This is a genomic window from Streptomyces aureus (assembly GCF_000725495.1).
Taxonomy (GTDB): domain Bacteria; phylum Actinomycetota; class Actinomycetes; order Streptomycetales; family Streptomycetaceae; genus Streptomyces; species Streptomyces aureus_B.
Map to the genome: position 1 here is coordinate 1 of NZ_JNZD01000012.1, position 197892 is coordinate 197892.

Below are 197892 nucleotides of genomic sequence, written 5' to 3' on the forward strand. Positions count from 1 at the left end.
TCACCCTCTCGGGCTTTCCTCCGGGCGCTTCCCTTCGGTCTTGCGTTTCCGACTCTATCAGACCGTTTCCGTATCCGATTTCCTCGGTGCTTTCCAGGTAATCCGCTTTCGCGTTTCCCCTTCCGGCGACTCCGACTCTATCAGTCCTTTTCCGTCTCGATGACCACCGTCCTGCGGACATGCAGAACGAGACCCGAGATAGGATCTGACAAGTTGGGTGCTGCCGGGCAACGACGCCTTGGTCACGCCGCTCATCCTCAAGCAGGAGTACGACTCTACATGGGGTGCGGGAGCGGGCGCAAATCGTTTGCCCTGTCCTCTTCGGCGCCAACCGGGATCTCTCGCGCGGAACCGGCACTTCATATGACATACCCTGCTCAACAGTGCCCTGTCCGGGACACGCAGTGACGACCCGTACAGATCTCCACCCCCCTCGGAGGCTTTCCATGACCACCGTGACGTCCCCTCTCGCAGGACGCGCCATCGGACTCGCCGCGGTACCGGACCCCGTGTTCTCCGGAGCGATGGTCGGCCCCGGCACGGCCATCGACCCTGAGCGTGAGCCCTCGGAGGCCGTCGCTCCCGTGGACGGAGTGATCGTCTCCCTTCACCCGCACGCGTTCGTCGTCGTCGACGGCGAGGGCCACGGCGTCCTCACGCACCTGGGCATCGACACGGTGCAGCTGAACGGCGAGGGCTTCGAGCTGCTCGTCAACAAGGGGGACACCGTGACGCGCGGGCAGAGCATCGTGCGCTGGAACCCCGCCGCCGTCGAAGCGGCCGGCAAGTCCCCCGTGTGCCCCGTCGTGGCTCTCGAGGCCACGGCCGACTCCCTCTCCGAGGTCATCGAGTCCGGCGAGGTCAAGGCCGGCGACGCGCTCTTCGGCTGGCAGTGACACCACCGCTGTCCTGGACGGCACGTTCGAAAACCATCGCGGCGGCCTTGCCCGCCGCACTAATCGGAGACGGGTGAGATGGAGACAACGCTGCGAGGCGTCGGCGTGAGCCACGGTGTGGCGATCGGCGAGGTTCGGCACATGGGAACGGCGGTTCTCGAACCGCCTGCCAAGCAGATCCCCCCGGAGGACGCGGACCGCGAGCAGGCACGCGCCCGCAAGGCCGTGGAGGACGTGGCCGCCGACCTGATTGCGCGCGGCAATCTGGCGGGCGGCGAGGCCCAGCACGTGCTCGAGGCCCAGGCCATGATGGCCCAGGACCCCGAGCTGACGGCCGACGTGAACCGGCGGATCGCCGTCGGCAGTACGGCCGAGCGCGCGGTGTACGACGCGCTCGCCGCGTACCGGGCGCTGCTGGCCGGCGCGGGCGAGTACCTCGCCGGACGCGTGGCCGACCTCGACGACGTGCGGAACCGGATCATCGCCCGGCTGCTCGGCGTGCCCATGCCCGGCGTCCCGGACAGCGACGAGCCCTACGTGCTCATCGCCCGTGACCTCGCGCCCGCCGACACGGCGCTGCTCGACCCGACCCTGGTCCTCGGCTTCGTCACCGAGGAGGGCGGGCCGACCAGCCACAGCGCCATCCTGGCGCGTGCGCTGGGCGTACCGGCCGTCGTGGCGCTCCCCGGCGCGGGAGAGCTGGCCGAGGGCACGGTGATCGCGGTCGACGGCAGCACGGGCGACATCTTCGTCGAGCCGAGCGCGGAGAAGAAGGCACAGCTGGAGGCCGCGGCGGCCGAGCGCAAGGCCGCGCTGTCCGCGTCGACCGGCCCGGGTGCCACCTCCGACGGGCACAAGGTGCCGCTGCTCGCCAACGTCGGCGGCCCGGCGGACGTGCCGGCGGCCGTGGAGGCCGGTGCCGAGGGCGTCGGCCTGTTCCGCACCGAGTTCCTCTTCCTCGACGACAGCAAGAAGGCGCCGTCCGAGGAGAAGCAGATCGAGGCCTACCGTCAGGTGCTCGAGGCGTTCCCCGAGGGCCGTGTCGTGGTGCGGGTGCTGGACGCGGGCGCGGACAAGCCGCTGGACTTCCTGACGCCGGCCGACGAGCCGAACCCCGCGCTCGGCGTGCGCGGGCTGCGGACTCTGCTCGACCACCCCGACGTCCTGAGCACGCAGCTCACGGCGCTGGCGAAGGCCTCGGACGGACTGCCGGTCTATCTCGAGGTGATGGCCCCGATGGTCGCGGACCGTACGGACGCCAAGGCGTTCGCGGACGCGTGCCGGGAGGCCGGGCTGCGGGCGAAGTTCGGCGCGATGGTGGAGATCCCGTCGGCGGCGCTGCGTGCGCGGTCGATCCTGCAGGAGGTCGAGTTCCTCTCCCTGGGGACCAACGACCTCGCGCAGTACACGTTCGCGGCCGACCGGCAGGTGGGCGCCGTGTCCCGTCTGCAGGACCCGTGGCAGCCGGCGCTGCTCGACCTGGTCGCGATGTCCGCCGAGGCGGCGAAGGCCGAGGGCAAGAGCTGTGGTGTCTGCGGCGAGGCCGCGTCGGACCCGCTGCTGGCCTGTGTGCTGACCGGTCTGGGTGTCACCTCCCTGTCGATGGGCGCCGCGTCGATCCCGTATGTGCGGGCGACGCTGGCGAAGTACACGCTGGCGCAGTGCGAGCGGGCGGCCTCGGCCGCGCGGGCCGCGGACACGGCGGAAGAGGCGCGCACCGCCGCTCAGGCGGTGCTGTCGGGCGAGTAGCCGGGCGACGCCGTCGGTGACGGCGGCGGTCGACGGTGGTCAGGGGCGCTCCATCCGAGGATGGGGCGCCCCTTTCGCGTTCAGTGCCGGTGGTGGCCCGTCCTCGCTCCCCCGTCTCCGAGGTCGGGAGGTACGCAGTAGTCGACGCCTGATTCCGGGGAGACCAGGTCCCCGGATTCCATGTCGGTGCAGTAGGCGTCGAACACCTCCCCCGCGGTGAGGGGCTCCAGATCCTCTCCTCGCAGGCGCCATCCGTAGACACGGTCGGTGCCGTCGGGGGCGGTGGTGCGCATGACGAGTCCGCAGGCGCTGCGGGTGGCGATGCCGAGCGCCAGGACAGTGGTGAGTTCCAGTGCTTCCGACTCGTCGAGGTCCGGGATGCCCTCGGTGCGGCCTTCGGTCCGCAGCGCGGCGACGAGGGTGTCGGGGACGGTGGCGACGCTGCACACGAGGTGGAGGTCTCCCGGGCTCGCGGTGTCGACGGCCCGGGCGATGAGGTGCGCGGCGCGGACGAAGGAGGCCCGGCCGATGTCCTCGCCGCAGGTGGCGCAGCTTCCGATGCGGGACAGCAGGGTGGTGGCGTACTCCCAGGTGGCCCGGCGGACCGCTTCGTCGACGAGGTCGGGGACGAGTTGGTCGAGGGGCTGTCCGTCGTACGGGATGGTGGGCCCGGTCGCCGCCAGTCGGGCGGTGAAGCGGGTCCGGCTGAGGGGGGTGTCGGGTTCCAGGCCGCTCTCGGCACAGAACTCGGCGTACTCCTCGGGGTCGAAGAGGGCGACCGTGGTGTGGCTGCCCTGGGCGGCGAGGGTTTTGAGCAGGGCCTCGACCTGGGCCAGATAGGCCCCGTGGTCGTCGAAGGCGAAGGTGCGGTAACGCCGCATCGCCCGGAAGTCCTCTTCGTCGGTCAGCAGGCCGATGGTGCCGGCGATCTCGCGGCGCAGGACGCGTCGCAGGGTGTGGTTCTGGGTGTGCGCCATGTTTCCCCCTGTGCACAGTCGATCAATGCTCACTCACAGTAACCGGCAGCACTGACAACGCGGGTCGGGAGAGCCGGTCGCGCACGAGACGGTGCTGGAACATGCAGGTCGCGGCGATGGTCGCGCCGAAGACGGACCAGCCGAGCGGGCCGGTGGCGATGGCCGCGGTGACAGCGAGTGGTCCGACGCTGCGCTGTGCGGCCTGCGCCAGTCCGTGGACGCCCAGATAGGCGCCCTGCGCGGTGTCCGGGGCGAGGGCGACGGAGAGTTCCCAGGAGACGGTGGCGTGGAGCATCTCCGCGACCGTGAAGCCGGCGGCGGCCGCGGTCAGGGCGAGGGATGCGGCCACCGCTCCGCCCCTCGCCGAGAGGGCCATGGCCACGCCGCCGAGGGCGAAGAAGCCGGAGAGCGGGAGAAGCAGCGCCCGCGCGGCGGCCGTCGTGGCGCCGAACCGGGCCAGGGGTACCTGGAGGGCCACGACCATCACGTTGTTCAGGACCATCAGCAGGGGTGCGAGGCCGTGGGGCACACGGTCGGAGTGGGCGATGCACAGGGGCAGTCCGACCTTGAAGACGGCGTCGTCGAGGAAGAGGACGGTCTCGGTGGCGACGTAGGCGAGGTAGGTGCGGTCGCGCCAGGGACCGGCTGTGCGGGGCGCCGGGAGCGGGTTCTTGGACGTGGCGATCGTGCGGGTCGCCGAGGGCGGCTCGCCGCAGCGGGCGGTCGCGAGGGCGACGGCGACGAACGAGAGGGCGTCGCCCACGAGCAGCCCCTGGTAGGCGGCCGTGGACCCGATGGTCAGGGCCCCGGCCGCGACGAGTCCTCCCAGGGCCCAGCCGGCGTTGGCGACGGTGCGGTTGAGGGCCTGGTAGCGGACGCGGTCGGGTCCCGAGACGCGGGTGGCGTAGAGCTTGGTGAGGACGTTGGCGGCCCGGTCGCCGAAGCTTCCCGCGGCGGAGAACGCCAGGAGGAGGGCGAAGTGGTCGGTGGTCAGCAGGGCGAAGGAGGCGCAGGCGCGCAGGAGCTGGAGCGCGACGAGAACGCGGGTGAGCGGCAGGCGGTCGGCGAGGCGCCCGCCCAGGGGCGCGCCCGCGATGCCTACCACGGCGGCCGCGGCCACGAGGGTGCCGATCCGGGCGACCGAGAGGCCGGTGACGTAGGTGAAGTACAGGACGGAGACGGATGCCCACAGGCCGCTGCCGATGCGGTCGACCAGGGCGATCCAGAGCATTCTCCGGCCGTCGGGACCTCCTGGTACACGGGTCGTCCAGGCGGCCGCTCGGCGCATCGGATTCACTGCTCCCCCTTGCTCCGGATAATGTATTGATACATAATTCTCTACGTGGCAGCACAATATTCGATCAGTGGTACGACAGCCAAGGCGATTGCCGCGTCCGTGGAACGGGGCGTGGCCGAGGGCGCGCTGGAGCCGGGTTCGGCCCTGCCTCCGGTGCGGGCCCTGGCCGACCGGCTCGGAGTGAGCCCCGGGACGGTGGCGACGGCGTACAAGGAGCTGCGGCAACGCGCGATCGTGGTGACCCGCGGACGCGGCGGGACCGTGGTCGCGGCCGCGCCCGCGGTGGCGTCACGACGGCCGCCGCGCGTGCCGGACGGGCTGCGCGACCTGGCCGGCGGACATCCGGACCCGGCGCTGCTCCCCCGTCTGGTGCCGCCGTCGCAGCTGTCCCCCGGTGCGCGCTCCCATCGCGGCAGCCCGCGGCTGGCACGGCTGGAGGAGGCCGTGCGCGACTGGCTGGAACCGGACGGGGTGCCGACGGAGCACGTGACCTTCGCCCACGGCGCCCTGGACGTGGTCGGGCGGCTGCTGTCGGTGGAACTACGGCCCGGGGACGCGGTGGCGATGGAGGACCCCGGCTATCACCATCTGCTGGACCTGGTCACGGCGCTGGGGCTGCGCACGGTTCCGGTCGCGGTGGACGACGAGGGCATCCGGCCGGACGCCCTGCGGTCGGCGCTGAGGTCGGGAGTGCGCGCGGTGGTGTACAGCCCCCGGGCGCAGAACCCCTGCGGCGGCGGCTTCGGCGAGGAACGGCGGGACGCCCTCGTGGACGTTCTCCGGGAGGCGCCCGAGGTGCTGGTCGTGGAGAACGATCACGCGTCGTCCGTCGCCGGCGCGCCGCTGCACACGCTGACGTCGGGCGACCTGAACCGCTGGGTCCATGTCCGCACGGTGAGCAAGTTCCTGGGGACGGACCTCAGGTGGGCGGCCGCCGCGTGCGATCCGACGACGCTGGCCCGGCACGACGGCCGGCTGCTGCTGACGTCGGGCTGGGTCAGCCATCTGCTCCAGGAGACGGTCCTCGGGCTGCTGACGGACGAGGACACGCGCGCGTTGGTGACGCGCGCCCGAGAGACGTACGCGCTGCGCCGGGACGCGCTGCTGAGCGAGCTGGGCGGCCGGGGCATCGAGGCGCACGGCGCGAGCGGGATGAACGTGTGGGTGCCCGTGCGGGACGAGTCGGCGGTCGTGAACGGGCTGCGTTCGTACGGATGGTGGGTCGCGGCGGGCGCGCGTTTCAGGACCGCGGCGGCGCCCGGGGTGCGGATCTCGACGGCGGAGCTCCCGCCGGCGGACGCCGTGCGCCTGGCCTCCGACTTCGCGGCCGTGCTCGGCGAGTCGGAGGCCACCTACGGAGGCTGATCAGCCGCGCTCGCGGGCCAGCTTCTCGTAGAAGCGCAGGAGTTCGACGTTGTCCACGGAACCGACGTTGACGGCCTTCTCCATGGAGGCGCCCTGGAGGAGGCGCTTGACGGGCACCTCGATGCGCTTGCCGGTCAGGGTGTGGGGCACACCGGGCACTTCGATGACCTCGTCGGGCACGTGGCGCGGGGAGAGCTGTTCCCGGATGGTGCCCTTGATGCGGTTCAGGAGGTCCTCGTCCAGCGCGGCGCCGGGCGCGAGGTGGACGAACAGCGGCATCCAGTAGCCGCCGTCGGGCTGTTCGACACCGATGACGAGCGACTCCTTGATCTCGGGGAGTCTCTCGACCGCTTCGTAGATGTCGGCCGAGCCCATCCGCACGCCCCCTCGGTTGAGCGTGGAGTCGGAACGGCCGTGGATCACGACGGAGCCCCGTGAGGTGATGGTGATCCAGTCGCCGTGGCGCCACACTCCGGGATACGTGTCGAAGTAGCTGTCGTGGTAGCGGCTGCCGTCGGGGTCGTTCCAGAAGCGGATGGGCATGGACGGCATGGGGTTGGTGACGACGAGTTCGCCGACCTCGTCCGTGAGGGGCTTTCCGCCGGCGTCCCACGACTGGAGGTCGGTGCCGAGGCCGGCCGCCTGGAGTTCGCCGATGTACACCGGGAGCGTCGGTACCGCTCCGGCGAAGCAGGAGCACACGTCGGTGCCGCCGCTGACGGAGGCGATCCACAGGTCGTCACGGACCTCGTCGTGCAGCCAGCGGAACCCGTCGGGCGGCAGCGGCGAGCCGGTCGTGGCGACGCACCGCACGCGGCCGAGGTCGAAGTCCCGCGAGGGGTGGACGTCCGCCTTGCGGCAGGCCATCACGTACGCGGCGGACGTGCCGAAGAGGGTTGCTCCCGTGCGTTCGGCGATGCGCCACTGGGCGCCGGTGTCCGGGTACCCGGGGCTGCCGTCGTAGAGCACGATGGTGGTGCCCGTGAGCAGGCCGGAGACGAGGAAGTTCCACATCATCCAGCCGGTGGACGTGTACCAGAAGAAGCGGTCCCCGGAGCCGAGGTCGCAGTGCAGGCCGAGCTGCTTGAGGTGCTCGACGAGGATGCCGCCCTGCGACTGGACGATCGCCTTGGGCAGACCGGTCGTGCCGGAGGAGTAGAGCACCCACAGCGGGTGGTCGAAGGGGACCTGCTCGAAGACGGGTTCCACGTCCGCCGAGGTCAGAGCCGACCATTCCAGGGCGCCCTCGGGAGCCTCGGTGCCCAGCAGCGGGATGTGGACGACGGCCCTGAGGGTGGGCAGTTCACGGCGCAGCTCGGCGACGGTGTCACGGCGGTCGTGCTGCTTGCCGCCGTAGCGGTAGCCGTCGACGGCGAACAGGACCACGGGTTCGACCTGCTGGAAGCGGTCGAGGACGCTGCGGGCGCCGAAGTCGGGGGCGCAGGACGTCCAGACGCCGCCCACGGCGGCCGTGGCGAGCAGGGCGACCACGGCCTGCGGGATGTTCGGGAGGTAGCCGCTGACCCGGTCCCCGGGGCGGACGCCGAGGGCGCGCAGCTCGGCGGCCAGGGAGCCGACCTGGCGGCGCAGGTCGGACCACGTCACGGGGACGGGCTCGTGGGTCTCGTCGACGTACAGGAGGGCCGGTTCGTCCGCGCGGGTCTCCGCGGCGCGCAGGGCGTGCTCCGCGTAGTTGAGGGTGCCTCCGGGGAACCAGGCGGCACCGGGCATGGCGCGGTCGCCGAGCACGCGCGTGTAGGGGGTCGAGAACCGTACGTCGAACCACTCCGTGACGGCTTTCCAGAAGGTGTCCAGCTCGTCGACCGACCAGCGGTGCAGGGCCGGGTAGCCGCCGTCGGCCGGGGCTCCGTGCCGTTCGGCCGCCCAGGTCTGGAACTTCGTGACCTGCGCCTGGGCGATGCCCTCGGCGGTGGGCTGCCAGAGCGGTGAGGGGTTCGTGGTGGACATGGGGCGGCTCCCGGACTGTGCGCGTCGTGTGCGTCGGTCGCGCACGAGCGGGGGTGTGCGCGTCACGCGGCTGACACGGACGATGCCATGTGATCGACTTCTTTACCAGGGCACACCGCACATAGTCGGCGACATGAAGATGTGGCGGCGCAACAGGTGAACGGCAGTTGAACGGCGCACTCGACAGGCGTCCGGAGTGGCAGGGTGAGCAGCATGGACGGTCGTGACCTGGTGCGTTCGGTGAAAGCGGTCGGCTCGGGGGGTACCACTCAGGGGTTGCTCACCGTACGGGCCGCATGGCGGAGGAGGCGTGCGGACGCCAGTGGACTGCCCCGGCGGGGCGCCGAGCGGGCCCGGGTTCCCGGGCCCGTGCTCGGTGTGGAGCCGGGCCCCGGCGGCGGGGTCGTCCGCTTCACGCGCTCGGAACTGCGGATCACGGTCACGGTGGGCGGGGCGGTCTTCTGGGGCTGGGACGCGGTCGCGCCGGAGCCGTCGTACGCGCTCGCGGGGCGCTGTCCCGAGCCCGACCCGCGGGCCGTCCTGGAGCCGGACAAGGACGGCGGCTGGCGGGTCGTGTCCGAGCGGGCCACGGTCACGGTCTCCCGGCACGGCGCGGTCCAGGTCCTCACGCCCGGCGGGGTGGTCCTGCGCCGTGATCTGCCGCCCCGCTGGTGGGAGCCCGTCGACGGCGGCACGGCCCGCTGGATGCAGCGTTCCGAAGTGGCGGCCGACGCCCGGTTCTTCGGTCTGGGCGGCCGGGCCTCGGGGCTCCGGCTGCGCGAGGGCGCGTACCGGCTGTGGAACACGGATCCGGGGCGGGCGTTCGGGCCGGGCGACGATCCGCTCTACCTCACGATGCCGGTCCAACTGGTGGTCGCCGACGCGGGCACGCATCTGGTGTTCCACGACACGACGTGGGACGGCACCGTGACCCTGCGGGAGGGCGAGGAGGGCGCCGGCTCGGGGCACGACCGGGCCGGATCGTGCGAGCTGCGCATGGACGGCGGTCCGCTGCGGTGCTGGCTCATGGTGGGCACTCCCGCGCGGGTGCTGAGCTCCTGGGCGGCGCTGACCGGCGCCGCGGCGGTGCCGCCGGCGTGGGCGCTGGGCTACCAGCACGCCCGGTGGGGCTTCGGCAGCGAGCAGGAGGTGCGCAGGATCGTCGCGGGCTACCAGGAGCGGGACCTGCCGCTGGATGCCGTGCACCTGGACATCGACCACTACGACGCCCATCAGGTGTTCACGGTCGACCGCGACCGGTTCCCGAAGCTTCCGCTGCTGGCCGAGGAGCTGCGGCGCGACGGGATCCGGCTGGTGTCCATCGTCGATCCGGCGGTCAAGGCGGAGCCGGGCAACGCCGTGTACGACAGCGGTCTCGCGGAGGACGCCTTCGTGCGGGACTCCTCGGAGCGGCTCGTGCGCGGTGTCGTATGGCCCGGGGAGGCGGTCTTCCCCGACTTCACGGACCCGCGGGCGCGCGCGTGGTGGGGCGGGCTCTACGAGGAGCGGCTCGCGCAGGGCTTCGCGGGCTTCTGGCACGACATGAACGAACCGACGTCGTTCACGGCATTCGGCGAGTCGACGCTGCCACGCTCTGCCCGGCACGACATGGAGGGCCGCGGCGGCGACCACCGCGAGGCGCACAACGTGTACGCGCTGGGCATGGCCCGGGCCGCCTACGAGGGGCTGCGGGAACTCGCTCCCCAGGAGCGGCCGTTCCTCTTCTCGCGCTCCGGGTGGGCGGGGCTGCAGCGGTACGCGGGGACGTGGTCCGGGGACGTGTCCACGGGCTGGCCGGGACTGCGGGCGTCGCTGTCCCTGGTGCTGGGGCTCGGACTGTCCGGGGTGCCCTATTCGGGGCCCGACGTGGGCGGTTTCGACGGCAGCCCGTCGCCCGAGCTGTACCTGCGGTGGTTCCAGCTCGGGGCGTACCTGCCGCTGTTCCGCACCCACGCGAGTCTGAGGGCCGGGCGCAGGGAGCCCTGGGAGTTCGGTGCCGAGGTGCTGGAGCACGCGCGCGTGGCGCTCCTCGAACGGCGCCGCCTGCTTCCGTACTTCGTGACGCTGGCGCACCTGGCGCGCCGCACGGGCGCCCCGTACGTGCGGCCGCTGTGGTGGGGCGGTCCCGAGGACCGGGCGCTGCGTGACTGCGAGGACGCCTTCCTGCTCGGCGACAGCCTGCTGGTGGCGCCGGTGCTGGACCGGGGCGCCGTGCGGCGGACGGTTCAGCTGCCGCGGGGGCGCTGGTACGACACGGTCACCGAGGAGGCGTACGAGGGGCCCGCCCAGATAGTCGTCGACGCCCCCTTGTCGCGGATTCCGGTGCTGGCGCGGGCCGGCACCGTCCTGCCGGTGCGCGGTGCCGACGGCGGTGTCGAGCTGGAGGCGTGGGCGCCGGTGCGGGGAAGCGGCGGAGGCGGGCTGGTCATACCCGACGCCGGCGATGGCTGGGAGGAACCGGAGGCCGAGCGTTACGTGACCCGCTGGGAGGGGGACGAGGTGGTGGTGCGCCGGGGCGACGGCCCGGGCGAGCCGTCCTGCCCCGTGCGGGTGCGGGGCCTGGGGAGCCCCGCTTCCTGACCGTCAGATGTACCGGCCCTCGAACCAGGCGCGGGCCGCCAGTGTGTGGAGGGGGAAGGCGAGTTCGACCGGCCTGCGCAGCAGGTGCCAGCCCTCCGTCTCGTCGGTGGCGGCAGGCGGGGGCAGTTCGGAGGCGGGGCGTTCCGGGAGAAGCCCGAAGAGCAGCAGGTGCCCCGCGGGAGAGCTCATCGCGTCGGCGAGCCGCACGTCCCGGCCAGCCGCGTCGATACCCGTCTCCTCCTTGAGTTCGCGCACGACGGCCTGCCGCCAGTCCTCCCGGTGGTCGATGAACCCCCCGGGCAGGGCAACTCCCCCGCGCGCCGGTGCGATGGTCCGGGTGATGACGACCAGGGCGGCTCCCTGGTCGTCGTAGACGGGCTGGAGGGCCACGGCGACCGGCAGCGGGTTGCGGTAGGCGACCGTGCCGCAGGCGGCGCAGGTGCGGGGCCAGCCGGAGACGCCCTCTCCGTAGGGGGCGCCGCAGCTCGAGCAGTGCGAATCCGGCGCGAAGTCGGCGGGTGGGTGCGGGGTTTCGGACACGCGGCGGACTGTAGTCCATCACCGGACGGACGTCTTCGGATTGGAGGGGCGGGGTCCGGGGTGGAGGGCGCCGGCCGACCGTGGGGGCGCGGCTGAACGTCCCGGCCCGCGGGGGGTGCGGCGTGGAGCGTCCCGGCCTTCGAGGGGTGCGGCGTGGAGCGTCCCGGCCTTCGAGGGGTGCGGCGTGGAGCGTCCCGGCCTTCGAGGGGTGCGGCGTGGAGCGTTCCGGCCGGCGCGGAGTCCGAGGCGGAGCCCCGGCCTGCGGGGCGGGCGGCCCGACCCTCGGCGCCCTGCCCAATTCCCGTAGCCCGTGGCACACTTCTGACGTTCCGTCAGATCGAGTGCGGGGAGGGACCGTGTCGCGCACACGCACGCCTGTGGTCGCCGGGTGGTTCACCGGAGAGGGGGAGGGGTTCCGGCTGCTCGGCACCCGCTGCTCGGCCTGCGCCTCGGTGTTCTTCCCCCGCGAGGACGCCTTCTGCCGCAATCCCGGCTGCGCGGGCGGCGAGCTGGCCGAGGTGCCCCTGTCCCCGAGGGGGCGCGTCTGGTCGTACACGGACAGCCGCTACCGGCCTCCGTCACCCTATGTGAGCGACCCGGAACTCTCGTGGGAACCCTACGCGTTGATCGCTGTGGAACTGGAATCCGAGCGCCTCGTGGTGCTCGGCCAGGCGGTTCCCGGGATCACCGTCGCCGACCTCGCGATCGGCATGGAGGTGGAGGCGGTCCCCGGAGTGCTGCACGAGGACGAGGAGACCACCTGGACGACGTGGCAGTGGCGGCCGACCGGGGCGACGGCGTGAACGACGTGGAGGACACGGGACATACGGGGGTGGCACGGTGACCGGTGATGTGGCGGTGCTCGGCGTGGGGATGCACCCGTGGGGCAAGTGGGGACGCCGTTTCGTCGAGTACGGGGTCGCGGCGGCGCGCGCGGCCCTGGCCGACGCGGGGATCGGCTGGCAGGAGGTCGACTCGGTGGTGGGCGCGTCCACCGTCCGCGGCGGCTATCCGGGATATGTGGCGGGGGCGACGTTCGCGCAGGCCCTGGGATGGCAGGGAGCGCGGGTGGCGAGCGTGTACGCGGCCTGCGCCTCCGGGGCACAGGCCCTCGACACGGCGCGCGCGCGGATCCTCTCGGGCCTCGCCGAGGTGGTCCTCGTGGTGGGCGCGGACGCGGCGCCCAAGGGGTTCTTCCGGCCGGCCGGAGGGGACCGGCCGGACGATCCCGACTGGCTGCGCTTCCGCGTCCTCGGGGCGACGAATCCGACGTACTTCGGGCTGTACGCGCGCCGCCGGATGGCCCTGTACGGCGACACTCCCGAGGACTTCGCCCAGGTCAAGGTGAAGAACGCGGCCCTCGGCGCGCTCAACCCCAACGCCCGCTACCGCAAGCGGGTCACGGCCGAACAGGTCGCCGCCTCGGCCGTGGTCGCCGATCCGCTGCGGCTGCTCGACATCTGCGCGACCTCGGACGGCGGCGCGGCGGTGGTGCTGGCCGGCATGGAGTTCGCCCGCCGGCACGGGATCGCCGAACCGGTGCGGATCCGCGCGGTGTCGACCGTGTCGCCGCGCTATCCCAACACCGTCCTGGATCTTCCGGACATCGCCACGGACTCCGCGGCCGGAGCGGAGCCCGCCCCGATGCCTTTCCGGGCGTCCATCGCCCACGCGGCCTACGAGGAGGCGGGCATCGGCCCGGAAGACCTCTCGCTGGCCGAGGTCTACGACCTGTCGACGGCGCTGGAACTGCAGTGGTACGAGGACCTCGGGCTCTGCGCCGAGGCGGAGGCCGGCAAACTCCTGCGGGAGGGCGCCACCACGCTCGGCGGACGCATACCGGTCAACGCCAGCGGCGGGCTGGCCTCCTTCGGGGAGGCCGTCCCGGCACAGGCCATCGCCCAGGTGTGCGAGCTGACTTGGCAGTTGCGCGGCGAGGCCGGTGACCGCCAGGTCGCCGGGGCACGGGTGGGGATCACCGCCAACCAGGGCCTCTTCGGCCACGGTTCCTCGGTCGTCGCGGTGCGCTAGCCGGTCGGCACCGCCGTCCCACGGGACCCGTGCGTCCCAGGGCGCCCGGCTCCTCCTCCGCACTCACTGTGACGAGCCCGGAATGCTGCGTGAACACCTCGTGAATCGCCCACCGGCGTCCGCGGACGGCGGGACCATTCTGACGTGCCCTCCTGGACGGATATGATCCGTTTCGCCTTCCAGCCGGTCGTCAATCTGACGACCGGGGGGATAGCGGCGCTGGAGACACTCGCCCGCCCCGAGTCCGGGGACATCCTGGCCGAGGCCCGCCGTGATCCCGAACTGGACGGAAGACTGGCCGCGTTGGCCCTGCGGGCCGCCGCCCGCAGGGAGACGCTGCTGCCGCTGCACGTCAACGTGTTCGCCGGGACCCTGGCCGACCTCGGCCGGCTCTCCGCGCTGCGCAACGAGGTGCGGGAATCCGGACGGCTGCCCTGGGAGGTGACCGTCGACGTCGTCCCGCCCTACACCCACGTGCCGCAGCACGCCCTGCTGGAGGCGGTGGCCGCGGTGCGCGGCGAGGGCTTCCGGATCTGCGCGGACGGGATCGGCGACGGCGACGTACCGCTGCGCCTGCTCACGGATCTCGCCCCGGACCTGATGAAGCTCGACGTGTCCCTGCTGTCGCGGCCCGCCGCCGTGCGCGCGATGCGGACGCTGTGCGACGAACTCGGCGCGCTGCTGTCCGTCGAGGGCGTCGAGACGGAAGGGCAGTGCGCCGCCGCGCTGACGGCGGGGGCGCAGCTCGCTCAGGGCGATCTGTTCGCACCGCCCGCCCGTCGCCCTTCGGCGGACGTATACGTTCCGGCGCTGACGCCCGGTGACCGCGCCGCGCCCCGGTCCGGGCCGTCCGTGGGGCAGTTCGTCCGCCCGGCCGCCCTGTTGCCGGCCACCGCGTCGGCCGGACAGGTCCGGGCCCTGCTCACCGGGTCGCCCGACGTGTCCGGTGTGCTGCTCGTGGACCCGTTCGGGGTGCCGGTCCGCTCGGTGCACCGGTCCCGCTTCCTGCTGTCGATGTCCGGGCGCTACGGGCACGCGCTGTACGCGGACCGGCCGGCCGTCAGACTCGGCGACGCGCCGCGCACGGTCGGTGTGGACGCCACGGCCTGGGAGGTGCTGGACGTCGTCGCGGACGGGGACCGGGACCGTACGTCCGACGACGTGGCGGTCGTGGACCGGCACGGGCGGTGCGTGGGAGTGGTGCGCCTCGCGGACCTCGTACGGGCGCTGTCGGAGAGCCGGGTCGAGGAGGCGGCCGGGCTCAATCCGCTGACCCGGCTGCCCGGTTCGGACGCGATCACCGGGGAGGTGGACCGGCGGATCGCCGCCGGCCGGGTCTTCGCGCTGAGCTGGCTGGACATCGACCACTTCAAACAGGTCAACGACGGAGCGGGCTTCGCGGCCGGGGACGAGCTGATCCGGTCGGTGGGGCGGACGCTGCAGCTCTCGGCGTCCGGGGCGACGCTGGTCGGGCACATCGGCGGTGACGACTTCCTGGTCCTCGCCGATCCGGACACCCTCGACCCCCTGGCGTCCTCGGTGCTCGACACGTCCTGGGCGGCGGGCGGGCACGCCGTCACGCTCTCGCTGGCCACGGTGCTGTGCGCGCCGGGCAGCGTGCTGGACCACCGGCAGGCGGCCACCTCGCTCGCTCCCCTCAAGCAGGCCGCCAAGGCGCTGGACGGGGCGAGCTGGGTGCTGGGGCGCGCGGGGCTGCCCGGGCACGAGATCCGCCGCGGCACGGGGACCGGATCCGGTCATGGTCCGAGGGAGCCGTACGGGCGGACGCTGACCGGGTGACCGGTCCGTAACCGGTGCCGTCACCGGCCTTGACGCCCCCTGGGCGCCGGTGAACACTTCCGGGTGTCGGTCGGCATCGCCGCCAATCGGGCGCCATCAGGCACCGCACCAGCAGGGCATCCGGCCTGCTCAAGGGCCTTTTCCCCCGGGCGATTCCGCTGCGACGGCACGCTCGTCACGGACGCCGGGCAGGGCGCGGGATCTCCCTGTCTCCGGCCGCAGCAGCCATGGGAACGCACTCTGCACGGTGGCCCGGAGCGGATCGTTCCGGGCGAGAGCCTAGGAGCCGCCATGAGCAACGGGGACATCTTTGTCGGCGAGTTGATCGGTACGGCGATCCTGATCCTCTTCGGCGCCGGCGTGTGCGCCGCCGTCACTCTGAACAGATCCAAGGCCCAGGGAGCGGGCTGGATCGTCATCACCTTCGGATGGGGCTTCGGCGTCCTCGCCGGTGCCTACACCGCGGCACCGCTGTCGGGCGGGCAGATCAACCCGGCGGTCACCGTCGGGTTCGCGATCGAGGGTTCCACCAAGTGGTCGGACGTGCCCTTCTACCTCCTCGGGCAGTTCGCCGGAGCCGTCGTCGGGGCGGTCCTGTGCTGGCTGCTCTACCTCGGCCAGTTCAACCTCAACGCCGAGGACGACAAGGCCATCGAGACGCTCGGCATCTTCTCGACGCGTCCCGAGATCGCCCATCCGGTGCAGAACCTGATCACCGAGATCATCGCCACCGCCGCCCTGATGCTGCCCATCCTCGGGATGGTCGGCGGCGGCAAGCACGTGGCCGGCATCGGCGACGCGGGACTCCCGGTCCTGCTCATCTCCTTCCTCGTCGTCGGCATCGGCCTCTCGCTGGGCGGTCCCACCGGCTACGCCATCAACCCGGCCCGCGACCTGGGACCGCGCCTCGCCCACGCGCTGCTGCCGATTCCCAACAAGGGCACTTCGGAGTGGAGCTACTCCTGGATCCCCGTCGTCGGTCCGCTCGCGGGTGCCGCTCTGGGCGCCGGGATCTACAACCTCGCCTTCTGACCTGTCGCCGCCGCCCCCGGCGGCGCGGCCATCCGACGCGAACGCAGCCTCCTGACGATGAACACGCAAGGGGACGCCATGACGGACAACTCCGAGAAATACGTCGCCGCGATCGACCAGGGAACCACCTCGAGCCGCTGCATCATCTTCGACCGGTCCGGCGCGATCGTCGCCGTCGACCAGCGCGAACACCGCCAGATCTTCCCCAAGCCGGGCTGGGTGGAGCACGACGCCACCGAGATCTGGTCCAAGGTGCAGGCCGTCGTCGCCGGAGCGGTCGCCAAGGCCGGACTGCGCGCCGACCAGCTGAGCGCGCTCGGCATCACCAACCAGCGCGAGACGACGGTGCTGTGGGACCGGGCCACCGGCAAGCCGGTCCACAACGCGATCGTCTGGCAGGACACCCGTACGTCGGCGCTCTGCAACGAACTCGGCGGCACGGACGGCCAGGACCGCTTCCGGGAACAGACCGGACTCCCGCTGGCCAGCTACTTCTCCGGGCCCAAGGCCGCCTGGCTGCTGGACAACGTCCCGGGACTGCGCGCCCGCGCGGAACGCGGTGAGATCGCCTTCGGCACGATCGACTCGTGGCTCATCTGGAACCTGACGGGCGGCACCGAGGGCGGGCGGCACGTCACCGACGTGACCAACGCCGGGCGCACCATGCTGATGAACCTGGACACCCTCCAGTGGGACCCGGCCATCCTCTCCGCCATGGACATCCCCGAGGCGGTGCTCCCCGAGATCAGGTCCTCGGCCGAGGTGTACGGCACCGCGGTCGGCCGGCTCGGCGGTGTGCCCGTCGCGTCGGCGCTCGGCGACCAGCAGGCGGCGGTCTTCGGGCAGGCCTGCTACGACGTCGGTACGGCCAAGAACACGTACGGCACCGGCAGTTTCCTGCTGCTGAACACCGGCAACAGGCCCGTCCCCTCGAAGAACGGGCTGCTGACCACGATGGGCTACAAGATCGGCTCCGAGGCGCCCGTGTACTGCCTCGAGGGGTCGATCGCGATCACGGGCGCGCTGGTGCAGTGGTTCCGGGACCAGCTCGGCATCATCCGTTCCGCCGACGAGATCGAGACCCTGGCGGCGAGCGTCGAGGACAACGGCGGCGCGTACATCGTGCCCGCCTTCTCGGGCCTGTTCGCCCCCTACTGGCGCTCGGACGCCCGCGGGGTCGTCACGGGTCTCACGCGGTACGTCACGAAGGCGCATCTCGCGCGGGCGGTGCTCGAGGCCACGAGCTGGCAGACGCGTGAGGTCGTGGACGCCATGTACCAGGATTCCGGGGTGCCGATCACCACCCTGAAGGTGGACGGCGGCATGACCGGGAACAATCTGCTGATGCAGCATCAGGCGGACGTCCTGGGCGTGCCGGTCATCCGTCCGAAGGTCTCCGAGACGACCTGTCTGGGCGCCGCCTACGCGGCCGGGCTGGCGACCGGGGTGTGGAACGGCCTCGACGAGCTGAAGTCGCACTGGCAGGAGGACGTCTCCTGGACGCCGTCCATGGAGGCTTCGGTGCGCGACCGCGAGTACGACAACTGGCGCAAGGCGGTGGAGAAGAGCTTCGGCTGGCACGACGACACCGTCGGATAGCCCCGGGGCGCGCCGGCGCGGAACACGGTTTCACGCGCGTGCGGGGCCCGGACGGATCACGCGCGCGTGCACGACCGCGGCCCGTACCCCGGTCGGCGGGGGTACGGGCCGCACCTGCGCTTCGTGACGGCCGCGCGGGCGCGGGGGCCGGGCGGTGACGGCCGCGGACATCGAGTCAGGCGCAACGGCCGGTCGGGGCCCGGGTCAGGTGGCGACTGCGGCCTCACGGGCGGCCGCCGCGTGGGCCATCGCGTGCTGGACGACGCTGATCAGGACTTCCTTGACGGACTCGCGGTCCCGGGCGTCGCACAGGACGACGGGGACGCCCGGATCGAGGTCGAGGGCCTGGCGCACGGCGTCGGCGGGGTAACGGGCCGCCTCGTCGAAGCAGTTGACTCCGACCACGAAGGGTATGGAGCGCCGCTCGAAGTAGTCGACCGCCGCGAAGCAGTCCTCCAGGCGCCGGGTGTCGGCCAGCACGACGGCGCCCAGGGCGCCGGTGGCGAGCTCGTCCCACAGGAACCAGAAGCGGTCCTGGCCGGGGGTCCCGAACAGATAGAGGACCAGGTCCTCGCGCAGGGTGATGCGGCCGAAGTCCATGGCGACGGTCGTGGTGTGCTTGCCCTCCACACCGCTGATGTCGTCGACCGGGCGGCCCGCCTCGGTGAGGACTTCCTCGGTGCGCAGCGGCCTGATCTCGCTGACCGCGCCGACGAGGGTCGTCTTGCCCACGCCGAAGCCGCCCGCGACAAGGATCTTGAGCGTGACGGGCTCGACCGGAGGCTTCCCGCGCTCAGAACGCCCGAAGATCATCGATCTCTTCTCCTGCTGTGTGGGGGTCGTGCGGCGGTGGGCCGTAGCCACCGCCGCCGGGGGTTTCGACGACGAGTACGTCGCCGGGTCCGACGTCCGCCGCATCGCTGCCGCCGAGTTCCGTGACGGTGCCGTCGGCGCGTTCGACCCGGTTGACGCCGAGGGCACCGGGCTCGCCGCCCGCCATGCCGTACGGCGGCACCCTACGGTGCTGCGAGAGCGTGGATACGGTCATCGGCTCGAGGAACCTGATACGCCGTACGGCGCCGTCGCCGCCCCGCCAGTGTCCGGGGCCGCCGCTGCCGTGTCGAATCGCGAACTCGTCGAGTCTGACGGGCAGTCGCCACTCCAGGACCTCGGGATCGGTGAGCCGCGAGTTGGTCATGTGGGTCTGTACGACGGGTGCTCCGGGGAAGCCGTCCCCGGCGCCCGATCCGGAGGCCACGGTCTCGTAGTACTGGTGGCGCTCGTTTCCGAAGGTGACGTTGTTCATGGTGCCGGAGCCCTCGGCCTGCACGCCCAGGGCGGCGTAGAGGGCGCCGGTGATCGCCTGGGACGTCTCCACGTTCCCGGCGACGACGGCGGCGGGCGGCTCGGGGGCGAGCATCGATCCCGGTGGCACGACGATGCGCAGGGGCCGCAGGCAGCCGTCGTTGAGCGGGATGTCGTCGTTCACCAGGGTGCGGAAGACGTACAGGACGGCGGCGTTGACCACGGCGAAGGGCGCGTTGAAGTTGGTGGCGAGCTGCGCCGAGGTGCCGGTGAAGTCGACGGTGGCGGAGCGTGCCTCGCGGTCGACGGAGACCCGGACGCGGATGACCGCGCCGGAGTCCGTCTCGTAGGCGAACTCGCCGTCCTGGAGCGTGTCGACGACGCGCCGCACCGCTTCCTCGGCGTTGTCCTGGACGTGCCGCATGTACGCCTGGACGACGTCGAGCCCGAAGTCCTCGATCATGCGGCCGACTTCGTCGACGCCCTTGCGGTTGGCGGCGATCTGGGCGCGCAGGTCGGCGAGGTTGGTCCCCGGATTGCGCGAGGGATGGGGTCCGGCCGTGAGCAGGTCCCGTGTCTCCGTCTCGCGGAAGCGTCCGTCCTCGGCGAGCAGCCAGTTGTCGAAGAGGACGCCCTCCTCGTCGATGGCGCGACTGTTCGCCGGCATGGAGCCCGGCGCGATGCCGCCGATCTCGGCGTGGTGGCCCCGTGAGGCGACGTAGAACAGGATCCGCTCACCCTCCGTGTCGAAGACCGGGGTGATCACGGTGACGTCGGGGAGGTGGGTGCCACCGTGGTACGGGTCGTTGACGGCGTAGGTGTCGCCGGGCCGCATGGTGTCGCCGCGGCGGCGGACGACCTCCTGCACGCTCGTGCCCATCGAACCCAGGTGGACCGGGATGTGCGGGGCGTTGGCCACCAGGTTTCCGTCCGGGTCGAACAGGGCGCAGGAGAAGTCCAGCCGCTCCTTGATGTTGACGGACTGGGCGGTCGACTCCAGCCGGGCGCCCATCTGTTCGGCGATCGACATGAACAGGTTGTTGAAGACCTCGAGCAGGACGGGATCGGCTTGCGTGCCCAGTTCGGAACTCTCCGTGATCGCCGCGCGTTCCATGACCAGATGCCCGTCGTCGGTCGTGGCGGCCCGCCAGCCGTCGTCGACGACGGTCGTCGAGCCGGCCTCCGCGATGATCGCCGGCCCGTTCACCGTCTCGCCCGGCGCGAGTTCCTCACGTCGGTGCAGGGGTGCGTCGTGCCAGGCGCCGCCGGTGTGGAGGCGGACGGTCGGGGCGGTGGCGGTGGGTGCGGCGGAAGCGGTTTCACGGGGTGCGAGGGCGGAGAGGTCGGGGGGTTCGGTGAGACCGGTGGCTTCCACGGAGAGGGATTCGACGACGACCGGACGGTCGAGGGTGAAGGAGTAGGTGGCGCGATGGCGTTCTTCGAAGGCGTGGGTCATGGTGTCGGGCTCGGTGAGCCCGACGGTCAGTGCCGTGTCCGTGCCGTCGTAGCGGAGCTGTGCCCTGCGGGTGATCCGGATGCGCTCCTCGGGGACGTCCTCGGCAAGGAGTTCGGCGCGGGTGGCGCTCTCCAGATCGTCGGCCGTCTTGAAAATGCTGGCCATCGCGGCGGGTTCGAGGGGGGTTTCGACGGACTGCTCGCGCATGGCCGTGGTGTCGGCGAGTCCGATGCCGAGGGCGGACAGGACGCCCGCCATGGGCGGGACCAGGACGGTGCGGATGCCGAGCGAGTCGGCGACCATGCACGCGTGCTGGCCGCCTGCGCCACCGAACGTGGTGAGCGCGTAGCGGGTGACGTCGTGGCCCTTCTGGACGGAGATCCGTTTGACGGCGTTCGCGATGTTGGCGACGGCGATCTGCAGGAAGCCCTCGGCGACCTGCTCCGGGGTGCGGGTGTCGCCGGTGCTCTCGTGGATCTCCTCGGCGAGCGCGGTGAACCGGTCGTGGACGAGCGCGGTGTCGAGGGGCTGGTCGCCGTCGGGGCCGAACACCTTCGGGAAGTGGTCGGGCTGGACGCGGCCGAGGGCGACGTTGGCGTCGGTGACCGTCAGCGGACCGCCGTTGCGGTAGCAGGCGGGGCCCGGTGCGGCGCCGGCCGAGTCGGGGCCGACGCGGTAGCGGGAGCCGTCGAAGTGGAGCACCGATCCGCCGCCCGCGGCGACGGTGTGGATGTCCAGCATCGGGGCGCGCAGCCGGATCCCGGCGATGTGGGTGGTGAAGGTCCGCTCGTAGTCTCCGGCGAAGTGGGAGACGTCCGTGGAGGTGCCGCCCATGTCGAAGCCGATGACGCGGTCGTGGCCGGCGAGGTGCGACATCCGGGCCATGCCGACGATGCCGCCCGCCGGTCCCGAGAGGATGGCGTCCTTGCCCCGGAACTGTCCGGCCTCGGTGAGCCCTCCGTTGGACTGCATGAACATCAGCCGCACGCCCTGGAGTTCGTCGGCGACCCGCTGGACGTAGCGGCGCAGCACGGGCGACAGGTAGGCGTCGACGACGGCCGTGTCACCGCGCGGAACCAGCTTCATCAGCGGGCTGACCTCGCTGGACAGGGAGACCTGCGGGAAGCCGACACGTGTCGCCAGCTCGCCGACGGCCTGTTCGTGGGCGGGGTGGAGATGGCTGTGCAGGCAGACCACGGCGACCGCGCGGATCCCGTCGTCGTAGGCCTCCTGGAGCGACGTGGCGAGCGCTTCCAGGTCGGGGGCCCGCAGGACGGTGCCGTCGGCGGCGATCCGTTCGTCGACCTCGACGACCCGTTCGTGGAGCAGTTCGGGGAGTTCGATCGCGCGGGCGAAGATGGCCGGGCGGTTCTGGTAGGCGATGCGCAGGGCGTCGCGGAAGCCCCGGGTGGTGACGAGGAGCGTGCGCTCGCCCTTGCGTTCGAGGAGCGCGTTGGTCGCGACGGTGGTGCCCATGCGGACGGCGTCGACCCGGGCGCCCGTGGTGTCTCCCGCGTGGCGGAGGAGTTCACGGACGCCCGCGACCGCGGCGTCGGCGTAGCGGGCGGGGTTCTCGGACAGCAGTTTGTGCGTGAGCAGCCGGCCGTCCGGGCGCCGCGCGACGATGTCCGTGAAGGTACCGCCCCGGTCGACCCAGAACTGCCAGCCTGTCACGTCTGTTCCCCGTTTCCGCCCAGCTCAGAGCGCCCTGAGGCCGCTGATCACGTCGCGCAGAATACTCTCGTCCGGCAGCTCGGCGGGGGGTACGGGACGTGTCACATGCACCATTTCGTCATCCACCAGGTCCCCGATCAGGACCCGCACCACTCCGATGGGCAGATCGAGTCCGGCCGCCAGTTCGGCGACCGACTGGGGGACGTCACGGCAGAGTTCGACGATGTCCACGTGTTCCGGGGACAGCGTGTGGTCCGCCTCGGGGTCCTCGGCGTGCTGTTCCGTGACCACCAGCGCGATCAGGTCGAGGCGGTGCTGGGCCGCGCTGGTGGTGCGGCCCCGGGTCATCGCGTACGGGCGGACCACCGGTCCCGCCTCGTCGTCGAACCAGTGGCGTCTTCCCTGACCGTCTCCGCTCATGTCATCCCACTACCCGCCCGAAGGCAGATCGGTGCGCGGAACGGATGCCAGATGCGCGCCGACCCGCTTGACGAGAAGCGTCATCTCGTAGGCGACCTGGCCCACGTCGGAGTCGGCGTCCGAGAGGACGGCCAGGCAGCTGCCGTCCCCGGCGGCGGTGACGAACAGGAAGGCCTCGTCGAGTTCGACGACGGTCTGGCGGACACCGCCCGCGTCGAAGTGCCGGCCGACGCCCTTGGCGAGGCTGTGGAAGCCGGAGGCGACGGCGGCCAGGTGTTCGCTGTCCTCGCGGGTCAGGTCCTTCGAGGCGCCGGTGGGCAGACCGTCTCCGGAGAGCACGATCGCCTTGTTGATGCTGGCGACGCGGTCCACCAGCTCGTCGAGAAGCCAGTTCAGCTCGCCGGTGACGTTGCTGGTCGTGGCGGGCCCTGCGGCCTTCGGTGCGGTCATCGACCGTCCCCCTTTGTCGTTCCTCGTGCTGAGCCGTCCTGGGCCTGGTCGCCCTCGGCGTTCTCTTCGCGGCCGCGCTGCCAGCCACGCTGGAGCGAGGCCATGCGGCTGCGTACTTCGTCGGCGTCCCGTTCGACGGGGTCGGGCCCCGCGGCGCCGAGGCCGTCGCCGCGTTCGGCGAGCCGGGCCGGGCCGTCCTTCAACTGCGGGGCCAGATTGGCCTGCCGGACGCGGCGGGGCAGCGGGGCCGTGCCCGCTTCCGCCTGCTCTGCCGTGGTGTAGCGCTGCGCGGTGGTGTCGTCCGGGCTCGCGGGGGACGCCGTGGTGCGGGTGCGCCGGGGCAGCGCCGGAGCCTCGTGGCGGCCCGGGGTTTCGGGGCTCGCGGTGCTCCCGCGGCGGACCGGCGTCGCGGCGGACTCGGACGCCTCGTGGAGAGCGGGTCTCCCGGCGGGGCCGAGGGACGCGCGGGGCGAGGGAACGCCGGAGCGCTCGACGCCGTGCCCGGCCGGGGCGGAGGACCGCTCGCCACGCCTCCTGGGCAGCGGCTTCGTTCCTTCGGGTCCGGGCGCACGGCGTTCCCGGTGGTCCGGCCCCTCCGCCTCGGGGTCCCACCCGGCCGCCGGTTCCCCGGTCCGGTTCTCGTCCTGGTCGCGCCACGATCCGGTGGAGCTGACAGGACGGCCGTGGGAGCTGACCAGCTTGGGCGTCCTGCGGCGCGGCAGTGGTACGGGGGCGCCGTCGGCACGGTCGTCGTCCCCTGGGACGGCGGGGTCGTCGCCGGCCTCGGTGTCGTGCCCAGTGGGAACACCTGCGATGGATCGCCGCGGGCGGAAGAGTCCTCCGCGCTCGCTGTCGTCGTCGCCGAGGGCGCCGGGGAATCCGGTGAGGGTGTCCAGGTCGACTGGTGCGTCCAGCTCGACGGGGCCGTCCAGGACGGAGGAGGGCAGCCCCGGGAGCCGCGTCGACGACTCGGCGAGCGTGGCCTTCCCGGACGCCCGGTCCTTGGGTAGGGCTCGATCGAGGCGGAAGCCGATGCCGTTGGTGTCCGGCACGTCGTCGGTGAGCAGGGCGTCCGGCATGAAGACGACCGCGGTGGTGCCGCCGTAGGGGGAAGGCTGGAGCGAGACGCGGACGTTCTGGCGCTGGGCGAGCCGGCTGACCACGAAGAGGCCGAGCCGGTCGGTGTCGGAGAGCTCGAACTCGGGGGTCTCGGCGAGCCGCAGGTTGGCGTCGAGCAGAGCTTCGGCGGTCATGCCGAGGCCGCGGTCGTGGATCTCCAGCGTGAAGCCGTTGGCGACGCGCTCGCCGACGACGTGGACGGCCGTGTGCGGGGGCGAGAACACCGTCGCGTTCTCGAGGAGTTCGGCCACCAGATGGGTGACGTCGGCGACGGCGGGACCCGTGACGGCCACGCGCGGCAGGCGGCGTACCTCGACGCGTTCGTAGTCCTCGACCTCGGCGACGGCGGCGCGGACGATGTCCATGAGCTGGACGGGCTTGCGCCACTGCCGTGAGGGCGCGGCGCCGGACAGGATGACCAGTCCCTCGGCGTGGCGCCGCATACGGGTGGTCAGGTGGTCGAGGCGGAACAGGTCGGCCAGCTCGTCGGTGTCCTCGGTCCTGCGTTCCATGGTGTCGAGGAGCGTGAGCTGCTTGTGCAGCAGCACCTGGCTGCGACGGGCGAGGTTGACGAAGACCTCGGAGACGCCCTCGCGCAGTTCGGACTGCTTGACGGCGGCCTCGACGGCGGCGCGCTGAAGGGTGTTGAGGGCCTGTCCGACCTCGCCGATCTCGTTCCGGTCGTACTCCAGGCGTGGCACCTCGGTCTCGACGTCGACCTGTTCGCCGGCGGAGAGCCTGCGCATGACGCTGGGCAGCCGGACGCCGGACGCTTCGTGGGCCTCCATGCGCAGCCGCCTGAGGTCGCGGATGAGGCTGCGGCCGATGCGCACGGACATGAAGAGCGAGACCAGCAGGGCGATCAGACCGACCACGCCTGCGCCGACGGCCTGGAGGATGACGCTCATGGCCACGGGCCTGACGCGGTCCCGGTAGTGGTCACCGGCCCGGTCCTCGAGTTCGCCGAGTTCGGTGAGCACGTGTCCGGCCGCGCTGTCCCAGCTCTTCGCGGTGACTCCGCGCGGCGTGCCGGCCCCGGAGCCGGCGACGGTCTGCTCGGCCGCGCGCAGCGGTCCGGTGGCGGCGTTCCCCCAGTAGCGCTCGAAGCGGGCGCGGTCCTGGGAGGGGAGCAGCGGGAGGCTGACGTCGTACAGCAGCGTGCGCTGGGCCACGAGGTCGGAGATCTGGCGGAGTTCGTCCCGGGTGAGGTGTCCGGAGACGAGCGCGGAGCCGAGGAGGGCGTCCTCGCGGGAGAGGAGTTCGCGGGCGCGGGACACGTTGACGAGGGCGCGGTTCTCCTTGTCCAGCTCCACGTCGTCGACCCCGTGCAGGTTCGCCAGCAGGACGTAGCAGGGGTCGATGAGCCGGTCGTACAGGCCGAGGGCCTGGACGCGGTCGATGGTGCCGTCCTCGACGCCGTTGCGCAGCGAGGAGATCCCGTCGACGGCGTCGAGGAGGGAGGTGAGGCGCTCCGACGTGCCCGAGCCGAGGTCCTCACGGACACCCTTGTCCTTGGCGTTGCCGCGGAGCCTCGCCAGGACACGGTCCGTGGCGGCGCGGCTGCGCCTCAGCGCGTCGAGTCCGTCGGAGGCGCGAGGATCGGCCAGGTAGACGAGTGTCCGGCGGCGTTCGCGCTGGAGAACCCTGACGGTGTCCTCGGCGGGGTGGCCGACCTTCTTCACGACCTCGGAGACGGCGAAGAGTTCGCCGGCCTCACGTCCCGTCAGCACGGTGGCGAAAGCCCAGATCGCGGTCAACGACACCAGGGGCACGAGGAGCAGCGCCACAATCTTCCGGCGGATGGACTTCCCGCGAAAGCGCATGGCCTCCCCCAGCTCGACCCCCGGGGACCGGGGGCACACATGTGCGTCAACAAACGGCGTGAGCCTACTACTGACCCGTAGGCATCTCTAAGACCCTTCAGGGGATGATCCCGGCCCGACGGGGCACGAGACATGGGGAGTTGTCCGTTCATTGGGGGAGATTGCGCCCCTGGATGCGGCACTTGGGGCCGGATCCCATCGGAGTGGGGAACTTCGTCAGTTGGCCGAAATTCTTCGCTCGGCGGGAATCTTCGGGGCAGGTCGTTCGTCTGTCTGTACGGGAATTGAGGGCGGAATCGGCCACAGGCGTCGCATGCCGCGCTCAGTCGGCGTAAAAGAGCGCAAGCCGGGCACTGACTGGGGGGCGGGGGTCGCGAGACACCCGTGCGAGAGGACTGCCGGGCGGTGGGGAGTGACAAGTTGATGGGCACGGCGGAGCGGAGCGGGGCACCCGCTGCTGAGGTCGCGACACGAAAGGCGGCACAACTGGCCACCCGGGAACCGGAGGAGGGCGTCCCGGCACCGGGGCGCGTCCGTCCGGACACGGGATCGGCGACGGAACGGCCCGGCACGGCGGACCTCCAGGACACCGCCCCGGAGCGGGGTGGCCGGGCCGAGGAGAAGGGCGCTGCCACGAACGGATACGAGAGCCACGAAGAGCGGGCCTACTACCGCCCGTTGTGGATCGAGGAGCCCGCGCGCAGGCGCCGGCTGCCCGACCCGGTGCGGACGTCCGCCGTGCGCGCGGTGCTCGTCATCGCGGTCACGCTGATCCAGGCCGTGGTGGCCTTCCTGTGCACGATGGCGGAATCCTGGCTGGCGTTCCCGATGGTCGTCAGCAGCGTGGCCGGCACGGTCGTCGCCACCTGGGCCGTGCTGGACATCTGGGTGACGCGGCAGGTGTGGAACCAGCGGAACGGCGTGGTGTCGGTGCCGAGCAGCACCGCGCGGGCGCTGCGGCGCGAGCGTCGCAAGGCCCGGCGTCAGGCACGGATCGCGGCGCGGGCCCAGGAGCGGATACGCAGGCGCGGCGGGGCCGGCCAGTTGTCGCACTCGTAGGCGGAGCGGGAGCTCTCCACGGCCCGGCGCTTCGGCGGACCGGCCGTCCTCGAGGGCTCCCTCGCCACTACGGACGGGGGCCGAAGCCGTTTATCACAACCCGGCCCGCGGGGAGCGGCCGTCGGACAGTTTCGTTCCGACGGCCGGACCCGAAGGCGCCGCTACGGGGTGACCGGTGCCGGGCGCTTGAACATCCGGGTCGCGGTGATCTCGGTGTGCACGGCTTCCCCGGCGGCCGCCTCGCGCGGCAGCCCCGGCCGCAGATGCTCCTCCACACTGATGTACTTCAGCCCCGCGCGGAGGTCGGCGTCGTTGCGCAGCCTGATGACCAGCGGGAACTCGGCGAGCGCGGTCGTGTCGAACAGGCCGGTGGTGTACAGGAGCTGGACGCCCAGCGCGTCCGAGACGGCCCGCTGGAGCTCCAGCAGATATGTCGCGTTGGCGCGTCCGATGGGGTTGTCGAGGAACAGGGTGCCGGCGTGCCGGTGCTTGTCGCGGCCCCGGTCGTTGCTGCGCAGCGCGGCCATCGTGCAGTACAGGGCGATGGCGGCGGTGAGCAGCTGGCCGCCGGAGAACACGTCGCCCATCTGTCCGACGGGCACGCGCTCGGCGCGCAGCACGGCGTCCGGCTTGAGGATCTCGACGGCGACGCCCTTGGGCTGGAGGGCGGCACTGACCCCGCGCAGCAGCAGGGACATGCCGTCGCGCCGCATGTCGGAGTTCTTCTTGACCGCCGCGCGGGTGGCTTCGTCCACCACCTCGCCGAGCCGTTCGGTGAGGGTCGCCTGGTCGGGTTCCTCGAAGCGGATGCGCAGGAACTCCTGCCCCGACCACTCCCCCAGTCCCTCCGGCAGCCGGGACAGCCGCTGGGCCGAACGGAGGGTGGCGAGGGAGGACTCGACGAGCCCGCGCAGCCGGTCCACGATCGAGTCCCGGTTGCGTTCCAGCTGCGCCAGTTCGTCGGTCAGCACCCGCAGCCGGGGGGCGAACGCGTCCGCCCACTTCTGCGCGTGCTCGGGCAGCGAGGAAGCGGGCAGCTCGCGGATCTGCTGCCGGGCAGGGGTGCGCACCTGCTCGTAGCGCGTGGAGTTGGCGTGCCGCACGAGGATGTCGCTCGCCTCGCGGACGGCGGCCTCGGCGGTGGTCAGGTCGGCGGCGCAGCCGCGCAGGGAGCGACGGCTCTCGGCGGCCGAGTGACGGGCCTCCTCCAGCGTGCCGGGGTAGGGCTCGGGTTCGTCGTGCTCCTCGTCGACGTGGTCGCGGAGCAGGTCGCGCAGGAGCGCGGCCGTCTCGTCGAAGCCGCCGGCCGCGTCCTCGGCGGACCGGTGGGCGTCGAGGAACTCGGCGTGCGCCTCGCGCGCCTGGTTCAACGCCTCGGTGCGGGAGGCGAGTTGGGCCGTGGCGGTGCGCAGGAGGGTCTGGGCCTGCTCGGCGTCCTCGGGAACCAGGTCCTCGGCCAGTTCGGTGTGGGCCTCGCCCTCCTCGGGCGCGTGCCGCTCGGCCTCGCCGCGGAGCCGGCCGAGCTGTTCGCTCGCGGTCGACATCCGGGTCTCCAGGAGCTGCACGAGCTCCTCGGCGCGGGCGGCGGCGGCCTGCCGGGAGGGGCCGTCCGAGCCGTCCGGTGATTCGAGGAGCTGGCCGGCGCGGGTGCGGACCTTGTTGCTGAGCCGGTCCAGCTCCGCGAGGGCGGCGGTCTCGTCGCTCTCGGCGCGTGCCTGCTCGGCCCGCAGGTCGGCGCCGACGCCGACCTTCTCGTAGAGCTGCGACGCGGCCCGGTAGGCCTCGCGCAGGGCGGGCAGCGAGGCCTTGGCCGGGGCGGCACCGTCGTGGGTCACCTCGTCGGGGGCACCGGCGATCTCCGCGCGTTCGGCACGCAGCGCGCGGGCCGTGCGGCGGGCGTCGTCGGCCGCGCGCTGGGCGGCACGGCGGTCCTCGTCGGCGGCGCGGGCGCGCTCCAGGCACACCTGGGCGCGGGCCTCCGACTCCGTCGCCTCGTCGGCGAGTTCGCGGAGCCTGACCTGCCAGCCGGCGCGCTCGCGCAGCCGGAAGGCGAGTCCGGCGAGCGCGTCGGCGGCGCGCCGGGCCTTCTGTGCGGCCTCCTGGCGCTCGTCGCGGACATGGGCGGCCTCGGCCGCCGTCTCGTCGGCCTCCGCCCGGACGGTGCGGGCCTCGGCGAGCTCGGCCTCGGCCTCCTCGGCGAACGCGCGCGCCTCCACGGCGGCCGCGGCCAGTTCGGCGAGCCGCCCGGCGGGGCAGCCGGTGCGCCAGGACGCGAGGCGCGCGGCCAGCTCGCGGTCCTTGCCGAGACGGGCGGCGAGGCCGCGGATCTCCTCGTCGCGCAGGACCGTCCGGGCCCGCAGTGCCTGGCGCTCCTCGTCGGCGGCGTGCTCGTCGTGCATGGCCGGGTTCGGCGGGACGAGGAAGACCCCGCCGTCGTCCGTGTCGGCGGCCGGAGTGGGGGCGAGCAGGGCGGCGGCCGTTCCGACGGCCACCGTCGAGCGGGGCAGCAGGGCGGCGTCGCCGAGGACCTCGCGGGCCCGGGCGTGGGTGTCCGGGTCGGTGATGATCACACCGTCGACGAGTTCGGGCCGGGCGGCCAGGACGCGCGCGTGGTCGACGGGGTCGACGGCCTGGGCGAGATAGCGCCAGCCGGGCAGCGCGGGAATGCCGTGCTCGCCGAGGTACTCGACGGCGGCGAGGACGTCCGGGCCGGGCGGGAGGAGTCCGCCGTCGCCGAGCGCCCCGAGGATGCGGGCGTCGTCGGCCGCGTCGGTGCGCAGGTCGAAGAGCTGCCGCTCGGCGGAGGCGACGGTCTCGTCGAGAAGGCCGCGGACGTCGTCGGCGTAGCGGTCGAGTTCCTCGGCGGTCAGTGGTGCCCCGCCCGCCGAGGGGACCGGGCCGTCGGACTCCTCGTCGCGGCGCGGCTGCGGAACCATGCGCGGGGTGCCGGCACCGGGCAGGCTGAGCAGCTCCGCGAGCCGTTCCTCCTGCGCCAGGGTCTCGGCCGTGCGCCGCTCCGCTTCGTGCGAGCGCTCGGCGGCCGTGGCCGCGTCGGCCGCGCGGGCGGCCGTCAGCTCGGCGCGGGACTCGGCGGAGGCCGCCTCCCGTGCCTGGTCGGCGGTGTGACGGGCGGCCTCGCGCGCGGTGTCCCAGGCGGCGACGGCGCTCTTCTCGGCGTCGCTCGCGGCCAGGGCGGCGCGGGCCGGGTCGGCGTCGGGGGCGCTGTCGTCGAGCCAGCCGGCCCGGACCGCCTCGGCGGTCTCCTGCTCGACCTCGGCCAGCCGCTGGCGCAGGTGCCCGATCTCGCTGCGGGCGCGCTGCGCGGCGGTCGCGGCCGCGGTCGAGTCGGCGTACGCGGTCTCGCCCGCTTCCTGGAGGCCCGAGGAGCGCTCCTCCTCCTCGTTGGCGAGTGCCTCGGCGCCCTCGGCGGCCCGGTGCAGCGCACGGACGAGGTCGACGGCGGCGGTGGCGCGGGCCGCGAGCGCGGGAGCGGCGTCCCGCTCGGCCTCGCGGATCGCGTCGGCGACGCGGGTGGAGCGGTCGGCGGCGGCACGGTGGCGCAGCACGGCCTCGGCGGCCTGCCAGGCCGCGTGCAAGGTGCGGGCGTCGGCGAGCTCGCGCTTCTGCGCGGCGGCGGACTTCTCGGCGCCGGCGAGGGCCAGCGAGGCGTGGCGGTAGGCGAGTTCGGCGGCGATCAGCGCGCTGCGCTCGCGGGCGCCCTCGGCGTGGGTGACGGCGTAGGCGGCGGCGGTCACGCGCTGGGCGAGCTCCCCGGCGCGCACGCGTTCCTGGACGGCCCGGGCGGACAGTCGGCGTGCCAGCGTCCTGGTGCGCCGCTCGGCGCCGGCGTGGATGTCACGCGCGCGTGCCCGCGCCCCGGCGGCGTCGACGATGCGGCCGAGCAGGTCCACGGAACCGGCGGTGAAGTCGCGCTCCGCCATGAGTTCGGCGCGGCGCCCCAGCTTGTTGCCGAAGCCGCCGACGAGGTCGGCGAGGCCGTCGGTGTCGCGGGTGTCGGTGACCGCGCGCAGCAGCAGATCGGTGAAGTCGGAGTCCTTCTTGACCGCGAAGAGGCCGGCGGCCTCGCCCTCGTCGGCGTTCATCTCCCGCTGGTAGCGGAAGAGTTCGGGGTCCAGGCCCAGGTCGCCGAGGTGTTCGTTCCAGCGGTCGTGGATCTCCTCCCAGTGCACCTCCAGGTGCGGGTAGGCCTTGCCCGCCTCGGTGATCGCGTCGCGGAAGCCCTTCATGGTGCGCCGGCGTCCCTGCGCGCCGGAGGCACCCTCGACCGGCGGGCGCACCGAAGTGGCCTCGGCGACGGGCAGGTTGTCCAGGCTGAGCCCGGGACCGGGCCGGAACGAGTACCAGGCCTCGGCGAACTTCCGCGGGTCGTTGGAGACCTGCCGTCCGCGCCACTCGCTCGCCTTGCCGACCACCACGCACTCGCCGGTGAGCGTGTGCTGCCACTCCAGGGCGACGTGTCCGCAGTCGTCGGCGAGCAGGAACTTGCGCAGCACGCCGGAGCTGGCGCCGCCGAGGGTGTTGCGGTGGCCGGGGAGCATGACCGAGAAGATCAGCTTGAGCAGGACGGACTTGCCGCCGCCGTTCTCCAGGAAGAGCACACCGGCGGGCGCGGGCCGGCGCGGCGGGCCGACCGGCTCCTCCGCGAAGAACTCCGCCTGGGTGGGCGCCGGGTCGGGTACGGGCTCACCGACTCCGCGCAGGTCCAGCACGGTGTCGGCGTAACGCGCACCGGCGGGCCCGATGGAGTGGAGGCGGACCCGGGACAGCTCGTACATGGCGGCGGACTCTCGTAGTCGAAAGGGGGGAGGTCGTGGAGGGGGCCGGGAGGGCGGCGGACGTCAGGAGTGGAACGGCAGTCCGGCGCCGGCCACGAGCTCCAGGTCGTCGGTGTCCTCAGCGGGCAGCAGGCTCGCCGTACCGTCCGTCACCGGAACGATCCCGAGCTCCAGGAGTTCCGCCATGGCCGCGCTGCCCGCCATGTCGCGGACCTGCAGCTGGTAGCGGGCCGTCGTGCGGTAGGTCCCGCCGGCGTCGTCCCCGGTGCGCTGGAGGAACCCGGAGTCGGTGAGGAAGGCGACGGCCTTGGCGATGATGCCGGTCGTCGAGCCCGCCAGTCTTCGCGCGTCCTTGGTGGCGCCGGTGGAGCTGCGCCGTGCCCAGATCCGCCAGGCCGCCTCCAGCCCGGGGGCGTCGGTCGCCGGGTCGGTGTTCTCGCCGGTCTCCTCGGCCCGCTCCTCCAGGCGCCGGCAGGCCTGTCGTACGAAGGCGTCGACGCCGTTGACCGAGACGCGCCCGATGTAGCCGTCGTCGGCGAGGTCCTCGGGGCGCGGGAAGGCCAGGGCGGCCACGGCGAGGTGGGCGAGACCGTGCAGGAACCGGTCCCCGGAGTCGGTCGAGGCGCGGCGCGCGTAGTCGCCCATGCGGACGGCGAAGACCGAGTCCTCGGCGGCGGTCACGGCCATCCCCGCGCGCGGGGACACCTCCAGGACGACGAGCCCGAGGCCCGCGGCGACCGCGTCGGCGAGCCGCGCGAAGGGCGGGTCCTCACGGTAGCGGCGCAGCAGCTCGGTGTACTCCTGGTCGCGCGCGGGCTGCAGCTTGGGCTGCAGCCCGAAGGCGACGAGCCGCGCCGCGTCGGCGGCGTCGGCAGGGGTGACGGGGGCGTTCGCCGGTGTGGCGGTGGCCTCCGGTTCACTCCACTCGACGTGCTCGTTCACGGCTGAAGCTCCTTGGTCGGAAGTACGAGGGTACGTGCAGGGACGCGGGCGGCCGCCCGGTGCGAGGCCCGTGCGCCCGAGGGACGCGACTGCGCCGGACCCTGCGCCCGAAGTCCCGCCGGGTCCCGGGGACAGTGCGTCGCCGGGCGGGTGCGGCCCGCGGCGCCGGACGCGAAGGACCGGGGTGACCTGGGGCGCGCGGCTTCGGGGGACGGATGCCTCATGCCCGGTCCGCCTTCATCCCGGCCGCGTCGAGCAGCGCCATGCCGACGATCAGGTCGGCCCCGCCGAATTCCGGGTCGTCCAGCTCGGTGCCGTCGTCCACGGCGAACAGCAGGCGCTCCTCGCCCTGGCGGTAGGCGGTGCCGACCGGCGGGCTCGCGGCGTGCACGGCGAGCAGGGCGACCAGATACGGCAGGTCGGGGTCGCGGTCGCGGGCCTCCGCGAGCAGTCCCGACAGCCGGCGCGGCGCGTCGGGCGGGAGGTTCAGCAGCTCCTGGGCCGAGGCGAGCTGCTCCTCGCTGAAGCGGCTGTCGTCGGGAGTGGCGATCAGGTCGGGCTCGGGCATCTCGGCGCCGAGGTGCTCGCGCTCCATCGGCGGGGTCAGCAGGATGTCGACGAGGTCCGCGACCCGTACGGCGACGGGGGTGCGCAGGCCCGTCCCGCGCCGGAAGAAGGCGTCCGTGACCCGCAGCGCCCCCTCCACCGGCAGGGGAAGCACCGGCGCGACCAGATGGCCGTACAGGTCGATGCCCGCGGTGGTCATGGGGGTGCCGAAGGCCTGCCGGTCCTGTTCGGCGCGGAACAGCGGGCCGGCTTCGAGGAGGCGGGACTGGAGCTGGGTGTGACGGCGGATGCAGTCCTTGACTATGTCGACGAGCTCGGCGGCGCGCCGCTTCTGCTCGGGGTCCTCGGACTCGTCACGGGCCTTGCGGATGTTGGTGAGGATCGCGTTCTCGTGGCGGTACCGGTCGGCCACGTGGTCCAGGGCCTCGGCGATCATGTCGGGCACGGCCTGGAGCCAGTCGACGGCCCGGACGTTGCGCCGGGTGGCGTCGAGTGCCTTGCGCAGCGTCTCCGCGTACTGCACGGTGCGGTAGCGGGCCTGCTCGGCGGCGAGCTGGGCGTCGGCCAGCCGGCCGCGGCTGATCAGGACCTCCAGCTTGACCTCGGCGGCGATCTGCGCGCTGGTGACATCGGTGTCGAGGGCGCCGACGAGGACGTTGACCGCCTCGTCGGTCGTACGGAGGTAGACACCGCCTCCGTATCCCGGCACTTCCTCGATCAGCTTGAAGTCGTAGTCGCGCCGGACGTAGGTGCCGTCGGGGGCGAAGGTGCCGTACACGGCCCGGAAGCCGCGGTCGACGCTGCCGACGTTGATCAGGTTCTCCAGGACCCAGCGGGCCACGCGCTCGTGCTCGGCGACCGGGCGGGCGGGGGCCTGGGCGGCGATGCGCGGGATGAGCCGGGCCACTATCTGGTCGTGGTCGGCACCCGTGTCGAAGTCCATGTTCAGTGTGACGAGATCGATGGCGGCGAGGGCCACCTCGGCCATGCCGTACACCGAGTACTCGCCCGCGAGGTTCGCCTTGCGCATGTCCAGGTCGTGCAGCGGCGCGGTGCAGGCGAGCGCCCGCAGCCGCCGCGCCAGGCCCTCGTCGGCGGCCGGGCCCGGCGCAGGGCGCGGTCCCGCGCTGAGCTGGGGCGGAACGCGGTCCGTCGATACAGGCGAAGTCACGCTGCACAGAGTAGGTCCTCGGTCCGACAACGGTCGAAACGGCGCAGAAGCGACCGCCGTCACGCCGGCACCACAACCCGCGGGGCCCGCCTCGTCGCACCCAGCCACCCCGATGGCCGAGGCACCCCCGCCCGCAGCGGGACCGGAGGCCGGCAGGCGCCGGCCGCGTGGCCGATGCCACACCCGCCGCGCGCCATGCGTACCCGTCAGGCCGTGCCCGTCAGCCCGTGCCCTGTCCCCCGTCGGCGACCCGGCGCGCGTACACCTCGACCAGACCCCTGAGCGAGTCGTCGAGGTAGGCGGCGAGGAGACGCTCCGCGCCGTCCCGGTCGCCCGCCGTGAGGGTCTTCAGGATCTCGTGGTTGCGCGCGAGATAGGGCTCGTGGAGCCGCTGGGGGTCGTCCACGACGTGGAACGCCAGCCGCAGCTCCGCGAAGACGCTGCGCATCACCTCGTCGGTACGGGCGCTGCCGGCGAGCGCGACCAGTTCCCGGTGGAAGTGGATGTTGGCGGTCGACACACCTTTCCAGTCACCTTCGCGGGCCGCCCGCTGCCCGTCGGAGACGGCCCTGCCGATCCCCTCGAGGGCGTACGGCGGACTGCCGAGCCCGCGGACCACGGCGCACTCGACGAGGGACCGGGTGCGGTAGATGTCCTCGACGTCCTCGACGGTGAGGACCCGCACGAAGACCCCCCGGTTGAGCTCGTGCACCAGCAGCCGCTCGTGCGTGAGCAGCCGGAACGCCTCCCGCAGCGTGTTGCGCGAGACGCCGAGGGCGCCGCCGATGCTGTCCTCCGACAGCCGCGTCCCGGGCGGGAAGAAGCCCTCGGCGATGCGGCTCCTGAGGATGTCCGAGACCCGCTCGGCGGTGCTGGTGCGGCCCAACAGGGCTCGGTCGTCGGCCAGTTCCGTCAGCTCTGCCATGCCCGGAATTCAACCGCAGAGAGAAGAACGAAACAACACGGGTATTGAGGGATCGTTCAACGATCCTCTACGTTGTCGGGCAGGCGCTCTCCGTGTCACCGCGAACGGCCCCGCGCCCGAAGGCTTCCGCACGGCTCGGCTCGGTCCTCACGCACTCTCCGTCTCCCACTGCGAGGTGCCCATGAGCACGACCCCTCCACCCCAGGCCCTGACCCCCGGCACCCCACCCGCCACGGGTGAACCCGGCGCGCGGGACGGCGCGTTCGGCTGGCTGCGCGCCCTCGGCCCCCGCGGCCGGCGCGCCTTCGGCGGCGCGTTCGGCGGCTACGGCCTCGACTCGTACGACTACTTCACCCTGCCGCTGAGCATGGTCGCCCTCGCGGCGTACTTCGGCCTCGACAGCGGTCAGACCGGTCTGTTCACCACGGTCACGCTGGTCGTGTCCGCGGTCGGCGGCGCCGTCGCCGGTGTGGTCGCGGACCGGATCGGACGCGTCAAGGCGCTGATGATCACGGTCGTCACCTACGCGGTGTTCACCGTGGCCTGCGGTTTCGCGCCGAACTACGAGACCCTGCTGGTGTTCCGCGCCCTCCAGGGGCTCGGCTTCGGCGGAGAGTGGGCGGTCGGTGCCGTCCTGGTCGCCGAGTACGCGAGCCCGCGCCACCGCGGGCGCACGCTCGGCGCCGTCCAGAGCGCCTGGGCCGTCGGCTGGGGTCTGGCGGTCGTCGTCTACACGCTGGTCTTCCAGTACGTCGACGAGGGCCTCGCCTGGCGCGTGATGTTCTGGACCGGCGCCCTGCCCGCGCTGCTGGTGGTGTGGGTCAGGCGCCAGGTGCACGACGCCCCCGAGGCGGCCGCGGCCCGCGAGCGGAGCGCGGACAGGGGATCCTTCACCGCGCTCTTCAGGCCCGGTACGGCGACGAGCCCGGGCCTGCTGCGCACCACGGTCTTCGCGGTGCTGCTCTCCACCGGTGTCCAGGGCGGCTACTACACGCTGGCCACCTGGGTGCCCACGTATCTGAAGACGGAACGCGGACTGTCCGTCGTCGGCACCGGCGGCTACCTGACGCTCCTGATCTCCGGCGCCTTCCTCGGCTACCTCACGGGCGGTCTGCTCACCGACAGACTGGGCCGCAAACGCAACATCCTGCTCTTCGCGGTCCTCTCCGCGGCCTGCATCCTGGCGTACGCGAACATCCCGAGCGGGGCCGACACCCTTCTCCTGGTGCTCGGTTTCCCCCTCGGCTTCTGCATGTCGGCGATCTTCAGCGGCTTCGGCTCGTTCCTCAGCGAGCTGTACCCGGTCGCGGTGCGCGGCACGGGACAGGGCTTCGCGTACAACACCGGGCGGGCCGTCGGCGCCGCCTTCCCCACCACGGTCGGCTTCCTGGCCGACAGCTGGGGCGTGGGCGGGGCGCTGGTCTTCGGCGCGATCGGCTACGCGCTGGCCGCGCTCGCCCTGACCGGACTCCCCGAGACCCGTGGCAAGGAGCTCCTGTGAACGACACCGTCCAGGTCCGCCCGTCCGCGCTCGACGGGGACGACCCGCAGGACCTGCCCGAGGCCCCCGCCCGCACGCACGCGTGGACCCCCGCGGCGGCACGCCGGCGCTTCCGTACCGGGCTGTCGGTGTCCACCGCAGGGATCGCCGCGGGCCACGCCCAGGCCAACCTCGTCTCGGTGCCGGCCGACTGGGCGTACGAGATGCTGCTGTTCTGCCAGCGCAACCCCAAGCCGTGTCCCGTCCTCGACGTCACCGACGCCGGTTCCTGGACCACCGTGCTCGCCGAGGGCGCCGACCTGCGCACCGACCTGCCGGGCTACCGGGTGTGGGAGCACGGCGAGCTGGTGGCCGAGCCCACGGACGTCGTGGGCCACTGGCGCCCCGACCTGGTGTCGTTCCTGATCGGCTGCAGTTTCACCTTCGAGTGGGCGCTGAGGTCCGCGGGCGTGCCGATGCGCCACATCGAGCAGGGCCGCAACGTCTCGATGTACGTGACGGCGCGTCAGTGCCGGCCGGCGGGGCGGCTGCGCGGGCCGATGGTCGTCTCGATGCGCCCGGTTCCGCCTGAGCACCTGAGCACGGCGATCCGGGAGAGCAGTCTGCTGCCGGCCGTGCACGGCTCCCCGGTGCACTGCGGCGATCCGTCGGGGCTGGGCATCGAGGACCTCGCGCGCCCCGACTTCGGCGATCCGGTGGTCGCCGCCCCGGACGACATCCCGGTGTTCTGGGCCTGCGGAGTGACACCCCAGGCCGCGGTGATGGCATCCCGTCCGCCGTTCGCGATCACCCACGCGCCCGGCCGGATGTTCATCACCGACACCCGCGACGAGCAGTACCGAGTGGCCTGAACGGGCCGGAACAGGAGGAACGGCAGCCCATGACCCCCACGACCCCCATCGATCTCAACGCCGATCTCGGCGAGGGCTTCGGCCGCTGGCGGCTGACCGACGACGAACAGCTGCTGTCCGTCGTGACCAGCGCCAACGTGGCCTGCGGCTTCCACGCCGGGGACGCGGCCACCATGCGCCGGGTGTGCGAGCTGGCGGCCGAGCGGGGCGTACGGATCGGCGCCCAGGTCTCCTACCGTGACCTGGCGGGGTTCGGGCGGCGGGCGATGGACGTGCCGCCCGCCGAGCTGACGGCCGAAGTGGCCTACCAGATCGGCGCGCTGGAGGTCTTCGCGCGGGCGGCGGGCTCGCGGGTGGCGTACGTGAAGCCGCACGGCGCGCTCTACAACCGCGTGGTGCACGACGAGGAACAGGCGGCGGCGGTCGTCGACGGCGTGCTGCTCGCGGGCGCGGGGCTGCCCGTCCTCGGGCTGCCGTCGTCGCGCTTCCTGAAGACCGCCGAGCGGGCCGGACTGCCCGTCGTGGCCGAGGCGTTCGCGGACCGTGCCTACACCGGGGAGGGCACGCTCGTGCCGCGTACCCAGGAGGGCGCGGTGATCACCGAGGCCGACGCCGTGGTCGAGCGCTCCCTGGGCCTGGCCCGTTCCGGGACGGTCCTGGCGCTCTCCGGGGAGCGCGTCCCGGTACGGGCGCGCTCGCTGTGCCTGCACGGGGACACGCCGGGGGCGGTCGGACTGGCCCGTCGGGTGCGGGCCCGGCTGGAGTCGGCGGGCGTGCCCGTCGAGGCGTTCGCGTGAGGCCCGCCGACGGCGGCGCGCGGACGGCGGCGGCCACGGCCCCGGTGTCCAGGGGCGCCGTCGAGGAGGAGGGGGAACGCGTGCGGGCGCTGCCCGTCGGCGACCGGGCGCTGCTGGTGGAGGTCTCCTCCGGAGAGGCCGCGCAGGCCCTGCACGCCGAGCTGGTACGACGCCGGGCGGCGGGGTCGCTGACCGTGGGGGAGATCGTCCCGGCGGCCCGTACGGTGCTCCTGGACGGTCTGGAGGACCCGGCCCGGCTCGCGGAGGCGCTGCCCGGCTGGGAGATCCCCCCGCTGGACGCGCGCGCTGACGTCACCGTCGAGATCCCGGTGCGGTACGACGGTCCCGATCTGGCGGACGTGGCCGCGCTCTGGGGGGTGGCGGTGCGCGAGGTGCCCGAGATCCACGCGGCGGCCGAGTTCCGGGTCGCCTTCTGTGGGTTCGCGCCCGGCTTCGGCTATCTCACGGGACTGCCCCCGCGGTACGGCGTACCGCGCAGGGCGACCCCGAGGACGGCCGTGCCCGCGGGCTCCGTGGCGCTCGCGGGCCCGTACACCGGTGTGTACCCGCGCAGTTCGCCGGGCGGCTGGCAGCTCATCGGCACGACGGAGGCGGTGCTGTGGGACCACGCGCGCGTGCCGGCGGCTCTGCTGGCCCCGGGCGCGCGGGTGCGCTTCGTACCGGAGGGACGTTCATGAGCGACCGGGCCCTCGCGGTGGTACGGGCCGGGGCCCTGACCACCGTCCAGGACCGGGGACGGCCGGGACACGCGCACCTCGGCGTCCCGCGCTCCGGGGCGCTCGACGCGCCCGCGGCGGCGCTGGCCAACCGGCTCGTCGGCAACCCCGCCGGGGCCGCCGTGCTGGAGACGACACTCGACGGCTGTGCCCTGCGCCCCCGTTCGGTGGTCGTGGCGGCGGTGACGGGAGCACCCTGTCCGGTACGGGTGGACGGCCGTCCGGTCGCCTGGGGGGCTCCGGTCCGGGTGCCCGCCGGGGCTCTCCTGGACGTCGGTTCCGCGCGCGCGGGGCTGCGGAGCTACCTGGCCGTGTCCGGCGGTGTGGCGGTCGAGCCGGTGCTCGGCAGCCGGTCCACGGACCTGCTCTCCGGGCTCGGACCCCCTCCCCTGACCGACGGCACGATCCTTCCCCTGGGAGATCCCGGCACCCTCCACGCGCGCGTGGACGTCGCCGCGCACCGCGCCCCGCCCGCCGAACTGGTGCTGCGCGTGGTTCTCGGACCGCGGGACGGCTGGTTCACGGGGGCCGCCCTGCGGACGTTCACGACGCGCGCCTACCGGGTCGCGTCGGCGAGCAACCGCATCGGACTGCGCACGGAAGGGCCCTCGCTGGAGAGGGCCGTCTCCGGCGAACTCCCCAGCGAGGGCCTGGTGCTGGGGGCCGTGCAGGTGCCGCCCGACGGCCGTCCCGTCGTCTTCCTCGCCGACCATCCGACCACCGGGGGCTATCCGGTGATCGCGGTCGTCCGCCCCGCCGACCTCGCGGCGGCCGCCCAGGCGGTCCCGGGAACCCCGGTGCGTTTCCTGGCCGTACGCCGCCGCTGAGGCCGCCGTGGGATCCGGCGCCGAGGCCGCCGTGGCCGCCGCGGGACCCACCCGTCAGGCCACGTCGGGCCGTTCCGTCACGGAGAGGGCCGCCAGGGCGGAGGCGACGGCGTGCGAGGCGCTCAGATCGAGGCGGGCGCTGGTGCCCCGGGCCCGGTGGCGCACCTCGGAGGCGGCGAGGGTGAGCAGCTGGGGCAGCAGGTCCGTGCAGCGCCTGGCGACCCAGCCCGTCCCGGCCGTGGCCAGCCACAGCAGGCTCGCGGAGCGGGTCGGCGCGGGGAACTCGGCCTCGGCGGAGGGAGCGGATCCGTCGGCGACGCCTTTCTCCGCGAGCAAAGTGTGGAAGCGCACGGCCAGTTGACGGTGCCCCAGCTCCCCGGGGTGCAGCCGGTCGGCGCTCCACACGGCCCGGTCCTCGAGCCAGTCCTCCTCGGCCGCGTGCAGATGTGTCGCCCCGTGCCGCTCGGAGAGGGCGTGCACGACGGCGTTGACCGCCTGCTGACGACGGGCCAGCGGGCGGGCCAGGGCTCCCGGCAGCCCGAGCATCGAGCCGGGGTCCGGGAGGCAGGCCGTCAGCACGACCGCCTTCCGCGCGCGGAAGGCCGCGTACACCGTGTCGAGCCGTTCGGCCACCGCGTGGATGTCGAAGGTGTACCGCAGGGTGTCGTTGACTCCGATCACGACGGAGACGATGTCGGGGTCCAGGGCCAGCGCGGCCGGGGTCTGGCGTTCGAGGACGTCCCGCGTCTGCGCCCCGCTGACCGCGAGGTTGGTGAAGTCCACGGGCGTGTCCGCCGGGACGAGACCCGGGGCGAGGAGCTCGGCCCAGCCCCGCCACCGGTCCCCGACGGGGTCGCCCACGCCCTCGGTGAGGGAGTCCCCGAGGGCGACGAACCGAACCGGTCTCATGCCACGCCCTCCTGGAGCCGCGGCCGGGGCACGGCCACCGCGTCGTGCGCGGCGAGGAATCCGGTCACGGCGGCGTCCCAGCCGAAGCACTCGGCACGCGCGCGTGCGGCCTGACGGCGTTCGTCCTCGGCGCGGCCGAGCAGCAGCCGCACCGCGTCCGCGAAGGAGTCCCCGCTGTCGGCCGCGGTGGCCCCGGCGGAGCCCACGATCTCCGGCAGCGCGGAGAGCGCGCTGGCGACGACCGGGGTGCCGCAGGCCATCGCCTCCAGGGCGGCGAGCCCGAAGGTCTCCGCGGGCCCGGGTGCCAGGCAGACGTCCGCCGAGGCCTGGAGCGAGCCGAGCAGGCCGCGGTCGGCGACGTGCCCGAGGAAGGTGACGGGCAGCCTCCGCTCCCGGGCCCGCTGCTCCAGCCGGGCCCTGAGCGGGCCGTCCCCGGCGACGACGAGCACGGCCCGCTCCCCGCGCCGCAGCAGCGCCTCCAGGGCGTCGAGCGCCGTTCCCGGGCGCTTCTCGACCGACAGGCGGGAGCACAGGACGAGCAGGACCTGGTCGGCGCGCGCGTGACGGGCGCGCAGCGCCGGGTCGTACAGGGAGGGGTGCCGGTCCACGAGATCGACGCCCAGGGGGGCGCGTACGACGTTGCGGGCGCCGATGCGGACGAACTCGCGCTCGGCGAACTCCGTCGTGCACACCACGCGCGCGTAGGAGTGCGCGGTACGGACGTTGAGGGCGTCGGCGGTCCGGCGGGCCATGGCCTCGGACAGTCCCCAGGTGCGCAGGACGCCGTCGGCGGTCTCGTGGGAGACCATCACCGCCGGCACCCGGGCCCGTCGCGCCCAGACCCCGGTCCAGCGCAGGGTGGTGCGGTCGGAGACCTCCAGGCGATCGGGGGCGAGCGACTCCAGGAGCCGGGCGACCCTGCGGCGGTCGGTCAGGACGCGGTAGCCGCCGGTGCCGGGCAGCAGCGGGCCGGGCAGCGTGATGACCCGTCCCTGCGGGGTGTCGCGGTCGCTCGGGCGCTCGCCGGGTATGACGAGGACCGGTTCGTGGCCGGCCGCCAGATAACCGGTGCCCAGTTCCCGCAGGGCGGTGCGCAGGCCCCCCGAGGACGGGGCGACGAAGTTGGCGAGCCGTACGATGCGCAGGCTCATGCCGCCACCAGCTTCCGGGCGGACAGCACGTCCTCGTAGTGCCCGATGAGCTGGTCGCCCACGGCGGCCCAGGTGCGGCCCTCGACCGTGGCGTGACCGGCGGCGCCGTAGGCCGCCCGCAGCGCGGGGTCGGCGGCCAGGGTGCGCACGGCGTCGCGCAGGGCGTCGGCGTCGTCCGGCGGGACCAGCAGGCCGGTGCGCCCGTGGTCGACCAGGTCGAGCGGGCCGCCGGCGGCGGGAGCGATCACGGGCACTCCGCTGGCCATGGCCTCCTGCACGGTCTGGCAGAAGGTCTCGAAGGGGCCCGTGTGCGCGAAGAGGTCCAGCGAGGCGAAGATCCGGGCGAGGTCGTGGCCGGTGCGCCGGCCGAGGAAGACCGCGCCGGGGAGCGCGCCGCGCAGGGCCGTCTCGCTGGGTCCGTCCCCGACGACGACCACGCGGACGCCGTCGAGTCCGCAGACCCCGGAGAGCAGTTCGACGTGCTTCTCGGGGGCGAGCCGGCCGACGTAGCCGACGATCAGCTCGCCGTTCGGCGCCAGTTCACGGCGCAGCGCCTCGTCACGGTGGGCGGGGCGGAAGCGGGCCGTGTCGACTCCGCGGGCCCACAGCCGCACCCGGGGCACTCCGTGCGCCTCCAGGTCGCCGAGGGCGGCGCTGGAGGGAGCGAGCGTCCGGTCGGCGGCGGCGTGCACCGAGCGGATGCGCCGCCACGCGGTGGCCTCACCCGCGCTGATGTAGGTGCGGGCGTAGCCGGCGAGGTCGGTCTGGTAGACGGCGACGGCGGGGATGCCGAGCCGGGAGGCGGCCGCCATGCCGCGGACGCCGAGGATGAAGGGGCTGGCCAGGTGGACGATGTCGGCGCGGTGCTCGGTGATCGCCGCGGCGACGCGGCGGCTGGGGAGGGCGACGCGGACCTGGGGGTAGCCCGGGAGCGGGATCGAGGGGACACGGACGACCGGGCACGGCGCGAGGGCGTCGGGCCCGTTCCCGGCGGGGGTGCCTCCCTGGTCGGGGGAGGCCGAGAACCTGGGAGAGGTGGCGGGGGCGACGACGAGGGGAGCGTGACCGCGATCGACGAGGTGCCGGGCGGTCTGGAGCGCGCAGTGGGCCACGCCGTTCACATCGGGGGGAAAGGATTCGGTCACGATGACGACACGCATACGGGTGTTCTCGCCCCGTTGGACGTGGCCGCGTCAACGTGGATCTATGCGAACGATGAACGTCCCGTGAGCGTTGCGATCCGCCCCCGAGCAGGTCAGCCCCCGTCCACGCGCTCCTGACTCCCGGGTCACCGAACGTTCATACGGCCGGCATGTCGGGCCCGATCCTGCTCCGCACCGCCGTCTGCACCTCGGCCTCCTCGGCCGGATCCGATGCCAGCCTTCGCAGCTGGTCAACCACGCGCGCGTCACCGGTCTCGGCGTGCCGGGCTGCGGTCTCCCGGGTGGTCTCCTCGCAGTCCCAGAGGCATTCGACGGCGAAGCCCGCGGGGAAGGAGGGATCGGTGCCGGCCAGGGCGCGGGCGGCGCGCTGGCGCAGGTGGGACGACGCGGTCTCCCGGTAGATGTGCCGCAGCACGGGGGCGGCGCAGGCGATCCCGAGCCGTCCGGTGCCGTCGACGAGGGTCCACAGGGTCGGCGCGTCGGGGCCCTCGCCCCGTACGGCCTCGCGGAGTGCCGCGAGGACCAGATCGCGGTCCTGGGCCCCGCCCCGGCAGGCGAGCACGCGGCCGGCGGCCGCGCCGAGCGCGTCGGGCCGGTGGACCCAGCCGCGTGCGCGGTCGACCGCGGCGACGCTCTGCATCCGTTCGAAGGCGTCGACGGCGGCCTCGACGACGGCCGCCGAGCCGTCCGCGACGGCCGATTCGACGAGGTCGAGGGCGTCCGGATCGTTGCCGTCGGCGAGATAGCGCAGGGCCGTGCAGCGCGCGCCGTCCGAGCCGTGGCGGGCGGCCTCGACGATCTCGGGGCGGTCCTCCGGTCCGGCGACGGCGGTCAGGCAGCGGGCGGCGGGGACGTGCAGCGCGGCTCCGCGCTCGACGCCCTGCTGGGCCCATTCGAAGACGGCACCCACGCTCCACCCGGGACGGGGTCCCGAGGGTCGCATCTGGCGCTGCCAGCGGTCGAAGGACCCGGCCTCCTGAGCGGCCCGCACGCGGGTGGCGACGGACGTACGGGAGTCCTCGGCCCACAGCCGCCAGGGCCGTGGCTCGAAGGCGTCGCGCACGGCGGCGGCCAGGGCGGCCTCGCCCTCGGGGTCGGCCGGGAAGCGGGCCAGCACGGGGGCGGCGAGGGCGCGCAGGCCCGCGTCGTCGTCGCGCAGCGCCAGCTCGTCCAGGGCCCAGGCCCAGTTGGAGCCGACCGCGGCGTACCTGCGCAGCAGGGCGAGCGCGTCGCGCCTGCCGTACGAGGCGAGGTGGCCGAGGACGGCGAGGGCGAGGCCCGTGCGTGACTCGCAGTCGTCGAGGAAGTCCTCGGCGTCGAAGAGGTGCCGCTCGATCTCGTCGAGCTCGCCGTTCAGGTCGAGGTACAGACGGGCGTAGTACAGGGAGCGGTTCTCCACCTGCCAGTCGTGGCGGGGATCCCTGAGGACACAGTGGTTCAGTGCCGCGAGCGCTTCGGCCCGCGGGGCGGTGAGCGCGTGCAGCGTGCCGTCGCCGCGACCCCTCTGGAGGAGGCCGAGCAGCGTACCGCTGGGCGCTATGACCGGATCGAACATGGGAAACAGCCTCACATCAAGCGTCGACGCAACCGGGATCCTGCATTACCTGGCCGCGTGACAACACGTCGGGGCGCCCGCCGTCTCTTGCTTGCTGTAGACCATCTTCCTCTGCCTCTCGTCGGTGGCCCATGCGGGCCGAGTCACGGCCCGCGCGGTGCGGCAACTCCTGCCCAGCCATCGCGTCCGTGAATCACGTCGTCATGATGACCCGGCCGTTCTTCCTGCCGCGACCGTATTTCCGGCGGCCCCGTTCCGCCTCCCTTTTTTCCCGCGTATCGCCTGGTCAGAGCGTTCGATTCATGACGTGCCGAACAATTCGAGCAGGTCCGTCTTGGCGAACATGCGGGCGGTGTCGACGGCCGAGGGAGTGCCCGCGGCCGGATCGGCGCCGGCGGTCAGGAGGACGCGGATGACGGCCTCCTCCCCCTTGAAGACGGCCCCGGCGAGCGGGGTCTGGCCGCGGTCGTTCACCCGGTCGGCCTCGGCGCCGCGCTCCAGGAGGGCGCGCACCGCCTCGGCGTGGCCGTGATAGGCCGCGAGCATCACGAGCGAGTCGCCGCGGTCGTTGGTGAGGTCGGCCGGAACACCCGCGTCGACATAGGCGACGAGCGTCTCCGTCTCGCCGCGTCGCGCCAGATCGAAGATCTTGGTCGCGAGCTCCACGACCTCGGGGTCGGGGGCTTCGCTCATCTGCCGGACCGCCTCTCACTGCAACCGTTCGGGTGAATCGACAGGGTACTGGCTCCGGCGGCACATGACAGGCATCCCCGGCGGCAAAGATCACAAAGTGCGCATCGGGCGCAACGGAGCAGCTCAGGCGGCGCAAGACGACTCAACCCCAGGAGTGAAATCGGCCGGTTTTCACTCAGTTGCACCTTTTATCGTATGGATACATGCTGTGATCCTGGAACAACTCATGGTGACCGTCCCCACGAACCAGGAGAGCTCAAATGATTCTGTCCATGTCAGGCGTCGTCCTTCTCGGCATCATCGTCTTCCTCTTCTTCAAGAAGGACGGGCTGAAGGCGTCGCACGCCCTGGTGGCCGCGCTCTTCGGCTTCTACCTCGCGAGCACGGCCATCGCGCCGAGCATCAAGGCCGGCGGGGAGAGCCTGGCGGGCCTCCTCGGCGGGATCAAGTTCTGACGCAGTCCCCCACCCCGGTACGCACCTCCAGGAGACAGCAGTGGCACGGCGCCCTCTCCCCCGCATCCTCAGCAACGGCACCGCACACATCGCCAAGAGCCGGGAGCTGGCCCGGACGGCAGCCGACAGCGCCACCGACGTCCTCCATCCACTGATCACGGTCACCCGTGGACTGCGCCGGCTGGCAGCCGCCGGTCGGCGCAAGTGGGCCGCCACTCCCAAGGACCGGCGCGGACCGCTGCTGTTCCTGGTGGCCTCGGTCGTCCTGATCGTGGCCCTGGTGCCGTACGGACCGCTGCTCGCCGTCATCAGCCTGATGGCGGCGGCGGCCTGGACCGGTCGCGAGCGCACCCCACCGCCCGCGACCGGCCCGGACGAGGCGCAGACCACAAGACTCCAGTCCCTGTACGAGGCGCTCGTCCCGTACTTCTCGGCGGCCGACGACCCCGCCCCCCTGTACGCCCACGGCGGCGACTGGGAGAAGGTCTTCGCCTCGTACGAGTTCGACGACGACGGACGGATCTCCCGTCTGCTCGTCCACTACCCGGCGTACTTCACCGACGGCGAGGCCGACTCCCGCGCGCGCATCGAGCAGCTGCTGCACGCCAAGTCGGGCCGCGGCCGCGAGTACCACTTCGAGTGGGACGAGGAGGGCAACGAACTCACCGTCACCGTCCTGCCGCCCCTGCCGACCGACATCGCCGCCCAGCGCTTCGTGACCGCGCCCGGCGAGACGGTCCTCGGATTCACCGATCCGGCCGACGTCCCACGCACGCTCCCGCTCACCCACGGCGAGGAGCGGCGCGACGTCCCGCCGGTCGTCTGGCGCACGGGCGCCCGCTCCACCGAGCCGCACCTGCTGATCACGGGCGACCCGGGCACCGGCACGACCACGCTGCTGCGCTCCATCGCCCTGCAGTCCCTCCAGTACGGCGATGTCGTCGTCGTGGACGGCGGGGGCACCGGCGAGTACGCGTGCCTGACCGGGCGGGAGGGCGTCCTCGCGGTCGAGTGCTCGACCGGCGGGGCGCTCGCCAGTCTGGAGTGGGCGGCGCACGAGACCGAGCGGCGGCTCATCGCCGCGAACCGCGCCCAGCAGGCGGGACACCCCGCCCCCGACGACATCAGGAACCCGCTCTGGATCCTGCTGGACCGGCCCGGCGCGCTCGGCCATCTGGCCGCCGCCGACGGGCGCACGGACCCCCAGTCGCTCCTCCAGATCCCGCTGCGGCACGGCCGCGCGGCGGGCGTCACCGTCGTGATCGCCGAGCACCTGGAGAACCTCGACTTCCTCAGCGACGCGGTGCGGCAGCACACCCGCGCGCGCGTGGTGCTCGGCACCGCCTCGGCCGCCCAGCTCGAAACGGTGCTCGGCGCGCCCCCGCACACCACCCCGACCCGGGACGTGCCGCCCGGCCGCGGCTACGCCCGTCTGGGCACCGGGCCCGTGCTGCGCCTCCAGGTCCCGGCGACGCCCGACCCGTTCGACAGCGCCACCAGCGAGGCCGAGCGCCGGGCGGTGCTCGACCTGCTCCCGGAGCGGACGGCCCCGGCCGAGACGCCCCAGCAGGCCTCCCCCGAGGTCGCGGGGATCGCCGGGGTCGCGGTGGCGGAGGGCTGACCGACCGAAGCCGGGGCACGCCCCGAACAGCGCACGGACACGACCGGGCCGGAACCGACACGGTTCCGGCCCGTCCGACGTTCGGAGGAGGTCCGGCCCGTCCGGGGTTCGGAAGAGGTCCGGCCCGTCCGAGGTTCGGACGGTCACGCGTCCGGCATCACGCGTCGGGCATCGGGCATCGGGCATCGGGCATCGGGCATCCGGACGATCGGCGTGCGGCGTGCGGCGTGCGGCGTGCGGCGTGCGGCGTCCAGACCGTCGCCCGTCCGGCATCCCGCGTCAGGCATCACGCATCACGCGTCGGGCATCCGGCATGCGGCATGCGGCATGCGGCATCCAGAAGGTCGCCGGGCGGCGTCCGGGCCGTCGCCCGGCCGCCGCCCCGGTGACGGACGGGCGCCGCTCCCCCGCTGCTCCGGGGCTCTGCGCGGCTAGGCCACGAACGTCCTGGGCCCCTCGTCCCCTCCGGTCGCGCCCCTCTCCACCAGGCGGGCCGCCGCGGCCAGGCGGGTCGCCGCCTCTTCCGCGACCGCGCCGCCCACGGTGAACGGCAGCCGGACGTACCCCTCGAAGGCGCCGTCCACCCCGAAGCGGGGTCCCGACGGCACCCGTACGCCCACGCGCTCGCCGACCTCGGCCAGCCGCGAACCGGACAGGCCGCCGGTGCGCACCCACAGGGTGAGACCCCCGCGCGGCACCGAGAACTCCCACCGGGGCAGCTCCCTGCGGACGGCCGCGACGAGCGCGTCGCGGTTCTCCCGGGCCTGGGCGCGCCGGATGCCGACGGCCTCCTCCCAGCCCCCCGTGCTCAGCAACCAGTTCACGGCGAGCTGCTCCAGCACGGGCGTGCCCAGGTCGGCGTAGGCGCGCGCGGCGACGAGGCTGCGGATGACGTCGGGCGCGGCCCGCACCCAGCCGATCCGCATGCCCGCCCAGAAGGCCTTGCTCGCCGAGCCCACGGTGATCACGGTCGAGCCTGCCGGGTCGAAGCCGCACACCGGGCGCGGCATCTCCAGCCCCTCGTCCAGATGCAGCTCGCTCATCGTCTCGTCGACGACGAGGACCGTGCCGGCCGAGCGTGCCGCGTCCACGAGACCGCGCCGCTGGTCCTCGCCCGCGAGCGCCCCGGTGGGGTTGTGGAAGTCGGCGACGACGTACGCGAGCCGGGGCGCCGCGTCCCGCAGCACCTGGCGCCAGCGGTCCATGTCCCAGCCCGCCAGCCCTTCGGCCATCGCGACGGGCACCAGCCGGGCACCGGCCTCCCGCATCAGCTGGAGGATGTTGGCGTAGGAGGGGGACTCGACGGCGATGCGCTCGCCGCGGCCCGCGAAGAGATGGCAGATGGCGTCGATCGCGCCCATCGCCCCGGTGGTGACCATGATCTGCTCGGGCATCGTCGGGATGCCCCGTGCCGTGTACCGCTCGGCGAGCATGGCGCGCAGCGCGGGCAGTCCGGCCGGGTAGTCGCCGTGCGTGTGGGCGTACGGCGGCAGTTCCTCCAGGGCGCCCTGGACGGCGCGGGTCAGCCAGGGCTCCGGCGCCGGGAGCGCCGCGCAGCCGAGGTCGATCATCGAGCCGAGGGCCTCGGGCGGCAGCGGCTCCAGACCGCGCGCCGGCAGCGGATTGCCCGCGGGGACCGCGGTCCAGCTGCCGGCCCCGCGGCGCGACTCCAGGAAGCCCTCCGCGCGCAGCGCCTCGTAGGCCGCGGCGACGGTCGTCCGGCTCACGGACAGGGCGAGGGCCAGTTCACGCTCCGCGGGCAGCCGCGCGGCGACCGGAACCCGTCCTTCGAGCACGAGCAGCCGCACGCCGTCGGCGAGGGCCCGGTACGCGGGCGGACGCCTGGTCCCGGGGCCGGCGGGCCGCTCCTGCTGGGAGTTGAGGAGCCGGGCCAGCTGTGCGGCCCCCACCGCCGAAGTCCACTGCGCCATGATTCCAGTCCACCTTCCCCGAATTGGCCATGGTTGAAGCCACTTCTCCCGCCACAGAGTGTCATGCGCCAGGCCACTACCACCACTGGGGGCATCCCGTGTCCACACACTCCGCATCAGCGCCGACCGGGCCGTCGGGCCCCGGGCGGCTCCCCCGCCGCCTCGTGCAGCTCTACGCCGGCCTGGCGCTGTACGGCGCGAGCTCGGCCCTCCTCGTGGAGGCGGGCCTCGGTCTCGAGCCGTGGAACGTGCTGCACCAGGGCCTCGCCGAGCTGACCGGTCTGACGATCGGGGTGGTGTCGATCGTCGTGGGGGCCGCGGTGCTGCTCCTGTGGATCCCGCTGCGCCAGCGGCCGGGCCTCGGCACCGTCTCGAACGTCTTCGTGGTCGGCATCGCCATGGACGGCACGCTCGCCCTCGTCCCGGACGTCCACTCCCTCACCCTGCGGATCCCCCTGCTGCTGGCCGGCGTCCTCCTGAACGGGGTGGCCACGGGCCTGTACATCTGCGCCCGCTTCGGCCCCGGCCCCCGCGACGGGCTGATGACGGGACTGCACCGGCGCACGGGCCGCTCGGTGCGGCTGGTGCGTACGGTCCTCGAGGTGGCCGTCGTCGCCACCGGCTTCGCGCTCGGCGGCACGGTCGGGGTGGGCACGGTGCTCTACGCGGTGGCCATCGGCCCCCTGGCCCAGCTCTTCCTGCGGGTGTTCGCCGTCCGTCCGGCACCGGTAGTCAGCGCCGTTGTCGCCCCTGGTCAACCCGAGCGCGCCATACTGCCCGGGTGAGCACCCGCACTCTGCACCCCTACCTCGACCACCCCGGCCCGATCCCCTTCGCGCACCGCGGCGGGTCTGCGGACGGCCTGGAGAACACGCTGACGCAGTTCCGGCGGGCGGTGGACGCCGGATACCGCTACATCGAGACCGACGTGCACGCCACGGCGGACGGCAGGCTGGTCGCCTTCCACGACACGACCCTCGACCGGGTGACCGACGGCGCGGGCAGGATCGCGGACCTCCCCTGGGACGACGTGCGCCAGGCCCGCGTGGCCGGCAAGGAGCCGGTCCCGCTCTTCGAGGAGTTGCTCGAGGAGTTCCCCGAGGTCCGGTGGAACATCGACGTCAAGGCGGAACCCGCCCTCATGCCGCTGCTCGACCTGATCGGCCGCACGGACGCCTGGGACCGGATCTGCCTCGGTTCGTTCTCCGAGGCCCGGGTGACCCGGGCCCAGCATCACGCCGGGCCGCGCCTCGCGACCTCGTTCGGCACCCGGGGCGTGCTCAACCTCAGGCTGCGCTCCTGGGGCGTGCCCGCCGCGGTGCGCCGCTCCGCGGTCGCGGCCCAGGTTCCCGAGACCCAGTCGGGGGTGCCGGTGGTCGACCGCCGCTTCGTGCGGGCCGCCCACGCGCGCGGGCTCCAGGTGCACGTGTGGACCGTAAACGAATCGGAACGCATGCACCGGCTCCTGGACCTGGGGGTCGATGGCATCATGACCGATCACATCGACACACTGCGCAAGGTCCTGGAAGACCGGGGCACCTGGTTCTGAGCCTCCTCGCGCGGTCCGTCCACGGGGAAGCGAGGGGCACGGGTGAGCACCGACACCGTGCGGGACACAGCGGCCGACGAGGCCGCGGAGCGCCGACGCGAGCAGCGCGGCTGGTACTTCTACGACTGGGCCTGCTCCGTCTACTCGACGAGCGTGCTCACCGTGTTCCTCGGCCCCTATCTGACGGCGGTGGCCAAGCACGCGGCGGACGCGGACGGGTTCGTCCATCCGCTCGGGATCCCGGTCCGCGCCGGTTCCTACTTCGCGTACGCGGTGTCCGCCTCGGTCATCCTGTCGATCGTCGTGATGCCGATGGCGGGCGCCGCCGCCGACCGCACGGGCCGCAAGAAGCCGCTGCTCGCGGCGGCCGCCTATCTGGGCGCCGCGGCCACCACGGGCATGTTCTTCCTGGACGGCGACCGCTATCTGCTGGGCGGGCTGCTGCTGATCGTCGCGAACGCCTCGCTGGCGGTGTCGATGGTCCTGTACAACTCCTACCTCCCGCAGATCGCCCCGCCCGAGGAGCGCGACGCCGTCTCCTCCCGCGGCTGGGCCTTCGGCTACGCGGCGGGCTCGCTGGTCCTGGTGGCGAACCTGGTCCTGTTCACGGCCCACGACAGCTTCGGCGTCTCCGAGTCGACGGCGGTGCGCATCTGCCTGGCCTCGGCGGGCGTCTGGTGGGGCGCCTTCACCCTCGTACCGCTGAAGCGGCTGCGTGACCGCCACGCGCCGTCCGACTCCCCCGGACGGATGTCCGCGCACGGATGGCGGCAGCTGGCGGCCACGGTCCGCGACATGCGCCGCCAGCCCCTCACGCTGTCCTTCCTGCTCGCCTACCTCATCTACAACGACGGCATCCAGACGGTCATCTCGCAGGCCTCCGTCTACGGCTCCGAGGAGCTCGGCCTCAGCCAGTCGACCCTGATCACGGCCGTACTCCTGGTGCAGGTGCTCGCGGTCGGGGGCGCACTCGGCATGGGCCGGCTGGCCCGTACGTACGGCGCCAAACGCACGATCCTCGGCTCACTCGTCGCCTGGACGCTCACCCTCGCCGCCGGGTTCTTCCTGCCGGCCCACGCGCCGGTGTGGTTCTTCGTCCTCGCGTCGGGCATCGGGCTGGTCCTGGGCGGCAGCCAGGCGCTGTCCCGCTCCCTGTTCTCGCACCTCGTGCCGAGCGGCAAGGAGGCCGAGTACTTCTCCGCGTACGAGATGAGCGACCGCGGGATGAGCTGGCTCGGACCGCTGCTGTTCGGGCTGACCTACCAGCTGACGGGAAGCTACCGGGACGCGATCGTCTCGCTCGTGGCCTTCTTCGTCATCGGCTTCGTCCTGCTCGCCCGGGTCCCGGTGCGCCAGGCGGTGCGGGACGCGGGCAATCCCGTACCCGAGATGATTTAGCGTCTGGGGCCAAAGAGCGGTAGTGTACGCGTTTGGCCTGCCTGGCGTACCGTTACTGCGCGTCAATGATACTGAAGCGTTGGGTGACATCTGATGCCAGATGTGACAAACCGGGCGACGGTGGGTACAACAAGGGGCGGCTACGACGGCGACGCATGACCCACAACGGGAATCTTTACCGCCGACCGGACGTTGACCGGATGACGACGACAGCGACACCTGTCCTGTGGGCGACAAGCCCGGGAGGCACGATTCATGAGTGAGCGAGCTCTTCGCGGCACGCGCCTCGTGGTGACCAGCTACGAGACGGACCGCGGCATCGACCTGGCCCCGCGCCAGGCCGTGGAGTACGCATGCGAGAAGGGGCACCGCTTTGAGATGCCCTTCTCGGTCGAGGCGGAGATTCCGCCGGAGTGGGAGTGCAAGGTCTGCGGGGCGCAGGCACTCCTGGTGGACGGCGACGGCCCTGAGGAAAAGAAGGCCAAGCCCGCGCGTACACATTGGGACATGCTGATGGAGCGGCGCACCCGAGAGGAACTCGAAGAGGTCCTCGAGGAGCGCCTGGCCGTCCTGCGCTCCGGCGCGATGAACATCGCGGTTCATCCGCGGGACAGCCGCAAGTCCGCCTGACCCCTTCGCGGGTCGAGCGGCAGACACCGCACGCCGAGACCGCGGGCACCGTACTTCAGGTACGGGGCCCGCGGTCTCGTGCGTTTCCGGTCCGGGCATCAGGGATTCACGCGTCGGGGCTTCGCACGTTGGGGTGACGACGGTCCGGTTCCGGCGGACACAGGGACCAGGTCCGGCGCAGGCGGCTTCGGCGGACGCGGCTCCCGCACCGCGCGGCCCGGCAGCGCGGCTCCGCCCGCACACTTCGACGGCACGACTCCGGCGGACGCCGGGCCGCGTCACGGCCCGGCGTCCGCCGGAGGAGCTGGTGGCGCCGGAGGGGGCTAGCGGTTCAGGGGCGGGTAGTGGCCGCCGGGCTCGCTGGGGGCCTCGTCCCTGATGACCTCGCCCTGGACGACCTTGCCGTCGGGGCGGTGGATGCGGGCCTGCTGGAAGGCGTCGCCGACCGAACCGGGGGCGGCCAGCCGCATCTTCCGCTCGAAGGTGCCCTGCGCCAGGCGGCTGACGCCCTTCTGGACCGGCGGGACCAGCAGCAGCAGACCGAGCGCGTCGGAGATCAGACCCGGGATCATCAGCAGCAGACCGGCGAGCATCGTCAGACCGTTGCCCCGGCCGCCGCTCTCGCCGGGAGTGGTCGCACCGCCCTGCGCCCGCTGGAGCGTCTGGCTCAGATTCCGGAACGCGCGGCGGCCGGCCCGCTTGATCACCACGGAGCCGAGAACGAACCCGGCGACCAGCAGCAGGAACACCGTGAAGCCGCTGGTGGCATGGGCGACGAGCGTCAGGAGCCAGATCTCCAGCACCAGCCACACCGCGACGCCGAGCGGCAGGAAGGTGCGCAGCCGCGAGCGCCGCGGGCGGGAGGGAGTGGGGGTCGGAACGCCTGTCGTCATGCTTCCAGTGTGCCTGGGCCCGCCTCAGTTCGAGATAAGCGCACGCTCAATCCCCGCCGCCGGGGCGCGATACCGCCGACCCGCCGTCACGGCACCTCCGGCGGCCCCCGAAAGCCGGTGCGGCCCACCGGCCCGTCCTGTCCTCAGGAGGGGCGGCGGGCCGACGGGGCGACCGGGCGGACCGGTGCCGGGAGGAGCGGGGTCAGGACTGCTTGCGCCGGGCCGTGAGACGCCCGACGCGCTCGCCGACGCCCCAGGTGGTGACGCGCCACAGCGCCTCCACGAGGATGTCGCGGCTCATCTTGGAGTCGCCCAGCTCGCGCTCGACGAAGGTGATCGGGACCTCGACCACGTGGTAGCCGGCCTTCACCGCGCGCCGGGCCAGGTCGACCTGGAAGCAGTAGCCCTGGGAGGCGACCTCACCGAGGCCGAGGCCTTCGAGGGTCTCGCGGCGGAAGGCGCGGTAGCCGCCGGTGACGTCCCGGATCGGCACGTCGAGCAGGACGCGGGAGTAGAGGCTGCCGCCGCGCGAGATGAACTCGCGGGACTTGGGCCAGTTCACCACGCGGCCGCCGGGCACCCAGCGCGAGCCGAGCACGAGGTCGGCGCCCTTGAGCGCGGTCAGCAGGCGGGGAAGTTCCTCCGGCTGGTGCGAGCCGTCGGCGTCCATCTCGACCAGGACGCCGTAACCGTGCTCCAGGCCCCAGCGGAAACCCGCGAGGTAGGCGGCGCCGAGTCCTTCCTTGCCCTTGCGGTGCAGTACCTGGACGTTCTCGTCGTCCGCGGCCAGCTCGTCGGCCAGCTTGCCCGTGCCGTCGGGGCTGTTGTCGTCCGCCACCAGCACGTGCGCCTCGGGCACGGCGGATCGCACCCGGCCGACGATCTTCTTGATGTTCTCCGCCTCGTTGTAGGTCGGAATGATCACCAAGGCCGTGCCGAGCGGGCCGAACCGCCTCCCCTGGGCTTCCGCCGCGAGGGTCCCGTCGCCGTCGTTCACTGCTGCCCCTTCGTGTCCGTACGCAGAGCACCACCATAGTGCGCCCAGCCTGCGCTCCTGCGTCGCAGCGGCCTCACGGGGGTGTCGATTCGCCAAGAGACGGGTAAGAGCGGACACGCCGAGGCGGAGATCACGTCCCGGGGAGCCCTTCGGAGTCCTGCGGATCGGGGCCCGGCGCCCTTCGGGCCGACCTGGGACCCGCTGGCTGCGGGTCGACCGAAAGCCGTTGTCTACTGAACGTCCGGGCCCCACCCGGGTCGCACCTGCCGACGTGTCGGAACGTTCCCTCGCCTCGCGGCGCCGACGCTGGGCCTGGCTCCCAGTGGCGATGCGCCGGTGCGGCGCACCACCCCTGACCCAGCGGCGCTGCGAGGCCGTGCGGAGTTCCCCGGTCGGCCGTCCGGTGGTGGACGGGCCGAACCTACCCGCCCCCTGCGGCCGGCTGTCAACACTGGCTTGATCTGCGCCTTTACCGACAAAGCCCAGGTCAGAGCGGTGGGCGCGGGGGCCGAACCACGGGGTGCCGGGCCCCGCAGGCGCCGCCGACCTGCCGTGACATCACTCGCTTGGCCGTACGAATACCGTCCGTCCGCCGACCACCGTGCGCAGACAGACGGGCAGGTCGGCTCCCGGCGTCAGATCGGGCAGTCCCGGAGTGCCGGAGCGCGGGTCGGTGGACCAGCGCGCGACCCGGTCGTCGGGGGCCTGCACGACGAGGTCGCCGGTGCGCCACACGGCGTAGTCCGCGGGCGCCCCCGGCACCAGGATGCCCGCGTCGTCCCGTCCGACGGCACGCCAGCCGCCCCGGGTATGGGCGGTGAACGCGGCGCGCACGGACACCCGGTGTTCGGGCGTGCGGTGGAAGGCGGCCGCCCGCACGGTGCCCCACGGGTCGAGCGGGGTCACCGGGCTGTCGGAGCCGAAGGCCAGCGGCACCCCGGCACGCAGCAGGGCCGCGAAGGGGTTGAGGGTCCTGGCCCGTTCGGCTCCGAGCCGCTGGGCGTACATGCCCTCCTCGCCGCCCCACAGCGCGTCGAAGGCGGGCTGCACGGAGGCCGTGAGGCCGAGTTCGGCGAAGCCCGCGACGGTCTCCGGGGTGAGCATCTCGGCGTGCTCGACGCGGTGCCGGGCGGCGCGCACGCGGGCCAGGCCGACCTTCTCGGCGGCGGCGCGGACGCCGGCGACCACGGAGGCCACGGCGGCGTCCCCGATGGCGTGGAAGCCCGCCTGGAGGCCCGCCTCGGTGCAGGCCACGACGTGCGCGGCGACGGCGTCCGTGTCGAGGTGGGCGAGGCCGGTGTGGTCCGCGTCCCCGTACGGCTCGTGCAGACAGGCGGTGTGGGAGCCGAGGGAGCCGTCGACGAACAGGTCGCCGGCCGCGCCGACGGCGCCCAGGGCCCGCGCCCGGTCGATGTCGCGGTCGGCCCAGTAGCCGACGACCCTCGGTCCGGACTCCTCGGCGGCGAGCCGCAGCAGTCCGGTGAAGTCGTCCTCGGAGGAGATCTCGGGGCCCGCGCACTCGTGCACGGTGCCGATGCCGAGCGAGGCGGCGTGGGCGAGCGCGGCGCGCTGGGCCTCGGCGCGCTGGACGGCGCCGACCGCGCCGAGGGCCGCGGCGCGCACCGCGTGGTGGGCGTCGCGGGTGAGGGGGCCGTCGGGCACGTACCCGGCGAGCGCGGTGACGCCGGGGACCAGGTCGAGGAGCGCGGTGGTGGCCACGGCGGAGTGCACGTCGATCCGGGAGAGGTAGAGGGGGCGTCCACCGGTCGCGGCGTCGAGTTCGGCGCGGGCCGGGGGACGGCCGCCGGGCCAGCGGGCCGCGTCCCAGCCGTGGCCGAGCAGCACCCGGTCGTCCGGACGGGCGGCGGCGAAGTCGCGCACGAGGGCGAGGGCCGCCTCCAGGGACGGGGCGTCGGACAGATCGAGGCCGGTGAGCGCGAGTCCGGTGGCGGTGGTGTGCACGTGCGCGTCGGTGAAGGCCGGGGTGACCAGGGCGCCTTCGAGGTCCACGACCTCGTCGACGCCGGTCGCGAAGGCGTCGGCGGCGCCTTCGGAGCCGACCCAGGCGACATGGCCCCGTTCCACGACCATGGCGGTGGCGAAGGGGTCGGCGGGGCTGTGGACTTCTCCACCGCGCAGCAGCACGGTGTCCGACGGGGCGGTGCTCTCACTCATGGGAACAGTCTCGCGCCTGCCGGCGTCCGGCCCGCGCCGGGGTGGGGTCGACACGGCGCGGCGTCCGGGTCCGGCCGCGCGTGCGGTGCCGCGGACGGCACGCGCCGGCGCCCCGGAAGGTCACCGGGGGCGGGTGCCCCGGCCCGTCCGGGGGTCGTTCAGATGCGGGGCGGGCGGGATTCGTACGGGGTGGACAGGACGACCGTGGTGCGCGTCGAGACGCCCGCGAGCGCCCGCAGCCGCCCGAGGAGCTCCTCCAGTTCGTGCGGGGTCGAGACCCGCACCTTGAGGATGTAGTTCTCGTCGCCGGCGACGCTGTGGCAGGCCTCGATCTCGGGGACGCCCGCGAGGCGTTCGGCGATGTCGTCGGGGGCGCTGGGGTCGAACGGCTTCACCGAGATGAAGGCGGTCAGGGGCAGCCCGACGGCCTCCGGGTCCACGACCGCGGCGTAGCCCCGGATCACTCCGCGCTGCTCGAGACGGCGCACCCGCTGGTGCACGGCGGACGTGGACAGGCCCGTGGCCTTGCCCAGGTCGGTGTAACTCATCCGCCCGTCTGCGACGAGCAGCTGCACGATCTGTCGGTCCAGCTCCTCCATGACGCAAGAACCTACAGGGCCGTTGATCCCCGGGATACCTCAGCGGTGCAGGTCATGCCCGCTTTGTGATGTGGGCCGGCCTCGGCCGCGGGCCGGCCGGCCGTCACGGTCCGCCGGACCGGGCACCTGCGGGCGGCATGTGACGAAGGACACATGAATGCAACCGGGTCCGCCATGTTCGCGTGATTACCGCGGAGACGGGACGGGAAGTGCTTGCTGTGGTCGAGGTCGCAGCGCCTTGTCGGCCCACCCGAGGGGGAGAATCCCATGCAGAGTCTGAAGCGCCCAGGTCGTACCGCACCCAAGCGGCAGCAGGCCGCGCTCGAGCCCGAGCCGGAGGGTGTCGAATCCGACGCCCTGGACGGCGACGAGTTCGACGCGTACGACACCTTTGAGATGTACCGGGTCGTCTGCCCGGCCTGCGCGCAGCCCATCGCGCTGCTCGCGGACGAGGAGGTCCTGCCGGAGCACGCCCTGTGTGCCTCCCCGTGGAACCCGTTCGGGCTCACCGTCTGCTCGGGCACGGGTGCCCCGGCCGCCGAGGCGCGGTCCGCGGACGACTCCGGGGAACTCCAGCAGCAGGACACCGCCCTCCTGTTGACGCTCCCTCAGGGGCTGAACTGGCGGACGCAGCCGTTCTCCCACGTGGGCGGACCGGGCTCGGTCCCCATGCGGGTCTCCGACATGCGGCGCGCGGCCTGACCGCTCGGCGCGTTCAGCGGGTGCGGCCCGCTTCGCCCCAGTAACTGCCCTGCACCATGGCCCGCAGGCTGCCGTGGTGCAGGATCAGTGTGTCCGGGTCCTGGGGGACGCTCACCTCGCCGAAGTACGCCTGGCGGTAGGCGATGCGCAGCATGACGATCGCGTGCCGCAGGGCGGCGTAGAGGGTGTAGAAGTCCATGTCGCGGGGCGTGTGGCCGGTCAGGCTCGCATAGCGGGCCTCGACGCGGTCGCGGCGCAGGAAGCCGGGCAGCCCGCACTGGCCGAACCCGACGGTGAGGTCCTGGAAGAAGCGGTGCAGGTAGACGGTCCAGCCGAGGTCGACCTCGCGCGGGGCCGGTGCCGCCATCTCCCAGTCGAGCACCGCGACGGGGTCGAAGCCGTCGTAGACGACGTTCCCGATGCGCGCGTCACCCCAGGTGAGCACCGTCCCGCCTTCGCGCCGCGGCCACAGTTCCTCCAGCCGGTCGAAGGCGCTCTCGATGAGCGGTGAGCGCGACAGCCCCTCGACCACCCAGGCGTAGTAGGCGCGTTGGGCCGTGACGTGGCGGCGCAGCGGGCTGCCCTCTCCGGGCGGGGCGAGGAAGTCGGCCTCCGCCGGCGGGACCTGGTCGTGCAGCCGCGCGAGGAGCGCGACCGAGGCCGCCTCCAGGTGCTCGCGCTCGCCGTCGCTGGCCGCGTGCAGCCAGTTGCCCTCGTACGTGTAGGGCATGACGTCGGGCGGTACGCGCCCGGCGACGCGTTCCATGACGAAGAACGGCGCCCCGAGCGGGCCGGGGTCCTCCTCCAGCCAGATCACCCGCGGCACCGGCAGATCGCTGCGCTCGCGGACCAGCCGCATGGTCCGGTACTGCGCGGCCATGTCGTAGACGGGGAACACGGTGTACGCGCCCGGGTCCGCCGCGAGTCTCAACGCGCAGGCCCGCAGCGGCGGTTCGGGGTGCTCGATGTCGAAGAGCAGGGTCTCGCTGGACAGTCCGTTGGAGGCGGGGACGCTCACGTCCACCGCCCGGGCGCCCGGAAGGCGGGTACCGAGCCAGTCGGTCAGCCTCGCCGCGAGGTCCTCGGGGTCGCGGGTGGTCGTCCGCGGCCGGGGTGCCGTCGCCATGACGTCTCTCCTCTCAGGGCGCGACCGAGTCGAACCCGGTGAAGCCGCTGGGGTCGTGGCGGCCGAACGAGCCGTGCTCGAAGATCCCGTAGCCGACCTGCCCGTCGAGGGTGAAGCGGGCGGAGTGGTCGGTCACGCCGTAGCGGGCGAGCGGATGCGCGGCCGGGTCGGAGAGGTCGTAGACGCGCCGGTCGCTCCAGCTCCGGCCGCGCCAGGTGCCGTGCTGCCAGTCGTCGGCCGGGGGATAGCCCGCGCCGACCGCGAGCGGGGACGACGCCAGCACCTCCACCCCGAGCTCCAGGGGTGTGCGGTCCGCGGGCCGGGTCAGGTGGATGACGGCCGAGACGGGCTGCCGGGTGCCGGAGCGGTAGGTGATGTCGGCCTGGGGCCAGCCCAGTTGCAGGTCCCGCCCGCCCTCGCGCACGAGGGTCGCGTCGCCCAGGGTGCGGTAGCCGTCGGCGTCCTCCTGGACGACGACCATCAGGAAGCGGTCCTCGAAGCGGACCGGGCACCAGATCCAGTGGAACCCCTCGGCCGGGTTCTCCGCGGCGAGCCGGCCGCCCTCCTCCCCCGGAAGGGGGCGAACGCCCCAGCTGCGATCCCGGGTGCCGGTCCACTCCCCCGGGGCGACGGGTATCTCGTCGCCGCCGACACGGATGACGCCCTCGACGGCGCCCGCCTGCACGAAGCGGCGGCCCTCCAGCGTGAGCCTGCCCCCGCGCCGCTGGACGTGGTGGGGCTCCCAGAGGGCGGGGAAGTCAGCGGTCCAGGTGATGTCGCAGGCCAGGGAGGCGTCGTCGCAGCGCAGCCGCAGCCGGCGCAGCGGCTCCTCGACGGTGATCCGCAGCGGGCCCACGGCCAGGTTCATCCGGTCGTCGCCGAGGGCGTCGGACGCCCGGACGGCGTGCAGCGCGTCGCCCAGCCGCACCGTCGCGTACGCGTCGATCACCCCGACGTTCGGATAGACGCCGAGGCCGAGGATCAGCAGGGCGCGGCCCCGGTGGTCGAGGACGTGGAAGATGCAGCGGTCGTAGGCGTTCCGGTCGCCGCTCGCGACATGCCGCATGGACAGCGGGACCTGGTGCACGGGGTACTCGTCGAGAGGGACGGGGCGATCGTCGATCACGTCGATCCTCCGCTTCCGTACGGCAGTTGACGCCGCCCGAGGGGGTGCGGCCTCCGGGCGGCGAAATTGACGGTACGTCAGATACAGCCTGGCGGCCAGACGGTCCGCACCTCCCGCGGAGCCCGGGCGGGCTCGCAGCCTAGGTGTGGATGCCTCGCTCGGGCGGGCGCGGGGCGCGTCAGGACGCAGGACACGCCCGGTCGCCGGAGGCGGCCCCTCGCCGGAGGCGGCCCCTCGCCGGAGGCGGCCCCTCGCCGGACGTGGCCCGCACCCGAGGTGCCGATGCCGTCCGCGGGCTCGCGCCGTGCACGCCCGGGCGCCGGGCACGGCCTGATGCCCGGCAGGCGGTCCCGCACACCGCGCCCGCAGCCCTCGTGCAACGACCACGGGCCCCCACCGGCCCGCCTCCTCGCCGCTCCCGACGCGCGTTAGTCGCCCCACGCCGCAGCGGTCCCGACACGGACTCCCCAGGCCACCCCCCAGCGGCCCCCGCACGAACTCCCTGGCCCCCACCCCGCAGGGGTCCGGTCACGAGCCCCGGCCCACGACGCAGCGGTCCCGACACAGGCCCCCGGCCCCACCCCCGCAGAGGTCCAGTCGCGAGCCCGGCCCACCCCACAGCGGTCCCGGCACAGACGCCCCGGCCCACCCCACAGCGGTCCCGGCACAGACGCCCCGGCCCACCCCGCAGCAGTCCCGACACCGACCGCCGGCCCCGCCGCCCCGCAGGGGTCCAGTCGCGGGCCCGGCCCGCCCCGGAGCGGGACCCGCACAGGCCCCCGGCCCGACCCCGCACGGGTCCCGTCGCGAACACACGCCCGACGGTGCGGGCCGGTGACCTGTCCGCCCGCCCGCACGTTGCCCCGTTATGAGTCCCACACCTTCCGCGACCGGGCGCCGGCGCCGGATCCTCGTCCCGGCCCCGGTGCCATCGGTTCACTGGGTACCGCCGCCCCCGCCGGTTCAGGATCCGCCGATCTACCGCGCCCTGATGCGCGCCTGGGCCGATCGCGGCCGGGCGCTGCCGGGGCGTCACGACCCCGAGTGGGCACGCCTGGTGGCACCCTCGGCGCTCTACGGGTACGGCCAGTTCGGCGCGGGCCCCGACCCCCGCGGCGACCTCAGTGCGCCTCGGGACCCACGAGGTGCCGCGCGATGACCATGCGCTGGATCTGATTGGTGCCCTCGACGATCTGCAGCGCCTTCGCCTCGCGCAGGTAGCGCTCGACCGGGAAGTCGGCGGTGTACCCGTACCCGCCCAGGATCTGGACCGCGTCCGTGGTGACCTTCATCGCGCCGTCCGTGCACAGCAGTTTCGCCATGGCCGCCTGCCGGGAGAAGGGCAGGCCCGCGTCCCTCAGCCGGGCGGCGGCCAGGCAGAGCGCGCGGCCCGCCTCGACGTGGGTGGCCATGTCCGCGAGCAGGAACCGAAGGCCCTGGAAGTCCGCGATCCGCCTCCCGAACTGGCGCCGGCCGGTGGCGTACGCGACGGCCTCGTCCAGCGCGGCCTGGGCCACCCCGGTCGCGCAGGCGGCGATGCCGAGCCGTCCGGAGTCGAGCGCGGACAGGGCGACGGCGAACCCCTGGCCCTCGCCACCGAGGCGGCGGTCGTCGGAGACCCGCACCCCGTCGAGGTGGATCTGCGCGGTCGGCGAGCCCTTCATGCCCATCTTGCGTTCGGGCGGCGCGGCCCGCAGGCCGTCGGCGTCGCCGGGCACCAGGAAGGCGGTGATGCCGTGCCTGCCCTCGCCGCCGGTGCGCGCGAACACCGCGTAGAAGTCGGCCACTCCGCCGTGGGTGATCCAGGCCTTGGTGCCGGTGAGCAGCCAGTCGTCGCCCTGTCGCACCGCCTTGGTCCGCAGGGCCGCGGCGTCGGACCCCGAGGACGGTTCGGAGAGGCAGTACGCGCCGAGCAGACCGCCGCCGAGCATCGCGGGCAGGTGCTCGGCCCGCTGCGGCCCGGTCCCGTGGTGCGCGAGCGCGTGGCAGGCCAGGGTGTGGACGCTGACCCCGAGCCCCACCGTGAGGCGGGCGTGGGCGAGCTCCTCGAGGACCTGGAGGTAGACCTCGTAGGGCTGGTCGCCGCCCCCGTACGCGGAGTCGTACGGCAGTCCGAGGAGGCCGGACTCCGAGAGCAGCCGGAAGAGCGCGCGCGGGAAGCGCCCGGCGTCCTCCTCCTCGGCCGCGTCGGGGGCGATCTCGCGGCGGGCGATGTCGCGGACGAGGGCGATCAGCTCCCGGGCCTCGTCCGTGGGCAGCCGGCGGTCCACCGGCTGCGGGGCGTGATCGGGCACGGCGGCGCTCCTGACGGGTCGGCACACCGGCGGACGGGCGCCCGGAGGCGGGGCCGCCGGCTCTCGGCTGGCCCCGCCGATGCTCCCGCCCCGGATCAGGGAACTCGGCGAACGGGGGCCGTGGCGCCGGGAGTACGCCCGAACGGAGGCACGCCCGCGGCGGCGGTCCGCCGGCGGAATGCCTGACCGGACCACCCGCCGCGTCGATCCGGAATTGGTCCGAACCATTGACAGGGTGGTCTAGTCCTCATAGGGTTCCGTCAGTCCCGCCGGGCGTCGGGCGGGGCCGCGTAGGAGGGGTCGAGTTCCTCGACGGCACGCATCGCGCCCCCCAGCATCTTCACCAGCAGTTCGCGCATGGTCTCGCGCGGCAGCACCGGATGGCCGATCCAGTCGAGGGTGGCGCCCTCCACACTGTGCAGCCAGCCCAGCAGGGCGATGCGCGGCAGCGGGCCGACCCGGTCCCGGCCGTACGCCCCTTCGGCGATCGTCGAGACGATGGCGTCGCGCACGCCCTCGCGTATCGCCTGCACCTCACTGTCGAAGCCCACGCCGCCCGCGATGATCGTGCGATAGGCGGCCTGGTTCTGCTCGGCGTACCGGAGATAGCCGTCGATCGTGCGCTGGACCCGCTCCACCGGCGGGAGTTCCGCGCCGTCGGCGGCCCGGGAGACCAGATCCGCGACCGAGTCCTCGACGATGGCGAGGTAGTAGCCGCGCTTGGACTTGAAGTAGTAGTAGATCAGCCCCTTGGCGACGTGCGCCTGCCGTGCGATGTCGTCCATCGACAGCGCGTCGTACGACGTGTCGGCGAACAACTTCCGCCCGATGGCGATGAGTTCGGCGCGGCGCGCCAGCGAACGATCGGTTCCCCGCGCCCGGGGGCGGTCGATCTCGTACTGTTGACTCTTATTCAATTTCGGCCCTGGTCTCCAACTGCCGACGGAACATGCGCAGTATGGCAGAACCGTGCCGACCGTCATCCGGGGGCGATCGGCGGCCGCCCGATACGGTACGGCCGTGCGCCCCGCCGTCGGCGGGGGCCCCTCAGATCAGTCCGAGCCGCGTCACCAGGACCGCCACGGCCACCACGAGGACCCAGCCCAGGACGTGTTCGAGGATCTTCGGGCCATGCTCCTCGGGGCCTCCGGTGCGGGCACGGAGACGAGGGGCGGTGACGGGGCTCGCGGTCATGGCATCTCGCTGACGTAGTGGTGCGCTGGCGTCCCCCGCCTCGCGTCGGCTCCCCTCCGACCCGACCCACCATGCCACCGGATCCGCCACCACCGGTAGAGACCCTGGTCACGTCCGCAGGCCGACGGGCCGCGCGGCCCGTCCGTTCCGCCCGGCGGGCAGGGCGTGTGGGTCGCGTCACACACCCCTGCCCCTGTCCCCCGCGGGGCCCGGGCGGCCGGGGCCCCGCGTGGACGGCAGCTCCCCGCCGGACGCGGGAGCCGCCCTCAGGTCATCGGACACCGACCGCCGCGAGCGCCTTGCGCTGCCGGGCGGAGGGATGCGCCGGGAAGTACAGGTAGCAGACGCCGCCGGTGCCGGAGACGACCTTCCCGGACGCGTTGTAGCGCTTGGTCCGCAGCCAGATGTTCTCCCACTCGGAGCGCTTGTAGACCCGGCGCACCGCGTCGTCGCCGGGCGACGCCGGGTCGTTGGCGATGACGTCGCCGTCCGCGGTGAACCCTATGACCGTCATGAGGTGGCCCGAGGTGCCGTACCCCGCACCCGTCAGCTCGGTCTTGAGGAACGACTGGGACGTTATGGCCGGGATGCCCGCGGCGATCAGCGTCTCCAGGTCGGTCAGCGAGCCGAGCCGGGTGACCACGCCCTGGAGGTCCTTGTACGTGGCCGCGTAGGCGGCGTTGAAGGGCCAGTTGCCGCAGCCCGCGTACTGGTAGTCGTACGTGGAGCGGGCCGCGAGGCACACCTGCGGGTCGGCGTAGGAGGGGTCGACCCAGGCGAGCTGCTCGGCGGTGGGCCTGCGCCCCCAGTACTCGATGATCATCTGCGAGGAGGTGGGGCTGCACCAGGCCTCGCCGCCGTTGTCGTACTCGGGGTACTGACCGGCGTGGATCTCCTGCGAGTAGCGCGGCACGTTCAGCTCCTGGGCGAGGCCCGGGGCCGAGGCGGGGACCGTGAAGCGGTCCGGGATGTCGGAGCCCATCGCGCCGAGGCGCCACACGGTGGGCGTGCTCTTCGTCCCCGGGGCGCGGTAGAGCGTCAGGCGCAGCCGGTAGGAGACGAGGCGCAGGCCCGAGGCGGCGTCGTCGATGGAGAAGGTGTCCGTCCAGATGGTGCTGCGGCCGTCGGTCTGGTCGTCCACGGAGGTGCGCCGGATGTCCTGGTCGCCGGAGGCCCAGCGGCCCATCACGTACCAGGGCGTGTCCGTGCCGTCGGAGTAGGTTCCGGTCAGCTCGACCTGGAGCCAGGTGCCGGCCGGGGTGTGGGCGTTCCAGGAGGCGATGACCTCCGTGGCGGGGACCGAGAGCCGGTGGACCGGAGAGGTCCAGGTCGCGTACTCCCAGGCGGCCGTCCTGCCGGTGTGCGGGTCGGTGTAGTCCGTCGTGCCGGCCGGGGCGGCGACGACCAGGCCGGGGCGCACGCCCGGCACGGCCCGCGTGCCCGCCGCGCCGCCCGAGCGCCAGTCGCTGTACGAGGTCCAGGCCCGGTTGTCGACGAGACCTCCGGCGGCTCTGGTCCGGCGGGCCGGAGCGGCGGCGGCCGCGGGGCCCGCGGCCCCCACCGCCGCCGCGGCGACCGCGGCGGCCAGGACGATTCTGCGGGACGGCTGTTCGGCTCTGCTCATGGGTGGAGAACCCCCAGGGGTGTCCGGAACGGGCGGGCCCAGTGCTCTGTCGTGCGCCAACTATGGACGCCGGAGGGCGACTTCTGCCAGCACTTCGGCCCGCGCCGCGCCCACCAATATTGGCCTGGACCACTGGCATGACCTGGGACGCCCCGGTCCCGGCGGGTGCCGGGACCGGGGCGGAGGCCGGTCAGACGAGGTCCATGGCCGCGACCTCGTCGGGGCGGCCGTAGCTGACGGGGCCCTGGAAGCGGCGGCGGGCGGTGGCGAACCACCACACCGTCGCGACGATCAGCACCACGGCCAGGGCGATCGAGGCGTAGTTGAAGTTGTCCCCGGTGATCGGCGAGGTCTGGGGCAGCATGAAGAGCACGCTGCTGGCGAGGATCCAGGTCACGGCCACCCAGCCGACGGGCTTGCTCCAGCGACCCAGGTTCCAGGGACCGGGCTGGAAGTCGTCCCCGAGCCGCAGCCGCAGGAACACCGGCACGGCGTAGGCGAGGAAGAGTCCGACGACGTTGACGCTGACGATGGCCGTGAAGGCGGTGTGCGACCACCATCCGGGCAGCACGAGGGCCAGGGAGCAGGCGACCGCCAGCCAGACGGCCTTGACGGGGGTCCGGGTGCGCGGCGAGACGGAGTGCCACCAGCGCGAGCCCGGCATGGCGCCGTCCCGGGAGAAGGCGAAGATCTGCCGGGTGTTGCTGGTCAGGTTGGCGAGCCCGCAGAAGAGCATGGACCCGATCACGATGAGCAGGATGAACTTAGCCATGCCCATGCCAAGCCCATCGATGAGGATCTGCACGGGCGGCGCCGAGGAGGCGGCGACCCGGTCATAATCGTGAATGCTGTACACAAGGGCAAGCATGAGGATGAGTCCCGTGATCGCCGAATAGGCTATCGAACGGGTGATCCCCTTCGGCGCGTTGACCGTGGCCCGCACCGTTTCCTCGGACATGTGGAAGCTGCCGTCGAAGCCGGTGAACGTCCAGCTGGTGACCAGCAGGCCGAGCATCCCTCCGTAAATCCCGTTCGTGAAACCGGTGTTGTTCGCGAAATGGGTGACGAACGAGGCCGACTGGTGGTCGTCGGGCATCACGACGAGTGTGCTCACGATCACGACGAGCCCGATCAGCAGCCACCACACGGAGATCCGGTTCAGCACGGCGACGAGCTGGACCGTGTAGGTATTGGCCAAACCCTGGAGCACGATGATCAGCGCCGTGATCAGAACCGTCTGCTCGGCCGTCGGCTCGTACGAGTGCCACTGCAGAGCGACGAACGCCTGGATGAAGGTGGCGGCCGCGTATCCGGTGGCCGCGGTGCCGCCGACCTGACCCACGAAATTCAGCCAGCCGGTGTACCAGGACCAGGCACCCTTGTGCCGCTTGGCCAGCTTGCCCGCCGAGAAATAGAGGGCCCCGCTGGTCGGATAGGCGGACGCCACCTCCGCCATCGCGGCGCCGATGAAGAGCACCATCACGGAGACGCCGATCCAGCCGAACACGAGAATGCGCGGGCCGCCGGCGTTCATTCCGAAACCGAAGGACGAGAAAATACCGGAGATGATATTGATGATGGTGAAGGAGATGGCGAAATTGTCGAACGCCTGGAATCGACGGGTGAGCTTTCTCGGATATCCCATCGCATGCAGTGTCGCATCGTCGTCGAAGGCGGCGATCTCCTTTCCGGCTCCCGTTCTCCGGTCCGGGGTCGATATTCGTTCCGACACGGCTGACCTCTCTCTCGGGGGGGGTGGTTCGGGGCAGCGGGGAGGGCCGGCGGTCAGCCGGCCCCCGGTACGGGCAGGCCGCAGGCGCGGCGGGCACGGGAGAGCTGGTCCTCGGGTTCGCCGAACACGCTCCACGGCATGCGGCAGGCGTAGGGCCCCATGGCCATGAACACGGCACGGGCCTCGAACTCGCGCTGCGCCATGAAGAGCGCGTGCGCCAGATACGCCAGGTCGAGCACCGGCGTGAAGCGATATCCGGCCACCTCCGGCAGCCAGTTCTGGTAGATCGCGAGCGCCGTGGAACGCCATTGCGGCTGTTCCCAGGTGCGGTCGACCAGCAGCTGCGTGGGGTTGTAGCTCTCCACCAGGGCCACCAGCGGCAGCAGCCGCAGCGGCGAGGAGGCGGGGGCGCGCTGGCTCAGGAAGGCGGCGACGTCCCAGGCCGCGTTGACGGAACCGCCGTGGCGCGTGAAGAAGAAGGCCAGGAACCGGTGATGGCCCTCACGGTTCCAGGGGTCGAGGCGCAGCACGTGCGAGAACAGGCGCCAGGGGCCGGGAGGCTGGGTCAGCAGCCCCTGCGGCGCGGGATCGCGCAGGTCGTGCAGCCGGGCCATGGACAGCCGGGCGACCCAGGGCGTGGGATCGGCCCGGTCCATCAGCGCGGCCCGGTCGCAGGCCGTCAGCGCGATGCGCTCCAGGGCCTCGGCCCGGTCGTCCTTGGCGTCGGCCGCGCGCAAGGCCCGCAGGACGGCCACGCGGGCCCACAGCAGGGCGGACTCGGGGGTCTGCTCCTCGGCCAGCCAGCGTTCGGCGAGGTCGGAGTCGGCGGCCTCGGAGGCGAGGACCAGGGAGCGGTGGGCCCGTAATCCGTAGTCGGAACGGGTCGCCTCCAGGGCTTCGTGGGCGCTCAGATAGCGGCCGGCTCTGACATCCGTGCAGACGCTCGCGAGTCTGCGGTCGTCGGCCGCAGGATGCCACACGTACTGCCCCTCGAATAAACCCGCGGCCATCTTCCCCTGTCCATCCCCGTACGACACTTCGCCGTTCCGCAACAGGAACCCTACTCAGCATCTCCGAGGACCGGAACGCTCTATCCGAAATAGCTGGTTCCGGCGGCCGGAAATCTCTCCGAAGGGCCCCTCGAGTTGTGGCCCCACGAGTTCTTGAGGATTGTTCAGTGAATGGTTCAATACGACACCATCCTGAACCCGTGGATCCGCTGTGGACGGCGCCTCGATAGAATGTTCCCCAGGACTATGCCACCCCCGCTCCTCACCCCGGGAAACCCCATTCACGACCTCGCCTCGCGGCTGCGCCGGCTGCCGCCCTCCTGCGGACCCGTCCGGCTGATCGGCGTGGACGGCCACGCCGGCTCGGGGAAGACCACGTTCGCCGGCTCCCTGGCGGCGGCCCTGGGCGGCGCACCCGTCCTGCACCTGGACGACATCGCCACCCACGAGGAGCTGTTCGGCTGGACCGGGCGCCTGCTGAGCGGGGTGATGGAGCCGCTGGGACGTGGCGAGACGGCGCGGTACGCCCCGTACGACTGGACCGCCCGGGCGTTCGGACCTCTCACCGAGCTCCCGGCCGCGCCGGTGGTGCTCCTGGAGGGCGTCGGCGCCGGACGCCGGGCGCTGCGCCCCTGGCTCGCCCGGCTCCTGTGGATGGAACTGCCGCACGAGCAGGCCTGGGAGCGGGGGCGGCGACGGGACGGCGGGGAACAGAGCGACTTCTGGGACGGCTGGGTCCAGGCCGAGCTCCGGCACTTCGCCGAGGACCCCACGCGCCCCTTCGCGGACCATGTGGTGCGGCAGTGTCCCGAGGGGTACGAGGTGCTGCCGGGGCCTTCCGGGACGCCTGGACCGGACCAGTTCGTCACGCACCGTGAGGGACCATCCGCAGTGTGCTGACGTCGCCTGAGCCCGCTCGGGGCAAGTTGCCTGAGTACCCCAACTCTGCTTGACCAGGGGGCCGTACAGGTCTTGCGTTCTGAAGCAGCGGCCCTTCGGGAGCCGCCCGCAGTCGCGAAGCCCCCGGTTGTTCCCCCGTGATCGGGGGCTTCGTTCTGCCCACACCCCCTCTTTCCGGACGCCCCGTGACGCCATCCGCTCACCCTGGGTCACCGTCCGCGATGCGCCCCGTCCGCTCCCACCTCGTGGAACGTCCTGTGCTGCACCCTTCGGCAGGCCCGGTGACCGCGGGTACCATGCCTCTCGGTGCGACCTTCGGACGGCAGCTCTGCCGCACCGCTTCAACTCCCGTCCGTGGCACAGTCGTTCGACCAGAGCTGCCGACGGGCACCGGCCCGGCGGCGAGGGGATGTCCTGAACCTCGAGGTACTCCCCGACCATCGGGGGCACGGTTTGTGGGGGACGTGATGGACTTCGGCACGCAGGGCCCCGAGGCCCCGGCCGACCTCGCCTGGCTGCGGGGTGTGGACGCCTACACGATGGGCGCCTACCCGCAGGCGGAGGAGGAGTTCCGCGCCGCGGTCCGGATGGACCCCGGTATGGCGGACGGCTGGCTCGGGCTGCACGCGCTACGGGTGGACACGACGACCGCGCTGCTGCGGATGTTCCGGCACCGCGACCGGTTCGGCGAACAGCGTTCGCGCCACCGACGCACCCTCAACTCCTGGTACTGGCTGGGCTGGTGGGTCCAGCCGGTGCTGGAGAGTCCGCGCGACCTGCTGCTCGCGCACGCCTCCCACTGGCTCGACGGCCGTCACGTCCCCGAACTGGACCGGGCGCTGGCCGGGCTCCCGCCGGTCGACGCGGACCACCAGGTGCGGTTCCTGCACGCGTGCCGCGCCTATCTGGTCAAGGACTGGGAGCAGTTGGTGCGGCACACCGACCCGCTGATCAACGACCCGATGCTCGGCATCGAGGCCGGACTGTTCGGCGGCATGGCGCGGGTCCGGCTCGAGATGTTCGGACAGGCCGAACCGCTGCTGTCCTCCGCCCTGATGCGCTGCCGCAGCGAGCAGCCGCAGCGCAAGGAGCTGCGGTACTGGCTGGCCCGCGCCCACGAGGGCACCGGGCGCTCCGCCGCGGCGCTGCCGCTGTACCGGGCGGTGCACCGGGTCGACCCCTCCTTCATGGACACCTCCGCGCGGCTCGCGGCCATCGCCGAGGGGGACGGCTACGACGACGCGGCCGCCGACCTGGCGGCGATCACGCTCGCCGGCGTCGGACAGGACGTGCTGGAGGGCCCGGACGGCATCGACGCGCTGTTCGGCACCGAGGGACGCGATCTGCGGCTCCCGGAACCCGATCCCGCACCGCCCGGCGCCCTGCCGGACCGGGCCGACGGCTTCCGGGAGAAGGCCGTGCTGCCGGTGCAGCCTCTGCCCCCGGGACCGACCGACCCGGCCCTGCTCGACGAGGCGCTCGCGGAACTGGAGCGCATGGTGGGTCTGGAGCCGGTGAAACGTCAGGTCAAGGCGTTGTCGGCACAGTTGAACATGGCCAGGCTGCGTACCGGGCAGGGGCTTCCGGTGCAGCCGCCGAAGCGGCACTTCGTCTTCTCCGGCCCCTCGGGCACCGGCAAGACCACGGTGGCGCGCATTCTCGGGCGGGTCTTCTACGCGCTCGGGCTGCTCGGCGGGGACCACCTGGTCGAGGCCCAGCGGGCCGATCTGGTCGGCGAGTACCTGGGCCAGACCGCCGTGAAGGCCAACGAGCTGATCGACTCGGCGATCGGCGGCGTCCTGTTCGTGGACGAGGCGTACTCCCTGTCCAACTCCGGCTACGGCAAGGGCGACGCCTACGGCGACGAGGCGCTTCAGGTACTGCTCAAGCGGGCCGAGGACAACCGGGACCACCTGGTCGTCATCCTCGCCGGCTACCCGGAGGGCATGGACCGGCTCCTCGCCGCCAACCCGGGACTCTCCTCGCGCTTCACCACCCGCGTGGACTTCCCCTCGTACCGCCCGCTCGAACTGACCTCCATCGGCGAGGTGCTGGCCGCCGAGAACGGCGACGTCTGGGACGAGGAGGCGCTGGACGAGCTCCGCTCGATCGCCGGGCACGTCGTCGACCAGGGCTGGATCGACGAACTCGGCAACGGCCGCTTCCTGCGCACCCTGTACGAGAAGAGCTGCGCGTACCGCGATCTGCGGCTGTCGGGCTACCCCGGCACCCCCTCGCGCGACGATCTGTCCACGCTGCGGCTGCCCGACCTCATGCAGGCCTACGGGGAGGTCCTCTCGGGCCGGGGCCCGCAGGACCCGTCCGCCATGTGACCGATGCGACAGGGCCCCGGTCCCGCCGGGCCGTACGACCGTCACGGGTCGCACGGCCCCGGGGAACCGGGGCCCTAGGGCACGGTCAGCTCGCCAGCGCCTCCTCGGCCTGGCCGGGGCGCGGCTCCGCGACGCGTACGGGCGTCACCACGCGGTGCGCCGGGTCGCGGACCTCGCCGACCAGCAGCTCCAGGACGTCCTCCAGGGCCACGAGGCCGAGGACCTTCCCGGCGGCGTCGGCGACCTGGGCCAGATGGGTGGCGGCGCGGCGCATCACGGTCAGGGCGTCGTCCAGCGGGAGTTCGGACCGCAGCGTGGTCATCGGGCGCCACATGTGCTGCGGCACCGCCCGCTCGGACTCCTCCAGGTCGAGGACGTCCTTCACATGGAGGTAGCAGCCCATGAAGGCACCGTTCTCCGCGACCACCGGGAACCGGGAGTACCCGGTGCGCGCGGTGAGCGCGACCACCTGGCCCGGGGTGACCGAGGGGTCCACCGTGACCAGCGAGGCGCTGTCGAGGAGGACGTCGGTGACCGGGCGGGAGCCGAGTTCCAGGGCGTCCTCGAGACGCTCCTGCTCCTCGGGCTCCAGGAGTCCCGCCTGTCCGGAGTCCTCGACCAGCCGGTTGAGCTGCTCGCTGGTGAAGACCGCCTCGACCTCGTCCTTGGGCTCGACCCGGAACAGCTTGAGGATCAGCTGCGCGCAGGCTCCGAGGGCGACCGTGACGGGACGGCACACGCGGGCGAAGGCGACCAGGCCGGGGCTGAACCACAGCGCCGTCTTCTCGGGCGCGGCCATCGCCAGGTTCTTCGGGACCATCTCGCCGATGACGAGGTGGAAGAAGACGACGAGGGCGAGCGCGATCACATAGCCGAGGGGGTGGATCACCCCGTGCGGCAGGTGGACCGCCTCGAAGAGCGGCTCCAGCAGCCGGGCGACCGTGGGCTCGGCGACCGCGCCCAGGGTCAGCGAGCACATCGTGATGCCGAACTGGGCCGCGGCCATCATCTGCGGAAGGCGCTCCAGGCCGTACAGGACCTGCCGGGAGCGGGCGGTGCCGAGCGGTTCGATCTGGCTGCGCCGCACGGACACGAGCGCGAACTCGGCGCCGACGAAGAAGCCGTTGGCGAGCACGAGCAGGCCCGCGAACAGCAGTTGGAGCATGCTCATCGGACGGCCTCCGGGGCGAGCGCGGTGCGCACGAGGCGGACGCGTTCGGCACGGTAGTGGCCTACCTGCCGCACCACGAGCCGCCAGCCGGGGAGCTCGGCCTTGTCGCCGGGGGCCGGGATCCGGCCGAGCAGGTCGGCGACGAGGCCGGCCACGGTCTCGTACGGTCCCTCGGGCACGTCGAGGCCTATGCGCTGCAGGATGTCGACCCGGCAGCTGCCGTCGGCGTCCCAGGCGGGCCTGCCGTCCTCGGGGGGTGCGGCCGCGAGCTCGGGCTGCTCCCCGTGCACGTCGTCGTGCTCGTCGCGGACCTCGCCGACGAGCTCCTCGACGATGTCCTCCAGGGTCACCACGCCGGCCGTGCCGCCGTACTCGTCGACGACGACGGCGATCGGCTGTTCGCTGCGCAGCCGCTCCAGGAGGGGCTGCACGGGCAGGGTCTCCGGGACGAGCAGCGGCGCCTGGGCGATCCGGCCGACGGGGGTGCGCAGCCGGTCGTGCGAGGGCACCGCGAGGGCGTCCTTGAGGTGCACCATGCCGACGACCTCGTCGATCCGCTCCCGGTAGACGGGGAAGCGGGACAGGCCGGTGGCACGGGTGAGGTTGACCACGTCCTCGGCGGTGGCCGTGGACTGGAGGGCGCTGACCTTCACCCGAGGTGTCATCACGTGCTGCGCCGTGAGGTCGGCCAGGGACATCGTGCGGACGAAGAGGTCCGCCGTGTCCTGCTCGAGGGCACCGGCGCGGGCCGAGTGGCGGGCGAGGGAGACGAGTTCGCCGGGGGTGCGGGCCGAGGCCAGCTCCTCGGCGGGCTCCACGCCGAGCGCGCGGACCAGCCGGTTGGCGACGGTGTTCAGCACGGCGATGACCGGCCGGAACAGCCGGGAGAAGACGTGCTGCGGACCGGCGACGAAGCGGGCCACCTGGAGCGGCTTGGACACCGCCCAGTTCTTGGGCACGAGTTCACCGACCACCATCTGCACGGCCGAGGCCAGCAGCATGCCGGTGACCACGGCGAAGCCGGGCACCGCGCCCTCGGGCAGTCCGACCGCCGAGAACGGGCCGTCCAGCAGCTGGGCCAGGGCCGGTTCGGCGAGCATGCCGACGACGAGGGAGGTGATGGTGATGCCGAGCTGGGTGCCGGAGAGCTGGAAGGACAGCTCCTTGAGCGACTCGACGACCGTGGCGGCGCGTCGGTCGCCCTCGGCCGCGGCCTTCTCGGCCTCGGGGCGCTCGACGGTGACGAGGCCGAACTCGGCGGCCACGAAGAAGCCGTTGGCGAGAATCAGCAGGAACGCCGCGCCAAGGAGCAACAGGGGGATGGTCATGCCGCCGCCTCGCTATGTCGGAAGGGGGCGGCGCAGGTACTACAGGACGATCCGTCCATCGCTGGAGGGAGTCACTCCTCGGGTAGCAGGGAGCCTCTGAGAGCCGGAGCACATCGGAGGCGGAGGCGTCATGGTAAACGCCTCCGCCGACAGATTAATCAAGACATGGGCTCTGAGGGCAGGGTGGAGGGCCGAGAGTCAGCCCGTGTGTTCGCCGCGGTGCCCGTCGGGCTCCTGGATTCCTCGGGCGAGGGCCAGGGCGCGCAGGGCGCGGGCGTCGTCGATGGCGCGCTGCCGGGCGATGCCCGGCTGGATGCCGAGCACCGGGAGGCTGGTGCCGTCGCTGAGGTCGAGGAAGACCCAGGGGTCGCCCGGACGCAGGTTGACCTGGAGGATCTCCGCCCAGTCCAGGTGCCGGCGGCTCGCGATGTTGACCACGGTGACACCGCTCTCGTCGGCGACGACCTTGGGCCGCGAGAGCAGCAGGAGGACACCGAACAGCAGGACGGCGGTGAAGACGAAGCTGAGCCGCTCCCCCGGTCCGAGTTGCTCCAGAAGCATGGCGACCGTGGTGATGACCACAAGGATCGACGCGCCCGCGGTGAGCAGCACGGCCCGGGTCCGGGAGGGCCGGAAGGTTATGGGAAGGGAGGGAAGGTCCGACATGTCCGTGGTTCCTGTCAGAGCCGGCAGGCGTGGATGGCCGTGGTCAGGATGGCCCGCGCGCCGAGCGCGTACAGGTCGTCCATGATCCGCTGGGCCTCCTTGGACGGGACCATGGCGCGGACGGCGACCCAGCCCTCGTTGTGCAGCGGCGAGATGGTCGGCGACTCCAGGCCGGGAGTGAGCGCGACGGCCTTCTCCAGGTGCTCGGCACGGCAGTCGTAGTCCATCATCACGTAGGTCCGCGCCACCAGCACGCCCTGGAGGCGGCGCAGGAACTGCTGCACCTTGGGCTCGGCGTCCTCGGTGGGGCCGGCGCCGACGCGGCGGACGACGACGGCCTCGGACTTCATGATCGGCTCGCCGAAGATCTCCAGGCCGGCGTTGCGCAGCGAGGTGCCCGTCTCGACGACGTCCGCGATGACCTCGGCCACGCCGAGTTCGATGGCGGTCTCGACGGCGCCGTCCAGGTGCACGACGGAGGCGTCGATGCCGTGGTCGGCGAGGTGCCCGGCGACGATGCCCTCGTACGAGGTGGCGATCGTCCTGCCCTTCAGGTCCGCGACCCCGTTCGCCGTGCCCGGCTTGGCGGCGAAGCGGAAGGTGGAACGGGCGAAGCCGAGCGGGAGGATCTCCTCGGCGTGGGCGCCGGAGTCGACCAGCAGATCGCGACCGGTGATGCCGATGTCGAGCTTGCCGGAGGAGACGTAGATCGCGATGTCCCGGGGGCGGAGATAGAAGAACTCGACCTCGTTGTTCGGGTCGACGATCCGCAGTTCCTTGGACTCCCGGCGCTGCTGGTAGCCGGCCTCATGCAGCATGTCCGCCGCAGGTCCTGACAGGGAACCCTTGTTGGGGACGGCGATGCGCAGCATGAGGTCGGCTTCCTTTGCTCGATGGTGTTCGGGGTGGGTGGGACGGGCGGACGGACGCGCAGGAGGGGTACCGCGGGAGCGGCCCCTACAGATGCGCGTACACGTCGTCGAGGGAGATCCCGCGCGCGACCATCATCACCTGGACGTGGTAGAGCAGCTGCGAGATCTCCTCGGCGGCGGCGTCCTTGCCCTCGTACTCGGCGGCCATCCAGACCTCCGCGGCCTCTTCGACGACCTTCTTGCCGATGGCATGAACGCCCTTGCCGACGAGTTCGGCGGTGCGCGAGGTGGCGGGATCGCCCGTGGCGGCCTTGTGCTGGAGCTCGGTGAAGAGCTCCTCGAACGTCTTATTGGACATGGTGCTCCTCACCCTACGCGCTCGGGGCCGTACCTCAGTGCCAGGGTTCAGATACTGAGCGGAGCGTGGCCGCGGTCGCCACGGCGGCCGTCACCGCCTCGTGCCCCTTGTCCTCGTTGGAGCCCTCGATGCCCGCGCGGTCCAGGGCCTGCTCCTCGGTGTCGCAGGTGAGCACTCCGAAGCCGATGGGGACGCCGGTCTCGATGGAGACCTGGGTGAGGCCCTGGGTGACGCCTTGGCACACGTACTCGAAGTGGGGGGTGCCGCCGCGGATGACGACGCCGAGCGCGACGATCGCGTCGTAGCCGCGGCCCGCGAGGACCTTGGCGGCGACCGGCAGTTCGAAGCTGCCGGGGACCCGCAACAGGGTCGGCTCGTCGATTCCCAGCTCGCGCAGCGCGCGCAGCGCGCCGTCGACGAGACCGTCCATCACCTTGTCGTGCCACTGTGCCGCGATGACCGCGACCCGCAGGTCGCCGCAGTTGCGTACGGACAGTTCAGGTGCACCCTTGCCGCTCACGTCTCTCCTTCAGTCCCGCTGTGCCGTGTTGCCGATAGTGCCGTGCTGTCGTGCTGTCGTGCTGTCGTGCCGTGATGGTGCTTGTGCCGCCGGTGGTGCCGGGCGTGCGGGTCACTGGCTCCCGCAGGCCGACACGGTGACCTGGTCGAGCCAGGGCAGGTCGTGGCCCATCCGGTCCCGCTTGGTGCGCAGGTAGGTCAGATTGTGCTCGCCCGCCTGGACGGGCATCGGCTCGCGTCCGGTGACCCGCAGGCCGTACCCGACGAGCGCGTCGGTCTTGTCCGGGTTGTTGGTCATCAGCCGCAGGCTGCGCACGCCGAGGTCCTCCAGGATCCGGGCGCTCGCGCCGTAGTCCCGGGCGTCCGCGGGCAGGCCGAGTTCCAGGTTGGCGTCGAGGGTGTCCCGGCCGCGCTCCTGGAGCTCGTACGCACGGAGCTTGGAGAGCAGGCCGATACCGCGCCCCTCGTGGCCGCGGAGGTAGACCACGACACCGCGGCCCTCGGTCTGGATGCGCTCCATGGACGTCTGGAGCTGGGGCCCGCAGTCGCAGCGGTGCGAGTGGAAGACGTCGCCGGTCAGGCACTCGGAGTGGACCCGGACGAGCACGTCCTCGCCGTCGCCGATCTCGCCGTGGACGAGGGCGACGTGCTCGACGCCGTCGGCGGTGGAGCGGTAGCCATAGGCGGTGAACTCGCCGAAGGCGGTGGGCAGATGGACCTCGGCCTCACGCCGGACGGTGGGGGCGGCGGCCGCCCCGGACGCGGTGGACGTGCCGAGTTCGGTGGTGCGGCGGTAGGCGATCAGGTCCTCGATGGAGATGATCGTCAGGCCGTGCTTGCGGGCGAAGGGGATCAGCTCGGGCAGCCGGAGCATCCGGCCGTCCTCGCCCGCGATCTCGACGATCGCCCCGGCCGGGCGCAGTCCCGCGAGACGGGCCAGGTCGACGGCGGCCTCGGTGTGGCCGTTGCGGGCCAGCACGCCTCCGGGCCGGGCGCGCAGCGGGAAGATGTGGCCGGGGCGGACGAAGTCGTCGGCCTCGGAGACGCCGTCGGCGAGGAGCCGCAGGGTGGCGGCGCGGTCGGCGGCCGAGATGCCGGTGGTCACGCCGTGGGCGGCGGACGCGTCGACCGACACCGTGAACGCGGTCTTCATCGACTCGGTGTTGTCGTCTACCATCTGCGGCAGGCGCAGCCGGTCGAGTTCGTCGCCCTCCATCGGCGCGCAGATCAGTCCGCGGCACTCGCTCATCATGAAGGCGACGATCTCGGGGGTCGCCTTCTCGGCGGCGACGACGAGGTCGCCCTCGTTCTCGCGGTCCTCGTCGTCGACGACCACGATCGGGCGGCCGGCCGCGATGTCGGCGATGGCCTGCTCGACGGGGTCGAGCGCGAGGTCCGAGGCATCCTGATCGTGCCCGGTGCTGTACCAAACCGGCGCCGTTGTCATGCCGGGGCTCCTTCCATGACGGGCTGCCCGGCCTCACGGGAGCGCAGCCACCAGTCGCGCATGCCCCACAGGACGAGCGCGCCGTACAGGACGTAGACGAAACCGGAGAAGGCGTAGCCGTTGGCGAAGTTGAGCGGGACGCCCACCACGTCGACGAGCAGCCAGGCGAACCAGAACTCGACCATGCCGCGGGCCTGCGCGTACATGGCGACGATCGTGCCGACGAAGATGTAGGCGTCGGGCCAGGGGTCCCAGGAGAGCGTCGGATACGCGTGGAACAGGCCGCTGACGGCGACGGTGCCGACGGCCGCGGCACCCGCCATGGCCGCGCGCTCGCGCCAGGTGGCGAACCGGACGGAGACGCGCCCGTCCTTGCCCTCGCCGCGGTTCCACTGCCACCAGCCCCACAGGGCGACGGCGATGACCACGACCTGCTTGCCGGCGCTGCCGGTGAGGTGGCCGAAGAAGGCGGCGAAGAGGACGACCCCGGAGAGGAGCTGGACGGGCCAGCTCCACACGGAGCGCCGCCAGCCGAGCGCGAGGGCGATCAGACCGATCACGTTGCCGATCATGTCCGACCACATGATGTGCTGGTCGAGGAGGACGAAGGCCTCGGAGTTGAGCCAGTTCACCGGCCGGCCTCCTGAGCGCCGGGCAGTGCGCCCGGCTGCCCACCGCGCGCGCCGAGCAGCCGCTCGACGTACTTTGCGATGACGTCGACCTCGAGGTTGACCGGGTCGCCGGGCTGCTTGTGGCCCAGCGTGGTCAGGTCGAGGGTGGTGGGGATGAGGCTGACCGTGAAGAAGTCGGGGCCGGCGTCGACCACCGTGAGGCTGATGCCGTCGACGGTGATGGAGCCCTTCTCGACCACGTAGCGCGAAAGGTCGGCGGGCAGCGAGATCTTGACGATCTCCCAGTTCTCGGACGGCTTGCGCTCGATGACCGCGCCCGTGCCGTCGACGTGCCCCTGCACGATGTGGCCGCCGAGGCGCTCGCCCACGGCCATCGGCCGTTCGAGGTTGACGCGGGAGCCGACGGTGAGCGCGCCGAGGCTGGAGCGGTCGAGGGTCTCGGCCATGACGTCGGCGGTGAACTCGTCGCCCTCGTGCTCGACCACGGTGAGACAGACTCCGTTGACGGCGATGGAGTCGCCGTGCTGCGCGCCCTGCGTGACGACGGGGCCACGCAGCCGGAAACGCGAGGCGTCGTCGAGAATCTCGACGGCGGTGACCTCACCCAGCTCTTCGACGATTCCGGTGAACACTTCCCGGGTCCTCCTGCCTCATGGGGCACGGACTCCGGGGCTGTCGATGACGACAAATGAGCGGACCGCGGCACACCGGGAGCGACGCCGAAAGGACACCCGTCCCGCAGGACGAGCAGCAACAAACGGCAGCGCGCACGAATGCCCGCCCGCCGCGCACTGCCTCCCATCCGGACTTTAACCGTCGGTCCAGGAATTCCACCTGGTCAACCGGCCGCTGGAAGCGACCGGGTCGCGGACTGTAACCGCCGGTTCGGAATTACACCGACCCCGGAGTGCGCTGCTTCTGGTACATGGCCAGTGTGCCACGCCCGATCGTCGGCCATACGGCCGCAGCTCTGTGGGGTGGCTCACAGCTCTCGGGCATGGACTTCCACGGACCGGTTCGTCCGGCCAACTCCCCCGGACCCGGGAGGCCTTGAGGTGCGGGACGGACTTCGCGCAACTGGTCCATACCTATTGACGCTCTGGTCTAGTCCTCTTAATGTCCTCGATCAAGACTGCGTGATCATTCATTGCCGGTCCCCCCACGAACGACCCGGCGGCGGTGACGAAGGCCCTTGCCCCGCCGCCGGGTCTCCAACGGCCCGGCGCGCACCGGTACCCGTGCGAGCGCCCGGCGAACGGCCTCTGCGACGCTGAACAGGTGACCACGAGCCTCGCCGACGAGTTCGAGACGTACCGCCCGCGCCTGTTCGGGCTCGCCTACCGCATGCTGGGTTCCGCCGCCGACGCGGAGGACGTCGTCCAGGACGCCTATCTGCGCTTCAGCGGTGCCGGCCGTGCGGACGTCGAGCGGCCCGGCGCCTGGCTCGCCAAGGTCGTCACCAATCTCTGCCTCACCCGGCTGACCTCGGCCCGCGCACGGCGCGAGCGGTACCCGGGGCCCTGGCTGCCCGAGCCGGTCGTCACCGCGGACGGCGCCCTCGGTCCCCTGGAGTCCGCGGAGCAGCGGGACGCGGTGTCCCTGGCCCTGCTGGTCCTGCTGGAGCGGCTCACCCCGACCGAACGGGCGGTCTACGTCCTGCGGGAGGCCTTCGCGTACACCCACCGGGACATCGCCGGCGTCCTGGACCTGAGCGAGGCCAACTCCCGTCAGCTGTACCGGCGGGCGGTCGGCCGGCTCGCGGTCCCCGAGGCCCGTTTCGAGGTCCCGGCCGAGCGGCGGACCCTGCTCGTCGACTCGTTCCTCTCGGCCGCACGCGAGGGCGATCTGGCGGGCCTGGAGCGGCTGTTCGCCGAGGACGTCGTCTGGTGGTCCGACGGCGGCGGCCAGGTCTCGGCCGCGCGCAGGCCGGTCGAGGGCCGCGAGAAGGTGCTGCGCTTCCTCGCCGGTGTCGCGGGCCGGGCCGGGGCGGAGGCCTTCGCCCTCTCGGTGGCCGAGGTCAACGGTCACGACGCGCTGATCGTCCACGGGCCCGCGGGCGCCGACGGGGTCGCGGGCCCGACCGGCGTCATCACCTTCGAGGTCGGCGACGGCGTGATCACGGAGGTGCGGGTGGTCATGAATCCCGGGAAGCTGGAGTTCCTGGGGCGTCAGCTGGAGCGCGCCCGGGACCGGGGATGAGCGGCGCCTCTCCCTGAGCGTGGCCCCGCGCGGGGGCGGCGCTCCGGGCGCGGGAAGGCAGCGGCGGTCGGCCCCGCGCGCTCCCCGGGGTTGTCACATCCGCGCGGGCCACGTGGTCTCAGCTTGCGAAGGACGCTCCGTCCGGGAGCGTCCGGCGTCGAAAGGGCCGAACAGCATGACCACGATCCTGGTGACCGGCGGCACCGGAACCCTCGGCAGGCTCGTCACCGAGCGGCTGCGGGCGGACGGCCACGAGGTGCGGGTGCTCAGCCGGCACGCCCAGCCGTACGCCGTGGACCTGCGCGAGGGAGGCAGCGGACTGGACTCCGCCGTCACCGGGGCGGACGCGATCGTGCACTGCGCGTCCTCGCCCCGCGGCGGCGACGAACGGGCGGCCGAGCGGCTGATCGCGGCCGCACGGCGGGCGGAGGTCCCGCACCTGGTCTACATCTCCATCGTCGGCGTCGACGCGGTGCCGTTCGGCTACTACCGGACCAAGTGGGCGGTGGAGAAGCTGGTGGAGGAGTCCGGGCTGGGCTGGACGATCCTGCGCACCACCCAGTTCCACGACCTGGTGGCCCAGGTCCTCGGCGGTCTGGCCAGGCTGCCCGTGCTGTTCCTGCCCGCCGGGGTCTCGGACCAGCCGATCGAGGCCGCCGAGGTCGCCGACCGGCTGGCCGGACTGGCGGCCGGGGCGCCCGCGGGGCGGGTCGAGGACATGGGCGGGCCCGAGGTGCGCACGTTCCGCTCCCTGGCCGAGGCCCATCTGCGCGCGGCCGGGAAGCGCCGCCCTGTGCTGGAGGTCCCCCTGGCGGGCAAGGCCTACCGGGCGTTCCGCACCGGCCACCACCTCACCCCGGACCACTCCGTGGGCAGGGGCACCTTCGAGGACTTCCTGAAATCCCGCTCCGAGAACCACGCCTGACCTGACGGCCGGCGCGAGGGTCCGACCTGCTCCTGTCCGGCCGCCGTGGCCGCCCCGACCGCCCCGACCGCCCCGACCGCTCCGACCGCTCCGACCGCTCCGACCGCTTCGGTGACGATCGACGCCCGCTCAAGGGGCGGAACCGCCGCAAGACCCGTCCGGGCAGCCCGGCGTCGGGGCAGGGAAGGGGGCCGGCGTCACGCCGAGCCCGATCCAGCCCAACACCTGGACGGGCCCGGTCCGGGAGAGGAGGCAGTGGCGGCGACGGAGGCAGAGGCGGTGGCCGACCGGAGCCGATACCGGGGGCGCTGCTGCGGCAGGCCGGATCGGACCCCGGAAACAGGCGGGCCCGTGCCGGCGGCGGGCCGACGCCGGAAACAGGCACGCTGTCGGCGGTGGGCTTCGGATCCGGCCCCGGAGGCAGACGGGCCTGTGCCGGCGGCAGGCCGTGGCGAGACCCGGAAGCAGGCGGGCCCGCACCGGCGGCGGGCCGGGCCGGAGCCCAGCCCCGCCCGGTGGCACCCGGCGGGCTCCGGCCCGGAACCACCTAGGGCGTCGCCGGTGAGCCGAACAGTTCGTCCTGGGCCCCGTCGCGGGCCGTGAGCAGCGCGCCGCGCAGTACCGCGCCGCCGCCCAGCGTGCTCGCGCGCACCTCGGTCGGCAGCGGCGACATCCCGGCGAGGCGCAGCGCGACGCGCTCGGCGAGTGCCGTCCCGCCCGCCTGGCCGACCTCGCCGCCGAGGACCACGCAGCCGGGGTCCAGCACGGCGCTGACGGAGGCCGCGCCGATGGCGAGGCGCTGGGCCAGGGCGTCGAGGAAGCCCTCGGCCGCCGGGGAGCCGGGGCTCGCCAGCGCCTGCCGCACCAGCGCGGCGGCGGGCGGCTCATGGCCCTCGGGCCGGGCCGCGACCCCGTGCTCCGCCGCCAGCTCCGCGATCGCCGCGGACCCGACGAGCGAATGGAAGCCACCCCCGCAGTCGGTCGCCGAGGGCAGGCTGGTGGTGCCCGGCACCGGCAGGAAGCCGATCTCCCCGGTCCCGCCGGAGGCGCCCCGGCGCAGGGCGCCGTCGAGGACGACGGCGGCGCCGGTGCCGTGGCCGAGCCACAGCAGGACGAACGTGTCCCGGTCGCGGGCGACGCCGTCGCGCTGTTCGGCGAGGGCGGCCAGGTTGGTCTCGTTCTCGACCAGGACCCGGGCCCCGGGAAGCCGTTCCTGGAGGGCCGCGACCAGCCGCCGGTGCCACTCGGGCAGTCCGGTGGAGTCGCGTAGCTCGCCGCTGGCGGGGTCGATCAGACCGGGCGCCCCGATGCCGACGGTGTGCAGCCTGCCCCACCCCCGGACGAGGTCGAGCGGGGGCGCGGTGCCGAGGTCGGCGGCCTCCTTCGCCGTCCGCTCGACCAGCGCGACCGCCTGCTCGACGGCCGGCCCGGTGCCGGTGCCCTCGTCGATGGGCACGGACGCCTCGGCGAGGACGTGACCGACCAGATCGGAGACGACGACGGACACGCCCTCCGTACGGACGTCCAGCGCGGCCAGATGGGCACGGTCGGCGACGATCCCGTAGACCCGGGCGTTGGGTCCGCGCCGCTGCTCCCCCGATTCCCCGACGACGGTGACGAGACCGGAGGCCGTGAGCCGTTCGACGAGGTCGGCGACGGTAGGCCGGGACAGTCCGGTGAGCTGCTTCAGCCGCCCTGCCGTCAAGGGGCCTTCCTGCTGCAACAGCCGCAGGGCGAGCCGGTCGTTGATGGCCCGTGCGGTGCTCGGGGATGCGGGCATGCCGGGAATCCTCCCAGATCGGCTCGTGCGTCCGGCGGCCGGGCGGCCGACGGGGATCTATTTATCAGGCAGGGTTCCTGATAGTTTACGGCGGCACCGTTGAACCATCACCCGGGGAGGGGCCGAGAATGAGTGAAGTGGTCTACGACCAGCGCGAGGTCAGGCGCGCCCGGTACGCCGTGGCGGCCGTGTTCGCCGTGCACGGAGCCGTCACCGGGTCCTTCGCGACCCGCGTGCCGTGGATCCAGGACCACGCTTCGGTCGGCGCGGGCCAGCTCGGCTTCGCCCTCGCCTTCACCGCGTTCGGCGCGTCCTGCTCGATGCCGCTGGCCGGCCGGATCACCCACCGCTTCGGCAGCCGTACGGCGCTGCGCGGACTCATCGCCCTGTGGACGCTGGCCCTGATCCTGCCGTCCCTGGCCCCGAACCTGGTGACCCTGTGCCTGGCGATGTTCCTGTACGGCGCCACGGCCGGGATGGCGGACGTCGCCATGAACGCGCTGGGGGTCGAGGTCGAGAACCGGCTCGACAAGTCGATCATGTCCGGGCTGCACGGCATGTGGAGCGCCGGCGCGCTGATCGGCGCGGCGGCCGGGACGCTCGCCGCGCACCTGGGCGCGGACGCGCGGCTGCACCACGGTCTGGCCGCGGCGGTCCTCACCCTGCTCGGTGTCGCCGCGTGCCGGTGGGTGCTCGACCTCCAGCCCACCGAGGACGAGGAGCCGCCCCCGCGGTTCGCGCTGCCGCCCCGCTCGGCCCTGCTGATCGGCGCGGTCGGCTTCTGTGCGGTCTTCGCCGAGGGCGCGAGCCTGGACTGGTCGGCGGTCTATCTGCGCGACCGGCTGGACAGCTCGGCCGCCATAGCCGCGGCCTGCACCACCGGCTTCATGCTCACGATGGCGGTCGCCCGGCTGGTCGGCGACACGGTGGTGAACCGCTTCGGAGCGGTCCGCACCGTGCGGGCGGGCGGTGTCCTGGCCGCGCTCGGCGGACTGATGATCGTCCTCGCGGAGCACCCGGCGGTGGCGATGAGCGGCTTCGCGCTGCTCGGGCTCGGCATCGCGGTCGTCGTCCCGCTGTGCTTCGCGGCGGCCGGGCGCAGCGGTCCCAACCCGAGCCAGGCCATCGCGGGCGTCGCGACCATCACGTACACCTCGGGGCTGATCGCGCCGAGCCTGATCGGGTCGGTGGCCCAGGCGACGAACCTGATGGTGTCGTTCGTCCTGGTCACGGTTCTGGCGTTCGGGCTCACCGTGCTGGCGGGGGTGCTCCGCGCCGGGGACCGCGTGAGCCCGAAGGTCAGTCCGCCGAGCGCAGCAGTTCCCGGCCCACGGTCCTGAATCGCTCGGTCCACGGCGCCGGGCGCAGTGTCCCGGCGTCGAGCCGGACGAGGACCCGGGTCCCGTGGGCGTAGGTGACCGCCCCGTCGGGGGAACAGAAGCGGAAGCCGTACGTCAGTCCGGTGGTCCCGAGCCGTTCCAGCCAGAGGTGGACGGCGTAGGTGCCGGGGCGGTTCACCGGGGCCTCGTAGGTGATCCGCAGTTCCTTGACGGCGTTGCACGAGTCGCCTGCCGCCTCCCAGTCCCCGTCGAAGCCGAAGCCGCGCTCGTTCCACAGCGCGGTCCAGGCGCGCTCGACGAGGACCGGGTAGCGGGCGTTGTGCAGCAGGCCGAGGGCGTCGAGGTCGTCGAAGTGGACGGTGACGGGCAGGAGCCGTCCGTACGGCAGGGCGGGGACGGGGGCGACGGCGGCTTCAGTGGTCACGGGCGGGGCTCCTGGGACGTGCTGCGGCGCGCGGACGGGCGGGCCCGGCGTGAAACGACACCCCCATCCTAAGCAAACGCTCAGGAACCCCTCCCGGGCGGGATCAGCCGGTGATCGAGTCGAGCTGCTCGGCGGCGGGCCGCAGCTCCCACAGATCACCGCCGGGCGGCGCTTCGAGCCCCGGTACGGCGGCCCGCGCGGCGCGGTCCCCCGCGTCGGCGGCGGCCCGCACCACGTCGCTCGCCGCGAAGCGGTGGAACTCCAGCTCGGGGTGGCCCCACGGCTCGGCGCCGGTCGCCGCCGGCAGCAGGTAGTCGACCGCCCCGAACAGGCTCTGACCGTCGGGCCCCCGGTACGCCCACAGGTCGACGCCGACCTTCTCGCCGATGGCCGCGAGCCGGGTGTACGCCACCAGGTCGAAGGTCGAGTAGTGCCAGCTGCGGGTGCGCGCGAGTTCCTGGGGCTGGCTTCCGTCGGCGGCGATCTGCGGATCGATCCGCAGGGCCCGCGCGGCGAGCACGGTCCGCCGGGCGAGGTCCTTCTCGCCGGTCGCGTAGGCGAGGGCGGCGAGCTGCAGGTCGTAGAAGGTGCCGTGGTTGTTGCGCGCGGCGCCCTCCTCCTTGCCGAAGGCGCTGTCGGTCAGCCAGTCGCGGTAGCCGGTGTTCCAGGCGAGCATCGCGGCCCGGTCGCTCCGGGACCAGCCGGGGGCGCCGGTGTCCAGGAGGGCGATCGCGTCGAGGACGCTCGTGTAGGACTGCGAGAAGTCGATGATGCCGATGGCCCGGCCGTCGTACGTGCAGGGGATGAACTGGCCGTGGTCCAGGTTCGGGTTCATCCGGGTGGCCGGGTCCAGGAACCAGGTGCGCAGGACCTGGCCGGCCTTCGCCGCGTACCGCTTCTCACCGGTGTAGTACCAGGCCAGCGCGAGGTCGTACGTCGAGTCGAAGACCTTCTCCAGGTCCTGGCGGTCGGTGCCGGTGTCGACCTCGGGATTCCGCCGGCCGTCGCGCTGGACGTAGGGGCATCCCCAGGGGTTGTCGGCGGTGGCGGGCTTCGAGGGCCACCAGTAGGGGGCCTGGCTGAGGTAGTCGTGAACGTCCCCGCCGGGGGCGGGTTTCGGCTTGTCGACCACCGTCCAGGGGCCCTGGTCCAGCCAGTTGTCGGCGCGGGTGGTCAACTCCCGCAGCGTGCGGGCGAGTCGGCGGTCGCCGTGCTCCAGGCGGCTGCGGGTGTTCCGGAGCCGCCCGCCGTCGAGGACGACGGTGCGCGGTGTCCCGGGCTCGGCCCGGCCGGACGCGGCGGAACCGGCCGCGGAATCGGCGGGGTTCAGGACCGCGGGAACGGCCGCCGCCGTACGGGACAAGGGCGCGAGGGCGTCGCCGGCCGACGTACGAGCGGACGCCGACGGGGCGAGGAGGGTGGCCAGCAGGACGGTGACCGCCGCGACCGCGGGGCCCAGTCCGGATCGTGCACTCACAGAACACTCCGATCAGACATATGAACGATGTTCATGAGAACGACCGCATGAGCGTAGAGCCACAGGTGGGACGTGACAATGGTCCGGACACATTCACGTACGGAGAAAGCGAACCCCCACCATGAACCTCGGTGTGCGCTGGACACTGCACGGCGACGGGCGGACCCCCGCCCCGGGAGCGGTCGTCCGCCCCGACGAGCGCCTCTCCTGGCCCCGGACCCTCGGGCTCGGTGCCCAGCACGTCGTGGCGATGTTCGGGGCGTCCTTCGTCGCGCCGGTCCTGATGGGGCTCGACCCGAACCTCGCGATCATGATGTCCGGGGTCGCGACCGTCGTCTTCCTGCTGGCCACCCGCGGCCGGGTGCCCAGCTATCTGGGCTGTTCGCTCTCGTTCGTGGGCGTCGCCGCCGTGATCCGGGCGCAGGGCGGCACCAGTGCCACGGTGACCGGCGCGTGCTTCGTGGTCGGCGTCGCGCTGTTCCTGGTGGGGCTTGCCGTGCGGCGGTTCGGTGCGCGGGTCATCCACGCCGCGATGCCGCCGATCGTGACCGGCGCGGTCGTCATGCTGATCGGCTTCAACCTCGCGCCGGTGACCGCCTCGACCTACTGGCCCCAGGACCAGTGGACGGCCCTGCTCACCATGCTGGTCACCGGGGCGGCCGTGGTGTGCCTGCGGGGCTTCTTCTCGCGCATCGCGATCTTCCTGGGGCTGGTCTTCGGCTATGCCGTCTCCTGGGCCTTCGACCGGATCTTCGGCCGGATCCACGCGGCGGACGCGAGCGGAAAGGTCACCGACCACTGGCGGCTGAACCTCTCCGGGGTCGAGCACGCCGACTGGATCGGACTGCCGTCGTTCCACGGACCGTCGTTCCAGTGGTCCGCGATCCTCGTGGCGCTCCCGGTGGTCATCGCCCTGGTCGCCGAGAACGCGGGACACGTCAAGGCCGTGGGCGAGATGACCGGCGACCCGCTGGACGACGAACTGGGCACCGCGATCTCCGCGGACGGCGCCGCCTCCATGCTCTCCACCGCGGTCGGCGGCCCTCCCAACACCACCTACTCCGAGAACATCGGCGTGATGGCCGCGACCCGGGTCTACTCGACGGCCGCGTACTGGGCCGCCGCCGGCTTCGCCCTGCTCTTCGGGGTGTGCCCCAAGTTCGGCGCGGTGGTCGCGGCGATCCCGGGCGGCGTCCTCGGCGGCATCACGGTCATCCTCTACGGCATGATCGGGCTGCTCGGCGCCCAGATCTGGCTGAACGCCCGGGTGGACCTGCGCAATCCGCTGAACCTGGTGCCAGCCGCGGCGGGCATCATCATCGGCATCGGCGGCGTCACCCTGAAGTTCACCGACAACTTCTCGCTGAACGGCATCGCGCTGGGCACCATCGTCGTGATCACCGGCTATCACGCGCTGCGGGCGATGGCCCCGCCCCATCTGCGCCAGGAACCGCTGCTCGACGCCGGCACCTCGGCGTACGACGGGCCCGGGGACGGACCCACCAAAGCATGACCGTGCGCCGCGCACCGGCCCGGCACACACCCCGGTTCCCCGCCCGCGCTCCGGCCGCGTTCCCCCGTTCCGGCGAAGACTTCGGCCCGGCGGCACACCGGCGGCCCCGGGACTGGGACGCTGCCCTCATGGCGCAGCCGGTTCAGTCCCTCCCCTCCGTCGGCACGGTCGTCGCCCGTATGCGCGCCGTGGACGCGGCGCTCCCCGGGCACGACGGGCTCGCGGTCTTCAACCGCGTCTACCTCACGGTCACCGAGGAGTTCGACCGCGGGCTCGACGCCGGGCTCTTCCCCGACCACAGAGCCGCCGCGACGCTGGACGTGCGGTTCGCGGAGCGCTATCTGGCCGTGGCCGAGGAGGGCCGGGCGCCCGCCTGCTGGCGGCCGCTGCTGCGCTTCCGCCGGCATCCCGGGGTACGCCCGCTGCAGTTCGCCCTCGCGGGTATCAACGCCCACATCGGACACGACCTCGCCCTCGCCGTCGTCGACAGCTGCCGGGCCCTCGGCTGTGAACCGGCCGATCTGGAGGACGAGTTCGACCGCGTGGGCGATCTCCTCGTCTCGTTGGAGGAGCGCGTCCGCGAGGAGCTGATGCCGGGCCCCGATCTGCTCCAGATCGCCGATCCGCTCACCCATCTGGTCGGCTCCTGGAGTCTGGAGCGGGCCCGCGAGGCGACCTGGGCGGCGGCGCGGACCCTGTGGGCCCTGCGCGGACTCCCGGGCCTGGCCGAGGAGTTCGGGGACCGCCTCGACGCGGCGGTGGGGCTGGCCGGCCGGATGCTGCTCACTCCCCTGCCCGCCTGACCCGGCGGGACGGTGCGGGCGCGGCCGGAACATCCGGACCGTCACCGCACGTTGACCCGTCGCCACACCCCGATGCGAAGGAGTACACCGGTATGACGACGCGACTCGGCCTCGCCCTCCCGCAGATGAAGCAGTTCGACCTCGGACGGGACGTGCCCGACGTGGCGCGGGCCGCGGAGGCGATCGGGTTCGACAGCCTGTGGGTCTTCGAACGGGCCCTGTTCCCGGACCCCCCGACCCAGGGCCTGTACGGCGTCGAGGGACTGCCCTGGCCCGACTACTACCGTGCGGTCGCCGACCCGCTGGTGACCCTGACCCTCGCCGCCGCGGCCACCGAGCGCGCCGAGCTCGGGACCAGCGTGCTGGTCGCTCCGCTGCACACGCCCTTCCAGCTCGCCAAGGCGCTGGCCTCGCTGGACGCGGCCGCGGGCGGCCGGGTCGTGGCCGGTCTCGGCACGGGCTGGTCGCTCGACGAGTACGCGGCGGCCTCGGCCCGGCCCTTCGAGGAGCGCGGCGCGGCCCTGGACGAGGTCATCGAGGTGTGCCGCGCGGTGTGGGGCCCGGACCCGGTCGTCGTCGACGCCGAGCTCACCCGGATCGCCTCGGCGGTGGTCGGCCCCAAGCCGGCCCGGCCGATCCCGATCCTGCTCGCCGCCAACTCGGGGAAGGCGCGGCGCCGGCTCGTCGACCACGCGGACGGCTGGATGCCGATCGGCATGGGGGTCGCGCAGCTCGCGGCGCAGTGGAGCGGGTTGCGGGAGCTGGCCGCCGAGCGAGGGCGCACCAAGCCGATCCGGACGGTGCTGCGCACGAACCAGCGCTACACGCCCAAGCCGTACGCGGGCGAGGACCGCCAGCCCTTCCAGGGATCCGTGGACCAGCTCGTGGAGGACTTGGTCGCGCACGCCGAAGTCGGCTTCGACGACATCTTCCTCGACCTGCAGAGCTCGGTGCGTGACGCCGGGGAACTGAAGGACGTGGCCGCCGAGGTGTACGAGGCGGCGCGGGCCGCCGGGGTGTGACCCGGCCGCCCGCGCCGCGGCAAGGGGATCAGTCCTCGGGCAGTTCCACCGGCGCGATCTCGTCGTAGACGTCGCCGGGCCCGGGGTTGGTCGGGTCGGTGGTCCCGCCGAGCTGGTGCATGACGCCCCAGACCGCGTTCAGCGCGGTCTGGACGGCGCCCTCGGCCCAGCCGGCCGTCCAGGAGATGTCGTCGCCCGCGAGGAAGATGCCCCGCTTGTCCTCGGGCAGCGCGTCCTGCATGAAGTGCGTGAACAGCCGGCGCTGGTAGCGGTAGTGGCCCGGCAGGTTGGCCTTGAACGCGCCCATGAAGTAGGGCTCGTTCTCCCAGGAGACGGTCACCGGGTTGCCGATGATGTGCTTCCTGATGTCGACCTTCGGGTAGATCTCGCCGAGCGACTTCAGCATGACCTCCATCCGCTCGCTCGCGGACAGCGGCAGCCACTTCAGGCTGTCGTCGCACCAGGTGTACGAGAGGCAGATGACGGCGGGCTTGTCCGGGCCGTCGTCCAGCAGGTAGGTGCCGCGGGTCATGCGGTCCGTGAGCGTCATCGACATGACGTCACGGCCGGTCTCCTCGTCCTTGTCCAGCCAGAACGGCCGGTCGACCGGGACGAACAGCTTCGAGGACTCCATGTAGTGGGTGCGCTCGATCGCCGTCCAGTGGTCGATCGGGAAGAGGGAGTCGTCGCAGGCCACCTTGGAGAGCAGCATCCAGGACTGGGCGGTGAAGATCGCCGCCTTGTAGGTGCGGATGTCGCCGTTCGCGTCCGTCACCGTGATGCCGTTGCCCGCGGTGCGGTTCAGGCGGGTGACGGCCGGGCGCGGGGCGCCGTCGTGCAGCGAGGACAGCGAGGTGCCGTAGGCCCAGTGCACGATCTTCTCCGGCTCGCGCTCCCACAGGCGCAGCGGGAGCTGCTGGGAGCCGCCGACGATGCCGCGGTGGTGGTCGTCCGCCTCGGTGTAGACGACCCGCAGGATCTCCAGGATGGAGTTCGGGAAGTCGGTGTCCCAGCCGCCGGTGCCGAAGCCGACCTGGCCGAAGATCTCGCGGTGGCGGAAGGACTTGAAGGACTCCGAGTCGCACAGGAAGCCGTAGAAGGTCTGGTTGTCGAGCTTCTCGACGAGCTTCGACCAGATCTCCCGGATGCGCGGGACGTCGCGCTCCCGCATGGCCTGGTTCATGGCGGAGAAGTCGGCGCCGTCCTCGAGGCAGGCGTTCCAGGCGTTCATCACGTCGCGGTAGACCTGCGGGAGGTCGTCGACGGAGGTCGCGTAGTGCGACTCGCCCTTGAGGTCGACGACCGTCGAGGGCGTCGACTCGGCCAGCGGGTTGGGGAACGGCCGGGTCTCCAGGTCCACCAGGTCGATGTAGTGCTGGAGCGCGGTGGAGGAGGGCGGGAAGCGCATCGCGCCCATCTCGGCGGTCAGCGAGGGGTCGCAGCCCTCGAAGCCGACCGTGCGCAGCCGGCCGCCGATCTCGTCGGCCTCGTACACGACGGGCTTGAGGCCCATCTTCATCAGCTCGTACGCGGCCACGATGCCGGACAGTCCGCCGCCGATCACCGCGACCTCGGTGCCGTGCTCGGTGGCGGGTATCTGGCCGAGGCCCGCGGGGTGCGCGAGGAAGTCGTCGTAGGCGTAGGGGAAGTCCGGGCCGAACATGGTGATCGGCGGCTGCTGCACGTCGGCGTGCTGGACGGCGTTGGGCACGGTGGACGTCATGGGGTACGGACTCCTTGCGCGAAAACTGGTGAGGGGGAGGCTGTGCGGACCGGTCCGGGGGGTGCGGGCCGGGCGGAGGATCAGACGAGGGACCCGTAGAGGCCGGGGCGGCGGTCCTTCAGGTACGGGTTCGTCTCGCGCGAGGCGGCCAGCAGGACCGGGTCGGCGTCGGCCAGGAGCAGTTCCTCGCCGCGGCCGCCACGGGCCCGGGCGACACCGTCGGGGCCGGCCAGCGTGGACAGTCCGACGAACTCGAACTCCCCTTCCGGGCCGGTGCGGTTGACGTAGGCGACGTACATCTGGTTCTCGAAGGCGCGCACCGGGACGACGGACTCGGCGACGAACTGGAACGGGTGCATCTGCGCGGTCGGCACGAGCAGCAGGTCGGTGCCGGCGAGGGCGTGGGCGCGGACGTTCTCCGGGAACTCGACGTCGTAGCAGATCATGAGGCCGACCCGGAGGCCGTTCAGCTCCGCCTGCACCACGGGCTGCTCGCCCGGCGTGAAGTGGTCGTGCTCGAAGCAGCCGAAGAGGTGGGTCTTGCGGTAGTTCGCGAGCCGGCTGCCGTCGGCGGAGATCAGCTGCACGGAGTTGAAGACCGCCGCTCCGCCGTCCGCCGCGCGCTCGGGGTAGCCGTAGGCGACGGCGACACCGTGCCGGGCGGCGATCTCGGCCACCGCGTCGGCGGAGTCCCCGTCGGCGGGCTCGGCGAGGCGTCCGATGTCGTCGCCGATGGCGTAGCCGGTCAGGAACATCTCCGAGGTGACGACCAGCCCGGCTCCCGCTGCGGCGGCACGGCCCGCGGCCTCGTCGAGCACCTTGAGGTTCTCGACGACCGAGCCGGGGCGGCCGGAGCTCTGGAGCAGGGCTGTGCGCATACGGGTTCTCCACCGGTACGAGGGGGATTCGGGGGCCAGATAGACGGTACGGTCGGCCGGCTCGGGGGGACAAGAAGGACCCGTTGCGCGCCGGTGGACGATTCGTTGCGCCCGCCCGGCCCCGGGCGGCGATTCGTTGCGCACCCCCGTGCGGGCCCCGGAAACCGCCCCGACCCGGTGGAGACGCAGGTCACAAGGGGGGTCGGGGTGCCCGCGGGCGCTCACAGCTCGCGCAGTCGCTCCACGATCTCGCGCAGGAGCTCCGGGTCGGCGGCGGGAGTGCCGTCGGGCGGGCGGTAGGGCTCCTCGATGATCAGCAGACCGGCCTCGGCCAGGTCGCCGAGCAGCACCCGGACGACGGTCAGCGGAAGGTCCGCGTCGGCGGCGAGCTCGACGACCGGACGGGGCCGGCGGCGGGCCAGGTCGAGCAGCGCGGCCGACGCGTGGTCGACGCCCGGCGGCCCGGTGTCCGGTTCCACGACCGTGACCCGTGACATCAGATCGATGACGTGCCGGTCCGACGGCCGGGTCCGGCCCCCGGTGACGGTGTAGGGCCGCACCATCGGCCCGGTCTCGTCCTCGTACCAGTGCTCGTCGGTCACGGCCGGATCAGTGGCCCCCTGGGTCGGCCGCCGAGCGGACGGCGGCGGCCATGTGGCGGCCGACACGGCGGACGAGCAGGGCCATCTCGTGGGCGAGCTGACCGACGTCCGTCTGCGCCTCGCTCAGCACGGCGAGCCGGCTTCCGTCGCCCGCCGGGGTGATGAAGAGGTAGGCGTCGTCGAGCATCACCATGGTCTGGCGCACCCCGCCCGCGGCGAAGCGCTCGCCCACCGAGCGGGCGAGGCCGTGGAAGCCCGAGCAGACGGCGGCGAGGTGTTCGATGTCCCGTCGGCTCATGCCCTCCGAGAAGCTCAGCGGAAGGCCGTCGGCGGTCAGGAGCACGGCCTGGCGGACGTGGTCGGTCCTGGCCACGAGGTCGTCGAGCAGCCAGCCGAGATCGGTTCCGGGCCGGTCGGCCTCGTCCCCGGGGGCGCCGCCCGCCGGGGACGGGTCCCGGTCCTCGACGGTCCGGGTGGGCTGCTCCGGGAGCTGGTCAGAGCGCATCGTCGGCGTCCGTCCCTTCCTCGATGTCGGTTCGCTGCGCGGGGTCCGTCGGTGCGTCGGCCCGCCCGGAGCCGGTCCCGCCGGTCTCCGGCCCGGACGGCAGGCCCCTGCGGCCCCGGTCGAGGCCGCGCTGGTAGGAGCCGAAGACGGCGCGCATCTCCTCCGGCGTGATCTCGCGCTCCGGCGTCCCGCCGGCCGCCGGGGCCGGGTCGCGCAGCTCCGGGGCGAGGGCCCGCTGACGGACCCGGGTGGGCAGGACGGGCGGCTCGGGAGCCGGGTCGGACTCCGGCACCGCGGTGGAGGCCTCGGCGGGGGCGTCGGCCGGCGCGGACAGGGCCTTGCGCTCCCCGGACGCCGTCCGCTGCGCCGGGAGGACCGCGGTGGCGGTCCGGGAGGGCAGCGGCGCCGGGGCGGGGTCCGCCACCGGGTGCACCGTCTCGACCGGGGCGAGGACGGACTCCGGCAGCAGCACGACGGCCGTCGTTCCGCCGTACGGCGAGCGGCACAGGGTGACCTTGATGCCGTGGCGCGCGGCGAGCCGCCCCACGACGTACAGCCCGAGCCGGTCGTGCCGGGTGGGGTCGAAGTCCTCGGGCGTGGTGAGGGTGCGGTGGGCCTCGTCGAGCTGGTCCGGCTCGAGGCCGAGTCCGCGGTCGTCGATCTCCAGGACGAACCCGCTCACGGCCCGGCCGGTGCGCAGGGTGACCTGGGTGCGGGGCGGGGAGAACACGGTGGCGTTCTCGACGAGTTCGGCGATCAGATGGACGACGTCGGCGACGGCGTCCGCCGCGACGCCCACCTCGGGCATCGGGGGGACGACGACACGCGTGTACTGCTCGATCTCGCTCACCGCGGAGGACACCACCTCGGCGACGGGCACCGGCCGGCGCCAGCGGCGGCCCGGGGCGGAGCCGGAGAGGATGATCAGGCTCTCCGCGTGGCGGCGCATCCGGGTGGTGAGGTGATCGATCCGGAACAGGTCGTCCAGGACGTCGGGGTCGTCTGTGCGGCGCTCCAGCGTGTCGACGAGTTTGAGCTGACGGTGGACGAGCGCCTGGTTGCGGCGGGCGATGTTCAGGAGGACCGCGAACAGCCCCCGGCGAAGGCCGGCCTGTTTGACGGCGGCCTCGACGGCGGCGAGCCGGGCGGTGTTGAAGGACCGGCCGACCTGGCCGATCTCGTCGGCCACCGCCTCGACGTCCGCGAGCGGCGGCGCCTCGGCGGCCGCGTCGACCTCCTCGCCCGCGCTCAGCCGCTCCATGACCTGGGGCAGCTGCCGGTCGGTCAGCAGGTCGGCGGCGTCGCGCAGCGACTCCAGACGGCGGGAGATGCGCCGGGCGCCGCGCACCGCGAACCAGAGGGACAGCCCGACGGCCGCCAGTCCCAGCACACCGACGACCGCGGCCTTGGTGAGCTCCCGGTACGCGAACGTCCGCCCGCGCGCGGCGGAGTTGACGGCGGACTGGGTGCACAGCCGCATGTACCGCTTGACCGCGCGGTCGCTGGTGGTGCGCCAGGAGCCGGCGGCGACGGCCTCGCCGGCGCGGCGGGCGCCCGCCCGCAGCAGGGCGTCCTCGTCCCGGGTCAGTTCCCGGTGCAGGGGGTCGCGCTGGAAGGTCTCGAAGAGGGCGCGCGAGTCGGCGGGCAGGTCGGGCACATAGGTCCGCTCGAAGACCCGGCGGTCCTCGATGGTGGCGGTGAGGGTGTCGTACTGGGGGTCGGTGAGCGACCCGGCGGCCCGTGCCCCGGCGACCAGCGCGTCCTCGCGCGAGACGAACTCCCGTACCCGCACCAGTTCCACGACGACCTGTGCCTCACGGGCCAGCTGTCCGGCCTGGAGCGCGGTGAGCGCGGACTCGACGTCGAACGCCGGTTCCACCAGGGCGCTGTATTCGGCCACGGCGCGGTCCCAGCTGAGGTCGTGGGACAGCACCCGGGCGCGCAGGCCCTCCAGCTTGTCGACGGAGTGGAGCATGGTGTCCAGCGCCTGGCGCTGATGGCCGGACAGGCGGCTGCGGTCCCCGTCCCGGACCGCCGCGCGCAGCGCGGTCACGGCACGGTCCGTGCGGCGCTGCTGGGCCAGCAGTTCGACGCCGGGCCGTGTCCCGTGCCGGGTGCCCGCGTAGGCGGCGGCGAGGCGCCGTTCGATCTGGATCTGGCCGATCGCGGTGTCGACCGGGGTGCCGAAGTCCTCGTAGACGCCCTGGAGCCGGACGAGTGCGCGCAGGTCGCCGGTGACGGACACCATGGCGAAGCTCCACAGCGTCATGAGGGCGATCACCGGGGCGATCGAGAGGGCCACGATCCGCGAACGGACCGTGGGCGTACGACCGAAGGGCCAGCGCATGGTCTCCCCAGGACGACGGGACGGGTCGGTGGCCGGGTGACGTTCGGTAACCCATCGCCAGTTACTCGCTGGTAGCGATCGCGGCTCAAAGTAGTGGATGGGCCGCCCGGACCGCAATGGCCCGGGCTGACTCATCGTTCAACAAAATGCCACGTCACGGCACGGTCCCGATCATCGGTCCCCCTGCGGGAGGGCGAAGACGGTGACGACCGCGGCGTGGTCGGAGGGCCAGGCGTTGCCCGCGACGTCCGGCCAGAGCCGCGGGGTCCCGGCGACCAGGGTGCGGGAGTCGAGGACGGTCAGGCCCCGGTGCAGGACGAAGTCGATCCGGTCCCGCGGTTCCGGCCGCCCGCTGCCGTCCTCGTGCTCGGCGTGCACGGGTGACCAGGTGTGCCCGGGCTCCCGCTCCGGGTCCGGGTGGGCCTCCCGGTAGGAGTCGCGCAGTCCCGCCTCCTCCGCGGCCCGCGTCACCGGCCAGTCGACGTCCGGCCAGTCCAGGTGCGAGGGCACGTTGAAGTCACCGGTCAGGACGACCGGGACGGACTCCTCGCGGGTGGCGGCGATCCACCCGAGGATCTCCCGCATCCGCTCCAGCCGGCCGCTCTCGTGCGCGATCAGTTCCGCCGCCGGGAGACCGTCGAAGCGTGCCTCGTACGGGCCGTAGGGCGCGCAGTCGAGGTGGACGCTCCACACGTCCACCCGCTGCCCGCCGTCCAGTTCGATCCGGACGCCGGTCCCGCCGTAGAAGCCCACGTCCGGGTCGCCGAGCGCGGCGGTGATCGGGTGGCGGCTGATGACGCCGAGGTTGTCGCCCGCCCGGTGGTGGTACCAGCCGAGGGCGTCCGCCAGTTCGCGCGCCGCGTTCCCGTACGTCTCCTGGAGGCCGACCACGTCCGCCCCGGACCCGGTGATGGCCGCGAGCTGCTTCTCGCGGTACCCCTCGACCTTGGTCCCGCCGTACCAGAGGTTCCAGCTCATCACCCGCAGTTCGCCCGGGGCGACCATGGCCCGCAGCCGGGCCGGGGAGACCTCCTCCAGACTGCCCAGCACGGTGCGGCCGGCCGCGGGGGCGATCGGCGCGAGCGAGGGCACCGCGAGGACGGCGCAGCCCGCCGACTCGGCCGAGGTGACGCCGGTCTGGGTGTCCTCGACGGCCACGCAGGCGGCCGGGTCGACGCCGAGGGCGCGGCAGGCGGCGAGGTAGGGGTCGGGGGCGGGCTTGGTGCGCCCGGTGTCGTCGGCGGTGACCGAGACGGCGAAGTGCTCGGCGCCGAGCGCCTCCAGGACGGTGTCCGCGACCGTGCGCGGGGAGGCGGTCACCAGGGCGGTGGGGACGCGTTCGCGGGCGAGCGCGCGGAGCAGTTCCCTGGCGCCGGGGCGGGGCACGACGCCCGTACGGACCCGGTCCGCGAACCGCCGGTGCAGTTCGGCGGCGGTCTCCTCCCCCGGTGCGCCGGTGACGTCGGCCAGCCAGCCGGCGGTGTACTCGACGGGCCGTCCGAGGACGTGCGGCTGATCGGCCCCCGTCAGCACGTGCCCGAGCTCGTCGGCCACCGCCTCCACCGCCTCCCACCACAGCCGCTCGGTGTCCACGAGCGTGCCGTCCATGTCGAACAGAACGGCTTGGAGAACGGGCCGAACGGTGGTGCGGTGGGTCACGGGGATCTCTTTCTCGGGTGGGGGGCTTGGTTGGGGGATTCTCGGGTGGGGGGTTCTTGGGTGGGGGGATCGAGCCCGGCTCTCGGGATGCGGAGGAAAGAATCAGCCCCTCCGGCGTTTGAGGAGCGGGGTCCGGGGCGGAGCCCCGGGGTGGGACGGGCAGGGGCGGAGGGGGCGAACAGACTTCAGCTCGGCCGGGCGGCAACAAGCACAGGCCGATCCGGAAGGCTGACGCTCACCCTCGCCCCCGAAACGAGCGCACCCGCCTCGTGCGTCGGCAGGTCGGCCTTGATCTCGGCGCCGTCGGCGAGCCGCACAGTGACCCGGGTGGCCGCGCCGAGGAACGCGGTCGCCCCGACCCGCCCGTCACCCTCCTCGTCGGCGCTCACCCGCACCGCCTCCGGCCGCACCAGCACGTCCACCGCCCCGGGACCGGGCGCCTCCCCGTCCACCGGAAGCCGCTGTCCGAGGACGGAGACCGTGTCACCGTCGAGCGTCCCCGGGATCCGGTTCATCGTGCCGACGAACTCGGCGACGAAGGCGGTGGCGGGCCGCCCGTACAACTCGGCGGGCTCCGCGCACTGTTCGAGCCGTCCGGCCCGCATCACCGCGACCCGGTCCGCCATGGACAGCGCCTCCTCCTGGTCGTGGGTCACGAACACCGTCGTGATGCCGAGTTCGAGCTGGAGCCGCCTGATCTCCTCGCGCAGCGACAGGCGAACCTTCGCGTCGAGTGCGGACAGCGGTTCGTCGAGGAGCAGGACACGGGGCCGCAGGGCGAGCGCGCGGGCCAGGGCGACCCGCTGCTGCTGGCCGCCGGAGAGCTGGTGCGGGAAGCGCCCGCCCTTGTCCCCGAGGCCGACGAGGTCGAGCAACTCGCCCGCGCGGGTGCGCCGTTCGGCCGTGCCCACCTTGCGCATCCGCAGCCCGAAGGCCACGTTGTCCAGGGCGCTCAGATGCGGGAAGAGGCTGTAGGACTGGAAGACCATCCCGGCGTCGCGGCGGTGCGCCGGAACCCGGGTGATGTCCTCGCCGTCGACCAGCACCTCACCGGAGTCGGGGTGTTCGAAGCCGGCGAGCATGCGCAGCGCGGTGGTCTTGCCGCAGCCGGACGGGCCGAGCAGGGCGAGGAGTTCACCGGGCCGGACGGTGAGGTCCAGACCGTCGAGGGCGACGGTCGTTCCGAACGCCCGCCTGAGAGAGCGGAATTCGACGGTGGCGGCCGTGGCGGCGGTGGCGAGGGTCGTCATGTTCATCCCCGGGAGGCGGAAGCGGTACGGGAGCGGCCGCCGAGCACGGCGAGCGCGAGGAGCAGTGCCCAGGTGAGGAACAGACTGAGCACGGAGACGGCGACGGACATCTGGGCCTGCGAGCCGCCGACGGCGTAGATCCACACGGCGAACGGCTCGTAGCCGAGCAGGCTGGCGACCGTGAACTCGCCGAGCACCAGGGCGAGGGTGAGGAAGGAGGCGTTGAGCAGCGCGCCGCGCAGGTTGGGCAGCACGGCGCCCACGAGTGCCCGCGGCAGGCTCGCGCCGCAGCTGCGGGCCGCCTCGACGAGGGTGCGCACGTCGACCGCGCGCAGTCCCGCGTCCAGGGCCCGGTACACGAAGGGCAGGGCCATCACGACGTAGGCGAGGACGAGGACGACCGGGAAGTCCGGGTCCTGGATCGCCACGAAGGTCTGGAACAGCGGGGTGCGCGAGAAGTGTTCGGGCCCCCACTTCAGGACGGTGGCGATGCCGGCGACGAACGCGATCGGCGGGACGACGAGCGGCAGGGAGCACACGACCTCGACGACCGGCCGCAGCCGGGGCGAGCCGAGCCGCAGCGCGACCGTGGCGGGCACCATCAGGAGCAGCACCACGACGATGGTGGCGGCGGCGAGTTCGAGCGAGAGCAGCAGGCTGGGGACGAAGCCGTCGGCGGACAGGATCCGGCGGTAGGCGTCGAGGGTGACGCCCTGTCCCGGTACGTCGACCGTGAACACCACGGACGCGGCCATGGGCACCAGGAAGTACAGCGCGGCGAGGGCGAGGGCCGCCCAGCGCCAGAGGTTCAGGCGAGCCATCGCGCGCTCCGTCGTTGCAGGGGCAGGTAGACGGCCATCACAAGGCCCGCGATGAGGACCATGTCGAGGCTGAGGGCGAGGGCCACGTTCTCCTGGCCGACCAGGACGTTGCCGGAGATGGCGTCGGCGATCTGCAGCGTGACGAGCGGCACCGCGCTGCCGACCATGGCGGCGGCCGTGGCGTAGGCGGCGAAGGCGCTGCCGAAGAGGAGCACGAATCCACCGAGGAGCGAGGGCGCGAGGACGGGCAGGGCCACGTGCCGCCAGTACTGGACGGTGGTCGCGCCGTTGTTCCGGGCCGCCTCGCGCCACTGGGAGCGCAGGCCGTCGAGGGCGGGGGTGATGGTGAGGACCATGAGCGGGATCAGGAAGTACAGGTAGACGACGACCAGGCCCCAGAAGCTGTAGAGGTCCCAGCCGTGTTCGGTCAGGCTCAGGTGCCGCGTCAGGACGCCGGAGTTGCCGAGGGTGGCGACGAAGGCGAAGGCGAGCGGGACGCCGCCGAAGTTGGCGAGGACCCCGGACGCGGTGAGCACGGCCTCGCGCAGCGCCCGGGACCGGGAGGTCACCACGGCCTGGGCGAGCGGCAGTCCGAGGAGGGTGGCGAGGCCGGCGGAGACGGCGGACAGCTTGACGCTGCCGGTCAGCGCGGTCAGATAGGCGCCCTGGAACGAGCCGGTCAGATTGGCCGTGGTGTACGAACTGGCGCCGGTGGCCTGGTCCTTGACGGTGAAGGCTCCGTCGAGCATGGCGAGGGCGGGCAGCCCGAAGGCGATCGCGACGAAGACGAGCAGCGGGAGGACGGCGAGCGGGCCACCGGTGCGGCGGCGCCGCCGCTGCCGTGGGGCAGCGGCGGGCGCCACGTCGGCCGGGGCCTTCGTGAAGGTGGTCGTCATCCGGAGACGGCCTTGCCCCAGCCCTGGGCGAGCACGGTCTTGGCCTTGCTCTGCTGGGCCTCGGTCGGGAAGCTCGGGGTGCCCGAGACCGCAGGGAGCTTGGCGGCGGCGGTCTTGTCGAGGGTGCCGGCCTTGTCCATCGCGGTCATGAGGGCCGGGCGGGCGTATCCCTTGAGCCAGAGGTTCTGGCCCTCGGCGCTGTAGAGGTACTCCTGCCACAGACGGGCGGCCGCGGGGTGCGGGGCGTCCTTGTTGACGGCCTGGGAGTAGTACTGGGAGAACTGGCCGTCGCCCGGCACGGCGACCTTCCAGTCGACGCCCTTGGACCTGAACTCGTCGGCGTAGCCGGCGTTCAGGTAGTCCCAGTCGATGCTGATGGGCGTCTCGCCCTTCTCGACGGTGGCCGGGGTCGACTCGACGGGCGTGTAGTTGCCGTTCTTCTTCAGCTTCGCGAAGAAGTCGAGGCCGGGCTGGATGTCGTCGAAGGAGCCGCCGTTCGCGAGCGCGGCCGCGTAGACGCCGCCGAACGCCGAACCGGACTTGGTGGGGTTGCCGTTGAGCGCGACCTGGCCCTTGTACTGCGGCTTGAGCAGGTCCTTGAAGGTCGTCGGGCACTGCTTGACGCGCTTGGCGTCGCAGCCGATGGAGATGTAGCCGCCGTAGTCGTTGAACCAGCGGCCCGCGGCGTCCTTCTGGCCCTCGGGCAGGTCGCCGAAGGAGGCCACCTTGTACGGGGCGAGCAGCCCCTGCTGGGCGGCGCTCAGCGCGAAGGAGCTGCCGAGGTCGAGGACGTCGGGGGCACGGTCCTGGCCCTTGCGGGAGGTGACGGCGTTGATCTCGTCCTGGCTGGAGCCGTCGGGGCTCTCGACCTGGATCTTGATGCCGTACTTCTTGGTGAATCCGTCGATCAGGGCACCGTAGTTGGCCCAGTCGCGGGGAAGGGCGATCGCGTGCAGCGTGCCCTCCTTCTTCGCGGCCTTGACGAGGCCGTCGAGACCGCCGAAGTCCGCGGCGGAGGTCGCGGTGGCCGCGCTCTTGCCGTCGGCGGTGGTCGCCTTGTCGTCGGGAGCGGCGCCGCAGGCGCTCAGGGTGAGCGCTGCGGCGACGGCGAGGCCGCCGGTGAGGAGGGCGGTCCTCGGCAGGAACACGGTCACGGTCTCTCCAGGGTGACGCACGAGGGTGGGGTGGTACGGAGAACTTGTCTGAACAAGTTGGCCCCAGTAGGCCCGCCGATGGTGTCCTTCGGGTGAACACCGAGGGAACCTCAACCCCCTGTTCCCTGCACAATCATGACCGTCCCCGATCACCGCCCGCCGTCGATTAGGCTGATCAGGCTGTGCACAGCGGGCTGACCAGAGGGGAAGAATGACGGCGCGACACGAGGAGATCGCCGAGGAGCTGCGGCGGGCGATCGACCGCGAGGAGTACACCGTGGGCAGTCTGCTGCCGGCGGAGACCGACCTCGCGGCCCAGTACGGCGTCTCGCGCGGCACGGTCCGCCAGGCCGTCGCGGCCCTCACCGCCGAGGGGCTCATCGGGTCCCGCCAGGGCGCCCGGCGGGTGGTCCTCGCCGGCCGTCGCAGCCAGAGCTTCGCCGAACTGCGCAGCTTCGCCCAGTGGGCGCGGGCGATGGGGCGGGAGGCGACGGGGCACGTGGTGTCCCAGGAGTACCGCCCGGCGACGGCCGAGGACGCCGTCCGCCTCCAACTCGCCGAGACGACACCGGTGTTGCACGTGCTGCGGGTACGCGGCCTGGACGGCGAGCCGGTGCTGCTGGAGCGCACGGTGTACGCGGGCTGGATCTCCCCCGCCGTCGAGGCGATCGAGCCCGGATGCCCCTCGGTCACCCAGCGCCTGTTCGAGGACACGGGCCTGGTCTTCGCGTACGGCGAGCATGTCATCGACGCGGTCGCGGCGGGCGCCCAGGACGCCGACCTGCTCGGCGTCCGCCGCACGAGCCCCCTGCTGCGCGTCCGCCGCGTCACCACCACCCGCGAGGGCCGCCCGGTGGAGTGGTCCGACGACCGCTACCGCTCCGACGCGGTGAGCTTCAGCGTCCACAACTCGATCGGCAACAACGCCCTGGCCAGAAAGACGGCCGAGTAACCCTCACCGCCGGCTGTCCGATCAACGGTCACGGGAGCGCCCCTCAGGGGCGCGGGGAACTGCGCGCCCAGCCGGCAAAACACCCGCGCCCGCCCGCGGCGGGAAATCCGCGCCCCGGTCGGGCGCCCCACCCCTCCGGGGACACCGACTAGGTCGGCGACCCCGACGAAAACCTCCGCAGGAGGGGCGAGAGCACCAGAACGGACTTCGTCCGCTCGACGAACGACTCCCCCGCGATCCGCTCCAGCACCCGCTCGAAGTGCCGCATGTCCGAGGCGAACACCTGCACCACCGCGTCCGCCTCCCCGGTGACGGTGGAGGCGGCCACGACTTCCTGGTACCGCTCCAGCCCCCGCTGGATGGTCTCCGGCGAGGTGTTGCGGCGGCAGTAGATCTCGACGAACCCCTCCGTCTCCCAGCCGAGCGCCGCCGGGTCCACCCGGACGGTGAACCCGGTGATGGCGCCGGTGGCCCGCAGCCGGTCGACCCTCCGCTTCACGGCGGGCGCGGACAGGCCGACCAGTTGCCCGATGTCCGCGTAGGAGCGGCGGGCGTCCTCGGCGAGGGCGTGCACGATGCGTTCGTCGAGATCGTTCAGCACTGCGGGCGGTTCACTTTTCTGGGAGGAGTTCTACGGTTGCTCGGCGACGGCGGGTTCCGCGTTCGCCATCCGGGACCGGCGGTAGCCGTAACTGAAGTAGAACACGAGCCCGACGGCCATCCAGACTCCGAAGACCACCCAGGTGACGGCGGACAGGGAGGCCATCATCCACAGGCACAGCAGGAAGCCGATCGCGGGCATCACCGGGGCGAACGGAACCCGGAACGTGCGGCGCATGGCCGGGCGCGTCCGGCGCAGCACCACGACGGCCACGTTGACCAGCGCGAAGGCGAACAGCGTGCCGATGCTGGTGGCGTCGGCGAGCTGGCCGAGCGGGATCGCGGCGGCGAGGACACCGCAGAACAGCGAGACGATGACCGTGTTGGCGCGGGGCGTGCCGGTCTTCGGGTGGACCCGGGCGAACACCTTGGGCACCAGGCCGTCGCGGGCCATCGCGAACAGGATGCGGGTCTGGCCGTAGAGGACGGTCAGCACGACGCTGGCGATGGCGATGACGGCGCAGGCCGCGAGCAGCGTGCCCCAGAAGGTCTGCCCGGTGACGTCCTTCATGATCTCGGCGAGCGCGGCCTCCGAGTCGCCGAACTGCCGCCACGGCTTCGCACCGACGGCGACGGCCGCGACGAGGACGTACAGCGCGGTCACGATGACCAGCGAGAGCATGATCGCGCGCGGCAGGTCGCGCTGCGGGTCCTTGGCCTCCTCGCCGGCGGTGGAGGCGGCGTCGAAGCCGATGTAGGAGAAGAACAGGGTGGCGCCGGCCGCGCTGACACCCGCCATGCCGAGCGGCATGAAGTGCTCGTAGTTGCCGGAGCGCAGACCCTGGACCCCGATCGCGCAGAACAGCACCAGCGCGGCGATCTTCACGGCCACCATGATGGTGTTGGCGCGCGCCGACTCGCGGGCTCCGCCGAGCAGGAACGCCATCGCGAGCAGGACGACGATCAGCGCGGGCAGGTTGAAGATGCCCCCGTCACCGGGCGGCGCGGAGAGCGCGTCCGGGATGGTGACGCCGATGGTGCCGTCGAGCAGTTCGTTCAGGTACTCGCCCCAGCCGACCGCGACGGCCGCGACGGAGACGCCGTACTCCAGGACCAGGCACCAGCCGCAGATCCAGGCGATCAGCTCGCCCATCGTTGCGTACGCGTACGAGTACGAGGAGCCGGCGACCGGGATGGTGCCGGCCAGCTCCGCGTAGGAGAGGGCCGAGAACAGCGCCGTCAGACCGGCGATGACGAACGACAGGGTGACCGCGGGTCCGGCCTTGGGGACGGCCTCGCCGAGGACGACGAAGATGCCGGTGCCGAGCGTGGCACCGATGCTGATCATGGTGAGCTGCCACAGGCCGAGGGAGCGCCGCAGCGAGCCTCCCTCACCGTGTCCGCCCTCCTGCACCAGGCGTTCCACCGGCTTGCGGCGCATGAGGCGCGCGCCGAGGCCCGGGGAGGCCGCGGCGGTGGTGGGTGGGGACTGCGGGGGTGCGCCTTGGTCGAGCACGCGCTGGCTCCTTCATCGCTGCCGGTCGAAGAGGACGGGGACCGGCGGCACCCCTGACAGCCGGGACCCGCCGAGCGGGGTCCCCGCCACGCCTGTGTACAGCGCCCGACCCTATGAGTTCGGGCTTCACGGGCGTAATGCAGCAACCTTGCGCATCTCCGCAAGATCGTTGCGTTCATCGCATCCCGGCGCGAGATCGTTGCGCGGGGCTTTTCGATGGTTGCGCGAGGTGACCTCCGGGCGGCCGAGGAGCCTCCGGGGACGGCCCCGCACGCGTACGGCCCCCGCTCCCGGAGAGGGGGGCGGGGGCCGTACGGGAACGGTCCTCGGATCAGCTCCAACTGGCGTGCAGGGGCTTGCCCTCGGCATAGCCGGCCGCGCTCTGGATGCCGACGATCGCCTTCTCGGCGAACTCCTCCAGGGAGTCGGCGCCCGCGTAGGTGCAGGAGGAGCGGACGCCCGCGATGATCGAGTCGATCAGGTCCTCGACGCCCGGACGGGCCGGGTCGAGGAACATGCGCGAGGTGGAGATGCCCTCCTCGAACAGCGCCTTGCGGGCCCGGTCGTACGCGGACTCCTCGCTGGTGCGGTTCTTGACGGCCCGAGCGGAGGCCATGCCGAACGACTCCTTGTACAGACGCCCGTTGGCGTCCTGCTGGAGGTCGCCCGGGGACTCGTACGTACCGGCGAACCACGAGCCGATCATGACGTTGGAGGCGCCGGCGGCCAGCGCCATGGCGACATCGCGGGGGTGACGGACACCGCCGTCGGCCCACACGTGCTTGCCGTACTTCTTCGCCTCGGCCGCGCACTCCAGGACCGCGGAGAACTGCGGCCGGCCGACGCCGGTCATCATGCGGGTGGTGCACATGGCGCCCGGGCCGACACCGACCTTGATGATGTCGGCGCCCGCGTCGATCAGGTCCTTGACGCCCTCGGCGGCGACGATGTTGCCGGCCACGATCGGCACCTGCGGGTCCAGCGCGCGCACGGTCCGGACGGCGCTGATCATCGACTCCTGGTGGCCGTGGGCCGTGTCGATGACGAGCGTGTCGACGCCCGCGTCCAGCAGCTGCTTGGCCTTGCCCGCCACGTCGCCGTTGATGCCGACGGCGGCGGCGACACGCAGCCGGCCCTTCGCGTCGGTGGCCGGCGTGTACAGCGTGGCGCGCAGGGCGCCCCTGCGGGTGAGGATGCCCGCCAGCTTGCCGTCCGCGTCCACGGCGGGGGCGTAGCGGCGGTTGGCGGCGTCGAGCCGGTTGAAGGCCTCACGGGGCTCGATGCCGGCGTCCAGGAGCAGCAGGTCCCTGGACATGACCTCGGAGAGCTGGGTGAAGCGGTCGACGCCGGACAGGTCGGTGTCGGTGACCACGCCGACGGGACGGCCGTCCTCGTCGACGACGACGCCCGCGTTGTGCGCGCGCTTGGGCAGCAGCGCCAGCGCGTCGGCGACGGTCTGGTGGGGCGCGAGGACGATCGGGGTGTCGAGCACCAGATGGCGGCCCTTGACCCAGCCGACGACCTCGGTGATGACCTCGATCGGAATGTCCTGCGGGATGACGACAAGGCCACCGCGACGGGCGACGGTCTCGGCCATCCGGCGGCCCGCGATCGCCGTCATGTTGGCGACCACGAGGGGGATGGTGGTGCCGGTGCCGTCGGGGGAGGAGAGGTCCACTCCCTGACGCGAGCCCACGGCCGAGCGGCTGGGCACCATGAAGACGTCGTCGTACGTCAGGTCGTACGGGGGCTGGATGTCGTTGAGGAAACGCACGTGCTGCACATCCCAGTCGATCAGAGGTGGCCCCCGGACAGGTCAGCCAGGGGGAAGAGCACGTACTTCATTGTCCCATGCCGTCCCGTACGCGGTCCCCGGGCGGATCATCCAGGCTGGTCAGGGGGCAGTTGGTCGGATCCTCCAAGGGAGAGGACGACCGAGAGCGCCGCGTCGAACTGCTCGTAGTGCCCGGAGGCCGACTCCAGGACCTCCTGGGCCGTCTCCCACTCCTCGGGCCGGGTCCGCGCGTAGGGCCGCCAGCCGGTCACCACGACGAGTCTGCCCGGACTGGCCGGTCCCCAGTCGGGGTCGCCGAGCACGTCGGCGAGCGCGTCCCAGTTCCGCCCGAACCAGTCCGGCAGGTCGAGGTCGCGGACGCAGCGCGCCATGAAGGCGCCCTTGTCGAGCACCCCGGAGAGGTCGAGCTCGGTGACCTGCCACCCGGCCGAACGGCACACCGCCGCGAGCGGACCGTGCGTCATCTCAGCACCGCCTTGAACGAGTTGTAGTGGTCGTCGGTGTAGAAGATCTCCCCGCCCCGCCCGGTGACGATGCGCCGGGCCCCGCGGTCGTGCTCGCCCGGGGTCCGCACCGTGTACTCGTGGTAGTAGCCCCGGGTGTGCCGGGGCAGCTCGCGCTCGAAGTTGCCGAAGACGGCGCCGTCCTTGGCGTACGGGTAGGGCCCGCCCCGGTCGATGAGGGCGAGGGTCGCCCGCGCCTCGGCGGGCAGTGCGGCGGCGCGGACGGCCGGCAGCCCGCCGGCCCAGGACGGGGCCGCGGTGACCCGGCTCGCGCCGGAGGCCGGGGAGTCGCCGGAGGAGGCCGTGTCCGCCGGCGAGCAGCCCGCCAGGAGCAGCGTCAGAGCGACCAGCAGTCCGGCGCACAGGCGGCCCGGGAACGCGCGAGGGGACGGCCGCAGCAGCATGACGTCGATGCTGCCACGGCCGTCCCCTCGCGGCGCGCTCTGGCCGCGGCCCTCAGGGCCCGTCCGGGTCCGCCCGGTTCAGCGCCGGACGCGGCGGGGGGCCCGCCGTCATCAGCGCGTCGGCGGCCGAGGTGTCCGTCACCAGGCTGGTGACGAGCCCGGAGCGCAGCACCGCGTCGATGGCGGCCGCCTTGCGGTGCCCGCCCGCTATGGCGACGACCTCGGGAATCCGGCGCAGCCGGTCGGCCTCGACGGTGATGCAGCGCTCGCCGAGGTCGCGCCCGACGCGGCGGCCCTCGGCGTCGAAGAGGTGCGCGGACATCTCGGCGGCGACACCGAGCGACGCGTAGTGCGCGCGCTCCTCGTCGCTGAGCATGTCGTGCACCGTGGAGATGCCGGGCTCCCAGGAGCCGATGGAGACGCAGGCGACCGTCACCTTGTCGAAGTACTCGAAGGCGCGGGCGATCCCCGTCTGGTGGCGCAGCGCCGCCGCGGTGGCCGCGTCGGGCAGCAGCATCGGCGCGTAGATGGGGTGGGCGTCGCCGCCCGACACCTGCGCGGCGCGCCGGACGGCCTCCACGGAGCCGCGTTCGGCGGTCCCGGCGTCGTACACACCGGTCAGCTGCACCACGGTGCACGGCGGGAGCCGGTCCAGGGCAGCCGCCATGTGGATCGTGGAACGGCCCCAGGCGAGGCCGAGCACGTCGCCCTCGTTGACGAGCTCGCCGAGCAGGTCGGCGGCCACCTCGCCGAGGTTCTCCGGGTCGGGCGACTCCTCGGCCTCCGCCGGGGACTCGACGACGACGGCGTGCCGCAGTCCGTAGCGGGCCCGCAGCGCGTCCGAGCGCTCCGCGTCGAGCTCGGCGGGGACGCGGATCTCGATCCTGACGAGATCCCGCTCGAGGGCGGTCTCCAGGACCCGGGCCACCTTGAAGCGGCTGACGCCGAACTCCTCGGCGATCTGGATCTTGGACTTGCCCTCGAGGTAGAAGCGGCGGGCCATGGCCGCCGCCTGGACCAGCTCAGCGGGTCCCATCCGCATGGCTGACCGGCCCGCCGACATACCCGACACGGCCATCTCCTCACTGCTGTTCACACTCTGGATTCGCCGTCATCCTTGCAGATCCGGCGCACTTGATCCGCCCTGATGGACGGCGTTCACGTTCCCTTGGCTCAGTGGTCGCACGCCCAGGACGCACGGGCCGTCGCCCCCTCGGCCTGCGTGCGCAGTGCACGTACCGCCTGGGCGGGGTCCGCCGCCCCGTACACCGCCGAACCGGCGACGAACACGTCGGCGCCCGCCTCCGCGCAGCGCTCGATGGTCGAGGCCGAGACCCCGCCGTCGACCTGGAGCCACAGTTCCAGGCCGTGCTTGCTGATCAACTCGCGCGTGCGGCGGATCTTGGGGAGCATGATGTCAAGAAAAGCCTGACCCCCGAATCCGGGCTCGACGGTCATGATCAGCAGCATGTCGAGTTCGGGCAGCAGATCCTCGTACGGCTCGATGGGGGTCGCCGGCTTGAGCGCCATCGAGGCACGGGCACCCTTGGCCCGGATCTCGCGGGCGAGCCGGACGGGCGCGGCGGCCGCCTCCACATGGAAGGTGACGGAGCCGGCACCGGCTTCCACGTACTGGGGCGCCCACCGATCGGCGTCCTCGATCATCAGATGGCAGTCCAGCGGAGTGCCCGTCGCACGGGCCAAAGACTCTACGACCGGCACCCCGAGGGTGAGGTTCGGTACGAAATGGTTGTCCATGACGTCGACATGGAGCCAGTCCGCGCCCTCCACCGCCCTTGCCTCCTCGGCAAGACGGGCGAAGTCGGCGGACAGGATGCTGGGGTTGATCTGCGCGGCCATGCCCCAAGACTGCCATGCCCCGGGCCCGTTGCCCGCCCCGGTCCGGACCTGGATCGTCCCGCGCCTGCCCCGGGACGTCCCGTCGTGCCATTCTGGACGGCTCGACGGCACTGCGTCCGGTCCCGGGGGTGGGCATGAAGCGGCTCGACGTCTGGAAGCACGGGGCCATCGGAGTCGTCTGCGGACGGCGGTCCAAGTGGCTGGTTCTCGCCCTGTGGCTGCTGGTGCTCCTGTTCGTGGCGCCGCTCGGGGCCAAGCTCACCGACGCCCAGGACAACGACGCCCAGTCCTGGCTGCCGGGCTCGGCGGAATCCACCCAGGTCCTCGACATCTCGAACGGGTTCAGGCCCGAGCAGATCCCCGCGGTCGTCGTCTACGCCCGCCCGGACGGCCTGACCGTGCAGGACCGGCGGCAGATCGCCGAGGACGTCCGGCAGCTGAGGACCCTGCGGGAGCACGGCATCCGCGGCGAGGAGACCCGGGGCCCGGTGTTCGACCGGCAGCCGGACCCGCGCGCGGCCCAGATCTACGTCCCCATCACCATGGATGCCTCCGGCTGGCAGCGGATCGCTCCGGCCGTCTCCTCCATCCGTGACCAGGTGGGCAAGGGCGGCGACGGGCTCTCTGTGCACATCACCGGCCCCGGCGGAACGGCCGCCGACTCCTCCAAGGCCTTCGAGGGCATCGACTCGACGCTGCTCTACGCCGCGATGGCCGTCGTCATCGTCATGCTCCTGATCACCTTCCGGAGCCCGATCCTGCTGTTCGTGCCCCTGCTCGGCGTGGTCGTCGCGCTGTTCACGGCCCAGGCGCTGATCTATCTGCTGGCGAAGCACGCCGGTCTGACCGTCAACGGCCAGAGCGCGGGCATTCTCACCGTGCTGGTGTTCGGCGCGGGGACCGACTACGCCCTCCTGCTCGTCGCCCGTTACCGAGAGGAGCTGCGCCGTCACGAGGACCGGCACGAGGCGATGAAACTCGCCATGAACCGGGCCGGTCCCGCCATCCTGGCCTCGGGCGCGACGGTCGTCCTGAGCATGCTGGTGCTGCTGGTCGCCGAGATGAACTCGACGCGGGGCCTCGGCCCGGTCGCGGCCATCGGCGTGGCCGTCGGTCTGATCGCCATGCTCACGCTGTTCCCGGCCCTGCTGCTCGTCTTCGGCCGCTGGATCTTCTGGCCGGCCGTCCCGCACCTCGGCTCGGCCGATCCGACCAGGAGCGGCGTCTGGGCGCACATGGGCGCGCGGATCGCCCGCCGGCCCCGGACGTTCTGGGTCGGCACCGCGCTGGCGCTCGGGGTGCTCTCCCTGGGCCTGATCCAGCTGCGGGCCGCGGGCATCCCCAACGCCGACCAGTTCACCGGGAGACCGGACTCGGTCGTCGGCCAGGAGGTGTCGGCGCAGTACTTCCCGGCGGGCGACGGGGATCCGCTGGTCATCGTGTCGAACACGGCGCAGGCCAGGGAGGTCGGCCGGACCGTGGCGGCGGACCCGGGCGTGGTGCCCGCGAGCATCGGCGTGCCTCCGGGCACGGCGCCCGTGCACGACGGCAGGGTGCTGTTCGAGGCGACGACCCGCGCCCCCTCGGACAGCGCGGCGGCGAAGGACACCGTGGAGCGCGTCCGGGACGCGGTGCACTCCGTACCGGGGGCCGACGCGAAGGTGGGCGGCGGTGCCGCGGTCCTGCTGGACATGGAGAACGCCCAGGCCCACGACAACTACCTGGTCATCCCACTCGTCCTCGTGGTGGTCCTGCTGGTCCTGAGCCTCCTGCTGCGCGCGCTGATCGCGCCGCTGCTGCTGATCGGGACTGTCGTGCTGTCGCTGGCGACGGCCCTCGGCGTGAGCGCGCTCGCCTTCCGGCACGTCTTCGACTACGCCGGCGAGGACGTGGCCTTCCCGCTGTTCGTCTTCGTGTTCCTGGTGGCGCTCGGCATCGACTACAACATCTTCCTGACCACCCGCATCCGGGAGGAGGCCGCGCTGCACGGCACCCGCAAGGGGGTGGTGACGGGGCTCGCCACCACCGGCGCGGTGATCACCTCGGCCGGACTGGTCCTCGCGGGCACGTTCGCGGCCCTCGGCACCCTGCCGATCGTGGGCTTCGCGGAGATCGGCTTCGCGGTCGCCCTCGGCGTCCTGCTGGACACCTTCGTGGTGCGCTCGGTGCTGGTCACCTCGCTGTTCCTCGACGTCGGCCCGAAGGTGTGGTGGCCGAACCGGCTCGCGCACGAGGACGGCGGCGCCCGGGCCGCCACCGGCCCGGGCGAACCGGCCGGGGTGTCCGCGGGCGCGCGGAGCCCGTACGAGGGCTCCGCGGAGACCCCGGACGGCGCGGACGCCCGGGACCCGGCCGGACCGGGGAACGCCGGAAATCCCGGGGCGACGGGCGGCAACCCTGGCCCAGGGGCCGACGGGGACGTGGACGGCGCCGGGGGTCCCGGAGGCTCCACGAAGCCGCCCCGGCCGCCGGACTGACGCCCTGGAGCACCGGAGCCCGACAGCCCGGTGGCGTGGGGCTCGGAGCGCCGGCAGCTGTGTGGCCCGCGCCGTGGAGCCCCGCCGGCCCGGTGGTTCTCGCGGCCCGGTGGCCCGGCAGCCCTGCTGCCCGCGCCCTGGTGCCCCGGCAGCGCGCGGCCCGGTGCATGGCAGCCCGCGGCCCGGTGCTTGGCCGCCGCGGCCCGCGGTCGGGTCAGCCGGTCCGGCGGATCAGGGCCAGGTACATCGCGTCGGTTCCGTGCAGATGGGGCCAGAGCTGGACGTCGGGGCCGTCGCCCAGCGCGGGCACGCCGGACAGCAGCGGGCGCGCGTCGAGCAGTTCGGCGGAGCCGTCCTCGAAGTGCTTGAGGACGTCGTCGACGACGGCACGGGTCTCGGCGAGGTGCGGCGAGCAGGTCGCGTAGCCGACGACACCGCCCACGCGCACCGACGCCAGCGCCGTGCGCAGCAGGCCCCGCTGGAGCGGCCCGAAGCCGTCGAGGTCCTCGGGGCGGCGGCGCCAGCGGGCCTCGGGACGGCGGCGCAGGGCGCCCAGGCCCGTGCACGGGACGTCCATGAGTACCCGGTCGAAGGTGCCGGGCCGCCACGGCGGGCGGGTGCCGTCGGCGGCGATGACCTGGTAGGGGCCGGGGTTCCCGGCAAGTGCCTTGGCGACCAGCCCCGCGCGGTGCGGCTGCTTCTCGGAGGCGAGCAGTCGCGCTCCCCGCTGGGCGGCGAGACCGGCCAGCATGGCGGCCTTGCCGCCCGGTCCGGCGCAGCCGTCCAGCCAGAGCCGGTCGGGTCCGTCGAGCGGGGCGTTCGCCAGGGCGATCGCCACCAGCTGGCTGCCCTCGTCCTGCACGCCCGCACGGCCCTCGCGCACGGCCGCCACGGCACCCGGCTCGCCGCCCTCGGTGAGCCGCACGGCGTACGGGGACCAGCGCCCGGGAAGCGCCGAGTCCTCGTCCAGGGAGTCGAGGAGTTCCTCGGCGGTGGAACGTCCCGGCCGGGCGACGAGGGTGACCTCGGGCCGTTCGTTGTCGGCCTCCAGCAGGTCCTCGATGCCGGCCCGGCCGCCGCCGAGGGAGTCCCACAGCGCGGAGACGACCCAGCGCGGGTGCGAGTGCACGACGGCGAGGTGGTCCTCGGCGTCCTCGTCGTAGGGCGGGGCGACCTGTTCCAGCCAGGCGTCGAGGTCCTGCCGCGCCACCTTGCGCAGCACGGCGTTCACGAACTTGGCCCGCCCGTCGCCGAGCACCACGCGGGCCAGCTCGACCGAGGCGGAGACGGCCGCGTGCGTCGGGATACGGGTGCCGAGCAGCTGGTGGACGCCGAGGCTGAGCACGTCGAGGACCGGCGGGTCGACCTCGCGCAGCGGCCGGTCGACACAGGCCGAGATGACGGCGTCGTACGTCCCCTGGCGGCGCAGCGTGCCGTACACCAGCTCGGTGGCCAGCGCCGCGTCCCGTGCGTCGAAGTCGCCCTTGGCCCGCGCCTTGCGCAGCAGCGGCGGCAGGACGAGGTTCGCGTACGCGTCCCGCTCGTCCACGGCCCGCAGCGCCTCGAAGGCGAGCATGCGGACCGGGTCCTTCTGGGGGCGGCGGTAGGGCTTGCCGGGCTTCTGCGGCCGACGGGGCTGCTCACTCACGAAAAAGGTGCTCCGGATCCAGGAAAAAGATGCGCTTATCAGCGTACGCCGCGGGGGCCCGAGGCAGACGCCCCCGCGGGACCGGCGTCGGAAGACCCCGCGGGTCGGACGCCCCCGCGGGGTGGGGGTCAGACGCCGAGGCGCTCGCCGGAGGGGATCCGCACCCCGCGGGCCCAGTCGGCGGCACGCATCGGCTTCTTGCCCTGGGCCTGTACCCACAGCAGCTCGACAGCGTACGAACCGGTGCCCACGTACACGTTGTTCTTGGCGACGGACAGCTCGCCCGGGGCGAGGTCCGTGCGGTCCGGCACCGGCGCCACGTGGATGAGCTTGAGCCGCTCGGCACGGAAGACGGTCCAGGCGCCGGGCGCGGGCGTGCACCCGCGCACCACCCGGTCGACACGCATCGCCGGGGTGGCCCAGTCGACGCGGGCGTCCTCGACGGTGATCTTCGGGGCCGTGCTGATGCCGTCGGCGGGCTGCGGCACCGCCTTGAGGGTGCCGTCCTCGATGCCGTCCATCGTCGCGGCGAGCAGTCCGGAGCCGGCGAACGCGAGCCGGGTGAGCAGGTCCCCGCTGGTGTCGGTGGGCCGGATCTCCTCGGTGACGGTGCCGTAGACCGGCCCCGAGTCGAGACCCTCCTCGATCAGGAAGGTGGACGCGCCAATGATCTCGTCACCGGCCATGATCGCGTGCTGCACGGGGGCGGCGCCGCGCCAGGCGGGGAGCAGCGAGAAGTGCAGGTTGACCCAGCCCTGGGCGGGGATGTCGAGGGCGACGCGGGGCAGCAGCGCCCCGTACGCGACGACCGGACAGCAGTCCGGGGCGATCTCCCGCAGCCGGGCCAGGAAGTCCTCGTCCCGGGGCTTCACGGGCCTCAGGATCTCGATGCCGGCCTCCTGGGCCCGCTGGGCGACCGGGCTCGCGACGAGGTGTCGCCCCCGTCCGGCGGGCGCGTCCGGCCGGGTCACGACGGCGGCCACCTCGTGCCGCCCGGAGGCGATCAGGGCGTCCAGGGCGGGAACGGCGACCTCGGGGGTGCCTGCGAAGACGAGCTTCATGGGTGGCGGTTGGCCTCTCGGGCGGGAGCACTTCCGTCCCCCGGGCGCCTGCCGGTCGAGCCGGTGCACGGGGCAGCGCACCAGTCTATGCCGCGCGCGGCACAAGGGCTCGGGGGTTCCGCGCGGGGCCCTGCCCGGGCCGTCGGCGCAGGTGGAACGGACCGCCCGTCGGCCGCCGGGGCGCGTCCATCGCACGACGGGGGGCGTACAGAGCGGGTCACGCCCCGTTCATATGCTCTTGCGCCCTTGCACCCGTGACCACTCACCCGTCCACGCGTTGGTCAAGAAAGAGTTGACCACAGCGGGCTGCACACAAGCGGCCCGTTCCCTTTCAACGCCGGTTCGAGAGGCTTGTTCATGGCCGACCACGCAACCCACGACGCCCAGGCTCGGGCCAGCCTGCACTTGCTGGTGCGGGACATCGAGCGGGTCCGCAGGCAGGTGGACGCACTGCGCACGCTCACCGCCCAGTTGGGCAACGTCTACAGGCCGCGCCGTGCCGGCCCCTCCACGGGCTTCGTCGTCTACGGTCGCGCTCCCGCCCCGACCGTCCGTCTCGCCCAGGAGCTGCGGGACAGCGTCGAGACGCTGGTCACCGCCGCCGTGGACTTCGACCGCTCGCTCGGCTTCTCCTGGGACGCGGTGGGCTCGGCCCTCGGGGTCACCAAGCAGGCGGTGCACCGGCGTTACGGTGCCCGGCGGGCCGCGGCCCAGGCAGCCGCCGAGGCGGAGCGGGCGACGGATCCGGCCGAGACACGCACGGTCTCCGTCAACTCCGCGCTCCCCCCGGTGCCGACCGTTCCGGCCGCCCGCTCCATGCCGACCCAGCCGACGTCCGGCAGCCCGACGTTCCGCGACGAGGTCAGGCCCACGGCCTTCCCGAGCCCGCGCAACGGCTGATCCGCCGGCCCGTCAACTGCCTCCCGGCGCCGCACCCCGGGGGGCAGTCCCTGCCGCGCCAACGGGTCCGACTCCGTACTCCCGGCCGGGCCTCCGCCGCCGTCGCTCCGCGCGCACCCGCATCCGCATCCGCACCCGCATCGGCGCGTCCGCGTATGCTCCCGACGGCCGTGCGAAGGCACGGTCATGACACCAGGTCACCCGCCCTCGGGCGCGGTGAGGGTGGCGGTGGAGGCGGCACACGCCGGACACCGCTCCGAGCCCGGGCCGTCGACCCGACGTCCGACGCCAAGCGCCCAACACCCGGCACCCGATGCCAGGCGCCCGGCCTCACCCGATGTCGGGCGGATCGATCCGGATCCGTACGGGCTCGCCGCCGCCGCGTGCCATGCGGGCCGCCTGCGCGCTCTTCAGCGCACCCGCCAGCGCCGCTCCGCTGCCCGGGGGCACCCGGATGAGCACCCGCTCCCCCGGCTCCCGGGGAGGCCCTCCCCCGGGCTTCCGGGGCCGTCCCGCCCCGTCGCCCGGCACCGGCACGGGCCCCAACACCTCGGCGTCGCCCGGTAGTTCGGCCGCGGCCAGGAACCCGGCGAGCGCCTCCGGTGTGCCCGAGACCGCCGCCATCCGGGAGACGGGCGGAAACCCCAGCTCGGCCCGCTCGGCGAGTTCACGCACCGCGTGGCCGACCGGATCCCACCGCACGAGCGCCTGCACCGGCCGCAGGGTCGGTTCGGCCACGATCACGACCGTGCCGCCCGCGCCCTGCGGACGGACCAGCGCGGCGGCCCCCGTCCAGCGACGCAGCGCGTCCTCGCCGGCCCGCAGATCGGGCCGGCCGAGCATGGCCCAGCCGTCCAGCAGCAGCGCCGCCGCGTACCCGCCCTCGGCCACGGGTTCGGCCCCTGGCGTGCTGACCACCAGCGCGGGTGTCGCGGGCACCGTGTCCAGCACCTGCTCCCGCCCGGAGGTGCGCACGGGCACGGCGGGGAACGCGCGCCCCAGTTCCTCGGCGGTCCGCCGGGCGCCGACGACCTGGGCGCGCAACCGGAAACCGCCGCACTCCTGGCAGTGCCAGGCGGCCTCGTCCCGCCCGCACCACCCGCACCGCAGCGCCTGGGCGTCCTGCGCCTCCAGCGGCCCCGCGCAGTGCCGGCAACGCGCGGGCTCCCGGCACCGGGCGCAGGCCATCCGGGGCACATAGCCCCGCCGGGGCACCTGGACCAGCACCGGCCCCTGCTTCAGCCCCTCCCTGACGGCCCCCCAGGCGAGCGACGGCAGCCGGGCCGCCCGAGCGGCCTCGTCACGGGCGAGATCGGTGTCCGAGACGGTCCGCACCAACGGCGCGGCGGCGCGCACCTGTTCCCGGTCGGCGGCCAGCGGCAGCGCCCAGCCGCTCTCCACCAGCTGCGCCGCCTCGACCGTGCATGTCCAGCCCCCGAGCAGGAAGCCGCACCTGTCCCGTGAGGCGCGCAGCTCCAGCACCTCCCGGACGTGCGGGAAGGGAGCGTTGTCGTCGCTGTGCCCGTCGTCGCCGTCGTCCCAGACGACGACCAGTCCCAGGTCGCGGACCGGTGCGAACATGGCGGCCCGGGTGCCCACCACCGCCCGTACGGATCCCCGGCGCACGGCGAGCCAGTCGCGGTACCGCCGCTCGGGGCCCGCGTCGGCGGTCAGCACGGCGTGCTGCCCCTCCCCCAGCTGGGCCTTGAGCGCCGCGTCCACGCGGGCGGCGGGCCGGCCGGCGGGGACGACGACGAGCGCACCGCGGCCCGAAGCCAGCGTCGCCCGCACCGCGCGGGCGATCTCCTCGGCCCACTCGGGACCGGGCAGCGCTGTCCACACGGCGCGCGGAGCCCCGCCGGAGGCGAGCGAGGTGAGGAAGTCCGCCCCTCTTCCGTACCGCCGCCAGGTCCCGGGTTCGGGTGCGGCGGGCCGCGGCGGGGGCGCCGGGGACTCCCGTGCCTCGGCGCGGGCGTGCCGGGGCGGCACGGCCAGCTGCAGCACGTCCGCCAGCGATCCCGCGTAGCGGTCGGCGACGGCACGGGCGAGCCCGAGCAGTTCGGGTCCGAGGACGGGTTCGGGCGAGACGACCTGGGCGAGGGCGGCCAGCGGCCCGGAGTAGTCGGACTCGGCGACCCGCTCCACGAGGTAGCCGTCGATGAGACCGCCGCCCTCGCGCCGGCCCTCGCGCACGGTGCGCCCGCCGGCGCCGAAACGGACCCGCACCCGTACGCCCGGCTGGGCGGCCTCGTCCAGTTCCTCGGGCACGGCGTAGTCGAAGTAGCGGTCGAGGTGCAGCACGCCCTTGTCGACGAGCACCCGGGCGACGGGCAGTTCCTTCGCCAGCGGGGCACCCCGCCAGGTCCGCGGCTTGGCCTTCGGCGCCTTTGACCGGCGCACGGCCTCCCGGATCAGCGCGAGCTGCTCGGGCGGTGCGCCGTCCGCCCCGCCCGCGCCGTCGTCGGTTCGCCCGTTCGCACTGCTCACAGCAGTATTCCTACCAGACCGCACCGACAGCGCCGCCCGCCCGTGATCGGGCCGGACGGCGTCGGATCTCCCGAGATCAAGGGCGGCAGCGGAACGTGATCCAGATTCACCGCACGCCATGGGCGTACTCCACCGAAGTAGCCGCGGCCGTCGCACCGGGAGATCATCAGCGTACGGACGCCGGTCCGCTCCGGCCAGCGGTTTTCCCCGCCGCGCTCAAGGGCGCGACGGGCGTCCTCGTCGGACTTGAGGATCTTCGCCACGCAGCCGTGAGGCCCGGCACCCTCGCGGGTGCCGGGCCTCAGGATGTGCTGGGATTCCGGGGTTACAGGCCGACGGCCCTGCGCAGCGCGTCCACCCGGTCGGTGCGCTCCCAGGTGAAGTCCGGCAGCTCACGGCCGAAGTGGCCGTAGGCGGCGGTCTGGGAGTAGATCGGGCGCAGCAGGTCGAGGTCGCGGATGATCGCGGCCGGACGGAGGTCGAAGACGTCCGTGATGGCCGTCTCGATCTTCTCGGCCTCGACCTTGGCGGTGCCGAAGGTCTCCACGAACAGACCGACGGGCTCGGCCTTGCCGATCGCGTAGGCGACCTGGACCTCGCAGCGCGAGGCGAGGCCCGCGGCGACGACGTTCTTCGCGACCCAGCGCATCGCGTAGGCGGCGGAGCGGTCGACCTTGGACGGGTCCTTGCCGGAGAAGGCGCCGCCGCCGTGGCGGGCCATGCCGCCGTACGTGTCGATGATGATCTTGCGGCCGGTGAGGCCGGCGTCGCCCATCGGGCCGCCGATCTCGAAGCGGCCGGTCGGGTTCACCAGCAGGCGGTAGCCCTCGGTCTCCAGCTTGATGCCGTCGTCCAGGAGGGCCTTGAGCTCCGGCTCCACGACGAACTCGCGGATGTCGGGGGCGAGCAGCGAGTCCAGGTCGATGTCGCTGGCGTGCTGCGAGGAGACGACGACGGTGTCCAGACGGACCGCCTTGTCGCCGTCGTACTCGATGGTGACCTGGGTCTTGCCGTCCGGGCGCAGGTACGGGATGGTCCCGTTCTTGCGCACGTCGGACAGCCGGCGCGAAAGCCGGTGCGCCAGGTGGATCGGGAGCGGCATCAGGTTCGGGGTCTCGTCCGTCGCGTACCCGAACATCAGGCCCTGGTCGCCGGCGCCCTGCCTGTCCAGCTCGTCCTCGTCGCCCTCGACACGGGACTCGTACGCGGTGTCGACGCCCTGCGCGATGTCCGGGGACTGGGAGCCGATCGACACCGACACGCCGCAGGAGGCTCCGTCGAAGCCCTTCTTCGACGAGTCGTAGCCGATCTCCAGGATCTTCTCGCGGACGAGCTGGGCGATCGGCGCGTACGCCTTGGTCGTGACCTCTCCGGCCACGTGCACCAGGCCGGTGGTGATGAGCGTCTCCACGGCGACCCGGGACGTCGGGTCCTCACGCAGGAGGGCATCGAGAATGGTGTCGCTGATCTGGTCAGCGATCTTGTCGGGGTGACCCTCGGTCACGGACTCCGAGGTGAACAGGCGACGGGACACAACGCTCCCTGTGGTTGCAGCGGCTGCTGGCTGATCATTGGTGGACGGCCGGGGGCTGCGCCCGGCGTCGTCCGAGAACAGTTTATCGGTCGCACTCGGCCGCGGGACCCCTGTCTCGCCTCTCGGAAGGGCTGTGACCTGCGGCACGGGCATTCTGCGCCATCGCCGCGGGTCTCCGCCAGGGTCGCCACGCCCGATTTTGCGGGCTTTGTGGTGACGGGTGTGTTGGGTGAGGGTTCACCCCAGTCGGTGTGTCACCAGGTCCCACACGGTCTCGGCCAGCGCTTCCTTGGGTCCGTGCGGCACCGGGGTCTCACTTCCGTCCGCTCCGAGCACCACCGCCTCGTTCTCCTCGGAACCGAAGGTCTTGCGCTCGCCCACCTCGTTCACCACGAGGAGATCGCACCCCTTGCGCGCCAGCTTCGTCCGTCCGTTCGACAGGACGTCGTCGGTCTCGGCGGCGAATCCGACCACGATCTGGCCGGGGCGCGCACGGTCGGCGGAGATCTCCGCGAGGATGTCCGGATTACGGACAAGAATGATCGGCTCCGGTTCCTGGCCGTCCTTCTTCTTGATCTTTCCGGCAGCGTATGCCTGGGGGCGGAAGTCCGCCACCGCGGCGGCCATCACCACGGCGTCGGCGTCCGGAGCCGCCTTGAGCACGGCCTCCCGCATCTGCACGGCGGTGCCGACCTGGACGACGTCGACCCCGGCCGGGTCCGCGAGGCCCGTGTTCGCCGCGATCAGGGTGACCCGGGCGCCGCGGGCGGCGGCGGTGCGGGCGAGCGCGTACCCCTGCTTGCCGGAGGAGCGGTTGCCGAGGAAGCGGACCGGGTCGAGGGGTTCGCGGGTGCCGCCGGCGCTGACGACGACGTGCCGTCCGGCGAGATCCGGTTCGGCCGCCCCGCGGGCGAGGACACGGCGGCAGACCTCGAAGATCTCCCCCGGGTCGGGCAGCCGGCCCTTGCCGGTGTCGACGCCGGTCAGGCGCCCCACGGCGGGCTCGACGACGACGGCGCCGCGGCGCCGCAGGGTCGCCACGTTCTCCTGGGTCGCCGGGTGCTCCCACATCTCGGTGTGCATGGCGGGCGCGAAGACGACCGGGCACCGGGCGGTGAGCAGGGTGTTGGTCAGGAGGTCGTCGGCCAGCCCGTGGGCGGCCTTGGCGAGCATGTCGGCCGTCGCGGGGGCGACCACCACGAGGTCGGCGTGCTGTCCGATGCGCACGTGCGGGACCTCGTGGACGTCCGACCAGACCTCCGTGGAGACCGGGTGGCCCGAGAGAGCGGACCAGGTGGCCGCCCCGACGAAGTTCAGCGCGGAGGCCGTGGGCACGACCCGCACGTCGTGACCCGACTCCGTGAGCCGTCGCAGCAGCTCACAGGCCTTGTACGCGGCGATGCCACCGCTGACCCCCAGTACGACCTTCGGCTTGTCCACCGTCTCTCCCCGGGCTCGGAAACCTACGACTCCATGACACACCACAGGCCCGGCAGTCGCGCCGCCGGGCCTGGGATGAGCGTTTCGATGCGTCTACTGGGCGGGGCCCTCGACGGCCTCGGAGGTCAGCAGACCCGCATTGATCTCGCGCAGGGCGATCGACAGCGGCTTCTCGTGGACGTGGGTGTCGACGAGCGGACCGACGTACTCGAGGAGGCCCTCGCCGAGCTGCGAGTAGTACGCGTTGATCTGACGGGCGCGCTTGGCCGCGTAGATCACGAGGCTGTACTTCGAGTCGGTGGCCTCGAGAAGCTCGTCGATCGGAGGGTTGATGATGCCCTCGGGAGCGGTGATGGAAGAGGACACGCTCTGCCTTCCGAAAGGTGGAAATTGACCTGAAAGATCAAACAACTTCCATCAAGGCTAGCAGCTCGCGCGCCACGTCCTCGACGGAGGTGTTGACAAGGGTGGTGTCGAACTCGGGCTCGGCGGCGAGCTCGACCTTGGCCGCCTCCAGACGGCGCTCGATCACCTCGGGCGGTTCGGTGCCTCGCCCGGTGAGCCGGCGCACCAGCTCGTCCCAGGAGGGCGGGGCCAGGAACACCAGCAGCGCGTCCCGCATGGACTCGCGGACCTGCCGGGCTCCCTGGAGATCGATCTCCAGGAGGACCGGCACACCCGACTCCAGGTGCTCCGTGACCGCGGCCCGGGGCGTGCCGTAGCGGTTGCCGGCGAATTCGGCCCACTCCAGGAGCTCGCCGTTGGCGATCAGCTTGTCCATCTCGTCGTCGGAGACGAAGAAGTAGTGGACTCCGTGCTTCTCCCCGGGGCGCGGCTTGCGGGTCGTCGCCGACACCGAGAGCCAGACCTCGGGGTGAACCTTGCGCATATGAGCGACGACCGTGCTCTTGCCGACCCCCGAGGGGCCGGAGAGCACGGTCAGCCGCGGACGTACGTCCGGGGGTACGGGGGACGTCCCCCGGGGTGTAGCAGCCATGCAGCGATTATTCCAGCAATCCCGGTGTGTCCAGGACTCAGGCGCCGGAACCGCCGAACTCGCGCTCCAAAGAGGCGATCTGGTTCGAGCCGAGACCGCGGACGCGGCGGCTCTCGGAGATCCCGAGTCGCTCCATGATCTGCTTGGCGCGGACCTTGCCCACGCCCGGCAGGGACTCCAGGAGAGCGGAGACCTTCATCTTGCCGATGACGTCGTTCTCCTGGCCCTGCTTGATGACCTCGTGAAGAGAGGCGCCGGAGTGCTTGAGTCGATTCTTGACCTCGGCCCGCTCCCGGCGAGCCGCGGCGGCCTTTTCGAGCGCGGCTGCGCGCTGTTCAGGGGTAAGGGGCGGAAGAGCCACGCCTACGTCACCTCGGATGTCGAACTGTCGGATACGGACCGGTGGGGAACCTGGTCGCCCCCCACCTGGGAGCTCCCGGGCACCACGCTCGCCCGTTCTTCCCCGCCGCCTTGACAGCGCGGGAGGTGCTCCCACTCGACGGAGACTAGCGGGCAAGTGCGCCGGAGTCAGCGAGAACAGAGGAAAAGTCCTGGTCAGCCTCCCTGGAGCCCGACATTTGCGACATACCTCCCCGGATTTGAGGGTGTATTCAGACTCGGGGCCCTCCGAACACACTCGTCGGAGGGCCCTCGAACGGTTGTCGGAACCCTCAGGCGGCCGCCACGGCCGCCCTGATCTCCTCCGCGAACCCCTCGGCCGACTCGCGCAGGGCCATGACGTCGGGACCGTGACGCAGGACACCCCGGCTCACGTTCGGGACGACGTTGCGCACGGCGGACCCGAACACACCCGCGAGGTCGGCCGCGGTCGCCCCCTGGGCGCCGATGCCGGGCGCGAGGAGCGGACCGTTGATCTCCAGGTCGTACGACGAGAGGTCGCCCAGGGTCGCGCCGACGACGGCCCCGAAGGAGCCGAGGGGCGCCTCGTCCGCGTTCTCCGCGGCCAGGTGCCCGAGCACGGTCGCTCCGACGTTCCGCCCGTCCGCGCGCACCGCGTGCTGCACCTCGCCGCCCTCCGGGTTGGAGGTGAGCGCGAGGACGAACAGCCCGGCCCCGCTCTCCCGGGCCAGCTCCACGGCGGGCTTCAGCGAGCCGTAGCCGAGGTAGGGCGACACCGTCAGCGCGTCCGAGAAGAGCGGCGCGTCCTTGCGCAGGAAGGTCTCGGCGTACGCGGCCATGGTCGAGCCGATGTCACCGCGCTTGGCGTCCATCACGACCAGCGCACCGGCCGCCCGCGCCTGTTCGACGGACTTCTCCAGGACGGCGATCCCGCGCGAGCCGAACCGCTCGAAGAACGCGCTCTGCGGCTTCAGGACGGCGACGCGCTCGGCCAGCGCCTCGACGACCGTGCGGCTGAAGCGCTCCAGGCCCGCGATGTCGTCGCCGAGCCCCCAGTCGGCCAGCAGCGAGGCGTGCGGGTCGATGCCCACGCACAGGGGGCCGCGTTCGTCCATGGCGCGGCGAAGGCGCGCGCCGAAGGGTTCCAGGCTCATACGGGCTTCCTCACGTCGGCGCCGACCGCGTCGGCGAGGGTGGCGTACGGGCTCGTCCGCAGGCGGGCGGCGAGCCCCTTGTGGATGGCGCGGCCCCAGAAGGGGCCCTCGTAGATGAAGGCGCTGTAGCCCTGGACCAGCGTGGCGCCGGCCAGGATGCGCTGCCAGGCGTCCTCGGCGTTCTCGACGCCGCCGACGCCCACCAGGGTGATCCGGTCGCCCACGCGCGCGTAGAGGCGGCGCAGGACCTCCAGGGAGCGCGCCTTGAGGGGCGCGCCGGAGAGTCCGCCGGTCTCCTTCACGAGGGAGGGGTCGGACGTGAGCCCGAGCCCCTCGCGAGCGATGGTCGTGTTGGTGGCGATGATCCCGTCCAGGCCGAGTTCGACGGCGAGGTCGGCGACCGCGTCCACGTCCTCGTCGGCGAGGTCGGGCGCGATCTTGACCAGGAGCGGGACGCGCCGGCCGGTGACGGAGCGGTCGGCGGCCTCGCGCACGGCCGTCAGCAGCGGCCGCAGCGCCTCGGTGGCCTGGAGGTTGCGCAGGCCGGGGGTGTTCGGGGACGAGACGTTCACGACGAGGTAGTCGGCGTGCCGGGCGAGGCGCTCGGTGGACTTCACGTAGTCGCCGACGGCCTCTTCCTCGGGGACCACCTTGGTCTTGCCGATGTTGACGCCGACGACGGTCCTGAAGACGGGCGTACGGGCCGCCAGGCGCTCGGAGACGGCCGCGGAGCCCTCGTTGTTGAATCCCATGCGGTTGATCAGCGCGCGGTCCGAGACGAGGCGGAACAGCCGCTTCTTGGGGTTGCCGGGCTGGGGCTCGCCGGTGACCGTGCCGATCTCGATGTGGTCGAAGCCGAGCATCGCCATGCCGTCGATGGCCACGGCGTTCTTGTCGAAGCCGGCCGCGAGTCCGAAGGGCCCGTGCATGCGCAGGCCGAGGGCCTCGGTGCGCAGCTCCTTGTGGCGGGGGGCGAGCGCGGCGGCGACGAAGGTGCGCAGGACGGGGACGCGGGCGACGAGCCGGATCCAGCGGAAGGCGAGGTGGTGGGCCTGCTCCGGGTCCATCCGCTTGAAGACGAGGTCGAAGAACAGCTTGTACATGATCGTGTCCTCTGAAGTGCCCGGTGGGGCGCCTCTGGAAGGGGCGGGGGGCTCATGAAGAGGGGGACACCGTTTCCGGTGTCCCCCTCGGGGCCGCTAGTCGCGCGCCGCGGTCAGATGCTCCGCGTGTTCCTGGAGCGAGCGCACTCCCACGTCTCCGTGGTTGAGCGCGTCGATGCCCTGGACGGCGGCGGCGAGCGCCTGGACCGTCGTGAGGCACGGTACCGAGCGGGCCACGGCCGCCGTGCGGATCTCGTAGCCGTCGAGGCGGCCGCCGGTGCCGTACGGGGTGTTGACGATGAGGTCGACCTCGCCGTCGTGGATGAGCTGGACGATGGTCTTCTCGCCGTTCGGGCCCTCGCCCTCGCTCTGCTTGCGCACGATCGTGGCGTTGATGCCGTTGCGCTTGAGGACCTCGGCGGTGCCGGAGGTGGCCATGAGCTCGAAGCCGTGGGCGACGAGTTCACGCGCCGGGAAGATCATCGAGCGCTTGTCGCGGTTGGCGACGGAGATGAACGCGCGGCCCTTGGTGGGCAGCGGTCCATAGGCTCCGGCCTGCGACTTGGCGTACGCGGTGCCGAACACCGAGTCGATGCCCATGACCTCGCCGGTGGAGCGCATCTCCGGGCCGAGGACCGTGTCGACGCCGCGTCCGTGGATGTCGCGGAAGCGCGACCACGGCATGACGGCCTCCTTGACGGAGATCGGCGCGTCCAGCGGCAGGGTGCCGCCGTCGCCGTTCGCCGGCAGCAGGCCCTCGGCGCGCAGCTCGGCGACGGTCGCGCCGAGCGAGATGCGGGCGGCGGCCTTCGCGAGCGGCACCGCGGTCGCCTTCGAGGTGAAGGGGACGGTGCGGGAGGCCCGCGGGTTGGCCTCCAGGACGTAGAGGATGTCGCCGGCCATCGCGAACTGGATGTTGATCAGGCCGCGGACGCCGACACCCTTGGCGATGGCCTCGGTGGAGGCGCGCAGCCGCTTGATGTCGAAGCCGCCCAGCGTGATCGGCGGCAGGGCGCAGGCCGAGTCGCCGGAGTGGATGCCGGCCTCCTCGATGTGCTCCATGACGCCGCCGAGGTAGAGCTCCTCGCCGTCGTAGAGGGCGTCGACGTCGATCTCGATCGCGTCGTCGAGGAAGCGGTCGACCAGAACCGGCCGGGAGGGGCTGATCTCGGTCGACTCGGCGATGTACGAGGACAGCCGGGTCTCGTCGTAGACGATCTCCATGCCGCGTCCGCCGAGGACGTACGAGGGGCGGACCAGGACCGGGTAGCCGATCTCGTCGGCGATGGCCTTGGCCTCGGCGAAGGTGGTGGCGGTGCCGTGCTTGGGCGCGGGCAGGCCCGCCTCGGCCAGCACGCGTCCGAAGGCGCCGCGGTCCTCGGCGGCGTGGATCGCCTCCGGGGAGGTGCCCACGATCGGCACGCCGTTGTCCTTGAGGGCCTGCGAGAGCCCCAGCGGGGTCTGGCCGCCGAGCTGGACGACGACACCGGCGACGGGGCCGGCCTGCTGCTCGGCGTGGACGATCTCCAGCACGTCCTCGAGCGTCAGCGGCTCGAAGTACAGGCGGTCGGAGGTGTCGTAGTCCGTGGAGACGGTCTCGGGGTTGCAGTTGACCATCACGGTCTCGTAGCCCGCGTCGCTGAGCGCGAAGGAGGCGTGGACGCAGGAGTAGTCGAACTCGATGCCCTGACCGATGCGGTTCGGGCCGGAGCCCAGGATGATCACCGCGGGCTTCTCGCGGGACGCGACCTCGGTCTCCTCGTCGTAGGAGGAGTAGAAGTACGGCGTCTTCGCGGCGAACTCGGCGGCGCAGGTGTCGACCGTCTTGTAGACCGGGCGGACGCCCAGCGCGTGCCGCACCTCGCGGACGACGTCCTCGCGCAGCCCGCGGATCTCGGCGATCTGGGCGTCGGAGAAGCCGTGCCGCTTGGCGTCGGCGAGCAGCTCGGGGCCGAGCTTGTCGGCGGCGGCCAGCTCGTCCGCGATCTCCTTGATCAGGAAGAGCTGGTCGACGAACCACGGGTCGATCTTCGTGGACTCGAAGACCTCCTCGGGGGTGGCGCCGGCGCGGATGGCCTGCATGACGGCGTTGATGCGGCCGTCGGTGGGGCGGACGGCCTCGCGCAGCAGCTCGGCCTTGTCACCGGGCTCGCCGACGAAGGTGAACTGGCTGCCCTTCTTCTCCAGCGAGCGCAGCGCCTTCTGCAGCGCCTCGGTGAAGTTGCGGCCGATCGCCATGGCCTCGCCGACCGACTTCATGGTGGTCGTGAGGGTGGAGTCGGCGGAGGGGAACTTCTCGAAGGCGAAGCGCGGGGCCTTGACGACGACGTAGTCGAGGGTCGGCTCGAAGGAGGCCGGGGTCTTCTCGGTGATGTCGTTCGGGATCTCGTCGAGCGTGTAGCCGACGGCGAGCTTGGCCGCGATCTTGGCGATCGGGAAGCCGGTCGCCTTGGAGGCGAGGGCCGAGGACCGCGAGACGCGCGGGTTCATCTCGATGACGATGATGCGGCCGTCCTCGGGGTTGACCGCGAACTGGATGTTGCAGCCGCCGGTGTCGACGCCGACCTCGCGGATGATCGCGATACCGATGTCGCGCAGCCGCTGGTACTCGCGGTCGGTGAGGGTCATGGCCGGGGCGACGGTGATGGAGTCGCCGGTGTGGACGCCCATCGGGTCGAAGTTCTCGATGGAGCAGACGACCACGACGTTGTCGTTCTTGTCGCGCATCAGCTCCAGCTCGTACTCCTTCCAGCCGAGGATGGACTCCTCCAGGAGCACCTCGGTGGTCGGGGAGAGCGTGAGGCCCTGGCCGGCGATGCGGCGCAGCTCCTCCTCGTCGTGGGCGAAGCCGGAGCCGGCGCCGCCCATGGTGAAGGAGGGGCGGACGACGACGGGGTAGCCGCCGAGGGTGTCGACGCCCGCGATGACGTCGTCCATGGTGTGGCAGATGACGGACCGGGCGGACTCGCCGTGGCCGATCTTCTCGCGCACGGCCTCGACGACGCCCTTGAACAGGTCGCGGTCCTCGCCCTTGTTGATGGCCTCGACGTTGGCGCCGATGAGCTCGACGCCGTACTTCGCGAGCACGCCCTGCTCGTGCATCGAGATCGCGGTGTTGAGGGCCGTCTGGCCGCCGAGGGTCGGCAGCAGGACGTCGGGGCGCTCCTTGGCGATGATCTTCTCGACGAACTCGGGGGTGATCGGCTCGACGTAGGTGGCGTCGGCGATCTCCGGGTCGGTCATGATCGTCGCCGGGTTGGAGTTGACGAGGATGACCCGCAGGCCCTCGGCGCGCAGGACGCGGCACGCCTGGGTGCCGGAGTAGTCGAACTCGGCGGCCTGGCCGATGACGATCGGGCCGGAGCCGATGACCAGGACGGACTGGATATCGGTGCGCTTAGGCACGCTGGCCCTCCATCAGAGATACGAAGCGGTCGAACAGGTAGGCGGCGTCGTGCGGCCCTGCCGCCGCTTCGGGGTGGTACTGAACGCTGAAGGCCGGCTGGTCGAGCAGGTGGAGGCCCTCCACCACGTTGTCGTTGAGGCAGACGTGGGAGACCTCGGCGCGGCCGAAGGGGGTCTGGGAGACCTCGTCGAGCGGGGCGTCGACGGCGAAGCCGTGGTTGTGCGCGGTGACCTCGACCTTGCCGGTCGTGCGGTCCTGCACCGGCTGGTTGATGCCGCGGTGGCCGTACTTCAGCTTGTACGTGCCGAAGCCGAGGGCGCGGCCGAGGATCTGGTTGCCGAAGCAGATGCCGAACAGCGGCGTCTTGCGGGCCAGGACTTCCTTCATCACGGCGACGGGACCGTCCGCGGTCGCCGGGTCGCCGGGGCCGTTGGAGAAGAAGACGCCGTCCGGGTTGACGGCGTAGATCTCCTCGGCGGTGGCCGTGGCGGGCAGCACGTGCACCTCGATGCCGCGTTCGGCCATCCGGTGCGGGGTCATGCCCTTGATGCCGAGGTCGACGGCGGCGACGGTGAACCTCTTCGTCCCGATCGCGGGGACGACGTAGGTCTCCTTGGTGGCGACCTCGGCGGCGAGGTTCGCGCCCTTCATCTCGGGCGCCTGGCGCACCTCGGCGAGCATGGTGCCCGCGTCGGGCAGCGCGTTGCCGGAGAAGATGCCGACGCGCATGGCGCCGCGCTCACGCAGGTGGCGGGTCAGGGCGCGGGTGTCGATGCCGCTGATGCCGACGACGCCCTGGCTGCGCAGTTCCTCGTCCAGGGAGCGGCGCGAGCGCCAGTTGGAGGAGACGCGCGCGGGGTCGCGGACGACGTATCCGGAGACCCAGATCCGCTTCGACTCGGGGTCCTCGTCGTTGACGCCGGTGTTGCCGACGTGCGGGGCGGTCATCACGACGACCTGGCGGTGGTAGGAGGGGTCGGTGAGGGTCTCCTGGTAGCCGGTCATGCCGGTGGAGAACACCGCTTCGCCGAAGGTCTCCCCCACGGCCCCGTAGGAGCGGCCGCGGAAGACCCGGCCGTCCTCCAGGACGAGTACGGCGGGAAGCGCCTTTTCCTTCTGCGAGGCGTTCCCCTGAGTGGAGGTCGTCATCGTGCGCCTTCCGTTTCCGTCTTGTTGATCATGTCGTTCAGGGTGTCGGCCCATTCGTTGTGCTCGGCCGCGCGGTCCGAGCGGAATCCGGAGTCGAGGAGCCTCTCGCCGTGCGCCCAGGTGACGACCAGGAGTCCGCCCTCGGTGAGGACCTTGCCCGCGATGCCCTTGTCGAGCCGGGCCCCGCGCAGCTGCGCGGCCGGGATGAAGAAGTCGTCCGCTCCGGGGCGTACGACGTCCAGACCCGCGTCCGTCAGGGTGAGCTCGGCCCGGCTGCGGGTGCCCAGGCCGTGCGCCACGATGCGGTCGAGCCACTGTCCGGCCGTGGTGGAGCCGTGGTAGCGGCCGCTCATGCTCAGTCTCGCCGGGCCGGGGTCTTCCGGCGCGGCAGGGAGCTCCGGCAGGTCGCCCTGGAGGGTGCCCCGCCATTTCCAGCCCTCGCGCATCAGCCAGTAGACGAGCGCGACGAAGAGGGCGAGGCCGACGAGCCAGCCGATCCGGGCGGACCAGTCGGTCACTTCCGCGGACTTCTGGGCGGCGGCGATGGAGAGGAGAGGTGTCACGCGAGCTTCCCGTCGACGAGGGTGGCCTTGCCCCGCAGCCAGGTGTGGGTGACCCGGCCCGGCAGCTCACGGCCCTCGTAGGGGGTGTTGCGGCTGCGCGAGGCGAAGCCAGCGGGGTCCACGCTCCCACGGTATGCCGTGTCGACGAGCGTGAGGTTGGCGGGCTCACCTGCCGAGACGGGGCGTCCGTGGCCGGCGGCCCCACCGATCGCGGCGGGCTTGACGGACATGCGGTCGGCGACCCCGGCCCAGTCCAGGAGCCCGGTCTCGACCATCGTCTGCTGGACGACGGACAGCGCGGTCTCCAGACCGACCATGCCCATCGCCGCGGCCGCCCACTCGCAGTCCTTGTCCTCGTGCGGGTGCGGCGCGTGGTCGGTGGCGACGATGTCGATCGTGCCGTCGGCGAGCGCCTCGCGCAGGGCCGTCACGTCGCGCTCGGTGCGCAGCGGCGGGTTGACCTTGTAGACCGGGTTGTACGAGCGCACCAGTTCGTCGGTGAGGAGCAGGTGGTGCGGGGTGACCTCGGCGGTGACGTCGATGCCGCGGGACTTGGCCCAGCGGACGATCTCGACGCTGCCGGCGGTCGACAGGTGGCAGATGTGGACGCGCGAGCCGACGTGCTCGGCGAGCAGGACGTCCCGGGCGATGATCGACTCCTCGGCCACCGCGGGCCAGCCGCCGAGTCCGAGTTCGGCGGAGACGACGCCCTCGTTCATCTGGGCGCCCTCGGTGAGGCGGGGCTCCTGGGCGTGCTGGGCGACGACGCCGCCGAAGGCCTTCACGTACTCCAGCGCGCGGCGCATGATCACCGCGTCGTCGACGCACTTGCCGTCGTCGGAGAAGACGGTGACGCCGGCGGCGGACTCGTGCATGGCGCCGAGCTCGGCGAGCTTCTTGCCCTCCAGGCCGACGGTGACGGCGCCGATGGGCTGCACGTCGCAGTAGCCGTGCTCCCGCCCGAGCCGGTAGACCTGCTCGACCACACCGGCGGTGTCGGCGACCGGGAAGGTGTTGGCCATGGCGAACACGGCGGTGAAGCCGCCGCTCGCGGCCGCGCGGGTGCCGGTCAGGACGGTCTCGGAGTCCTCGCGGCCCGGCTCGCGCAGATGCGTGTGCAGGTCGACCAGGCCCGGCAGCAGCACCTTGCCGTCGGCCTCGACGACCTCAGCGCCCTCGGCGGACAGACCGGTGCCGACGGCCTCGATGGTCTCGCCGTCGATCAGGACGTCCTGCGGCTCGCCGCCGAGCACCCGCGCACCACGGATAAGGATCTTGCTCATGGTCTTACTTCTCCTCGGTACGGGTGTGGGTGACGGCGGGCTCGTTGCCGCCCAGGAGCAGGTACAGGACGGCCATGCGGATGGAGACACCGTTGGCGACCTGCTCCACGACGGTGCACCGCTCGGAGTCGGCGACCTCGGCGGTGATCTCCATGCCGCGGACCATCGGGCCGGGGTGCATCACGATGGCGTGCTCCGGCATTTTCGCCATGCGCTCGCCGTCGAGCCCGTAGCGACGCGAGTACTCGCGCTCGGTCGGGAAGAACGCCGCGTTCATGCGCTCGCGCTGGACGCGCAGCATCATCACGGCGTCGGACTTGGACAGGGTGCTGTCCAGGTCGTACGAGATCTCGCAGGGCCAGCTCTCCACGCCGACCGGCACCAGGGTCGGCGGGGCGACGAGGGTGACCTCCGCGCCCAGGGTGTGCAGCAGGTCGACGTTCGAACGGGCGACCCGGCTGTGCAGGACGTCGCCGACGATCGTGATGCGCTTGCCGGACAGGTCCTGGCCGAGGCCGGCGTCCCGGCCGACGAGCCGGCGGCGCATGGTGAACGCGTCGAGCAGGGCCTGGGTGGGGTGCTGGTGGGTGCCGTCGCCCGCGTTGATGACGGCCGCGTCGATCCAGTCGGAGGTGGCGAGGCGGTAGGGGGCCCCGGAGGCGCCGTGCCGGATGACGACGGCGTCGACGCCCATGGCCTCCAGGGTCTGGGCGGTGTCCTTGAGGGACTCGCCCTTGGAGACGCTCGACCCCTTGGCGGTGAAGTTGATGACGTCCGCGGACAGGCGCTTCTCGGCGGCCTCGAACGAGATCCGGGTCCGGGTCGAGTCCTCGAAGAAGAGGTTGACGATCGTGCGGCCGCGCAGGGTCGGCAGCTTCTTGATCGGCCGGTCGGCGACCCGGGCCATCTCCTCGGCGGTGTCGAGGATCAGGACGGCGTCGTCGCGGGTGAGGTCGGCGGCCGAGATGAGATGACGCTGCATCTGTCAGGCTCCGTAAGGAAGTTCAGGGAGGATTCGGGCATGCGGGTGCGCTGGTGGGCACGTCACGGCGCGGGCCGGAGTGCTATCGGGGCGCGCCCGGGGAGGTCCGCTTGGCACCGAGCAGCACGGTGTCGCGACCGTCCTCCTCGGCGAGCTGGACCTTGACCGTCTCCCGCAGCGACGTGGGGAGGTTCTTGCCGACGTAGTCGGCGCGGATGGGCAGTTCGCGGTGGCCCCGGTCGACGAGGACGGCGAGCTGCACGGCGCGCGGGCGGCCGATGTCGTTCAGCGCGTCGAGCGCGGCGCGGATGGTGCGGCCGGAGAAGAGCACGTCGTCGACGAGGACGACGAGGCGGCCGTCGATGCCGTCACCGGGGATCTCGGTGCGGGCCAGCGCGCGCGGCGGGTGCATGCGCAGGTCGTCGCGGTACATCGTGATGTCGAGGGATCCGACCGGGATCTTGCGGTCGGTGATCTCTTCGAGCTTGTCGGCCAGCCTGCGGGCCAGGAAGACACCCCGGGTGGGGATGCCGAGGAGCACCACGTCGTCGGCGCCCTTGGCGCGTTCGACGATCTCGTGGGCGATGCGGGTCAGCACCCGTGCGATGTCGGGGGCTTCCAGTACGGGACGCGCGTCGGCTTCCTCGTGCTGCGTGTCGTGCTCGGTGTCCATGGGAAACGGACCTCCTTCTCCGCCTCACGGGACGGATCATTAAAGGACGTCGGATTTGCGCCATCAACGGTACCAGCCCGGCAACACTGCTGATCACATCGGTTTGAGCCACCCTTGCGTCACGCCCGTCCACCACCGGTCGAAAATCCTTCGGCTTGACGGGGGAGAGTAACGCTGCGTAACCTCACAGTGAGTCACCAGCCGCGCGGCGGAGCCGCACGTTGATACAGCGTCCGGGGAGCTATATGTCCAGCGAATACGCCAAACAACTCGGGGCCAAGCTCCGCGCCATCCGCACCCAGCAGGGCCTTTCCCTCCATGGCGTCGAGGAGAAGTCGCAGGGCCGCTGGAAGGCGGTCGTGGTCGGTTCGTACGAGCGCGGCGACCGCGCCGTGACCGTGCAGCGTCTCGCCGAGCTCGCGGACTTCTACGGGGTTCCGGTCCAGGAGCTGCTTCCGGGCACCACCCCGGGCGGGGCCGCCGAGCCGCCGCCGAAGCTGGTCCTCGACCTCGAGCGTCTCGCGCACGTGCCGGCCGAGAAGGCGGGCCCGCTCCAGCGCTACGCGGCGACGATCCAGTCGCAGCGCGGGGACTACAACGGCAAGGTGCTGTCGATCCGCCAGGACGACCTGCGCACCCTCGCCGTGATCTACGACCAGTCCCCCTCGGTCCTGACCGAGCAGCTGATCAGCTGGGGCGTCCTGGACGCGGACGCGCGCCGCGCGGTCGCCCACGACGAGGGCTGAATCGCCTGAGGACAGCTCAGCAGAAACGTGCCGCCGGGGTGGCCGGAACCTGATGGTTCCGGCCACCCCGGCGGCCGTCTGCGGGCCTCCCGAGGCTCCCGGGTACAGGAACGCCGGAGGGCCCGCAGCGATCACGCTGCGGGCCCTCCGGCGTTCCGTACGCCCCCTCGGGGCCGTACGGCCGGGCTGTCGGTCAGTCCTCGTCGCGGCGGAGCGAGGGCTTCAGGTCCTTCAGCCGGCCCAGCAGGCCGTTCACGAACGAGGGCGACTCGTCCGTGGAGAACTCCTTGGCCAGCTGCACCGCCTCGTCGAGCACGACGGCGTCCGGGGTCTCGTCGACCCAGATCAGCTCGTAGGCGCCGAGGCGCAGGATGTTGCGGTCGACGACCGGCATCCTGTCCAGCGTCCAGCCCACGGCGTACTGCGCGATGAGCTCGTCGATGCGCCGCGCCTTGGCGGCGTAGCCCTCGACCAGTTCCATCGTGTATTCGCTGACCGGCGGCTGCCGGGTGTCGGACCGGGAGTGCCGGATCCAGTCCGCGAGGACCGTCAGGACGTCCACACCGCGCTGGTCGCCCTCGAAGAGGATCTGGAAGGCGCGCTTGCGGGCCGTGTTGCGGGCAGCCACGGTTAGCTGTTCACCCGGCCGAGGTAGTCGCTGGTGCGGGTGTCGACCTTGATCTTCTCACCGGTGGTGATGAAGAGCGGGACCTGGATCTGGTGACCGGTCTCCAGGGTGGCGGGCTTGGTGCCACCGGTGGAGCGGTCGCCCTGGACGCCCGGCTCGGTCTCCTGGACGACCAGTTCGACGGCGGCCGGCAGCTCGACGAAGAGCACCGATCCCTCGTGCTGGGCGACGGTGGCCGTGAAGCCCTCGATCAGGAAGTTGGCGGCGTCGGCGACGGCCTTGCGGTCGACCATGAGCTGGTCGTACGTCTCCATGTCCATGAAGACGAAGTACTCGCCGTCCATGTACGAGAACTGCATGTCGCGCTTGTCGATCGTGGCCGTCTCGACCTTGACGCCGGCGTTGAACGTCTTGTCGACGACCTTGCCGGAGAGCACGTTCTTCAGCTTGGTGCGCACGAAGGCCGGGCCCTTGCCGGGCTTGACGTGCTGGAACTCGACGACGGACCAGAGCTGGCCTCCGTCGAGCTTGAGCACCAGGCCGTTCTTGAGGTCGTTCGTGGAAGCCACGGTTGCGGAATCTCCTGGACTGACGTGGACGACCCCGGCGCTCGCGCGCGGCCCGGAGGCTAGAGCGCGAGCAGTTCCTTGGTCGTGATGGTGAGTAGCTCGGGTCCGCCGTCCGCCTCAGGGCGTACGACGAGCGTGTCATCGATCCGGACACCGCCCCGGCCCGGGAGGTGGACCCCCGGTTCGACGGTGACCGGCACGCAAGCGTCCAGTTTACCCATGGCCGCGGGGGCTAGCTGCGGGTCCTCGTCGATTTCGAGCCCGACACCGTGCCCCGTCAGCGGTGGAAGGCCTTCCGTATGGCCTCCGGAGTCCAGTACCTGGCGGGCCTCGCGGTCCACGTCACGGTAGGCGGCACCGGGTGCCAGCGCCTCCCGTCCGGCCCGCTGGGCGGCGAAGACGAGGTCGTACAGCTCGATCTGCCAGTCGGCCGGAGACGTGCCGATCACGAACGTGCGGCCGATCTCGCAGCGGTAGCCGCGGTAGGTCGCGCCGAGGCAGACGGAGAGGAAGTCGCCCTCCTCGACACGCCGGTCGCTGGGCCGGTGGCCGCGGCGTCCGGAGTTCGGCCCGGTGCCGACCGAGGTCGCGAAGGCCGGGCCGTCGGCGCCGTGGTCGACGAGCCGGCGTTCCAGCTCCAGGGCGAGATGGCGTTCGGTGCGGCCGACGAGGATCGACTCCAGGAGCTCGCCGAGGGCCTGGTCGGCGATCTCGGCCCCGATCCGCAGGGCGGAGATCTCCTCCTCGTCCTTGATCACCCGCAGCTGCTCCACCGCGCCGCCCAGGTCGGCCAGGCGCAGGCCCGGGGCGACGGAGCCGAGGGCGCGGTGCCGGCTGACGGTCAGATGGTGCTCCTCGACGGCGAGGGAGTCGGCGCCCCGCTCGGCCGCGAGGCCGGCCGCGGCGACGGCCGCATCACCTCCGGGGCGGGGCAGCACCCGGACCTCCAGCGCCTCGTCCGGGCGCCCTTCCGCGGCTTCGCCGGACGGCGGTCCGCCGCACAGCAACAGGTCCTCGTCGCCGCCGAGCAGGAGCACGGCGCCGAGCGGCGCGGCTCCCGCGAGATACCTCACGTTGGCGGGACGGGTGACGAGCGCCGCCGCGCTGCCGCCCGCCGCACAGCGCTCCCGGAGCCGCTCTCTGCGGGTCGCGTACACCTCTGGCATGAACCGAGCCTACGAGCGCCGCCGGGATGTCGCCGTTCCAGAGGGCCGGACGGGTGGCCCGCCGTCCGGGGGACACCGGACCGGGCACCCGAGGCCCCGCCGTCGGGGCCCTCTCCCGGGACCGGCCCCTCCGTCGAGAGGAGCGGCCGGGGCGTCTCGGACCGGTCGAGGAGTGAGACGTCTCACCACTGGGGCGGGCTCGCGATGGCGCGGGCCAGGACCTCGTCCAGGACATGGGCCGTGGCCGCGACGTCGAGCTGGGAGTTGTCGATGATCGGGAGCCCGGAGCCGTACCAGCCGGCCATGCGGCCGTGGATCCGCGCGACCTCCTCGTCGCTGAGCCTGCGGTTGCCCGACCGCTCCGCGTTGCGCTCCAGGACCACCTCGAGGCCCGGCAGGAGCACCACCGGCAGCAGCCCGGGGCCCACGTGCCGCTTCCAGCCGCCGAGACCGACGACGGGCCGGTCCGGGAAGACGGCGTCGTCCAGGATGCAGGAGATGCCGTTGGCCAGGAAGTTCCGGGCGGCGAAGCCGCAGGTACGGCGGGCGAGACGATACTGCGCCTCGGAGTGGTCGTTCCATCCGGACTGCGGGTCGGCGAAGCCCGAGCGCACCCATTCGCGGACGTCGTCGAGGCTGATGTGGGCCGTGGGCACCCGACGGTGGTCGGCCCAGTACTTGGCGACGCTGGTCTTGCCGGCGCCGGCGGGGCCGATGAGCAGCACCGCGAGCGTGGTCGCCGCCGGGTCGGGCGCGCCCGTGGCGTGCGGCGGGGTCGGCATGGTCACCGAGACGCCCGGCGGCAGCTGGACGTGTCCGGTGGTCTCCGGAGCGGGCGGCACGGGCGGGTGCGGCGGCGGCTGCGCCGAGGGGTGCTGGGGATGCTGCACCGTCGGATGCTGCGGAGGCGCCGCCGAGGGGTGCCGCGGTGGCTGCGGGGGCATCTGATGCGGCGGCAGATGGTGCTGCGGTGCCTGGGCGGGCGGGGCGCCGGGCGGAACCGGCGCACCGGCGAAACCCGGAGCGGGCGCGGGACCCTGCTGCCCCGGGTACTGTCCGGCCGGCGACCAGCCGGCGGCCGGCCCTTGCCCCGGCTGGTGGGGCGGCAGCGGAGCCCCCACTGCGTGCTGCATCCGGTGCCACTCCGTCTCGTGCAGGCGATGAGCTGGCGGACGGGACGCGGGCCCCGTCGCTACTGAACGGTACCTTCCCCGGCCGCCGTTGTGTGAACGGCCGGGGACGGTGCGAAGTGCCCGGGAGGGAGAGGCAAAACGGGCTGAGCAGGTGCGCTTCGGAGGATAAGACCCCGCGCGGTGGCGCCGGTTACTCGCCGACCTCGCCGTAGGCGGCGAGCAGGACGGCCGGATCCGGGCCCTCCAGGACGGTCGGCTTGGCCAGTCCGTCGAGGACGATGAAGCGCAGCAGGTCGCCGCGCGACTTCTTGTCGACCTTCATGTTCTCCACGAGCTTGGGCCACTGGTCGTAGCGGTAGCTGAGCGGGAGACCGACGGACTGGAGAATCGTGCGGTGCCGGTCGGCGGTCGCGTCGTCCAGCCGGCCCGCGAGGCGGCCGAGTTCGGCGGCGAAGTGCATGCCGACGGAGACGGCGGCGCCGTGCCGCCACTTGTAGCGCTCGTTCTTCTCGATGGCGTGGGCCAGCGTGTGGCCGTAGTTGAGGATCTCGCGCAGCCCCGACTCCTTGAGGTCGCCGGAGACGACCTCGGCCTTGACCCTGATGGACCGCTCGATCAGCTCGGCGGTGTGCGGGCCGGCCGGGGTGCGGGCCGCCTCGGGGTCGGACTCGATGAGGTCGAGGATCACCGGGTCGGCGATGAAGCCGGCCTTGATGATCTCGGCGAGCCCGGAGACGTAGTCGTTGACGGGCAGCGAGTCGAGGGCGGCCAGGTCGCACAGCACGCCCGCGGGCGGGTGGAAGGCACCGACCAGGTTCTTGCCCTCGGCGGTGTTGATGCCGGTCTTGCCGCCGACCGCAGCGTCGACCATCGCGAGCACGGTGGTGGGGACGGCGATCCAGCGCACCCCGCGCAGCCAGGTCGCCGCCACGAACCCGGCGAGGTCGGTGGTGGCGCCGCCGCCGACACCGACGATCACGTCGGTGCGGGTGAAGCCGGACTGGCCCAGCGCCTTCCAGCAGTAGGCCGCGACCTCGGCGGTCTTGGCCTCCTCGGCGTTGGGCACCTGGATGGCGACGGTCTCGAAGCCCTGGTCCGCCAGGTCGGCGCGCAGCGCCTCACCGGTGTCGGCGAGCGCCTCGGGGTGGATCACGGCGACGCGCTTGGCCTTCTCGCCGATCAGGGTGCCGAGTTCGCCGAGGAGCTGCCGGCCGATCAGGACCTCGTAGGGGTCGGTGCCCGCGGTGCCGCCGACCTGGACCCGGGTCACTGCCTCGCTCATGCTTCCTTCAACTCCAGTGCGTCGAGGACCGCCTGGGCGACCTCATCGGGGGTGCGTCCGTCGGTCGCCACGACCGCGCGGGCGACCTCGGTGTACAGGTGGCGGCGGGCCTCCATCAGCTCGCGCCACTGCTTGCGCGGGTTGACGGCGAGCAGCGGCCGGGCCGCGTTCAGGCCGGTGCGCTGCACCGCCTCCTCGACGTCCATGGAGAGGTAGACGACCTGGTGGCCGGCGAGCAGCGCGCGGGTGCCGGCGTCGAGGACCGAGCCGCCGCCCAGCGCCAGGACGCCGTCGTGCCCGGCGAGCGCGACGCGCACGGCCTCCTTCTCGAGGGCGCGGAACGCGGGCTCGCCCTCCTCGACGAAGATGTCGGCGATGCTGCGGCCCTCGGCGGCCACGATGTCGTCGTCCGTGTCCCGGTAGGCGCAGCCGAGGCGCTCGGCGACCAGCGCGCCCACCGTGGACTTGCCGACCCCCATCGGGCCGACCAGGACCAGCCGCGGGGCGGTCACCGGATGGCCAGGTTCTCGAGGTACGAGCGGACGTTGCGGCGGGTCTCGGTGACGGAGTCGCCGCCGAACTTCTCGGCCACCGCGTCGGCGAGGACGAGGGCGACCATGGCCTCGGCCACGATGCCGGCGGCCGGCACGGCGGAGACGTCGGAGCGCTGATGGTGGGCCTTGGCGGCCTCGCCGGTGGCGACGTCGACGGTGGCCAGCGCGCGCGGCACGGTGGCGATCGGCTTCATCGCGGCGCGGACGCGCAGCAGTTCGCCGGTGCTCAGTCCGCCCTCGGTGCCGCCGGCGCGGCCGGAGACGCGCCGGATGCCGTCGGGGGTGCCCACGATCTCGTCGTGGGCCTGGGAGCCGGGGACGCGGGCGAGCTCGAAGCCGTCGCCGATCTCGACGCCCTTGATCGCCTGGATGCCCATCAGGGCGCCGGCGAGGCGGGCGTCCAGCTTGCGGTCCCAGTGGACGTGCGAGCCGAGGCCGACGGGGACGCCGTAGGCGAGCACCTCGACGACCCCGCCGAGGGTGTCGCCGTCCTTGTGGGCCTGGTCGACCTCCGCGACCATCGCCTTCGAGGTGTCGGCGTCCAGGCAGCGCAGCGGGTCGGCGTCGAGCCGGTCGACGTCGGCCGGGGTCGGGTAGACACCCCCCGGGGCCTTCACGGAGCAGAGTTCGACGACATGGGAGACGATCTCGATCCCGGCCGTCTCCTTCAGGTACGAACGGGCGACGGCGCCGAGCGCGACGCGGGCCGCGGTCTCACGGGCGGAGGCGCGCTCCAGGATCGGCCGGGCCTCGTCGAAGCCGTACTTCTGCATGCCGGCGAGGTCGGCGTGGCCGGGCCGCGGGCGGGTCAGCGGGGCGTTGCGGGCGAGCCCGTCGAGGATCTCCTGGTCGACCGGGTCGGCCGACATGACCTGCTCCCACTTGGGCCATTCGGTGTTGCCGACCATGACCGCGACCGGGGAGCCGAGGGTGAGGCCGTGCCGGACGCCGCCGAGGAAGGTGACCTCGTCGCGCTCGAACTTCATCCGGGCACCGCGTCCATAACCCAGGCGCCGCCGGGCGAGGTGGTCCGCCACCATCTCCGTGGTGATCGGCACGCCGGCGGGAAGGCCCTCCAGCGTCGCGACAAGTGCGGGACCGTGGGACTCCCCCGCGGTCAGCCAGCGCAACCTGCTCAACGGTGCTCCTCATGCTCGCGCCCTGGTACTGCTGCTGCGTACACGTGTGCTCGCGTACGGCGACGGCGCGACCGGGTGCGCGGCCCTGGCCCGCCGCCTCCGATCCTCCCACGTCCGGGGACGGAAACCGGCCGTAGGTCCATCAGGCGGACGCACCCGCCCGGACCGGGCACTGCCAGGGGCACGGCGAGGGGCCTTGCCGACGCCGGCCCCGGGTGGCGTCGCGGACCGCCCGCGAAGCCGGTCGCCGCTCTCCGCGGGGCGGCACGCGGCCTAGTGCCGGTCGCCTAACTCCGCAGGGCGGTACGCGGCCTAGTGCCGGTCGCCGTTCTCGCCGCGGGCGGCGAGGGCGTGCTCGCCGGCCTTGCGCATGGCGACGAGCGGGGCCGGGGTCCGGCCGGTCATCTGCTCGACCTGGAGCACCGCCTGGTGGACGAGCAGGTCGAGTCCGCCGACCACGGCACCGCCGTACGCCGACCAGCGGGCGGCGAGGTCGGTCGGCCAGGGCTCGTAGAGCACGTCGAAGAGGGTCGTGGGGCGTCCGGGGACGGCGGCGGCCAGCGCGTCCGTGGTGCCGGCCGGGGTCGTGGCGATCACCAGCGGCGCGTGCAGCGCCCGCTCGGCGTCGGCCCAGTCCTCGGTGCGCAGCTCGATCCCGAGGCGCTCGCCCCACTCCCGCATCTCGGCGGCCCGCTCGGGGCTGCGGACGTACGCGACGACCTCGCCGGTGCAGATCCGGGCGAGGGCGGCGAGGGCGGAGGAGGCGGTGGCGCCGGCGCCGAGGACGGCGGCCGAGTCGACCTGCTCGATCCCCCGCTCGCGCAGCGCGGCGACCATGCCGGGGATGTCGGTGTTGTCGCCGACGCGCCGCCCGTCCGCGGTGAGGACGACCGTGTTCACCGCCTCGACGGAGGCGGCCGTCTCGCTGATCTCGTCCAGCAGCGGCATGACGGCCCGCTTGAGCGGCATGGTCAGCGACAGCCCGGCCCACTCCGGTCCGAGTCCCTCGACGAAGGCGGGCAGTGCCTGCTCGTCGACCTCGAAGCGGTCGTACGTCCAGTCGCCGAGGCCCAGCTCCCGGTAGGCCTCCCGGTGCAGGACCGGGGAGAGGGAGTGGGCGATCGGGGAACCGAGCACCGCGGCCCGGCGGACTTCAGTTGCCGGAGCTGGCATTGAACTTGTCCTTGAGTTTCTCGAACTGGGCCAGCGTCTTGGCGAATTCCGTGTTGTTCTGGCCGTCGGTCGCCACGAAGTACATCCAGCCGTCCTTCGTGGGATTGAACACCGCACGGAAGGCGTCGTCGCCGGGATTGCCGATCGGCCCGGGCGGCAGACCCCGGTGGTAATACGTGTTGTACGGGTCCGGATTGCTGTTGATCTCGGACTCGCCGATATTGATTTTGCTCTGGCCCTTCAGGTAATTGAAGGTCGAGTCGAACTGCAGCTTCTGGTTGGTCTCGGTGTTGGTGCTCTTCAGACGGTTGTAGACGACCTCCGCCATCTTGCGGTAGTCGTCGTGGGTCTTGCCCTCCGCCTGGACGAGGCTCGCGACCGTGACCACCTGCAGCGGATCGTCGAGCTTGAGCGTCTTCGCCTTCGCCACGAGTCCCATCGCCGCGTACTTCTTGTTCGCCTGCGCGACCATGCCCTTCAGCACCGCCTCGGGCTTCATGCCCTTGGCGGCGGGGTAGGTCAGCGGATACAGGAACCCCTCCAGGGGGTCCTTTATGTCCTTGTTCGTGTTCGCCCAGCTCGGCAGCCCGAGGCTCTTGTACTCCTTCTTGGCGACGGCGCTGGTCGTGCCCTTGGCGAACCCGAGTTTCGTGTCGATCAACGCGTAGACCTGGGCATTACGGGCCCCGGGAAACACGGTCACGTTGTTCTGGCTCTTGGGGTCGAGCATCAGCGCGACGGCGGCCTTGGCCGACATTCCCTTGCGGAGGATGTAGGCGCCCGCCTGGATCGACTTGCCCTTGGGGTTTTCCGACTGGGCGGAAACGAACGCGTCCACGCTCTTGACGACACCGGCCGCCTTCAGCTTCTGGCCGATGACATAACCGCCCTCGCCCTTGGCGATTTCGACGGGAACCTGTCCCGTTCCCTCGCCGGCGAAGTCGGGGGCCGAGCCGAAACGATTCTGGTAATAGTGGTACCCGAAATACCCGGCGCCGGCGAGACCGCCGCCGAAGACCGCCACGACCACGAGGCAGGCGCAGCCGCTGCGGCGCTTCTTGCCCTTGCCGCCGCCTCGCTCCTTGCCGCCCTTGCGCTCACCGCGTCCGCGGCGCTTCTTCGGGTCGTCGTCCTCGTCGAAGTCGTCGTCATCGTCGTCGCCACCCGCGAAGAAGGCGTGCTCGCCCTGGTCCGGGCCCGGATCCCAGTCCGGCTCGGGGTCGGGTTCGGGCTCGGCGCGGCGCCGGGCCGGCGGCTCGGGCGGCGGGTAGGCGTCGGGGGTGGTGTACGAGTCCGGCTGCTCGGCCGCGTACTGGCCCGCGTACGGGTCGGCGCCGTCCCCGGTGTACGGCACCTGCGGATGCGCGCCGGTTCCGCCATCGGGGTACTGCGGCTGCCCCTGACCCGGGTACTGCTGCCGGCCCTGCCCGGGGTACTGCTGCTGACCCTGGCCGTCGAACTGCTGCTGACCCGGGTACTGCTGCTGCCCCTGACCGGGGTACTGCTGCGGATACTGCTGCTGCGGGTACTGCTGCCCCTGGCCGGGGTACTGCTGCTGGCCCTGACCCTGGTACTGCTGGCCCTGGTACTGCTGCTGTCCGGGGTACTGCCCCTGCTGGCCCTGCTGCGCGTACTGCTGCTGCCCCTGGTACTGCTGACCCTGGCCCCAGTCGCCCTGCTGCTGCGGATAGTGCTGCGGCTGGCCGCCGTCGTAGGCGGACTGGCCGTCGGCGGCCTGCCCGCCCCATCCGCCGTCCCCGTACAACGGGTCCTCCGGATGCCACGGTTCGGAGCCAGAGCCCCGGCCATACTCAGTCATCGATCCCCTACGAGCCGCGAGCCGGCAGCGGCCGGCTCGCGTGGCCCGGCTCCCGTCCGCCTCTTTACCGTGCGACGGCTGTTCGAACACCACCGCATCGGGCGGAACGTTACCGTATCGCGATCACATGACCACTTCGACGCCCTCCCCGGGCGACGTGCCTGACACTCGTTCGGATTCCAGGGCTTGCTGCAGGATCACGACGGCGGCAGCCTGGTCGATCACCGACCGGCCCTTCTTCGTCTTCACACCCGCGGCACGCAGTCCCTGCCCGGCGGTGACCGTGGTCATCCTCTCATCCAGGAGCCGAACCGGAACAGGAGCAATCCCTTCCGCGAGCTCCTGGGCGAAGGCCCGGACCTTGACGGCGGCGGGACCCTCGCCCCCCTTGAGGGAGCGAGGGAGTCCGACGACGACCTCGATCGGCTCGTACTCCTCGACGAGCTGCCGCAGCCGGCGGTGGGCGGCGGGGATGTCACGTCCCGGGACCGTCTCCACCGGAGTGGCGAGGATCCCGTCGGGGTCGCACGAGGCGACCCCGATCCGGGCGTCCCCGACGTCGATCGCGAGACGACGTCCTCTGCGCATGTCCGCGGCCCTTACTTGGCCGTCTCGGCGACGAGGCGCTGGACCGCGTCGATGGCCTCGCCGACGGCGGCCGGGTTCTGGCCGCCGCCCTGGGCGACGTCCGGCTTGCCGCCACCGCCGCCGCCGAGCGTCTTGGCGGCACCGCGGACCAGCTCGCCGGCCTTGAGTCCGCGCTCGCGGGCGGCCTCGTTGGTGGCGATGACCGTCAGCGGCTTGCCGCCCACCACCGTGAACAGGGCAACGACGACGGCGCGTCCACCCTGGATACGGCCGCGCACGTCGAGGACCAGCTTGCGCAGGTCGTCGGCGCCCGTGCCGTCCGGGACCTGACCGGTGACCAGGGCCACGCCGTTCACGTCCTGGGCGGACTCGACCAGACCGGCGGCGGCCTGCAGGACCTTCTCCGCTCGGAACTTCTCGATCTCCTTCTCGGCGTCCTTCAGCTTGCCGAGCATGGCGGAGACCTTCTCCGGAAGCTCCTCCGGACGGCCCTTGACCAGCTCCTGGAGCTGGGCGACGACCGTGTGCTCACGGGCCAGGAAGTTGTAGGCGTCGACGCCGACCAGGGCCTCGATGCGGCGCACGCCGGAGCCGATGGACGACTCGCCGAGCAGCTTCACCAGGCCGAGCTGGGCGGTGTTGTGCACGTGGGTGCCGCCGCACAGCTCCTTGGAGAAGTCGCCGATGGTCACGACGCGGACGCGCTCGCCGTACTTCTCGCCGAACTCGGCGATGGCGCCCTGCTTCTTGGCCTCGTCGATGCTCATGACCTCGGCCTGGACGTCCAGGTCGCGGGCGAGCACCTCGTTGATCTGCTGCTCGACGTCCGTCATCACGGCCGTCGGGACGGCGGACGGGGAGCCGAAGTCGAAGCGGAAACGGCCGGGCTGGTTCTCGGAACCGGCCTGGGCGGCCGTCGGGCCGAGGGCGTCGCGCAGCGCCTGGTGCGTGAGGTGCGTGGCCGAGTGGGCGCGGGCGATGGCCTTGCGACGGCGTACGTCGATGGTGGCCTGGGCCTTGGCGCCGACGGTGGCCTCGCCGACCTGGACGACACCCTTGTGGACGTACACACCCGGGACGGGCTTCTGGCAGTCGCGGATCTCGATGACGGCGCCGGAGTCGACCCGGATGCGGCCGGTGTCGCCGATCTGGCCGCCGCCCTCGGCGTAGAACGGGGTGCGGTCGAGGACGATCTCGACCTCGTCGCCTTCGGTGGCGGCCGGGGAGGAGACACCGTCGACGAGGATGCCGACGATCGTCGACTCGGCCTCGGTGCCGTCGTAGCCGACGAAGTCGGTCTCGCCGGCGGCGTCGGCGATCTGGCGGTAGGCGCCGAGGTCGGCGTGGCCCGACTTCTTGGCGCGGGCGTCGGCCTTGGCCTTGTCCCGCTGCTCCTTCATCAGGCGGCGGAAGCCGTCCTCGTCCACCGACAGGCCCTGTTCGGCGGCCATTTCGAGGGTGAGGTCGATCGGGAAGCCCCACGTGTCGTGGAGCAGGAAGGCCTTGTCGCCGGCCAGGACCGTGCCGCCGGACGACTTGGTGTCCGTGATGGCCGTGTCGAGGATGTTCGTGCCGGCCTTCAGCGTCTTGAGGAAGGCGGCCTCCTCGGCGAGGGCCACGGTCTCGATCCGCTGCCGGTCGGTGACCAGGTCCGGGTACTGCTGGCCCATCATGCCGATGACGACGTCGATGAGGTCCTTGACGACCGGTCCGGTGGCGCCGAGCAGACGCATGTTCCGGATGGCGCGGCGCATGATGCGGCGCAGCACGTAGCCGCGGCCCTCGTTGCCGGGGCTCACACCGTCGCCGATGAGCATCACGGAGGTGCGCATGTGGTCGGTGACCACGCGCAGCGAGACGTCGGAGCCGTGGGCGGCGCCGTACTCGACACCGGTCAGCTCGGTGGCCTTCTTGATGACGGCCATGGAGGTGTCGATCTCGTACATGTTCTGCACGCCCTGCAGAATCATGGCGAGGCGCTCGAGGCCGAGACCGGTGTCGATGTTCTTGCTGGGCAGCTCGCCGAGGATCTCGAAGTCGTCCTTCGAGATGCCCTCGCCGCGCTCGTACTGCATGAAGACCAGGTTCCAGATCTCCACGTAGCGCTCGTCGTTGACGGCCGGGCCGCCCTCGACGCCGAACTCGGGGCCGCGGTCGTAGTTGATCTCGGAGCAGGGACCGCAGGGGCCCGGGACGCCCATGGACCAGTAGTTGTCCTTCTTGCCCAGGCGCTGGATGCGCTCGGACGGGACGCCGATCTTGTCGCGCCAGATGGTCTCGGCCTCGTCGTCGTCGAGGTAGACCGTGATCCACAGACGCTCGGGGTCGAGGCCGTAACCACCCTTGTCCTGGGGCGTGGTGAGCAGCTCCCAGGCGTAGGTGATGGCGCCTTCCTTGAAGTAGTCGCCGAAGGAGAAGTTGCCGCACATCTGGAAGAACGTGCCGTGGCGCGTGGTCTTGCCGACCTCTTCGATGTCGGGCGTGCGCACGCACTTCTGCACGCTGGTGGCGCGGGCCCAGGGGGCCTTGACCTCACCGAGGAAGTACGGCTTGAAGGGGACCATGCCGGCGGGGACCAGGAGCAGAGTCGGGTCGTCCGCGATGAGCGACGCCGAAGGGACGACGGTGTGACCGCGCTCCTCGTAGAAGCTCAACCAGCGGCGGCGGATTTCAGCCGACTCCATCAGTGGTCCTCATTCCGGTTGTACGAGTACGTCGTGTTGTCGAGGTACTTGATCTGCTTGTTGTCGCCGGACTGCCCGCCGTCGATCGCGCGGACGCGGCGCTGCGTGGGCAGTTCGGGGTCGGGGTGCCCGTTCAGGCCGAGCACCTCTCCGAGTTCGGCCTCGCGCTGGGCCATCCCGTCACGGACGTCGAGCGCGAACTCCTTGAGCCGGTGGCCCGCGTCGATCGCCTTGTTCGCGGCCTGTGCCGCGAGGCTCTCGGGGGTCAGCTGCCTGAGCTTGCGGTTGACCTTGGTGGTGGCCCATACACCCGCGGCTGCGCCCGCGGTGAACCAGAACGTACGGCGGAACATCGCTGCGTCAGTCCTTCTTCCGCTTTCCCCGCCGCGCGGACGGGACGGTGCGGCCCACGATCACGGTACGCCGGGACGCTTTGTCGGGCACATTCTCTCGACGGCCCCCGATGGCCCGGCGCACGCCGTAGCCGAACGCCGCGACCTTGACCAGCGGGCCGCCGAACGTGGAGGCGACGGTGGTCGACAGCGCCGAGGCGTTCGACGTGACCTCCTGGACGTCCGACGCGATGGCGTCGACCCGGTCGATCTGCGTCTGCGCGGAGCGCACCGCCGCGGAGGCGTCGGCGAGGAGCGGCACGGCCTGCTCGGTCACGTCCGCCACGAGCTTGGTGGTCGCCCTGAGCGTCTGGGCCAGCCTCACCAGCGCGACGGCGAGGAAGGAGACCAGGATCGCCCAGAAGACGGCCACCAGGATCCCGGCCACCTCACCACCGGACACTGTGCACCCGCTCCCTGACTGTGTGCCTGAACATCGAAAAGTCGTCACCCGAGCCTATCGCGCCGGGGCCGGGGCTCCGTACCGCATTAATCCGCTCCGTCGTGTGGAGTTGCGCGAACCGATTGTACGGAGCGCTCACGGGTCAGTACGCTCCGTATCTCATGCAGCGTTCATTCCCCGCCCGGCGCTCCGCTCCTGCCGCAGCGGGCAATCTGCCCCTGGAACCCGACGCGTTCGTCGGGCGCTCCGCAGAGCTGGCCCGGCTGGCCGAGGCACTGGAGACGGTCCGGCTGGTCACGGTGACGGGCATGGGGGGCGTCGGCAAGACCCGGTTCGCCGCGCACGCGGCCGCGCGGGCCGGCGCGTGCGACGGGGTGTGGCGCGTGGACCTGTCCGCGGTGCACGACCCGGCACTTCTCGACCACGCCGTGGCCGAGGCCCTCGGTCTGACGGACCACACGGCCGCCTCGCCGCGCCAGGTGCTGCTCGAGCATGCGGCCGGACGTCGGCTCCTGCTGGTCCTGGACGGTTTCGAGCACCTGGTGGACGGGAGCGCCGCGCTGGTGGGCGCGTTGCTGCGGCGGGCGCCGGGGGTACGGGTGCTGGCCGTGGGCCGCAGACCGCTGGACATCGCCGGCGAGCGGGTCTTCCCGCTGGCGCCCCTGTCCGACGAGGACGCCGTGGAACTGTTCGCGCAGCGGGCGGCGGCCCGGGTGCCCGGCTTCGCCCTGGACGAGACGAACGGCTCCGACGTCCGGGAGCTGTGCCGGCGCCTCGACGGGATCCCGCTGGCGCTGGAACTGGCGGCGGGCCGGGTGGCCTCCCTCTCCCCCGCCCAGCTGCTCGCCCGTCTCGAGGACCGGTTCCGGCTGCTGACCGGGGGGCTGCGCGACGCCTCGCCGCGGCACCGGACGCTGCGGACCGCGATCGGCTGGAGCCACGAGCTGTGCACTCCGGCGGAGCGGCTGCTGTGGGCGCGGCTGTCGGTGTTCGCGGGCCGCTTCGACCTGGAGGCCGCCGAGTACGTGTGCAGCGGCGACGGACTGCACGCCGACGACGTCCTCGACGTGCTCGGTGAACTCCTCGCGCAGTCGGTGATCTCGCGCGAGGAGGGCCCGGCGGGGGTGCGCTACCGGATGCTGGACACGGTCCGTGCCTACGGCGCGCACTGGCTGACGGCGACGGGCGACGCCGAGCGGCTGCGCCGGCGCCACCGCGACTGGTACATGGGCCTGGTCACCTGGTGCGAGCTGGACTGGTTCTCGTCACGGCAGGGCGAGGTGGCGCTGCGCGTCGAGACGGAGCTGCCCAATCTGCGCTGCGCGCTGGAGTATTCGCTCGGCGAGCCGGACGAGACGCATCTGGGCCAGTACCTTGCGGGCTCGCTGTGGTTCTACTGGGTCGGCTGCGGCCGGCTCGCCGAGGGGCGGCACTGGCTGGAGCGCAGTGTCGAGCTCGACGGCGACCGTGACCAGGCGCGGCTGAAGGCCCTGTGGGTCCTCGGCTACGTGGCGGTCCTCCAGGGCGACTCGGTGCCCGCGCTGTCAGCGCTGCAGGAGTGCCGCGAGGAGGCGGAACGCTGCGAGAACGCCCTCGCGGTCGCCTACGCCGAGCATCGGACCGGCTGTCTGGCACTGGTCACGGACGACATGGCGCGCGCCGAGGTGCTGCTGCGCTCGGCGCTGGACCGCTATCACGAGATCGGCGAACTCAACAGCAATGTGCTGATGGGCCAGATCGAGCTCGCGATGACCCTGGCCTTCCAGGGCGACATGCCGGGCGCGGTGAAGCTGTGCGAGGACGTCCGGGGGGTCTGCGAGGACCACGGGGAGCGCTGGGCGCTGGCCTACGCGCTGTACGTGCTCGCCTACCAGGCCCAGGCCGAGGGCGACCCGGCGGGAGCGCGCGGTCTGCTGGAGCGGGGCCTCGGCATCGCCCACGGCTTCCACGACCTGCTCGGCTCGGTGCTCGCCCTCGAACTGCTCGCCCTGGTCACGGTCGTGGAGGGCGATCCGGCCGAGGCGGCGCTGCTGCAGGGCGCGGCGTCGCGGATGTGGCCGTCGGTGGGCCTGCCGCTGTTCGGTTCGGCGTACTACAACGCGCCGCACGAGCGCTGCGCGGCGCTGTGCCGGCAGGAGCTGGGCGACGAGGTCTACGAGGAGCGTCTGCGGGCCGGTGAGCTGCTCGGGCAGGACGCCGCCGTGGCCCGTGCGCTGGGCGGTGCCGGGATCCCGCCGCTCGGGGCGGTGCCGTCGCAGCGCCGGCTGCCCCCGGACATGCGAAAGCCCGCCGTCTCGCCCACCTCGAAGGGCGGGGAGACGACGGGCTGACGCTGACGCGCAGGTGGTACCGCGTCCGCTGTAGGAAGATCAGCGGGCGTAGTACTCGACGACGAGCTGCTCGTCGCAGATCACCGGGATCTCCTTGCGGTTCGGCTCGCGGTCCAGGCGGAAGGCCAGGGCGGCGAGGTTCACCTGGAGGTAGCGCGGGGTCTCGCCGTCGGGGGCGAAGCCGCCCGCGCGGGAAACCTCGAACAGCGTCTTGCTGCGGCTGCGCTCGCGGACCATCACGACGTCGTCGGGACGGACGCGGAACGAGGGCTTGTCGACCTTCTGGCCGTTGACCTCGATGTGGCCGTGAACGACCATCTGGCGGGCCTGGTAGATCGTGCGGGCGATGCCCGAACGCAGGACCAGCGCGTCGAGACGACGCTCCAGCTCGATGATCAGGGCCTCACCGGTCTTGCCCTGGACCTTGGAGGCACGCTCGTAGGCGCGGACGAGCTGACGCTCGGACACGTCGTACTGCGCGCGCAGACGCTGCTTCTCGAGCAGACGGACCTTGTAGTCCGAGTTCTGCTTGCGGCCACGGCCGTGCTCACCCGGCGGGTAGGGGCGGGCCTCGAAGTACTTGACAGCCTTCGGGGTCAGCGCGATACCGAGCGCACGCGACTTCTTGACCTTGGGGCGGGACTGGTTCGCCATGAACCAAACACCTCGTGTTTCTGATGCGAATACGGCTTCACCAGGGTTAGGGGAGGTCGCAATCCGCAGCCCGGGAAACCCTCCTCGCCGCTGTGGAGATCCACGGGGACGGGGCGGGCAGCCGCTCCTGGGTCTGGGCACATACGTGCAGCACGCGAGTGGCCCACCGACCGCTCCCGGGAATCCGGGTGGTGGTGGGCTGCCCGCGACACCTTCGACGGTGCGCGACGCTCCTGGAATCCCCCCGTGGAGGCGGGGGCTCCGGCTGGATGTCCCGTTCTGGTGGTGCCGACCGGAGCCGGACACGGGACGCAGCGCTTCGAGCCATCGTACAGGGTGCTCAGGCACGCCCTCTACCGAGGTGTTTCCTGGTCCACTCCACCGCGTCGGCGTACCGCGCCTCGGCGCCGTGCCGGGTCGGGGCGTAGTACTCCCGGTCCGCGAGCGACTCGGGCGCGTACTGCTGGGCCGCGATGCCCTCGGGCAGGTCGTGGGGATACACGTACCCCTGGGCGTGCCCGAGCTTGGCCGCGCCCTTGTAGTGGCCGTCGCGCAGATGGGCCGGGACGGGGCCCGTGTGTCCCTTGCGCACGTCGTCCATGGCGGCGCCAATGGCCATGGTCGCGGAGTTGGACTTGGGGGCCAGCGCGAGGGCGATGGTGGCGTGGCTGAGGGTGAGCGCGGCCTCGGGGAAGCCGATCATCGCGACGGCCTGGGCGGCGGCCACGGCTATGGGCAGCGCGTTCGGGTCGGCGAGGCCGATGTCCTCGCTGGCGGAGATCATCAGCCGGCGGGCGATGAAGCGGGGGTCCTCGCCCGCCTCGATCATCCGGGCCAGGTAGTGCAGGGCGGCGTCCACGTCCGAGCCGCGGATGGACTTGATGAGGGCGCTCGCCACGTCGTAGTGCTGGTCGCCGTCGCGGTCGTACTTCACGGCGGCACGGTCGACGGTCTCCTCCAGCGTCTGGAGGCTGATCTCGGCCTCGCCCTTGTCGAGGGCGGCGCCGGCCGCCGCCTCCAGGGCGGTCAGGGCGCGGCGGGCGTCGCCGCCGGCGATCCGCAGCAGATGGTCCTCGGCGTCCCCGGGCAGGGTGACGGATTCCCTGAGGCCGCGCTCCGAGCCGAGCGCCCGGCGCAGCAGGCCGCGCAGGTCGTCGTCGGTGAGCGGTTCGAGGGTGAGCAGGAGGGAGCGGGAGAGCAGCGGCGAGATCACCGAGAAGTACGGGTTCTCGGTGGTCGCGGCGATCAGGGTCACCCAGCGGTTCTCGACTGCCGGGAGCAGGGAGTCCTGCTGGGCCTTGCTGAAGCGGTGGATCTCGTCCAGGAAGAGGACGGTCTCCTTGCCGAAACCGCCGGCCGCGCGGCGGGCGCCGTCGATGACCGCGCGGACCTCCTTGACGCCCGCGGTGATCGCGGAGAGTTCCACGAAGCGCTTGTCGGTGGCCTTGGAGACGACGTACGCGAGGGTCGTCTTGCCGGTGCCCGGCGGTCCCCAGAGGATCACCGAGGACGGTCCGGCCGGGCCGCCGCTCGCCTCGGCGACGAGTCTGCGCAGCGGGGAGCCCGGCTTCAGCAGGTGCTGCTGCCCCACGACCTCGTCGAGGGTGCGCGGACGCATCCGCACGGCCAGGGGACTGCCGGCGGGGTCCTTCTCCTGGCGTTCTTCTGCTGCGGCGGTGAACAGGTCGGGCTCCACGTCAAGAACCTTATGTCACCGCTCGGACAATCCCCCCGGACCGGTCAGCTGGTCCAGAAGTCCCACCAGCGGGTCAGGATCAGCATGCCGATGATGCCGACGTGCAGGGTCGGCAGGACCCAGGTGAACTCGCCGAAGAAGCCCTTGAGCCAGCCCGGGGCGGGCAGGAAGCCGTGCCGGACGTTGAAGGACGTCACGTACCAGAACATGGTGATCGTCGCGACCCAGGCCAGGCTGCACCACAGGCACAGCGAGTTGATCCGGTAGAGCGACTGGAACTGCAGCCAGGTGCAGAAGGCGACGCCGAAGAGCGTGCCCGCGTTGAAGGTCAGCCAGTACCAGCGCGGGAAGGTGGCCCGCGCGAGCAGGCTCATGCCGACACAGATCACGATGCCGTAGGCGACCAGTCCCAGCATGGGGTTCGGGAAGCCGAAGGCCGCGGCCTGCTCGCTCTTCATGATGTTGCCGCAGGAGACGACCGGGTTGAGGCTGCAGCCCGGGACGAAGTTCGGGTTCTCGAGCAGCTTGAACTTGTCGATCGTGATGACCCACGCGGCAAGGAGACCGGCCGCGCCCGTGATCACCAGCAGCACGGCGAGGGCCCGACTGGCGCCGACCGTCCGCACGGGGGCGGCGGGGCGTTCCACGTCGGTCGGGACGTCCTTGACTGTCGTCTTGTTCATCACGCCGTTTCCGTAGCTTCGAAGGGGCCGGTGGGCAGGCTCATTGTGCCGCACACGGCCGCCCTCCCACCGTTCGGTGGGCATAAACAAGGTACGCACGGCCGCCCCGGAAGGTTCGGTTCAGGGGGAAGATCGGCCGCATGACAACACACGCGGATCAACTCGCGGTCGACGTACGGGGGCTGCGCAAGCAGTACGGGGACGTGACCGCCGTCGACGGCATCGATCTGGGTATCCGCCGGGGCGAGGTGTTCGGCCTGCTCGGGCCCAACGGAGCGGGCAAGAGCACCACGGTGGAGATCCTCCAGGGCAACCGCCGACGGGACGCGGGAGAGGTGTCGGTGCTCGGCTCGGACCCGGAGTCGGGCACGCGCGCGTGGCGTTCCCGGATCGGAATCGTCTGGCAGGACGAATCCGCGCCCGCCGAGTTGACGGTGGGCGAGACGGTGCGGCATTTCGCCCGCTATTACCCGAATCCCCGTGATCCCGAGGAAGTCATCGGGCTGGTCGGTCTGGAGGCGAAGGCCGGCAGCAGGATCAAGGCGCTGTCGGGCGGGCAGCGCCGCCGTCTCGACGTCGCCCTCGGGGTGATCGGCGGGCCCGAACTGCTCCTCCTGGACGAGCCGACCACGGGCTTCGACCCGGCGGCACGACGGCAGTTCTGGGAGCTGATCCGCAGGCTGGCCGACGAGGGGACGACCATCCTCCTGACCACGCACTACCTGGAGGAGGCCGAGGCCCTCGCGAACCGGCTGGCGGTCGTCGCGCGCGGCCGGGTGGTCGCCGAGGGCGAACCGGCCGCCCTGCGCGAACGGTTCGGCGGCGAGGCCACGGTCGAGTGGACGGAGGCCGACGGCAGACCGCGCAGCGAACGCACGGACACCCCCACCCGGACGGTCGCCGAACTCGTCCGCCGCTTCGACGGGGAGATCCCGGGACTGCGGGTGAGCCGCCCCACCCTGGAGGACGTCTATCTGCGACTGACCGGCCTGGAGGACGCGCGATGACCACCACCGACGTACGACGCGACAGCGGGACCGCGTCCGGACGGCTGCCCGGGGCCTTCGGGCTGGGGCTGCGCCGGGGCGGCCTGGAACTGCGGCAGTTCTTCCGCCAGCGCGACCAGGTGGTGTTCACCTTCGCCTTCCCGGTCGTCTTCCTGTTCCTGTTCGCGTCGATCTTCAGCGACGACGTGAAGGGCGCGGGCGTCACGGCCTCGCAGCTCTACGTGCCCGCGATGATGGCCGCGGGCATCATGTCGACCAGCTTCCAGTCCCTCGGCATCTCGATCGCGATCGAACGGGACGAGAAGGTGCTGCGCCGGCTGCGCGGCACTCCGATGCCGCCGGCCGCGTACTTCTTCGGGAAGATATGGCTGGTCCTGGTGACCGGCGCCCTGGAGACGGCGATCCTGCTCACCGTCGGCACCACGCTGTACGGCGTCGACCTGCCCTCGGACCTCGCAAGGTGGGCGGACTTCGGCTGGATCTTCGTCCTGGGCCTGACGTCCTGCGCGCTGCTCGGCATCGCGATCAGTTCGGTCCCCAAGTCGGGCAAGAGCGCCACCTCGGTGGTCGTCCTGCCCTTCCTCGTCCTGCAGTTCATCTCCGGCGTCTACATCGCCATCGACACGATCCCGGACTGGATGCTGAACATCGGCGCCCTGTTCCCGCTGAAGTGGATGTGCCAGGGGCTGCGCGGGGTGTTCCTGCCCGACTCCGCCAAGGTGCTGGAGCAGGCGGGCGACTGGGAGTTCGGCCGGATCGCCCTGGTGCTCGGGGCGTGGTGCCTGGGCGGCTTGCTGCTGTGCCTACTGACCTTCCGGTGGAAGAACCGGCGGGACGGCTGACGGCTCCGGTCCAAGGTCCGGCATCCCGCCCGGCCGCGATGGCGGGCGGGTCCGGTGACGGACCCGCCTCGACGGGAGCGTGCCCGTCGAGGCGGTGACGGCGTGTCCCCTCGATGCCCGGACGGAGCGTCCCGTCGAGGCAAGGGGCGGCGCGTCAGACCAGGCGGGACCGCAGCTCGGCCACGATCTCGCCGGTGGCGACCGCCGTCTGCTCCCCGGACTCCATGTCCTTGAGCTGCACGACGCCCTCGGCGAGGTCGCGCTCACCGGCGACGACCGTGAAACGGGCCCCGCTGCGGTTGGCGTTCTTCATCGCGCCCTTGAGCCCCTTCGCGCCGTACGAGAAGTCGGCGGCGACACCGGCCCTGCGCAGTTCGGTCACCACGCCGAAGAGGATCCGGCGGGCCTCCTCCCCGAGCGGCACCGCGAACACGCTGGTGGCCGCGGGCAGTTCGAGCTCCACGCCCTCGGCCTCCAGGGCCAGCACCGTACGGTCGACGCCCAGCGCCCAGCCGACGGACGGCAGCGCGGGGCCGCCGATCATCTCGGACAGCCCGTCGTACCGGCCGCCGCCGCCCACCGCGGACTGCGAGCCGAGACCGTCGTGCACGAACTCGAAGGTGGTGCGCGTGTAGTAGTCCAGACCGCGCACCAGCTTCGGGTCGTCCTCGAAGGAGACGCCCGCCGCCGTGATCAGGTCGCGGACCTCCTCGTGGTACGCCTTGCAGGCGTCGCACAGGTAGTCGCGCAGCAACGGGGCCCCGCCCAGCTGCTTCTGGACGTCCTCGCGCTTGTCGTCGAGCACACGCAGCGGGTTGATCTCCGCGCGGCGCAGCGTCTCCTCGTCGAGGTCCAGGCCGCGCAGGAAGTCCTGCAGCGCGGCGCGGTAGACGGGGCGGCACTCCTTGTCGCCCAGGCTGTTGAGCAGGATGCGGAAGTTCCGCAGGCCCAGCGCCCGGTACGCCTGGTCGGCCAGGATGATCAGCTCGGCGTCGAGCGCCGGGTCCTCGGCTCCGATCGCCTCGGCGCCGACCTGGGAGAAGTGGCGGTAACGGCCCTTCTGGGGGCGCTCGTAGCGGTAGTACGAGCCGGAGTACCAGAGCTTGACGGGGAGGTTGCCCGCCTTGTGCAGGTTGGCCTCCAGCGCCGCGCGCAGCACGGACGCGGTGCCCTCGGGGCGCAGGGCGAGCCTGTCGCCGCCCTTGGTCTCGAAGGCGTACATCTCCTTGGTCACGATGTCGGTGGACTCGCCGACACCGCGGGCGAACAGTTCGACGTTCTCGAACCCGGGCGTCTCGATGTAGCCGTAACCGGAGTTGCGCAGCGGGGCCGCGATGGCCTCGCGCACCGCGAGGTACTTGGCGCTGTCCGGCGGAATGAGGTCGTACGTGCCCTTGGGGGCCCTGAAGGTGCTCACGGAAGTCTTGTCACATTCCTCGTCGAGGAGCGGCGGTCGGGTCCGCTCCCAGGCCGGCGGCCACCTGCCGCAGATACGGGTTGGTGGCGCGTTCCTGGCCGATGGTCGTCTGGGGGCCGTGGCCGGACAGCACCACGGTCGAGTCGTCGAGCGGCAGGCACACACGGCCCAGCGAGTCGAGCATCTCGTCCATGTCGCCGCCCGGCAGGTCGGTGCGTCCGATGGAGCCGGCGAAGAGCAGATCCCCGGAGAAGAACACGGACGGGATGTCCGCGCTCTCGGGCATCCGGAACGTCACCGACCCCTTCGTATGGCCCGGGGCGTGCGCGACGGAGAGGTCGAGGCCCGCCAGCTTCAGCTCGGCGCCGTCGGTCAGCGTCCGCACGTCGTCGGGCTCCCCCACGGTCAGCTCGCCCATCAGCGGCATCCCGATGGAACGGCCGAGCGCCTTCTCGGGGTCGCTCATCATGTACCGGTCCGCGGGGTGGATCCAGGCGGGAACGTCGTGGGCTCCGCACACCGGGACGACCGAGGCGACGTGGTCGATGTGGCCATGGGTGAGGATGACCGCGACGGGCTTGAGCCGATGCTTCTTGAGCGCGTCCTCGACTCCCTGGGCGGCCTGATGGCCCGGGTCGATGATCACGCACTCCTCACCCGCGGCGGGGGCGACCAGGTAACAGTTGGTCCCCCAGGCCCCGGCGGGGAACCCGGCAATGAGCACGATCGTCCTTCGTGGTGGCGTACGCGCGAGTGTCGTACGGGCGGGTGGCTGTGGATCAGAGCCTACCGGCGCTGCCGATTCCTCAGCTAACCCATATACGGTACGGGGCACACGCAGGCGGTCGGCTCAGGCGACGCACGCGTCCCACTCGACGTACGAGACGCACGAGGAGAACTCCGGTGGTCAGCCAGGAACAGCGGCGGCGTCAGCTCGCCCGGGAGAAGTTCTTGCGACAGCAGCAGCGCCGCACATCCGCTCGGCGAAGGACCCGAACCCGCAACGCGGTGATCGCGGCGGTCGTCGGCGTGGTCGTCGCGGGCGGTGCGACCGCGTACGCGACCGGGGCCTTCAAGAGCGACGGCAAGAAGGCCGAGGCCGGCGCGGGGGCGACGCCCAGCGCCACGCCGACGAGCAAGGCGCCCGATCCGTGCGAGAAGCCCGCCGAGGGCCAGGTGAAGTCGCTCACGTGGAAGAAGGAGCCGGCGGTCACCATCGACAAGTCCGCCGCCTACACGATGAAGATGGCGACGACCTGCGGCGACATCGACATCGCCCTCAAGGCGTCCGCCGCCCCGCACACGGTGAACTCGTTCGACTTCCTCGCCGGCAAGGGTTACTTCGACCACACCAAGTGCCACCGGCTCACCACCAACGGCATCTACGTCCTGCAGTGCGGCGACCCGACGGCCAAGGGCGACGGCGGTCCCGGCTACACGCTCCCGGACGAGAACCTCAAGGACACGTCGCTCAAGGGCAACGTGTACCCGGCGGGCACGATCGCCATGGCCAACACCGGCCAGAAGCACACCGGCGGCAGCCAGTTCTTCCTGGTCTACCAGGACAGTCAGCTCCCGCCCAGTTACACACCGTTCGGAACTATTTCCAAGTCCGGCCTGACGGTCCTCAAGAAGATCGCGGGCGCCGGCGAGAGTACGGGCCAGGGCGACGGCGCGCCGAACGCGACCGTCGTCATCAACAAGCTGACCGTGACGAAATCCTGACCGTCAGCTGCTGAATTTCGGTCGCGCGGGATGCGGACAGCCGCCCCGCCGGTCGCCTATGTTGGCCGTGACGAAACTGTGGACGATGCCGGGGGCGCGGAGCCCCGCGCAGGCATCATGTGGAGGAGGCGCTGTGAGCAGCGACCCGTGGGGCCGCGTCGACGAGACGGGGACCGTGTACGTGCGTACGGCCGACGGCGAGCAGGTCGTCGGCTCCTGGCAGGCCGGCACGCCCGATGAGGCGCTGGCCTACTTCGAGCGCAAGTACGAAGGCCTGGTTGTCGAGATCGGCCTCCTCGAAAAGCGGGTGAAGACCACCGACCTGTCGGCGAAGGACGCCCAGACCGCCATCGATCACATCCGTGGGCAGGTGGACGCCCACCACGCGGTCGGCGATCTGGACGCGCTGAAGGTACGGCTGGACAAGCTCGTGGAGACCGTGGACGCGCGCCGTGAGGAGCGCAAGGTCCAGCGGGCCAAGCAGTCCGACGAGGCGCGGCACGCCAAGGAGGCGCTGGTCGTCGAGGCCGAGGAGCTGGCGCAGAGCGACCAGTGGCGGGCGGCCGGTGAGCGGCTGCGCGCGCTGGTGGACACGTGGAAGGGGCTGCCGCGACTCGACCGCAAGTCGGACGACGAGCTGTGGCACCGCTTCTCGCACGCCCGCTCGGCGTTCTCCAAGCGGCGCAAGGCGCACTTCGCCTCGCTGGACGCGCAGCGCGAGGAGGCCCGCAAGACCAAGGAGAAGCTGGTCGCCGAGGCCGAGGCGCTGTCCGGCTCGTCGGACTGGGGTCCGACGGCGGCCCGCTACCGCGAGCTGATGGCGGACTGGAAGGCCGCGGGCCGTGCCCAGCGCGAGCACGAGGACGACCTGTGGAACCGCTTCCGCGGCGCCCAGGACGTGTTCTTCGCGGCGCGCAGCTCCGTGTTCGCCGAGCGCGACGCGGAGCAGACGGAGAACCTGAAGCTCAAGGAGGAGCTGGCCGAGGAGGCCGAGAAGCTGGTCCCGGTGCAGGACCTGAAGGCGGCGCGCGCCGCCTTCCGTTCCATCAACGAGCGCTGGGAGGCCATCGGCCACGTGCCGCGTGACGCCCGCCCGAAGGTCGAGGGCAGGATGCACGCGGTGGAGCGGGCTCTGCAGGAGTCCGAGGAGACCGAGTGGCGCCGGACGAACCCGGAGGCACGCGCGCGTGCCGAGGGTCTGACCGGGCAGCTGCAGGCCGCCGTGGACAAGCTCCAGGGCCAGATCGAGGCGGCGCGCTCCGCGGGCAACACCGCGAGGGCCGACAAGCTCCAGAAGGAGCTGGACGGCCGTCAGGCGCTCCTCGACCAGGCGCTGAAGGGTCTTCACGAGTTCGGCGGCTGATTCCCGCCGCACCCGCGCGAAGGGGCTCCCGTACGCACGTACGGGAGCCCCTTCGTGTGCCGTGGCCGTGTGTCGTCGCCGTGCGCCTGCGTCCTGCCCCTGTACGCCGCCTGCCCCCGTGCACGCCGCCGCCCCGCCCGGCGAGCGGCCGGGCGGGGCGGACGAGGCGGGCGGGTGTCAGGCCTCGGAGGGCCTGCGGGCCGAGGTCACGCGGTACACGTCGTAGACGCCCTCCACGCCCCGTACGGCCTTCAGGACGTGACCCAGGTGCTTGGGGTCGCCCATCTCGAAGGTGAACCGGGAGGTGGCGACCCGGTCGCGGGACGTCTGGACGGCCGCGGACAGGATGTTGACGTGCTGGTCGGACAGGACCCGGGTGACGTCCGAGAGGAGCCGGGACCGGTCCAGGGCCTCGACCTGTATGGCGACCAGGAAGACCGAGGACTGGGTGGGCGCCCACTCGACCTCGAGGATCCGCTCGGGCTCGCGCGAGAGCGAGTCGACGTTCACGCAGTCGCTGCGGTGGACCGAGACGCCGCTGCCGCGGGTGACGAAGCCGATGATCGGGTCGCCCGGCACCGGGGTGCAGCAGCGGGCGAGCTTGACCCACACGTCGTCGACGCCCTTGACGACCACGCCGGGGTCGTTGTTGCTGCGCCGCTTGCGACTGCGGCCCCGCGCCGGCGGTACGGACTCGTCGATCTCCTCGGTGGCCGCCTCCTCGCCGCCGAGCGCCTGCACGAGCTTCTGGACGACGCTCTGGGCGGTGACATGGCCCTCGCCGATCGCCGCGTACAGGGAGGAGATGTCGGGGTAGCGCATCTCGTGCGCGAGGGTGACCAGGGAGTCGCCGGTGAGGATGCGCTGGATCGGCAGGTTCTGCTTGCGCATCGCGCGGGCGATGGCGTCCTTGCCGTGCTCGATCGCCTCGTCGCGGCGTTCCTTGGAGAACCAGGCGCGGATCTTGTTGCGGGCGCGCGGCGACTTCACGAAGCCGAGCCAGTCGCGGGAGGGGCCCGCGCCGGCGGCCTTGGAGGTGAAGACCTCGACCAGGTCCCCGTTGTCCAGGGTGGACTCCAGCGGCACCAGGCGTCCGTTGACCCGTGCTCCTATCGTCCGGTGGCCGACCTCCGTGTGGACCGCGTACGCGAAGTCCACCGGGGTGGCACCGGCCGGAAGCGCTATCACGTCGCCCTTGGGCGTGAACACGAAGACCTCGTTGCGCGAGAGGTCGAAGCGCAGGGACTCCAGGAACTCGCTGGGGTCCTCGGTCTCCTTCTGCCAGTCGAGCAGCTGGCGCAGCCACGCCATGTCGTTGACGGTGTCCTGGCCCGCGCTGCCCTTGGCCGCCCGGGGCACGTCGGTGCGGATCTTGGAGGACCCGGCGACGGTCTCCTGCTTGTACTTCCAGTGCGCGGCGATGCCGTACTCGGCGCGGCGGTGCATGTCGAACGTACGGATCTGGAGTTCGACGGGCTTGCCATTGGGGCCGATGACCGTCGTGTGCAGCGACTGGTACATGTTGAACTTCGGCATCGCGATGTAGTCCTTGAACCGGCCGGGGACCGGGTTCCATCGCGCGTGCACGGTGCCGAGTGCCGCGTAGCAGTCGCGGACGGTGTCCACGAGGACGCGGATGCCCACCAGGTCGTAGATCTCCGCGAAGTCGCGGCCGCGGACGATCATCTTCTGGTAGACGCTGTAGTAGTGCTTCGGGCGGCCGGTGACAGTCGCCTTGATACGGGCCGCCCGCAGGTCGGACTGGACCTCGTCGGTCACTATGGCGAGGTACTCGTCCCGCTTCGGCGCCCGCTCGGCCACCAGCCGCACGATCTCGTCGTACATCTTGGGGTAGAGGATCGCGAACGCGAGGTCCTCCAGCTCCCACTTGATGGTGTTCATGCCCAGGCGGTGGGCGAGCGGCGCGTAGATCTCGAGGGTCTCGCGCGCCTTCTTCTCCTGCTTCTCGCGCTTGAGATAACGCATCGTGCGCATGTTGTGCAGGCGGTCGGCGAGCTTGATCACCAGGACGCGGGGGTCCTTGGCCATCGCGACGACCATCTTGCGCACGGTCTCGGCCTGCGCGGCCTCGCCGAACTTGACCTTGTCCAGCTTGGTGACGCCGTCGACGAGGAGGGCGACCGAGTCGCCGAAGTCACGGCGGAGCTGGTCCAGGCCGTACTCGGTGTCCTCGACCGTGTCGTGCAGGAGACCGGCCATCAGGGTCGCCGGGTCCATGCCCAGCTCGGCGAGGATCGTGGTGACGGCGAGCGGGTGCGTGATGTACGGGTCGCCGCTCTTGCGCTTCTGGCCGCGGTGCCAGCGCTCCGCGACCTGGTACGCCTTCTCGATCTGGCGCAGCGTCGACGTCTCGATCTTGGGGTCGTTGCTGCGCACTATCCGCAACAGCGGCTCCAGCACCGGGTTGTACGGGTTCGAGCGCTGCACGCCGAGGCGGGCCAGCCGGGCGCGGACGCGGTTGGACGAGCCGCCGGAGCGCGAGGGCTGGGAGGCCGCGGGACGGACCGCCGGGGTACTCGCGGGGTGCTCGGGCGGGGCCGGCTTGGGACGCGATCCCCCGGCCGCCGTGCCGTCGGGGGCGGACTGGGCGTGCTCGACCGGCCCGCTCGCTCCGTCGTGTGCGGGCTTCTCCGCGGCGCCCGAGGCGGACTCGGGCTGGGTGGCGGCGGTTCGCCCCAGGCGTTCCGCGCTGGGGGCGAGTGGCTGGGCCTCGTCTGGCAAGAGGGCTCCTCGTGCGCGATCCGGGTCCCCCGGTCAGGCTCCGGAAACCCCATGGTAGCGATCCTTCGCGCCGGGCTCGCTGTCGGCCGCCGGGTGCGACCTCGTCTGGGAGAACGCCGGAGGCGGGCACCGGATTCCTCCGGGCCCGCCTCCAGGGTGTCCTGCGGGTGCCTCAGGCCTTTCGGGGGCCTTTCCGGGAGCGGACTCCCGGGTGGTGCGCGCGCGGTCCTCAGACCGTCAGGAGCGCCTCCAGGGGAGCTCCGGCCAGGGCCGGCTCCAGACGGCCGCGGCCGCCCAGGAAGCCGAGCTCCATCAGCACGGCGACGCCCGCGACCTCGGCGCCCGCCCTGCGGATGAGCTGGAGCGAGGCCTCGGCGGTGCCGCCGGTGGCGAGGACGTCGTCGACGACCAGGACGCGGTCGCCCGTGCTCAGGTCCTCGGCGTGCACCTCGATCTCGGCGGAGCCGTACTCCAGGTCGTACGCCTGGGACAGGGTCGCTCCGGGGAGCTTGCCCGCCTTGCGCACGGGGATGAAGCCGATCCCGGCGTGGACGGCCACCGGGGCGCCGAGGATGAATCCACGGGCCTCCAGGCCGACGATCTTGGTGGCGCCGCTGCGCACCGCGATCTCCGCCAGGGCGCCGGTCAGTGCCCCGAACGCGGCCGGGTCGGCCAGGAGCGGGGTGATGTCCTTGAACATCACGCCCGGCTCCGGGTAGTCGGCCACGTCACGGATGCGGCTGGTCAGCAGCTCCTCGATGCCGGTCATCGGCGCTTGCCCGAGGGACGGCCGCGGCCGCGGGAGCGGGACGCGGGCTGGTTGCGGGGACCGACGACCGCCGGGGTGGCGTCCTCGAAGTCGTCGTACGACGGCTCGGAGGTCTCCGGCTCCAGGGACTCGCCCGTGGCGGCCGCCTGGGCGCGCTTGGCGAGGACCCGCTTGCGCAGGGCCTTCATCTCCGGCTCGCGCTCCTTGAGGTCGGCGACGAGCGGCGTGGCGATGAAGATCGAGGAGTACGCACCGGCCGCGAGACCGACGAACAGCGACAGCGAGATGTCGTTGAGCATGCCGGCGCCGAGGACGCCGCCACCGATGAACAGCAGGCCGGCGACCGGCAGCAGCGCGACCACCGTGGTGTTGATGGAACGCACCAGGGTGCTGTTGATCGAGCGGTCGGCGACGTCGCTGTAGGTCCAGCGCGTCTGCTTGGTGATCCCCTTCGTCTGCTCCTTGAGGCTGTCGAAGACGACGACCGTGTCGTAGAGCGAGTAACCGAGGATCGTGAGCAGACCGATCACCGTACCCGGGGTGACCTCGAAGCCCACCAGGGCGTAGATGCCCACCGTGATGGTGATGTCGTGGATCAGGGCGACCAGGGCCGCGATGGCCATGCGCCACTCGAAGGCGATCGCCAGGTAGATCACGACCAGGACCATGAAGATCGCCAGGCCCTCCCAGGCCTTGTTGGCGATCTGGTCACCCCAGCTGGGGCCGACCAGGTCGGCGTTGATCTTCTCGGGGTTCATCTTCAGGTCGGTGGCGAGCTTTTCCTTGATCGCGTCCGACTTGTCGGTGTCGATGCCGGCGATCTGGATGCGCAGTCCGCCGTTGCCGAGCTTCTGGACGACCGCGTCGTGGCCGGAGGCCTCCTGCGCGAACGTCTCCGCCTGGGTCACCGACACCTGGCTCTTGGTGGTGGTGGTGAAGACGGCGCCGCCCTGGAACTCGATGCCCATGTTCAGGCCCCGCACCGTCAGGCCGAGGATGGCCGTGATGGTGATCAGGATCGAGATGCCGTACCAGATCTTGCGCTTGCCGACGAAGTCGTAGCCGATCTCGCCGCGGTGGAGCCGGGCGCCGAGGGTGCCGAGTTTCGACATCTCACGCCTCCTTCGTGTCGACGGGGGCGGACGCGCGACGGGTGCGGCGCAGCGGCGGCTTGGCGCCCAGTCGCTTCGGGTCGAGGCCGGACCAGCTGTGACCCTCGGCGAAGAACTTCTTGCGGGCGAGGATGGTCATCAGCGGCTTGGTGAAGAAGAAGACCACGACGACGTCGAGCACCGTGGTCAGACCGAGGGTGAACGCGAAGCCCTGGACCTTGCCGACGGTGACGATGAAGAGCACCGCGGCGGCGAGGAACGACACGAAGTCGGAGACCAGGATGGTGCGCCGGGCGCGCGGCCAGGCACGCTCGACGGCCGGGCGCAGGGTGCGGCCCTCGCGGATCTCGTCCCGGATGCGTTCGAAGAACACGATGAACGAGTCCGCCGTGATACCGATCGCGACGATCGCACCGCAGACGGCCGGGAGGTTCAGCGCGAAGCCGATGGCCGGGCCGAGCAGCGCCATGAGCACGTAGGTGAGGATCGCCGAGACGCCCAGGGAGGCGATGGCGATGATCGACAGGCCCCGGTAGTAGATCACCAGGTAGATGATGACCAGGGCGAGGCCGATGGCGCCGGCGATCAGACCTGCGTGCAGCTGCTCGCCACCGAGCGCGGCGGTCACCGTGGTGACGCTGGACTCGTGGAAGGTGAGCGGCAGGGCGCCGTAGTTGAGCATGTTGGCCAGGTCCTGGGCCTCGGTCTGCGTGAAGCTGCCGGAGATCTCCGCGCTGCCGCTCAGCGACTGGGCCACGGACGGGTCGGAGACGACCTGGCCGTCGAGGACGATGGCGAACTGGTTCTGCGGGGGCTGGTTCTGGGCCAGCTTGCCGGTGATGGCGGCGAACTTCTTGGAGCCACCGGACGTGAAGTCCATGGTGACCTTCCAGCCCGCGCCGGTCTGCGTGTCGAAGACCGCGCCGGACTTCTTCACGTCCGTGCCGGCGACCTCGGCCGGGCCGAGGATGTACTTCTGCCACTGGCCGGAGGAGTTCTTGTCCTGGCCGCAGGCCACGGTCGGATCGGTCGACTTGGCGCCCGTGCCGGCCTTGGCGCGGACGGCCTTGTTGGTGCAGTCGAGCGTGGCGTACTGGGCCTGGAGCTTCGCGGCCGCCGGGTCCGTACCGGCGCTCGCGGACGGAGCGGCGCTGGAGGAGGCGGAGGCCGAGGTGCTCGGGGTGCTGCTCGCGGACGGCGAGGAGCCCGCCTTCAGGGCGTCGCTGACGACGCGGCCCTGGGTGGTGGCGGAGGCCGACGGCGTCGCGGAGGACGACGAGGACGAGGTCGCCTTGTCACCGGTCGTGGCGGAGGAGCTGCTGGAGGCGCTCGGGGAAGGGGTCGCCGACGCCTTGCCACCGGAGACGTCGGTGGCCAGGACGGGGCGGAAGTACAGCTTGGCGGTGGTGCCGACCTGCTCGCGGGCCTGCTTGGAGTTCGTGCCCCGGGGGATGTTGACAATGATGTTGTCGGAACCCTGGGTCTGAACCTCGGCCTCGGAGACACCGAGACCGTTGACACGGCGGTTCATGATGTCGACCGCGGTGTCCATGTTGGTCTTGTTGATCGCGTTGGGCTGGCCCGGCTCGTTCTGCGCCGTGAGCGTGATGCTCGTGCCGCCGGCGAGATCGATGCCGAGACGCGGAGTGGTCTGCCCGGAGGCGAACATCCCTCCGGTGAGCGCCGCGATGGCGATCAGGATCAGGGCCAGCGAGCGCCCCGGCCTGCTCTGGGCGCTCGCGTTCCGGCCCTTCTTCGGTGCTGCCACCTTCTCGTACTCCCTCTCGGGCCGCCCTGCGCCGGGTGAGCGCGTGGACGGCCATGCCATGGTGTCGGGACTCCGTGCGAGAACAGCACGTCCCGGGAGGTGCGCGGCGTGAGCGGATCGCGCCGCGCTCCCGGGTCGTGACTACTTCGCGTCGGCCCCGCCGTCGGTCTTCTTCGGCTCCGCCTCGTCGGCGTCGGCCACGGCGGCCTCGTCGGCCGGCTTGTCGGCCGGGTCCTTCTTGCCGAGGTCGAGGGGCTTGTCGTCGGAGGCGTCGGAAGAGGCGTCGGCGGCGGGCTCGTCGGTCTCGGTGAGGGAGGAGGCGTCGTCCGGCACGACCGACCCGTCGGCCTTCAGGTCGTGCTCGATGCCGTGGACGATGCGGTTGTACTCGTCGTCCGTCAGGACGGCGCCGATCGCGTTCTTCGCGAAGAGCAGGTCGACGCCGGGGGCGGCGTCGAGGAGGACCGTGTCCTCGTTGACCTCCTTGACGGTGGCGTACATACCGCCGATCGTGCGCACGCCGGAGCCGGGCTGCATCTCGTTGCGCATGGAAGCCGCCTGCTGCTGCTTCTTCTTCGCCGACCGGGTCATCAGGAACATGGCCCCGATGAGCACGATGAACGGGAGGAGGGTCACTGGACTCACGGGTCGGGACTTCCTTCTTCGGCCGCACGAGGTGAGCGGCCTGCTGGATGGGGGTATGTATGCCGTCGACAAGGGCGGCATCGGCGGAGTCTAAGCGAGTCCGCACTCAGGGAACAACGCTCAGCATGGCACCGGGGTTCCTGCCCCGGCACGTACGCACGCCGTCACGCCCCGAACAGGTCTTCTTGTCCGTTTCCACCGGCTGACCGGCGGGGTGGCGTGAGGCCGAGATGCGCCCATGCCGCGGGTGTCGCCACCCGGCCACGCGGAGTGCGGGCGAGGAGTCCCTCTCTGACGAGGAAGGGCTCGGCGACCTCCTCCACCGTCTCACGCTCCTCCCCCACAGCGACAGCAAGTGTGGACAATCCGACAGGACCGCCGCCGAAAAGCTTGAGCAGGGCCTCGAGGACTCCACGGTCCAGACGGTCCAGACCGCGCGCGTCCACCTCGTACACCTTCAGGGCCGCCGCGGCGATCTCCCGGGTGATGACGCCGTCCGCCCTGACCTGCGCGTAGTCGCGCACGCGGCGCAGCAGACGGTTGGCGATGCGGGGCGTGCCACGGGACCGGCCGGCGATCTCCGCGGCGCCCTCGGCTCCGATCTCCACGTCCAGGAGTCCGGCGGAGCGGTGCACGACGCGCTCCAGCTCGGTGGGTTCGTAGAACTCCATGTGCGCGGTGAAGCCGAAACGGTCGCGCAGCGGCGGGGGCAGCAGTCCCGCGCGCGTGGTCGCGCCGACCAGGGTGAACGGGGGCAGCTCCAGCGGGATGGCGGTGGCGCCGGGCCCCTTGCCGACGATCACGTCGACGCGGAAGTCCTCCATCGCCATGTACAGCATCTCCTCGGCGGGCCGGGACATGCGGTGGATCTCGTCCAGGAAGAGGACCTCTCCCTCCTGGAGGGAGGAGAGGATCGCGGCGAGGTCCCCGGCGTGCTGGATGGCGGGGCCGCTGGTGATGCGGATGGGGGCGCCCATCTCGGCCGCGATGATCATGGAGAGGGTGGTCTTGCCGAGGCCGGGGGCGCCGGAGAGCAGCACGTGGTCGGCGGTGGCGCCGCGCGCGCGTGCCGCGCGCAGGACCAGGTCGAGCTGCTCGCGGACCTTCTCCTGGCCGATGAACTCGTCCAGGTCCTTGGGGCGCAGCGCGGCCTCGACGGCCTGGTCCTCGCCGTCGGCGACGGATCGCACCAGCCGGTCCGCGGTGGGGCCGACGAACCGCTCGTCCGCGGCTTCGTCTGTGGTGTCGTCCCAGTTCATCGGTGGTGCCTCGCGGTCTCGTGGTGGTGGCGCGGCGGGCGTCCTCGCGGACGCCGGCCGCGCCGGGGCGCGCGCCCGGCCCGGGGCCGGGGCCGGTCAGCGTGCTCGGTTCAGGGTCTGCAGGGCGGCGCGCAGGAGCTGTCCGACCTGCGGGGTTCCCTCGGCGGCCTCGGCCTGCGGGGCGACGGCGGCGACGGCCTCGTCGGCCTCGCGGGTCGCGTACCCGAGGCCGACGAGCGCGGCGTGGAGCTGGTCGCGCCAGCTCGCGGTGACGGCCGTGCCGATGGCCGGGCCGCCGGGGCCGAGCGGTTCGCCGAGCCGGTCCTTGAGCTCCAGCAGCAGCTTCTGGGCGCCCTTCTTGCCGATGCCGGGAACGGCGATGAGCGCCTTCTCGTCACCGGTGGACACGGCCCGGCGCAGGGCGTCGGGGCTGTGCACGGCGAGCATCGCCTGGGCGAGCCGGGGGCCGACGCCGCTCGCCGTCTGAAGCAGCTCGAAGACCTGGCGCTCGTCGTCGTCGGCGAAGCCGTAGAGGGTGAGCGAGTCCTCCCGGACGACGAGGGAGGTGGCGAGCTTCGCCTGTTGTCCCGTGCGGAGCCCGGCGAGGGTGCCCGGGGTGCACTGGACGGCGATGCCGATGCCGCCGACCTCGACCACCGCGGAGTCGGGGGCGAGGGCGGCGACCGGGCCGCTGACGAAGGCGATCATGCGGTACGGCCTTTCGATGCCTGGTGCGGGGCGTGCGCTGCCGCGGCCCGCTGGAGTCTGTTCTGCGCGACGGCCCGGTCGGGCCCGGTCCGCGCGGCGGCCTGCTGGAGTCTGTTCTGGGCGGGGGCGCGCCAGATGTGGCAGATGGCGAGCGCGAGGGCGTCCGCCGCGTCGGCGGGCTTCGGGGGCGCGGAGAGCCGGAGCAGCCGGGTGACCATGGCGCCGACCTGGGCCTTGTCGGCGCGTCCGTTGCCGGTGACGGCGGCCTTGACCTCGCTCGGGGTGTGCAGGGCCACGGGGATGCCGCGCCGGGCCGCGCACAGCATGGCGACGGCGCTGGCCTGGGCGGTCCCCATCACGGTCCGGACGTTGTGCTGGCTGAACACCCGCTCCACGGCGACGAATTCGGGTTCGTACTCGTCGAGCCACTGCTCTATGCCCTGTTCCACGGCGACCAGGCGCAGGCCCAGCTCGGCATCCGCCGGGGTGCGCACGACGCCGACGCCGCGCATGGTCAGGGGGCGGCCGGCGACGCCTTCCACCACTCCGACACCGCACCGGGTCAGCCCGGGGTCGACACCCAGCACCCGCACCCGGGCCTCCTTCGATCTCACCGCTCGTCACCGGGGGGCTTCCCGGTTCGTGCAGGCTATCGGGTGCCACTGACAGAGCGACGGGCCGACGGCGAGTGTCCCGTCGGCCCGTCGCTCGGGCAAGCCCGTGGATCAGGCGTCGACCTTCTCCATGACCTCGTCGCTGACGTCGAAGTTGGCGAAGACGTTCTGCACGTCGTCGCTGTCCTCCAGCGCGTCGATCAGCTTGAAGATCTTCCGAGCGCCGTCCTCGTCGAGCTCGACCTGCATGGTCGGGACGAAGTTGGCGTCGGCGGAGTCGTAGTCGATGCCGGCCTCCTGGAGCGCGGTGCGCACCGCGACCAGGTCGGTGGCCTCGGAGAGGACCTCGAAGCTCTCGCCGAGGTCGTTGACCTCTTCGGCACCCGCGTCGAGGACGGCGCCGAGGACGTCGTCCTCGCTCAGTTCACCCTTGGGGACGACGATGACGCCCTTGCGGTTGAACAGGTACGACACGGAGCCCGGGTCGGCCATGCTGCCGCCGTTGCGGGTCATGGCGACGCGCACGTCCGAGGCCGCGCGGTTGCGGTTGTCGGTGAGGCACTCGATGAGCACCGCGACACCGTTCGGGCCGTAGCCCTCGTACATGATCGTCTCGTAGTCGGCGCCACCGGCTTCGAGACCGGCGCCGCGCTTGACCGCGGAGTCGATGTTCTTGTTCGGGACCGAGCTCTTCTTCGCCTTCTGGATGGCGTCGAACAGCGTCGGGTTGCCGGACACGTCGGCGCCGCCGGTCCGGGCCGCGACCTCGATGTTCTTGATCATCTTCGCGAAGAGCTTGCCGCGCTTGGCGTCGATCACGGCCTTCTTGTGCTTCGTCGTAGCCCATTTAGAGTGGCCGGACATCTGCCTGTCTCCTTCGCGTAACCCAACCTGTACGGACTTCCCCAGGCTTCGGGAGCCTGGGAAGACCCCACAGATCCTACAAGGACGCCGGTGTCCGGTTCGCGCGCACCATGTCGACGAACAGACCGTGCACGCGGTGGTCGCCCGTCAGTTCCGGGTGGAACGACGTGGCGAGCGCGTTTCCCTGGCGTACGGCGACTATGTGGCCGCCGTGCTCGGCGAGCACCTCGGCCTCGGCACCGACCGACTCGACCCAGGGCGCGCGGATGAAGACGCCCTCTACAGGATCGCCCTCGACGCCCCGGACGGCGACCGCCGCCTCGAAGGACTCGTTCTGCCGTCCGAAGGCGTTGCGGCGCACGATCATGTCGATGCCGCCGATGGTCTCCTGGCCCGAGCGCGGGTCGAGGATCTTGTCGGCGAGCATGATCATGCCCGCGCAGGTGCCGTAGACGGGCAGGCCCTCGCGGACCCGCGCGCGCAGCGGCTCCATCACTCCGAAGAGGACGGCCAGCTTGGAGATGGTGGTGGACTCGCCGCCGGGTATGACGAGGCCGTCGACCTCGGCGAGCTCCTCGGGCCGCCGCACCGGCCTGGCCACGGCGTCCGCCGCGGCCAGGGCGATGAGGTGTTCCCGTACGTCGCCCTGGAGGGCCAGGACACCGATGACAGGAGTGCTCATACGACTACCAGCCGCGGTTGGCGTAGCGCTCGGTCTCGGGGAGGGTGTCGCAGTTGATGCCGACCATGGCCTCGCCGAGGTTGCGGGACGCGTCCGCGATGATCTTCGGGTCGTCGTAGAAGGTGGTGGCCTTCACGATGGCGGCGGCGCGCTTGGCCGGGTCGCCGGACTTGAAGATGCCGGAGCCGACGAAGACGCCCTCGGCGCCGAGCTGGCGCATGAGCGCGGCGTCGGCGGGGGTGGCGACACCACCGGCGGAGAACAGCACGACCGGGAGCTTGCCGAGCTCGGCGACCTCCTTGACCAGCTCGTACGGGGCGCGCAGGTCCTTCGCGGCGGCGTACAGCTCGTTGTTGTCGAAGCCGCGCAGACGGGCGATCTCGTTCTTGATCTGGCGCAGGTGGCGGACCGCCTCGACGACGTTGCCGGTGCCGGCCTCGCCCTTCGAGCGGATCATGGCCGCGCCCTCGGCGATGCGGCGCAGGGCCTCGCCCAGGTTGGTGGCACCGCACACGAACGGGGTGGTGAACGCGAACTTGTCCGAGTGGTTGACCTCGTCGGCCGGGGTGAGGACCTCGGACTCGTCGATGTAGTCGACGCCGAGGGACTGCAGGACCTGGGCCTCGACGAAGTGGCCGATGCGCGACTTGGCCATCACCGGGATGGAGACCGCCTCGATGATCTCCTCGATCATGTTGGGGTCGGACATCCGGGCGACGCCGCCGTCCTTGCGGATGTCGGCGGGGACCCGCTCCAGGGCCATGACGGCCACGGCGCCGGCGTCCTCGGCGATCTTCGCCTGCTCGGCGTTGACCACGTCCATGATCACACCGCCCTTGAGCTGCTCGGCCATGCCGCGCTTGACGCGGGCGGTGCCGATCGCGGTGTTCTCGGCGGAGTTGGGGAGGGTGCTGGACACGGGTTGACCTCACTCGGGGAAAGGGGATTCCTGCAGCTCCGAGGAAACGCGAGGCGACCAGGCCACTGCAAGGGCCAATGGTCAGGCGGTGGATCGTTTTCGTCCCGGTCCACCGGCGTTCATCAGTTCGTGGGGCGGTCCGCAAGGGCCGTCGGCGGCTCGTCGTCCATCTCGAAGGCCATGGGGAAGGGGGCGTGGCCCGCGAGGCGGAACCAGCGGACCTTGCGGTGCCGGCGCAGGGCGCGGGCCGCGCGGACGGCGTCGTTGTGGAAACGCCGGGCCATCGGCACCCGGCGCACCGCCTGGGCCAGCTCGCCGGCCGCCTCCTCGCCGCCGGGCACCTCGCGCACCGCCTCTACCTGCTGCGCCTCCCCGAACACCGCCCGCAGGGCCTGGCTCAGCTCGCTCTCCGCCACCTCGCGCTGCTCCTCCTCGGCCTGCCGGGCCGCGTGCGCCGCCTCGTAGAGCACGATCGAGGCGGCCGGGTCGAGCACCCCGGAGGTGGCCAGTTCCTGTGCCACCGAGGCCCGGCGCAGCAGTTGCGCGTCGAGCGCGGCGCGGGCGGCGTCGATGCGGGCGTGCAGCCGGTCGAGCCGCCCGGCGGTCCAGCTCAGATAGAGGCCGATCGCGACGAGGCCGACGAGGATCCAGATGAGGGTTGCGGTCACGAGCGGCAAATCTACCCGTGCGCCTCACCGCTCCGCCGGGGCCCGCCCCCACGGTTCGCCGCCCGGCGCGGGCCGGCCGACACCGTCGTCACGCCCGTCCCACCGGGGACCGGCCCGCACCGCCGCTACCGGACGGTCGGCGCCAAGACGGATCATCGACTTCCGGCCGTTCCCCGGACACCGGCGACGGACGCCTGTCATGGGCCCCCCGGGCATCGGCCACGGACGCCCGTCGCGGTGACCCTGCGCATCGGCCACGGACGCCCGTCGCGGTGACCCTGCGCATCGGCCAGGCACGCCCGTCGCGGTGACTCCGGACGCCGGGCACGGCGAGACCCGGAGCTCCCGTTGCCGGCAGGCCCCGCGAGGGCGGTCGCCGGTGGCCCCGGACGCCGGCCGCCGCAGGGCCCGGGACGCCCGTCGCCGGCCCATCCCGCGAGGGGCGATCGCCGGCGGGCATCCGTCTCCGGCAGGCCCGGCGTCCCGGAGGGTCAGTCCCGGGCCAGGCCGAAGCGGGCCCGCAGGCCCGTGCGTTCGTCCGTGGCCACCGCGGCGGCGCCGTCCGTCACCGTCTCGTACACCGACAGGATGTCCGCGCCGACCGTCGACCAGTCGAAGCGCCGTACGTGCTCGCTGCCCCGCTCGCGCAGGGCGGCCCGGCGTTCCGGGTCGGCGAGCAGACGCAGGGCGGCGGCGGCGAGGTCGTCCGCGTCCTCGTTGGCGAACAGCTCACCGGCGGACCCCTGGTCGAGGACCTGGGCGAACGCGTCGAGGTCGGCGGCCAGCACGGGCGCCCCGGCGGACATCGCCTCGACCAGGATGATCCCGAAGCTCTCGCCGCCGGTGTTGGGCGCCACGTACAGATCGACGCTGCGCAGGAGCCGGGCCTTGTCCTCGTCGCTGACCATGCCGAGGAACTCGACGCGCGAGCGCATTTCGGCGGGCAGCGACTCCACGGCCTCCTTCTCGTCGCCGCGACCGGCGACCAGCAGCCGGGTCCGGGGGCGCTCGGCGAGGATCTTCGGCAGTGCCTTCATGAGCACCGGCAGGCCCTTGCGGGGCTCGTCGATGCGGCCGATGAAGCCGATGGTGTCGCCCTGCCATTCGGGCTTGGGCTTGGCGCGGGCGAAGAAGTCGACGTCGACGCCGTTCGGGATGACGACCGCGTCGCCGCCGAGGTGCTCGACCAGGGTGCGCCGGGCGTACTCGCTGACCGCGATCCGCGCGCTGATCTTCTCCAGGGCGGCCTGGAGGATTGAGTACGCGGCGACCATCGCCCGGGAGCGCGGGTTCGAGGTGTGGAAGGTCGCGACGATCGGGCCCTGCGCGGCCCAGCAGGTGAGCAGGCCGAGCGACGGCGAGGACGGCTCGTGGATGTGGACCACGTCGAAGGTGCCGTCGTGCAGCCAGCGCCGCACCCGGGCCGCCGACAGGAAGCCGAAGTTCAGCCGGGCCACCGAGCCGTTGTACGGGACGGGGACCGCGCGGCCCGCCGAGACGACGTACGGCGGCAGGGGCGTGTCGTCGTCCGCGGGGGCGAGGACGGAGACCTCGTGCCCCAGGCCGATGAGATGTTCGGCCAGATCGCGGATGTGGAACTGGACGCCGCCCGGAACGTCCCAGGAGTAAGGGCAGACGATGCCGATCCTCACGACGCCCTCTTCTCGGGATCCTGTGTGCCGGACCCCTCACGGGGAGCCTTCCCGGCGTCGAGGTCCTTGAGCCACAAACGCTGCAACATGTGCCAGTCCTCCGGGTGCTCGGCGATGCCGCTGGCGAAGGCGTCGGCCAGCGCCTGTGTCATGGCAGACGTCTTCTCGGCCCGGCTGCCTGACTCGGGGACCTCCACGGGCGGATGGACCTGGCCGCGCATCACGGGCGAGCCGTCGTACCAGAGCGTCACGGGCAGGAGGATCGCACCCGTCTGCTGGGCGAGCAGCGCCGGTCCCGCGGGCATCCGGGTCGTCTCGCCGAAGAACTCGACCTCGACACCCGAGGCGGACAGGTCCCGTTCGGCGACCAGGCAGATCAGTCCGCCGTCGCGCAGGCGCCGGGCCAGCGTGCCGAACGCCGCCCCACCGCTGTGCGGGAGGACCTCCATGCCGAGGCCCTCGCGGTAGGCGACGAAACGGTCGTACAGCGACTCGGGCTTGAGGCGCTCGGCGACGGTGGTGAACGGCGTGTCGAGCGCGGTGGTGACCCAGGCGCCCGCGAGGTCCCAGTTCGCCATGTGCGGAAGGGCCAGGATGACGCCCCGGTCGGAGGCGATGCCGTCGGTGAGACGGTGCACGTCCTTGGGCTCGAAGCCGCCCTTGACCCGCTCCTCGCTCCAGGCGGGAAGCCGGAAGGACTCCATCCAGTAGCGCAGGTACGAGCGCATGCCCGCCCTGGAGAGCTCAGCGAGCCGCTGCGGTGTCGCGTCCGGCACCACGCGCGCGTAGTTGCTCTCCAGGCGCAGGACGCCCTTGCCGCGCCGCTTCCAGGCGAGGTCGGCGATCGTGCGGCCGAGCCGTACGGCGACGGGCTCGGGCAGCTTCTTGACGGTGCCCCAGCCCAGGGCGTACGCGCCGTCGACCAGCCTCTCGCGGAGGCTGGTCACGAGGTGGCCTCGCTGCTCGGGGCGGCGACCGCGGCGTCCGCCTCGGCGGCCTCCCGCCGGACGGTGACGACCCGCTGGATCAGCGTGACGAGACTGCCGACGGCGACGATCCACAGCGCGATGGGCAGCAGCACCTGGATGCCGGGGACGCCGAACTTGTGCAGGCCCGCGAGACCGGCCGCGACCAGCGAGATCACCAGTCGCTCGGCGCGCTCGACGAGGCCGTTGACCGCGACCGGCAGACCGATCGACTCGCCCCGGGCCTTGGTGTACGAGACCACCTGGCCGCTGGCGAGACAGAAGATCGAGACCGCGCACAGGACGTTGTCGTCGCCGTTGCCGGCGTACCAGAGCGCGAAGCCGCCGAAGATCGCGCCGTCGGCCACCCGGTCCAGCGTGGAGTCCAGGAAGGCGCCCCAGCGGCTGGAGCGGCCGAGCTGGCGCGCCATGTTCCCGTCGACCAGGTCGGAGAACACGAACAGCGTGATGACGATCGTTCCCCAGAAGAACTCTCCCCGGGGGAAGAAGACCAGCGCGCCCGCCATGACTCCGGCCGTGCCCAGGAGGGTGACCGTGTCGGGGCTCACCCCCCGGCGGACGAGAAACGCGGCGAACGGTGTGAGGACACGCGTGAAGAATGCACGCGCGTACTTGTTCAGCATGGCCTTCCCGAGGGTCGGTGTCGCCGGGCGGCCCCTGCTGGCCGTCGGCTGGCCCATCGTAGCCACGCGTGCGCTTGTGCGATGTCCGGGCACCCGCGCCCCGTGTCACGACCGGATGCCGCCGGTGTCACGGCGCGATCGCGTCCCCGGTCGCGTCCCCTGTATGGACGCACAGTGACGCGAGTGCAAAGCTCGAAGGACCGCGGGCGTCACCGGAGCCGCCCGCACGCGGCCCCGGACCGTCCCGCGCCCACAGAGACCTCACCGTGCACGGGAGGCAAGGCCATGGGCGACAAGGCGAACACACACCCCGGAGCCGCCGGCAGGGCTACGGCGGCCGACCACCCCGCGTCCGTACGGAATGTGGTGCTGGTCGGCCACAGCGGATCCGGCAAGACGACACTCGTGGAGGCTCTCGCGCTGACGGCGGGAGCGGTGAACCGGGCGGGCCGCGTGGAGGACGGCGGCACCGTCTCCGACTACGACGAGATCGAGCACCGGCAGCAGCGTTCGGTGCAGCTCTCCCTGGTACCCGTCGACTGGGACGGGTACAAGATCAACCTTCTCGACACCCCCGGATACGCCGATTTCGTCGGCGAACTGAGGGCCGGTCTGCGAGCGGCGGACGCGGCCCTCTTCGTCGTCTCGGCCGCGGACGGGGTGGACGGCTCGACCCGCATGCTGTGGGAGGAGTGCGCGGCCGTGGGCATGCCCCGGGCCATCGTGGTCACCCACCTCGAATCGGCCCGGTCGGACTTCGAGGGGATGACCTCGGTCTGCGCCGAGGCGTTCGGCGGGGACGACCCCGACGCCGTCCTGCCGCTGTACCTGCCGCTGCACGGCGCCGCGGCACCGGACGGGCACGCGCCCGTGACCGGGCTGATCGGACTGCTCACCCAGCAGCTGTTCGACTACTCCTCAGGGGAACGCAAGGAGGCGGATCCCGGGCCCGAGCAGCAGCCGCTGATCGAGACGGCCCGCAACCGGCTGATCGAGGGGATCATCGCCGAGAGCGAGGACGAGACCCTCATGGACCGCTATCTCGGCGGCGAGAAGATCGACCTCAAGACCCTGGTGCAGGACCTGGAACGGGCCGTCGCCCGCGGGAGCTTCTTCCCGGTGCTGGCCGCGGCGCCCGCCGCCGAGGGAGCGCGGCAGGGCCTCGGCACGGTCGAGCTCCTCGAACTGATCACGGGCGGCTTCCCCACCCCGCTGGAGCGCCCGGCGCCCACCGTGACGACACCGGAGGGCGCACCGCGCGAAGTGAAGGCCTGCGACCCGGACGGCCCCCTCGTCGCGGAGGTCGTCAAGACCGCGTCCGACCCGTACGTGGGCCGGGTCTCCCTGGTCCGCGTCTTCTCCGGGACCCTGCGCCCGGACGCGACGGTCCATGTCTCCGGGCACGGGCTGACCGACCGGGGACACGAGGACCACGACGTCGACGAGCGGGTCGGCGCCCTGTCCGCGCCGTTCGGCAAGCAGCAGCGCGCCCTCACCCACTGCATCGCGGGCGACCTCGCCAGCGTGGCGAAGCTGAACCGCGCCGAGACCGGGGACACCCTCTCGGCCAAGGACGACCCGCTGCTCATGGAGCCGTGGCAGATGCCCGACCCGCTGCTCCCGCTCGCCATCCAGGCGCACAGCAAGGCGGACGAGGACAAGCTCTCCCAGGGGCTCGGCCGGCTGGTCGCCGAGGACCCCACGATGCGCCTGGAGCAGAACCAGAACACCCATCAGGTCGTCCTGTGGTGCCTGGGCGAGGCGCACGCGGACGTCGCCCTGGAACGGCTGCGCAACCGGTACGGCGTGCAGGTCGACGTGGTCCCGCACAAGGTCTCCCTGCGCGAGACGTTCGCCGGTCCGTCCACCGGGCGCGGACGCCACGTCAAACAGTCCGGCGGGCACGGCCAGTTCGCGATCTGCGAGATCGAGGTGGAACCGCTGCCGAACGGCTCCGGCATCGAGTTCGTGGACAAGGTCGTCGGCGGCGCGGTCCCCCGGCAGTTCATCCCCTCCGTCGAGAAGGGCGTGCGCGCCCAGGCGGCCAAGGGCGTGGTCGCCGGCTATCCGCTCATCGACGTGCGGATCACGCTGAGGGACGGCAAGGCGCACTCGGTGGACTCCTCCGACGCCGCGTTCCAGACGGCGGGCGCACTCGCGCTGCGCGAGGCGGCCCGCGAGGCCACGATCCACCTCCTGGAACCGGTGGCGGAGGTGAGCGTCCTGGTCGGCGACGACTACGTGGGCCCGGTGATGAGCGACCTGTCGGGACGGCGCGGCCGGGTGGTCGGCACCGAGCAGGCGGCCGGCGGGCGCACCCTCGTCCGCGCCGAGGTGCCGGAGATCGAGATCGGGCGGTACGCCGTCGACCTGCGGTCCGTCTCTCACGGCACCGCCCGCTTCGACCGGTCCTACGCACGGCACGAACCGATGCCGCAGCACATCGCGGACCGGCTCCGGGAGCAGGACCCGGGCACCTGAGCCCGGGCGGACCCGGCACGGGGGCGGGGCTTTCATCCGCCGGTGGGCGGCTTCGGCCGTCCGCCGACGAATGTCGGCCCCGGCCGATACTCTGAGAACTGATCAAGACGAAGACCTGATCAACAGGTGTGCGGGGCACCGAAGTCGGGAAGGCCGCAGGAGCGGGTGCGGCGGCGATGGGGGCGGAAGTGGCATTCGACGGTTTCGATTTCACTCCCGGGGCGCAGGTGCCGCTCACGGGCACCGCGGGGCAGACGGCGGCGACCTTCGCCCTCGCCTCGGCGGCGTACCGCGACAGTCCGGTCGAGGAGATCCTCAAGGCCGACAACGAATGGCACCAGTCCACGGTGAAGGCCGGGCGGATCAAGCTGTTCGCGCCGAATCTCGGCGAGGCCTTCTCGGGGGCCGTCACGGCCCGGATGCTGGGCGCGGGCCGTGCCCCGCTCATCCAGTCCTTCGGCACCGAGCCGCAGGTCATCGTGGAGCACTGTCTCGCGGCGACCAACATCCGCCGTGAGCGCGACAATTGGCTGTCGGCCGTCATGGTGCTGTGCGGACTGCTGTTCCTGCCGGGGCTGTTGGTGTGGCTGATGGTCTTCCAGATCCGTACGCAGATCGCCAAGCGCACGGACAAGCGGGGTTCCGCGCTCGGCACCACGCTCCTGTTCGCCGTCGGCGCCCTGGCCGTCCTCTTCCTCATCCGTATGCCGTTCACGGGCTTCTGGGCCTGGTACGCGCGGGCCGCGGTGGTCCTGCCGGTCGTCGGCTGGCTGTGGGCGAAGCAGATCTGCGAGCGCACCGCCAAGGACCTGCGGGAGCGCTGGGCGAGCCTGCTGTCGGGCGGCGGCATCGGCGCCAAGATCCCCGAGGCGGTCCCCGGCAGCCCCGGTGAGACGGCGGCCGAGCAGCTGCGCCAGTCGCTCGCCCGGCTCACCGCGGAACAGCAGTCGAACTCGGTCTTCTACGCGGGCCCCAAGGGGATACTGGGCATGGGCACCCGCTGGGGCAGCTGGCAGCTCGCCGAGGATCTCGTGCCGCTGGACGCGAAGAAGGAGATCCATCCGTTCCGCAGCTGGGACGTCATCCGCAACATCCACGACCAGCTGCGCATGCTGGAGCGCGGTCCGCTCAACACCGGTGGTTTCCCGGCGCCTTCGATCAAGCACTGGATCGTCACCCCGATCGGCGAGGGCGCGAAGGCGGTGTCCCGGCCGGACGGCACCGATGTCGAGGCGTACACGATCAAGTCGCACGCCGTGCAGGACATCTGCAACAAGCAGCAGTTCGGCAGCGGGGACCGGCACTACCTCGGGGTCCAGTGGACGCTGTGGGACGGCCAGTTGATCATCACCATGATGATCACGGTGACCGTGCTGCACCAGACGCTGCGCATCGAGGTGACCGGGCACGCGCTGGGGCCGGTGAACCCACTGTTCACGAGCAAGCCGGAGGCCCCCACCAAGGAGGTCGCGAAGGCCGTCAAGTTCTGGGAGACCCGCAAGGTGAGCCTGCCGCTGGTCACCGCGGACGAGGTCGTGCGGCTCGCGGCGCGGGCGCCCCTCACCTGGTATCCGCCGCTGCTGAACTGGATCGGGGGAAGCCTGGCGCTGCCCGAGCCGTTCGGGGTGCGGCACGCCTGGGCCGACCAGCCGTGGCGGCACCGGTTCATGGCGGACGACGCGCTGCGGGCCGCGACGCCCGTGCTGCGCGTGGTGCACTCGGCGGCGATCAAGGTCCTCGAGGAGAACGGCGTCGACACGGAGAAGTTCGGCAACCGCTCGGCGTTCCTCAGCACCGCGGTGCAGGACCCCTCGCCGCGCAAGGCCGACGTCTACGACGCGTAGCGGCCCGGTGGACGGGGCGCCCGGTGGGGCGCCCCGGACCCGGTCACGCGGTGGGCCAGGCCTCCGCCAGCATCGTGCGGGTGTCCGCGAGGAGCTGCGGCAGCACCTTGGTGTGACCGACGACGGGCATGAAGTTGGTGTCGCCGCCCCAGCGGGGCACGATGTGCTGGTGCAGATGGGCGGCGATCCCGGCGCCCGCGACGGTTCCCTGGTTCATGCCGATGTTGAAGCCGTGGGCACCGGAGGCCGTGCGCAGGGCGGTCATGGCCTGCTTGGTCAGTTCACCGAGTTCGGCGGTCTCCGGCCCGGTCAGGTCCGTGTAGTCGGCGACGTGCCGGTAGGGGACGACCATGAGGTGCCCGCCGTTGTACGGGTAGAGGTTGAGCACCGCGTACACGTGCTCCCCGCGCCTCACGATCAGCCCGTCCTCGTCGGACTTGGCCGGTATCGAGCAGAACGGACAGCCGTCCTCGGCCCCCGGGCCGGTGGGCTTGTTCTCGCCCTGGATGTAAGCCATCCGGTGGGGCGTCCACAGGCGCTGGAACGCGTCCTGCGTTCCCACTCCGATCTGCTGCTCCGGCTCACTCGTCATGTGTTGCAGCATATTGCTTCGCCCGTTCGCGGCGTGTCGGCGGGTGCCGTGCAAAGGACCCTGCGGCCAAGCTGTGGCCATGGACGACGACAGCCCGATGACCCGCTGGGAGCGCCGCACGGAGGTACCGCTCGCGTTCGGGTCGCTGCTGTTCCTCGCCGCCTACGCGGTCCACGTCCTGGCGCACCGGCTGCCCGAGACGGCCCGCGACATCTGCTTCTCGGTGATCATGGCCACCTGGGCGGCGTTCCTGGTGGACTACCTGGTGCGCTGGCGGCTGAGCGGACAGGGCCGGCGGTTCGTCCGGCACCACGTGCTGGACACCATCGTCCTCGTCCTGCCGCTCATGCGTCCGCTGAGGGTGGTCAAGCTCTACGACGCCGTCCAGCGGCGCCACGGTGAGCCCCGTCTCCCGCTGTACGCGCGGGTGATCTTCTACGCGAGCCTGTCGGTCCTGCTGCTCGGTTTCTCGGGCGCCCTCGCCGTCTACCAGGCCGAGTACCAGGCGCCGCACGCGACGATCGTCACCTTCGGCGACTCGGTGTGGTGGGCGGCCTCCACGCTCGCGACCGTCGGGTACGGGGACGTGACGCCGGTGACGCCGCTGGGGCGGACGATCGCGGTCTTCATGATGGCGTGCGGTCTGGGGCTCCTCGGCGCGGTGACGGGCTCGTTCTCCTCCTGGCTGTTGCAGGTGTTCTCGCGCGAGGGCGACGAGAAGCCCCCGGGAAGCTGAGCTTCCCGGGGGCTTCGGGTCCGGCCGCGGCGGGCGCCGGTCAGATCTGGGTGCGCTCCTCGACGACCTTCGCGATCTTGGCGAGGGCCTCGTCGAGCGGGATGCCGTTCTCCTGGGAGCCGTCGCGGTAGCGGAAGGAGACGGCGCCGGCCGCCATGTCCTCGTCGCCCGCGATGACCATGAAGGGCACCTTCTGCTTCTGCGCGTTGCGGATCTTCTTCTGCATCCGGTCCGAGGACGCGTCGACCTCGACGCGCAGGCCCTTCTTCTTCGCCTCGGCGGCGAACTTCTGCAGGTACTCCACGTGCGCGTCGCCGATCGGGATGCCGATCGCCTGGACGGGCGCGAGCCACGCCGGGAACGCGCCCGCGTAGTGCTCGAGGAGCACGGCGAAGAACCGCTCGATGGAGCCGAACAGCGCGCGGTGGATCATGACCGGGCGCTGCTTGGAGCCGTCGGGGCCGGTGTACTCGAGGTCGAAGCGCTCGGGCAGGTTGAAGTCGAGCTGCACGGTCGACATCTGCCAGGTGCGGCCGATGGCGTCCTTGCACTGGACGGAGATCTTCGGGCCGTAGAAGGCGGCGCCGCCCGGGTCCGGGACCAGGGGCAGGCCCTGCTTCTCGGCGACCTGGCGGAGCGTCTCGGTGGCCTCCTCCCAGATCTCGTCCGAGCCGACGAACTTCTCCGGGTCCTTGGTGGACAGCTCCAGGTAGAAGTCGGTCAGGCCGTAGTCCCGGAGCAGGTTCAGGACGAAGGTGAGCGTCTTGTCGAGCTCCTCCGCCATCTGCTCCTTGGTGCAGTAGATGTGCGCGTCGTCCTGGGTGAAGCCCCGGGCCCGGGTCAGGCCGTGCACGACGCCCGACTTCTCGTAGCGGTACACCGTGCCGAACTCGAAGAGGCGCAGCGGGAGTTCACGGTACGAACGGCCGCGCGCGTCGAAGATCAGGTTGTGCATCGGGCAGTTCATGGGCTTGAGGTAGTAGTCCACGCCCTCGTCGAGCTGCATGGGCGGGTACATGCCGTCGGCGTACCAGTCCAGGTGGCCCGAGGTCTCGAAGAGCTTCCCCTTGGTGGCGTGCGGGGTGTAGACGAACTCGTAGCCCTCCTCCTCGTGCCGGCGGCGCGAGTAGTCCTCCATGACCCGGCGGATGATGCCGCCCTTGGGGTGGAAGACGGCGAGGCCGGAGCCGATCTGCTCCGGGATGGAGAACAGGTCCAGCTCGTTGCCCAGCTTGCGGTGGTCGCGCTTCTCGGCCTCGGCGAGGAAGTCCAGGTGCGCCTTCAGCTCCTCCTTGGAGGGCCAGGCGGTGCCGTAGATGCGCTGCAGCATGGGGTTCTTCTCGCTGCCGCGCCAGTACGCGGCGGCGTTGCGCATCAGCTTGAAGGCCGGGATGTTGCGGGTGGTGGGCAGGTGGGGACCGCGGCAGAGGTCCTTCCAGCACAGCTCGCCGGTCTTGGCGTCGAGGTTGTCGTAGATGGTCAGCTCGCCGCCGCCCACCTCGACGTCCGCGCCGTCGTCCGAGGACGCGGAGCCCTTGATGCCGATGAGCTCCAGCTTGTACGGCTCGGCGGCGAGCTCCTCGCGGGCGTCCTCGTCGGTGACGACACGGCGGGAGAAGCGCTGGCCGCGCCGCTGGATCTCCTGCATCTTCTTCTCGACGGCCTTGAGGTCCTCGGGCGTGAAGGGCTTCTCGACGTCGAAGTCGTAGTAGAAGCCGTCCTTGACCGGCGGGCCGATGCCCAGCTTGGCCTCGGGGAACAGCTCCTGCACGGCCTGGGCCATCACATGGGCGGTGGAGTGGCGCAGGATGTTCAGGCCGTCCTCGGAGGAGATCTCGACGGGCTCGACCTCCTCGCCGTCCTTCACCTCGTACGCGAGGTCCTTCAGCTCGCCGGCCACCCGGGCCGCGACGACGGTGCGCTCGCCGGTGAAGAGGTCGGCGGCCGTAGTGCCCGTCGTCACCACGCGCTCTTCCCGCTCGGAATCGCGTTGGATGATCACACGGACGTCTGACACCGGTCTCTCCTGACTGAAGGGGTCCCACACCACATACGGCATGGCGTGGCAATGCCCCGAATCCTACCGAGCCCGGGGTGCCCTCCGCGAAACGGTTGTGGACAGTGCGCCCCGGTCCGTCCCGCGGACCGCCCGGTCCGCATCCGGTCCGGCCTCCGGTCCCGTATCCGGTCCGGCCTCCGCTCCCGTCTCCGGTCCCGCCTCGGGGCACGCGCCGCCGGATCGCCCGGCCCGGCCCGCGGAGCGGACCTCAGTCCTCGCTGCAAGCCTCCTCGAAGAAGTCCAGGTTCTCCTGGAGCGACTTCATCAGCCGGTCCCGGTCGGCCTCGTCCACCTGGACCGGTACGACCCCGCCGGCGTCGCTGAGCCTGCGGAAGCCGCCGCGGCTCTCCAGGCGGCCGTGCACCCGGACCGGCAGCCCGACGATGTGGGCCTGGCCCGCGATCCGGTACGCCTCCTCGTCGAGGGTCATGCGGACGTGCGGGACCTCGGCGCCCGCGATGACCCGCAGCCGTACCGTGCCCGCCCCACGCGGCCCCGACCTGCGCATCCGGACCACGGTGCCGGTCAGCCGCACCGGCACGGACGGCTCCTCGCGCAGATAGCGGGCCCCGGCCTCGCGCAGCACGGGCAGGTCGCCGGGCGAGAACTCGACGGGCTCGGCGGGGTTCGCGCCGCCCTCCGGGACGCCCGCGGCCGGTGACCACTCGACGGTGATCCGGGCCCCCTCGGTGCCCCGGACGAGGGCCACCAGGGCGTCGGTGAGCTCATGGCTGACGCCCGCCTCCACGGCGGCGTCGAAGGCGTCCATGCCGCCGGTGGCCCGCTGGTAGTCGATGGCCTCGCGGGCCGCGCACAGCGCCTCGTGCAGGCGCACCGCGAGCGGCCGGCCCGGGGTGACGGGCACGAAGGCGGTGAGCCCGCGGCCGCCCGGTTCCGCGCCGACCAGGACGTTCTCCAAGGAGGCGGTGGCGCCCCTGCGGTGGCGGGCTCCGTAGTAGCCGGCACGCGCGCGTGCGGCCAGCGCGCCGGCGAGCAGCATCCGCCGGGCGGCCCCGCGCGTCTGCTCCTCCACGGTCCAGGGCGCCGCGCCCACGGGTCCGGTGGGGACGTCACGCCACCAGTGGATCTCGTCGCTGGGCACGACGAGGGCGAGGAGCACGTTGCGCGCGGACGGCGAGGCGCTGCGGGACAGCGCGACGAGCGCCTCGCCGAGGAGGTCGTCGCTGTCGGGGAAGGCCCGGTTCTCCGGCACGAGCAGGCTGGTGCCGCCGCCCCCGGGCCCGGGTGGGGTCCACCGGCCGTACCGTCCGGCGGCTCCCCCGCGGCGCTGCCAGCCGTGCCGCCGCAGCAGCGCGCCGAGCACGGCGGGGTCCACCTGGTCGGGGGCCGGCGAATCGTCCCAGAAGGCTTCGGCGGGGTGCGGCCGCACCGGCCGCAGGACCTCGTCGCCGGGGCGGTGTGTCATGGTCTGCCTCCCGTCCCGACCCGCGTCATGATCTCGCACAGGGCCCGGTCGTCGAAGATCCGGGCCGTCGGAATGCGGACGGTGGTCCGGCGCCGGCCCGTGATGGCGTGCCCGGCGAGGTTGATCCAGTAGCAGCAGTGCCGCAGGTCGAGGCGGTCGTGGCTGGCGCGCAGCCAGTCGTCCTGGGATCTGGGCACGAGCATCACGACCAGGATCTTGTGTACCGAGACCGGGGTGCGCGCGAGCTTCGCCAGGTGCTCGTTGTCGAGCGTGAAGGAGAAGGCGGGCCCCGGCGGGTTCGGCGGGATCTGGTACGTGCACTTGAGCTGCACCTTGATGGTGACTTCGTCGTCGACCGTGTGCCCGGGGGCGCTGTGGCTGACGTGCCAGTCGATGCCGTTGTCGGGAAACGGCTGGGACAGCGAACAGCCCGCGGCCGCCGCGACCGCGTGCAGGTAGCCCACCTGCAAGGTCTCCATGCAGGCGGTGGTGGCCAGTGAGCCGCGGTGGGGTGCCGTCCGCTGGGGCAGCAGCCCGCCCCGTTCGGGCTGCGCGAGTGCCATGAGTCCAACAGCCTTCCAGGCTTGGTGTATCCCCGTGGCGGGTCGCTGAACTGCAAAGACCCGTACCTCTGTTGTCTCCTTCCGGCGTACGCCGCAAACAGCCCGGGTATCACCAAACAGGCAGAAGACGGCGCGTCAGCTGCCGTGGGTGAACGAGGAGTTGTGTTCGTATGACGTGCTGGTACGAAGGCCCTTTGGCCGCTTTCGACACGGAGACAACGGGCGTGGACGTCGAGACCGACCGGATCGTGTCGGCCGCCGTCGTGGTCCAGGACGCCGCGGGTGCCCGTCCGCGGGTGACCCGGTGGCTGGTGAACCCGGGAGTGCCGGTGCCCGCGGGGGCCACGGCGGTGCACGGGCTCACGGACGACCATCTGCAGCGCAACGGCCGCTGGCCGTCGCCGGTCATGGAGGAGATAGCCCGGGAGCTGGGCGAACAGGCCGCGGCGGGCCGGCCGGTGGTGGTGATGAACGCCCCGTTCGACCTGACCCTGCTGGACCGGGAGTTGCGCAGGCACCGCGCCTCGTCGCTGGACCGCTGGTTCGAGTCGGCGTCGCTGCGGGTGCTCGATCCCCGCGTCCTCGACAAGCATCTGGACCGCTACCGCAAGGGCCGGCGCACCCTGACCGATCTGTGCGCGCACTACGAGGTGACGCTGGACGGCGCGCACGACGCGGCGGCCGACGCGCTCGCCTCGCTGGAGGTCGTGCGTGCGCTGGGACGCCGGTTCGCGTCCCGGCTGGACCGGCTGTCGCCGTCCGAGCTGCACACGCTCCAGACGGTGTGGCACGCGGCGCAGGCGCGCGGGCTCCAGGCCTGGTTCGCGCGCAGCGGTTCACCGGAGGCGGTGGACCCGGCGTGGCCGCTGCGCCCGGACCTGCAGGCGGCGGCCTGAACGGGCGTGCCCGGCCGGGCGCGGCGGCGCGCGGACAACGAAAAACCGGTCCGCCGATGACGGACCGGTCTTCTCCGGGTGGGCGATACTGGGTTCGAACCAGTGACCTCTTCGGTGTGAACGAAGCGCTCTCCCACTGAGCTAATCGCCCGGGAACGGACTGAACAATACAGGGCCCGGCGGGTGGGGTTCAAACCGCTTCGAGGCGAGCCCTCAGTCCGCGTCGTCCCGCGCGCATCATCAGGGCGTGGTTGGCGCGGAAGAAGGGACGCCCCGGCACGGCGAGCCGCCGCAGCAGCGGGGTGGTGACGTGCACGTCCTGGTCGTAACGGGCGCGGGTTCCCGGGCCGGCCGCGGTGAGGGTCCAGCGCGCCCAGCCGACGAGATCGCCCGACATCCCGATCTCCAGGACGCCGGCGGCCGGGTCCCGGCGTGCCGCGCGGGCCGTGACGGTGATGTCGTACGGCAGGACCGAGCGGATCCGGATGACGCCGGTGTCCGCGTCGACGGGGGTCACCTCCCGCACCTGGGGCCACCAGTCCGGATAGTCCTCGGCCCGCTCCAGGGCGGGGTAGACGCGCGCGGGCGGCGCGGGCAGCTCCCACACGGCGCGGAAGCGGTAGTGGGTCCAGTCCATGGTCCGAGTGTGCCCACGACGGCCCGGCTGCCGGAAGTACCGGCCGCGTCCGTGCATCCGGATGAGTACGGGGTGAGTACCCGCACTCATGTCCGGGCGGCGTGAGCGGGGCCACACTCCGGACCATGACCCAGATTCCGTCCCCGGCCGAGGAGTTGCGGCTCCTCGACGCCGAGCTGCGGCAACTCGACGCGCGCCGGACCGTGTTGCTGACCCGCCGCGCCTGGCTGGTCCATCTGCTCCAGCCGGTGCCCGCACGGCCTGCGGCCCCGGCTCCCGGGGCCCGGCGGCCCGAGACGTCCGCTCCCGGGGTGCAGAACGCCCTGTTGCTCCTCGGCGGCATCCTGCTGGCCGTCGCCGCCATCGCGTTCACGCTGGTCGGCTGGGGGCACCTCGGGATCACGGGACGCTCGCTGGTGCTCGGCGCGGTGACGCTGGCCGCGCTCGGCGCGCCCGTGCCCCTGCTGCGGCGCGGGCTGCGTTCGACGGCGGAGGCGCTGGCGGGGATCGGCCTCGTGCTGACGGTCCTGGACGCGTACGCGCTGTACGCGGTCGCCCTTCCCGGCACGGACGGCGTCGGCTACACGGCGTCGGCCTCGGCCGCGCTGGCCGCCCTGTGGGCGGTGTACGGCATCGCGCTGGGCGCGCCCCTTCTGGCGGCCGCCCCCGGCAACCGGCGCCCGGCACCGCGCCTTCCGCTGCCCGCCGCGGTGGCCGCGGCGCAGTTGCCGCTGCTCCTGTGGGCGGTGGCCGCCTCCGCGGGCGCGTACGCCGTCACGGCCGCCCTCCTGGTCACGGCGGCGCTCGACGCGGTCCTCGCGCTGCGGCCGCACACGACGCCAGTCCGGGTCGTCGCCGCCGTCGGGGCGTACGGTCTGGGCGGCTGGGGCACCTTCGCCGCCGGCTGGCTGTCCTTCACGTCCGCGGGTCCGGGCGCCGCCGCCCGCGCCGGGGCGCTCCTCCTGCTCGCCGCGTCGATCGCGCTGACGGCGGCGTGGGGTGCCCCGAAGCCGGGCCTCACGACGGCCGGGGCGACGGGCCTGGCGACCGCCGGCGGGCTCGTCGCCGTCGCGGCGGCCGGCGGCGTGCTGCGCGTCGTCCTGCCCGAGGCGTGGACGGTCCCCGGTCATGTGGTGTGCGGCATCGCCCTGCTGGCCGCCGCCGGAACGGCCCTTCCGGCGCAGGTCCGTCGCGGGCTCGCCCTGGCCTCGGGCTGCGTCGGGGCCCTCGCCGTGACCTGGGCCCTGCCCGTGGTCGTGATCTGCCTGCTGGGACCGGCCGGCCGGGTGGGCTCCGTCTGGGGCGGCGCTCCGGAGAACGCGCGGGCCGCGGTGACGGACGGTCTGCCCTGGCCCGCGGACTCGGGCACCGCGCCGCTGGTGCTCGCGCTCGTCGCGGCGGCCCTGGTGGCGGCCGTCCGTACGGTCGCGTGGCGTCCGTACGCCCTGGCCGGGGCGCTGACCCTGGCGTGGGCGACGGTGCTCGTCCTCCCGGCGACCCTCGAACTCCCCTACGCGGCAGCCCTGTCCGTCCAGGGGCTCACCACGGCGGTCCTGCTCGTGTTCGCCCCGCGGACCGGCTCCCCGCTGACGGCGCGGATCCTGGCCCTGGTCACCTCCCTCGGTCTCGCCCTCCTGGCGCTGCCGTCCCAGAACGCGACGCTCGCCGTGCTCGCCGCGCTGACCGCCCTGTTCGCGGCGGCCGCCACCCGTCCCGGCCTCGGCCCGGTCGCGGCACCCGCCGCCCTCGCCTGGGCGACGGCCCTCGCCTGCGCGTCCGGTGCCGCCCTCGGTCTCGAGCCCCCGCACACGGCCCTGCTCGTACTGATCGTGCCGGTGGCCGCCGCGCTGCTCGCCGCGCGCGCCGAGGACGGTCCGACGACCGTGTCCGTCGAGATCACCGGCGCCCTCGCCGGCCTGGTCGCCGTCGCGCTCGCGGTGACCGAACCGACCCTGCTGGCCACGGTGCTGGCCCTGTGCGGTGTGATCGCCGCGGGCACCGCCGTACGGGAGGACCGGCGTTCCGTCGGATACGCGGCCACCGCCCTGTTCGTGCTGGCGTCCTGGGTGCGGCTCGCGTCCTGGGGCGTCGGGTCCCCGGAGGCCTACACGCTGCCGGTGACCGTCGCGGCCCTGCTCCTGGGCGCGTACCGGCGCCGCTCGGACTCCTCGGTGTCGTCGTGGACGGCGTACGCGCCGGGCCTGTCGGTGACGCTCGTGCCGAGCCTGCTGGCGGCCTGGGGCGACGGAGGGTGGCAGCGCCCGCTGCTGCTGGGGCTGGCGGCGCTCTCCGTCACCCTGCTCGGTGCCCGGCACCGGCTCCAGGCCCCGCTGGTCCTCGGCGGCACCGTGCTCGTCCTGGACGCCCTGCACGAACTCGCCCCGTACATCGTGCAGATCGTGGACGCGCTCCCGCGCTGGACGCCTCCCGCACTCGCCGGCCTGCTGCTGCTGGCGCTGGGGGCCACCTACGAGCAGCGGATCCGTGACGCACGGCGGGTGCGGGAGGTGCTGGGGAGGATGGACTGACGGGAGGTCACCGGCGACCGGTCAGGACGGCATCCGGTCGCCGAGCAGGGCCAGGTTCTCGATGGCGGCGAGGCCGTAGAGCGCGGTGTCGTTCGTGTAGACCCAGTCGGCCTCGCTGCCCGGCACCAGGGTGACCGGTCCGCTCAGTTTCTCCGTCTTCCAGGGCGAGGACTCGGTGTAGCCGTCGGAGGCGTAGAACTTCGTCCAGGCCCGGGCGGCGAGTTGCGCGTCGCCCGTCTGGACGGCGGCGTACGCGTCGAGGCGCGAGTGCCCCTGGAACAGCAGCAGCGTGCCGAAGTTGGTGCCGTAGCGGGCCGCCTGCTCGGCCTTGGTGGCGTTGAAGTAGCGGCAGTAGTCGAGATAGGCCGTCTTGAAGGCGGGCATGTCGACGAGGTCGATGAGTTCGGCGCACAGTTCGTTGAGACCGAAGACGGCGGACAGGTGCGAGACGCCGACCACCGGGGCGGCGGCGACGGCGAAGCGGCCGGTGTCGAGGTCGTACAGGCCCGAGCCCTGCACGAATCCGTTGGGCTGCGCGGCGATGGTCTCCATCGTCGACAGCACCCGCGCCCTGGCCTTCTCCCACTTCGGCCCCCTGCGTTCCCACTCGGTCAGCCAGGCCGAGACGAGACCGCTCCAGTCCGTTCCGAAACCGATCGACAGCGCGTGCCGGTCCGGGGTGTACGGCTCGGTGCGGATCTTGCGCAGCGGGTCCAGGGCGAGGAACGTCTCGTCGGAGTCGACGTTGGCGTGCATGAGGTCGCCGACGCGCTCGTCGGCGGTCAGGAAGTAGTAGTAGCGCCGGTAGGTGGTGTTGGCGATGCGCTGCTGTTTGGCGCTGTCGGCGTAGTGCTGCACCCCGTGCCGGGTGCCGAGGCCCGCCCACTGGCCGAGGTGGTACACGTCCACCTCGCCGGTGTGCCGGGTCATCGCCTCGGCGAAGCGGAAGATGTCCGCGCGGCCGCTGCGCAGATAGGCGAACCACAGCCACAGGTCCGGCGACAGCTCGGAGTTGTCCCAGGCGTAGCCGCCGACGTCGTAGCGCCACTGGTGTCTGACCGGGTCGTACGAGTGCATGATGTCGCCGTAGTCCCAGAAGCCGTACCAACGGCGCATCTCCACCTGGTCCTTGTAATAGGTGAAGAGGAAGTCGAGGTGGTCCTCGATCTTCGCCTTGGCGGGGGTCGACCGGTCGGGTTCGGAGTAGAGCCCCGGCCCGAAGACCTTCGCCCCGATCAGCTGCCGGGGCGGCGCGGCCAGCTGCGGCAGGACGCGCACCGCCGCGGCCTGCCGGGCGAGTTCCTCCGGCGCGGGAGTCGACTCGTTGGCCCAGAAGAGCAGTTCGGAGGTACGGGCGATGCCGTACGGGGTGCCGAAGCCCGGTTCGTAGTCCTCGTAGGTGATGTTGAGGCCTTCGAGCTGTTCGGCGTACGCGTCCTGGCCCATGCCGTCGTGGTAGAAGCGCAGGTCCATGGGCCGCGCCTCGGGCGACCAGAGCCAGAGGGTGACCTCGGCCTCGTCGGTGTGGGCGTCGCGGACGTCGAGCTGGGCGGGGAACTTCTCCCAGAAGTCCCGCAGCCCGAAGGAGAGTCCGCCGCTCGGCCCGCCGACGTAGCCGAAGCCGCAGGCGCGCCGCCCGCCGCCCGCGGCGATCCAGCCGTGGCCCTTCTTCGTGCGCTTGCGCAGGGTGAAGCCGTCGGCGGAGAGCTGGGAGAGCGTGTAGTCGCCCCACCGGGGGATGTACGGAAGGCGGGTGGTGACCCGCTGGTCCCAGGTGGAGGGGTCGGGGAGCTTCTCGCCGGCGAACTGGGCCGTCTGGACGGCGGCTCCGGGGTCGCGGCGCAGCCCGGTGATCCCCTGGACGGCCTCGCGCAGCAGGCCGGTGCCCTCGCCGCCGATCCGGATGTGCCGGTCGTAGGCGGCGTCCCGCATCGGCACGGTGAAGCGGACGCCGAGCCCGCGGACGAAGTCACCGCTGCTCTTCCCGGGTTCCTGCGTCCCGTCGAAGGTGATCGTGTGCACCATGCGGAAGGAGTCGGTGCCCGCGTAGAAGTACAGACGGACCGAGAACGGAAGCCAGCTGCGGCCGCCCTTGCGGTGCTTGCCGTCGACACGGACGACGGCGCGGACCGGCCCGTCCTGTTCGACCTCGGCACCCGAGATCGCGCTCTCGAAGTGCTCGAACTTCTCGGCGCCCTGGTCCTCGTCCTCGATCTCCGGCTGGCGGACGAGGACGAGCCGGCCGTCGCGGGCGATCTCCGTCGTCCCGCGGGTCACGGACTTCACCAGCGCCGACCCGTTCGTGCCGACCTTCACGGCGACGACCCCGGTCGACACCCGGATCGTGCCGCCGCCACGCTCGACCGTCACCCGTGCCTCCGGGGCGGCCGGCTCCCCCGCGGTCAGCGTGAACCCGCTCGCGTCCGAACTCACGGCGTGCGCAGTCCATTTGAGGGAGCCGTCCGGCCAGTACGCGAGGGGCCAGGACTGCACGGGAACGGCATTTCCGGCGGAGTCCTCGAGGGCGAACGTCTGCCCGGGCCGGTGGACACCCCTGGGCCAGGGCACGCCGACGGTGGAGCCGGGGGCGGCGCCGAGGCCGCCGTCCTCCAGCCAGTCGAGGCGCACCGGGTCCGGGTCGGTGGCCGCCTGCGCGTCCGGGGTGCCGAGAGCCCAGCTGAACCGGGCGGCGGCTCCGGCGACGGCGGCGGCCTTGAGCAGGGGCCTGCGGGGGATGGGCGACATGGCCTTTCCTCTCCGTACGGGATAGTCAGGTGCATGACAGATCTGGGCCTCGGCCGGGGAGTGGGGTGCCCCGGCCCGTGGACCGTGTCCGGCTCAGCGGCGCCGCCGGCGCTCCTCGACGGCGACGGCCGCCGCCGCTACGGCCCCGAGGGCGGGGACCGCGAGCGGCGGGACGAGCAGGGCGGAGCAGACCACTACGGACAGCCCGCCGACGAGCAGGAAGGACCCGGCGGGATCGAGGACGGTCCCGCGCCCGGCATCCGCGAGCAGCCCGCGCCACGCGGCCCCCGGCTCCCAGACCGCGGCCGCGCGCAGCACCGCGACCACTCCCCCGGTCAGCGCGAGGACACCGACGGCCCCGACGAACGACCCGCCGGGGATTCCGGCCCGCACCGCCCGGACGTCCACCCAGACGACCCCCGCCCCGGCCCATCCGGCGACCCCGACGAGCCGGCCGCCCCGCCCGGCCGCCCGGAAATCGGCCACGAACTCCCGCCATCCGCCGCCCACATGGGACGTGCGCCGGCGCAGATGCCGTGCCCCGGCCGCGAAGGCGGCGGGAACGGTCACCAGCGGCAGGGAGGCGAGCGCGATCCACACGCCGGTCAGCAGACACTCCGCGAAGACGGCGAACCGCTCGGCAAGGACGGACTCCCGCGGTGCCCCGCGGTCCGTGCCCCCGGCGCGGGTCCTGGCCCGCACGACACCCATCTCAGCCCTTCAGTCCGGACGTCGCCATGCCGTCGATCAGGTAGCGCTGGAAGGCGAGGAAGAACAGGAGCACGGGCAGCAGCGCCACCAGCGACATCGCGATCATGCCACCGTAGTTGGCGACCCCCTCCTGGTCGCGGAACATCATCATGCCGAGCGAGACCGTGTACTTGCCGGGCTCGTTCAGGTAGATCAGCGGACCCATGAAGTCGTTCCAGGCGTTGATGAAGGTGAAGATGGCGCTGGTGATGAGGGCCGGGCGGCACAGCGGCAGCACGATCGACCAGTAGATGCGCGCGTGTCCGCAGCCGTCGAGCCGCGCCGCCTCGTCCAGTTCGCGCGGCAGGTTCCGCATGAACTGCACCATGAGGAAGACGAAGAACGCCTCGGTGGCCAGGTACTTGCCGATCAGCAGCGGCACATAGGTGTTGACCAGCCCCGCCTTCTGGAACATCACGTACTGCGGGATCAGCAGCACGTGGTACGGCAGCAGGAGGGTGCCGATCATCAGCGAGAACAGGACGTTGCGCCCGGCGAAGGGGATCCGGGCGAAGGCGTACGCGGTCAGCGAGCAGGACACCAGGATGCCGGCGACGGAACCGAGCGCGTAGAAGAGGGAGTTCTGGAAGAAGGTGGCGATGGAGATGTCGGCGATCCCGTCGGCCAGACCCGTGAAGTTGGTGAGGACGGGTCCGGCCGGGAACAGCTCCAGGCTGCCGATGATCTCGCGGCCCGGCTTGAAGGAGGCGCCGACGACCCAGACCACGGGATAGAGGACGACCGCGAGGACCAGCAGGGCCCCCGCGTGCCAGGCGAGCGAGCCACGACGCCCCCGCACACGCCCCGGGGCGCCGGTGCCGATCACCTTTCCGCCCGCGCCGCTCATCGGACGTCCTCCTCGTAGTGCACCCAGCGCTTCTGGGACCAGAAGAGGACGGCCGTGACCAGCGCGACCGCGAGCAGCAGCATCCAGGCCATGGCGGAGGCGAAGCCCATCTGGGACTCCTTGAAACCCTTCTGGTAGAGGTAGCAGGTGTAGACGAGCGTCGCGTCGGCCGGACCGCAGGTGGTGTTGGACACGACGTACGCCGAGCCGAAGATCTGGAACGAGTGGATCGTCTCCAGGAGCACGTTGAAGAACAGCACCGGGGACAGCATCGGCAGGGTGATGCTCCAGAACCGGCGCAGCGGTCCCGCGCCGTCCACCTCCGCCGCCTCGTACAGCTCCCTCGGCACCTGTTTGAGTCCGGCCAGGAAGATGACCATGGGGGCGCCGAACTGCCAGACGGTGAGGGCCACCAGGCTGTAGAGCACCCGTCCCGGGTCGCCGACCCAGCCTCCGGAGCCGAGTCCGAGGAACGACTGCGTACGGTCCACGACGGCGCCGTCGGAGAACAGGGCGCGCCAGACGAAGCCGACCGAGACGCTCGCGCCGATCAGCGACGGGGCGTAGAAAGCGGCCCGGTAGAAGGCCTGGCCGCGACGGCTCTGCGCGAGGAGCAGGGCCACCCCGAGCGCCAGCAGCAGTTTGAGCGGCGTTCCGATGACGACGTACTTGGCCGTCACCTCGACCGACTTCTGCCACCGGGGGTCGTCGAACAGGGCGGTGAAGTTGTCGAGGCCGATCCACCGGGGCGCGTCGAAGAGGTTGTAGTCGGTGAAGGCGAAATAGAGGGAGGCGGCCATCGGGCCCGCGGTCAGGAGCAGGAAGCCCGCGATCCAGGGCGACATGAAGAGGTAGCCGGCGAGATTCTCCCCGCGCCGCCGACGGCGGACCGCGCCGGGAGCCCCGAGGCGTGCCGGTGCCGTACCGGGCGGTGAGTCCTTGACGAGCGTCACGGCGGTTCCCATCAGACGGCGAGGGCGGTCTTCGCCTCGGAGAAGAACTGCTTCACCGCGTCGGAGACCTTGGTCGTCCCCTGGGACATGTCACCGCCGATGCGCAGGAAGGCGGACTCGACGGTGTCGGCGCCCGCGGGGTGCGGGGTGATGGTGCCGAGGACACCGGCCGCGGCGACGTCCTGCTCGTACTGCGCGATGGCCTTGCTCGGAGCGTCGGACGGCTTGAACGCGTCGAACTGCTCGGTGGTGGCGAGGATGCCTCGGTCGTAGCCCATGATCCTGCCGACCTCGGGGTCGTGGACCATGAAGTCGATGAACCGGGCGACCTCCTCCGGATGCTTCGTGTGCGCGGACGCGCTGAGCATCAGCGAGGCGAGGTACTGGCCGGTCTGCTTGCCGTCGGTCGTCGGGATCGGTGCCAGACCGTAAGTGCTGTCGCCTTCCGCCGTATAACGGACCGTGAAGTTGTCCCAGGTGAACTCGGAGGCCGCGTGGCCCGCCGAGAGGGAGGACTTCGGCTTGTCCTGTTCGACCCGCTTGGGATCGGTGATGATGCCGGCCTTCACACGGTTGTAGCCGTCGGTCCACCACTCCGTCAGATCCGCCTCGTCGAAACCGAGTCCGTCCTTCGTGAAGAACGCCTTGCCGTTCTGCCGGAGGTAGAGGTCGTACAGGTACATGATGGCGAAGTACCCGGTGTCGCCGGCCACCTTCTGGGTGTCGTGGATCCTCTTGAGAGCGGCGAAGTACTCGTCCCAGGTCCAGCCCTGCTTCGGCTGGATGCCCGCCTTCTCGAACACCTTCTCGTCGACGACAAGTGACATGGTGTTGGATCCGACCGGAATTCCGAGCTGCTTTCCGTCCACCTGGCCGACCTTCTCGACTCCGGCACGGAAGTTTTTCAGACTCAGATTTCCGGCATCTATCTGGGACTTGAGGTCCAGCAGGATCCCTCGCTTGTCGTACTTCCGCAGAAATCCGACGGCGTTCTGGAATACGTCCGGCGGATTTCCGCCCGCCGCCTGTGTCTGGAACTTCTCCCAGAAGGCCACATAATCCTGGAAGTCCGTCTGCACCTTGATCTTCGGGTACTTCTTCTCGAAGAGCTCGATGGACCGGTTGATCCGCTTCGCCCGCTCGTCCGCACCCCACCAGGCATAACGGATCGTCACCGTCCCGTCCCCGGCGCCGCTTCCGCTCCCACCACAGCCGGTCGCCGCACCCAGCCCCAGCGCGGCCACCGAGACCCCGGCCGCCTTGAGCACCGTCCGCCGCTCGACACTCCCGTTGTTCCCCACTGCCGGGCCTCCCCGCACGTCGACACCGTCTGCATGAATCGTTTCAAGTAAGCGCTTGCTGGCACAAGGTACGGAGGTGGTTCGGGTGCGTCAATGATTCGGACAGGAATTGACGTCCGGCGATCGGATTCCGTCACGGAGGGGGTTCGGACCGGGTCGGCGGGCTCGTACGGGAGTACGCAGGTGGGGCCCCCGCGACCGGCCGGCCGAACGGGGCGCGGGGGTCGGGGCGCGGCCGAAAATGTACTGCTGGGAGGGGGGCTGACGGGGTGTTGGCCCTGACGGGGGGAACGGAGCGTGAGGATGGGGGCCCACCGGGGCCTTCTTCCCCACCGAGCTCCAGCACCCCCGAGCCCTGGCCCTGGCCCCCACCGAACTCCAGCGCCCACCTGGGCCGGCCACCCCGCAGCCCCGACTCGCTCTGCCCGCACCCTCGCCCGGACCCGGGGCCGGAACCGGGCCGAGCACCAGCCTTCTTTCGCCCCCTCCGCCCCTACCCTTCCCGTACCTGGGGCTCCGCCCCAGACCCCGCTCCTCAAACGCCGGAGGGGCTGAACTTTCCCCGCATCCGGAAGGCGGGCCGGGGGAAAGGCACCCCTTCCCCGCATCCGGAAGGCGGGCCGGGGGGAAGGCACCCCTGGGCTCCGCCCCGGACCCCACTCCCCGCACGCCGGAGGGGCTGGGGGTGTGGGGGCAGAGGAACCGAGCTTCCCTGGCCCACACCGGACCTTTCGCCGGCCGGGGCTGAACCGAGCCCGCGACAGTCAAGGGGGCAAACCAGTGGCGCGCCAGCCATGATGTGCCGGCAGTCAGGGATCCTGCGTGTACGAGTGGCGGCCGCAGTCGGCATACGGCGTGAGGGGCCGTGCCGGTACATCGATGCCCGTCGCCACTAACGTCCACATCTCCGTCCGACGGCGACGGGCTGATGCACCGGCACGGCCCCGACCCGGTCCACGATGCAGTGGACCGGAGCCGTCTCCTCCGTGTGGGCGATACTGGGTTCGAACCAGTGACCTCTTCGGTGTGAACGAAGCGCTCTCCCGCTGAGCTAATCGCCCGGGCGCAGGAAGAACATTACCCCATGTCACGGGGTGCCTTCGACCAGCCCGAACGGCCCGGACCCCTCACTCCGGGATGCTCCACGGCATGACGAAGCCGAACTTCCACAGGTACACCCCGACCAGCACCGCGACGATCACGAGCCCGACCGAGGTGAGGATGATGTTGCGGCGCCGCACCTTGGGATCGAGCGCCCGCTGCGTCGCCTCGGTGACCTTGCGCTTCGTCCAGCGAAGCACCAACTGCGCCCACACGAACTCGGTCGCCCAGATCGCCATGCCACCGAAGATCACCAACCACCCCGGCCCCGGCAGCGGAAGCATGATCACACCCGCGACGACCACCGCGAGCCCGACGACGAAAACACCCACCTGCCAGCTCACATGCAGCGCCCGGCGGGCCTTGATGAATTGAGGCGCCCTCGAACCGAGCGCTCGCTCATTCTCCGCCCCGTCGCCCGCCGTGGCGACATCGCCCGTCTCGTCACTCCCCGTATTCATACGACCAAACCCTACCCGAGAGAAACCAGTCACCGGAATGGCCCTATCCGGAGAACGCACCCTCGGCCGGATGAGTTACATAAAGACATGCAAAACCCTCAGAGGGGTTTACAACGGCACCGTAGGTGGCATGTCGATTTCGCCGACGTGCGAATCCCCGAGCGCACACTGAGCGAAAGGCCCTGGCGCTTATGAACACCACGGTCAGCTGCGAGCTGCACCTGCGCCTCGTTGTGTCGAGCGAGTCCTCACTGCCTGTACCCGCAGGACTGCGGTATGACACGGCCGATCCCTATGCCGTGCACGCCACCTTCCACACCGGAGCCGAGGAAACCGTCGAGTGGGTGTTCGCCCGCGACCTCCTCGCCGAAGGCCTCCACCGGCCCACCGGCACCGGCGACGTCCGAGTCTGGCCGTCCCGGAGCCACGGCCAGGGCGTCGTATGCATCGCCCTGAGCTCCCCGGAAGGTGAAGCCCTGCTCGAAGCCCCTGCGAGGGCCCTGGAGTCATTCCTGAAGCGAACGGACGCAGCCGTGCCGCCCGGCACGGAACACCGGCACTTCGATCTCGACACGGAGCTCTCACACATCCTGGCCGAGAGCTGACGCGTCACGACAGAGCCGCCCGGCGCCGTCCACTCGGGGAGACGGCTCGGGCCTAGACAACCGCATAGGGAAGGCACCGGCGCCGACACCGCGAAGGGTTTCGCGGTGGCGGCGCCGCTGCACGTCCACACACCTCCGCCCATCCCAGCCACCCGCACCCCCACCCGCCCCCTCTCTCCCCTCTCCCCCAC

165 protein-coding genes, 2 tRNA genes and 1 riboswitch are annotated in these 197892 nt (G+C 72.2%); of the genes, 45 read left to right on the forward strand and 122 right to left on the reverse strand.

Annotated elements, in window-relative coordinates; genetic code table 11:
• The first annotated feature begins 446 nt into the window (after positions 1-446).
• Both IO36_RS17705 and ptsP read left to right on the forward strand, forming a co-directional pair.
• The gene (locus IO36_RS17705; RefSeq protein WP_037621020.1) at positions 447-896 is read left to right on the forward strand and encodes a PTS sugar transporter subunit IIA; all 450 of its coding nucleotides are present in this window, start codon (positions 447-449) and stop codon (positions 894-896) included.
• A 78-nt stretch (positions 897-974) separates the two neighbouring features.
• Complete coding sequence (ptsP, locus tag IO36_RS17710) at positions 975-2645, forward strand: phosphoenolpyruvate--protein phosphotransferase (protein ID WP_037621021.1); 1671 nt, start codon at positions 975-977, stop codon at positions 2643-2645.
• A gap of 80 nt (positions 2646-2725) precedes the next feature.
• Here ptsP and IO36_RS17715 read toward each other — a convergent pair whose 3' ends face one another.
• Together IO36_RS17715 and IO36_RS17720 are read right to left on the reverse strand one after the other, a co-directional pair.
• Positions 2726-3622, reverse strand: a complete 897-nt coding sequence (locus tag IO36_RS17715) for a hypothetical protein (protein ID WP_037621022.1) — start codon at positions 3620-3622, stop codon at positions 2726-2728.
• 22 nt (positions 3623-3644) lie between these two features.
• The gene (locus tag IO36_RS17720; RefSeq protein ID WP_037621023.1) at positions 3645-4853 is read right to left on the reverse strand and encodes an MFS transporter; all 1209 of its coding nucleotides are present in this window, start codon (positions 4851-4853) and stop codon (positions 3645-3647) included.
• Between the two features lie 111 nt (positions 4854-4964).
• Between IO36_RS17720 and IO36_RS17725 the strand changes: the two genes are divergently transcribed.
• Entirely contained in the window at positions 4965-6284 is a 1320-nt protein-coding gene (locus tag IO36_RS17725; RefSeq protein WP_037621024.1) for an aminotransferase class I/II-fold pyridoxal phosphate-dependent enzyme, read from the forward strand.
• Here IO36_RS17725 and IO36_RS17730 read toward each other — a convergent pair whose 3' ends face one another.
• Entirely contained in the window at positions 6285-8252 is a 1968-nt protein-coding gene (locus IO36_RS17730; protein ID WP_037621025.1) for an acetoacetate--CoA ligase, read from the reverse strand.
• 213 nt (positions 8253-8465) lie between these two features.
• On the opposite strand from IO36_RS17730, the gene IO36_RS17735 reads away from it, so the two are divergent.
• Positions 8466-10832, forward strand: coding sequence for a glycoside hydrolase family 31 protein (locus tag IO36_RS17735; protein ID WP_078943278.1), 2367 nt, complete (start codon positions 8466-8468; stop codon positions 10830-10832).
• 3 nt (positions 10833-10835) lie between these two features.
• On the opposite strand, the gene IO36_RS17740 is transcribed toward IO36_RS17735, so the two are convergent.
• Positions 10836-11372 (reverse strand): NUDIX domain-containing protein, encoded by a 537-nt coding sequence (locus IO36_RS17740; protein WP_037621027.1) that lies wholly within the window; start codon positions 11370-11372, stop codon positions 10836-10838.
• A gap of 377 nt (positions 11373-11749) precedes the next feature.
• Here IO36_RS17740 and IO36_RS17745 point away from each other — a divergent pair, with 377 nt between their 5' ends.
• The 5 genes from IO36_RS17745 to glpK all read left to right on the forward strand — a co-directional run bounded on the left by IO36_RS17745 (position 11750) and on the right by glpK (position 17834).
• Entirely contained in the window at positions 11750-12175 is a 426-nt protein-coding gene (locus IO36_RS17745; protein ID WP_037621028.1) for a Zn-ribbon domain-containing OB-fold protein, read from the forward strand.
• A 37-nt stretch (positions 12176-12212) separates the two neighbouring features.
• Complete coding sequence (locus IO36_RS17750) at positions 12213-13403, forward strand: lipid-transfer protein (protein WP_037621029.1); 1191 nt, start codon at positions 12213-12215, stop codon at positions 13401-13403.
• A 144-nt stretch (positions 13404-13547) separates the two neighbouring features.
• Entirely contained in the window at positions 13548-15203 is a 1656-nt protein-coding gene (locus IO36_RS17755) for a GGDEF domain-containing protein (protein WP_037621030.1), read from the forward strand.
• 291 nt (positions 15204-15494) lie between these two features.
• Positions 15495-16235 (forward strand): MIP/aquaporin family protein, encoded by a 741-nt coding sequence (locus IO36_RS17760; RefSeq protein WP_037621031.1) that lies wholly within the window; start codon positions 15495-15497, stop codon positions 16233-16235.
• Positions 16236-16313: 78 nt separating this feature from the next.
• The gene (gene glpK / locus IO36_RS17765) at positions 16314-17834 is read left to right on the forward strand and encodes a glycerol kinase GlpK (RefSeq protein ID WP_037621032.1); all 1521 of its coding nucleotides are present in this window, start codon (positions 16314-16316) and stop codon (positions 17832-17834) included.
• A 204-nt stretch (positions 17835-18038) separates the two neighbouring features.
• On the opposite strand, the gene IO36_RS17770 is transcribed toward glpK, so the two are convergent.
• The 5 genes from IO36_RS17770 to IO36_RS17790 are packed head-to-tail and all read right to left on the reverse strand — an operon-like array spanning position 18039 to position 26081.
• Positions 18039-18647: a GTP-binding protein gene (locus IO36_RS17770; RefSeq protein ID WP_037621033.1), complete on the reverse strand. Its 609-nt coding sequence runs from the start codon at positions 18645-18647 to the stop codon at positions 18039-18041.
• Positions 18628-22269, reverse strand: coding sequence for a hydantoinase B/oxoprolinase family protein (locus IO36_RS17775; protein ID WP_037621034.1), 3642 nt, complete (start codon positions 22267-22269; stop codon positions 18628-18630). The genes IO36_RS17770 and IO36_RS17775 overlap by 20 nt, the downstream gene beginning before the upstream one ends.
• A 24-nt stretch (positions 22270-22293) precedes the next feature.
• Positions 22294-22689: a DUF742 domain-containing protein gene (locus IO36_RS17780; RefSeq protein ID WP_037621035.1), complete on the reverse strand. Its 396-nt coding sequence runs from the start codon at positions 22687-22689 to the stop codon at positions 22294-22296.
• Between the two features lie 9 nt (positions 22690-22698).
• Entirely contained in the window at positions 22699-23139 is a 441-nt protein-coding gene (locus tag IO36_RS17785; protein ID WP_037621036.1) for a roadblock/LC7 domain-containing protein, read from the reverse strand.
• The gene (locus IO36_RS17790) at positions 23136-26081 is read right to left on the reverse strand and encodes a sensor histidine kinase (protein ID WP_037621037.1); all 2946 of its coding nucleotides are present in this window, start codon (positions 26079-26081) and stop codon (positions 23136-23138) included. Before IO36_RS17790 ends, IO36_RS17785 begins: the two co-directional genes overlap by 4 nt.
• 405 nt (positions 26082-26486) lie before the next feature.
• On the opposite strand from IO36_RS17790, the gene IO36_RS17795 reads away from it, so the two are divergent.
• A complete protein-coding gene (locus IO36_RS17795) occupies positions 26487-27140 on the forward strand; it encodes a hypothetical protein (protein WP_107065735.1) in 654 nt (217 codons plus the stop codon).
• A gap of 161 nt (positions 27141-27301) precedes the next feature.
• Here IO36_RS17795 and IO36_RS17800 read toward each other — a convergent pair whose 3' ends face one another.
• The 4 genes from IO36_RS17800 to IO36_RS17815 all read right to left on the reverse strand — a co-directional run bounded on the left by IO36_RS17800 (position 27302) and on the right by IO36_RS17815 (position 35541).
• Positions 27302-31936 (reverse strand): coiled-coil domain-containing protein, encoded by a 4635-nt coding sequence (locus IO36_RS17800; RefSeq protein ID WP_037621039.1) that lies wholly within the window; start codon positions 31934-31936, stop codon positions 27302-27304.
• A gap of 63 nt (positions 31937-31999) precedes the next feature.
• Positions 32000-32878 (reverse strand): hypothetical protein, encoded by an 879-nt coding sequence (locus IO36_RS17805; RefSeq protein ID WP_037621040.1) that lies wholly within the window; start codon positions 32876-32878, stop codon positions 32000-32002.
• A gap of 220 nt (positions 32879-33098) precedes the next feature.
• Positions 33099-34616 (reverse strand): hypothetical protein, encoded by a 1518-nt coding sequence (locus IO36_RS17810; protein ID WP_037621041.1) that lies wholly within the window; start codon positions 34614-34616, stop codon positions 33099-33101.
• 220 nt (positions 34617-34836) lie between these two features.
• Positions 34837-35541, reverse strand: a complete 705-nt coding sequence (locus tag IO36_RS17815; protein ID WP_037621042.1) for a GntR family transcriptional regulator — start codon at positions 35539-35541, stop codon at positions 34837-34839.
• 181 nt (positions 35542-35722) lie between these two features.
• Between IO36_RS17815 and IO36_RS17820 the strand changes: the two genes are divergently transcribed.
• The 5 genes from IO36_RS17820 to IO36_RS17840 all read left to right on the forward strand — a co-directional run bounded on the left by IO36_RS17820 (position 35723) and on the right by IO36_RS17840 (position 40254).
• On the forward strand, positions 35723-37042 hold the full coding sequence (locus IO36_RS17820) for an MFS transporter (RefSeq protein WP_037621043.1): 1320 nt from the start codon (positions 35723-35725) through the stop codon (positions 37040-37042).
• 53 nt (positions 37043-37095) lie between these two features.
• Positions 37096-37893: a putative hydro-lyase gene (locus IO36_RS17825; RefSeq protein WP_107065740.1), complete on the forward strand. Its 798-nt coding sequence runs from the start codon at positions 37096-37098 to the stop codon at positions 37891-37893.
• Positions 37894-37922: 29 nt separating this feature from the next.
• Positions 37923-38690, forward strand: a complete 768-nt coding sequence (locus IO36_RS17830; RefSeq protein ID WP_037621045.1) for a LamB/YcsF family protein — start codon at positions 37923-37925, stop codon at positions 38688-38690.
• Between the two features lie 80 nt (positions 38691-38770).
• Complete coding sequence (locus IO36_RS17835) at positions 38771-39388, forward strand: 5-oxoprolinase subunit B family protein (protein WP_037621219.1); 618 nt, start codon at positions 38771-38773, stop codon at positions 39386-39388.
• Entirely contained in the window at positions 39385-40254 is an 870-nt protein-coding gene (locus IO36_RS17840; RefSeq protein WP_037621046.1) for a 5-oxoprolinase subunit C family protein, read from the forward strand. The genes IO36_RS17835 and IO36_RS17840 overlap by 4 nt, the downstream gene beginning before the upstream one ends.
• Positions 40255-40308: 54 nt before the next feature.
• Here IO36_RS17840 and IO36_RS17845 read toward each other — a convergent pair whose 3' ends face one another.
• The 5 genes from IO36_RS17845 to IO36_RS17865 all read right to left on the reverse strand — a co-directional run bounded on the left by IO36_RS17845 (position 40309) and on the right by IO36_RS17865 (position 45725).
• Complete coding sequence (locus IO36_RS17845) at positions 40309-41163, reverse strand: SGNH/GDSL hydrolase family protein (protein WP_037621047.1); 855 nt, start codon at positions 41161-41163, stop codon at positions 40309-40311.
• The gene (locus tag IO36_RS17850; RefSeq protein ID WP_037621048.1) at positions 41160-42314 is read right to left on the reverse strand and encodes a glycosyltransferase; all 1155 of its coding nucleotides are present in this window, start codon (positions 42312-42314) and stop codon (positions 41160-41162) included. Before IO36_RS17850 ends, IO36_RS17845 begins: the two co-directional genes overlap by 4 nt.
• Complete coding sequence (locus IO36_RS17855; protein WP_037621049.1) at positions 42311-43474, reverse strand: glycosyltransferase family 4 protein; 1164 nt, start codon at positions 43472-43474, stop codon at positions 42311-42313. The genes IO36_RS17850 and IO36_RS17855 overlap by 4 nt, the downstream gene beginning before the upstream one ends.
• A 139-nt stretch (positions 43475-43613) precedes the next feature.
• Positions 43614-45032, reverse strand: a complete 1419-nt coding sequence (locus IO36_RS17860; protein ID WP_037621050.1) for a hypothetical protein — start codon at positions 45030-45032, stop codon at positions 43614-43616.
• Positions 45033-45332: 300 nt separating this feature from the next.
• Entirely contained in the window at positions 45333-45725 is a 393-nt protein-coding gene (locus tag IO36_RS17865) for an ankyrin repeat domain-containing protein (protein ID WP_037621051.1), read from the reverse strand.
• A gap of 260 nt (positions 45726-45985) precedes the next feature.
• Between IO36_RS17865 and IO36_RS17870 the strand changes: the two genes are divergently transcribed.
• Together IO36_RS17870 and IO36_RS17875 are read left to right on the forward strand one after the other, a co-directional pair.
• Entirely contained in the window at positions 45986-46180 is a 195-nt protein-coding gene (locus IO36_RS17870; RefSeq protein ID WP_037621052.1) for a hypothetical protein, read from the forward strand.
• A gap of 40 nt (positions 46181-46220) precedes the next feature.
• On the forward strand, positions 46221-47801 hold the full coding sequence (locus IO36_RS17875; RefSeq protein ID WP_037621053.1) for a membrane protein: 1581 nt from the start codon (positions 46221-46223) through the stop codon (positions 47799-47801).
• A 431-nt stretch (positions 47802-48232) separates the two neighbouring features.
• Here the strand turns inward: IO36_RS17875 and IO36_RS17880 are convergent, their stop codons facing one another.
• A complete protein-coding gene (locus IO36_RS17880; protein WP_037621054.1) occupies positions 48233-49732 on the reverse strand; it encodes an SCO1417 family PLP biosynthesis transcription factor in 1500 nt (499 codons plus the stop codon).
• A gap of 29 nt (positions 49733-49761) precedes the next feature.
• Between IO36_RS17880 and IO36_RS17885 the strand changes: the two genes are divergently transcribed.
• From IO36_RS17885 to IO36_RS17900, 4 genes are all read left to right on the forward strand, one after another.
• Positions 49762-50517 (forward strand): membrane protein YczE, encoded by a 756-nt coding sequence (locus IO36_RS17885; RefSeq protein ID WP_245173336.1) that lies wholly within the window; start codon positions 49762-49764, stop codon positions 50515-50517.
• Positions 50514-51281 (forward strand): glycerophosphodiester phosphodiesterase family protein, encoded by a 768-nt coding sequence (locus IO36_RS17890; protein ID WP_037621056.1) that lies wholly within the window; start codon positions 50514-50516, stop codon positions 51279-51281. The genes IO36_RS17885 and IO36_RS17890 overlap by 4 nt, the downstream gene beginning before the upstream one ends.
• A 42-nt stretch (positions 51282-51323) precedes the next feature.
• On the forward strand, positions 51324-52679 hold the full coding sequence (locus tag IO36_RS17895; RefSeq protein ID WP_037621057.1) for an MFS transporter: 1356 nt from the start codon (positions 51324-51326) through the stop codon (positions 52677-52679).
• 255 nt (positions 52680-52934) lie between these two features.
• On the forward strand, positions 52935-53309 hold the full coding sequence (locus IO36_RS17900; protein ID WP_003977404.1) for an RNA polymerase-binding protein RbpA: 375 nt from the start codon (positions 52935-52937) through the stop codon (positions 53307-53309).
• Positions 53310-53632: 323 nt separating this feature from the next.
• Here IO36_RS17900 and fxsA read toward each other — a convergent pair whose 3' ends face one another.
• The 4 genes from fxsA to IO36_RS17920 form a co-directional block, all read right to left on the reverse strand.
• Entirely contained in the window at positions 53633-54202 is a 570-nt protein-coding gene (gene fxsA / locus IO36_RS17905; protein ID WP_037621058.1) for an FxsA family membrane protein, read from the reverse strand.
• A gap of 202 nt (positions 54203-54404) precedes the next feature.
• A complete protein-coding gene (locus IO36_RS17910; RefSeq protein WP_037621059.1) occupies positions 54405-55199 on the reverse strand; it encodes a polyprenol monophosphomannose synthase in 795 nt (264 codons plus the stop codon).
• Between the two features lie 558 nt (positions 55200-55757).
• A complete protein-coding gene (locus IO36_RS17915; protein WP_037621060.1) occupies positions 55758-57374 on the reverse strand; it encodes an amidohydrolase in 1617 nt (538 codons plus the stop codon).
• 158 nt (positions 57375-57532) lie between these two features.
• The gene (locus IO36_RS17920; RefSeq protein ID WP_037621061.1) at positions 57533-57973 is read right to left on the reverse strand and encodes an Lrp/AsnC family transcriptional regulator; all 441 of its coding nucleotides are present in this window, start codon (positions 57971-57973) and stop codon (positions 57533-57535) included.
• Between the two features lie 267 nt (positions 57974-58240).
• Between IO36_RS17920 and IO36_RS17925 the strand changes: the two genes are divergently transcribed.
• Positions 58241-58675 (forward strand): hypothetical protein, encoded by a 435-nt coding sequence (locus tag IO36_RS17925; RefSeq protein ID WP_037621062.1) that lies wholly within the window; start codon positions 58241-58243, stop codon positions 58673-58675.
• A 13-nt stretch (positions 58676-58688) separates the two neighbouring features.
• On the opposite strand, the gene IO36_RS17930 is transcribed toward IO36_RS17925, so the two are convergent.
• The 8 genes from IO36_RS17930 to IO36_RS17965 form a co-directional block, all read right to left on the reverse strand.
• On the reverse strand, positions 58689-59801 hold the full coding sequence (locus IO36_RS17930; protein WP_037621063.1) for a phosphotransferase family protein: 1113 nt from the start codon (positions 59799-59801) through the stop codon (positions 58689-58691).
• A 13-nt stretch (positions 59802-59814) separates the two neighbouring features.
• Positions 59815-60927 carry an Rv3169 family protein gene (locus IO36_RS17935; protein ID WP_037621065.1) on the reverse strand — a complete coding sequence of 371 codons (1113 nt, stop codon included), beginning with the start codon at positions 60925-60927 and terminating at the stop codon, positions 59815-59817.
• A gap of 1121 nt (positions 60928-62048) precedes the next feature.
• Complete coding sequence (locus IO36_RS17945) at positions 62049-63221, reverse strand: acyl-CoA dehydrogenase family protein (protein ID WP_037621067.1); 1173 nt, start codon at positions 63219-63221, stop codon at positions 62049-62051.
• Between the two features lie 260 nt (positions 63222-63481).
• On the reverse strand, positions 63482-64138 hold the full coding sequence (locus IO36_RS17950; RefSeq protein ID WP_037621069.1) for a TetR/AcrR family transcriptional regulator: 657 nt from the start codon (positions 64136-64138) through the stop codon (positions 63482-63484).
• Positions 64139-64268: 130 nt separating this feature from the next.
• Positions 64269-64415 (reverse strand): SCO1431 family membrane protein, encoded by a 147-nt coding sequence (locus tag IO36_RS46000; RefSeq protein WP_107065737.1) that lies wholly within the window; start codon positions 64413-64415, stop codon positions 64269-64271.
• Positions 64416-64686: 271 nt separating this feature from the next.
• Positions 64687-66039: a peptidase C39 family protein gene (locus IO36_RS17955; protein ID WP_037621070.1), complete on the reverse strand. Its 1353-nt coding sequence runs from the start codon at positions 66037-66039 to the stop codon at positions 64687-64689.
• A gap of 190 nt (positions 66040-66229) precedes the next feature.
• Positions 66230-67771 carry an amino acid permease gene (locus tag IO36_RS17960; RefSeq protein WP_078943280.1) on the reverse strand — a complete coding sequence of 514 codons (1542 nt, stop codon included), beginning with the start codon at positions 67769-67771 and terminating at the stop codon, positions 66230-66232.
• 53 nt (positions 67772-67824) lie between these two features.
• Positions 67825-68781, reverse strand: a complete 957-nt coding sequence (locus IO36_RS17965) for a hypothetical protein (protein ID WP_209441227.1) — start codon at positions 68779-68781, stop codon at positions 67825-67827.
• A 246-nt stretch (positions 68782-69027) separates the two neighbouring features.
• Between IO36_RS17965 and IO36_RS17970 the strand changes: the two genes are divergently transcribed.
• A complete protein-coding gene (locus tag IO36_RS17970) occupies positions 69028-69681 on the forward strand; it encodes a uridine kinase family protein (RefSeq protein WP_037621073.1) in 654 nt (217 codons plus the stop codon).
• A 467-nt stretch (positions 69682-70148) separates the two neighbouring features.
• A complete protein-coding gene (locus tag IO36_RS17975; RefSeq protein WP_037621074.1) occupies positions 70149-72014 on the forward strand; it encodes an AAA family ATPase in 1866 nt (621 codons plus the stop codon).
• Positions 72015-72099: 85 nt separating this feature from the next.
• Here the strand turns inward: IO36_RS17975 and IO36_RS17980 are convergent, their stop codons facing one another.
• The 9 genes from IO36_RS17980 to IO36_RS18020 form a co-directional block, all read right to left on the reverse strand.
• On the reverse strand, positions 72100-73185 hold the full coding sequence (locus IO36_RS17980) for a hemolysin family protein (protein WP_037621075.1): 1086 nt from the start codon (positions 73183-73185) through the stop codon (positions 72100-72102).
• Positions 73182-74513 (reverse strand): hemolysin family protein, encoded by a 1332-nt coding sequence (locus IO36_RS17985; RefSeq protein WP_037621077.1) that lies wholly within the window; start codon positions 74511-74513, stop codon positions 73182-73184. Before IO36_RS17985 ends, IO36_RS17980 begins: the two co-directional genes overlap by 4 nt.
• A 198-nt stretch (positions 74514-74711) precedes the next feature.
• Positions 74712-75179: a PH domain-containing protein gene (locus IO36_RS17990; RefSeq protein ID WP_037621078.1), complete on the reverse strand. Its 468-nt coding sequence runs from the start codon at positions 75177-75179 to the stop codon at positions 74712-74714.
• A gap of 14 nt (positions 75180-75193) precedes the next feature.
• On the reverse strand, positions 75194-76051 hold the full coding sequence (hisG, locus tag IO36_RS17995; RefSeq protein WP_037621079.1) for an ATP phosphoribosyltransferase: 858 nt from the start codon (positions 76049-76051) through the stop codon (positions 75194-75196).
• Between the two features lie 85 nt (positions 76052-76136).
• On the reverse strand, positions 76137-76409 hold the full coding sequence (locus IO36_RS18000) for a phosphoribosyl-ATP diphosphatase (RefSeq protein WP_030038616.1): 273 nt from the start codon (positions 76407-76409) through the stop codon (positions 76137-76139).
• Positions 76410-76443: 34 nt separating this feature from the next.
• Positions 76444-76929, reverse strand: coding sequence for a 6,7-dimethyl-8-ribityllumazine synthase (gene ribH / locus IO36_RS18005; protein WP_037621081.1), 486 nt, complete (start codon positions 76927-76929; stop codon positions 76444-76446).
• A gap of 111 nt (positions 76930-77040) precedes the next feature.
• Positions 77041-78375, reverse strand: coding sequence for a bifunctional 3,4-dihydroxy-2-butanone-4-phosphate synthase/GTP cyclohydrolase II (locus IO36_RS18010; protein ID WP_037621082.1), 1335 nt, complete (start codon positions 78373-78375; stop codon positions 77041-77043).
• Positions 78372-79007 carry a nicotinamide mononucleotide transporter family protein gene (locus IO36_RS18015; protein WP_037621084.1) on the reverse strand — a complete coding sequence of 212 codons (636 nt, stop codon included), beginning with the start codon at positions 79005-79007 and terminating at the stop codon, positions 78372-78374. Before IO36_RS18015 ends, IO36_RS18010 begins: the two co-directional genes overlap by 4 nt.
• Positions 79004-79639, reverse strand: coding sequence for a riboflavin synthase (locus IO36_RS18020; RefSeq protein WP_037621085.1), 636 nt, complete (start codon positions 79637-79639; stop codon positions 79004-79006). The genes IO36_RS18015 and IO36_RS18020 overlap by 4 nt, the downstream gene beginning before the upstream one ends.
• A gap of 152 nt (positions 79640-79791) precedes the next feature.
• Positions 79792-79922, reverse strand: a riboswitch (FMN riboswitch).
• 363 nt (positions 79923-80285) lie between these two features.
• Here IO36_RS18020 and sigJ point away from each other — a divergent pair.
• Positions 80286-81206: an RNA polymerase sigma factor SigJ gene (gene sigJ / locus IO36_RS18025; protein WP_037621221.1), complete on the forward strand. Its 921-nt coding sequence runs from the start codon at positions 80286-80288 to the stop codon at positions 81204-81206.
• A 175-nt stretch (positions 81207-81381) separates the two neighbouring features.
• Positions 81382-82131: an SDR family oxidoreductase gene (locus IO36_RS18030; protein WP_037621086.1), complete on the forward strand. Its 750-nt coding sequence runs from the start codon at positions 81382-81384 to the stop codon at positions 82129-82131.
• A 547-nt stretch (positions 82132-82678) separates the two neighbouring features.
• Here the strand turns inward: IO36_RS18030 and IO36_RS18035 are convergent.
• Entirely contained in the window at positions 82679-83911 is a 1233-nt protein-coding gene (locus IO36_RS18035) for an ROK family transcriptional regulator (protein WP_037621087.1), read from the reverse strand.
• 128 nt (positions 83912-84039) lie between these two features.
• Here IO36_RS18035 and IO36_RS18040 point away from each other — a divergent pair, with 128 nt between their 5' ends.
• Positions 84040-85251 (forward strand): MFS transporter, encoded by a 1212-nt coding sequence (locus IO36_RS18040; protein WP_037621089.1) that lies wholly within the window; start codon positions 84040-84042, stop codon positions 85249-85251.
• Here the strand turns inward: IO36_RS18040 and IO36_RS18045 are convergent.
• Both IO36_RS18045 and IO36_RS18050 read right to left on the reverse strand, forming a co-directional pair.
• Positions 85211-85675 carry an acyl-CoA thioesterase gene (locus IO36_RS18045; protein ID WP_037621090.1) on the reverse strand — a complete coding sequence of 155 codons (465 nt, stop codon included), beginning with the start codon at positions 85673-85675 and terminating at the stop codon, positions 85211-85213. The two genes, IO36_RS18040 and IO36_RS18045, sit on opposite strands and share 41 nt — an antisense overlap.
• A 103-nt stretch (positions 85676-85778) precedes the next feature.
• Positions 85779-87005 carry an alginate lyase family protein gene (locus IO36_RS18050; protein ID WP_051900616.1) on the reverse strand — a complete coding sequence of 409 codons (1227 nt, stop codon included), beginning with the start codon at positions 87003-87005 and terminating at the stop codon, positions 85779-85781.
• 268 nt (positions 87006-87273) lie between these two features.
• Between IO36_RS18050 and IO36_RS18055 the strand changes: the two genes are divergently transcribed.
• From IO36_RS18055 to IO36_RS18065, 3 genes are all read left to right on the forward strand, one after another.
• On the forward strand, positions 87274-88665 hold the full coding sequence (locus IO36_RS18055) for a uracil-xanthine permease family protein (protein ID WP_037621092.1): 1392 nt from the start codon (positions 87274-87276) through the stop codon (positions 88663-88665).
• Positions 88666-88793: 128 nt separating this feature from the next.
• Positions 88794-89468 (forward strand): DUF5995 family protein, encoded by a 675-nt coding sequence (locus IO36_RS18060; protein WP_037621225.1) that lies wholly within the window; start codon positions 88794-88796, stop codon positions 89466-89468.
• 92 nt (positions 89469-89560) lie between these two features.
• Positions 89561-90490, forward strand: a complete 930-nt coding sequence (locus IO36_RS18065) for an LLM class F420-dependent oxidoreductase (RefSeq protein ID WP_037621094.1) — start codon at positions 89561-89563, stop codon at positions 90488-90490.
• A gap of 28 nt (positions 90491-90518) precedes the next feature.
• Here IO36_RS18065 and IO36_RS18070 read toward each other — a convergent pair whose 3' ends face one another.
• The 10 genes from IO36_RS18070 to IO36_RS18115 form a co-directional block, all read right to left on the reverse strand.
• Positions 90519-92213: a flavin monoamine oxidase family protein gene (locus IO36_RS18070; RefSeq protein WP_037621096.1), complete on the reverse strand. Its 1695-nt coding sequence runs from the start codon at positions 92211-92213 to the stop codon at positions 90519-90521.
• An 80-nt stretch (positions 92214-92293) separates the two neighbouring features.
• The gene (locus tag IO36_RS18075) at positions 92294-93091 is read right to left on the reverse strand and encodes a carbon-nitrogen hydrolase family protein (protein ID WP_037621098.1); all 798 of its coding nucleotides are present in this window, start codon (positions 93089-93091) and stop codon (positions 92294-92296) included.
• A gap of 221 nt (positions 93092-93312) precedes the next feature.
• The gene (locus IO36_RS18080; RefSeq protein WP_037621100.1) at positions 93313-93693 is read right to left on the reverse strand and encodes a DUF742 domain-containing protein; all 381 of its coding nucleotides are present in this window, start codon (positions 93691-93693) and stop codon (positions 93313-93315) included.
• Between the two features lie 7 nt (positions 93694-93700).
• Positions 93701-94198 carry a roadblock/LC7 domain-containing protein gene (locus IO36_RS18085; protein ID WP_078943281.1) on the reverse strand — a complete coding sequence of 166 codons (498 nt, stop codon included), beginning with the start codon at positions 94196-94198 and terminating at the stop codon, positions 93701-93703.
• Positions 94188-96545: a sensor histidine kinase gene (locus IO36_RS18090; protein ID WP_078943282.1), complete on the reverse strand. Its 2358-nt coding sequence runs from the start codon at positions 96543-96545 to the stop codon at positions 94188-94190. Before IO36_RS18090 ends, IO36_RS18085 begins: the two co-directional genes overlap by 11 nt.
• Positions 96546-96716: 171 nt before the next feature.
• Positions 96717-98210: an HAD-IA family hydrolase gene (locus tag IO36_RS18095; RefSeq protein WP_425535540.1), complete on the reverse strand. Its 1494-nt coding sequence runs from the start codon at positions 98208-98210 to the stop codon at positions 96717-96719.
• Between the two features lie 179 nt (positions 98211-98389).
• Positions 98390-99454 carry an ABC transporter ATP-binding protein gene (locus tag IO36_RS18100; RefSeq protein ID WP_037621102.1) on the reverse strand — a complete coding sequence of 355 codons (1065 nt, stop codon included), beginning with the start codon at positions 99452-99454 and terminating at the stop codon, positions 98390-98392.
• A 2-nt stretch (positions 99455-99456) separates the two neighbouring features.
• Positions 99457-100275, reverse strand: a complete 819-nt coding sequence (locus IO36_RS18105) for an ABC transporter permease (protein WP_037621103.1) — start codon at positions 100273-100275, stop codon at positions 99457-99459.
• Entirely contained in the window at positions 100263-101171 is a 909-nt protein-coding gene (locus IO36_RS18110; protein WP_037621104.1) for an ABC transporter permease, read from the reverse strand. The genes IO36_RS18105 and IO36_RS18110 overlap by 13 nt, the downstream gene beginning before the upstream one ends.
• A complete protein-coding gene (locus tag IO36_RS18115; protein ID WP_037621105.1) occupies positions 101168-102325 on the reverse strand; it encodes an ABC transporter substrate-binding protein in 1158 nt (385 codons plus the stop codon). Before IO36_RS18115 ends, IO36_RS18110 begins: the two co-directional genes overlap by 4 nt.
• Before the next feature lie 211 nt (positions 102326-102536).
• Here IO36_RS18115 and IO36_RS18120 point away from each other — a divergent pair, with 211 nt between their 5' ends.
• Positions 102537-103277 (forward strand): GntR family transcriptional regulator, encoded by a 741-nt coding sequence (locus tag IO36_RS18120; protein WP_037621106.1) that lies wholly within the window; start codon positions 102537-102539, stop codon positions 103275-103277.
• A gap of 148 nt (positions 103278-103425) precedes the next feature.
• Here IO36_RS18120 and IO36_RS18125 read toward each other — a convergent pair whose 3' ends face one another.
• The 7 genes from IO36_RS18125 to rpe form a co-directional block, all read right to left on the reverse strand.
• Positions 103426-103878 carry an Lrp/AsnC family transcriptional regulator gene (locus IO36_RS18125; protein ID WP_037621108.1) on the reverse strand — a complete coding sequence of 151 codons (453 nt, stop codon included), beginning with the start codon at positions 103876-103878 and terminating at the stop codon, positions 103426-103428.
• 30 nt (positions 103879-103908) lie between these two features.
• A complete protein-coding gene (locus IO36_RS18130) occupies positions 103909-105393 on the reverse strand; it encodes an amino acid permease (RefSeq protein WP_037621110.1) in 1485 nt (494 codons plus the stop codon).
• A gap of 331 nt (positions 105394-105724) precedes the next feature.
• Complete coding sequence (locus IO36_RS18135; protein ID WP_037621231.1) at positions 105725-107167, reverse strand: GuaB1 family IMP dehydrogenase-related protein; 1443 nt, start codon at positions 107165-107167, stop codon at positions 105725-105727.
• Positions 107168-107274: 107 nt separating this feature from the next.
• Entirely contained in the window at positions 107275-107652 is a 378-nt protein-coding gene (locus tag IO36_RS18140; RefSeq protein WP_037621111.1) for a barstar family protein, read from the reverse strand.
• The gene (locus IO36_RS18145) at positions 107649-108095 is read right to left on the reverse strand and encodes a guanyl-specific ribonuclease (RefSeq protein WP_037621112.1); all 447 of its coding nucleotides are present in this window, start codon (positions 108093-108095) and stop codon (positions 107649-107651) included. Before IO36_RS18145 ends, IO36_RS18140 begins: the two co-directional genes overlap by 4 nt.
• 52 nt (positions 108096-108147) lie before the next feature.
• Positions 108148-109191: a sugar-binding transcriptional regulator gene (locus IO36_RS18150; protein WP_037621113.1), complete on the reverse strand. Its 1044-nt coding sequence runs from the start codon at positions 109189-109191 to the stop codon at positions 108148-108150.
• A gap of 77 nt (positions 109192-109268) precedes the next feature.
• The gene (gene rpe / locus IO36_RS18155) at positions 109269-109955 is read right to left on the reverse strand and encodes a ribulose-phosphate 3-epimerase (RefSeq protein ID WP_037621115.1); all 687 of its coding nucleotides are present in this window, start codon (positions 109953-109955) and stop codon (positions 109269-109271) included.
• 134 nt (positions 109956-110089) lie between these two features.
• On the opposite strand from rpe, the gene IO36_RS18160 reads away from it, so the two are divergent.
• On the forward strand, positions 110090-112432 hold the full coding sequence (locus IO36_RS18160; RefSeq protein ID WP_245173334.1) for an MMPL family transporter: 2343 nt from the start codon (positions 110090-110092) through the stop codon (positions 112430-112432).
• Between the two features lie 214 nt (positions 112433-112646).
• On the opposite strand, the gene IO36_RS18165 is transcribed toward IO36_RS18160, so the two are convergent.
• Both IO36_RS18165 and fmt read right to left on the reverse strand, forming a co-directional pair.
• Complete coding sequence (locus IO36_RS18165) at positions 112647-114080, reverse strand: RsmB/NOP family class I SAM-dependent RNA methyltransferase (RefSeq protein WP_037621116.1); 1434 nt, start codon at positions 114078-114080, stop codon at positions 112647-112649.
• A 128-nt stretch (positions 114081-114208) separates the two neighbouring features.
• Positions 114209-115141 carry a methionyl-tRNA formyltransferase gene (gene fmt / locus IO36_RS18170; protein WP_037621117.1) on the reverse strand — a complete coding sequence of 311 codons (933 nt, stop codon included), beginning with the start codon at positions 115139-115141 and terminating at the stop codon, positions 114209-114211.
• A gap of 357 nt (positions 115142-115498) precedes the next feature.
• Here fmt and IO36_RS18175 point away from each other — a divergent pair, with 357 nt between their 5' ends.
• Positions 115499-116041, forward strand: a complete 543-nt coding sequence (locus IO36_RS18175; protein ID WP_037621119.1) for a hypothetical protein — start codon at positions 115499-115501, stop codon at positions 116039-116041.
• 330 nt (positions 116042-116371) lie between these two features.
• On the opposite strand, the gene IO36_RS18180 is transcribed toward IO36_RS18175, so the two are convergent.
• From IO36_RS18180 to pyrR, 14 genes are all read right to left on the reverse strand, one after another.
• Positions 116372-118528 (reverse strand): primosomal protein N', encoded by a 2157-nt coding sequence (locus tag IO36_RS18180; RefSeq protein ID WP_037621120.1) that lies wholly within the window; start codon positions 118526-118528, stop codon positions 116372-116374.
• Positions 118529-118853: 325 nt separating this feature from the next.
• Positions 118854-120062, reverse strand: coding sequence for a methionine adenosyltransferase (metK, locus tag IO36_RS18185; RefSeq protein WP_037621122.1), 1209 nt, complete (start codon positions 120060-120062; stop codon positions 118854-118856).
• Between the two features lie 237 nt (positions 120063-120299).
• A complete protein-coding gene (gene coaBC, locus IO36_RS18190; RefSeq protein WP_037621123.1) occupies positions 120300-121502 on the reverse strand; it encodes a bifunctional phosphopantothenoylcysteine decarboxylase/phosphopantothenate--cysteine ligase CoaBC in 1203 nt (400 codons plus the stop codon).
• 93 nt (positions 121503-121595) lie between these two features.
• Positions 121596-121868 carry a DNA-directed RNA polymerase subunit omega gene (gene rpoZ, locus IO36_RS18195; protein WP_003982715.1) on the reverse strand — a complete coding sequence of 91 codons (273 nt, stop codon included), beginning with the start codon at positions 121866-121868 and terminating at the stop codon, positions 121596-121598.
• A 37-nt stretch (positions 121869-121905) separates the two neighbouring features.
• Positions 121906-122499, reverse strand: a complete 594-nt coding sequence (gene gmk, locus IO36_RS18200; protein ID WP_078943283.1) for a guanylate kinase — start codon at positions 122497-122499, stop codon at positions 121906-121908.
• Between the two features lie 37 nt (positions 122500-122536).
• Positions 122537-122860, reverse strand: a complete 324-nt coding sequence (locus IO36_RS18205; protein WP_016638838.1) for an integration host factor — start codon at positions 122858-122860, stop codon at positions 122537-122539.
• Positions 122861-123170: 310 nt separating this feature from the next.
• Complete coding sequence (gene pyrF, locus IO36_RS18210; RefSeq protein ID WP_037621128.1) at positions 123171-124013, reverse strand: orotidine-5'-phosphate decarboxylase; 843 nt, start codon at positions 124011-124013, stop codon at positions 123171-123173.
• Positions 124010-125116: a quinone-dependent dihydroorotate dehydrogenase gene (locus IO36_RS18215; protein WP_037621129.1), complete on the reverse strand. Its 1107-nt coding sequence runs from the start codon at positions 125114-125116 to the stop codon at positions 124010-124012. The genes pyrF and IO36_RS18215 overlap by 4 nt, the downstream gene beginning before the upstream one ends.
• A gap of 96 nt (positions 125117-125212) precedes the next feature.
• Positions 125213-128521, reverse strand: a complete 3309-nt coding sequence (gene carB, locus IO36_RS18220) for a carbamoyl-phosphate synthase large subunit (protein ID WP_037621131.1) — start codon at positions 128519-128521, stop codon at positions 125213-125215.
• Positions 128514-129671, reverse strand: coding sequence for a glutamine-hydrolyzing carbamoyl-phosphate synthase small subunit (gene carA / locus IO36_RS18225; RefSeq protein ID WP_037621133.1), 1158 nt, complete (start codon positions 129669-129671; stop codon positions 128514-128516). Before carA ends, carB begins: the two co-directional genes overlap by 8 nt.
• On the reverse strand, positions 129668-130234 hold the full coding sequence (locus IO36_RS18230; RefSeq protein WP_037621135.1) for a PH-like domain-containing protein: 567 nt from the start codon (positions 130232-130234) through the stop codon (positions 129668-129670). Before IO36_RS18230 ends, carA begins: the two co-directional genes overlap by 4 nt.
• Complete coding sequence (locus IO36_RS18235) at positions 130231-131517, reverse strand: dihydroorotase (protein ID WP_037621137.1); 1287 nt, start codon at positions 131515-131517, stop codon at positions 130231-130233. Before IO36_RS18235 ends, IO36_RS18230 begins: the two co-directional genes overlap by 4 nt.
• A gap of 4 nt (positions 131518-131521) precedes the next feature.
• Positions 131522-132499 carry an aspartate carbamoyltransferase catalytic subunit gene (locus IO36_RS18240; protein ID WP_037621139.1) on the reverse strand — a complete coding sequence of 326 codons (978 nt, stop codon included), beginning with the start codon at positions 132497-132499 and terminating at the stop codon, positions 131522-131524.
• An 82-nt stretch (positions 132500-132581) separates the two neighbouring features.
• The gene (gene pyrR, locus IO36_RS18245) at positions 132582-133172 is read right to left on the reverse strand and encodes a bifunctional pyr operon transcriptional regulator/uracil phosphoribosyltransferase PyrR (RefSeq protein WP_037621141.1); all 591 of its coding nucleotides are present in this window, start codon (positions 133170-133172) and stop codon (positions 132582-132584) included.
• Between the two features lie 245 nt (positions 133173-133417).
• On the opposite strand from pyrR, the gene bldD reads away from it, so the two are divergent.
• Positions 133418-133918 carry a transcriptional regulator BldD gene (gene bldD, locus IO36_RS18250; protein WP_037621142.1) on the forward strand — a complete coding sequence of 167 codons (501 nt, stop codon included), beginning with the start codon at positions 133418-133420 and terminating at the stop codon, positions 133916-133918.
• 193 nt (positions 133919-134111) lie between these two features.
• Here the strand turns inward: bldD and nusB are convergent, their stop codons facing one another.
• From nusB to IO36_RS18320, 13 genes are all read right to left on the reverse strand, one after another.
• Positions 134112-134546: a transcription antitermination factor NusB gene (gene nusB / locus IO36_RS18255; RefSeq protein ID WP_037621144.1), complete on the reverse strand. Its 435-nt coding sequence runs from the start codon at positions 134544-134546 to the stop codon at positions 134112-134114.
• A 2-nt stretch (positions 134547-134548) separates the two neighbouring features.
• The gene (gene efp / locus IO36_RS18260; RefSeq protein ID WP_037621146.1) at positions 134549-135115 is read right to left on the reverse strand and encodes an elongation factor P; all 567 of its coding nucleotides are present in this window, start codon (positions 135113-135115) and stop codon (positions 134549-134551) included.
• Positions 135116-135174: 59 nt separating this feature from the next.
• Positions 135175-136281, reverse strand: a complete 1107-nt coding sequence (locus IO36_RS18265; protein WP_037621147.1) for an aminopeptidase P family protein — start codon at positions 136279-136281, stop codon at positions 135175-135177.
• A 182-nt stretch (positions 136282-136463) separates the two neighbouring features.
• Complete coding sequence (locus IO36_RS18270; RefSeq protein ID WP_037621148.1) at positions 136464-137414, reverse strand: Pro-rich N-terminal domain-containing protein; 951 nt, start codon at positions 137412-137414, stop codon at positions 136464-136466.
• Positions 137415-137604: 190 nt separating this feature from the next.
• On the reverse strand, positions 137605-138696 hold the full coding sequence (aroB, locus tag IO36_RS18275; protein ID WP_037621150.1) for a 3-dehydroquinate synthase: 1092 nt from the start codon (positions 138694-138696) through the stop codon (positions 137605-137607).
• On the reverse strand, positions 138693-139175 hold the full coding sequence (locus IO36_RS18280) for a shikimate kinase (protein WP_051900626.1): 483 nt from the start codon (positions 139173-139175) through the stop codon (positions 138693-138695). The genes aroB and IO36_RS18280 overlap by 4 nt, the downstream gene beginning before the upstream one ends.
• Positions 139176-139204: 29 nt before the next feature.
• Complete coding sequence (gene aroC, locus IO36_RS18285) at positions 139205-140389, reverse strand: chorismate synthase (RefSeq protein WP_037621153.1); 1185 nt, start codon at positions 140387-140389, stop codon at positions 139205-139207.
• Positions 140390-140701: 312 nt separating this feature from the next.
• Complete coding sequence (locus IO36_RS18290; RefSeq protein WP_037621154.1) at positions 140702-141562, reverse strand: shikimate dehydrogenase; 861 nt, start codon at positions 141560-141562, stop codon at positions 140702-140704.
• Positions 141543-143381, reverse strand: coding sequence for an endolytic transglycosylase MltG (gene mltG, locus IO36_RS18295; RefSeq protein ID WP_078943285.1), 1839 nt, complete (start codon positions 143379-143381; stop codon positions 141543-141545). The genes IO36_RS18290 and mltG overlap by 20 nt, the downstream gene beginning before the upstream one ends.
• Positions 143382-143504: 123 nt before the next feature.
• Positions 143505-143969 (reverse strand): Holliday junction resolvase RuvX, encoded by a 465-nt coding sequence (gene ruvX, locus IO36_RS18305; RefSeq protein ID WP_037621158.1) that lies wholly within the window; start codon positions 143967-143969, stop codon positions 143505-143507.
• An 11-nt stretch (positions 143970-143980) separates the two neighbouring features.
• The gene (gene alaS / locus IO36_RS18310) at positions 143981-146653 is read right to left on the reverse strand and encodes an alanine--tRNA ligase (RefSeq protein ID WP_037621159.1); all 2673 of its coding nucleotides are present in this window, start codon (positions 146651-146653) and stop codon (positions 143981-143983) included.
• Positions 146653-147006 carry a DUF6167 family protein gene (locus IO36_RS18315; protein WP_037621161.1) on the reverse strand — a complete coding sequence of 118 codons (354 nt, stop codon included), beginning with the start codon at positions 147004-147006 and terminating at the stop codon, positions 146653-146655. The genes alaS and IO36_RS18315 overlap by 1 nt, the downstream gene beginning before the upstream one ends.
• Positions 147007-147013: 7 nt before the next feature.
• The gene (locus IO36_RS18320; RefSeq protein WP_037621162.1) at positions 147014-147448 is read right to left on the reverse strand and encodes a DUF948 domain-containing protein; all 435 of its coding nucleotides are present in this window, start codon (positions 147446-147448) and stop codon (positions 147014-147016) included.
• A gap of 161 nt (positions 147449-147609) precedes the next feature.
• Here IO36_RS18320 and IO36_RS18325 point away from each other — a divergent pair, with 161 nt between their 5' ends.
• On the forward strand, positions 147610-149778 hold the full coding sequence (locus tag IO36_RS18325) for an ATP-binding protein (RefSeq protein ID WP_037621163.1): 2169 nt from the start codon (positions 147610-147612) through the stop codon (positions 149776-149778).
• Positions 149779-149817: 39 nt separating this feature from the next.
• Here IO36_RS18325 and rpsD read toward each other — a convergent pair whose 3' ends face one another.
• From rpsD to IO36_RS18340, 3 genes are all read right to left on the reverse strand, one after another.
• Positions 149818-150432 carry a 30S ribosomal protein S4 gene (gene rpsD / locus IO36_RS18330; protein WP_037621164.1) on the reverse strand — a complete coding sequence of 205 codons (615 nt, stop codon included), beginning with the start codon at positions 150430-150432 and terminating at the stop codon, positions 149818-149820.
• Positions 150433-150772: 340 nt separating this feature from the next.
• Positions 150773-152128, reverse strand: coding sequence for a replication-associated recombination protein A (locus IO36_RS18335; protein WP_037621166.1), 1356 nt, complete (start codon positions 152126-152128; stop codon positions 150773-150775).
• A gap of 44 nt (positions 152129-152172) precedes the next feature.
• Entirely contained in the window at positions 152173-152811 is a 639-nt protein-coding gene (locus tag IO36_RS18340) for a vitamin K epoxide reductase family protein (RefSeq protein WP_037621168.1), read from the reverse strand.
• A 140-nt stretch (positions 152812-152951) separates the two neighbouring features.
• Here IO36_RS18340 and IO36_RS18345 point away from each other — a divergent pair, with 140 nt between their 5' ends.
• Together IO36_RS18345 and IO36_RS18350 are read left to right on the forward strand one after the other, a co-directional pair.
• Positions 152952-153818 (forward strand): ABC transporter ATP-binding protein, encoded by an 867-nt coding sequence (locus tag IO36_RS18345; protein WP_037621169.1) that lies wholly within the window; start codon positions 152952-152954, stop codon positions 153816-153818.
• Positions 153815-154660 (forward strand): ABC transporter permease, encoded by an 846-nt coding sequence (locus tag IO36_RS18350; RefSeq protein ID WP_037621171.1) that lies wholly within the window; start codon positions 153815-153817, stop codon positions 154658-154660. The genes IO36_RS18345 and IO36_RS18350 overlap by 4 nt, the downstream gene beginning before the upstream one ends.
• Positions 154661-154814: 154 nt before the next feature.
• Here the strand turns inward: IO36_RS18350 and hisS are convergent, their stop codons facing one another.
• Positions 154815-156077 carry a histidine--tRNA ligase gene (gene hisS, locus IO36_RS18355; RefSeq protein WP_037621173.1) on the reverse strand — a complete coding sequence of 421 codons (1263 nt, stop codon included), beginning with the start codon at positions 156075-156077 and terminating at the stop codon, positions 154815-154817.
• 10 nt (positions 156078-156087) lie between these two features.
• Positions 156088-156801: an MBL fold metallo-hydrolase gene (locus tag IO36_RS18360; protein ID WP_037621174.1), complete on the reverse strand. Its 714-nt coding sequence runs from the start codon at positions 156799-156801 to the stop codon at positions 156088-156090.
• A 179-nt stretch (positions 156802-156980) separates the two neighbouring features.
• Here IO36_RS18360 and IO36_RS18365 point away from each other — a divergent pair, with 179 nt between their 5' ends.
• Together IO36_RS18365 and IO36_RS18370 are read left to right on the forward strand one after the other, a co-directional pair.
• The gene (locus tag IO36_RS18365) at positions 156981-157802 is read left to right on the forward strand and encodes a peptidylprolyl isomerase (protein ID WP_037621176.1); all 822 of its coding nucleotides are present in this window, start codon (positions 156981-156983) and stop codon (positions 157800-157802) included.
• A 133-nt stretch (positions 157803-157935) separates the two neighbouring features.
• Positions 157936-159165 (forward strand): DUF349 domain-containing protein, encoded by a 1230-nt coding sequence (locus IO36_RS18370; protein ID WP_037621177.1) that lies wholly within the window; start codon positions 157936-157938, stop codon positions 159163-159165.
• 177 nt (positions 159166-159342) lie between these two features.
• On the opposite strand, the gene IO36_RS18375 is transcribed toward IO36_RS18370, so the two are convergent.
• The 15 genes from IO36_RS18375 to pgsA all read right to left on the reverse strand — a co-directional run bounded on the left by IO36_RS18375 (position 159343) and on the right by pgsA (position 175233).
• Positions 159343-161907 (reverse strand): RelA/SpoT family protein, encoded by a 2565-nt coding sequence (locus tag IO36_RS18375; protein WP_037621178.1) that lies wholly within the window; start codon positions 161905-161907, stop codon positions 159343-159345.
• A gap of 229 nt (positions 161908-162136) precedes the next feature.
• Complete coding sequence (locus IO36_RS18380; protein WP_037621179.1) at positions 162137-162676, reverse strand: adenine phosphoribosyltransferase; 540 nt, start codon at positions 162674-162676, stop codon at positions 162137-162139.
• Complete coding sequence (secF, locus tag IO36_RS18385; RefSeq protein WP_037621181.1) at positions 162673-163788, reverse strand: protein translocase subunit SecF; 1116 nt, start codon at positions 163786-163788, stop codon at positions 162673-162675. The genes IO36_RS18380 and secF overlap by 4 nt, the downstream gene beginning before the upstream one ends.
• 1 nt (position 163789) lies before the next feature.
• Entirely contained in the window at positions 163790-165556 is a 1767-nt protein-coding gene (gene secD / locus IO36_RS18390) for a protein translocase subunit SecD (RefSeq protein WP_037621182.1), read from the reverse strand.
• Between the two features lie 141 nt (positions 165557-165697).
• Entirely contained in the window at positions 165698-166201 is a 504-nt protein-coding gene (yajC, locus tag IO36_RS18395) for a preprotein translocase subunit YajC (protein ID WP_037621183.1), read from the reverse strand.
• Positions 166202-166365: 164 nt separating this feature from the next.
• Positions 166366-167460, reverse strand: a complete 1095-nt coding sequence (gene ruvB, locus IO36_RS18400; RefSeq protein ID WP_037621185.1) for a Holliday junction branch migration DNA helicase RuvB — start codon at positions 167458-167460, stop codon at positions 166366-166368.
• Between the two features lie 96 nt (positions 167461-167556).
• Positions 167557-168168 carry a Holliday junction branch migration protein RuvA gene (ruvA, locus tag IO36_RS18405; RefSeq protein WP_037621186.1) on the reverse strand — a complete coding sequence of 204 codons (612 nt, stop codon included), beginning with the start codon at positions 168166-168168 and terminating at the stop codon, positions 167557-167559.
• Positions 168165-168761: a crossover junction endodeoxyribonuclease RuvC gene (ruvC, locus tag IO36_RS18410; RefSeq protein WP_037621187.1), complete on the reverse strand. Its 597-nt coding sequence runs from the start codon at positions 168759-168761 to the stop codon at positions 168165-168167. The genes ruvA and ruvC overlap by 4 nt, the downstream gene beginning before the upstream one ends.
• A gap of 132 nt (positions 168762-168893) precedes the next feature.
• Positions 168894-169646, reverse strand: coding sequence for a YebC/PmpR family DNA-binding transcriptional regulator (locus IO36_RS18415; protein ID WP_037621190.1), 753 nt, complete (start codon positions 169644-169646; stop codon positions 168894-168896).
• A 76-nt stretch (positions 169647-169722) separates the two neighbouring features.
• The gene (gene pdxT, locus IO36_RS18420; protein ID WP_037621191.1) at positions 169723-170328 is read right to left on the reverse strand and encodes a pyridoxal 5'-phosphate synthase glutaminase subunit PdxT; all 606 of its coding nucleotides are present in this window, start codon (positions 170326-170328) and stop codon (positions 169723-169725) included.
• 4 nt (positions 170329-170332) lie between these two features.
• Complete coding sequence (gene pdxS, locus IO36_RS18425) at positions 170333-171247, reverse strand: pyridoxal 5'-phosphate synthase lyase subunit PdxS (RefSeq protein WP_037621192.1); 915 nt, start codon at positions 171245-171247, stop codon at positions 170333-170335.
• 122 nt (positions 171248-171369) lie between these two features.
• The gene (locus IO36_RS18430) at positions 171370-171915 is read right to left on the reverse strand and encodes a LemA family protein (protein WP_037621193.1); all 546 of its coding nucleotides are present in this window, start codon (positions 171913-171915) and stop codon (positions 171370-171372) included.
• 491 nt (positions 171916-172406) lie between these two features.
• A complete protein-coding gene (locus IO36_RS18435) occupies positions 172407-173567 on the reverse strand; it encodes a glycosyltransferase family 4 protein (protein WP_037621195.1) in 1161 nt (386 codons plus the stop codon).
• On the reverse strand, positions 173564-174514 hold the full coding sequence (locus IO36_RS18440; RefSeq protein WP_037621196.1) for a phosphatidylinositol mannoside acyltransferase: 951 nt from the start codon (positions 174512-174514) through the stop codon (positions 173564-173566). The genes IO36_RS18435 and IO36_RS18440 overlap by 4 nt, the downstream gene beginning before the upstream one ends.
• Positions 174511-175233, reverse strand: coding sequence for a phosphatidylinositol phosphate synthase (gene pgsA / locus IO36_RS18445; RefSeq protein ID WP_078943286.1), 723 nt, complete (start codon positions 175231-175233; stop codon positions 174511-174513). Before pgsA ends, IO36_RS18440 begins: the two co-directional genes overlap by 4 nt.
• 228 nt (positions 175234-175461) lie before the next feature.
• Here pgsA and IO36_RS18450 point away from each other — a divergent pair, with 228 nt between their 5' ends.
• Positions 175462-177657, forward strand: coding sequence for an elongation factor G-like protein EF-G2 (locus IO36_RS18450; protein ID WP_037621199.1), 2196 nt, complete (start codon positions 175462-175464; stop codon positions 177655-177657).
• A gap of 176 nt (positions 177658-177833) precedes the next feature.
• Positions 177834-179501, forward strand: a complete 1668-nt coding sequence (locus IO36_RS18455) for a hypothetical protein (RefSeq protein WP_051900613.1) — start codon at positions 177834-177836, stop codon at positions 179499-179501.
• Positions 179502-179544: 43 nt separating this feature from the next.
• Here the strand turns inward: IO36_RS18455 and IO36_RS18460 are convergent, their stop codons facing one another.
• The gene (locus IO36_RS18460; protein ID WP_037621201.1) at positions 179545-180105 is read right to left on the reverse strand and encodes an HIT family protein; all 561 of its coding nucleotides are present in this window, start codon (positions 180103-180105) and stop codon (positions 179545-179547) included.
• Between the two features lie 67 nt (positions 180106-180172).
• Between IO36_RS18460 and IO36_RS18465 the strand changes: the two genes are divergently transcribed.
• The gene (locus tag IO36_RS18465) at positions 180173-180829 is read left to right on the forward strand and encodes a potassium channel family protein (protein ID WP_037621203.1); all 657 of its coding nucleotides are present in this window, start codon (positions 180173-180175) and stop codon (positions 180827-180829) included.
• A 40-nt stretch (positions 180830-180869) separates the two neighbouring features.
• Here IO36_RS18465 and thrS read toward each other — a convergent pair whose 3' ends face one another.
• The 3 genes from thrS to IO36_RS18480 form a co-directional block, all read right to left on the reverse strand.
• Positions 180870-182846, reverse strand: coding sequence for a threonine--tRNA ligase (thrS, locus tag IO36_RS18470; protein ID WP_037621204.1), 1977 nt, complete (start codon positions 182844-182846; stop codon positions 180870-180872).
• Between the two features lie 250 nt (positions 182847-183096).
• Positions 183097-184314 carry a hypothetical protein gene (locus IO36_RS18475; protein ID WP_037621205.1) on the reverse strand — a complete coding sequence of 406 codons (1218 nt, stop codon included), beginning with the start codon at positions 184312-184314 and terminating at the stop codon, positions 183097-183099.
• Positions 184311-184877 carry a DUF4365 domain-containing protein gene (locus IO36_RS18480; protein WP_037621207.1) on the reverse strand — a complete coding sequence of 189 codons (567 nt, stop codon included), beginning with the start codon at positions 184875-184877 and terminating at the stop codon, positions 184311-184313. Before IO36_RS18480 ends, IO36_RS18475 begins: the two co-directional genes overlap by 4 nt.
• A gap of 170 nt (positions 184878-185047) precedes the next feature.
• Between IO36_RS18480 and IO36_RS18485 the strand changes: the two genes are divergently transcribed.
• Positions 185048-185773, forward strand: a complete 726-nt coding sequence (locus tag IO36_RS18485; protein ID WP_037621208.1) for a 3'-5' exonuclease — start codon at positions 185048-185050, stop codon at positions 185771-185773.
• Between the two features lie 79 nt (positions 185774-185852).
• Here the strand turns inward: IO36_RS18485 and IO36_RS18490 are convergent.
• Positions 185853-185924 (reverse strand) — tRNA-Val (locus IO36_RS18490).
• A 39-nt stretch (positions 185925-185963) separates the two neighbouring features.
• Positions 185964-186410: an SRPBCC family protein gene (locus IO36_RS18495; protein WP_037621209.1), complete on the reverse strand. Its 447-nt coding sequence runs from the start codon at positions 186408-186410 to the stop codon at positions 185964-185966.
• A gap of 125 nt (positions 186411-186535) precedes the next feature.
• Here IO36_RS18495 and IO36_RS18500 point away from each other — a divergent pair, with 125 nt between their 5' ends.
• Positions 186536-188938, forward strand: a complete 2403-nt coding sequence (locus tag IO36_RS18500) for an SCO7613 C-terminal domain-containing membrane protein (protein ID WP_037621211.1) — start codon at positions 186536-186538, stop codon at positions 188936-188938.
• A 21-nt stretch (positions 188939-188959) separates the two neighbouring features.
• Here IO36_RS18500 and IO36_RS18505 read toward each other — a convergent pair whose 3' ends face one another.
• The 7 genes from IO36_RS18505 to IO36_RS18535 form a co-directional block, all read right to left on the reverse strand.
• Complete coding sequence (locus IO36_RS18505) at positions 188960-191683, reverse strand: exo-rhamnogalacturonan lyase family protein (RefSeq protein ID WP_037621212.1); 2724 nt, start codon at positions 191681-191683, stop codon at positions 188960-188962.
• 93 nt (positions 191684-191776) lie between these two features.
• Positions 191777-192394, reverse strand: coding sequence for a hypothetical protein (locus IO36_RS18510; protein ID WP_037621213.1), 618 nt, complete (start codon positions 192392-192394; stop codon positions 191777-191779).
• Between the two features lies 1 nt (position 192395).
• Positions 192396-193280: a carbohydrate ABC transporter permease gene (locus tag IO36_RS18515; RefSeq protein ID WP_051900614.1), complete on the reverse strand. Its 885-nt coding sequence runs from the start codon at positions 193278-193280 to the stop codon at positions 192396-192398.
• Complete coding sequence (locus IO36_RS18520) at positions 193277-194233, reverse strand: carbohydrate ABC transporter permease (RefSeq protein WP_037621239.1); 957 nt, start codon at positions 194231-194233, stop codon at positions 193277-193279. The genes IO36_RS18515 and IO36_RS18520 overlap by 4 nt, the downstream gene beginning before the upstream one ends.
• An 11-nt stretch (positions 194234-194244) precedes the next feature.
• On the reverse strand, positions 194245-195534 hold the full coding sequence (locus IO36_RS18525) for an ABC transporter substrate-binding protein (RefSeq protein ID WP_037621215.1): 1290 nt from the start codon (positions 195532-195534) through the stop codon (positions 194245-194247).
• 989 nt (positions 195535-196523) lie between these two features.
• Positions 196524-196595 (reverse strand) — tRNA-Val (locus IO36_RS18530).
• A 66-nt stretch (positions 196596-196661) separates the two neighbouring features.
• Positions 196662-197096 (reverse strand): TIGR02611 family protein, encoded by a 435-nt coding sequence (locus tag IO36_RS18535; protein ID WP_037621216.1) that lies wholly within the window; start codon positions 197094-197096, stop codon positions 196662-196664.
• Positions 197097-197287: 191 nt separating this feature from the next.
• Here IO36_RS18535 and IO36_RS18540 point away from each other — a divergent pair, with 191 nt between their 5' ends.
• Positions 197288-197701, forward strand: coding sequence for an SsgA family sporulation/cell division regulator (locus IO36_RS18540; protein WP_003959770.1), 414 nt, complete (start codon positions 197288-197290; stop codon positions 197699-197701).
• The last annotated feature ends 191 nt before the right edge of the window (positions 197702-197892 follow it).

Coding starts and splice junctions, on each gene's coding strand:
- IO36_RS18235 (WP_037621137.1), bottom strand. CDS start 131,517: ATGAGCAAGATCCTTATCCGTGGTGCGCGGGTGCTCGGCGGCGAGCCG.
- IO36_RS17845 (WP_037621047.1), bottom strand. CDS start 41,163: ATGAGACCGGTTCGGTTCGTCGCCCTCGGGGACTCCCTCACCGAGGGC.
- IO36_RS17780 (WP_037621035.1), bottom strand. CDS start 22,689: ATGAGCGGAGACGGTCAGGGAAGACGCCACTGGTTCGACGACGAGGCG.
- ruvA (WP_037621186.1), bottom strand. CDS start 168,168: ATGATCGCCTTCGTCAGCGGCCCGGTCGCCGCCCTCGCCCCCGACTCC.
- ruvB (WP_037621185.1), bottom strand. CDS start 167,460: ATGAACTGGGACGACACCACAGACGAAGCCGCGGACGAGCGGTTCGTC.
- pyrF (WP_037621128.1), bottom strand. CDS start 124,013: ATGAGCCTGGAACCCTTCGGCGCGCGCCTTCGCCGCGCCATGGACGAA.
- IO36_RS18475 (WP_037621205.1), bottom strand. CDS start 184,314: ATGACACACCGCCCCGGCGACGAGGTCCTGCGGCCGGTGCGGCCGCAC.
- IO36_RS18515 (WP_051900614.1), bottom strand. CDS start 193,280: ATGAGCGGCGCGGGCGGAAAGGTGATCGGCACCGGCGCCCCGGGGCGT.
- IO36_RS18140 (WP_037621111.1), bottom strand. CDS start 107,652: ATGACGCACGGTCCGCTCGCGGCGGTGTGCCGTTCGGCCGGGTGGCAG.
- IO36_RS17770 (WP_037621033.1), bottom strand. CDS start 18,647: ATGATCTTCGGGCGTTCTGAGCGCGGGAAGCCTCCGGTCGAGCCCGTC.
- IO36_RS18055 (WP_037621092.1), top strand. CDS start 87,274: ATGAACCTCGGTGTGCGCTGGACACTGCACGGCGACGGGCGGACCCCC.
- IO36_RS17970 (WP_037621073.1), top strand. CDS start 69,028: ATGCCACCCCCGCTCCTCACCCCGGGAAACCCCATTCACGACCTCGCC.
- IO36_RS18090 (WP_078943282.1), bottom strand. CDS start 96,545: ATGCGCTGGCCCTTCGGTCGTACGCCCACGGTCCGTTCGCGGATCGTG.
- IO36_RS17715 (WP_037621022.1), bottom strand. CDS start 3,622: ATGGCGCACACCCAGAACCACACCCTGCGACGCGTCCTGCGCCGCGAG.
- IO36_RS17920 (WP_037621061.1), bottom strand. CDS start 57,973: ATGGAGGAGCTGGACCGACAGATCGTGCAGCTGCTCGTCGCAGACGGG.
- IO36_RS18465 (WP_037621203.1), top strand. CDS start 180,173: ATGGACGACGACAGCCCGATGACCCGCTGGGAGCGCCGCACGGAGGTA.
- IO36_RS17820 (WP_037621043.1), top strand. CDS start 35,723: ATGAGCACGACCCCTCCACCCCAGGCCCTGACCCCCGGCACCCCACCC.
- glpK (WP_037621032.1), top strand. CDS start 16,314: ATGACGGACAACTCCGAGAAATACGTCGCCGCGATCGACCAGGGAACC.
- IO36_RS18450 (WP_037621199.1), top strand. CDS start 175,462: ATGGGCGACAAGGCGAACACACACCCCGGAGCCGCCGGCAGGGCTACG.
- pgsA (WP_078943286.1), bottom strand. CDS start 175,233: ATGGGCCAGCCGACGGCCAGCAGGGGCCGCCCGGCGACACCGACCCTC.
- rpsD (WP_037621164.1), bottom strand. CDS start 150,432: ATGGCGAACCAGTCCCGCCCCAAGGTCAAGAAGTCGCGTGCGCTCGGT.
- IO36_RS18270 (WP_037621148.1), bottom strand. CDS start 137,414: ATGCAGCACGCAGTGGGGGCTCCGCTGCCGCCCCACCAGCCGGGGCAA.
- IO36_RS17965 (WP_209441227.1), bottom strand. CDS start 68,781: ATGGCCGCGGGTTTATTCGAGGGGCAGTACGTGTGGCATCCTGCGGCC.
- IO36_RS18145 (WP_037621112.1), bottom strand. CDS start 108,095: ATGCTGCTGCGGCCGTCCCCTCGCGCGTTCCCGGGCCGCCTGTGCGCC.
- IO36_RS17955 (WP_037621070.1), bottom strand. CDS start 66,039: ATGAGCAGAGCCGAACAGCCGTCCCGCAGAATCGTCCTGGCCGCCGCG.
- IO36_RS18000 (WP_030038616.1), bottom strand. CDS start 76,409: ATGTCCAATAAGACGTTCGAGGAGCTCTTCACCGAGCTCCAGCACAAG.
- ptsP (WP_037621021.1), top strand. CDS start 975: ATGGAGACAACGCTGCGAGGCGTCGGCGTGAGCCACGGTGTGGCGATC.
- fxsA (WP_037621058.1), bottom strand. CDS start 54,202: ATGACGACAGGCGTTCCGACCCCCACTCCCTCCCGCCCGCGGCGCTCG.
- IO36_RS18070 (WP_037621096.1), bottom strand. CDS start 92,213: ATGACGTCCACCGTGCCCAACGCCGTCCAGCACGCCGACGTGCAGCAG.
- IO36_RS18500 (WP_037621211.1), top strand. CDS start 186,536: ATGACCCAGATTCCGTCCCCGGCCGAGGAGTTGCGGCTCCTCGACGCC.
- IO36_RS17800 (WP_037621039.1), bottom strand. CDS start 31,936: ATGTACGAGCTGTCCCGGGTCCGCCTCCACTCCATCGGGCCCGCCGGT.
- IO36_RS17930 (WP_037621063.1), bottom strand. CDS start 59,801: ATGGCGACGGCACCCCGGCCGCGGACGACCACCCGCGACCCCGAGGAC.
- IO36_RS18030 (WP_037621086.1), top strand. CDS start 81,382: ATGACCACGATCCTGGTGACCGGCGGCACCGGAACCCTCGGCAGGCTC.
- IO36_RS18175 (WP_037621119.1), top strand. CDS start 115,499: ATGGCCGACCACGCAACCCACGACGCCCAGGCTCGGGCCAGCCTGCAC.
- IO36_RS17760 (WP_037621031.1), top strand. CDS start 15,495: ATGAGCAACGGGGACATCTTTGTCGGCGAGTTGATCGGTACGGCGATC.
- mltG (WP_078943285.1), bottom strand. CDS start 143,381: ATGACTGAGTATGGCCGGGGCTCTGGCTCCGAACCGTGGCATCCGGAG.
- IO36_RS18240 (WP_037621139.1), bottom strand. CDS start 132,499: ATGCAGCGTCATCTCATCTCGGCCGCCGACCTCACCCGCGACGACGCC.
- IO36_RS17735 (WP_078943278.1), top strand. CDS start 8,466: ATGGACGGTCGTGACCTGGTGCGTTCGGTGAAAGCGGTCGGCTCGGGG.
- IO36_RS18085 (WP_078943281.1), bottom strand. CDS start 94,198: ATGCGCTCTGACCAGCTCCCGGAGCAGCCCACCCGGACCGTCGAGGAC.
- IO36_RS17925 (WP_037621062.1), top strand. CDS start 58,241: ATGCAGAGTCTGAAGCGCCCAGGTCGTACCGCACCCAAGCGGCAGCAG.
- IO36_RS17865 (WP_037621051.1), bottom strand. CDS start 45,725: ATGAGCGAAGCCCCCGACCCCGAGGTCGTGGAGCTCGCGACCAAGATC.
- IO36_RS17815 (WP_037621042.1), bottom strand. CDS start 35,541: ATGGCAGAGCTGACGGAACTGGCCGACGACCGAGCCCTGTTGGGCCGC.
- secF (WP_037621181.1), bottom strand. CDS start 163,788: ATGTCGAAACTCGGCACCCTCGGCGCCCGGCTCCACCGCGGCGAGATC.
- IO36_RS18110 (WP_037621104.1), bottom strand. CDS start 101,171: ATGACGACCACCTTCACGAAGGCCCCGGCCGACGTGGCGCCCGCCGCT.
- IO36_RS18280 (WP_051900626.1), bottom strand. CDS start 139,175: ATGGGGGTCGGCAAGTCCACGGTGGGCGCGCTGGTCGCCGAGCGCCTC.
- IO36_RS17900 (WP_003977404.1), top strand. CDS start 52,935: ATGAGTGAGCGAGCTCTTCGCGGCACGCGCCTCGTGGTGACCAGCTAC.
- IO36_RS18120 (WP_037621106.1), top strand. CDS start 102,537: ATGACGGCGCGACACGAGGAGATCGCCGAGGAGCTGCGGCGGGCGATC.
- IO36_RS18160 (WP_245173334.1), top strand. CDS start 110,090: ATGAAGCGGCTCGACGTCTGGAAGCACGGGGCCATCGGAGTCGTCTGC.
- gmk (WP_078943283.1), bottom strand. CDS start 122,499: ATGGCTGCTACACCCCGGGGGACGTCCCCCGTACCCCCGGACGTACGT.
- IO36_RS18340 (WP_037621168.1), bottom strand. CDS start 152,811: ATGAACAAGACGACAGTCAAGGACGTCCCGACCGACGTGGAACGCCCC.
- IO36_RS17975 (WP_037621074.1), top strand. CDS start 70,149: ATGGACTTCGGCACGCAGGGCCCCGAGGCCCCGGCCGACCTCGCCTGG.
- fmt (WP_037621117.1), bottom strand. CDS start 115,141: ATGAAGCTCGTCTTCGCAGGCACCCCCGAGGTCGCCGTTCCCGCCCTG.
- ruvX (WP_037621158.1), bottom strand. CDS start 143,969: ATGCGCAGAGGACGTCGTCTCGCGATCGACGTCGGGGACGCCCGGATC.
- IO36_RS17840 (WP_037621046.1), top strand. CDS start 39,385: ATGAGCGACCGGGCCCTCGCGGTGGTACGGGCCGGGGCCCTGACCACC.
- IO36_RS18380 (WP_037621179.1), bottom strand. CDS start 162,676: ATGACCGGCATCGAGGAGCTGCTGACCAGCCGCATCCGTGACGTGGCC.
- IO36_RS46000 (WP_107065737.1), bottom strand. CDS start 64,415: ATGACCGCGAGCCCCGTCACCGCCCCTCGTCTCCGTGCCCGCACCGGA.
- IO36_RS18060 (WP_037621225.1), top strand. CDS start 88,794: ATGGCGCAGCCGGTTCAGTCCCTCCCCTCCGTCGGCACGGTCGTCGCC.
- IO36_RS18480 (WP_037621207.1), bottom strand. CDS start 184,877: ATGGCACTCGCGCAGCCCGAACGGGGCGGGCTGCTGCCCCAGCGGACG.
- IO36_RS17985 (WP_037621077.1), bottom strand. CDS start 74,513: ATGACCATCCCCCTGTTGCTCCTTGGCGCGGCGTTCCTGCTGATTCTC.
- IO36_RS18455 (WP_051900613.1), top strand. CDS start 177,834: ATGGGGGCGGAAGTGGCATTCGACGGTTTCGATTTCACTCCCGGGGCG.
- IO36_RS18105 (WP_037621103.1), bottom strand. CDS start 100,275: ATGGCTCGCCTGAACCTCTGGCGCTGGGCGGCCCTCGCCCTCGCCGCG.
- bldD (WP_037621142.1), top strand. CDS start 133,418: ATGTCCAGCGAATACGCCAAACAACTCGGGGCCAAGCTCCGCGCCATC.
- IO36_RS17850 (WP_037621048.1), bottom strand. CDS start 42,314: ATGAGCCTGCGCATCGTACGGCTCGCCAACTTCGTCGCCCCGTCCTCG.
- rpe (WP_037621115.1), bottom strand. CDS start 109,955: ATGGCCGCGCAGATCAACCCCAGCATCCTGTCCGCCGACTTCGCCCGT.
- IO36_RS17790 (WP_037621037.1), bottom strand. CDS start 26,081: ATGCGCTTTCGCGGGAAGTCCATCCGCCGGAAGATTGTGGCGCTGCTC.
- IO36_RS18485 (WP_037621208.1), top strand. CDS start 185,048: ATGACGTGCTGGTACGAAGGCCCTTTGGCCGCTTTCGACACGGAGACA.
- IO36_RS17860 (WP_037621050.1), bottom strand. CDS start 45,032: ATGTTCGATCCGGTCATAGCGCCCAGCGGTACGCTGCTCGGCCTCCTC.
- IO36_RS18325 (WP_037621163.1), top strand. CDS start 147,610: ATGCAGCGTTCATTCCCCGCCCGGCGCTCCGCTCCTGCCGCAGCGGGC.
- IO36_RS18010 (WP_037621082.1), bottom strand. CDS start 78,375: ATGACAACGGCGCCGGTTTGGTACAGCACCGGGCACGATCAGGATGCC.
- IO36_RS18265 (WP_037621147.1), bottom strand. CDS start 136,281: ATGCCAGAGGTGTACGCGACCCGCAGAGAGCGGCTCCGGGAGCGCTGT.
- IO36_RS17880 (WP_037621054.1), bottom strand. CDS start 49,732: ATGGCGCAGTGGACTTCGGCGGTGGGGGCCGCACAGCTGGCCCGGCTC.
- IO36_RS17785 (WP_037621036.1), bottom strand. CDS start 23,139: ATGACCGCACCGAAGGCCGCAGGGCCCGCCACGACCAGCAACGTCACC.
- IO36_RS17980 (WP_037621075.1), bottom strand. CDS start 73,185: ATGAGCATGCTCCAACTGCTGTTCGCGGGCCTGCTCGTGCTCGCCAAC.
- IO36_RS17885 (WP_245173336.1), top strand. CDS start 49,762: ATGGTTGAAGCCACTTCTCCCGCCACAGAGTGTCATGCGCCAGGCCAC.
- IO36_RS18415 (WP_037621190.1), bottom strand. CDS start 169,646: ATGTCCGGCCACTCTAAATGGGCTACGACGAAGCACAAGAAGGCCGTG.
- pyrR (WP_037621141.1), bottom strand. CDS start 133,172: ATGGACACCGAGCACGACACGCAGCACGAGGAAGCCGACGCGCGTCCC.
- aroB (WP_037621150.1), bottom strand. CDS start 138,696: ATGAGCGAGGCAGTGACCCGGGTCCAGGTCGGCGGCACCGCGGGCACC.
- IO36_RS18510 (WP_037621213.1), bottom strand. CDS start 192,394: ATGGGTGTCGTGCGGGCCAGGACCCGCGCCGGGGGCACGGACCGCGGG.
- IO36_RS18075 (WP_037621098.1), bottom strand. CDS start 93,091: ATGCGCACAGCCCTGCTCCAGAGCTCCGGCCGCCCCGGCTCGGTCGTC.
- IO36_RS17830 (WP_037621045.1), top strand. CDS start 37,923: ATGACCCCCACGACCCCCATCGATCTCAACGCCGATCTCGGCGAGGGC.
- IO36_RS18215 (WP_037621129.1), bottom strand. CDS start 125,116: ATGTACAAGCTGTTCTTCGACCTCGTCTTCAAGCGGATGGACCCGGAG.
- carA (WP_037621133.1), bottom strand. CDS start 129,671: ATGACGACCTCCACTCAGGGGAACGCCTCGCAGAAGGAAAAGGCGCTT.
- IO36_RS18345 (WP_037621169.1), top strand. CDS start 152,952: ATGACAACACACGCGGATCAACTCGCGGTCGACGTACGGGGGCTGCGC.
- IO36_RS18040 (WP_037621089.1), top strand. CDS start 84,040: ATGAGTGAAGTGGTCTACGACCAGCGCGAGGTCAGGCGCGCCCGGTAC.
- IO36_RS18495 (WP_037621209.1), bottom strand. CDS start 186,410: ATGGACTGGACCCACTACCGCTTCCGCGCCGTGTGGGAGCTGCCCGCG.
- IO36_RS18035 (WP_037621087.1), bottom strand. CDS start 83,911: ATGCCCGCATCCCCGAGCACCGCACGGGCCATCAACGACCGGCTCGCC.
- hisG (WP_037621079.1), bottom strand. CDS start 76,051: ATGCTGCGCATCGCCGTCCCCAACAAGGGTTCCCTGTCAGGACCTGCG.
- IO36_RS17870 (WP_037621052.1), top strand. CDS start 45,986: ATGATTCTGTCCATGTCAGGCGTCGTCCTTCTCGGCATCATCGTCTTC.
- IO36_RS18535 (WP_037621216.1), bottom strand. CDS start 197,096: ATGAATACGGGGAGTGACGAGACGGGCGATGTCGCCACGGCGGGCGAC.
- IO36_RS18505 (WP_037621212.1), bottom strand. CDS start 191,683: ATGTCGCCCATCCCCCGCAGGCCCCTGCTCAAGGCCGCCGCCGTCGCC.
- IO36_RS18350 (WP_037621171.1), top strand. CDS start 153,815: ATGACCACCACCGACGTACGACGCGACAGCGGGACCGCGTCCGGACGG.
- IO36_RS17915 (WP_037621060.1), bottom strand. CDS start 57,374: ATGAGTGAGAGCACCGCCCCGTCGGACACCGTGCTGCTGCGCGGTGGA.
- alaS (WP_037621159.1), bottom strand. CDS start 146,653: ATGGAGTCGGCTGAAATCCGCCGCCGCTGGTTGAGCTTCTACGAGGAG.
- IO36_RS18065 (WP_037621094.1), top strand. CDS start 89,561: ATGACGACGCGACTCGGCCTCGCCCTCCCGCAGATGAAGCAGTTCGAC.
- IO36_RS17705 (WP_037621020.1), top strand. CDS start 447: ATGACCACCGTGACGTCCCCTCTCGCAGGACGCGCCATCGGACTCGCC.
- IO36_RS18290 (WP_037621154.1), bottom strand. CDS start 141,562: ATGCCAGCTCCGGCAACTGAAGTCCGCCGGGCCGCGGTGCTCGGTTCC.
- IO36_RS17720 (WP_037621023.1), bottom strand. CDS start 4,853: ATGCTCTGGATCGCCCTGGTCGACCGCATCGGCAGCGGCCTGTGGGCA.
- IO36_RS17855 (WP_037621049.1), bottom strand. CDS start 43,474: ATGCGTGTCGTCATCGTGACCGAATCCTTTCCCCCCGATGTGAACGGC.
- IO36_RS18540 (WP_003959770.1), top strand. CDS start 197,288: ATGAACACCACGGTCAGCTGCGAGCTGCACCTGCGCCTCGTTGTGTCG.
- IO36_RS17990 (WP_037621078.1), bottom strand. CDS start 75,179: ATGTCGGACCTTCCCTCCCTTCCCATAACCTTCCGGCCCTCCCGGACC.
- IO36_RS18100 (WP_037621102.1), bottom strand. CDS start 99,454: ATGACGACCCTCGCCACCGCCGCCACGGCCGCCACCGTCGAATTCCGC.
- IO36_RS18460 (WP_037621201.1), bottom strand. CDS start 180,105: ATGCTGCAACACATGACGAGTGAGCCGGAGCAGCAGATCGGAGTGGGA.
- IO36_RS18315 (WP_037621161.1), bottom strand. CDS start 147,006: ATGTTCCGCCGTACGTTCTGGTTCACCGCGGGCGCAGCCGCGGGTGTA.
- IO36_RS17730 (WP_037621025.1), bottom strand. CDS start 8,252: ATGTCCACCACGAACCCCTCACCGCTCTGGCAGCCCACCGCCGAGGGC.
- pdxT (WP_037621191.1), bottom strand. CDS start 170,328: ATGAGCACTCCTGTCATCGGTGTCCTGGCCCTCCAGGGCGACGTACGG.